The sequence below is a fragment of the Tessaracoccus coleopterorum genome (assembly GCF_011174705.1).
Taxonomy (GTDB): Bacteria; Actinomycetota; Actinomycetes; order Propionibacteriales; family Propionibacteriaceae; genus Arachnia; species Arachnia coleopterorum.
The window spans coordinates 2,888,182-3,110,739 of the sequence record NZ_JAANIJ010000001.1; the positions used below are offsets into that span (position 1 = coordinate 2,888,182).

At 69.3% G+C, this 222,558-nt stretch carries 207 protein-coding genes, 5 tRNA genes, 3 rRNA genes, 89 pseudogenes and 1 other annotated feature (1 of these 305 only partly in view); of the genes and pseudogenes, 215 read left to right on the forward strand and 89 right to left on the reverse strand.

Annotation, left to right across the window (positions count from 1 at the left end; genetic code table 11):
• The first annotated feature begins 136 nt into the window (after positions 1-136).
• The 6 genes and pseudogenes from G7085_RS18640 to G7085_RS18665 all read left to right on the forward strand — a co-directional run.
• The gene (locus tag G7085_RS18640) at positions 137-694 is read left to right on the forward strand and encodes a vitamin K epoxide reductase family protein (RefSeq protein ID WP_197512057.1); all 558 of its coding nucleotides are present in this window, start codon (positions 137-139) and stop codon (positions 692-694) included.
• Positions 695-780: 86 nt separating this feature from the next.
• Positions 781-1,506 (forward strand): DsbA family protein, encoded by a 726-nt coding sequence (locus G7085_RS18645; protein ID WP_197512058.1) that lies wholly within the window; start codon positions 781-783, stop codon positions 1,504-1,506.
• Positions 1,507-1,791: 285 nt separating this feature from the next.
• Positions 1,792-2,454, forward strand: a complete 663-nt coding sequence (locus G7085_RS33170) for a helix-turn-helix transcriptional regulator (protein ID WP_331715779.1) — start codon at positions 1,792-1,794, stop codon at positions 2,452-2,454.
• Positions 2,455-2,610: 156 nt separating this feature from the next.
• Positions 2,611-3,750 carry an ArdC-like ssDNA-binding domain-containing protein gene (locus G7085_RS18655; RefSeq protein ID WP_231979702.1) on the forward strand — a complete coding sequence of 380 codons (1,140 nt, stop codon included), beginning with the start codon at positions 2,611-2,613 and terminating at the stop codon, positions 3,748-3,750.
• Complete coding sequence (locus G7085_RS18660) at positions 3,750-4,061, forward strand: bifunctional DNA primase/polymerase (protein WP_197512059.1); 312 nt, start codon at positions 3,750-3,752, stop codon at positions 4,059-4,061. The genes G7085_RS18655 and G7085_RS18660 overlap by 1 nt, the downstream gene beginning before the upstream one ends.
• Positions 4,062-4,066: 5 nt before the next feature.
• Positions 4,067-4,357 (forward strand): annotated as a pseudogene (locus G7085_RS18665) (transposase); the annotation flags it as partial.
• Between the two features lie 14 nt (positions 4,358-4,371).
• On the opposite strand, the gene G7085_RS18670 reads toward G7085_RS18665, so the two are convergent.
• The 5 genes from G7085_RS18670 to G7085_RS33175 form a co-directional block, all read right to left on the reverse strand.
• A complete protein-coding gene (locus tag G7085_RS18670; RefSeq protein WP_197512611.1) occupies positions 4,372-4,797 on the reverse strand; it encodes a hypothetical protein in 426 nt (141 codons plus the stop codon).
• Positions 4,721-5,680, reverse strand: a complete 960-nt coding sequence (locus tag G7085_RS27695; RefSeq protein ID WP_231979703.1) for a tyrosine-type recombinase/integrase — start codon at positions 5,678-5,680, stop codon at positions 4,721-4,723. The genes G7085_RS18670 and G7085_RS27695 overlap by 77 nt, the downstream gene beginning before the upstream one ends.
• The gene (locus G7085_RS18675) at positions 5,680-6,219 is read right to left on the reverse strand and encodes a hypothetical protein (protein ID WP_197512061.1); all 540 of its coding nucleotides are present in this window, start codon (positions 6,217-6,219) and stop codon (positions 5,680-5,682) included. The genes G7085_RS27695 and G7085_RS18675 overlap by 1 nt, the downstream gene beginning before the upstream one ends.
• Complete coding sequence (locus G7085_RS31125; RefSeq protein ID WP_197512062.1) at positions 6,216-6,440, reverse strand: tyrosine-type recombinase/integrase; 225 nt, start codon at positions 6,438-6,440, stop codon at positions 6,216-6,218. Before G7085_RS31125 ends, G7085_RS18675 begins: the two co-directional genes overlap by 4 nt.
• A 76-nt stretch (positions 6,441-6,516) precedes the next feature.
• A complete protein-coding gene (locus G7085_RS33175; protein ID WP_331715780.1) occupies positions 6,517-7,173 on the reverse strand; it encodes a tyrosine-type recombinase/integrase in 657 nt (218 codons plus the stop codon).
• 153 nt (positions 7,174-7,326) lie between these two features.
• Positions 7,327-7,455: a sequence feature (AL1L pseudoknot), on the forward strand.
• Here G7085_RS33175 and G7085_RS36485 point away from each other — a divergent pair.
• The 10 genes and pseudogenes from G7085_RS36485 to G7085_RS18720 form a co-directional block, all read left to right on the forward strand.
• A pseudogene (locus tag G7085_RS36485) lies at positions 7,342-7,521 on the forward strand (IS3-like element ISMysp3 family transposase); the annotation flags it as partial. It overlaps the preceding feature by 114 nt.
• Positions 7,522-7,671: pseudogene (locus G7085_RS35555) on the forward strand (IS3 family transposase); the annotation flags it as partial.
• A 62-nt stretch (positions 7,672-7,733) separates the two neighbouring features.
• Positions 7,734-8,231: pseudogene (locus G7085_RS35560) on the forward strand (IS3 family transposase); the annotation flags it as partial.
• Positions 8,146-9,105: a DUF4192 family protein gene (locus G7085_RS35565; RefSeq protein WP_408647228.1), complete on the forward strand. Its 960-nt coding sequence runs from the start codon at positions 8,146-8,148 to the stop codon at positions 9,103-9,105. The pseudogene G7085_RS35560 and the gene G7085_RS35565, both read left to right, overlap by 86 nt.
• 172 nt (positions 9,106-9,277) lie before the next feature.
• Positions 9,278-10,084, forward strand: coding sequence for a hypothetical protein (locus G7085_RS18700; protein ID WP_197512065.1), 807 nt, complete (start codon positions 9,278-9,280; stop codon positions 10,082-10,084).
• A gap of 504 nt (positions 10,085-10,588) precedes the next feature.
• Positions 10,589-11,020: a type IV secretory system conjugative DNA transfer family protein gene (locus G7085_RS18705; protein WP_197512066.1), complete on the forward strand. Its 432-nt coding sequence runs from the start codon at positions 10,589-10,591 to the stop codon at positions 11,018-11,020.
• A gap of 84 nt (positions 11,021-11,104) precedes the next feature.
• Complete coding sequence (locus G7085_RS18710) at positions 11,105-11,545, forward strand: single-stranded DNA-binding protein (protein ID WP_197512067.1); 441 nt, start codon at positions 11,105-11,107, stop codon at positions 11,543-11,545.
• Between the two features lie 10 nt (positions 11,546-11,555).
• Entirely contained in the window at positions 11,556-12,209 is a 654-nt protein-coding gene (locus G7085_RS18715; protein ID WP_231979705.1) for a DUF4913 domain-containing protein, read from the forward strand.
• 492 nt (positions 12,210-12,701) lie between these two features.
• On the forward strand, positions 12,702-13,043 hold the full coding sequence (locus G7085_RS33185; RefSeq protein ID WP_331715782.1) for a recombinase family protein: 342 nt from the start codon (positions 12,702-12,704) through the stop codon (positions 13,041-13,043).
• Positions 12,935-14,188, forward strand: coding sequence for a recombinase family protein (locus tag G7085_RS18720; protein WP_231979707.1), 1,254 nt, complete (start codon positions 12,935-12,937; stop codon positions 14,186-14,188). Before G7085_RS33185 ends, G7085_RS18720 begins: the two co-directional genes overlap by 109 nt.
• Here G7085_RS18720 and G7085_RS18725 read toward each other — a convergent pair.
• Positions 14,181-14,256: transfer RNA gene (locus tag G7085_RS18725), tRNA-His, on the reverse strand. The two genes, G7085_RS18720 and G7085_RS18725, sit on opposite strands and share 8 nt — an antisense overlap.
• A 530-nt stretch (positions 14,257-14,786) precedes the next feature.
• On the opposite strand from G7085_RS18725, the pseudogene G7085_RS27715 reads away from it, so the two are divergent.
• Positions 14,787-16,108 (forward strand): annotated as a pseudogene (locus G7085_RS27715) (DUF222 domain-containing protein).
• A 99-nt stretch (positions 16,109-16,207) separates the two neighbouring features.
• Here G7085_RS27715 and orn read toward each other — a convergent pair.
• Positions 16,208-16,852 (reverse strand): annotated as a pseudogene (gene orn, locus G7085_RS18740) (oligoribonuclease).
• A gap of 60 nt (positions 16,853-16,912) precedes the next feature.
• Between orn and G7085_RS18745 the strand changes: the two are divergent.
• From G7085_RS18745 to G7085_RS27725, 3 genes and pseudogenes are all read left to right on the forward strand, one after another.
• Positions 16,913-16,985, forward strand: a tRNA-Arg gene (locus G7085_RS18745).
• 515 nt (positions 16,986-17,500) lie between these two features.
• Positions 17,501-17,587: pseudogene (locus tag G7085_RS35570) on the forward strand (LacI family DNA-binding transcriptional regulator); the annotation flags it as partial.
• 512 nt (positions 17,588-18,099) lie between these two features.
• Entirely contained in the window at positions 18,100-18,498 is a 399-nt protein-coding gene (locus G7085_RS27725; protein WP_231979708.1) for a LacI family DNA-binding transcriptional regulator, read from the forward strand.
• A 13-nt stretch (positions 18,499-18,511) separates the two neighbouring features.
• On the opposite strand, the gene G7085_RS18755 is transcribed toward G7085_RS27725, so the two are convergent.
• The gene (locus G7085_RS18755) at positions 18,512-19,042 is read right to left on the reverse strand and encodes a 2'-5' RNA ligase family protein (protein ID WP_197512069.1); all 531 of its coding nucleotides are present in this window, start codon (positions 19,040-19,042) and stop codon (positions 18,512-18,514) included.
• 120 nt (positions 19,043-19,162) lie between these two features.
• Here G7085_RS18755 and G7085_RS18760 point away from each other — a divergent pair, with 120 nt between their 5' ends.
• The 11 genes and pseudogenes from G7085_RS18760 (at position 19,163) to G7085_RS18800 (ending at position 26,360) form a co-directional block, all read left to right on the forward strand.
• Entirely contained in the window at positions 19,163-20,209 is a 1,047-nt protein-coding gene (locus G7085_RS18760; protein WP_197512070.1) for a PrsW family intramembrane metalloprotease, read from the forward strand.
• Positions 20,143-21,588, forward strand: a complete 1,446-nt coding sequence (locus G7085_RS18765; RefSeq protein ID WP_197512071.1) for a GTPase family protein — start codon at positions 20,143-20,145, stop codon at positions 21,586-21,588. The genes G7085_RS18760 and G7085_RS18765 overlap by 67 nt, the downstream gene beginning before the upstream one ends.
• The gene (locus G7085_RS18770; RefSeq protein ID WP_197512072.1) at positions 21,528-22,073 is read left to right on the forward strand and encodes a hypothetical protein; all 546 of its coding nucleotides are present in this window, start codon (positions 21,528-21,530) and stop codon (positions 22,071-22,073) included. Before G7085_RS18765 ends, G7085_RS18770 begins: the two co-directional genes overlap by 61 nt.
• Entirely contained in the window at positions 22,070-22,444 is a 375-nt protein-coding gene (locus tag G7085_RS18775; protein ID WP_197512073.1) for a hypothetical protein, read from the forward strand. Before G7085_RS18770 ends, G7085_RS18775 begins: the two co-directional genes overlap by 4 nt.
• Complete coding sequence (locus G7085_RS18780) at positions 22,441-22,980, forward strand: GTPase (RefSeq protein ID WP_197512074.1); 540 nt, start codon at positions 22,441-22,443, stop codon at positions 22,978-22,980. The genes G7085_RS18775 and G7085_RS18780 overlap by 4 nt, the downstream gene beginning before the upstream one ends.
• A gap of 133 nt (positions 22,981-23,113) precedes the next feature.
• Positions 23,114-23,263: a hypothetical protein gene (locus tag G7085_RS18785; RefSeq protein ID WP_197512075.1), complete on the forward strand. Its 150-nt coding sequence runs from the start codon at positions 23,114-23,116 to the stop codon at positions 23,261-23,263.
• A gap of 403 nt (positions 23,264-23,666) precedes the next feature.
• Positions 23,667-24,041: a hypothetical protein gene (locus tag G7085_RS18790; protein ID WP_197512076.1), complete on the forward strand. Its 375-nt coding sequence runs from the start codon at positions 23,667-23,669 to the stop codon at positions 24,039-24,041.
• Between the two features lie 88 nt (positions 24,042-24,129).
• Positions 24,130-24,243, forward strand: a pseudogene (locus G7085_RS31135) (ATP-binding cassette domain-containing protein); the annotation flags it as partial.
• A 157-nt stretch (positions 24,244-24,400) separates the two neighbouring features.
• A complete protein-coding gene (locus G7085_RS27735; RefSeq protein ID WP_231979709.1) occupies positions 24,401-25,120 on the forward strand; it encodes an ATP-binding cassette domain-containing protein in 720 nt (239 codons plus the stop codon).
• A gap of 195 nt (positions 25,121-25,315) precedes the next feature.
• Complete coding sequence (locus G7085_RS27745; RefSeq protein WP_331715784.1) at positions 25,316-25,774, forward strand: ATP-binding cassette domain-containing protein; 459 nt, start codon at positions 25,316-25,318, stop codon at positions 25,772-25,774.
• Between the two features lie 103 nt (positions 25,775-25,877).
• Positions 25,878-26,360, forward strand: a complete 483-nt coding sequence (locus G7085_RS18800) for a hypothetical protein (RefSeq protein ID WP_197512077.1) — start codon at positions 25,878-25,880, stop codon at positions 26,358-26,360.
• Here the strand turns inward: G7085_RS18800 and G7085_RS35575 are convergent.
• The 5 genes and pseudogenes from G7085_RS35575 to G7085_RS18825 all read right to left on the reverse strand — a co-directional run bounded on the left by G7085_RS35575 (position 26,317) and on the right by G7085_RS18825 (position 31,712).
• A complete protein-coding gene (locus G7085_RS35575) occupies positions 26,317-26,889 on the reverse strand; it encodes a rhodanese-like domain-containing protein (RefSeq protein WP_197512975.1) in 573 nt (190 codons plus the stop codon). The two genes, G7085_RS18800 and G7085_RS35575, sit on opposite strands and share 44 nt — an antisense overlap.
• Positions 26,890-26,966: 77 nt before the next feature.
• Positions 26,967-27,404, reverse strand: coding sequence for a hypothetical protein (locus G7085_RS18810; protein WP_197512078.1), 438 nt, complete (start codon positions 27,402-27,404; stop codon positions 26,967-26,969).
• Between the two features lie 69 nt (positions 27,405-27,473).
• Entirely contained in the window at positions 27,474-28,358 is an 885-nt protein-coding gene (locus G7085_RS27755) for an RNA polymerase sigma factor (protein WP_331715785.1), read from the reverse strand.
• A 119-nt stretch (positions 28,359-28,477) separates the two neighbouring features.
• Positions 28,478-31,246, reverse strand: a pseudogene (locus tag G7085_RS18820) (FAD-binding and (Fe-S)-binding domain-containing protein).
• 10 nt (positions 31,247-31,256) lie between these two features.
• Entirely contained in the window at positions 31,257-31,712 is a 456-nt protein-coding gene (locus G7085_RS18825) for a MarR family winged helix-turn-helix transcriptional regulator (RefSeq protein ID WP_197512079.1), read from the reverse strand.
• Positions 31,713-31,924: 212 nt separating this feature from the next.
• Here G7085_RS18825 and G7085_RS36490 point away from each other — a divergent pair.
• The 3 genes and pseudogenes from G7085_RS36490 to G7085_RS27760 all read left to right on the forward strand — a co-directional run.
• Positions 31,925-33,071 (forward strand): annotated as a pseudogene (locus G7085_RS36490) (AMP-dependent synthetase/ligase); the annotation flags it as partial.
• Between the two features lie 42 nt (positions 33,072-33,113).
• The gene (locus tag G7085_RS36495; RefSeq protein ID WP_456300418.1) at positions 33,114-33,848 is read left to right on the forward strand and encodes a hypothetical protein; all 735 of its coding nucleotides are present in this window, start codon (positions 33,114-33,116) and stop codon (positions 33,846-33,848) included.
• A pseudogene (locus tag G7085_RS27760) lies at positions 33,736-34,413 on the forward strand (acyl-CoA thioesterase); the annotation flags it as partial. The gene G7085_RS36495 and the pseudogene G7085_RS27760, both read left to right, overlap by 113 nt.
• Here G7085_RS27760 and G7085_RS36500 read toward each other — a convergent pair.
• From G7085_RS36500 to gndA, 10 genes and pseudogenes are all read right to left on the reverse strand, one after another.
• Positions 34,370-35,992, reverse strand: coding sequence for an Lhr family helicase (locus G7085_RS36500; RefSeq protein ID WP_456300404.1), 1,623 nt, complete (start codon positions 35,990-35,992; stop codon positions 34,370-34,372). The pseudogene G7085_RS27760 and the gene G7085_RS36500 overlap by 44 nt on opposite strands.
• Before the next feature lie 43 nt (positions 35,993-36,035).
• The gene (locus tag G7085_RS18840; protein ID WP_197512080.1) at positions 36,036-36,374 is read right to left on the reverse strand and encodes a hypothetical protein; all 339 of its coding nucleotides are present in this window, start codon (positions 36,372-36,374) and stop codon (positions 36,036-36,038) included.
• Between the two features lie 14 nt (positions 36,375-36,388).
• A complete protein-coding gene (locus G7085_RS18845) occupies positions 36,389-36,805 on the reverse strand; it encodes an Lhr family ATP-dependent helicase (protein ID WP_197512081.1) in 417 nt (138 codons plus the stop codon).
• Between the two features lie 8 nt (positions 36,806-36,813).
• Positions 36,814-37,341, reverse strand: a complete 528-nt coding sequence (locus tag G7085_RS36505; RefSeq protein WP_456300419.1) for a hypothetical protein — start codon at positions 37,339-37,341, stop codon at positions 36,814-36,816.
• Positions 37,333-38,527, reverse strand: a pseudogene (locus tag G7085_RS36510) (DEAD/DEAH box helicase); the annotation flags it as partial. The pseudogene G7085_RS36510 and the gene G7085_RS36505, both read right to left, overlap by 9 nt.
• On the reverse strand, positions 38,500-38,673 hold the full coding sequence (locus tag G7085_RS18855) for a hypothetical protein (RefSeq protein ID WP_197512083.1): 174 nt from the start codon (positions 38,671-38,673) through the stop codon (positions 38,500-38,502). The gene G7085_RS18855 and the pseudogene G7085_RS36510, both read right to left, overlap by 28 nt.
• Positions 38,670-38,849, reverse strand: a complete 180-nt coding sequence (locus G7085_RS18860) for a helicase-related protein (protein ID WP_197512084.1) — start codon at positions 38,847-38,849, stop codon at positions 38,670-38,672. Before G7085_RS18860 ends, G7085_RS18855 begins: the two co-directional genes overlap by 4 nt.
• A gap of 197 nt (positions 38,850-39,046) precedes the next feature.
• Positions 39,047-39,682, reverse strand: a complete 636-nt coding sequence (locus G7085_RS18865) for a DEAD/DEAH box helicase (RefSeq protein ID WP_456300405.1) — start codon at positions 39,680-39,682, stop codon at positions 39,047-39,049.
• Positions 39,670-39,849, reverse strand: a pseudogene (locus G7085_RS31140) (DEAD/DEAH box helicase); the annotation flags it as partial. The pseudogene G7085_RS31140 and the gene G7085_RS18865, both read right to left, overlap by 13 nt.
• 55 nt (positions 39,850-39,904) lie before the next feature.
• Positions 39,905-41,337 (reverse strand): annotated as a pseudogene (gene gndA / locus G7085_RS18870) (NADP-dependent phosphogluconate dehydrogenase).
• A gap of 280 nt (positions 41,338-41,617) precedes the next feature.
• On the opposite strand from gndA, the pseudogene G7085_RS33215 reads away from it, so the two are divergent.
• From G7085_RS33215 to G7085_RS18890, 3 genes and pseudogenes are all read left to right on the forward strand, one after another.
• A pseudogene (locus G7085_RS33215) lies at positions 41,618-42,932 on the forward strand (ABC transporter substrate-binding protein).
• A gap of 102 nt (positions 42,933-43,034) precedes the next feature.
• Positions 43,035-43,986: pseudogene (locus G7085_RS18885) on the forward strand (carbohydrate ABC transporter permease).
• 70 nt (positions 43,987-44,056) lie between these two features.
• The gene (locus tag G7085_RS18890; protein ID WP_408647229.1) at positions 44,057-44,893 is read left to right on the forward strand and encodes a carbohydrate ABC transporter permease; all 837 of its coding nucleotides are present in this window, start codon (positions 44,057-44,059) and stop codon (positions 44,891-44,893) included.
• A 76-nt stretch (positions 44,894-44,969) separates the two neighbouring features.
• On the opposite strand, the gene G7085_RS33220 is transcribed toward G7085_RS18890, so the two are convergent.
• From G7085_RS33220 to pyrR, 5 genes and pseudogenes are all read right to left on the reverse strand, one after another.
• A complete protein-coding gene (locus G7085_RS33220) occupies positions 44,970-45,191 on the reverse strand; it encodes a hypothetical protein (protein ID WP_331715791.1) in 222 nt (73 codons plus the stop codon).
• The gene (locus G7085_RS33225) at positions 45,188-45,838 is read right to left on the reverse strand and encodes an amidohydrolase family protein (protein ID WP_331715792.1); all 651 of its coding nucleotides are present in this window, start codon (positions 45,836-45,838) and stop codon (positions 45,188-45,190) included. Before G7085_RS33225 ends, G7085_RS33220 begins: the two co-directional genes overlap by 4 nt.
• Positions 45,814-46,233 carry an amidohydrolase family protein gene (locus tag G7085_RS33230; protein ID WP_331715793.1) on the reverse strand — a complete coding sequence of 140 codons (420 nt, stop codon included), beginning with the start codon at positions 46,231-46,233 and terminating at the stop codon, positions 45,814-45,816. Before G7085_RS33230 ends, G7085_RS33225 begins: the two co-directional genes overlap by 25 nt.
• 148 nt (positions 46,234-46,381) lie before the next feature.
• On the reverse strand, positions 46,382-47,050 hold the full coding sequence (locus tag G7085_RS18900) for a hypothetical protein (protein WP_331715794.1): 669 nt from the start codon (positions 47,048-47,050) through the stop codon (positions 46,382-46,384).
• 124 nt (positions 47,051-47,174) lie between these two features.
• Positions 47,175-47,713, reverse strand: a pseudogene (pyrR, locus tag G7085_RS18905) (bifunctional pyr operon transcriptional regulator/uracil phosphoribosyltransferase PyrR).
• Between the two features lie 145 nt (positions 47,714-47,858).
• Here pyrR and G7085_RS27775 point away from each other — a divergent pair.
• From G7085_RS27775 to G7085_RS18950, 9 genes and pseudogenes are all read left to right on the forward strand, one after another.
• A pseudogene (locus G7085_RS27775) lies at positions 47,859-48,125 on the forward strand (hypothetical protein); the annotation flags it as partial.
• A gap of 208 nt (positions 48,126-48,333) precedes the next feature.
• A pseudogene (locus G7085_RS31145) lies at positions 48,334-48,609 on the forward strand (PEP/pyruvate-binding domain-containing protein); the annotation flags it as partial.
• 139 nt (positions 48,610-48,748) lie between these two features.
• Positions 48,749-49,168: a PEP/pyruvate-binding domain-containing protein gene (locus G7085_RS31150; RefSeq protein WP_331715795.1), complete on the forward strand. Its 420-nt coding sequence runs from the start codon at positions 48,749-48,751 to the stop codon at positions 49,166-49,168.
• A 71-nt stretch (positions 49,169-49,239) separates the two neighbouring features.
• On the forward strand, positions 49,240-50,475 hold the full coding sequence (locus tag G7085_RS33235) for a PEP-utilizing enzyme (protein WP_197512087.1): 1,236 nt from the start codon (positions 49,240-49,242) through the stop codon (positions 50,473-50,475).
• Complete coding sequence (locus G7085_RS18930) at positions 50,465-50,866, forward strand: TetR/AcrR family transcriptional regulator (RefSeq protein ID WP_197512088.1); 402 nt, start codon at positions 50,465-50,467, stop codon at positions 50,864-50,866. Before G7085_RS33235 ends, G7085_RS18930 begins: the two co-directional genes overlap by 11 nt.
• Before the next feature lie 73 nt (positions 50,867-50,939).
• Positions 50,940-51,140 carry a hypothetical protein gene (locus G7085_RS18935; RefSeq protein ID WP_197512089.1) on the forward strand — a complete coding sequence of 67 codons (201 nt, stop codon included), beginning with the start codon at positions 50,940-50,942 and terminating at the stop codon, positions 51,138-51,140.
• Between the two features lie 319 nt (positions 51,141-51,459).
• The gene (locus G7085_RS18940; protein WP_197512090.1) at positions 51,460-52,017 is read left to right on the forward strand and encodes an MFS transporter; all 558 of its coding nucleotides are present in this window, start codon (positions 51,460-51,462) and stop codon (positions 52,015-52,017) included.
• Positions 52,008-52,250 (forward strand): MFS transporter, encoded by a 243-nt coding sequence (locus G7085_RS18945; protein WP_197512091.1) that lies wholly within the window; start codon positions 52,008-52,010, stop codon positions 52,248-52,250. Before G7085_RS18940 ends, G7085_RS18945 begins: the two co-directional genes overlap by 10 nt.
• A gap of 70 nt (positions 52,251-52,320) precedes the next feature.
• Positions 52,321-52,671, forward strand: coding sequence for a hypothetical protein (locus G7085_RS18950; RefSeq protein WP_197512092.1), 351 nt, complete (start codon positions 52,321-52,323; stop codon positions 52,669-52,671).
• A gap of 121 nt (positions 52,672-52,792) precedes the next feature.
• Here the strand turns inward: G7085_RS18950 and pepN are convergent.
• Positions 52,793-55,377, reverse strand: a pseudogene (gene pepN / locus G7085_RS18955) (aminopeptidase N).
• 222 nt (positions 55,378-55,599) lie between these two features.
• On the opposite strand from pepN, the pseudogene ligA reads away from it, so the two are divergent.
• From ligA to G7085_RS19015, 10 genes and pseudogenes are all read left to right on the forward strand, one after another.
• Positions 55,600-57,613, forward strand: a pseudogene (gene ligA, locus G7085_RS27790) (NAD-dependent DNA ligase LigA).
• 5 nt (positions 57,614-57,618) lie between these two features.
• A complete protein-coding gene (locus G7085_RS18980; protein WP_197512093.1) occupies positions 57,619-58,098 on the forward strand; it encodes a ribose-5-phosphate isomerase in 480 nt (159 codons plus the stop codon).
• Complete coding sequence (locus tag G7085_RS18985; RefSeq protein WP_197512094.1) at positions 58,095-58,337, forward strand: DUF1707 SHOCT-like domain-containing protein; 243 nt, start codon at positions 58,095-58,097, stop codon at positions 58,335-58,337. The genes G7085_RS18980 and G7085_RS18985 overlap by 4 nt, the downstream gene beginning before the upstream one ends.
• Positions 58,316-58,561 (forward strand): hypothetical protein, encoded by a 246-nt coding sequence (locus G7085_RS18990; RefSeq protein WP_231979713.1) that lies wholly within the window; start codon positions 58,316-58,318, stop codon positions 58,559-58,561. Before G7085_RS18985 ends, G7085_RS18990 begins: the two co-directional genes overlap by 22 nt.
• 438 nt (positions 58,562-58,999) lie before the next feature.
• Positions 59,000-59,811: pseudogene (locus G7085_RS18995) on the forward strand (Fpg/Nei family DNA glycosylase).
• 11 nt (positions 59,812-59,822) lie between these two features.
• Positions 59,823-60,529, forward strand: a pseudogene (locus G7085_RS19000) (HAD family hydrolase).
• Positions 60,529-62,973, forward strand: a pseudogene (locus G7085_RS19005) (glycoside hydrolase family 65 protein); the annotation flags it as partial. The pseudogenes G7085_RS19000 and G7085_RS19005, both read left to right, overlap by 1 nt.
• A gap of 25 nt (positions 62,974-62,998) precedes the next feature.
• Entirely contained in the window at positions 62,999-63,370 is a 372-nt protein-coding gene (locus G7085_RS27795) for a hypothetical protein (RefSeq protein WP_231980832.1), read from the forward strand.
• Entirely contained in the window at positions 63,301-63,462 is a 162-nt protein-coding gene (locus G7085_RS19010) for a hypothetical protein (RefSeq protein WP_197512096.1), read from the forward strand. The genes G7085_RS27795 and G7085_RS19010 overlap by 70 nt, the downstream gene beginning before the upstream one ends.
• Before the next feature lie 244 nt (positions 63,463-63,706).
• On the forward strand, positions 63,707-64,366 hold the full coding sequence (locus G7085_RS19015; protein WP_197512097.1) for a hypothetical protein: 660 nt from the start codon (positions 63,707-63,709) through the stop codon (positions 64,364-64,366).
• On the opposite strand, the gene G7085_RS19020 is transcribed toward G7085_RS19015, so the two are convergent.
• From G7085_RS19020 to G7085_RS19055, 5 genes and pseudogenes are all read right to left on the reverse strand, one after another.
• Positions 64,309-65,313 carry an exo-alpha-sialidase gene (locus G7085_RS19020; RefSeq protein WP_197512098.1) on the reverse strand — a complete coding sequence of 335 codons (1,005 nt, stop codon included), beginning with the start codon at positions 65,311-65,313 and terminating at the stop codon, positions 64,309-64,311. The two genes, G7085_RS19015 and G7085_RS19020, sit on opposite strands and share 58 nt — an antisense overlap.
• Positions 65,314-65,431: 118 nt before the next feature.
• Positions 65,432-66,788, reverse strand: a pseudogene (locus tag G7085_RS35585) (tripartite tricarboxylate transporter permease).
• Entirely contained in the window at positions 66,785-67,294 is a 510-nt protein-coding gene (locus G7085_RS19040) for a tripartite tricarboxylate transporter TctB family protein (RefSeq protein WP_197512101.1), read from the reverse strand. The pseudogene G7085_RS35585 and the gene G7085_RS19040 overlap by 4 nt, the downstream one beginning before the upstream one ends.
• A pseudogene (locus G7085_RS35590) lies at positions 67,294-68,384 on the reverse strand (Bug family tripartite tricarboxylate transporter substrate binding protein). Before G7085_RS35590 ends, G7085_RS19040 begins: the two are co-directional and overlap by 1 nt.
• Positions 68,291-69,166 carry a dihydrodipicolinate synthase family protein gene (locus tag G7085_RS19055; protein ID WP_197512104.1) on the reverse strand — a complete coding sequence of 292 codons (876 nt, stop codon included), beginning with the start codon at positions 69,164-69,166 and terminating at the stop codon, positions 68,291-68,293. The pseudogene G7085_RS35590 and the gene G7085_RS19055 overlap by 94 nt, the downstream one beginning before the upstream one ends.
• Positions 69,167-69,263: 97 nt before the next feature.
• Here G7085_RS19055 and G7085_RS35595 point away from each other — a divergent pair.
• Positions 69,264-69,458: pseudogene (locus G7085_RS35595) on the forward strand (GntR family transcriptional regulator); the annotation flags it as partial.
• 41 nt (positions 69,459-69,499) lie between these two features.
• Complete coding sequence (locus tag G7085_RS35600; RefSeq protein ID WP_408647140.1) at positions 69,500-70,027, forward strand: GntR family transcriptional regulator; 528 nt, start codon at positions 69,500-69,502, stop codon at positions 70,025-70,027.
• On the opposite strand, the gene G7085_RS19065 is transcribed toward G7085_RS35600, so the two are convergent.
• The 4 genes from G7085_RS19065 to G7085_RS19080 form a co-directional block, all read right to left on the reverse strand.
• Positions 69,934-70,230, reverse strand: a complete 297-nt coding sequence (locus tag G7085_RS19065; protein WP_197512106.1) for a hypothetical protein — start codon at positions 70,228-70,230, stop codon at positions 69,934-69,936. The genes G7085_RS35600 and G7085_RS19065 overlap by 94 nt on opposite strands.
• 326 nt (positions 70,231-70,556) lie before the next feature.
• Positions 70,557-70,632, reverse strand: a tRNA-Pro gene (locus G7085_RS19070).
• A 53-nt stretch (positions 70,633-70,685) separates the two neighbouring features.
• Positions 70,686-70,756, reverse strand: a tRNA-Gly gene (locus G7085_RS19075).
• Between the two features lie 52 nt (positions 70,757-70,808).
• Positions 70,809-71,702, reverse strand: coding sequence for a patatin-like phospholipase family protein (locus G7085_RS19080; protein ID WP_331715797.1), 894 nt, complete (start codon positions 71,700-71,702; stop codon positions 70,809-70,811).
• Between the two features lie 126 nt (positions 71,703-71,828).
• Here G7085_RS19080 and tig point away from each other — a divergent pair.
• From tig to G7085_RS27835, 9 genes and pseudogenes are all read left to right on the forward strand, one after another.
• Positions 71,829-73,207: pseudogene (gene tig / locus G7085_RS19085) on the forward strand (trigger factor).
• A 314-nt stretch (positions 73,208-73,521) separates the two neighbouring features.
• Entirely contained in the window at positions 73,522-73,974 is a 453-nt protein-coding gene (locus tag G7085_RS19090) for an AI-2E family transporter (protein WP_197512107.1), read from the forward strand.
• Positions 73,947-74,216, forward strand: a complete 270-nt coding sequence (locus G7085_RS19095) for a hypothetical protein (RefSeq protein WP_197512108.1) — start codon at positions 73,947-73,949, stop codon at positions 74,214-74,216. Before G7085_RS19090 ends, G7085_RS19095 begins: the two co-directional genes overlap by 28 nt.
• Positions 74,171-74,536, forward strand: a complete 366-nt coding sequence (locus tag G7085_RS19100) for an AI-2E family transporter (protein WP_197512109.1) — start codon at positions 74,171-74,173, stop codon at positions 74,534-74,536. The genes G7085_RS19095 and G7085_RS19100 overlap by 46 nt, the downstream gene beginning before the upstream one ends.
• Positions 74,537-74,637: 101 nt before the next feature.
• Positions 74,638-75,233 (forward strand): annotated as a pseudogene (locus G7085_RS19105) (ATP-dependent Clp protease proteolytic subunit).
• Positions 75,233-75,875: pseudogene (locus G7085_RS19110) on the forward strand (ATP-dependent Clp protease proteolytic subunit). Before G7085_RS19105 ends, G7085_RS19110 begins: the two co-directional pseudogenes overlap by 1 nt.
• 174 nt (positions 75,876-76,049) lie before the next feature.
• Positions 76,050-77,332: pseudogene (gene clpX, locus G7085_RS19115) on the forward strand (ATP-dependent Clp protease ATP-binding subunit ClpX).
• Positions 77,333-77,388: 56 nt separating this feature from the next.
• Positions 77,389-80,602: pseudogene (locus G7085_RS35605) on the forward strand (S41 family peptidase).
• A gap of 864 nt (positions 80,603-81,466) precedes the next feature.
• Positions 81,467-82,200, forward strand: a pseudogene (locus G7085_RS27835) (alpha-L-arabinofuranosidase C-terminal domain-containing protein).
• Between the two features lie 102 nt (positions 82,201-82,302).
• Here the strand turns inward: G7085_RS27835 and valS are convergent.
• Together valS and G7085_RS19135 are read right to left on the reverse strand one after the other, a co-directional pair.
• Positions 82,303-84,854: pseudogene (valS, locus tag G7085_RS19130) on the reverse strand (valine--tRNA ligase).
• Positions 84,855-85,013: 159 nt separating this feature from the next.
• A complete protein-coding gene (locus tag G7085_RS19135) occupies positions 85,014-85,841 on the reverse strand; it encodes a DsbA family protein (protein WP_197512110.1) in 828 nt (275 codons plus the stop codon).
• A 199-nt stretch (positions 85,842-86,040) separates the two neighbouring features.
• Between G7085_RS19135 and G7085_RS27840 the strand changes: the two genes are divergently transcribed.
• The 6 genes and pseudogenes from G7085_RS27840 (at position 86,041) to G7085_RS19160 (ending at position 91,302) form a co-directional block, all read left to right on the forward strand.
• On the forward strand, positions 86,041-86,535 hold the full coding sequence (locus G7085_RS27840) for a folylpolyglutamate synthase/dihydrofolate synthase family protein (protein ID WP_231979717.1): 495 nt from the start codon (positions 86,041-86,043) through the stop codon (positions 86,533-86,535).
• A 296-nt stretch (positions 86,536-86,831) separates the two neighbouring features.
• The gene (locus G7085_RS27845; protein ID WP_231979718.1) at positions 86,832-87,320 is read left to right on the forward strand and encodes a glutamate ligase domain-containing protein; all 489 of its coding nucleotides are present in this window, start codon (positions 86,832-86,834) and stop codon (positions 87,318-87,320) included.
• A 136-nt stretch (positions 87,321-87,456) separates the two neighbouring features.
• Positions 87,457-87,722: pseudogene (locus tag G7085_RS35610) on the forward strand (DUF4233 domain-containing protein).
• Positions 87,719-88,128 (forward strand): annotated as a pseudogene (gene ndk, locus G7085_RS19155) (nucleoside-diphosphate kinase). Before G7085_RS35610 ends, ndk begins: the two co-directional pseudogenes overlap by 4 nt.
• A gap of 527 nt (positions 88,129-88,655) precedes the next feature.
• A pseudogene (locus G7085_RS33250) lies at positions 88,656-89,024 on the forward strand (CPBP family glutamic-type intramembrane protease); the annotation flags it as partial.
• Positions 89,025-89,348: 324 nt separating this feature from the next.
• Positions 89,349-91,302, forward strand: a pseudogene (locus G7085_RS19160) (TIGR03960 family B12-binding radical SAM protein).
• A 71-nt stretch (positions 91,303-91,373) separates the two neighbouring features.
• Here G7085_RS19160 and G7085_RS19165 read toward each other — a convergent pair.
• The 3 genes and pseudogenes from G7085_RS19165 to G7085_RS35615 form a co-directional block, all read right to left on the reverse strand.
• Positions 91,374-91,724, reverse strand: a complete 351-nt coding sequence (locus tag G7085_RS19165) for a hypothetical protein (RefSeq protein ID WP_197512113.1) — start codon at positions 91,722-91,724, stop codon at positions 91,374-91,376.
• A gap of 61 nt (positions 91,725-91,785) precedes the next feature.
• Positions 91,786-92,849: pseudogene (locus G7085_RS19170) on the reverse strand (BCCT family transporter).
• Positions 92,830-93,159 (reverse strand): annotated as a pseudogene (locus tag G7085_RS35615) (BCCT family transporter); the annotation flags it as partial. The pseudogenes G7085_RS35615 and G7085_RS19170, both read right to left, overlap by 20 nt.
• Before the next feature lie 299 nt (positions 93,160-93,458).
• Between G7085_RS35615 and G7085_RS33255 the strand changes: the two are divergent.
• Together G7085_RS33255 and G7085_RS33260 are read left to right on the forward strand one after the other, a co-directional pair.
• Positions 93,459-94,391, forward strand: a pseudogene (locus G7085_RS33255) (DUF1846 domain-containing protein); the annotation flags it as partial.
• A 51-nt stretch (positions 94,392-94,442) separates the two neighbouring features.
• On the forward strand, positions 94,443-94,937 hold the full coding sequence (locus tag G7085_RS33260) for a DUF1846 family C-terminal domain-containing protein (protein ID WP_331716034.1): 495 nt from the start codon (positions 94,443-94,445) through the stop codon (positions 94,935-94,937).
• Here the strand turns inward: G7085_RS33260 and G7085_RS19180 are convergent, their stop codons facing one another.
• Positions 94,938-95,924, reverse strand: coding sequence for an MFS transporter (locus G7085_RS19180; protein ID WP_197512115.1), 987 nt, complete (start codon positions 95,922-95,924; stop codon positions 94,938-94,940).
• A 190-nt stretch (positions 95,925-96,114) separates the two neighbouring features.
• Here G7085_RS19180 and G7085_RS19185 point away from each other — a divergent pair, with 190 nt between their 5' ends.
• The 16 genes and pseudogenes from G7085_RS19185 (at position 96,115) to G7085_RS19250 (ending at position 107,774) form a co-directional block, all read left to right on the forward strand.
• Positions 96,115-96,957 (forward strand): TIGR03936 family radical SAM-associated protein, encoded by an 843-nt coding sequence (locus tag G7085_RS19185; protein ID WP_231979719.1) that lies wholly within the window; start codon positions 96,115-96,117, stop codon positions 96,955-96,957.
• 148 nt (positions 96,958-97,105) lie between these two features.
• Positions 97,106-97,732 (forward strand): hypothetical protein, encoded by a 627-nt coding sequence (locus tag G7085_RS19190; protein ID WP_197512116.1) that lies wholly within the window; start codon positions 97,106-97,108, stop codon positions 97,730-97,732.
• Between the two features lie 302 nt (positions 97,733-98,034).
• A pseudogene (locus tag G7085_RS19195) lies at positions 98,035-100,233 on the forward strand (Rne/Rng family ribonuclease).
• A gap of 113 nt (positions 100,234-100,346) precedes the next feature.
• Positions 100,347-100,532, forward strand: coding sequence for a 50S ribosomal protein L28 (rpmB, locus tag G7085_RS19200; protein ID WP_197512117.1), 186 nt, complete (start codon positions 100,347-100,349; stop codon positions 100,530-100,532).
• Between the two features lie 96 nt (positions 100,533-100,628).
• Positions 100,629-102,846: pseudogene (locus G7085_RS19205) on the forward strand (ATP-dependent DNA helicase RecG).
• 111 nt (positions 102,847-102,957) lie between these two features.
• Positions 102,958-103,118, forward strand: a pseudogene (locus G7085_RS31165) (RsmD family RNA methyltransferase); the annotation flags it as partial.
• A gap of 110 nt (positions 103,119-103,228) precedes the next feature.
• Positions 103,229-103,480 (forward strand): RsmD family RNA methyltransferase, encoded by a 252-nt coding sequence (locus G7085_RS31170; RefSeq protein WP_331715800.1) that lies wholly within the window; start codon positions 103,229-103,231, stop codon positions 103,478-103,480.
• A 41-nt stretch (positions 103,481-103,521) separates the two neighbouring features.
• Positions 103,522-103,983 carry a pantetheine-phosphate adenylyltransferase gene (coaD, locus tag G7085_RS19215; protein ID WP_197512981.1) on the forward strand — a complete coding sequence of 154 codons (462 nt, stop codon included), beginning with the start codon at positions 103,522-103,524 and terminating at the stop codon, positions 103,981-103,983.
• Between the two features lie 85 nt (positions 103,984-104,068).
• Positions 104,069-104,628 (forward strand): annotated as a pseudogene (locus G7085_RS19220) (YceD family protein).
• A 24-nt stretch (positions 104,629-104,652) separates the two neighbouring features.
• The gene (rpmF, locus tag G7085_RS19225) at positions 104,653-104,844 is read left to right on the forward strand and encodes a 50S ribosomal protein L32 (protein WP_197512118.1); all 192 of its coding nucleotides are present in this window, start codon (positions 104,653-104,655) and stop codon (positions 104,842-104,844) included.
• Positions 104,759-105,553, forward strand: a pseudogene (gene rnc / locus G7085_RS35620) (ribonuclease III). Before rpmF ends, rnc begins: the two are co-directional and overlap by 86 nt.
• Positions 105,554-105,562: 9 nt before the next feature.
• Positions 105,563-106,231: pseudogene (gene mutM, locus G7085_RS19235) on the forward strand (bifunctional DNA-formamidopyrimidine glycosylase/DNA-(apurinic or apyrimidinic site) lyase); the annotation flags it as partial.
• On the forward strand, positions 106,153-106,386 hold the full coding sequence (locus tag G7085_RS33270; protein WP_331716035.1) for a zinc finger domain-containing protein: 234 nt from the start codon (positions 106,153-106,155) through the stop codon (positions 106,384-106,386). The pseudogene mutM and the gene G7085_RS33270, both read left to right, overlap by 79 nt.
• Before the next feature lie 195 nt (positions 106,387-106,581).
• Entirely contained in the window at positions 106,582-106,719 is a 138-nt protein-coding gene (locus tag G7085_RS19240) for a hypothetical protein (protein ID WP_197512119.1), read from the forward strand.
• Positions 106,720-106,730: 11 nt separating this feature from the next.
• The gene (locus G7085_RS19245; protein ID WP_197512120.1) at positions 106,731-107,225 is read left to right on the forward strand and encodes a leucine-rich repeat domain-containing protein; all 495 of its coding nucleotides are present in this window, start codon (positions 106,731-106,733) and stop codon (positions 107,223-107,225) included.
• Positions 107,226-107,270: 45 nt separating this feature from the next.
• Complete coding sequence (locus G7085_RS19250) at positions 107,271-107,774, forward strand: PWWP domain-containing protein (RefSeq protein ID WP_197512121.1); 504 nt, start codon at positions 107,271-107,273, stop codon at positions 107,772-107,774.
• Here G7085_RS19250 and G7085_RS19255 read toward each other — a convergent pair.
• Genes G7085_RS19255 through G7085_RS27875 form a run of 4 tightly spaced genes read right to left on the reverse strand, consistent with a single transcriptional unit; the run spans position 107,759 to position 110,038 of the window.
• Positions 107,759-108,001, reverse strand: coding sequence for a hypothetical protein (locus tag G7085_RS19255; protein ID WP_197512122.1), 243 nt, complete (start codon positions 107,999-108,001; stop codon positions 107,759-107,761). The genes G7085_RS19250 and G7085_RS19255 overlap by 16 nt on opposite strands.
• Positions 107,962-108,828: a DNA methyltransferase gene (locus G7085_RS27865; RefSeq protein ID WP_231979722.1), complete on the reverse strand. Its 867-nt coding sequence runs from the start codon at positions 108,826-108,828 to the stop codon at positions 107,962-107,964. The genes G7085_RS19255 and G7085_RS27865 overlap by 40 nt, the downstream gene beginning before the upstream one ends.
• On the reverse strand, positions 108,756-109,547 hold the full coding sequence (locus G7085_RS27870; RefSeq protein WP_231980704.1) for an SDR family NAD(P)-dependent oxidoreductase: 792 nt from the start codon (positions 109,545-109,547) through the stop codon (positions 108,756-108,758). The genes G7085_RS27865 and G7085_RS27870 overlap by 73 nt, the downstream gene beginning before the upstream one ends.
• A 44-nt stretch (positions 109,548-109,591) precedes the next feature.
• Positions 109,592-110,038 (reverse strand): hypothetical protein, encoded by a 447-nt coding sequence (locus G7085_RS27875; protein WP_231979723.1) that lies wholly within the window; start codon positions 110,036-110,038, stop codon positions 109,592-109,594.
• 257 nt (positions 110,039-110,295) lie between these two features.
• On the opposite strand from G7085_RS27875, the pseudogene G7085_RS19270 reads away from it, so the two are divergent.
• The 9 genes and pseudogenes from G7085_RS19270 to ftsY all read left to right on the forward strand — a co-directional run bounded on the left by G7085_RS19270 (position 110,296) and on the right by ftsY (position 115,814).
• Positions 110,296-110,771: pseudogene (locus G7085_RS19270) on the forward strand (GtrA family protein).
• Positions 110,772-110,774: 3 nt separating this feature from the next.
• The gene (locus G7085_RS35625) at positions 110,775-111,293 is read left to right on the forward strand and encodes an AAA family ATPase (RefSeq protein WP_408647141.1); all 519 of its coding nucleotides are present in this window, start codon (positions 110,775-110,777) and stop codon (positions 111,291-111,293) included.
• A 1,077-nt stretch (positions 111,294-112,370) separates the two neighbouring features.
• Positions 112,371-112,646, forward strand: a complete 276-nt coding sequence (locus tag G7085_RS33280; protein ID WP_331715802.1) for a hypothetical protein — start codon at positions 112,371-112,373, stop codon at positions 112,644-112,646.
• Between the two features lie 85 nt (positions 112,647-112,731).
• Complete coding sequence (locus tag G7085_RS33285; RefSeq protein WP_331715803.1) at positions 112,732-113,457, forward strand: hypothetical protein; 726 nt, start codon at positions 112,732-112,734, stop codon at positions 113,455-113,457.
• Complete coding sequence (locus G7085_RS33290; protein ID WP_331715804.1) at positions 113,435-113,608, forward strand: hypothetical protein; 174 nt, start codon at positions 113,435-113,437, stop codon at positions 113,606-113,608. Before G7085_RS33285 ends, G7085_RS33290 begins: the two co-directional genes overlap by 23 nt.
• Complete coding sequence (locus tag G7085_RS33295) at positions 113,605-113,934, forward strand: hypothetical protein (RefSeq protein ID WP_331715805.1); 330 nt, start codon at positions 113,605-113,607, stop codon at positions 113,932-113,934. Before G7085_RS33290 ends, G7085_RS33295 begins: the two co-directional genes overlap by 4 nt.
• 109 nt (positions 113,935-114,043) lie before the next feature.
• Positions 114,044-114,295: an AAA family ATPase gene (locus tag G7085_RS33300; RefSeq protein WP_331715806.1), complete on the forward strand. Its 252-nt coding sequence runs from the start codon at positions 114,044-114,046 to the stop codon at positions 114,293-114,295.
• Positions 114,296-114,401: 106 nt separating this feature from the next.
• Positions 114,402-114,557, forward strand: coding sequence for a hypothetical protein (locus G7085_RS19280; RefSeq protein ID WP_197512124.1), 156 nt, complete (start codon positions 114,402-114,404; stop codon positions 114,555-114,557).
• 47 nt (positions 114,558-114,604) lie between these two features.
• A pseudogene (gene ftsY, locus G7085_RS19285) lies at positions 114,605-115,814 on the forward strand (signal recognition particle-docking protein FtsY).
• Positions 115,815-115,822: 8 nt separating this feature from the next.
• Here ftsY and G7085_RS19290 read toward each other — a convergent pair.
• The 3 genes from G7085_RS19290 to G7085_RS19300 form a co-directional block, all read right to left on the reverse strand.
• On the reverse strand, positions 115,823-116,047 hold the full coding sequence (locus G7085_RS19290) for a hypothetical protein (protein WP_197512125.1): 225 nt from the start codon (positions 116,045-116,047) through the stop codon (positions 115,823-115,825).
• Positions 116,048-116,483: 436 nt separating this feature from the next.
• Positions 116,484-116,714 carry an RNA polymerase sigma factor gene (locus G7085_RS19295; protein ID WP_197512126.1) on the reverse strand — a complete coding sequence of 77 codons (231 nt, stop codon included), beginning with the start codon at positions 116,712-116,714 and terminating at the stop codon, positions 116,484-116,486.
• Positions 116,708-117,043 carry a sigma-70 family RNA polymerase sigma factor gene (locus G7085_RS19300; RefSeq protein ID WP_331716036.1) on the reverse strand — a complete coding sequence of 112 codons (336 nt, stop codon included), beginning with the start codon at positions 117,041-117,043 and terminating at the stop codon, positions 116,708-116,710. The genes G7085_RS19295 and G7085_RS19300 overlap by 7 nt, the downstream gene beginning before the upstream one ends.
• Positions 117,044-117,474: 431 nt before the next feature.
• Between G7085_RS19300 and G7085_RS33310 the strand changes: the two genes are divergently transcribed.
• On the forward strand, positions 117,475-117,714 hold the full coding sequence (locus tag G7085_RS33310) for a COG4315 family predicted lipoprotein (RefSeq protein ID WP_197512128.1): 240 nt from the start codon (positions 117,475-117,477) through the stop codon (positions 117,712-117,714).
• 2 nt (positions 117,715-117,716) lie between these two features.
• Positions 117,717-118,118: a DUF2231 domain-containing protein gene (locus G7085_RS19315; RefSeq protein ID WP_197512129.1), complete on the forward strand. Its 402-nt coding sequence runs from the start codon at positions 117,717-117,719 to the stop codon at positions 118,116-118,118.
• 43 nt (positions 118,119-118,161) lie between these two features.
• On the opposite strand, the pseudogene G7085_RS19320 reads toward G7085_RS19315, so the two are convergent.
• A pseudogene (locus G7085_RS19320) lies at positions 118,162-120,315 on the reverse strand (DEAD/DEAH box helicase).
• A gap of 236 nt (positions 120,316-120,551) precedes the next feature.
• Here G7085_RS19320 and ffh point away from each other — a divergent pair.
• The 6 genes and pseudogenes from ffh to G7085_RS35635 all read left to right on the forward strand — a co-directional run bounded on the left by ffh (position 120,552) and on the right by G7085_RS35635 (position 124,120).
• A pseudogene (gene ffh / locus G7085_RS31175) lies at positions 120,552-122,056 on the forward strand (signal recognition particle protein).
• A gap of 71 nt (positions 122,057-122,127) precedes the next feature.
• Positions 122,128-122,694 carry an amidohydrolase family protein gene (locus tag G7085_RS33315; protein WP_331715807.1) on the forward strand — a complete coding sequence of 189 codons (567 nt, stop codon included), beginning with the start codon at positions 122,128-122,130 and terminating at the stop codon, positions 122,692-122,694.
• The gene (locus G7085_RS33320) at positions 122,691-123,053 is read left to right on the forward strand and encodes an amidohydrolase family protein (protein ID WP_331715808.1); all 363 of its coding nucleotides are present in this window, start codon (positions 122,691-122,693) and stop codon (positions 123,051-123,053) included. Before G7085_RS33315 ends, G7085_RS33320 begins: the two co-directional genes overlap by 4 nt.
• Positions 123,054-123,204: 151 nt before the next feature.
• Entirely contained in the window at positions 123,205-123,513 is a 309-nt protein-coding gene (locus G7085_RS19335; RefSeq protein ID WP_197512130.1) for a hypothetical protein, read from the forward strand.
• Positions 123,456-123,857: pseudogene (locus tag G7085_RS35630) on the forward strand (S49 family peptidase); the annotation flags it as partial. The gene G7085_RS19335 and the pseudogene G7085_RS35630, both read left to right, overlap by 58 nt.
• 77 nt (positions 123,858-123,934) lie before the next feature.
• Entirely contained in the window at positions 123,935-124,120 is a 186-nt protein-coding gene (locus G7085_RS35635; protein WP_408647230.1) for a S49 family peptidase, read from the forward strand.
• Between the two features lie 305 nt (positions 124,121-124,425).
• Here the strand turns inward: G7085_RS35635 and G7085_RS19345 are convergent, their stop codons facing one another.
• A complete protein-coding gene (locus G7085_RS19345) occupies positions 124,426-124,770 on the reverse strand; it encodes a metallopeptidase family protein (RefSeq protein ID WP_197512132.1) in 345 nt (114 codons plus the stop codon).
• A 199-nt stretch (positions 124,771-124,969) separates the two neighbouring features.
• Between G7085_RS19345 and rpsP the strand changes: the two genes are divergently transcribed.
• The 5 genes and pseudogenes from rpsP (at position 124,970) to G7085_RS31180 (ending at position 127,000) form a co-directional block, all read left to right on the forward strand.
• On the forward strand, positions 124,970-125,434 hold the full coding sequence (gene rpsP / locus G7085_RS19350; protein ID WP_197512133.1) for a 30S ribosomal protein S16: 465 nt from the start codon (positions 124,970-124,972) through the stop codon (positions 125,432-125,434).
• Positions 125,435-125,436: 2 nt separating this feature from the next.
• On the forward strand, positions 125,437-125,706 hold the full coding sequence (locus tag G7085_RS19355) for an RNA-binding protein (RefSeq protein ID WP_197512134.1): 270 nt from the start codon (positions 125,437-125,439) through the stop codon (positions 125,704-125,706).
• Between the two features lie 74 nt (positions 125,707-125,780).
• The gene (rimM, locus tag G7085_RS19360) at positions 125,781-126,365 is read left to right on the forward strand and encodes a ribosome maturation factor RimM (protein WP_197512135.1); all 585 of its coding nucleotides are present in this window, start codon (positions 125,781-125,783) and stop codon (positions 126,363-126,365) included.
• A pseudogene (locus tag G7085_RS19365) lies at positions 126,298-126,804 on the forward strand (hypothetical protein). The gene rimM and the pseudogene G7085_RS19365 overlap by 68 nt, the downstream one beginning before the upstream one ends.
• On the forward strand, positions 126,776-127,000 hold the full coding sequence (locus G7085_RS31180) for a hypothetical protein (RefSeq protein WP_331715809.1): 225 nt from the start codon (positions 126,776-126,778) through the stop codon (positions 126,998-127,000). Before G7085_RS19365 ends, G7085_RS31180 begins: the two are co-directional and overlap by 29 nt.
• Positions 127,001-127,131: 131 nt before the next feature.
• Here the strand turns inward: G7085_RS31180 and G7085_RS27900 are convergent, their stop codons facing one another.
• Complete coding sequence (locus G7085_RS27900) at positions 127,132-127,350, reverse strand: hypothetical protein (protein WP_231979726.1); 219 nt, start codon at positions 127,348-127,350, stop codon at positions 127,132-127,134.
• A 107-nt stretch (positions 127,351-127,457) separates the two neighbouring features.
• Between G7085_RS27900 and G7085_RS27905 the strand changes: the two genes are divergently transcribed.
• From G7085_RS27905 to G7085_RS27935, 14 genes and pseudogenes are all read left to right on the forward strand, one after another.
• Positions 127,458-127,784: a hypothetical protein gene (locus G7085_RS27905; RefSeq protein ID WP_231979727.1), complete on the forward strand. Its 327-nt coding sequence runs from the start codon at positions 127,458-127,460 to the stop codon at positions 127,782-127,784.
• A pseudogene (locus G7085_RS31185) lies at positions 127,781-129,781 on the forward strand (fumarate reductase/succinate dehydrogenase flavoprotein subunit). The gene G7085_RS27905 and the pseudogene G7085_RS31185 overlap by 4 nt, the downstream one beginning before the upstream one ends.
• A pseudogene (locus tag G7085_RS19380) lies at positions 129,778-130,526 on the forward strand (succinate dehydrogenase/fumarate reductase iron-sulfur subunit). Before G7085_RS31185 ends, G7085_RS19380 begins: the two co-directional pseudogenes overlap by 4 nt.
• 211 nt (positions 130,527-130,737) lie before the next feature.
• Positions 130,738-131,087, forward strand: a pseudogene (rplS, locus tag G7085_RS19385) (50S ribosomal protein L19).
• Between the two features lie 116 nt (positions 131,088-131,203).
• Positions 131,204-131,959, forward strand: a complete 756-nt coding sequence (lepB, locus tag G7085_RS19390) for a signal peptidase I (protein WP_331715810.1) — start codon at positions 131,204-131,206, stop codon at positions 131,957-131,959.
• Between the two features lie 22 nt (positions 131,960-131,981).
• Positions 131,982-132,639: pseudogene (locus tag G7085_RS19395) on the forward strand (ribonuclease HII).
• A gap of 20 nt (positions 132,640-132,659) precedes the next feature.
• Positions 132,660-132,980, forward strand: a complete 321-nt coding sequence (locus G7085_RS19400) for a DUF2469 domain-containing protein (protein WP_197512136.1) — start codon at positions 132,660-132,662, stop codon at positions 132,978-132,980.
• A gap of 196 nt (positions 132,981-133,176) precedes the next feature.
• Positions 133,177-133,425, forward strand: coding sequence for a YraN family protein (locus tag G7085_RS19405; protein ID WP_331716037.1), 249 nt, complete (start codon positions 133,177-133,179; stop codon positions 133,423-133,425).
• A gap of 10 nt (positions 133,426-133,435) precedes the next feature.
• Positions 133,436-134,215: pseudogene (locus G7085_RS35640) on the forward strand (magnesium chelatase domain-containing protein); the annotation flags it as partial.
• Positions 134,103-134,333, forward strand: a complete 231-nt coding sequence (locus tag G7085_RS27925) for an ATP-binding protein (RefSeq protein ID WP_231980717.1) — start codon at positions 134,103-134,105, stop codon at positions 134,331-134,333. The pseudogene G7085_RS35640 and the gene G7085_RS27925, both read left to right, overlap by 113 nt.
• A pseudogene (locus G7085_RS31190) lies at positions 134,317-134,421 on the forward strand (ATP-binding protein); the annotation flags it as partial. The gene G7085_RS27925 and the pseudogene G7085_RS31190, both read left to right, overlap by 17 nt.
• Before the next feature lie 97 nt (positions 134,422-134,518).
• Positions 134,519-134,821: pseudogene (locus tag G7085_RS27930) on the forward strand (magnesium chelatase subunit ChlI family protein); the annotation flags it as partial.
• A 115-nt stretch (positions 134,822-134,936) separates the two neighbouring features.
• The gene (locus tag G7085_RS31195) at positions 134,937-135,425 is read left to right on the forward strand and encodes a DNA-processing protein DprA (protein WP_197512137.1); all 489 of its coding nucleotides are present in this window, start codon (positions 134,937-134,939) and stop codon (positions 135,423-135,425) included.
• Between the two features lie 19 nt (positions 135,426-135,444).
• Positions 135,445-135,870 (forward strand): DNA-processing protein DprA, encoded by a 426-nt coding sequence (locus G7085_RS27935; RefSeq protein WP_197512138.1) that lies wholly within the window; start codon positions 135,445-135,447, stop codon positions 135,868-135,870.
• Positions 135,871-136,137: 267 nt separating this feature from the next.
• Here G7085_RS27935 and G7085_RS19425 read toward each other — a convergent pair whose 3' ends face one another.
• From G7085_RS19425 to G7085_RS19470, 11 genes are all read right to left on the reverse strand, one after another.
• Positions 136,138-136,929 carry a prenyltransferase/squalene oxidase repeat-containing protein gene (locus G7085_RS19425; RefSeq protein WP_197512139.1) on the reverse strand — a complete coding sequence of 264 codons (792 nt, stop codon included), beginning with the start codon at positions 136,927-136,929 and terminating at the stop codon, positions 136,138-136,140.
• Entirely contained in the window at positions 136,854-137,498 is a 645-nt protein-coding gene (locus G7085_RS19430) for a hypothetical protein (protein WP_197512140.1), read from the reverse strand. The genes G7085_RS19425 and G7085_RS19430 overlap by 76 nt, the downstream gene beginning before the upstream one ends.
• A 30-nt stretch (positions 137,499-137,528) precedes the next feature.
• Positions 137,529-137,885: a hypothetical protein gene (locus tag G7085_RS27940; RefSeq protein WP_231979728.1), complete on the reverse strand. Its 357-nt coding sequence runs from the start codon at positions 137,883-137,885 to the stop codon at positions 137,529-137,531.
• Positions 137,886-137,905: 20 nt separating this feature from the next.
• A complete protein-coding gene (locus G7085_RS33325) occupies positions 137,906-138,244 on the reverse strand; it encodes an ECF transporter S component (RefSeq protein WP_331715811.1) in 339 nt (112 codons plus the stop codon).
• On the reverse strand, positions 138,205-138,372 hold the full coding sequence (locus tag G7085_RS19440; RefSeq protein WP_197512141.1) for a hypothetical protein: 168 nt from the start codon (positions 138,370-138,372) through the stop codon (positions 138,205-138,207). Before G7085_RS19440 ends, G7085_RS33325 begins: the two co-directional genes overlap by 40 nt.
• The gene (locus tag G7085_RS19445) at positions 138,342-139,226 is read right to left on the reverse strand and encodes an ATP-binding cassette domain-containing protein (protein ID WP_197512142.1); all 885 of its coding nucleotides are present in this window, start codon (positions 139,224-139,226) and stop codon (positions 138,342-138,344) included. The genes G7085_RS19440 and G7085_RS19445 overlap by 31 nt, the downstream gene beginning before the upstream one ends.
• Positions 139,227-139,239: 13 nt before the next feature.
• Positions 139,240-139,953: an ABC transporter ATP-binding protein gene (locus tag G7085_RS19450; RefSeq protein ID WP_197512143.1), complete on the reverse strand. Its 714-nt coding sequence runs from the start codon at positions 139,951-139,953 to the stop codon at positions 139,240-139,242.
• Positions 139,950-141,092, reverse strand: a complete 1,143-nt coding sequence (locus G7085_RS19455; RefSeq protein WP_197512144.1) for an energy-coupling factor transporter transmembrane component T — start codon at positions 141,090-141,092, stop codon at positions 139,950-139,952. The genes G7085_RS19450 and G7085_RS19455 overlap by 4 nt, the downstream gene beginning before the upstream one ends.
• Positions 141,093-141,558: 466 nt before the next feature.
• Positions 141,559-141,909: a hypothetical protein gene (locus tag G7085_RS19460; RefSeq protein WP_197512145.1), complete on the reverse strand. Its 351-nt coding sequence runs from the start codon at positions 141,907-141,909 to the stop codon at positions 141,559-141,561.
• Positions 141,843-142,067, reverse strand: a complete 225-nt coding sequence (locus G7085_RS19465) for a hypothetical protein (protein ID WP_197512146.1) — start codon at positions 142,065-142,067, stop codon at positions 141,843-141,845. Before G7085_RS19465 ends, G7085_RS19460 begins: the two co-directional genes overlap by 67 nt.
• A gap of 4 nt (positions 142,068-142,071) precedes the next feature.
• Positions 142,072-142,800 carry a hypothetical protein gene (locus tag G7085_RS19470; protein WP_197512147.1) on the reverse strand — a complete coding sequence of 243 codons (729 nt, stop codon included), beginning with the start codon at positions 142,798-142,800 and terminating at the stop codon, positions 142,072-142,074.
• 219 nt (positions 142,801-143,019) lie between these two features.
• On the opposite strand from G7085_RS19470, the gene G7085_RS19475 reads away from it, so the two are divergent.
• Together G7085_RS19475 and G7085_RS19480 are read left to right on the forward strand one after the other, a co-directional pair.
• On the forward strand, positions 143,020-143,313 hold the full coding sequence (locus G7085_RS19475) for an HAD family hydrolase (protein ID WP_197512148.1): 294 nt from the start codon (positions 143,020-143,022) through the stop codon (positions 143,311-143,313).
• Positions 143,314-143,349: 36 nt separating this feature from the next.
• Positions 143,350-143,679 (forward strand): HAD family hydrolase, encoded by a 330-nt coding sequence (locus tag G7085_RS19480; RefSeq protein ID WP_197512149.1) that lies wholly within the window; start codon positions 143,350-143,352, stop codon positions 143,677-143,679.
• Here the strand turns inward: G7085_RS19480 and G7085_RS19485 are convergent.
• From G7085_RS19485 to G7085_RS27950, 8 genes and pseudogenes are all read right to left on the reverse strand, one after another.
• Positions 143,663-147,016, reverse strand: a pseudogene (locus G7085_RS19485) (hypothetical protein). The gene G7085_RS19480 and the pseudogene G7085_RS19485 overlap by 17 nt on opposite strands.
• A 159-nt stretch (positions 147,017-147,175) precedes the next feature.
• Positions 147,176-148,414 (reverse strand): ABC transporter permease, encoded by a 1,239-nt coding sequence (locus G7085_RS19490; protein ID WP_197512150.1) that lies wholly within the window; start codon positions 148,412-148,414, stop codon positions 147,176-147,178.
• A 5-nt stretch (positions 148,415-148,419) separates the two neighbouring features.
• The gene (locus tag G7085_RS19495; RefSeq protein ID WP_197512151.1) at positions 148,420-148,752 is read right to left on the reverse strand and encodes a hypothetical protein; all 333 of its coding nucleotides are present in this window, start codon (positions 148,750-148,752) and stop codon (positions 148,420-148,422) included.
• Between the two features lie 2 nt (positions 148,753-148,754).
• Entirely contained in the window at positions 148,755-148,892 is a 138-nt protein-coding gene (locus G7085_RS19500; RefSeq protein WP_197512152.1) for a hypothetical protein, read from the reverse strand.
• The gene (locus tag G7085_RS19505) at positions 148,889-149,086 is read right to left on the reverse strand and encodes a hypothetical protein (RefSeq protein WP_197512153.1); all 198 of its coding nucleotides are present in this window, start codon (positions 149,084-149,086) and stop codon (positions 148,889-148,891) included. The genes G7085_RS19500 and G7085_RS19505 overlap by 4 nt, the downstream gene beginning before the upstream one ends.
• Positions 149,083-149,490, reverse strand: coding sequence for a hypothetical protein (locus tag G7085_RS19510; RefSeq protein WP_197512154.1), 408 nt, complete (start codon positions 149,488-149,490; stop codon positions 149,083-149,085). The genes G7085_RS19505 and G7085_RS19510 overlap by 4 nt, the downstream gene beginning before the upstream one ends.
• Positions 149,487-150,236 carry an ABC transporter ATP-binding protein gene (locus G7085_RS19515; RefSeq protein WP_331715812.1) on the reverse strand — a complete coding sequence of 250 codons (750 nt, stop codon included), beginning with the start codon at positions 150,234-150,236 and terminating at the stop codon, positions 149,487-149,489. Before G7085_RS19515 ends, G7085_RS19510 begins: the two co-directional genes overlap by 4 nt.
• Positions 150,237-150,645: 409 nt before the next feature.
• Complete coding sequence (locus tag G7085_RS27950; RefSeq protein ID WP_231979730.1) at positions 150,646-151,062, reverse strand: hypothetical protein; 417 nt, start codon at positions 151,060-151,062, stop codon at positions 150,646-150,648.
• A 111-nt stretch (positions 151,063-151,173) separates the two neighbouring features.
• Between G7085_RS27950 and G7085_RS27955 the strand changes: the two are divergent.
• Positions 151,174-151,806, forward strand: a pseudogene (locus G7085_RS27955) (glycoside hydrolase family 38 N-terminal domain-containing protein); the annotation flags it as partial.
• Between the two features lie 188 nt (positions 151,807-151,994).
• Complete coding sequence (locus G7085_RS27960; protein WP_231979731.1) at positions 151,995-153,488, forward strand: alpha-mannosidase; 1,494 nt, start codon at positions 151,995-151,997, stop codon at positions 153,486-153,488.
• A 71-nt stretch (positions 153,489-153,559) separates the two neighbouring features.
• Here G7085_RS27960 and G7085_RS19525 read toward each other — a convergent pair whose 3' ends face one another.
• Positions 153,560-153,880: a hypothetical protein gene (locus G7085_RS19525; protein WP_197512156.1), complete on the reverse strand. Its 321-nt coding sequence runs from the start codon at positions 153,878-153,880 to the stop codon at positions 153,560-153,562.
• A 250-nt stretch (positions 153,881-154,130) separates the two neighbouring features.
• Between G7085_RS19525 and G7085_RS19530 the strand changes: the two genes are divergently transcribed.
• Positions 154,131-155,369: an LssY C-terminal domain-containing protein gene (locus G7085_RS19530; protein ID WP_197512157.1), complete on the forward strand. Its 1,239-nt coding sequence runs from the start codon at positions 154,131-154,133 to the stop codon at positions 155,367-155,369.
• Between the two features lie 251 nt (positions 155,370-155,620).
• On the forward strand, positions 155,621-156,277 hold the full coding sequence (locus G7085_RS19535) for a cytidylate kinase-like family protein (RefSeq protein ID WP_197512158.1): 657 nt from the start codon (positions 155,621-155,623) through the stop codon (positions 156,275-156,277).
• A 575-nt stretch (positions 156,278-156,852) separates the two neighbouring features.
• Here G7085_RS19535 and G7085_RS19540 read toward each other — a convergent pair.
• Positions 156,853-156,937 (reverse strand) — tRNA-Leu (locus G7085_RS19540).
• A 130-nt stretch (positions 156,938-157,067) separates the two neighbouring features.
• Between G7085_RS19540 and G7085_RS35645 the strand changes: the two are divergent.
• Positions 157,068-157,330, forward strand: a pseudogene (locus G7085_RS35645) (DUF3224 domain-containing protein); the annotation flags it as partial.
• 137 nt (positions 157,331-157,467) lie between these two features.
• On the opposite strand, the pseudogene G7085_RS19555 reads toward G7085_RS35645, so the two are convergent.
• A pseudogene (locus G7085_RS19555) lies at positions 157,468-158,425 on the reverse strand (aldo/keto reductase); the annotation flags it as partial.
• Positions 158,426-158,436: 11 nt separating this feature from the next.
• The gene (locus G7085_RS19560) at positions 158,437-159,261 is read right to left on the reverse strand and encodes an undecaprenyl-diphosphate phosphatase (protein WP_197512159.1); all 825 of its coding nucleotides are present in this window, start codon (positions 159,259-159,261) and stop codon (positions 158,437-158,439) included.
• Between the two features lie 107 nt (positions 159,262-159,368).
• Between G7085_RS19560 and G7085_RS19565 the strand changes: the two genes are divergently transcribed.
• The 9 genes and pseudogenes from G7085_RS19565 to G7085_RS35650 all read left to right on the forward strand — a co-directional run.
• Positions 159,369-160,028, forward strand: coding sequence for a histidine phosphatase family protein (locus tag G7085_RS19565; RefSeq protein ID WP_197512160.1), 660 nt, complete (start codon positions 159,369-159,371; stop codon positions 160,026-160,028).
• A gap of 4 nt (positions 160,029-160,032) precedes the next feature.
• Positions 160,033-160,551, forward strand: a complete 519-nt coding sequence (locus G7085_RS19570; RefSeq protein WP_231979732.1) for a DUF3090 family protein — start codon at positions 160,033-160,035, stop codon at positions 160,549-160,551.
• Between the two features lie 8 nt (positions 160,552-160,559).
• Positions 160,560-160,700, forward strand: a complete 141-nt coding sequence (locus G7085_RS19575) for a hypothetical protein (RefSeq protein WP_197512161.1) — start codon at positions 160,560-160,562, stop codon at positions 160,698-160,700.
• Positions 160,701-160,711: 11 nt separating this feature from the next.
• Complete coding sequence (locus tag G7085_RS19580; RefSeq protein ID WP_331715813.1) at positions 160,712-161,200, forward strand: protein kinase family protein; 489 nt, start codon at positions 160,712-160,714, stop codon at positions 161,198-161,200.
• Between the two features lie 307 nt (positions 161,201-161,507).
• Positions 161,508-161,849: a hypothetical protein gene (locus tag G7085_RS33330; protein ID WP_331715814.1), complete on the forward strand. Its 342-nt coding sequence runs from the start codon at positions 161,508-161,510 to the stop codon at positions 161,847-161,849.
• 43 nt (positions 161,850-161,892) lie between these two features.
• Positions 161,893-162,561 (forward strand): annotated as a pseudogene (locus G7085_RS33335) (cysteine--1-D-myo-inosityl 2-amino-2-deoxy-alpha-D-glucopyranoside ligase); the annotation flags it as partial.
• A complete protein-coding gene (locus tag G7085_RS19590; RefSeq protein ID WP_197512162.1) occupies positions 162,558-162,821 on the forward strand; it encodes a phosphoribosyl-ATP diphosphatase in 264 nt (87 codons plus the stop codon). The pseudogene G7085_RS33335 and the gene G7085_RS19590, both read left to right, overlap by 4 nt.
• A 93-nt stretch (positions 162,822-162,914) precedes the next feature.
• Positions 162,915-163,708 (forward strand): annotated as a pseudogene (hisG, locus tag G7085_RS19595) (ATP phosphoribosyltransferase).
• A 221-nt stretch (positions 163,709-163,929) separates the two neighbouring features.
• A pseudogene (locus G7085_RS35650) lies at positions 163,930-164,106 on the forward strand (PH domain-containing protein); the annotation flags it as partial.
• Between the two features lie 327 nt (positions 164,107-164,433).
• On the opposite strand, the gene G7085_RS27970 reads toward G7085_RS35650, so the two are convergent.
• Positions 164,434-164,766 carry a hypothetical protein gene (locus tag G7085_RS27970; protein WP_231979734.1) on the reverse strand — a complete coding sequence of 111 codons (333 nt, stop codon included), beginning with the start codon at positions 164,764-164,766 and terminating at the stop codon, positions 164,434-164,436.
• Positions 164,767-164,822: 56 nt separating this feature from the next.
• Here G7085_RS27970 and G7085_RS19605 point away from each other — a divergent pair, with 56 nt between their 5' ends.
• From G7085_RS19605 to pheT, 7 genes and pseudogenes are all read left to right on the forward strand, one after another.
• Entirely contained in the window at positions 164,823-165,431 is a 609-nt protein-coding gene (locus G7085_RS19605; protein WP_231979735.1) for an SseB family protein, read from the forward strand.
• Positions 165,432-165,555: 124 nt separating this feature from the next.
• Positions 165,556-166,245, forward strand: coding sequence for a translation initiation factor IF-3 (gene infC, locus G7085_RS19610; RefSeq protein ID WP_197512984.1), 690 nt, complete (start codon positions 165,556-165,558; stop codon positions 166,243-166,245).
• 35 nt (positions 166,246-166,280) lie between these two features.
• Entirely contained in the window at positions 166,281-166,487 is a 207-nt protein-coding gene (rpmI, locus tag G7085_RS19615) for a 50S ribosomal protein L35 (protein WP_197512165.1), read from the forward strand.
• Positions 166,488-166,549: 62 nt separating this feature from the next.
• Entirely contained in the window at positions 166,550-166,918 is a 369-nt protein-coding gene (rplT, locus tag G7085_RS19620) for a 50S ribosomal protein L20 (RefSeq protein ID WP_197512166.1), read from the forward strand.
• A gap of 11 nt (positions 166,919-166,929) precedes the next feature.
• A pseudogene (locus tag G7085_RS35655) lies at positions 166,930-167,728 on the forward strand (TrmH family RNA methyltransferase).
• Positions 167,729-167,742: 14 nt separating this feature from the next.
• Positions 167,743-168,847 (forward strand): annotated as a pseudogene (pheS, locus tag G7085_RS19635) (phenylalanine--tRNA ligase subunit alpha).
• Positions 168,844-171,330: pseudogene (gene pheT, locus G7085_RS33340) on the forward strand (phenylalanine--tRNA ligase subunit beta). Before pheS ends, pheT begins: the two co-directional pseudogenes overlap by 4 nt.
• A 64-nt stretch (positions 171,331-171,394) precedes the next feature.
• On the opposite strand, the gene G7085_RS35660 reads toward pheT, so the two are convergent.
• From G7085_RS35660 to G7085_RS19650, 3 genes are all read right to left on the reverse strand, one after another.
• Positions 171,395-171,484: a DUF6576 domain-containing protein gene (locus G7085_RS35660; RefSeq protein WP_408647231.1), complete on the reverse strand. Its 90-nt coding sequence runs from the start codon at positions 171,482-171,484 to the stop codon at positions 171,395-171,397.
• Positions 171,445-171,882, reverse strand: coding sequence for a hypothetical protein (locus tag G7085_RS19645; protein ID WP_197512167.1), 438 nt, complete (start codon positions 171,880-171,882; stop codon positions 171,445-171,447). Before G7085_RS19645 ends, G7085_RS35660 begins: the two co-directional genes overlap by 40 nt.
• 84 nt (positions 171,883-171,966) lie before the next feature.
• Positions 171,967-172,191 (reverse strand): hypothetical protein, encoded by a 225-nt coding sequence (locus G7085_RS19650; protein WP_197512168.1) that lies wholly within the window; start codon positions 172,189-172,191, stop codon positions 171,967-171,969.
• Positions 172,192-172,853: 662 nt separating this feature from the next.
• On the opposite strand from G7085_RS19650, the pseudogene G7085_RS33345 reads away from it, so the two are divergent.
• Together G7085_RS33345 and G7085_RS33350 are read left to right on the forward strand one after the other, a co-directional pair.
• Positions 172,854-173,108, forward strand: a pseudogene (locus G7085_RS33345) (carbohydrate kinase family protein); the annotation flags it as partial.
• An 84-nt stretch (positions 173,109-173,192) separates the two neighbouring features.
• Positions 173,193-173,732, forward strand: a pseudogene (locus G7085_RS33350) (cysteine hydrolase family protein); the annotation flags it as partial.
• A 259-nt stretch (positions 173,733-173,991) separates the two neighbouring features.
• Here G7085_RS33350 and G7085_RS33355 read toward each other — a convergent pair.
• Both G7085_RS33355 and G7085_RS31215 read right to left on the reverse strand, forming a co-directional pair.
• Positions 173,992-174,462: a hypothetical protein gene (locus G7085_RS33355; RefSeq protein ID WP_331715815.1), complete on the reverse strand. Its 471-nt coding sequence runs from the start codon at positions 174,460-174,462 to the stop codon at positions 173,992-173,994.
• Positions 174,463-174,642: 180 nt separating this feature from the next.
• A complete protein-coding gene (locus G7085_RS31215) occupies positions 174,643-174,771 on the reverse strand; it encodes a hypothetical protein (RefSeq protein ID WP_269451919.1) in 129 nt (42 codons plus the stop codon).
• Between G7085_RS31215 and G7085_RS35665 the strand changes: the two genes are divergently transcribed.
• From G7085_RS35665 to G7085_RS19675, 5 genes are all read left to right on the forward strand, one after another.
• Entirely contained in the window at positions 174,727-175,197 is a 471-nt protein-coding gene (locus tag G7085_RS35665; RefSeq protein WP_408647232.1) for a hypothetical protein, read from the forward strand. The genes G7085_RS31215 and G7085_RS35665 overlap by 45 nt on opposite strands.
• On the forward strand, positions 175,172-175,417 hold the full coding sequence (locus G7085_RS35670) for a hypothetical protein (protein ID WP_197512171.1): 246 nt from the start codon (positions 175,172-175,174) through the stop codon (positions 175,415-175,417). Before G7085_RS35665 ends, G7085_RS35670 begins: the two co-directional genes overlap by 26 nt.
• Before the next feature lie 44 nt (positions 175,418-175,461).
• The gene (locus G7085_RS31220; protein WP_269451920.1) at positions 175,462-175,593 is read left to right on the forward strand and encodes a hypothetical protein; all 132 of its coding nucleotides are present in this window, start codon (positions 175,462-175,464) and stop codon (positions 175,591-175,593) included.
• Positions 175,580-175,804 (forward strand): TetR family transcriptional regulator, encoded by a 225-nt coding sequence (locus tag G7085_RS19670; protein ID WP_197512172.1) that lies wholly within the window; start codon positions 175,580-175,582, stop codon positions 175,802-175,804. Before G7085_RS31220 ends, G7085_RS19670 begins: the two co-directional genes overlap by 14 nt.
• 118 nt (positions 175,805-175,922) lie before the next feature.
• A complete protein-coding gene (locus G7085_RS19675) occupies positions 175,923-176,168 on the forward strand; it encodes a hypothetical protein (RefSeq protein WP_197512173.1) in 246 nt (81 codons plus the stop codon).
• A 367-nt stretch (positions 176,169-176,535) separates the two neighbouring features.
• On the opposite strand, the gene G7085_RS19680 is transcribed toward G7085_RS19675, so the two are convergent.
• A complete protein-coding gene (locus G7085_RS19680) occupies positions 176,536-177,447 on the reverse strand; it encodes a hypothetical protein (RefSeq protein WP_197512174.1) in 912 nt (303 codons plus the stop codon).
• Positions 177,448-177,558: 111 nt separating this feature from the next.
• Between G7085_RS19680 and argC the strand changes: the two are divergent.
• The 8 genes and pseudogenes from argC to tyrS form a co-directional block, all read left to right on the forward strand.
• A pseudogene (gene argC, locus G7085_RS19685) lies at positions 177,559-178,439 on the forward strand (N-acetyl-gamma-glutamyl-phosphate reductase); the annotation flags it as partial.
• A gap of 146 nt (positions 178,440-178,585) precedes the next feature.
• Positions 178,586-179,737, forward strand: coding sequence for a bifunctional glutamate N-acetyltransferase/amino-acid acetyltransferase ArgJ (argJ, locus tag G7085_RS19690; RefSeq protein ID WP_197512175.1), 1,152 nt, complete (start codon positions 178,586-178,588; stop codon positions 179,735-179,737).
• On the forward strand, positions 179,734-180,639 hold the full coding sequence (gene argB, locus G7085_RS19695; protein ID WP_331715816.1) for an acetylglutamate kinase: 906 nt from the start codon (positions 179,734-179,736) through the stop codon (positions 180,637-180,639). Before argJ ends, argB begins: the two co-directional genes overlap by 4 nt.
• 38 nt (positions 180,640-180,677) lie before the next feature.
• Positions 180,678-181,807 (forward strand): annotated as a pseudogene (locus tag G7085_RS19700) (acetylornithine transaminase).
• Complete coding sequence (locus G7085_RS33360) at positions 181,800-182,216, forward strand: arginine repressor (protein ID WP_331715817.1); 417 nt, start codon at positions 181,800-181,802, stop codon at positions 182,214-182,216. The pseudogene G7085_RS19700 and the gene G7085_RS33360 overlap by 8 nt, the downstream one beginning before the upstream one ends.
• Positions 182,161-182,292, forward strand: coding sequence for an arginine repressor (locus tag G7085_RS28015; protein WP_331715818.1), 132 nt, complete (start codon positions 182,161-182,163; stop codon positions 182,290-182,292). The genes G7085_RS33360 and G7085_RS28015 overlap by 56 nt, the downstream gene beginning before the upstream one ends.
• A gap of 50 nt (positions 182,293-182,342) precedes the next feature.
• Positions 182,343-183,717, forward strand: a pseudogene (gene argH / locus G7085_RS19715) (argininosuccinate lyase).
• 5 nt (positions 183,718-183,722) lie between these two features.
• A pseudogene (gene tyrS / locus G7085_RS19720) lies at positions 183,723-184,975 on the forward strand (tyrosine--tRNA ligase).
• 39 nt (positions 184,976-185,014) lie between these two features.
• On the opposite strand, the gene G7085_RS31225 reads toward tyrS, so the two are convergent.
• Positions 185,015-185,311 (reverse strand): hypothetical protein, encoded by a 297-nt coding sequence (locus G7085_RS31225; protein ID WP_197512176.1) that lies wholly within the window; start codon positions 185,309-185,311, stop codon positions 185,015-185,017.
• Complete coding sequence (locus G7085_RS33365; protein ID WP_197512177.1) at positions 185,275-185,970, reverse strand: CapA family protein; 696 nt, start codon at positions 185,968-185,970, stop codon at positions 185,275-185,277. The genes G7085_RS31225 and G7085_RS33365 overlap by 37 nt, the downstream gene beginning before the upstream one ends.
• Before the next feature lie 1,060 nt (positions 185,971-187,030).
• On the opposite strand from G7085_RS33365, the gene G7085_RS19735 reads away from it, so the two are divergent.
• The 15 genes and pseudogenes from G7085_RS19735 (at position 187,031) to xerD (ending at position 202,416) form a co-directional block, all read left to right on the forward strand.
• Positions 187,031-188,545, forward strand: a 16S ribosomal RNA gene (locus G7085_RS19735).
• Positions 188,546-188,888: 343 nt separating this feature from the next.
• Positions 188,889-191,971, forward strand: a 23S ribosomal RNA gene (locus G7085_RS19740).
• A 111-nt stretch (positions 191,972-192,082) separates the two neighbouring features.
• Positions 192,083-192,199 (forward strand): 5S ribosomal RNA (gene rrf, locus G7085_RS19745).
• Together the 16S, 23S and 5S rRNA genes form the textbook arrangement of a ribosomal RNA operon.
• Positions 192,200-192,392: 193 nt before the next feature.
• Positions 192,393-193,796: a hypothetical protein gene (locus G7085_RS19750; protein WP_197512178.1), complete on the forward strand. Its 1,404-nt coding sequence runs from the start codon at positions 192,393-192,395 to the stop codon at positions 193,794-193,796.
• On the forward strand, positions 193,793-194,626 hold the full coding sequence (locus tag G7085_RS19755) for a hypothetical protein (protein ID WP_197512179.1): 834 nt from the start codon (positions 193,793-193,795) through the stop codon (positions 194,624-194,626). The genes G7085_RS19750 and G7085_RS19755 overlap by 4 nt, the downstream gene beginning before the upstream one ends.
• Before the next feature lie 65 nt (positions 194,627-194,691).
• Positions 194,692-195,684, forward strand: coding sequence for an HAD-IIA family hydrolase (locus tag G7085_RS19760; protein ID WP_197512180.1), 993 nt, complete (start codon positions 194,692-194,694; stop codon positions 195,682-195,684).
• Between the two features lie 51 nt (positions 195,685-195,735).
• Positions 195,736-195,894, forward strand: a complete 159-nt coding sequence (locus G7085_RS19765) for a hypothetical protein (RefSeq protein ID WP_197512181.1) — start codon at positions 195,736-195,738, stop codon at positions 195,892-195,894.
• Positions 195,884-196,600: a TlyA family RNA methyltransferase gene (locus tag G7085_RS19770; RefSeq protein WP_197512182.1), complete on the forward strand. Its 717-nt coding sequence runs from the start codon at positions 195,884-195,886 to the stop codon at positions 196,598-196,600. Before G7085_RS19765 ends, G7085_RS19770 begins: the two co-directional genes overlap by 11 nt.
• A gap of 9 nt (positions 196,601-196,609) precedes the next feature.
• Positions 196,610-197,506 carry an NAD kinase gene (locus tag G7085_RS19775; protein WP_197512183.1) on the forward strand — a complete coding sequence of 299 codons (897 nt, stop codon included), beginning with the start codon at positions 196,610-196,612 and terminating at the stop codon, positions 197,504-197,506.
• Complete coding sequence (locus G7085_RS33370; RefSeq protein WP_331715819.1) at positions 197,506-198,150, forward strand: AAA family ATPase; 645 nt, start codon at positions 197,506-197,508, stop codon at positions 198,148-198,150. The genes G7085_RS19775 and G7085_RS33370 overlap by 1 nt, the downstream gene beginning before the upstream one ends.
• Complete coding sequence (locus G7085_RS33375; protein ID WP_331715820.1) at positions 198,063-198,962, forward strand: DNA repair protein RecN; 900 nt, start codon at positions 198,063-198,065, stop codon at positions 198,960-198,962. The genes G7085_RS33370 and G7085_RS33375 overlap by 88 nt, the downstream gene beginning before the upstream one ends.
• Positions 198,959-199,177 (forward strand): hypothetical protein, encoded by a 219-nt coding sequence (locus G7085_RS33380; protein WP_331715821.1) that lies wholly within the window; start codon positions 198,959-198,961, stop codon positions 199,175-199,177. The genes G7085_RS33375 and G7085_RS33380 overlap by 4 nt, the downstream gene beginning before the upstream one ends.
• A 59-nt stretch (positions 199,178-199,236) precedes the next feature.
• Positions 199,237-200,822, forward strand: a pseudogene (locus tag G7085_RS19785) (CTP synthase); the annotation flags it as partial.
• Between the two features lie 62 nt (positions 200,823-200,884).
• A pseudogene (locus G7085_RS19790) lies at positions 200,885-201,506 on the forward strand (NUDIX domain-containing protein).
• Positions 201,503-202,416, forward strand: a pseudogene (xerD, locus tag G7085_RS28020) (site-specific tyrosine recombinase XerD). The pseudogenes G7085_RS19790 and xerD overlap by 4 nt, the downstream one beginning before the upstream one ends.
• 3 nt (positions 202,417-202,419) lie before the next feature.
• Here xerD and G7085_RS19810 read toward each other — a convergent pair.
• Positions 202,420-203,439, reverse strand: a complete 1,020-nt coding sequence (locus G7085_RS19810; protein WP_331716038.1) for a GNAT family N-acetyltransferase — start codon at positions 203,437-203,439, stop codon at positions 202,420-202,422.
• On the reverse strand, positions 203,355-203,702 hold the full coding sequence (locus tag G7085_RS28025; protein ID WP_231980833.1) for a hypothetical protein: 348 nt from the start codon (positions 203,700-203,702) through the stop codon (positions 203,355-203,357). Before G7085_RS28025 ends, G7085_RS19810 begins: the two co-directional genes overlap by 85 nt.
• 83 nt (positions 203,703-203,785) lie before the next feature.
• On the opposite strand from G7085_RS28025, the pseudogene G7085_RS19815 reads away from it, so the two are divergent.
• From G7085_RS19815 to G7085_RS35675, 8 genes and pseudogenes are all read left to right on the forward strand, one after another.
• Positions 203,786-204,719, forward strand: a pseudogene (locus G7085_RS19815) (ParA family protein).
• Positions 204,716-205,084 (forward strand): hypothetical protein, encoded by a 369-nt coding sequence (locus G7085_RS19820; RefSeq protein ID WP_197512187.1) that lies wholly within the window; start codon positions 204,716-204,718, stop codon positions 205,082-205,084. Before G7085_RS19815 ends, G7085_RS19820 begins: the two are co-directional and overlap by 4 nt.
• A 53-nt stretch (positions 205,085-205,137) precedes the next feature.
• Positions 205,138-205,595: pseudogene (locus G7085_RS33385) on the forward strand (segregation and condensation protein A).
• Positions 205,592-205,915: a segregation/condensation protein A gene (locus G7085_RS33390; protein WP_331715822.1), complete on the forward strand. Its 324-nt coding sequence runs from the start codon at positions 205,592-205,594 to the stop codon at positions 205,913-205,915. Before G7085_RS33385 ends, G7085_RS33390 begins: the two are co-directional and overlap by 4 nt.
• Positions 205,916-206,140: 225 nt before the next feature.
• Complete coding sequence (gene scpB / locus G7085_RS19830; RefSeq protein ID WP_331715823.1) at positions 206,141-206,500, forward strand: SMC-Scp complex subunit ScpB; 360 nt, start codon at positions 206,141-206,143, stop codon at positions 206,498-206,500.
• Positions 206,493-207,227 (forward strand): annotated as a pseudogene (locus G7085_RS19835) (pseudouridine synthase). The gene scpB and the pseudogene G7085_RS19835 overlap by 8 nt, the downstream one beginning before the upstream one ends.
• 32 nt (positions 207,228-207,259) lie before the next feature.
• Positions 207,260-208,078 carry an FKBP-type peptidyl-prolyl cis-trans isomerase gene (locus G7085_RS19840; protein WP_197512188.1) on the forward strand — a complete coding sequence of 273 codons (819 nt, stop codon included), beginning with the start codon at positions 207,260-207,262 and terminating at the stop codon, positions 208,076-208,078.
• Positions 207,988-208,395, forward strand: coding sequence for an FKBP-type peptidyl-prolyl cis-trans isomerase (locus G7085_RS35675; protein ID WP_408647144.1), 408 nt, complete (start codon positions 207,988-207,990; stop codon positions 208,393-208,395). The genes G7085_RS19840 and G7085_RS35675 overlap by 91 nt, the downstream gene beginning before the upstream one ends.
• Before the next feature lie 138 nt (positions 208,396-208,533).
• On the opposite strand, the pseudogene G7085_RS19845 reads toward G7085_RS35675, so the two are convergent.
• Positions 208,534-209,277: pseudogene (locus G7085_RS19845) on the reverse strand (glutamate--tRNA ligase family protein); the annotation flags it as partial.
• Here G7085_RS19845 and G7085_RS19850 point away from each other — a divergent pair.
• The 27 genes and pseudogenes from G7085_RS19850 to G7085_RS28085 all read left to right on the forward strand — a co-directional run.
• Positions 209,188-209,847 (forward strand): helix-turn-helix transcriptional regulator, encoded by a 660-nt coding sequence (locus G7085_RS19850; protein ID WP_231979739.1) that lies wholly within the window; start codon positions 209,188-209,190, stop codon positions 209,845-209,847. The pseudogene G7085_RS19845 and the gene G7085_RS19850 overlap by 90 nt on opposite strands.
• Positions 209,848-209,916: 69 nt before the next feature.
• Complete coding sequence (locus G7085_RS31235; RefSeq protein ID WP_197512190.1) at positions 209,917-210,351, forward strand: WCX domain-containing protein; 435 nt, start codon at positions 209,917-209,919, stop codon at positions 210,349-210,351.
• Positions 210,345-210,599, forward strand: a complete 255-nt coding sequence (locus tag G7085_RS31240; RefSeq protein WP_197512191.1) for a hypothetical protein — start codon at positions 210,345-210,347, stop codon at positions 210,597-210,599. Before G7085_RS31235 ends, G7085_RS31240 begins: the two co-directional genes overlap by 7 nt.
• Positions 210,596-211,039 (forward strand): helix-turn-helix transcriptional regulator, encoded by a 444-nt coding sequence (locus G7085_RS19865; protein ID WP_197512192.1) that lies wholly within the window; start codon positions 210,596-210,598, stop codon positions 211,037-211,039. Before G7085_RS31240 ends, G7085_RS19865 begins: the two co-directional genes overlap by 4 nt.
• Before the next feature lie 10 nt (positions 211,040-211,049).
• A complete protein-coding gene (locus G7085_RS19870) occupies positions 211,050-211,235 on the forward strand; it encodes a hypothetical protein (RefSeq protein ID WP_197512193.1) in 186 nt (61 codons plus the stop codon).
• Between the two features lie 52 nt (positions 211,236-211,287).
• Complete coding sequence (locus G7085_RS31245) at positions 211,288-211,527, forward strand: twin-arginine translocase TatA/TatE family subunit (protein WP_197512194.1); 240 nt, start codon at positions 211,288-211,290, stop codon at positions 211,525-211,527.
• 63 nt (positions 211,528-211,590) lie between these two features.
• A pseudogene (tatC, locus tag G7085_RS19880) lies at positions 211,591-212,291 on the forward strand (twin-arginine translocase subunit TatC).
• A 78-nt stretch (positions 212,292-212,369) separates the two neighbouring features.
• Positions 212,370-212,759 (forward strand): diacylglycerol/lipid kinase family protein, encoded by a 390-nt coding sequence (locus G7085_RS28040; protein WP_331715825.1) that lies wholly within the window; start codon positions 212,370-212,372, stop codon positions 212,757-212,759.
• Positions 212,759-213,282: pseudogene (locus G7085_RS28045) on the forward strand (hypothetical protein). The gene G7085_RS28040 and the pseudogene G7085_RS28045 overlap by 1 nt, the downstream one beginning before the upstream one ends.
• Before the next feature lie 182 nt (positions 213,283-213,464).
• Entirely contained in the window at positions 213,465-213,776 is a 312-nt protein-coding gene (locus G7085_RS28050; RefSeq protein WP_331715826.1) for a DEAD/DEAH box helicase, read from the forward strand.
• Entirely contained in the window at positions 213,710-214,435 is a 726-nt protein-coding gene (locus G7085_RS28055; protein ID WP_231979740.1) for a DEAD/DEAH box helicase, read from the forward strand. The genes G7085_RS28050 and G7085_RS28055 overlap by 67 nt, the downstream gene beginning before the upstream one ends.
• A 41-nt stretch (positions 214,436-214,476) precedes the next feature.
• Positions 214,477-214,725 carry a hypothetical protein gene (locus G7085_RS19905; protein WP_197512198.1) on the forward strand — a complete coding sequence of 83 codons (249 nt, stop codon included), beginning with the start codon at positions 214,477-214,479 and terminating at the stop codon, positions 214,723-214,725.
• The gene (locus G7085_RS19910) at positions 214,647-215,330 is read left to right on the forward strand and encodes a hypothetical protein (RefSeq protein WP_197512199.1); all 684 of its coding nucleotides are present in this window, start codon (positions 214,647-214,649) and stop codon (positions 215,328-215,330) included. Before G7085_RS19905 ends, G7085_RS19910 begins: the two co-directional genes overlap by 79 nt.
• Before the next feature lie 151 nt (positions 215,331-215,481).
• Positions 215,482-215,853: a hypothetical protein gene (locus G7085_RS31250; protein ID WP_197512200.1), complete on the forward strand. Its 372-nt coding sequence runs from the start codon at positions 215,482-215,484 to the stop codon at positions 215,851-215,853.
• Entirely contained in the window at positions 215,736-216,026 is a 291-nt protein-coding gene (locus G7085_RS33395) for a hypothetical protein (protein ID WP_197512201.1), read from the forward strand. The genes G7085_RS31250 and G7085_RS33395 overlap by 118 nt, the downstream gene beginning before the upstream one ends.
• A gap of 17 nt (positions 216,027-216,043) precedes the next feature.
• Positions 216,044-216,805, forward strand: a pseudogene (gene hisF, locus G7085_RS19925) (imidazole glycerol phosphate synthase subunit HisF).
• 33 nt (positions 216,806-216,838) lie between these two features.
• Positions 216,839-217,236 (forward strand): annotated as a pseudogene (locus G7085_RS35680) (HIT family protein).
• Positions 217,237-217,315: 79 nt separating this feature from the next.
• Positions 217,316-217,438: a hypothetical protein gene (locus G7085_RS31270; protein ID WP_269451924.1), complete on the forward strand. Its 123-nt coding sequence runs from the start codon at positions 217,316-217,318 to the stop codon at positions 217,436-217,438.
• On the forward strand, positions 217,426-217,842 hold the full coding sequence (locus tag G7085_RS19935) for an aromatic ring-opening dioxygenase LigA (protein WP_197512202.1): 417 nt from the start codon (positions 217,426-217,428) through the stop codon (positions 217,840-217,842). Before G7085_RS31270 ends, G7085_RS19935 begins: the two co-directional genes overlap by 13 nt.
• Before the next feature lie 320 nt (positions 217,843-218,162).
• Positions 218,163-219,839, forward strand: a pseudogene (locus G7085_RS19940) (acetolactate synthase large subunit).
• Positions 219,836-220,339: an acetolactate synthase small subunit gene (ilvN, locus tag G7085_RS19945; protein ID WP_197512203.1), complete on the forward strand. Its 504-nt coding sequence runs from the start codon at positions 219,836-219,838 to the stop codon at positions 220,337-220,339. The pseudogene G7085_RS19940 and the gene ilvN overlap by 4 nt, the downstream one beginning before the upstream one ends.
• 26 nt (positions 220,340-220,365) lie before the next feature.
• Positions 220,366-221,390 (forward strand): annotated as a pseudogene (gene ilvC / locus G7085_RS19950) (ketol-acid reductoisomerase).
• A 125-nt stretch (positions 221,391-221,515) separates the two neighbouring features.
• On the forward strand, positions 221,516-221,803 hold the full coding sequence (locus G7085_RS28065) for a hypothetical protein (RefSeq protein WP_231979741.1): 288 nt from the start codon (positions 221,516-221,518) through the stop codon (positions 221,801-221,803).
• Positions 221,776-221,940 (forward strand): hypothetical protein, encoded by a 165-nt coding sequence (locus tag G7085_RS28070; RefSeq protein WP_231979742.1) that lies wholly within the window; start codon positions 221,776-221,778, stop codon positions 221,938-221,940. Before G7085_RS28065 ends, G7085_RS28070 begins: the two co-directional genes overlap by 28 nt.
• 2 nt (positions 221,941-221,942) lie before the next feature.
• Entirely contained in the window at positions 221,943-222,131 is a 189-nt protein-coding gene (locus G7085_RS28075; RefSeq protein ID WP_231979743.1) for a hypothetical protein, read from the forward strand.
• Positions 222,128-222,427, forward strand: coding sequence for a hypothetical protein (locus G7085_RS28080; protein WP_231979744.1), 300 nt, complete (start codon positions 222,128-222,130; stop codon positions 222,425-222,427). The genes G7085_RS28075 and G7085_RS28080 overlap by 4 nt, the downstream gene beginning before the upstream one ends.
• A protein-coding gene (locus G7085_RS28085; RefSeq protein WP_231979745.1) for a hypothetical protein crosses the window boundary here: on the forward strand, positions 222,421-222,558 show its 5' end (the start). 228 nt of this gene lie beyond the right edge of the window; only the first 138 of its 366 coding nucleotides appear in the window; it begins with the start codon at positions 222,421-222,423; its stop codon lies off the right edge, out of view. The genes G7085_RS28080 and G7085_RS28085 overlap by 7 nt, the downstream gene beginning before the upstream one ends.

Consider the following 222,558-nt stretch of genomic DNA (forward strand, 5'->3'; position numbering starts at 1 on the left):
GAGGGTCTGATGCTCGGCGCGTCGCTGCGGTGTGTCCGAACGACGACAGACAGGTCCTACCACCTTGACCACATCAGACGACCTTCTGGAGCGCATCCACCGGTTCAGACAGACCGACAGGTGGATCTTCTCCACCATGCTTTTCTCGGCTTGCCTCAGCCTGTACGCCTCCTTCGTCCTGTCCACCGACGCCGTCCGGCTAGCGGCCGACCCCAAAGTCGGACTTCCGTGCAACCTCAACGAGGTCATCAACTGCAGCGCAGTCGCCAGATCCTGGCAGGCCGGACTGTTCGGATTCCCGAACGCGTTCCTCGGCCTGATGGCCGAGCCCGTAGTCATCACCATCGCGGTCGCCAGCCTCGCCGGCGTCAGGTTTCCGCGAGGCTTCATGCTCGCCGCCCAGATCGTCTATGGCCTGGGCTTCGTGTTCGCCTACTGGCTGTTCTTCGAGTCCACCTTTGTCATCGGGGCGCTGTGCCCCTGGTGCCTGTTGGTGACTGTGTCCACCACCTTGGTGTTCGCATCACTCACCCACGTCAACCTGCGCGACAACAACCTGTTCCTCCCAACGAGCCTGCACAAGACCTTGACCAAAGGGCTTCGCCTGGGAGTCGACAACCTGCTCGTCGTGCTCTGGCTCGGAGCGATCACCACCTTGGTGCTCGCCAAATACGGTCCAGCCCTCTTCGGGTAAGGACCCCAACCAAACGACCTGCCCACACACCGCGTCGCCGCCAGTCAGCACGCGTCCTACCCACATCTTCCGGCAAGGAGCCCTACATGCCCAGCAATCAGAAGCCCAAGAAGCCAATCGTCGACGAACGCCCGAACCAGGGAACGTGGCGCCCGAAGAACCATCATCTTGATCTGCGCGGTGCTGGTGATCTCGGTGGTCATCTTCGGCATCATCCAAGCCAGTCGCCAGCCCGCCGCCGTCGTCGAGCCGTCCACACCCGTCCCACCGAAACCTCCGGCGCGCTCGTGGTACGCGAAGACTCCCGCCGACTCAACGACGCGCCAGATGCCACTGTGACCTTCGTAGAGTTCCTGGACTTCGAGTGCGAGGCCTGCGCCGCGGTCTTCCCGGCGATCGAGCAACTCCGGCAGACCTACGGCGATCGAGTGTCCTTTGTCATCCGGTACTTCCCGCTACCCAGCCACTTCAACAGCGAACGCGCGGCCAGAGCGGTCGAAGCCGCCGCTCAGCAAGGAGAACTTGAAGCGATGTACACCAAGATGTACCAGACCCAGACCGAGTGGGGTGAACAGCAGATACCCAAAGACGACCTGTTCCGCCAGTACGCCCAAGAACTCGGCCTCGACCTTGAGCAATGGGACGCCGCGTACAACTCTGAGGCCACGCTCCAGTTCATCCGCAACGACTTCAACGACGGTGTGGCCCTGGGCGTGACTGGTACGCCAACCTTCTTCCTCAATGGAGAGTTGATCAGTCCTGAGACCCTTGATGACCTCACCACCATGCTCGACCAGGCGCTCGCTGAGTAGACCGCTGCGGGTGCGGTACTGCCTACATGTCTGAGCCACTGCGGGTCGGCAGCGACTACTGGCCGGTTTGGGCATGCACGTACGCCGGCTCTCGCCCCATCGGCCCGCGGCTCTCGATTGTGTCAGAGTCATCGTGATCCGTAGTGGTAGCGCACTCCTCGTTGGCGAGTTGGGGCAAAGGCTTGTGAAGACGGGGATGTGGTCCTCCTTGCAGCAAACGTCCTGTGCGGAAGCGAGCCTGAGGGCCACATCACCTTGACCACGATCCATGCGGATACGGACTATGTGATCGATCAGGTCTACTGGCAGCACGCTGGGCTCGTGCGGGATCGGCTTGATGCTCAGGACTTCGCGGCGACCATCTACGCCGAGCCAGCGCAGGTTCTCAGCCTCGGTGAAAGGCAGGCCGAGGCACTCACAACTTGGCTCGACGAGATGGTCGCGCTGAGCGCCGAGCGGCCCGTTGCTCGCTACTTCTTCCGGATGCAGGCCCTGTGGTTTTCCATAGCACACGTCATTGCCCCGTTCATCAAGGCGTCCCCGGTGCGGATATCAGCCGCCCGGCCGAGTCATGTCCGGCCAACCTTGCCGAGGGAACGACGGTTCGCTCCCATCAGGGAGGAGGCCCGCAGAGTTGCTGAGCTGTTGCGGACATCACCCGAGCGGCGATGGACTCTCGCCGCTTTGGCCATGGAAGTACACCTGTCGGCTGCTCAGCTAGGCAGGGTGTTCGTCGACGCCTTTGGCAAGACACCGCTCGCGTTCCTAACGATGGTGCGAGCCGAACGCTTGGCAAGGTACCTGCGCGAGACGGACCTCACTGTCACCGAGGCAATGTGGCGGGTCGGATGGCGCAGCCGAAGTCACGGCACGGAACTGTTCCGTCAGTACGTCGGACTGACGCCGGGTGCCTACCGACGACGCCAAGGGTCGTGTGGGCGCAACTGATGTACCCGATCTCGTCGTGTTCAGTGCCCGATTTCGGGACGTCTGTCTTCCCTAGGCCTCTCATAGCCGGTCGGTGATGTAGTCCGGTAGGGACTCGTCAGGTTCGTGTTGTCGCCTGGCGGTCTTGGTCGCACCCCTGGCCCGCCGTGCTTCTTGATGTTCCTGGCGTACCTCACGGTCACCGACGATCGGGTGATCTCGGCGGAGGGAAGGTCCAGGATGACTGCGACGGAGGAAGTACGAGCCAAGCGGGACGCGAAGCTCGATGAGCTGCACGAGAAGCTGACTGGCGCGGTGGAGACGCTGGTCTCCGGGCGGGACTGGGCCCGCGCGTTGGCGTTCGCGGCCCGGTTCCGATCGCGCTCGTTCAACAACACGCTGCTGATCTGGGTTCAGCACGAGGCTGCGTTCGAGGCTGGCCGGGTGCCCGGGCCGGTGCCGTCGTATGTGGCTGGGTATCGGCAGTGGCAGCAGCTTGGCCAGCAGGTGCAGAAGGGCCAGCCGGGTTACATGATCTTCGCTCCGGTGACCGGCCGGTTCGCCTCGTCGAATCCTGGTGATCCGTCGTCGTGGCGTCGTTTGGGTCCGCGCGAGAAGCACAAGGTCAACGAGGTAGTGCGCACGAAGATGGTGGGCGCTCGGCCCGCCTATGTGTGGGACGTGACGCAGACCGAGGGCGATCCGATCCCTGAGCCACTCGCACCGAAGCTGCTGGACGGCGAAGCCCCGCAGGGACTGTGGGATGGCCTGGCCATGCAGGTCGAAGCGTTGGGGTTCGAGGTGCTGCGTGTCCCGGATGACGGGCGGATCGGCGGCGCGGACGGCCTGACCGACTACGTCGCTCGGCAGGTATCGGTGCGTACCGATGTGACGGAGGTCAATCAGATCGCCACGTTGGCGCACGAGCTGGCGCATGTGCTGATGCACGACCCCAAGGATGAGGACGCTCGCCAGCATCGGGGTGTTCGTGAGGTGGAGGCCGAGAGCGTGGCGTTGATGGTCGGTGCTGCGCACGGGTTGGATACCAGTGGTTACACGATTCCGTATGTGGCGGGGTGGGCGTCGTCGGTCAAGGACGCTGAACCTGTGGAGGTCGTCAAGGCGACCGGTGAGCGGGTGCGGAGGACGGCGCTGGGCATCCTCGACCAGCTGGACACGTTCCAGGTCGCCGATGGCACGCCGCCTGGTCTTGCGCGTGATGTTCCCACTGCGGAGCCGAAGGCGCTGCATGTGCCGCCGCCGTCGGAGCATCGGCCGGCGGCGAGGGTGCCGGTGGTGGCGGGTCGGGGGTTGTGATGCCCGCGCGTGCCGACTTCACCAGGGCGTTGTTGCGTGCCAGTGGTGCTTCGACGCTGGCGGCGTCGGCCCGGCATCTCGCGCAGGTGGGGGTGCCGGTGTTCCCCTGCCAGCCGAGTGGGAAGCGTCCGCTCACGACGCGGGGGTTCCACGATGCCACCACCGACATCGGCCGGGTCGAGGCGTGGTGGTCGCGGACTCCGGAGGCGAACCTGGGTGTCCCGACTGGCGTGGTGTCGGGGATGGTCGTGGTGGATGTGGACGTGAATCGCCCCGGGTCTCGTGGAGGGTCTGAAATCCCGAGAGGATGAGACCTATGCCAGCACCGAGGAAGTATCCGCCGGAGCTTCGTGAGCGTGCGATGCGGCTTGTTGCCGAGGCCAGGAAGGAAGATCCGGAGCTGTCGCTGAACGCGGCGGTAGTCCGGATCGGGCAACGTGTCGGGGTCAACGCCGACACGTTGCGTGGCTGGTGCAAGCGGGCCGCGATCGACGCGGGCGAGCGCCCTGGGACGACGACCAGCGAGGCGCAGCGCATCAAAGCGCTCGAGGCCGAAGTGCGCGAGCTGAAGCGTGCGAACGAGATCCTGTTGGCGGCGTCCTCTTATGTGGGTGATCGCTGTCAAGCGGTGGCTTGATCGAGGCCTTCGAGGAGGTTGGTGTAGATCTCGGCGCGGCGGGTTTGGCCTTTGGCGCAGGCGTCGTCTCGTTGGGCGATGAGGGTGGGCCGGTGCTGCTGGGTGGTGAAGAACATGGGGCAGGTTTCGCAGATCGTTTCGTAGCGGCAATCGAGCTCGACGGGCCGGCGGCAGTAGCCGTTGCCCAAGAGTCGTTTGTTGACCTCCGCATGCAGGGCGGTCATGGCTGGCCCGGCGGCCTCGGCGGGCAGGACGGGGATGGCGGGCTCAGCATCTTGGTAGAGGGCTTCGATCTTGCTGGTGACTTGGAAGTACTGGTCGGCGACGGTGCGGTCACCGATGCGGGCGTAGACCATCGTCATCGACAAGTCGGCGTGGCCCAGTAGCGCGGCGATCGCTTCGAGGCTCATGCCGCGGTTGATGGCTTGGGTGGCAAGGGTGTGGCGCAGTTGGTGGGGTGGACGTGGCCGATGCCCGCGGCAGTGGCGGCTTTCTGGACGGCTTTGTCGACGCGGGTTGGTGGAATGGGTCGTCCGCGTTCGAGCAGGAGCAGGTCGCTGGCCTGCCAGGACGGGCGGTGGGCGATCCAGGCGTCGATGAGGGTTTTGAGGGCCGGGTCGAGGGGATGTAGCGGTCGGTGTGGAGTTTCCCGACCGGGGTGCGAAGCCAGTAGCCGGTGCCGATCTGGACGACGGCGTTGATGCGTAGTCCGAGTAGTTCGCCGCGTCGCATGCCGGTGCGGGCCAGGATCTGGATCATCAACCGGTCGAGTTCGTCGGGTAGCTGTGCGGCGGCGGTCATGAACGCGGCAGCACGGGCATCGTCGAGGAACTTGGGCAGTGGCTTGTCCAAGCGTGGACGGTCTTCGCGGAAGACCAGAGCGCCGGTGGGCAGGTCGGGATAGCTCCATTCGGTGATACGGGTGAAGAAGGTATGCAGGTGACCCATCCGCATGCCCAACGTGGTCTTTGACAACCCGGTCTGGCCGCGGTAGCCGGGTCGTTGATCAAGCCAGGAGCGGTAGTCCTCGATGTGGCAGCGCTGCAGGTCGGCGATGCGATTGACCTCGGGGTGGTGGGCGATGAGGTATCCGGCGAATTGCCGCAGGGTGGTCTCGAACAGTGTCACTGATGAGGGCCGTAGTGAGGCGTGGCATTGCTGCAGGTAGCGGCGCATCGTGGCAGCCATCACCGGAACATGGGTGGTGATCTGTTCCCAGTCGACCTCGGCGGCGCTGCGCGTCGCCCATGGCCGGCGGACAGCCGGTTGCGGTGCTTGCCCGCGGTGGAACATCACCGCATCCAGCCCGAACAGTGGCGTCGACAACCATCGGGCGGCGCGCTCGCTCGGGAGGCCATCACGGCATCGAAGTAGCTGGTGCGCGCCTGCTGGTAGGTCTGTGTGGTCAGGGCATCAGGGCTGGTGCCGGCGATCACGCAGATGCGCGCCAGATGGGACCACATGCGTCGGCTTTGTGCCGTGGTGAAGCCCAGCTCGAGGGCTTGGGTGGTGAATCTGTCGCGCTGCTCGGGATAGGCGTCAGCGATGTAGATGCCCCAGTGGCAGCATGACTGGGAGACGAAGTCCGGGGTGACCGGCAGGCTGCTGGCGATGGCGGCGTGAGCAGCGAACGACATCACCTCGGTGCGGACCTGGCGGCGTTGCTCGACGCTGGCGTGGTTCCAGCCGTCGAGATCACCGAACAGCCGACCGAAGCGCTGTGCCGCCAAGCGACGGCCCTTCGCCGACGCTGAGCTGGAAGCAGCCGCAATGTAGGAGGCCGTCACCTCCTCAAGAGCCGGACTGGTGCTGGTAGGGGCAACAGCGGTCATGGACGGGGCCCTTCCTCGATGGGTGGGTAGACGTCGCTCAACACCTGCATGGCGTCGCGGTACTGGTCAGCGAGCCAGTCGTTGGACAAGTGGAGGTAGATGCGGGTGGTCTCCAGGTTGGCGTGGCCGGCCTGGGCCTGAATCGCCTCCAAGGCCATGCCCGCCTCCCTCAGCCGGGTGAAGCATGTGTGACGCAGTTCGTGGCAGGTCGCGTGTCGCAACCCGCGCGACCTCGGGCCCCAGCAAGGACTTCGTCCAGCCCTGCTGCGCTCAACGGCATGCCGCGGCGGGGTCCCTTCAACACCACGAACACCAACCCGGTGTCACACTCCGGGGACGCTCGGTGGTCAGGTAGGCGGCCAGGTGGGTGAAGAACGCGTCGACGACCGGGACGATACGTTCGTGGCCGCCCTTGCCCTGGTGGACGAAGACCCGTCCATCGCCCAGCTGGATGTCGGCCAGACGCAGGCCCAGCACCTCACAGCGTCGCAGTCCGGCGTGCAGCATCAGCGTGACCATCGCCCGGTCCCGCTCGGTGCGCAACGCGCCCATCAACGCGACCGCCTCGCCCGGCGACAGCACCTGCGGCAGCCGTTTTGGAGCACGGACCAGCGGCGAGCCCCGCAACGACCGCGACCGGGGCGTCATCGACCGAGGAACCGGCTGCCGCTCACACACACCGCGGGCCAGCAGGTAGTCGAACAGCGAGGTGACCGTGGCCAGGCGGCGTTTGATCGTGGACGCCGCCAGGCCCTGCTCGCCGTCGACCAACCGGACCACGTTGCCGCCATGGCGAGGTTCACGCTGCTGCTCGATGAAAGCCAACACATCCGCCGTGCCCACCCCAACCGGTGGCTTGCCCACCACCGTGAAGAAGACCTTCAAGTCGAAGGCCTGCGCCAACACCGAATTGGGTCGCAGACGCGCCGCGGTGAACCTCAGATACTCGTCCACCCACTGCTCACCCAACCTGGGTGGCTGCCCTCCACGAAGACCAGCTGTGGCACGAACCCATCCATCACTGGCCCCAGCCACTCGAAGACACCACCATCGTCACCGCCGCATCGACGGCCTGCTTCATCGGGGTCCAGATCACCTACATATCAAGCCGTTTTTCGCGCGGGAGCTCGACCCGCGACTGCCGTGGTAGTTCAGTTCATCGACGATCATCGTGACCGGTTCGGGGTCGAGCCGATCTGCCGGGTGCTCACCGCGCGTGCCGTGCCGATCGCCCCGTCCGGGTACTACGCGTTCAAGAAGCGTGCGCCGTCGGCGAGAGCTATCGCGGACGCGGAGTTGATCGTGCAGATCGAGCGGGTGTTCTGGGACCGCAAGCTGGGCCGCGGGATCAGCGGAGCCCGGAAGATCTGGCGGCTGCTGCGCCGCGAGGGCATCATCGTCGCCCGTTGCACGGTCGAAAGACTCATGCGGGAGCAGGGGCTGCGCGGGGTCCGTCGTGGGAAGCAGTTCATCACCACGAGAGCGGACGGTGCGTCGTTCCGGCCCCGGATCACGTGCAACGCTGCTTCCGCGCGGACCGGCCGAACGAGCTCTGGGTCGTCGACTTCACGTATGTGCCGACGTGGTCGGGCATGGCATTCACCGCTTTCGTCACCGACGTGTTCTCGCGGAGGATCGTGGGCTGGCGGACCATGGACCGGATGCCGACCGATCTGCCCTTGGACGCGCTGGAGATGGCGCTCTGGGTCCGAGACCGGGCCGGTCAAGACGTCGCGGGAGTGATTCAGCACTCGGACGCGGGAGCTCAATACACCGCGATTCGCTACGCGGAGCGACTCGCGGACGTCGGCGCGATCGCGTCGATCGGGACGGTCGGCGACAGCTATGACAATGCCCTCGCCGAGAGCGTCGTCGGGCTCTACAAGACCGAGTGCGTGAAGATCGACGGCCCGTTCCGCACCGCCGATGAGCTCGAACTCGCCACGCTCTCCTGGGTTCACTGGTTCAACGAGAACCGCCTGCACTCATCGATCGGATACCTCACACCCATCGAGAAAGAGAACGAGTACTACCGTGAGAACAACCCCAGCACCAGCCGGCGCTGGGAGAACTCGCCCTCCACTAAACCCGGGCGATTCAGTCCTCAACCACACACCCGGCAGTTTCGCCGCGGTGCCGGCAGTAATCGCCGGGATCGCGGCCTGGGTCGCCGGCGACGGCGCCAGCGCCAACATCGCCCTGACCCGAGCACAAGCCGCCACCACCCGCCTCCGCGCGTCCGGGCCCGCCGAGTTGCTGGAAGCCGTCATCGACCAAGTGCTGCCGCCCTCGGCGTGGCCCTCAGTCCGAGGCCGGATCCTGGAACACGCCGGTCAGGCCGTTCACCACGCCCTCATCACCCACATCCGCGGCGCCCGGACCACCACCCGGCAGCCAACGCATTCGCGCCTGAGGCTGGCCGCTCGCGTCCAACGACGACGCACAGCGGCCCACGCTATAGGCCCCGGGCGCGCCGGTTGTGGCGCACCTGGTCGGCATGAGGAAACACACTCCCGAACCCGTGCCCATGCCGGTCACGATCCCGACCGTCCTGCTCCAAGTCCGCGCCGATGGCACCGTGGACGCCACCATCGAGGGCCACCCCTGCTCCCACCCGAAGGAGTCGGCCGGTGGCGGCGGTCATCGCTGCCGCAGATCATCGACCACGCCAGTAGCGACCGCACCATCCCCGTGCGGATCGAAGTCCACGAAGTCGACCAGACCGTGTTCACCGACATCATCAGCGCCCGCCCACCACGCCAACCCACGCCAACCGTCGAAACTGAGCCCGAGCCGGGACCCCGACGCGGCCGACGCGCACTCCCACCCCAGACGCCACGCCTGGTCGAAGTCAGCGGGATGGGTTCGTACCGGGCGAAGACGTAGCCGTCGCCGTCATCGTCGGCCACACCGACGCCACCGGAACCGGCCACGTCAGCGCCCTGATCGACCTCGACACCCTGCCCGACAGCGCCACGCACGAGGCGATCCTGCTCGGCCGCATCTCAGGAACCCTCGCCATGCGGCGGCTCCCATGACCCAACGACAGACCGGGAGCATGGGTGACGAACTCACCAACGCCGCCCTCATCGGCCTGATCGGCATCTTCTGCGTCGGCCTCGTCCTCCGCGCGTCCGGCACCATCACCGCGTTCCTAACTGGAACACCCCACCCCGCAGCGGGTGCAGCGGGCGGTATCGCCGTGCTGTTCAACCCCGCCGACCCCGCCACGGCGCTGGGCGCGGACGGACTCGACCCGGTCACCTACTGGCTCGTCAGCGCCGGCCTGCTCGGCGGACTCACCGCCACCGCCGTGTGGGTGTGGACCCTCCTGCGCCGTCAGACGCGCAAAGCCGAGGCCGACCCGCACCGGCTCGCCGGCGTCGCCACCAGCCACGAGGTCAAGACCACCGCCTCCGCCAAAGCACTCCTGCGCCGCGCCGGCACCCTGCGACCCTCCCTGGAGTCACCCAGACCGCACGATGTCGGCTACCTCCTCGGGACCAGCCGCGGCACGAAGGTCTGGGCGTCGGTCGAGGACTCGATCCTGCTGATCGGCCCACCCGCTCCGGCAAAGGCCTCCATGTCGTCATCAACGCGATCCTCGAGGCCCCGGCGCAGTCGTCACCACCAGCACCCGACCCGACAACCTCACCGCCACCCTCCGCGCCCGACAACGCAAGGGCGGGCCGGTCGCCGTGTTCGACCCCCAACACCTCGCCGAAGGCATCCCCGCCGGACTGCGCTGGTCACCGGTGCGCGGCTGCAACGACCCCTTGACGGCGATGATCCGCGCCAACGGCCTCGCCGCCGCCACCGGCCTGTCCGCCGGCGGTGTCGAGTCCGGCGGGTTCTGGGAAGGTAAGACCCGGACCGCGCTCCAAAGCCTGCTCCACGCCGCGGCGCTCGACGGTCGCCCGCCGGCGGAGTTGTTCAGATGGACTCTCGACCCCAGCGCCGCGTCCGAGGCCGTGGCGATCCTCAACTCACATCCGCACGCGGCGATGGGCTGGGACGACTCGTTGGCCGCGATGATCGACGCCGACCCCAAGACCCGCGACAGCATCTGGCAAGGCGTCTCCCTCGCCCTCGCCGCCCTGGCGGACCCACGCGTCCTAGATGCCGTCACCCCGGACCAGGCGAGACCTTCGACCCGAAGCCTTCCTCACCGAACACGGCAGCCTCTACTTGCTCGCGACCGGCGCCGGCGCCGGCGCATCCGCCGCGCTGGTCGCGGCGTTCGTCGAAGACTTGATCGAAACCGCCCGCAAACTCGCCGCCCGCTCACCCGGCGCACGGCTCGACCCGCCCTGCTCTTGGCCCTCGACGAGGTCGGCAACCTCGCACCCCTGCCATCCCTGCCAGTGCGATGGCCGAAGGCGGCGGCACCGGGATCACCACCATGCCCGTCCTGCAATCTCTCGCCCAAGCCCGCGACCGGTGGAGCGAACACCAAGCCGGCGCGATCTGGGACGCCTCCATCGTGAAGATCATCCTCGGCGGCGCATCCAACAGCCGCGACCTCCAAGACCTCTCCACCCTCATCGGAGAACGCGACGAATACACCGACTCAGTAACCCTCGGCGACCACGGAACCCGCTCCAGCCAGCGCTCCATCCGACGCGTCCCGATCCTGCCGCCCGACCGCATCCGCACCCTGCCCTTCGGTACCGGGATCACTCTGCTCCGTTCTGCGCCGCCGATCGTTACCGACCTGCGCGCCTGGCCGAGCCGTCCGGATGCAGCCCAACTCCGCCACGACCGCGACCAACTGGAAGCTCTCCTACGTCGGCCCTCCTGATACCGGCCGCGCGGAGCCGTCGGCGCACCTGCCTGACGCAGCGACCACGCGCAGCTGGTCGCCCGAGTGCAGGAGGGAAACCTGATGGCCATTCGCACGCATCAGTCGATATCGGGCTTCGTGGCGTCCGAGCCACAGCTCAGCTACACCGACCGAGGCGATGCTCGCCTCTACTTCAAGATCGGGATGGAGCACTACCGCAAGGAGCCGGACAACACCTACACGCAGCTGGAGACCTCCTTCCACGACGTCATCGCCTACCGGGGCGCGGCCGAGCAGGGCCACCTGCGACTCGCCAAGGGCGACAACATCATCGCCGACGGCCGAGTCCGCGAGTACTCCTACGAGCGCGATGGCCAGCGCTACGAAGGCGAGGAGTTCATCGCTACCCGCATCGGCCACGACCTCGCCCGAACCGACTACGAAGTGGACCGCGCGAACCGCCGTACCACGGCGCGCAGTTCGGCTGCCTTCGAGGCCCCTGTCGGAACCGCGCACTCCAGCGCTGCCGCGATGCAGATGTGAGGGGAGCGCGATGACCGATCAACTCCCGCCCGATCACGACGACGAGTTCCTAGACGACCGACCCACCGTGGCGAGCTTTGACATTCCGGAGCCGCCGCACCCCATCAACTGGAACCTGCTCACCGCCAACGACCTCGAAGCCGAACTCCTCGAACTGAACCGATGGGTCGACTGGCTCAGACACACCTACGGACTCCCAGCAAGCGTCATCCCACCGTACTGGCATCGCCACCCCGAGTTGGTGTGGGAACTTTCGGCACTCCACCTGCATTGGTTGTGTGCCTACGACCGCGACCAGAACGGTTCCGCACCGCTGGGCTGGCACCGCGACTTCGCCGACGCCCGCGCCCGGCTCCGCGATTGGGTGGCCACCTCCGGGACCCGCCTCGACCGCGACCGTCCGACCCGCCAGACGACTTGGCCCGGCGAAGACCCAGCCGCACCGCTCGAAGAGACCCCGATCGCAGATCGTGACGAGGACTTCGTTCGATATGTCCTTGACGAGGTCGCTGCCCGCGCCGAGGCAGAAGAAGCGTTCTATGCAGCGATCGACCCCGGACTGATGAGGTGTGACGATGGCGCGGAAGTACATCAGGAAGACAAACCAGCGGCCGCAGGGCGAGCGGGAACTGACCCTTCGCGCCGATCTCCACGATCCGCCTGATCTGGACAAGCTGACTGAACTGCTGATCCGGCTGGCACTCCAGCAGTCCGGGCAGCATCGCGCCGTGAAGCCGACACGACCGCCGCACCCCAGTGCGACAGGGGCAGCATCGACGTAGAATGGAGACGCTCCGCCGCGGGTGGCGGGTGTTGTGGTCCTAGCGCTTCGTCCTTGAGACGTGGCAACGCGAACGTGGCCGACTCGGCCTAGTCCTACAGCCTTCGGGCTCTTCTCACGATCAGCACCCACCGGCATTTCAGTCCGCGGCCGGAGACAGGACCAATGACTGTGGAGAAGAGCCATGACGATCATCGACGCGGACCGAACCGCGATAGACAGCCTGGTAGCTCCGGTACCGCTGGCCCGCGGTATCGCCGTTTCCTACTTGCGGGTATCCACCAAGGAGCAGGCGGAGAGGGCGGCAACGCCGAAGGCTTCTCCATCCCAGCTCAACGCGAGGCCAACCAGCGCAAGGCCGACCAGCTCGGCGCGATGATCGTCGAGGAGTTCGTAGATGCTGGTGAGTCCGCACGGAAGGCCGATCGTCCCGAGTTGATGCGGATGATCCAGTACGTCACCAGGCACAAGACGAACTACTGCATCGTCCACAAGGTCGATCGGCTCGCTCGCAACCGCGCCGACGACGTGACGATCCACCTGGCCCTCAAAGACGCGGGCGTCACGCTCGTGTCAGCCACCGAGAACATCGACGAGACCCCTCGGGCATGTTGCTGCATGGCATCATGTCGTCGATCGCCGAGTTCTACTCCCGCAACCTCGCCACCGAGGTCATCAAGGGGCTGTCACAGAAGGCAGCGCAGGGAGGCACGGTGACGAAGGCGCCCATCGGGTACCGCAACGTCGGTGTCCGCGACGACTACGGGCGAGAGATACGCACTGTCGAGATCGACGAGGAGCGCGCTGCCCTGGTGCGGTGGGCGTTCCAGGTGTTCGCCACCGGAGACTGGACGACGAGCCAGCTCCACCAGGAACTGGTCGCCCGCGGCTTGACCGCGCCGGCAACGCCACGGCGTCCGTGCCGGCCCATCGCAAAGTCATCGGTACATCGGATGCTGACCAACCCTTACTACAAGGGCAGCGTCCGGTACCAGGGCGTCTCCTATCCGGGGCTCCATGAGGCGATCGTGCCCAAGGAAGTCTGGTACCAGGTGCAGACAGTGCTCGGTACCCATCGGACAGCGGCAGATGCGACTCAGATCCATGACCATTACCTGAAAGGGACTCTGTTCTGCGGGCAGTGCGGTTCACGGTTGCTCGTGTCGAAGGCCAAGAACGGCCAGGGTGTCATCTACCCATATTTCGTGTGCGCCAGCCGTCACGGCGGCCGGGGCGACTGCACACGGCAAGCGATGATGATCGAACACATCGAGCACCTCGTCGAACGTCTCTACGACCACGTACAGATTGACAGTGAGACCCGACAAGCCTTGTCCTCGATGCTGCACACCAAGTTCGACCAGATGATGTCCGAGGGTGCCGTCGAGCTGGCAGACCTCGCGTCCCGCCGGACGCAACTGGAGGGCGAACAAGAGAAGCTGCTCCAAGCCCACTATGCGGGAGCGATTCCGCTCGATCTCCTCAAGAGGGAGCAAGACCGCATCACCAGCTCGCTGGAGACCATCGCGCACCGCATCGCGGCGCACCACGGCCAGTACGCGGAAGCGCGGGCGAACCTTGATGACTCACTGGAGTTACTGTCCAACGCCTCCGACATTTACGCCAATGCCGACAACGCGAACCGGAGACTGTGCAACCAGGCGCTGTTCAAGGCGATCTACGTCGATGAGGACAACGACATCCGCGTGGCCTACCAGAAGCCCTACACGGCGGTCGGTGACGCCGTACTACAGGCTGATGCGTTGACGTGGGCTGCCACGGCACGAAGGGCCGGCCAGGTTGGAACTTCCTCCAAGGGTGGACCCTTGGTCGAAAGTTTCAACCTGGCCGCGGTGGGGTGAGTAACGGGACTTGAACCCGCGACATCCTGGACCACAACCAGGTGCTCTACCAGCTGAGCTATACCCACCATCGTCGCCGCGAACGGCGACTCGGAAAGGATAGCGTACCCGCCGCGAACGTGGAAAATCAGGGTGCCGAGGGCGCCTGACGGCGGGATCAGTATCCGGGAGCCGACCGTACGTTCGGGTCTGGCGCAGGGGAGTGGCCACTATTTTCCGCCGGACCGATCAGAATCGGCTACTGGCCCATTTTTCCAGACAACCCGACCCCAATCACCCCCAAACGGTGATCGAATACCGAACCGGAATGACGGAATCGTACAAACCGTTGAACGGCAGCGGAACTCCCACCCAACCCGGAGCAGTACAGGCCGTTGACGAGCAGAGACGCCGAATAAACCAAAATCAAAAAGAATGAAAATAGTAGGCCCCAGGGTCTTGAATCACGTTTGATTAGGGCTATGCTTGGGGGATGGAGGACGTGGTGGTCGTCGAGCGGGTGATGGGCCTTTCAGCCCACGCCGCGGACATCGCCGCGTGGGCCGATCACCTCCCCGACCGGGAATGCGCCGACGCTGCCGACTCGATCGCGCAGATGATGGACCAGCTCGCAGGCCTACGCCTCTCCCTCCTGCATCGCGCCAGCCTGAGTGCCCCACCTGCCGCGTTCAACGCGGTCACCCATGTCCATGAGACGAACAAGGTCACCCGCCGCGAGGCCCTGGCCCAGTGCAGACTCTCCGGGGAACTCGCGGATCGGTTCGCGTTGATCGGGCAGGCGTTGCGGGACGGGGTCATGTCGTTGACGCAGGTGCAGGCGGTCGTGCGGGTGCTGCGGCACTCCCCGCTCGGTGTCGACGACGTGACCCGGGCGCAGGAGTTGTTGATCGCGCATGCGGACAAGTTCGACCCCGTCGACCTGGCCGAGATGGCCCGCCGGGTCGCCGAACTGCTGGACCCGGAGGCCGCGGAGGAGCGGGAGGCCGAACGCCTCGACCGCGAGGATCGGATCGCCTCGCAGGAACGGTTCCTGACCGTGGAGCCCGATCATCACGGATCGATGCGGATCGCGGGGAAAGTCACCCCCGTGGTCGGAGCGACCCTGCTGACGCAACTGGATGCGTTGTTGCCCTCTGCCGCCTCCTACAAGGGTGGGCCGGTGCCGTCGAAAGCGGCGCGGAGGGCGGATGCGTTGGAACGGTTGCTGGGGTCGCTGCCGCCACCGGCGACCTCCCGGATGATGGCGGGGACCGGCCGCGGGTGATCGTCACCATGTCGTATGACACGTTGGTCGATGGGATCGGGCACGCGACCCTGACCGCGACCGGTGAACAGGTCACCCCGGCCAATGTGCGGGCCCTGGCCTGTGATGCGGGGATCCTGCCTGCGGTGTTGGGGTCGGTGTCGCAGCCGTTGGATGTGGGGCGGGAGAGCCGCACAATCCCGAAGCCGATGCGGATGGCGTTGAACCTGCGCGACAAGGGGTGTGTGTTCCGCGGCTGTGACGTCGGCTACGCCGCCTGCGATGCGCATCACACGGTTCCGTGGTGGGCAGGCGGTCCCACCGCGCTGACCAACCTTGCCCTGTTGTGTTCGTTCCATCACCGGGTGGTCGAACCGGATCCGAACAAGTCACCGGAATACAAGTGGCTGCTGGTCATCGATCCCGAGGACGGGCTCCCGGTCCTGTATCCACCGATCACGATCGACCCACAACGCCGACCACTGCGCCACAAACGACACGAAGTACCCGGCAAGGTCCTCCCATTGCTGGACTCCGAACCGATCGAACCGAAGGTGCGGGAACTCTCCCCGGTGTGGCGCCTCGAGAGACCCCGAGACACGAACCCGACGGTCAAGGGACGAGTCTGCCCCGACACGGACCCGGGAACCGAACCCCTGGCACCCCGACGGGTGTGACGATGCCGGCGTCGAGGCCGGTGGCGCTGTGAGTCGGTCGGTGCCGGCTCCACGGTGGGAGCCGAACCCGTGGCACCCCGAGGAAGCCAGGCTCGGGTCTCAGCCCTCCTGAGCGGTGGGGTCCTGCTCCTCGGTGCCGTTGCCGCCCGTGAGCGACCCGCCGTGCCGCGCCGCGATCGCGCGGAGGTCGGCCTTCGACGGCCCGGGGGTGCCACGAACATCGCCTCGCGGTAGTAGCGCAGTTCCTCGATCGACTCCTGGATGTCGGCGAGCGCCCGGTGGTTACCGACCTTCGCGGGGGCGTGGTAGTGGATCTTCGGGAACCAGCGGCGGCCAGCTCCTTCAGCGACGAGACGTCGACGTTGCGGTAATGGACCCACGACTCGAGCTCCGGCATGTCCCGTGCCAGGAACGCCCGGTCGGTGCCGATCGTGTTGCCGGCCAGAGGGCCTTCCGCTCCACCGGGACGTACTCCTTGATGTAGTCGAGAGCCGCCCTGGTGGCCTCCTCCATGGAGACCCCGCCGGCCAGCTCCTCGAGGAGCCCCGACCTGGTGTGCATCTCACGGACGAAGTCGCCCATGTTGGCCAACTGCTCGTCGGTCGGCTTGATGAGGATGTCGACGCCGTCCCCCAGGACGTTCAGGTCACCGTCGGTGACGAGCACCGCCACCTCGACAAGGGCGTCGTTGACCAGGTCCAGCCCGGTCATCTCGCAGTCGATCCACACCAGATTTTCGCTCATGGCCACCAACTTAGGCGTCGGGATGGCTTCTCTGCCACCGGGCTAGAATGTTCCCGGCCCGGCCCCGTGGCGCAATGGATAGCGCAACGGCCTTCTAATCCGTCGGTTGCAGGTTCGAGTCCTGCCGGGGGCGCCGAATGGACACCCATGCGCGTCGTCCGCTCCCGCGGCAAGGCGTGCCTACAGGCGACTTCGCTCACCCTCGCTGCGCGATATCCGGGGAGTGAGCGGGTTGTGTGCGCGTTTGACGGAGGAGGGGTTGCCGGGATCGTTGACCTTTCTGCGTGGGGTCCACGGTGGTCTCGCTCGAGAAAAATTGCCTCAAATGCAGTCTGACAAGGGGTTAAAGGGCTTCTTCCTGGGAGGTGCTCGCCAAGGGCTTGTGCGCCGTTGCAGGACCCCTGTCTGGAGCCGGTGCCGATTCTGGTCTATGCCGCACTCACGACGACTGATAGCGATTACAGTTCGCAGCGGGTCCCGTGTGAGCGTCACCGTGCGAGGCCCCCGATGTTTCAGGCGTGCAGCAGAGTTGCCCGGAGGCTGGAACGACAATAATTGGTTTCGATGCAGACTCCGTGCCTGCAGGGGCCACCGCCTGAAAGGACAAGGATGCCAAGCCAGACCGGCCACTCGGATCGGCTCAAGCCGATGGACCGCCGTCCCACGATCGATGACGTGGCGCGGGCGGCAGGGGTATCCCGAGGCACCGTGTCCCGGGTCCTCAACGGAGGGCACTGGGTCAGCCCGGACTCCCTGGCCGCGGTCAATGCCGCCATCCGCAAGACGGGCTACCGGATCAACCCACACGCGAGGAGCCTCGCCACGGCGCGGGCCGGATCGGTCGCGTTCCTCCTGACCGAGTCGCAGAACCGTCTCTTCGAGGATCCCAACTTCGCGGTGCTGATGCGGGGAGCCGCCAGTGGCCTGGCCGAGCACGACATCTCGCTCGTCATGCTGCTCGCGGGCACCGAGGCCGAGCAGCGGCGGGCCATCAACTTCATCACCGCGGGCCACGTCGACGGCGCGCTGCTGATCTCCTCACACGCCAGCCACCAGCACCTGCTGGGCGAACTCGTCTCCGCCCGGGTCCCCGTGGCGTCGATCGGCGTTCCCCTCGGCTTCGAGCGCACCATCGGGCATGTGTCCGCGCAGGACAGTGTCGGCGCCGCCGACGCGGTCGCCTACCTGCAGCGGATCGGGCGCTCCCGGATCGCCACCATCGCCGGCTCCCAGGACACCGGCGGGGCATGGCCCGCCTCCGCGGGTACAAGGAGCAGGTGGGGTCGGTCGATCCGTCGCTCATCGAGGAGGGCGACTTCACGTGGGACTCCGGTGCCGAGGCGACCCGCCGGCTCCTCGAGCGCGCCCCCGACATCGACGCCATCTTCGCGGCCAACGACCTGATGGCCGCCGGTGCCATTGCCGTGCTGAACGAGCAGGGCAGGCGGGTTCCCGAGGATGTCGCCGTCGTCGGCTTCGACGACTCCAGCGTGGCCCTCGCGACCACCCCGCAACTCACGACCCTGCGCCAGCCGTTCGACCGGGTCAGCCGTGAGGTCGTCCGCCTCCTGCTCGAGGTGATCGACGGCCTGGCACCTGCGGCGATGTCGCTCCCGCTCGAACTCGTGGTCCGCGGCAGCGCGTAAGACCTGAGACGGGTCAGCCCTCCAAGTCCCAGTTCGCGAGCTCGGTCCAGTCGAAGGTGCCCACCTCGGGGCGCACCGTGACGGACACGAGGTGAACCCGCGACACGGGGACGGTGCCGATTGGTCCCGATCCGGCGAGTCGGGCCTCCACACCGGCATCGTCGACGGCGCCCGTCGCGTAGGCGAGCGTCACGTGCGGTGCGTGTGGCGCGGGGGGCAACGGCCGGTCGTCGAACCCGGCAGCCGCCCCGCGCACTGCCGCCACCAGGGCATCCCATCCGGTCGACGGCGCGCCGGTGCAGGTTACGGAGGTGGGTTCGAGCCGGGCATCCCCGACCTGCAACTCGAAGGCGGGCACCCGCTCGAGTGCTGCGCCGATCCGGTCGCACAGGCGGGTCAGCTCGGCCTGCCCGAGGTCGTCGAACTGGGGGAGCCTCGCGACGGTGAGGTGCAGCCATGCGCGCGGCTGCCGCGGGAGCGACCCGAGCCCCTCCAGCCGGAGCGACACCTCCTCCAACCGGTCGGCGACGTCGTCGTCGGGCAACGCGTAGACGTGGAGGGCGCCGTCATTGTGGGCCAGGGGTCATCGCGTCGAAGAAGCTCTGCATGGATGCCACCGTATCGGCGGGGTGGCGTCCGCGTGGCCCGCTACGCTGGGCCCATCATGACTGACGCCGGGATCTCCAACCGCCTGCGGGTGCTGCACGGGCTGCCCAGGGTGGCGACGCAGAGCTCAGACCCGCGGCAGTGGTACGCCGACGCGAAGGTGTGGGGGAGCCTCGCCGCCATCGCCGCGATGGTTGTCGCGGCCCTCCTCCTGGGGCAGTGGCGGCACTATGTGCTGACGCACCCGGCGGCCTGGATCTCGATCGTCGTCGCCGGCCTGGGGCTCGGCCTCTTCCTCAACTTCACCCGCCCCGGCCGCTGGACGCGTGGCCAGCCGATCTTCTGGCTCACCTTCATCCTGCTCCCGCTGTACTTCGCCGGGCTCTACAACGAGTACTGGCTCCTCCACCCGGATCAGGTGTTCGAGGACGGCTCGAAGTCACTGGGCATCACCAACGAGGCGATACTGATCGGGGCGAAGTTCGCGCTGCCGACGGCGGCCGTGTACGTGACGCTGTTCATCTGGCTCGACCGCTTCCGTCCGTCGCAGCCGCTGGTGTGGCTTCTGACCTTCGGCTGGGGCGCCGCTGCGTCGACGTGGTTCTCGATCCACGTCAACACCTGGATGGGGCAGGCCATGGCGACCCGCGAGGCCAACGCCGACTCCGGGGCCCGCTCGGCGGTCTTCTCCGCGCCGTTCGTGGAGGAGTTCGCGAAGGCGACCGTGCTGGTGCTGCTGGTGATCCTGTGGCGCAACAGGATCGTGTCGCGACTCTCGATCGTCGCCCTCGCCGGGCTGTCCGCCGTCGGCTTCGCGTTTGTGGAGAATATCCTCTACTACTCGCGGGTCTGGATGCAGGCCACCAACGACATCTCGATCGCCAACCCCACCGAGACCCTCGTCCAACTCGTTCTGCTCCGCGGCGTCTACACCTCCTTCGGGCACCCCCTCTTCACCATCATGACGGGGGCCGGGCTCGCGATCGGGCTGGGCGCCAGGAGCAAGCTCGTGCGGGTGATGGCCCCATCGGCGGCTTCATGCTGGCCTGCTTCGGGCACATGCTCTTCAACGGGTTGTCCTCCACCAATCCCATCGAGGCGCTGATGGTGCCGTGGTACCTCGCCCTCGCGCTCGTCGGCGTCATCACCATCTCGCTGATCGTCAGCGTCGTCGGCAACGGGCAGGTGATCCGGGCCCGCCTCACCGACTATCAGCGCGCCGGCTGGCTCACCCCGCGCGAGGTCGAACTGTTCGGAGGCCCGCTGCGCCGCACGAAGCTGCTGGCGATGTCGGTGCTCCGCGGCCCGAAGACGTGGTGGTACACCACCAGACTCGTGCGCCGCTACACCGAGCTCGCCTACCTGCGCGACAAGATGGTGCGCGGCACCGTCGGCGCGCCGGGCGACGACCGCGCACACGAGATCCTGCACGAGATCGAACATCTGGGAACCCGCGCCCTGAACGACTACGCGGGCCTGCCGATCATCCCGAAGAGGAAGAAGGGACACGTGGAACCGCCGACACCACAGGACGACCCTGGCAGCCGCACCCCAGCTACCCGCCGCCCACGGTGCCCGGCCCCGCCGGCGTGGGCGGCAACTGGCCGGCGCCGCGGTGACCGGCGCCCAGCAGCTCGCCGAGGCCTTCCGAAACCTCGACGCCACGATCCCCACTGCGCAGTTCCCGCTTCCCCTGGAGGGTGCGGAGTCGCTCCGCTCGCTCGCGGGCTCCATCGGCAACCAGGTGCGCGACTACCTGCTTCCCCGGGCCACCCGACTCGACGCCCCCTGCTCGCCGTGGTCGGCGGGTCGACGGGCGCCGGCAAGTCGACGCTGGTCAACTCGCTGCTGCGGGCCGAGGTCACCAGGCCCGGCGTCCTGCGCCCGACCACCAAGTCGCCCGTGCTGGTGTGCCACCCCGACGACGAGGCGTGGTTCCGCTCCGAGCACGTGCTGCCCGACCTGGTGCGCACCGACACCCAGCTCCACGACTCCCGCGCGCTGCACATTGTGGCGTTCCCCGACCTGCCACCCGGCCTCGCCCTTCTCGACGCGCCGGACATCGACTCCGTCGACGACGCGAACCGGTCACTTGCCGGGCAGTTGCTGCTGGCCGCCGACCTCTGGCTCTTCGTCACCTCCGCCGCCCGCTACGCCGACGCCGTCCCGTGGGCGTACCTGGCGTCGGCGGCCGAGCGGAACATCGTCGTGTCCGTCGTCGTGAACCGCTGCCCACCGGGCGCCCTCACCGACGTCGCGGGCACCTCGCCCAGATGCTCGCCGAGCGCGGGCTCGGGGCCGCGAAGCTGTTCGCCGTACCCGAACGGGCCCTCGCCGGCGACGGTTTCCTCCCGATGGGAGACGTCAGCGGGATCAAGCAGTGGCTCGGCGGCCTCGCCGCGGCCACCGAGGCCCGGGCCCAGGTGGCCGTCCAGACCCTGGCCGGGTCGGTCAGGTCGCTCGACCCCCAACTCTCCGAACTGATTGACGGCGTCGCCCGCCAGGGCGAGGCCCTCGCCGAGTTGCGCGTCTCCGCGGAGGCCGCCTACCGCGACGCCGCCGGAGAGGTGGCCCGTGCCGCGAGCGACGGAACCATGCTGCGCGGCGAGATCCTCAGCCGATGGCAGGACCTCGTGGGTACCGGCGAGTTCATGCGCGGAATTGAGGAGAAGATCGGCGCGATCCGCGACCGGATCACCGGCTGGTTCCGCGGCGAGCCGAAGGTCGAGGCCGTCCAGGTTGCCATCTCCGACTCGCTGTCCGCGGTCCTCGTCGAGGCCGGGGAACTGGCTGCCGAGACCACGGCCGGTGCGTGGTCGCGCACCCGCTGGGGCCGGGAGATCATCGCCGCCGAGCCGTCGCTTGCCCGCGCCTCCGACGGCTTCCACGAGGCCGCCGCCGAGGCGATCCGCGCCTGGCAGTCCGACATTCTGCGCCTCGTCGAGGAGGAGGGCAGGGCAAGCGGATGAAGGCGCGGTTCCTGGCCATCGGCACCAACCTGGCGGGCGCGGCCCTCATCATCGTCGTGTTCTCCCTGACCGGAGGGCTCACCACCGCCGAGGTCGGCATCGCGGGCGGCACCTCGCTGCTCGCCCAGCGACTCCTCGAGGCCGTGTTCGGCGAGGACGAGGTACGGCGCCTGGCCGCGGAGGCCCAGCGGCTGCTGCGGGACCGGGTCGACGCCGTGCTCGCGACCGAACTCGCGCGCCACGAGGCCGTCCTGGCGCAGCTCGCGGTCAGCCCTGACGCGGCCGACCGGCTCTCCTCGGCAGCCGACCGGCTGCGCACCGCGGCGAAGGCCGCGTTCGACGATCTCACCGCACCGGAGCTCACCCGATGACCACGACAGTCGACAAGCTCGACACCCTCTCCGAGGTCGTCGACCTGGTGCAGGGCCGGGTGCCCTCCGAGGTCGAGGGCGAGGCCCGCCGCGTGCTCGCGCACGCCACCCGTCGCCTCGCGGCCGGGCCGCAGACCACCGTCGCCCTCGCCGGAGCGACCGGATCGGGCAAGTCGAGCCTGTTCAACGCCATCTCGGGCACCCTGCTCGCCGAGCAGGGCGCGCGCCGCCCGACGACATCGCGGACGCTTGCGCTGAGCTTCACCGCGAGCAACCCCGCGCTGCTCGACCTGCTGGCGGTCGAGCGCCGCCACGAGGCGCAGCCGCCGACCCCGACTTCGCCGACCTGGTGCTCCTCGACCTCCCCGACCACGACTCGACGGCGGGTGCGCACCGCGCGGAGGTCGACCGGATGGTCGGGTTGGTGGACCAGTTCATCTGGGTGCTCGACCCGCAGAAGTACGCCGACGCGGCCATCCACAAGCGCTACCTCCGCCCGTTGGCCAGGCACCGCGACGTCATCACCGTCGTGCTGAACCAGGCCGACCTGCTCTCGCCGCGACAGCTCGACCAGTGCCTCCAACACATCCGCACGCTGCTCGACGCGGACGGACTGACCGGCGTCCCCTGCTTGCCACCAGTGCGGTCACCGGGCTGGGGATCGAGGAGATGCGCCGCCGGCTCGGCGCCCTCGCCACAGGGAAGCGCGCCGCGGCCCGGCGCCTCGCCGCCGACGTCGAGGTCTCCGCGGCCGAGCTCGACAACGCCGTCGGCAGGGTGCCGCCGGCAAGGTGGCCTCCCGCACGATCGGGGCGCTGAATGCGCAGCTCGCCGAGGCCGCCGGCGTGCCGACGGTGGTCGACGCCGTCCGCAGCTCGGTGAAGCACCGCGGTCAGTTGGCCACCGGGTGGCCGCTCGTGAAGTGGCTCGGAAGGCTCCGCCCCGACCCCCTGAAACGACTCCGACTCGGATCGGGTGAAGCCAAGGACGAACCGGGCCAGACCCCGCGCTCAACCGCAGCTCGCTTCCGGCGAGGTCGTCGGCCGCGGGCGCGCATCTCTCCACCGGGCTCAGGGCCTTCTCACACGAGCTGGGCGAGTCGATGCCCCGGCATGGCAGGAATCGATCCGGGCCGTGGTGCATGCCTCGGAACCCACTCTCCCGACGAGCTCGACCGCGCCCTTGTCGGCACCGACCTGAAAGTGGCGCGGCCGCCGATCTGGTGGGGGCGATCCGGGCGCTGCAGTGGCTGCTGATCGCCGCCGTCGTGGTGGGCGTCGGATGGCTCACCGTCAACATGGTGCTCGGCTACTTCGGGCTGCCGCCGCTCGGCACGGTGCCGATCGGCACCGAGGACGGGTTGCGGGTTCCGCTCCCGACCGTACTCACGCTCGGTGGGCTGCTCGCGGGCGTCATCCTGAGCGCCGTCTCGCAACTGATCATCGCGGCGACCGCGCGCAGCGCCGCCCGCCGGGCGCGTCGCTCCCTGGAGGCCGCCGTCGCCGAGGTGGCCAGGCGCCGCGTGGTCGAACCCGCCGAGGCAGAGGTGGCGCGGTACGCCTCGGCGCGCAGGGCGCTCGACCGCATCGTCGACTGACGCTTTCGGGAGTCGGCGGCCAAGCTGGCATACTGGCCTGCGGTCAAACCGAAGGGATCTGCTCACAGTGGCTGAGTTCATCTACACCATGTACAACGTCCGCAAGACGGTCGGAGACAAGGTCATCCTCGACAACGTCACGCTGTCGTTCTACCCCGGCGCCAAGATCGGCGTCGTGGGGCCGAACGGCGCGGGCAAGTCCACCATGCTGAAGCTCATGGCGGGCTCGACAGGGCGAACAACGGGGAGGCGAACCTCCAGAAGGGCGCCACCGTCGGCATCCTGCTCCAGGAACCCCCCTCGACGAGGACAAGACGGTCATCGAGAACGTCGAGCTCGCCGTCGCCGAGACGAAGGCGATGCTGAAGCGCTACGACGAGATCGGCATGGCCATGGCCGAGCCGGACGCCGACTTCGACGCGCTGATGGACGAGATGGGCCGGCTGCAGACCGAGCTCGAGCACCGCAACGCGTGGGAGATCGACTCCATGCTGGAGCAGGCGATGGACGCGCTCCAGTGCCCGCCGTCAGACTCGCCCGTCAACGTGCTCTCCGGTGGTGAGCGCCGTCGCGTGGCGCTCTGCAAGCTGCTGCTCGAGGCGCCCGACCTGCTGCTCCTCGACGAGCCCACCAACCACCTCGACGCCGAGTCCGTCGACTGGCTCGAGAAGCACCTCAAGAACTACCCGGGTGCCGTGCTGGCCGTCACGCACGACCGCTACTTCCTCGACAACGTCGCGGAGTGGATCTGCGAGATCGACCGCGGCCGCCTGCACCCGTACGAGGGCAACTACTCCACCTACCTGGAGACCAAGCGTCAGCGCCTCCAGATCGAGGGCAAGAAGGACGCCAAGCGCGCCAAGATCCTCGAGAAGGAACTCGAGTGGGTGCGCTCGAACCCAAGGCCCGCCAGGCCAAGAGCAAGGCCCGCCTTGCACGCTACGAGGAACTGGCGGCCGAGGCGGAGCGTAACCGCTCCGTCGACCTGGCCGAGATCAACATTCCGCCGGGTCCGCGCCTCGGCTCCGTGGTCCTCGAGGCGAAGAAGCTCAAGAAGGGCTTCGGCGACCGCGTGCTGATCGACAACCTGTCGTTCACGCTGCCCGCGCCGGCATCGTCGGCATCATCGGCCCCAACGGTGTCGGCAAGACCACGCTGTTCAAGACCATCACCGGCATCGAGCAGGCCGATGCCGGCGAGCTCAAGGTCGGCGATACCGTCTCGTTCAGCTACGTCGACCAGAACCGCTCCGGGATCGACCCGTTGAAGAATGTGTGGGAGGTCGTCTCCGACGGGCTCGACTTCATCAAGGTCGCCAACTTCGAGATGCCGTCGCGCGCCTACGTCGCGTCGTTCGGGTTCAAGGGCCCGATCAGCAGAAGCTCGCCGGTGTGCTGTCCGGTGGTGAACGCAACCGCCTCAATCTGGCGCTGACGCTGAAGCAGGGCGGCAACGTGCTGCTGCTCGACGAGCCCACCAACGACCTGGACGTCGAGACGCTGCAGTCGCTCGAGGACGCGCTCCTCGACTTCCCCGGTTGCGCCGTCGTGATCTCCCACGACCGGTGGTTCCTCGACCGCGTCGCCACCCACATCCTGGCCTGGGAGGGCACGGATGAGGACCCGCGAACTGGTACTGGTTCGAGGGCAACTTCGCCGACTACGAGGAGAACAAGATCGCGCGCCTCGGTCCGGAGGCCTCGCGGCCGAAGTCGTCGGCCCACCGCCGCCTGACCCGCTGACCACGGCCGTGCCTAGGCCCTCACCCGCTCCGGGTGGGGGCCTCCGCCATGCCCGGCCGGACGCTAGGCTCTGGCCCATGCCGGAACTTCCCCAGGTGCCTCGTGACCGTCTGGGTGAGGTGGCCTACCGCGCGCTCTGGTGGGCCATCGTGGTCCTGCCCGGGAGCGTCTTCCTGCTGCGGGCCGCGACGACCGAGCCTGCGGGCATCTTCTTCCTCTACACCGTGATCGCGTTCCCGGCCACCGTGGCCCTGCAGGTGATCGCCGGCCTGCTCGCCTGGTCATACCGGAGGCAGCAGTGGCGCCACTTCCTCGGCCGCCGCTCTGCCACGCTCTCGTTCATCTACTACGGACTCTGGCTGCTGCTCGCGCTGACCCTGCCCGAGTCGGCGCCCGGGCGTGACCTGCCTTCACTGGTCGGCCGCATCTTCGGGTCGGGGTTCGCGGAGGTGCTGAGCGGGCTGATCATCGTCGCCCTGCCCCTGACCTATGTCGCGCTGCTGGCGCTGATCGTGGTCGAGGGACGGCGGGCTGTCAGCGCCTGGGCGAGCGCCCAGCCTCCCACCCGCTCCGGGTAGACGCCGGCACCGGGTGCGCTGTCCCTAGCGCTTGTCGAGGGATACGGCTCGATGGGATGCCCGGCCGAGCGCCATGCGGCGAAGCCCCGGCGATGTGTGTGACGTCATCCCTGCCCATCTCCCTCAGGGTCGCCACCGCCAGCGCGGAACGCCACGCGGAGGCGCAGTAGAGGACGAGGCGACGGCCGTCGTCGAGCACGGGACGGTGGTAGGGGCTCGCGGGGTCGATCCAGAACTCGAGCATGCCGCGGGGTGCCCGGTAGGCGCCCGGGATGATCCCCTCCCGCTCCCATTCCTGCGGCTCGCGGATGTCGACGAAGAGGGTGGAGTCGTCGCCGAGCAGGCCGCATGCCTCGTCGAGCGGCAGCGGGGCGTCGAGTCGATCGACCTGGCCACCAACGCGGCCGCCGACACGCCCAGCGGGCTGCCCGGGATGCGTGACATGGTGGCCTCCTGCGTTGGGGGTGACGCTCCTGAGCGTACGCCTGGGCCCACCGGTGGCGTGGGAACCGTCGTGGAGAGGCGGGATGAACGTGGACGACGGAAAGGCGGGCCGTCAGCCGTCGTGCTGACGTCCCGCCTCCGTGGTTGCTTCCCGAGGTGCTGCTACCTGAGCAGGTTCTGTGCGGCCTGGTCCAGCGCCGCGGGCATCGCGCACTGACCCGCGTCCTGGTCGGGGCCGGGGCCACAGTTGTAGTCCATCCCCTGCACCTTCTCGGTCAGCCACAGCACGCGGTCGCCCGCCTGCAGCACCAACGTCGAGGTGAAGATGCCATCCTCCGCGTCGGGGAAGAGCCCCGAGCCGGTCACGTAGGCCATCTCCACCGGGTCAGCGTCCACCGCCGAGGCATCGAAGGGGACGCCGTCGGTCAGGTCGGCGGTGCCGGGATCGGTGAGCCCGGCGTCCGTCATCTGCGCCCTGCAGCCGAGCGCCGCGTCACGGATCGTGCCGAACGCCTGCCCGGCGTCGGCCGCCGAGTCGTACTGGAGCACGGTGGCCCAGCCGAACGGCTCGGTGTTGTCGACGCCGCCGATCTCCCGCACCAGCACGGCGTCGGGGAGCCGACGTCGCCGGGGTCGCAGACACCCTTCGCGGCGCCCAGATCGGTGCGCTCACCCATCACCTTGCCCCCGTCGAGGGCCTCGGGTGGGAAGAACGCCTCGACTCCCGGCACCGTCTCCCACCCAGCTGTCGGACCGGGGTGGGAGCGTCGGTGGGCTGGGGGTGGGCCCGACCGGCGTCTCGGTGGGATCGACCTGGCTCGGGTAGCGGTCGGTGTCGGGGTCGGGCTCGCCGTGTTGGCCCAGATCGGGTCGTTCAGCACGCCGTCGAGGAGCGGGGAGGTATAGACGCCGAACCCGGCGGCGACGGCGACCGCGGCGGCACCGACGGTCGTCGCGACCCGGCGGGTGGTGCGGCGGCGGTTGCCGAGTCGGCGGATCTCTGATGGGGCAGCATGGGACCTCCTTGGCCCTGGCCGAGAGTTGGTCCAGCTGGGGGATGCGGTCAGGCATGACGGACCTCCGGTTCGGGTGCGAGCAGCTGCGCGAGGGTGGCGCGGCCGCGTGACAGGCGTGCCTTGACGGTGCCGGTGGGGCGCCGACCTCCTGCGCCACCTGGGTCACGCTCAGGTCGCACAGGTGGTAGAGGACGATGGCCCGGCGCTGGTCCTCCGGCAGCTTCGCCAGCGCCGCCTCGAGGGCGATCCGGTCGGGCGTGGGTTCGACGTCGCGGGCGTGTTCCAGCGCGCGGTCGGGTTGGCGGAAGGCCCGCCTGGCCTTGCGCCAGCGGCTGACGGCGAGCCGGTAGGCCGTGGTGCGTACCCAGGCCTCCGGCGAGTTCGCGGTGTCGAGCTTGTGGCGGTGGTCCCAGGCACGGATGAAGGCCTCCTGGACGCAGTCCTGGGCCTCGGTCAGGTTGCCGCACATCGCGTAGATGGCGCCGACGACCCGGCTGAACGACGTCGCATAGAAGCGGTCGAACTGTTCCTCGTCCACTGGTTTCCCCCTCTCCTGAAGTGTTGTTCATGCTAGATACGTCCGCCGGGGGCGGCGGTTGCATCGCATGATCAGGAAAGTGGGGGCTCCGTCGTGCCGACCCGGTGACGGCGCGGGCGTCAGTGGGTGGCGAGCAGCTCCGCGAGCGACATGGAGGAGCGGTCGGCCAGTGAGGTCAGCTGCGTCTGGCAGGAGAAGCCGTCGGCCAGCACGATCGCGTCGGGGCGGGCCTCGACGGCCGGGCCCAGGTCGTGCTCGAACACCTTCACGCTGACGTCGTGATGGCCGCGTTCGACGCCGAAGTTGCCCGCCAGGCCGCAGCAGCCGCCGACCACCACGAGCTCCGCGCCGGTCGCCTCGAGGAGCGCACGGTCTCTCGCCCAACCGAGCACGGAGGCGTGGTGGCAGTGCGGCTGCGCCACGATCGTGTGCCCGCTGAGGTCGGGGGCGGTGAAGTCGGGATCCCGGTCGAGGAACTCGGCCAGCGTCAGCACGGCCCCGTTGAGGGCGGCGACGTTGGCGTCGTCGGGGAGCAGCTCAGGAGCGTCGCTCCGCCACACCGCCGTGCAGGAGGGCTCGACGCCGATGACCGGTACGCCCTCGGCCACGTAGGGGGCGAGCACGGCCGCCGCATTGGTGAGCTGGCGGCGGGCGCCGTCCAACTGACCGGTCGAGATCCAGGTGAGGCCGCAGCAGGCGGTCTCGTTCAGCACCTCCGGCTCGTAGCCGAGGCGCACCAGCAGCTGGGCCATGGCGGCGAACGAGTTCGACTCGAAGCAGTCCGAGAACGAGTCGACCCAGATCAGCACCCTGCCCTTGGTGCCGGCGGGTCCCTTCCCGAGGCGGGAGCGGGCAGTCCGCGACGCGAACGTCGGGATCTGACGGCGCGCGTCGACCCCGGCGCCCCAGCGGAGCGCCCTGCCGAGGCCGGGGCCCGGCCGATCGCGTTGACCAGTCGGCCGAGGCCGGGGACGGTCGTGATGAGGCGGCCCCAACGCGGCAGCCAGCCCAACGCGTAGTGGTTACGGGGCGCAGCCGTCCCTTGTAGGTCTCGTGTGTGACGCGGGCCTTGTAGGCGGCCATGTCGACGCCGGTGGGGCAGTCGCGGGCGCAGCCCTTGCACGAGAGGCACAGGTCGAGGGCGGCGTGCACCTCGGGGAGCGCCAGCCCTGCGTGATGAGGGAGCCGTTGACCATCTCCTGCAGCACGCGGGCGCGGCCGCGGGTCGAGTCCTTCTCGTTGCGGGTGGCCTGGAAGCTCGGGCACATCACCCCGCCCGTCGCCGTGGAGTTGGCGAGGCACTTGCCGACGCCTGAGCACTGGTGCACGGCCTCGACGAACTCGGCGGCGTCGGCCGAGAGGGGCGACCGGCTGACCGCCACCATCCGGAGGTCCTGTTCGACGGGGCCGGGTCGACCAGCACCCGGGATTCAGCAGGCCGCGCGGGTCGAACAGCCTCTTGACCTGCCCGAACAGTTCGATGGCCTCCGGAGAGTACATGTGGGGAGCAGCGCGGAGCGGGCCCGCCCGTCGCCGTGCTCGCCCGACATCGAGCCGCCGAAGCGGGCCACCAGCATGGCGGCCTCCGTCACGAACTCCTTGTACCGCTCCGCGCCGTCGGGCGCGGTGAGGGGAAGTCGATCCGGCAGTGGACGCAGCCGTCGCCGAAGTGTCCGTAGGGAAGGCCGTGCAGGCCGTGCCGTTCGAGCAGTGCGTCGAACTCGCGCAGGTACTCGCCCAGGTGCTGCGGCGGGACGGCGGCGTCCTCCCAGCCACCGTAGGCGGGCTTCGCGAGGCTGACTCCCGCAAGGCCGGCGCCGTCGGCGCGGATCTTCCACAACTGGGAGGCCCGGGCGGGGTCGTCGACGATCCATCCCTCGGTGGCGGCGGCCGCTCCGACGAGGGCATCGGCGCGGGCACGCACCTCGGCCGCGTCTCCGCCGACGAGTTCGAGGAACATCCAGCCGTCCCCGGCCGGCAGTGCGCCGACGCTGTCGGGCCCGTTCTTCGCGATGACGACGTCGACGATGCGGCGGTCGAGGCCCTCGCAGGCGGTGGGGGAGAAGCGCAGCAGGTTGGAGATGTCGTCGCCCGCGTCGGGCATCGTCGGGTAGCCGAGCGCCACCATCAACCGCTCGGGGCATCGGCCACGAGCCGGACGGTGGCGCGGACGATGACGCCGAGGGTGCCCTCGGTGCCCGCGAAGAACTTGGCGGTATCGAACTTCCGCTCCGGAAGCAGGTGCTCCAACGAGTAGCCGGACACCTGCCGGCTGAAGGTGCCGAACCCGGTGCGGATGGTGCCGAGGTTGGCGGCGACGAGCGAGCGCAGTTCCGGGAGGTCGTCGACGCCGAGGGTGACGAGGTCGCCGTTGCCCGTGACGATGTCGAGGCTCACCACGTTGTCGGCCATCCGGCCGTAGCCGAGGGCGCGGGGCCGCAGGCGTTGTTGCCGATCATTCCGCCGACGGTGCAGCGGTTGGAGGTCGACGGGTCGGGGCCCAGCCGCAGCCCGTGCGGGCGGGCCGCCTGCTGGAGTTGGTCCTGCACGACGCCCGGGTCGATCACGGCGGTCCGTGCGACGGGGTCGATCGAATGGATCGTGGTGAGGTGCCTGGCCACGTCGATCACGAGGCCGGGTCCGACGGCGTTTCCGGCGCACGAGGTGCCCGCGCCGCGCGCGGTGATGGGCACGCCCGCGTCGAGCGCGGCCCGTACCAACGTCACGAGTTCGTCAGGGGTGCGGGGGTGGGCGACCAGTTCGGGTTCGACGCGGTACAGCGACGCGTCGCTCGAGTACAGGGCCCGGGTGAGGGTGGAGTCGTCGAGGATCTCCGAGAGGCCCCCCAGCCGGTCGAGGAGTCGGGCCTGAGGCGAGGTGGCGGAGATGGTCACCGCCCTAGTCTGCCACCGCCAGTGTCGCCTGCATCGCGCGGCCCAGCGCCGCGAAGTCCTCCGGCGAGATCGCGTCGACGAACACGCGCCGCACGGAGTCGACGTGGGCGGGGGCAGCCTCCTTCAGCAGGTCGAAGCCCTTTGGAGTCATGTGGGCCTGTACCCCGCGGCCGTCGGAGGAGCACGACGAGCGGGTCACGTAGCCGGCCTGTTCCATCCGCTTGATCGTGTGCGTGAGGCGGGAGCGCGAGTGGCCGACGGCCGCGGCGAGCTCGCCCATCCGGATGGTGTGGTCGGGTGATTCGCTCAGCCGCACGAGCAGCTCGTACTCCGACAGGCTCAGATTGAAGCGGCGCAGCTCGGCGTCCAGATACTCTTCGATGTGCGTCTTGGCCAGGAGATAGCTCCGCCAGACCCTCTGCTGACTCTCGTTGAGCCAGCCCGACACTGGTTCAGACATGGCCGCGATTCTACCACGTGATTTAGATTTCAAGCATGTCGGGTCTCCCGCGAGTGGGCCGGGGACGTTACTCTTGCGGCAAACCCAGTCCCGGATGACCCGAGAAAGAGCCGAAGATGTCTGTTCGCGAAGAGATCCTTGCCAGTTCACCGAGCAGCGTGGGCGAACTCCTCCGCAGGAGGGTCGCCGCCACCCCCGACCGTCCCGCCTTCATGGTGCCCGACGGCGCGACGGAGGGCCCGAACACCTGGACCACCGTGTCGTGGCGGCAGACCGGCGACATCGTCGACAGCCTCGCGGGCGGCCTGCTGGCGCGTGGCCTGAAGTACGAGGAGCGGGTGGCGATCGCCTCCAACACCCGGGTTGAGTGGATCTACCTCGACCTCGCCATCGCGGTGGCGGCCGGAGCCACCACCACCGTGTACCCCAACACCAAGGCCGATGACGTCGACTACATCCTGTCCGACTCGGGCACCCGCATCCTGGTGGCCGAGGACGCGGCCCAGGTCGAGAAGGTGCTCGGGGACGCCTCGCTCACCGAACAGATCCACACCATCGTGGTGCTCGACACCGCCGGTGTCACCCTCAACGACCGCATCCTCTCCTACGAGCAGCTCCTCGCACTCGGCGATGCGTTCAACGCGGAGAACCCGGGAGCCCTGGACGAGTCGATCGCCTCGACCGGACCCGACACGCTCTCGACCCTGATCTACACCTCAGGCACCACCGGCCGCCCAAGGGCGTCAGGCTCAACCACGTCTGCTGGACCTACGTCAGCGCATCGGTGCTCCGCCTCGGGATCCTCGACGAGGACGACCTCCAGTACCTGTGGCTGCCGCTCAGCCACGTGTTCGGCAAGGCCCTCATCTCCTGCCAGATCGCGTACGGCTTCTGCTCGGCGGTCGACGGTCGCATCGACAAGATCGTCCAGGGCCTCGGCGAGGTCCGCCCGACCATCATGTGCGGCGCTCCCCGTATCTTCGAGAAGGTGCGTGGCGCGGTGCTCACCGGCAACACCGGCCTGAAGGCCAAGATCGCCCGCTGGGCCTTCTCCGTCGGCTACGACACGATCGACGACCGGCTCGCCGGCCGCGAGATCACCGGCGCGCTCGCACTCAAGTACAAGATCGCCGACAGGCTCGTGTTCTCGAAGCTCAAGGAGAGGCTCGGCGGCCGCATCAAGTTCATGATCTCCGGCTCGGCCAAGCTCAGCCCCAGGTGCAGAAGTGGTTCTACGCGGCGGGCATCCTGATCGTCGAGGGCTACGGTGCCACCGAGACCAGCGCGATCGTCGGCGTCGACCTGCCGACCGATCCCCACCTGGGCACCGTCGGGGCCCCGCTGCCGGGCATCGAGGCCAGGCTCGCCGACGATGGTGAGCTGCTCCTCAACGGGCCGACGATGGCGGCCGGCTACCACAACCTCCCCGAACAGACGACCGAGACCTTCGTCGACGGCTGGTACCACACCGGCGACATCGCCCAGATCGCCGAGAGCGGCCACATCCGCATCACCGACCGGAAGAAGGACCTCTTCAAGACCTCCGGCGGCAAGTACGTCGCACCGCAGAAGGTGGAGGCGGCCATCCAGGCGAACATCCCCTACATCGCCCAGTCGATCGCCGTGGGCGACGGGCGCAAGTACGTCTCGGCGCTCGTGGTCCTCGACCCCGCGCTCCTGCAGAAGTGGGCCGACAAGCGCGGCCTCCAGGGCAGCTACGCCGAGCTGTCGCAGCGTCCCGAGATCCACGCCTCCATCGAGAAGCAGATGACCAGGGCCAACGCGAAGCTCGAGCGGTGGGAGACGGTCAAGAAGTTCGCGATCCTCGACCACGAGTTGACCGTGGAGAACTCGGGTGTCACCGCGAATATGAAGATCCGTCGTGGCGTCGTCGCAGACACCTACTCCGATCTCGTCGACTCGCTGTACCCCAGGGCGACTGAGTGTTCCTGTACACGTGCCCCAGCGCTGGTCGGACATGGACGCGCAGGGGCACGTCAACAACGCCGTCATCATCGACTACCTGCAGGAGGCGCGCGTCGCGTTCCTGCGGCAGGGCCCGGCCTCTGCGCTGCTGGACAGCGGCGTGGTCGTCGTCTCGCACCAGATCGAGTACCACCGCCCGATCGCCTATGACGCCCTGCCCGTCACGATCGAGCTCGGGGTCTCCGAGCTCAGGGCCTCCCGGTTGCAGCTCAGCTACACGGTGCGTCAGGGCGAGTTGGCCGCGGTCGCACGGACGGTGCTCTGCGCGTTCGACTTCGACCTGCAGCGGCCGATCCGGCTGCTGCCCGGGTACCGGGAGTTCTTCTCGGGGCACATGGTCGACGCCGCGCCGTTCCGGGTGATCGAGGCGCCGGAGCTCGCGGGCCGGGGCCTGCCCGTCCCGCTGCCCGTGCGGTGGTCCGACCTCGACGCCTACGGCCACGTCAATAACGCCATGGTCTACGACTTCGTCCAGCAGGCGCGCGTGGCGGCCACAACGACGTGGGACCCGACGATGGCGAGGGCGGGCACGAAGGACTCGGACCGGTTGTGGCTGGTGGTCCGGCAGGACGTGCACTACCTGAGCCAGATCCCGCACCGGGTGGAGCCGTTCACCGCGCTCGTTGCGCCGGTGAAGCTGGGATCGAGCTCCATGACGCTCGCCACGGAGATCATGGACCAGGGGAGCGGGCTCGTGTTCGCGCGGGCGACGACGGTGTTGGTCTCGGCCGACCTGACGGGACGCCCCGTCGACCTCGGGGACACGACACGCGCCCGCCTCGCGTCGCACCTGGCACCCTGACCCGCGCCACGCGAGCGTCACGCCTGGCACCGGGGCACCACCAGATGATGCGCTCCCGGCCCGCCTCGGGGTCGGCGACGCTCGTCGCCCCGCCGAGGGTGTCCTTCAGGATCGCCGTGCCGCAGCGCAGGCAGGGCCGACCGGCCCGGCCGAACACGAAGGTGGTGTGCCCGCGGCGGTGGTCGCCGGTGAACGTGCGCACGGGGCTCGACAGGTTGCCGCGCATCAACCGCGCCGACAGGTCGACGATGGCGGGCACATCCACCTCCGACACAGGGGTGGTCGGGCGGATCCCGCGCAGGAAGCAGGCCTCGGCGCGGTACTCGTTGCCGATGCCCGCCAGGTTGCGCTGATCGAGCAGGGCCTCGCCGATCGTGCGCCCCGGGTCGGCCAGGATCCGGCGCAGCGCCTCGTCCCTGCCCGACGGCGACCAGCGGCCCTCGCCACCCCAGTCGTCGGCCAGCAGGTCGGGCCCGAGCCACCCGGTGCGCGCGCCGAACTCGGAGGCGGGCCAGAGCTCCACCAGGCCGAGGGAGTGCCCCACCAGTTCGATGCCGCCCTCGACACGGATCACGACCCGGGCGGTGTGTGCAGGCAGCGACCAGCGGGTGCCCTCCGGGTGGATCCGCCAGGTGCCGTCCATCCGCAGGTGGGTGTGCAGTACCCGGGCTCCGACCCTCCAGAACAGGTGCTTGCCGTGCGGCCACACCCGCGTGACGGCCTCGCCCGCCAAGTCGGCCGTGGCGAGCCGGGGCACCCTGAACTGCGAGTACGTCACCGTCCGGCCGACCAGCGGCTGGAGCCGCTCCGAGAGCCTCCAGACGGAGTCACCCTCAGGCACGGGGCGCCTCGATCGTGACGCCCTTCGGGTTAGGCGGGCGCCCGCCGCGAGCATCGCCGACTCGAGCCCGCTCGCGCCGACGCGTCCGCCGTCGACCTCCTCGATCCGGATCCGCCGCATCCGACCCTCACCCACCGCGGCACGGAGCGCGGCCACGACGAGCCCGGCGACCCCTCCCGGTCCTCCCCGAAGAGCGTCAGGAGGCGGCCCCCACGGGTCAGGTGGGCCAGCAGCACGCCGTCGGCCATGACCACGAGCGCGCCGGCCGCCCTGGACGGCCGCGCCGTCGGATGTTCGGGCCAGGGCAGCACGCTGCCGTAGGGGTTCGCGGGGTCGAGCGCGGCCACCACCACGGGGTGGGGTGCGTCGCCCCGAGGGCCACGGGCCCTGATCGGGTGAGTCGGCGTGGGTGCGCACCTCCCCGATGACGTCGGGCGTCGAGAACTGGGCGCCACCGAGGCCCTCGACGAGGTAGCCGCGCAGCACCTTGCCTGCCTGCTCCAACTCGGCCAGCAGCCGGTAGGCGGCGGCGAACCCGCCGGGTGTGCCGTCGGCGGTGACCCCGCCGCGCGTGATGACGCCGAACCGGGATAGCCATGACGAGGCGAGGGCCAGTGCCCGTTCGGCCGGGGAGGGGCGATGGTCGGGCACCCGGTACCAGCGGCCCCCGTCGAGGGTTCCGACGGCGTCGCCGTCAGCGGGGCGCGGCCCAGTCGCGGGATGCGGGCCCTGCCACGCGGGTTCGGCCGGGCGGCCTTGTGGGCGCCGCGGGAGGGACCCCCGATCCGGGCCCGCACGGGCGCGAAGGAAACGGGGGCGATCGCCCCTGCTCGGCCGCCTTCCACCAGGCCTCGACCGAGCGCTCCGGCAGCGACAGGTAGGTGCCGTCGCCCGCCGCGAGTGCCCCGGCCACCGCGGCCGACTCGGCATCGGGTGCCTGCTCCGGGTCGCCGACCATGTCGAGGTCGTCGGCAGGGACGAGCGCGACGAGCGGGTCGTTCGGGCCGGCCGCGCCCCGGAACCGGATCAACACCTCGCCCTCCGCGATCAGCGCATCCAGATGGGCGGGGAGTAGCCACCCAGTCGCGAGGGCAGCACATGGGTCTCCCAGGCGGAGGCGGGCAGCGCGACACCGGCCAGCCGCTGGAGGACGAGCAGCACCTCATCCGGGCTCGACCCCGGTCGCTCGACCAGTTGATGGGAGGAGGCCAGATAGCGCGCATACCCTGACTGCGACACGGGCTGCAGCTCGGAGCGGGCCTTCGCCAACGAGCGGGACCGTAGCCTCCGCAGCACCTCCGGGTCGACGTATTCGAGATCGGAGGACGTGAACCGGCCGGCGCTCAGCCGCCGCCCGGCGGCCTCCCGCTCCAGCACCAGCGCCACCGTCGCCGGCCCGAGGCCGAGGTCGGCCGCCACCTGCCGTGCCGTGAACGGGCCGTGCGTGCGGGCATACCTGGCCACCAGCTGCGTCAGCGGGTCGCGCCCTCGGCCGACGGTGGTGCCGCGTGCCCGGCCGGCACCGGGACCCCCAGCGCGTCGCGCAGCAGGCCGAGGTCGGCTGTGGCAACCAGGTGCTCCCTGCCCGCCAGCTGCACCACCGCGAGCCTGCCCCGCAGCGTGTCGAGGGCCGCCGCGACGTCGATCCCCTCGAGGTGGTCGCCGAGGGAGGCGAGCGGTATCGGGCCGAGGAGGCGTGGCAGGTCGGCCACCTGTTCGACGGTGCGCGCCCGGCGATCGCCGGACAGGTGCCTGAGCTCGGCGACCACCTCGGCCACGATGTCGGGGTCGAGCACCTCCCGCAGGTCGAGCGTGCCGAGCGCCGCCGCCAACAGGTCGGGGTCGAGCGACAGCAGCGCGGCGCGCCGCTCGGCCAACGGCACGTCGCCGTCGTAGATGAACGCGCCCGGGTAGCGGAAGAGCAGGCTCGCCGCGAAGGGGCTGGGTCGCTCCGTGACGATCTCCACGAGCCGCACCGATCCGGAGCGAAGCGCGTGCATCAGGTCGACAAGCGCGGGTACGTCGTAGACGTCCTGCGTCACCTCGCGCACCGTCTCGAGCACGATCGGGAACCGCGGGTAGTGGCGGGCCACCTCCAGCAGGTGCGCGGCCCGCTGCCGCTGCTGCCACAGGGGCGCGCGGCGCTTCGGGTCGGGCCGTGGCAGCAGCAGCGCCCGGGCGGCGGCCTCACGGAACCGGCCCGCGAAGAGGGCCGTCCCGCCGACCTGGGTCGTCACCAGGTCGAGCACGTCGTCGGGATCGACGAGGAGCAACCCGGCGAGCCGGTCCACCACGTCGGAGTCGGGGAGCCGCAGCACGATCCCGTCGTCGCCGGCCACGGGCTGCACGTCGATGCCCGTCTCCGACGACAGCGCCGCGGCGATGATGGTGCCCCAGGCCCGAGCACCCGGCGGCCGAGCGGGGAGTGGATCACGACGCGCCAGTCGCCCAACTCGTCGCGGAAGCGTTCGAGCACCACCGTCTTCTCGTCGGGGACCACGCCGGTGGCCGCGCGCTGCTCCGTGAGGTAGGTCGCCAGGTTGGTGCGCGTGTTGTCGTCGACGTGGGCATGGGCCAGCCGGTTGGGATCGCGGGCCGCCTCCCGCTGCAGCCGCCCGATGCCGCGTCCGAGCTCGACGGGGCGCCCCTCGTCCTCGCCGCGCCAGAACGGCAGCCGTCCGGTGTTGCCGGGGGCGGGCGAGACCCGCACCTGGTCGCGGGTGATCTCCTCGATGCGCCATGACGAGGCGCCGAGCGTGAACACGTCACCCACCCGCGACTCGTGCACCATCTCCTCGTCGAGCTCCCCGACGCGGCGGGCTCCCTGCTCGTCGCCGACCAGGAACACGCCGTACAGCCCGCGGTCGGGATCGTGCCGCCGGAGGTCGCCGCGAGCCGCAGCGCGCCTGGCCGCGGGTAGAGACGCTTGTCATCGCCCAGTACCAGCCGGGCCCGCAGGTTTGCGAAGTCCGCGGACGGGTAGGCGCCGGTCAGCAGTTCGACCACCGAGTCGAGCAGCGGCCTCGGCAGGCCTGCATAGGGCTGCGCCCGGGTGACGGTGCCGAACCAGTCGTCGACGTCGAGGCCATCCTCACCCGCCGCGGCGGCCGCGGCCACCGTCTGCTGCGCCAGCACGTCGAGCGGATGCCTCGGCACCTTCAGCTCCTCGATCTCGCCCGCGAGCATGCGTTCGACCGTGACGACGGCGGCGGCGAGGTCGCCCCGGAAGAGGGGTAGACGTCGCCGTGCGAGATGGCGCCCACCACATGCCCGGCCCGCCCGACCCGCTGCAGCGCGCTGGCCACCGATGGGGGAGCCGACACCTGGATCACCCGGTCGATGGCCCCATGTCGATCCCGAGCTCGAGTGAACTGGTGGCCACCACGCAGCGCAGGTCGCCCGCCTTCAACGCCGCCTCGATCTCGGCGCGCTGTTCCTTGCTGACCGACCCGTGGTGGGCCCTGGCGATCACCGCCGGGGCGCCGCGCACGGTGTCCGCCGGAGCCATCACCTGCGCAGGGGCCTGGCCGGGATTGGGGCAGCGTGTCAGGGGCGTGTTCCTCGGCCCACATCTCGTTCAACCGCCCGGTGAGGCGCTCGGCTGTCCGACGCCCGTTGGTGAAGATCAGGGTGGAGCGGCCTTCCTTGACCCTCCCGTAGATCTCGGCCTCGACGTGGGGCCAGAGTGACCCGCTGCCGGGGGCGTCAACGGAGACGGTGTCGGTGCCCGCCCTGCGAGCAGCGGGTCGACGGGTGCCTCGGCCCCGGGCGTGGGCCGGGGTCGGCCATGTCCGGCACCGGCACCCGGACGGCGACGTCCCACGACTTGGTGGTGGGCGGGGCCACGACCGTGACCGGTCGGTCGCCGCCCAGGAACGCTGCGATCCGGTCGATCGGACGCACCGTGGCCGACAGCGCGACGCGCTGCACATCGTCGCCCACCAGGGAGTCGAGTCGCTCGAGGCTCAGCGCGAGGTGGCTGCCGCGCTTGGTGCCCGCCACCGCGTGGATCTCGTCGATGATCACGGTGCCGACATCGGTGAGGGTCCTGCGTGCACCGCTTGTGAGCATCAGATAGAGCGACTCGGGTGTGGTGATGAGGATGTCGGGCGGGTGCCGCAGCAGGGCGGCCCGCTCCCGGGGAGCGGTGTCGCCGGAACGGACGCCGACGGTGATGGGACGCAGCCCGACCCCGAGCCGCTCCGCCGCGAGCCGGACGCCGGTGAGCGGAGCACGCAGGTTGCGTTCGACGTCGACGCCGAGCGCCTTGAGTGGCGACACGTAGAGCACCCGCGTCCCGGGGTCGCGACCGTGGCATTGGCGAGGGCGTCGATGGCCCACAGGAATGCGGCGAGGGTCTTGCCCGAGCCGGTGGGCGCCACCACGAGCGAGTGTTCACCCGCGGCGATGGAGCGCCACGCCTCGGCCTGGACGGCCGTGGGGGAGGCGAAGACGTCGGAGAACCACTGGCGGGTGGGCAGCGAGAACGGCGCCAGCGGGTCGGTCATGCGGGCAATCCTGCCACCCGCCCCCGACCTGCCGGCGCCGTATCGAGGAGGGCCGTCAGGCCGTCTGCTCCTCCGAGCCGTCGGTCGACCAGTTGACGTGGAACGAACCCTCGCGGTCGACCCGGCGGTAGGTGTGCGCACCGAAGTAGTCGCGCAGTCCCTGCGTGAGGGCCGCGTTCAGTCGCGGGGCGCGGGCCTGGTCGTAGTGGGCGAGCGCCGCGGAGAAGCCCGGCACGGGGACCCCCGCCTTGACGGCGGCCGCGACGACCTCTCGCCACCCTCCTGCGCCCCGGTCAGGCCCTCGGCGATCGAGGGTGCCTCGAGGAGCGTCACGAGGTTGTTGGCCGCGTACTCCGAGCGGATCCGCTCCAGTAGGCGGGCGCGGATGATGCAGCCGTCACGCCAGATCCCGGCCACATCGCCGATGTTGATGTCCCAGCCGTACTCGGCCCCGGCCATGCGGATCTCGTCGAGGCCCTGGGCGTAGGCGACCACCTTGCTCGCCCAGAGGGCCTGGCGGATCTGCTCGATGAAGGCGTCACGGTCGGCTGCCTCGATCACCCCTGCCGGGCCCGTGAGCGCGCGCTGAGCGGCGGCCCGCAGCTCGGGGGCGGACGAGATGGCCCGGGCGAACACGGCCTCGGCGATGGTGTTGACGGGGGTGCCGAGGTTGAGGGCGGACTGCACGGTCCAGGTGCCGGTGCCCTTCATGCCGGCGGCATCGACGATCACCTCTACGAGCGGGCGACCGGTTGCGGCGTCGACCTTGCGCAGCACCTCGGAGGTGATCTCGATCAGGTACGAGTCGAGATCACCCGTGTTCCAGGCGGCGAAGACGTCGGCCATCTCCGGGTAGGTGAGGCCCAGACCCTTCAGGAGTTGGAACGCCTCGCCGATGAACTGCATGTCGGCGTACTCGATGCCGTTGTGGATCATCTTGACGAAGTGGCCCGCGCCGTCGGTGCCGATGTAGGTGCAGCAGGGCTCCCCGTCCACCTGGGCGGAGATCGACTCGAGGATGGGGCCCAACGCCTCGTAGGACTCCCGGGAACCGCCGGGCATGATCGAGGGGCCCTCGAGCGCGCCGACCTCGCCGCCGGAGATGCCTGCGCCCACGAAATGGAGCCCCAGCTCGCGGAGCCTCGCCTCGCGCCGCCGGGTGTCCTCGTAGAAGGCGTTGCCCCCGTCGACGACGATGTCGCCCTCCTCCAGGAGGGGGACGAGCGCGTCGATGGTCGCGTCCGTGCCGCCTCCGGCCTGCACCATGATGATGATGCGGCGTGGCCTCTCGAGCGATGCGACGAAGTCGGCCAGTTCGTGGGCGGGGCGGAAGTCGCCGTCGGAACCGTGTTCGGCCATCACCGCGTCGGTCTTGGCCGCCGTCCGGTTGTAGATCGCCACCCTGTGTCCCTTGTGGGCCAGGTTCCTTGCGAGGTTGGAGCCCATCACGGCCATCCCCACCACGCCAACGTTGGCAAGCTCAGTCATTTACCATCCTCCGATCGGTTCGGCCCGAGCCTACCGGGGAGCCGGGTCCCCAGATGGAGCGCCCGCGGGGTGGGCGGGCACGAGGGAGGCGCAGTGAGCGGCCATGAGCCGCTAAACGGTCAGTATCGCTCAGAGCGGCAGTTCATTTCCGCCAGAATTGTGAGCGGTTCCAGCCCCGATGATTGCAGGGCGGTCAGGTCGGTGTACCGTCATTCACACAGAAGAGCTCCCGCTCAAAGTAGATCCGGAGGATTGAATGTCAGTCTCGTTCAAGCGTTACATGAAGGTGACCGCGCTGTTGTCGGTGACCGCTCTCGGCCTGTCCGCCTGTGCAGGTACGACGCCGTCGGGGAGCGGGTCGCCCGCCGCCACCGCCGGCGGCAGCGCCTCGGCGACGGCCCCGGCCGAGGTCGTCGAGCTGCAGTATCTGCACCGTCTCCCCGACGGCGAGGGCATGACCGCCGTCGCGGACATCATCGCCAAGTGGAACGCCGAGAACCCGAACATCCAGGTCACCTCGACCAAGTTCGACGGCAAGGCCCAGGAGATGATCACCAAGCTCGAGACCGACGTGAAGGCGGACAACGCCCCTGTCTCGCGCAGCTCGGCTACGGCGAGGTGCCCGAGATGTTCGTCAAGGGCCTGGTTGAGGACGTCACGGCCGAGGCCGACAAGTACCGCGACCAGTTCGGCGGCGCGTTCGACCAGATGAGCGTCGGCGGCGTGACCGTCGGCCTGCCCAGGATTCGGGACCCTCATCTACATGTACAACGAGGCCGAGTTCCAGAAGCTGGGCCTTGAGGTCCCACCACCGACGCCGAGCTCGTCGAGGTCGCCGCCAAGGCGGCCGCCGCAGGCAAGTACGCCGCCGTGTTCACCCCGACGAGGGCCAGAACTGGCTCGCGGGCCAGGCCGCCGGTGCGGGTGCCAACTGGTTCTCGGCCGAGAACGACCAGTGGAAGATCGACACCTCCGACGCGGGCACCGCCGCCGTCGCCACCATGTGGCAGAGCATGCTCGACGCCAAGTCGGCCCTGGTCGTCAACCGCTGGAGCGAGCAGTGGGATGCCGCCATCCTCGACGGCACGATCATCGGTCACGTCGCCGCGGCCTGGGAGACCGGTTTCACCCTCGACTCGCTCGACGGCACCGCCTTCGAGGGCCAGTGGCGGGTCGCTCAGATGCCCGCCATCGGCGGCTCGGCCAAGACCGGCCCCGACGGCGGCTCCGGTGTCGCGATCATGAAGGGCTGCGCGAACCCGGCCGAGGCGATGGCCTTCAACGCCTGGTTCAACACCCAGGTCGACGACCTCGCCTCGCAGGGCCTCGTCCCCGCCGCGACCACCGCAGCCAAGACCTCCGAGAAGCAGCTGCGTCAGTTCGGTGGCCAGGATGTCATGTCCGAGCTGGTGACGGCCAACGCCAACACCAACGCCGTCAACTACATCCCCGGCTTCTCCGCCGTCGGCCCGAAGATGAACGAGGCGGCCGCCGCCGCCGGTTCCGGCACGGGCAAGGTCGCCGACGTCTTCACCGCCGCCGCGGCCGCCTCGATCGCAGCGCTCGAGGACGCCGGTCTCCCCGTCGCCAAGTGATCAACCGTTGATCTGAGAAGCGCCGGGCTCGGGACTCACCCTCCCGGGCCCGGCGTTTCTGCCGCCACCCCATCGGACAACCTCCCCTGCAAGGATGATCCCATGACTTCTGCAACCACACCGGGCGCACAGGCGCGCCGAGGTAAGTGGAGCCGACAGGCGAAGCACGAGGCGCTCACCGGGTGGGCCTTCTCCCTCCCGTTCTTCCTGGCCTTCTGTCTCGTCTTCGCCGCCCCGATCATCTCGGCGCTCTACTCCAGCTTCTTCCAGCAGAAGGCATCCGGCGGGGCCTCTTCGGAGGCGGTGAGAAGGTCGACGTGTTCGTCGGGCTCGACAACTACCTGGTCGCGGGGAGCGACCCGGCCTTCTGGACCGGCGTCGGGCGCGTCATGCTGTTCGGCATCGTCCAGATCCCCATCATGATCGGCGTCGCGCTCATCCTCGCGCTCATCCTCGACTCGTTCCTGGTGCGGCGCCGCGCCGGGTGGCGACTCAGCTTCTTCCTGCCCTACGCGATCCCCGGTCTGATCGCGGCCATCATCTGGGGCTACCTCTATGTCCCGGAGGTCTCGCCCTTCGCGGGCGGACTCCCCGCCATCGACGGCAACCCGTTCTTCATGGCACCCCAGGTGATCCTGTGGTCGATGGCCAACATGACGACGTGGACCTACACCGGTTACAACATGCTGATCTTCCTGGCCGCGCTGCAGGCCATCCCGGGGGACCTCTACGAGGCGGCCCGCATCGACGGGGCATCGGGCTGGAAGATCACCACGAAGATCAAGATCCCGATGGTCTCCTCCGCGGCACTCCTCGCGGTCCTGCTGTCGATCGTCGGCACGATCCAGCTCTTCAATGAGCCGACGGTGATGCAGAAGCTGGCCGGGTGGATGCCCAACACGTACACCCGATGATGATGTCCTACAACTCGATGATGGGTCAGCTGACCCCGTCCGGATCCGGGCCCGCCTCAGCGATCTCCATCCTGATGGCGCTCATCGCGGGCGTGCTCGCGGTCGGGTACTTCATCATCTCGAAGAAGGTAAACAAGTGATGCCCAGGATGAAGACCACCCTGACGGCCTCGTCTACCGTCCGTCCATCGATGGCCAGCCGCCGCGCTCCATCGCGCCGAAGCTGCCGGCCCGCGTGCTCACGATCATCCTGCTCGTGTTCACCCTCGTGTACTTCCTCTTCCCGATCGTGTGGGTCGTCTTCGCCTCGTCGAAGTCGAACAGCGATCTCGTGTCCACCTTCGGCTTCTGGTTCTCCGACGACATCAACTGGGCAGGCAACTGGAGCGCCCTGATGGAGTGGACGCAGGGCCTCTTCCCGCGCTGGGTGCTCAACTCCATCTTCTACTCGACCGCCTCCGCGGTCGTCGGCACGCTGCTCGCCGTCTCGGCCGGCTACGCCATGGCGAAGTTCAACTACCCGGGCCGCAGCGCGATGCTCGGCACCATCATGGTCGGGCTGCTGATGCCGGTGGCCCTGCTGACGGTGCCGATGTACCTGTTGTTCAGCAACCTGGGGCTGAACAACACGATCTGGTCGATCCTCATCCCGTGTATGGTCTCGCCGTTCGGCGTGTTCCTCGGCAACGTCTACGCGACGACGTCGGTGCCCACCGAGCTCCTCGAGGCGGCCCGCATCGACGGCGCGGGCGAGGCACGGATCTTCTTCACCATGGTGCTGAGGCTTCTCGCCCCGGCGATGGTGACGATCTTCCTGTTCATCTTCGTCGCCACCTGGAACAACTTCATGCTCCCGTTGATGATGCTGAGCTCCCCGGAGTTGAAGCCGGTCACGCTGGGCCTCTACGGCATGATGAGCTACTTCTCGCCCGACCGCGGTGCGGTGCTGCTCGGCTCGCTCGTGGGCGTCCTGCCGCTGATCGTGCTGTTCCTGTTCCTGCAGCGTTACTGGCAGTCGGGTCTGGCCGCCGGAGCGGTCAAGGGCTGACCCGGCCGTCCGACGAACCGCCGCCGTGCAGCACCACCGATCGGTCGCAATGGGCGCTCGGGGTGAGCACCTCGGATCAGCGGCGGTACGTCTGCCTGCCGCGGAGGAAGGTGGCCTCGACCGGGTCGGGGAGCGATCTGCCGTGGTACGGGTTGTTGCGCGACAGCGACGCAGAGGCCGACCTGTCGACAGTCGAGTCCCGCGTCGGGTCGATGAGCACCAGGTTGGCCGGCTCGCCGACTGCGAGCGGACGGCCGTGGCCCGCGAGGCCCGCGATCCGGGCCGGGGTGTGGCTCATCCGGTCCGCGACCCCCACCCAGTCCAGCCGGCCGGGCCGCACCATGGTCGCGATGACGACCGAGAGGGCCTGCTCGAGGCCGAGCATCCCGGCCGGGCATCGACGAAGGCGTGGTCCTTGTCGTGCGAGGCGTGTGGCGCGTGGTCGGTGGCCACCACGTCGATCGTTCCGTCGGCGAGCGCGGCGCGGACGGCCTCGATGTGCTCGTCGGGGCGCAGAGGCGGGTTGACCTTGAAGGTGGTGTCGTAGCCCTCCAGTTCAGAGGTGTCGAGCAGGAGGTGGTGTGGCGTGACCTCGGCGGTCACCCGGATGCCGCGGGCCTTCGCCCAGCGGATGACGTCGACGCCCTCAGCGGTGGAGACGTGGCAGACGTGGAGCCGTGAACCGGTGGCCTCGGCAAGCTGCACGTCACGGGCGATGATCGTCGACTCGGCGACGGGCGGCCATCCGCCGAGGCCGAGCCTGCCCGAGATCTCGCCCTCGTGGCAGCAGGCACCGGGCCCGGCCAGGTACGAGTCCTGCGAGTGCTGCGCGATGACGCCGTCGAACGGCCTGACCCACTCGAGGGCCCGACGCATCAGCAGCGGGTTCATGAGGCAGTGCCCGTCGTCGGAGAACATCGTCACCCCGGCGGCGGACCTGTGCATGAGGCCGAGCTCGGCCAACTGCTCGCCGGCCAGCCCTTCGAGATCGCGCCGATCACAGCGACGTCGACCCGGCCTGCGCGGATTCCGAGCTCGCGGATGTACTCGGCCTTCTCCGCGGTGTCGGTGACGGGTGTCGTGTTGGCCATGGCGCACACGGCGGTGAACCCGCCGCGGGCGGCCGCCGTCGAGCCGGAGAGCACGGTCTCGGCGTCCTCGCGACCGGGCTCACGGAGGTGGGTGTGCACGTCGACGAGGCCGGGCAGCGCGAGCAGCCCGTCGCAGTCGATCGACGCGGCGCCCGCGGGGGCCGCGTCGACCAGCACGCCGTCGGCGATGAAGAGGTCGGTGCGGCTGCCGTCGGGCAGCGTCACGGAGCGCAGCTGGGTGGCGGTCAAGGCTGTCAGTCCCTTCGCTCGCTGCCGGTATCTCCGGCCAGCAGGTGGTACAGAACGCTCATCCGGACGGCGACGCCGGAGGAGACCTGATCGAGGATGATCGACTGCGCGGCGTCGGCCGCGGGCGAGGAGATCTCGAGGCCGCGGTTCAGTGGCCCGGGTGGGCGATGCAGGCCCCGGCTTGAGCCGGGCAAGGCGCGTCGCCGTCAACCCGTAGCCCGCGATGTACTCGCGCTCCGAGGGGAAGAAGCCGCCGCTCATCCGCTCGCGCTGGACGCGCAGCATCATGGCGACGTCGAGGTCGGCTAGCACCGAATCGAAGTCGGTGGTGACCTCCACACCCCAGGCGTCGACGCCGGGGGCAGCAGCGTGGGGGAGCGACCAGGACGGGGAAGGCGCCCAGCTTGTGGAGGAGCGCCACGTTGGAGCGCACCACCCGGGAGTGGAGGAGGTCGCCGGTGATGGCCACCCGTTTGCCCTCGATGTCGCCGAGATCGTGGCGCCGGAGGTGGCGCCGGATGGCGTGCGCGTCGAGCAGGGCCTGGGTCGGGTGCTCGTGCATGCCGTCGCCGGCGTTGACCATCGACGCGCGGACCCAGCCCGCGGCCTGCCGGACCGAGCCGGAGCCGGCGTGGCGCATCACGATCGCGTCCACGCCCATCGCGTCGAGCGTCATGAGCGTGTCGCGCATCGACTCGCCCTTGCTGACGGAGCTGCCCTTCGCGGAGACGTTGATCGCGTCGGCGGAGAGCCACTTGGCCGCCAGTTCGAACGACGACCTGGTGCGGGTCGAGTCCTCGAAGAAGAGGTTGACCACGGTGCGGCCCGCAGCGCCGGGAGCTTCTTGATGGGCCGCGACTGCACGTCGTGCATCTCCTCGGCGGTGGCCAGGATCATCTCGATCTCGTCGCGGCTGAGGTCGGCGATGCCGAGGAGATGCTTCACAGGGCGCTCCGTTCAATGGTGACGAGGTCGATGCCGTCGGTCTCTGCCAGCTGTACCCGCACCCGCTCGGAGCGGGCCGTCGGGATCGACCTGCCGACGATGTCGGCCTGGATGGGCAGTTCGCGGTGGCCGCGGTCGATCAGCGTGACCAGCTGGATGGCGCGTGGGCGGCCGAGGTCGGCGAGGGCGTGGAGTGCGGCCTGCACCGTGCGGCCGGAGTAGAGAACGTCGTCGACGAGCACGACCGTCCGTCCGTCGAGGTCGCCCGGGAGGATCGTGCGGCCGACGGTCCGGGTGGGGTTGGCCCGCAGGTCGTCGCGGTACATGGTGATGTCGAGTTGGCCGGCCGGCAGCGACTGCCCGTCGCGCTCCGCGATCGCGGCGATGCGGCGTGCCAGGGGCGCCCGCGGGTCAGGATGCCAAGCAGGACCACGCCGTCGGCGCCGCGGTTTCGTTCGAGGATCTCGTGGGTCATGCGGGTCAACGCCCAGGAGATGTCGTCGCCCGACAACAGGGCGCGCGTGGTCTCGTCCATCGCATTCCTTCCGGAGTCGAGCCGAATCTACAGCACGGGGCCGGTTCGGATGTCTCCGGTCTGTCACCGCGGCCCGGCGCGCGCGTTGGGGCGGTGCCGCTGGGTATTGCCGAACCCGAGGGCCCGAAGTACGGTTAGAGAACGAATGGTTTTCTATTCGGGAGGTGAGGAGAGATGCTGCTCGCGGCACAGGACGCGGCCCCCGCCGTCACCCCGTAGCGTTCCTGCCGCCCTCCCGCCCTGCCGCTCTGCGCCCGGCAACCGGCCGAACCCCGCCTGGAGCACCCATGACAACCTCCACCACGCCTCTCGTCGCACCCTCGAGGCCTTCGGGGCCGCCGACCTCGCCACGGCGGGCGGAAAGGCGGCGAACCTGGGGGAGCTGACCCGGGCCGGCCTGCCCGTGCCCGCCGGTTTCGTCATCACCACCGCCGCGTACCTGGAGGCCGCCGACCTCGCGGGGCTCGGGGACCTGCTCGCCATGGAAGCCCGCCCGAGGCCCTGCGCGTGGCCCTGCTCGGGGCCGCACTTCCGGAAGGGCTCACCGAGCAGATCTCCACCGCGTACTCCGGTCTCGGGGAGGGGCCGTTGCCGTCCGCTCGAGCGCCACCGCGGAGGACCTGCCCGGAGCCGCGTTCGCCGGCCAGCAGGACACCATCCTCGGCGTGGTGGGCGTCGCAGATGTCCTCGTGGCCGTCCGACGCTGCTGGGCCTCACTGTGGAACGACCGTGCCGTCGCCTACCGCGCGGCAAGGGGAATCGAGCCCGGTGACGTGGCCATCGCGGTCGTAGTGCAGCGACTGGTCGACGCCGACCTCGCCGGGGTGCTGTTCACGGCCGACCCCGTCACCGGTGACCGGGGCACCATCGTCGTCGACGCCGGGGTAGGGCTCGGTGAGACGGTCGTGTCGGGCCTGGTTACGCCCGACCACTACGTCCTCAACCGGCGCGGACGCGTCCGGGAGTGGCAACGGGGCCGCGGCGAGGTCGCCGTCAGGGCCGCCGATGAGGGGGAGTGCGGGAGACCGCCCCGGGGTGGCCGGGAGCCCGCTGCTCGGCGCCCGCAACCTGGCGACGCTGGCGGCGCACGCCCGCGGGATCGCGGACCTGTTCGGCACCCCGCAGGACATCGAGTGGGCCATCGCAGAGCGCAAGGTCTGGATCCTCCAGGCCCGGCCCATGACGGCGCTGCCCGAACCGGGACGGGAACTCGGCCGGATCGACCGGCTGCAGGGGGCGATCCTCGCCGAGTACCTGCCGGTGCGGCCGTACCCGATGGACGTGACCACCCAGCTCGGCCGCGGCCCGGCCGCGATGATGCGCGACATCACGAGGGCCTTCGGCATCGCTGGAGCATTCACCGACTACCTGCGTGAGGAGGACGGCGTCGTGGTCGAGCTGGTTGCGCCGCGCGCGAGGCCGACCCTGCGCGCGCTGGCCACCCCGCGAAGCTGATCCGCCGCGCCCGCAGGTTCCCGCCGTCGACCTGGCAGGGCGACCCGCGCCAGACGGCCTTCCTGGACGAGGTGGCGGCCCTCGAGGCCCTCGACCTCGCGGCCCTGCCCTGGCGCGACCTCGTCGGGGTGCCCGAACGGGCGCTGGAGACGCTGATCCCGTGCCGCGATCTGCGGATCGACTACCTGCCCGGCGCCGGTCTCGCGATCGCCCGGTTGGTCGCCGTCACGACGGTGCTCCGCCGCCGGGCGCTGATCGCCGACCTGCTGGGTGGCGCGCGCACCCGCACCGAGGACGCCAACGACGCGCTCGCGGCGCTGGGTGACCAGGCCCGTGCCGACCCCACCCTCCTCGGGCTGATCGAGCACGGGCATCCCGGGGACGAGCTCGCCGCGCGCTTCCCCCGCTTTGCCGCGGCGCTCGGGGCTTTCATCACCGAGTTCGGGAGGCGCGAGACCGTCTCGCCGCTGCTGGTCAGCCCGCCCACCCTCGCCGAATCCCGGACACGGTGCTCGCGATGGTCCGTGCGGCCGCCTTGGACCAGCCCGGGGAGGGGCGCGCCGGTCACGTTCGGCGGCGGCGTCGGCCTCGCTGCTGGCGCACCCACTGCTGCGTGCCTACGGGGGCTGCGACGCCGCTTCGAGGGGTTCGTCGCCGCCGCGCAGGCGGGTGTCGCCTTCCGGGAGGACACGCACTTCTACTTCACTGCCGCGCTTCCGGTGTTGCGGAGGTCGCTCCTCGAGATCGGTCGCCGGCTCACGGCCGTCGGCCTGCTCAACGACCCCGCTGAGGTGTTCCACCTACGGTGGGCCGAGGTCGCGGCGCTCCCCGGGCCTGCTGCCATCCCGGCCGCCCGGCTCGGGGTGCTCCGCGACGCGGTGGTGCGGCGGGCGGCGCTGCGCTCGGAACTCGAGGGGGTCCCCCTGTTCGACGCATCCCGCTACTTCCCCGCCCCGCCCGGGGCGATGCCCTCGTGGTGGGCACCCCGCGGGGCAGGGACCGTGACGGGCGTGGCCCGCATCGTGCTCGGCGCCGACGACTTCGGGCGGCTCGGGGCGGGCGAGGTGCTCGTGTGTCCATACACCAACCCGTCCTGGACGCCGCTGTTCCAGCGGGCCGCCGCGGTCGTGGTCGACAGCGGGTCCACCGCCTCACATGCGGCGATCGTGGCGCGCGAGTACGGCCTGCCGGCAGTGATGGGAACGGGCCGCGGCACGTCCGTGATTGCGGACGGGCAACGGGTGAGAGTCGATGGGACACACGGCACGGTCGTGTCGGCCGAGGGGATGGACGGGCATGGGGCGTGACCACCGCAGCGGGCCGCGGCGCCGCGGCGACGCCCTCGTCACCGCCATCCTGACGGCCACGGTCGACGAGTTGCGGGAGAGCGGGTACGCGGCACTCACGATGGACGCCGTCGCGAGGAGGGCGGGCACCGGAAAGGCCTCGATCTACCGGAGGTGGACCTCCCGCGCCGAGTTGGTGCAGGAGGCCGTCTACCGGCTCGTGCCATCCCCGGGCGACCTTCCCGACACGGGAACCCTCCGCGGTGACCTCCTGGCCATGCTGCGCGGCACCGCCACGACGCTGGCCGGCCCGGCGGGTGAGGCGCTGCGTGGGCTGCTCGCGGAGGCGTTGCCCGACGCCGGACGGGTGGCGGGCTGCGGGCCGGTTCACTGGGGCGCAACGCCCAACTGATGGCCGAGGTGCTGGGCAGGGCCGTGGCCAGGGCGAGATCCGGGACGGCGCCGTGGTCGGGGAGCGACTCGATGTGGGCGGCGCGCTCGTGCGCAACCTGTTCCTGTTCCGGGCCGGTGGCATCCCGGACGACGACCTCGTGGGCATCGTCGACGCGGTGCTGTTGCCGCTCTTCTCGACGGTCCCGAGCGGGCCGCATACCGGTCCGCGGGAACCGGACGCCACCGGGGGCCGATCGGATAGGATCTGCGACCATGAACCTGTTGCCCCTTGAGGTCCTCCCGGGCTGGCCCGAGCCCGCGCCGTTCAGCGACCTGCACATGTGGCTCCTGCTGATCATCGGGCCGTTCGCCCTCGGCGCGGTCGTCACCCTGATCGCCTTCGCGCCCAAGCTCGCGCGCGGTGATCGTGGGAAGGCCGCGGCCCCACCAGGGAACTGGTCGCCCCCGAGCGCTGACCAACTGACGCGAAGAGTGGGTGGGCCTCCGGGCCCACCCCACTTTCCCATGCCCGGACATCTTTCCGGTGCCCCGTCCGGAGGCGGTAGATTCGTGACCGCTCAGCGCCGAGCGTTGGACGTCCGATGATTAGGGGTGCTGAGCCACATGACCGAACTGAGTCCGCGGCGCCGCCGTGCCGCCCTGCTGTCACTGGCGCTCGGCGGGTTCGGCATCGGCTCGACGGAGTTCGTCGCGATGGGGTTGCTTCCCGAGACCGTGCAGTCGCTGCTTCCGGAACTCTGGGCCTCCGATCAGGAAGCGGCGCTCGCACGCGGCAGCCTCATCATCTCCGCCTACGCGGCAGGCGTCGTGTTCGGCGCCTTCACCGTGGCCATCGCCACGGTCCGGCTTCCGCGCAAGGTGGCCGTCACCGCCTTCTGCGTCTCGTTCACCATCGGCACGCTGCTCGCCATCTCGGCCCAGACCTTCCCGTGGCTGGTGGCGGCCCGGTTCGTCGCCGCGCTGGCGCACGGGGCCTACTTCGGCTTCGCGTCCCTGATCGCGGCCGAACTGATGGGCCCCGGCAGCCGCGGCAAGGGCATCGCGTTCGTGCTGTCCGGCCTCACGGTGGCCAACGTGATAGGGGTTCCGCTGTTCACCCTGGTGGGCCAGAACTTCGGATGGCGGGCCGCCTACCTGGGGTGGCGCTGATCTTCGCCGCCGCGTCGGTGGCCATCTGGTTCTTCGTACCGTGGCAGCCGGGCAACCCGAACGCGAGCATGCGCGCCGAACTGCGGGTCTTCCGGCGGCCCCAGGTGTGGTTGACGCTGGCGATCGGATCCATCGGGTTCGGCGGCTTCTTCGCCGTCTACTCCTACGTCTCGCCAATGGTCACCGATCTGGCGGGGCTTCCCCCTCCTTCGTGCCTGTCACGCTCGTCGTGATCGGCGTCGGCATGACCATCGGCACCCTGCTCGGCGGGCGCCTGGCCGACCGCGGGCGCTGCGCACGCTGGTGGGCGTCTACCCGTGGTTCATCGCGGCGCTGCTGGTGCTCGGGGCGTTCTCCCGGCAGCCTGTGGTGCTGCTGATCTTCCTGTTCGCGATGGCGACGCTGTCGTCGGTGATGATGCCCGCGATCCAGACGCGGTTGCTCGACGTCTCGGGCGACGCCCAGACGCTCGCCTCGGCGCTGAACCACGCGTCGCTCAACATCGGAAACTCGATGGGTGCCGCGCTGGCTGGCGCCGTCATCGCGGCCGGGTTCGGGCTCACCGCACCCGCCTGGTTGGGAGCCTCGCTCGCCGCCCTGGGCCTCGGGCTGGCGCTGGTCTCGGGCCTGCTGCAACGCCGCGGGATGCGGTGATCGGCGGCCGGTGGCCGATGGTTCCAGCGTGACCGACCGGAGCAGGCCACTGACCGGCTGCCACCGGTGGGTGGAACGGGGCGGCACCGGTTGATCCGGTGCCGCCCCTGGCTCGCGCGGGTCAGGCCTGACGGCTCCGCTCCTGCGCCCGCAGCGCGCGGCGGGCCTCGTCGAGGCGTTCGTTGACGGCGCGGCGGACCTGCTCGCTCGGCTCGTTGTCGCCCAGCCACGCCTCCACCGTGGCCACGAGGGAGTCGGACACCAGCGGCTGCGGGAACAGCCACCGCAGCGCCGTGCCGATCGCCGCGTAGCCCTTGGCCTCCCAGATGCCCTCGCGGCGGGAGATCCGGCCGAGCAGGTCGAGGTAGGCGGCCGGGTACGGCTCAAGCACCTCATCCTGGCCGTAGCGCCAGAAGCCCATGCAGATCGCGCGGTGCGTCTCGTTCGGTACGTCGGGGTCGGCGGTCGCCAGCGTCCAGGCCTGCGCCTTCGAGTCGGCGTCGGGCAGCGCGGCCGCGGCGCCAGCTGCCGACTCGGCCCCCGCGGAGGTGTTGTCGCGGTCGAGTTCGGCGCCGATCTCGTCGTGGCCGATCGCGCCCAGCTTCGCCAGCGCGCTCGTGATCGACCAGCGCATGCCGGTGTCGATGGCGAGACCCGCAGGCACCTCCTCGTCGTTCAGCCAGCCCGTGAGCAGGTCGACGCCGCCGGAGCGCACCGACGCGATGAGCGCGCGTGCGAGCAGCACCTGCTTGTCGGAGCCCGGTTCGGCCGCCTTCAGGAGCTTCGCGAGCCCCGTGACGAGCTTGGCGTTGAGGTCGTCACGCAGTTCGGGTGCGGTGAACGACAGCGCGGCGCTGCCCGCCTGCCCGAGCAGGGTGGAGACGGCGGCCATGTCCTCCTCGGTCGGCAGCCCGGCCAGCACGAGGGAGACGTAGTCCTGCGCGGCGAGTTCGCCGTCGCGGGTGGCCTCCCAGAACGACGTCCATGCCACGGCCCGCGCCAGCGGGTCCGTGAGGCCACCGAAGTGGTCCACCAGGGTGCGGGTGGACTCGTCGTCGAGGCGGATCTTGGCGTAGGTGCGGTCGCCGTCGTTGAGCAGCACGAGGTCGCCCTTCGCGACGCCGACCAGGGCGGCCACGGCGGTGCGTTCACCCATGACGTCGACCTCGACGTAGCTGGTGCGGTTCAGCTTCCCATCCGCGTCGAGCGCGTACAGGCCGATGCCGAGCGGGTGGGTGCGCAGCGTCGGGTACTCGTCGGTGGCGCCCTGGACCACGTCGAAGCGGGTGAACCGGCCCTCGTCGTCGATGTCGAAGTCGGCGGTGAGCGTGTTCACGCCGGCGGTCTCGAGCCACTGGCTGGTGTACCAGGAGAGGTCGCGCCCGGAGGCTGCCTCCAGTTCGACGAGCAGGTCGCCCAGGGTGGTGTTGCCGTAGGAATGCTTCACGAAGTACTCGTGGACGCCCTCGGCGAAGGCCTTCTCGCCGACCACGGACACCAGCAGCTTCAGCACCGAGGCGCCCTTGGCGTAGGTGATGCCGTCGAAGTTCTGCTCCACCTTCTCCAGATCGGACATGTCTGCCGCGATCGGGTGGGTCGTGGACAGCTGGTCCTGCAGGTAGGCCCACGCCTTGCGCTCGTTGCTGAACGACGCCCACGGGTTTGCTCCGGTGGAGTACCGCTCCGCGATGACGTCGTTGGCGTAGTGCGAGGCCCACTCTGCGAACGACTCGTTCAGCCACAGGTCGTCCCACCAGCGCATCGTGACGAGGTCGCCGAACCACATGTGGGCCAGCTCGTGCAGGATCGTGTTGTCGCGGGCATCCATCTCGCGTGACGTCACGCGGGAACGGAACAGGTACTCGTCGCGGAACGTGACGCAGCCCGCGTTCTCCATGGCGCCTGCGTTGAACTCGGGCACGAAGATCTGGTCGTAGGTGCCGAAGGCGTAGGGCACGCCGAAGGTACCCTCGAACACCTCGAAGCCGTACTGCGTGGTGGCGAAGATGCGCTCGGCGTCCAGGTGCTGCGCCAGCGACTGCCGGCAGGCCACGGAGGCGGGCACGTCACCGGAGGTCGACGCGATGGTGGAGCGCTCCACGTGGAACTCGCCCGCCACCAGCGCCGTGATGTAGGTCGACATCTTCTTCGTGGTGGCGTGCTCGAAGCGGCCGAAGCCGTCGCCGATGTCGGTGGGCTGGATGCTCGCCGCGTTCGTGAACACGACCCACTGCGACGGCGCGAGCACCGTGAGCTGGAAGGTGGCCTTCTGATCGGGCTGCTCGGCGTTGGCGAACATGCGCCGCGCGTCGGCCGTCTCGAACTGCGTGTAGAGATACACGCGCTGGTCGACCGGGTCGACGAAGCGGTGGAGGCCCTCACCGGAGTTGGAGTACCGGCACACGGCGACGATGCGGATCTCGTGCCCGCCCTCGGACAGCTCGGGGAGCGGCAGCCGGTACCCGTCGAAGGAAGAGGTGTCGAAGGCCTCGCCGTCGAGGGTGGCGGCCCGGACCTCGTCGGCGATCAGGTCGAGGTGGGTGGACCCCCGGTGGACGTGAAGCGAAGCGTGGTGTCGGACAGGAACTGGCGCTCCGGCTCCTGCACCTCCCGCCCGGTCAGGTCGACGGTGACCACGTAGGCCTCGGTCGAGATTACCCGCGAGCGGGCCGCTGCTTCAGCGCGTGTGATGTTGGCCGTGGCCATGCGACGTGTCTCCTTGGATCGGCCCCTGTCGTGGCTGACTGCGGGCGCTCTACCGGGTCATTGTTCTACGAAGCGCGCCCGATCGGTTGGATTTCGACGGGCGGGTGGCCGATCTGACACCTGTGGAACGATGGGACGCATGAGTGAACACGTCGACGCTGAGTCCGGAGTCACCTCCCCGGGCTCCGCCGCCGCTGGACCGAGTTGAACGCCCTCCTCACCATGGCGCAGGAGTCCTACTACGGTGCTGACTCGCCGACGCTGTCGGATGCCGCCTACGACGAGGCGATGCGTGACCTCCAGGCTCTCGAGGATGCGCATCCGTCGCTGGTGAGCCCCGACTCGGCCACCCAGCGGATCGGCACGGCGCGGATCACCGAGTTCCAGCCCGTCACGCATCTGCGCAGGATGCTCTCCCTCGACAACGTGTTCAGTGAGGAGGAACTGGAGGGCTGGCTCGCCCGGACCCCGGCGGAGGAGTACCTCTGCGAGCTGAAGATCGACGGGCTGGCCGTCGACCTCGTCTACCTGAACGGCCGGTTGAGTGTCGCCGCGACGCGCGGCGACGGCCGGGTGGGGAGGACGTGACACCCAACGTCGCCACCGTCCAGGGCATCCCGCACCGGCTGAAGGGCGAAGTGCCTGCGGTGCTCGAGGTACGCGGCGAGGTCTTCTTCCCCGTCGCGGGGTTCGAGGAGCTCAACGCGTCGCTCGTCGAGGCGGGCAGGGCCCCGTTCGCGAACCCCCGCAACGCCGCGGCAGGGTCGCTGCGGCAGAAGAACCCGGCCGTGACGGCAGGCCGCCCGCTGCGGATGCTGGTGCACGGCATCGGCGAGATCGACGGGGAGCACTTCGACAGCCAGTCGGGTGCCTACGAGAGGATGCGGGCCTGGGGCCTCCCGTCGCCGAGACGTTCCGCGTGCTGCGCAGCGCCGCCGATGTGCTGGACTTCGTGGCCCACCACGGCGAGCACCGCCACGACCTCAGCCACGAGATCGACGGCATCGTCATCAAGGTCGACGACCTGGCGGCCCAGAACCGCCTGGGAGCGACCTCACGCGCCCCGCGGTGGGCCATCGCCTTCAAGTACCCCCCGAGGAGGTCAACACGAAGCTGATCGACATTCAGGTCAACGTCGGCCGCACCGGCCGCGTCACGCCTTTCGGCGTGATGGAACCCGTGTTCGTGAGTGGCTCGACAGTCGAGATGGCCACGCTCCACAACGCATTCGAGGTGGAGCGCAAGGGCGTCCTGATCGGTGACACCGTCGTGCTTCGCAAGGCCGGCGACGTGATCCCGGAGATCGTCGCCCCCGTCGTCGCCCTCCGCGACGGCACCGAGCGGGCCTTCGTGATGCCGACGCACTGCCCCTCCTGCGGCACCGAACTGCGCCCGGAGAAGGAGGGTGACAAGGACATCCGCTGCCCCAACTCGCGCTCCTGCCCGAGCCAGCTGAGGGAGCGGCTCTTCGGACTGGCCTCGCGGGCGCCCTCGACATCGAGGCGCTCGGCTGGGAGGGGGCCGCCGCTCTGCTCGAATCGGAACGCCTCACCGACGAGGGCGACCTCTTCACGCTGACCGCCGACGACCTGCTGCAGACCGACTTCTACACCCGCGCCGCCAAGCCCGCGGAACTCGCCGCCGCCGACGTCGTCGTGCGCGAAGCCCGGGTGCTGTCGACGGTGGGCAGAAGCTGCTCGCCAACCTCGAGTCGGTCAAGGAGCAGCCGCTGTGGCGGGTGCTGGTGGCGCTGTCGATCAGGCACGTCGGCCCCACCGCCGCGCGCTCGCTCGCGGCGCACTTCGGCTCGCTCGACGCTATCCGTGCGGCGGAGCTCGACGAACTCGCGGGCGTCGACGGGGTCGGCCCGGTGATCGCCGAGTCGGTGCGCTCCTGGTTCGCCGTCGACTGGCACGTCGCGATCGTCGACAAGTGGGCCGCGGCCGGGGTCCGGATGGCCGACGAACTGGACGAGTCGCTCCCGCGCACCCTCGAGGGGCTGACCGTCGTGGTGACCGGATCGCTCGAGGGGTTCAGCCGTGACGGTGCCAAGGAGGCGATCCTCTCGCGAGGCGGGAAGGCTGCGGGCTCCGTCAGCAGGAACACCGACTTCGTGGTGGTGGGCGCCAATGCCGGGTCGAAGGCCGACAAGGCCGAGTCGCTCGGGCTGCGGATCCTCGACGAGGCGGGCTTCCGTGCCCTGCTCGACGGGGGCCCGGACGGGCTGGGACACTGATGACCATGCGAGTCCACATCGCGACCGACCATGCCGCCTTCGAGTTGAAGCAGCACCTGGTCGTCGAGCTGCAGGCCGACGGCTTCGACGTCGTCGACCACGGCGCTGGCACCCTCGATCCTGCCGACGACTATCCGCCGCTGATGATCGCGTGCGCCGAGGCGGTGGTTGCCGACCCGGGGTCGCTGGGGATCGTGCTGGGCGGCTCCGGCAACGGCGAGCAGATCGCGGCCAACAAGGTGCCCGGCGTGCGCGCTGCGCTCGCCTACAACGTCGACACCGCCCGGCTCGCCCGGGAACACAACGACGCCAACGTCGTGGCGCTCGGTGGCCGGATGCAGTCGCTCGAGGAAGGCCACGCCATCGTGCGTGCGTTCCTCGACACCCCGTTCTCCAACGGGGAGCGACACGCGCGTCGGATCGCCATGATCGCCGAGTATGAGAACGGCGGCCGTGCGGCCGCCGAGGTTCTGGAGGACCGATGACCGTCCCTCTGCCCGTGCCGCAGTCGTCCGAGCCCGCCTGGGAGAGGTTCGTCGCGGACCCGCGACGGCCACGCAACGCCGAGATCAGGGTCGGCCACGCCGACCGTGACGTGCTGGCGGACCTGCTCGCCGACGCCTACGCCTACGGGAAGCTCGACAACATCGAGTACAACGAGCGGCTCGACCGGGCGATGGAGATCAAGACGGTCGGGAGATCATGCCGCTGGTGGGTGACCTGATGACGGTGCCGACCACGACCGTGCGGGGTGTCGGGCACGGGCGGATGCTCGCGTCACGGATCCTGTATCTGATCGCGGGCACCGTGGTGGGCCTCAACGTGCTGATCTGGCTGCTGGCCAGCCTGTCCGCCGGGTCGCTCCTCTACTTCTGGCCCATGTGGGTCGCCGTCGGGATGGTCGTCCCCGTGGTGATCGGCGTGGCGTTGGGCCGCTCGACGGACTGATCGCGGCGGGGCAGCAGCCTGGCGCGAAGCGCGCGGTCCTTGTCGACGAGACCCGAGATCCCGTCGCGCCCGAACTCCCTCGGCTGCTGTTCCGTCATGCCGTAATCGTAGCCACGCGCCCCCGCGCCGCTCCGGGGAGGGGCCGCCGTCAAAAAAAACGGCCAGTGGCCGCTTCTGATCGGTCCTGCTGGAAATAGTGGCCACTGTCCCGGCCTTCCGGGGAGGGGCCGCCGTCAAAAATCGGCCAGTGGCCGCTTCTGATCGGTCCTGCTGGAAATAGTGGCCACTGTCCCGGCCTTCCGGAGGAGGGAGCCGCCGCCAAAAATCGGCCAGTGGCCGCTTCTGATCGGTCCTGCTGGAAATAGTGGCCACTGTCCCGGCGTTCCGGGAGGGGCCGATTTTTTCGGGACGGCCCGGGACGCGGGCTAGATTGGCAGGATGCCAGAGGGACACGTCACACACCGCCTCGCCACCGCGCTCACCGAGACCTTCGGCGGCCGAGCCGTCGCCGTCTCCTCGCCGCAGGGCAGGTTCGACGCCTCGAGCCTCGACGGCACGGTGCTCGAGGGTGGCGACTCCGTCGGCAAGCACCTCTTCGTCGATTTCGCGGGCGACCAGAGCGTCCACATCCACCTCGGGCTGATCGGCAAGTTCATGTTCCAGGAGTACGCCGAGCCGTGGGCCAGGTGCGGATGCGTATCACCGACGGCGTCACCGCCGCCGACCTCCGAGGGCCGCAGTGGTGCCGCATCCTGACCCCGACGAGAAGCGCGCCGTCATCGACGCCAGCGGCCCGACCCGCTGCGCGATGACGCCGATCCCGACCGCGGCTACGCCCGGGTCAAGCGCTCGGGAAGTCGATCGCGGCCCTGCTGATGGACCAGAAGGTGGCTGCCGGCGTCGGCAACATCTTCCGCGCCGAGGTGCTCTACCGGCACCGGCTCAACCCGACCACTCCCGGCCGCGACATTGATGCCCGCACGTGGCGGATCGTCTGGGACGACCTCGTCGGCCTCATGCACTACGCCGTCGACAACGGCCGGATCGACACGGTCCTCGAGGAGCACGGGCCGGAGGCCCAGGGGCGCCCGCCGCGCGTCGACCGGCACGGCGGCGAGGTCTACGTGTACCGCCGGGCCGGCCTGCCCTGCCTGGTGTGCGGCACGCCCATCCGCTCGGCGACCCTCGAGGGACGCAACCTGTACTGGTGCCCTCGGTGCCAACGCCGGAAATCCGCGCCCCGACGGTAATAGGCTGGGGGATGGAGTGGAGTCGCTACCATGCCGTCCTGTTCGATCTCGATGGGGTGATCACGCCCACGGCCGAGGTGCACAAGCGTGCCTGGGCCCATGTCTTCGCGCCGCTGCTGGCCGGGATACCCGGCCAACGCCCCTATGGAGACGATGACTACTATGCCTACCTCGACGGAAGGCAGCGCGCCGAGGGCATCCGCGACCTGCTCGCGGCACGTGGCATCCGGGCCCCCGAGCACGCAGGGGACGGCGAACTCAGCGTCGCCTCCATCGATGAGGAGAAGAACCGGCTCTTCCGGGAGTCCCTCTCCCGTGAGGGGATCGAGCCCTATCCCGGCACCGCCGCGCTCGTGCGTGGCCTGGCCGGCGACGGGGTCCTGCTGGGTGTCGTGTCGTCGTCACGCAATGCGCGGCACGTGCTGCTGGCCAGCGGGCTCGCCAGCCTGTTCGACGTCGTGGTTGACGGCGACGACATGGCGGCCGCCCACCTTCCGGGCAAGCCGGCGCCCGACGCCTTCCTCTACGCCGCGGAGCTGCTCGGCATCGTCGCCCGCGGTGCCATCGTCGTCGAGGACTCCGTCCCGGGGTCGAGGCGGGCGCAGCGGGAGGTTTCGCGCTCGTGGTCGGTGTCGACCGCGGCGCCGGGCCCGACGCGCTGAGGGCGGCGGGAGCCGACCTGGTGGTGGCCGACCTCGGGGAGCTGGTGGACGGGTGATCCGCGACGTCACGGCCGACCCACTGAACCGGTCACGGTTCCCGGCGCGGCCGTGGGAACTCACGGAGCTCGAGTGGGACGACGCTGACGTCGGCGCCACCGAATCCATCTTCGCGGTCGGCAACGGGTATCTGGGGATGCGCGGCAACCCGGAGGAGGGGCGCCCCACGTACCTGAACGGCACGTTCATCAACGGCTTCCACGAGACATGGCCCATCAAGCACGCGGAGGAGGCCTTCGGGTACGCGCGGACCGGGCAGACCATCGTCAACGTGCCAGACGCCAAGGTCATGCAGCTCTACGTCGACGATGAGCCTCTGACCCTCCCTGTGGCCGACCTCGACTCCTACCAACGCACGCTCGACTTCCGCACCGGTGAGCTGCGGCGCACCATCGTGTGGCGCACGCCGGGCGGAAAGCGGGTACGCGTGCGCAGCTCGCGGATGACGTCGTTCACCGACCGGCACCTCGCCCTGCTGGAACTCGAGGTGACGATGCTGGACGGCGACGCCCCGGTCGTCGTCTCGTCGCAGATCGTCAACCGGGAGGACGGCCCCGCCGCGCGCGCCGAGGCAGGATCTCCCGGCTTCGACCCGCGTCGGGCCGCGCCGCCGGCCGACCGCGTGCTGCAGCCGGCCATCGACCGGCACGACGACACCAGGATGCTGCTCGGCTTCGAGACCTCGCGGTCGAAGATGACGCTCGCGGTCGCCGCCGATCATGTCATCGAGACCGAGAACGCGTTCGCCGTCGAGGTGAGCACCGGCCCGACCAGGCCACCCAGGTCTACAGCGTGGCGGCGCGCCGGGGCGTGCCGTTCGTGGTGCGCAAGGCCGTCGCCTACCACTCGTCCCGTGGCATCTCCGTCGGTGAGCTCTCCGACCGGTGCGAGCGCACGCTCGACCGGGTCCGGGGCGAGGGGTTCGACCATTACCGTGCGGGTCAGCGGGCCTGGCTGGACGGCTACTGGGCGGCGAGCGACGTGGTCATCGAGGGCAGCCGGCCATCCAGCAGGCGGTGCGGTGGTGCCTGTTCCAGGTGGCCCAGGCGGCGGCCCGTAGCGACCAGCTCGGGATCCCGGCCAAGGGCGTCACGGGCTCCGGCTACGAGGGCCACTACTTCTGGGACACCGAGATCTACCTGGTGCCCTTCCTCTCCTACACGTCGCCGTGGCTCGCCCGCAACGCGCTGCGCTTCCGGGTGAACCTGTTGCCGCAGGCGCGGCTCCGGGCAACCGTCATGTCGCAGCGGGGAGCCCTGTACCCGTGGCGGACGATCAACGGGGAGGAGGCGTCGGCCTACTACGCGGCGGGCACGGCGCAGTACCACATCGACGCCGACGTGGCCTACGCCTTCACCAGGTACCGATCCGCCACCGGCGACCGTGGGTTCATGTACCGCGACGGCGCCGCCGTCCTGATCGAGACGGCCAGGATGTGGGCCGACCTCGGGTTCTGGCGTCAGGGCGCCGACGGGCCGCAGTTCCACATCCACGGCGTGACCGGCCCGACGAGTACACCGCGGTGGTCAACAACAACCTCTACACCAACGTGATGGCCCGGGCGAACCTGCGGGCCGCGGCCCAGTTGGTGCGGGAGATGCGGGAAGTGGACCCAGAGGCATACGAGCGGGTTGCCCGGTCGCTCGACCTCGGCGGCGACGAGGTCGGAGACTGGGAGGAGTGCGCCGCGAAGATGATGATCTCGTTTGACGAGACGTTCGGCATCCATCCCAGAACGACACGTTCCTCGCCTCGGAACTCTGGGATCTCGAGAACACGCCCGATGATCAGCGGCCCCTCCTGCTGCACTTCCACCCGCTCGTGATCTACCGCTTCCAGGTGTTGAAGCAGGCCGACGTTGTCCTGGCGCTACTCCTGCAGGGCCACGAGTTCACCGATGAGGAGAAGCGGGCCGATTTCGAGTACTACGACCCATCACCACCGGCGACTCGACGCTGTCGGGGCCGTCCAATCGGTGATCGCCGCCGAGGTCGGATACCAGGACATGGCGATGCAGTACTTCCTCGGAGGCCTGTTCGTCGACCTTGCCGACCTCCACAGCAACGCCCGCGACGGGGTGCACGTCGCCTCCGCCGCCGGCGTGTGGACGGCACTGATCCACGGATTCGCCGGGATGCGCGACCACGGAGGTGACATCTTCTTCGACCCGAGGCTGCCAGTGGAGTGGCCGGCGATGACGTTCCGGCTACGGGTGCGGGCTCAGTCATGCGTGTCTGCCTGACCGCTTCCTCGATAGTGTTCGACCTGGAGGAAGGAGATCCGTTGGAGGTCACTGTGAGGGACGGCGCGTCGGGATCGGTGACGACGGATCGGTCAGCATCCGGCTGTACGGCCAGGGGAGCGATTGGCCTCGCTCGAGGGGAGCCACCCCATCGTCGGGCTGCACCGCAGCGACGGCTCGGTCGTCCGCGCCGTGCTCCCGGAGGCCTGGCCCACGGCGGTCAACGGTGAACGGCCTCGAGCTCACCGGCCCCATCGAGGAGCGCTTCGAATGGCGCGAGCTTCCCGACGGTATCGAGATCACAGGAACGGGCCGGCTGCTCTCACTGAGCGTCACGTTCCCCGGCTGGCTCACGCCCCGCGTGTCCGAGGAAGCCGTCGGGATCGACCTCGAGCATGAGGCGGGGGTCAGCGCCCGCGTGCGGTTCCGGTCGGGGCAGCGGCTGCGTCTCGAGGTCACCGTCGAGTCCGACACCGACGATCTGCTCGCGGTCCCGGGGCCGGTCCTCCGGGTCGGGGGGCCCGCCCGGTGGTCGCCTGGTTCGCGGGCGCTTCCGGCGAGATCGTGCTGCCCGGTCCCGATGGGCCCGGGATGCTGACGCAGCGCAGGGGTCTGTCCCAGCCGTACGGCGAGCCGGGGCCGGGTATCTCCTCGAGGAGGAGGTCACCCTGCGCGCCCGGCATGCGATGAGCGCCGCCTGGACCTACGAGGCCTATCCCGGAGGGCTCCTCGACGTGCCGGCCGAACCGTCGTGGCTGCCCTGGGTGCGGTACGTGGAGCGGGGCTACCCCGTCGAGGTGATCGCCCCCGACGGTACCGTGACCGCCGATCCGGGATGCAGGGTGGTCGAGGTCGATGACGAGTTCGAGATCTACCCACCCGAGGGGCTCTCTGACATCGGATTGTGGGGCGCAGGGGCCGGACCACCCTCGAGGTGGGCGCCTACCGTGGCGTCGCGGAGCTGCGCGCGCGGGTGGCCCGCGAGGCTCCGCAGGACGACGTCTGGTGCTATGTGGCGCTCAGGCACCTGCTGGAGACGACGTTCGACGATCGGCTGATCGACCGGATCGACGCCGTGCTCGGTGAGCTCGAGCCCACGGCGACCGCCTGGTCGGCTGCCGCCTGCCAGCTCGCCACCCAGCTCGGTCTGCCTCTGGAGGCACAGGCGCGCGGGGCGGCGACGCGCGTCCTGGCCCGGGGAAGGGCCGACGATGTGCTGCTGCTGGCGATGCACCAGTTGGCCCCGGTCGACCCCACCTCGGGCGGCTGGCCGATCGGTGACTTCGACCGGATGGGTATCGAGGCGGTCGCGGCGCTCAACTACGGACGTGTGACCACCGACGACCGGGCGGAGCGCGGCCGTGACGTCGCGGTGGCGAAGCTGTTCGCCGCGGGCTGGGGAGTCGGAGCGGGGGCTGCAGGCCGCGGCCTGCGCCCAGGTTGCCGAGGGGCGGCTGCTGAGCCGGTTGTCGGCGCGCACCAACGCCCTCGACGTCGCCTGGCTGTCCATCCAATGATGGGCAGACACCCAGGATTTCACGATCCTCTGTGGGGAAGCCGAACCAGGGCGATCGATCTGCGCTGCCAGGAGTAGGTGACCCACACCTCCGGGCCCACCACGATCATCGCGGGGTAGGAGTACTCGCCCGCGCCGTCGGTGACCACGCCGGTGGCCGACGCGGCGGCGGGGCTGCCGTCCGCCTCGCCGGGCGCGCCCTCCTCCAGCACTGTCACCGGTCGCCATGTGAGCCCGTCATCTTCTGACGACGAGACGATCAGGCGTGATCTCGCACCCCAGTCGCCTGAGGCGTCGTTGTGCGCACACCAGATGCGTCCGTCCGGGAGCACGACCGCCGCGATGCCGGAGTTGTTGTTGGGCAGCCCGGTGGGCTGCAGCGCCGGCCAGTCGGCGGGGTCGTCGGTCGCCGACCGGTAGACGCTGCCCTCCGTCGACCGGGCGAGGGCGACGAGCCTGGTGCGGCGCCCCGGCACGAGCGTGGGTTGGATGCAGCCTGCACCTCGGAGGCCCCGATGCTCGAGGGGGATGGGGTGACGCACCCACGAGCCGCCTCCGTCGTGAGTCGCGTCGATGAAGCAGTCCCACCTGGCCGGGTCCCAGCTCTCCACCGACCCCGGCGCCAGCCAGAGGCCGCCCAACGGGAGAGGTGCCTGCCGGGTGGGGCCGCGCCCGCCGGTCGTGTCGCCGGCGATGAGGGGAGCCGGCGACTCCCAGGTGCGGCCGCCGTCGTGCGAGCGGGTGACCCAGGTCTCCCAGCTATCGATCCGGTGGCCACGCTTGTAGAACAGCCAGACGGACCCGTCCGGCCCGTCCGCGAGCACCGGGTTCCAGTGCGGCACCCGGTCGTCCGGGGCCAGCGGTGTGGGGCGACCGGCGGCACGCATCACCGTGATGCCGGTCTCGGGGTGCCCCTCGTGTGGCCCGGCGAACCACGCGAAGAGGCATCCACCGTCCGCCAATGCCAGAAGGGTGCTCGCGTGCACCTGGACGCCGTCGACGGGCGGCGTCAGTAGGTGGGTCACGCCGCCTCCTTCCGCGCGGCGATCGCCTTGGAGATGACCGGCCACAGCAGCGAGCCGGCTGCGAGGATGAGCAGCACCAGCGAGATGGGGCGGGTGAGCAGTTCGTAGGGCTGGCCGATCAGCAGGGCCCGGCGCAGGTTGGCCTCCGCGAGGGGCCGAGGAGGAAGCCGAGCACGATCGGCCCGGCAGGGATGCCGACCCGCCGCAGGACGAGGCCGATCACGCCGAAGACCAGCATCTGCACGACGGTCAGCACGTTGTTCGTGGTGGCGTAGGTGCCGACGATGCAGAACACCACGATGATGCCCAGATCAGCTGTGGCTTCAGATCCAACAGCTTCGTCATCCCACGCGTGCGGACGAGGCTCACGATCGTCGACACGAGGGTCGCCAGCAGCATGATGGCCACGATGGTGACCACGATGTCGGGTCGCCGCTCGAACAGTGACGGCCCGGGCTGGATGCCCCAGATGATCATCGAGCCGATCATGATCGCCATCACGGAGTCGCCCGGGATACCGAGGGAGAGGGTGGTCGTCAGCGCGCCGCCCAGCGTCGAGGAGGACGCTGTATCCGCGCCGACGACACCCTCGATGGAGCCCTTGCCGAACTCCTCCGGATGCTTCGAGATCGCCTTGGCACGGTTCCACCCGACGAGGCCGGCGATGTCGCCGCCCGCCGCGGGGATGACGCCGATCAGGGCGCCGAGCACGCCCGACTGCACCATCGGCTTGGCGACCCGCTTCATCTCCGCCCGATTGGGCCACCAACGCCCGAGCGACGAGATGGGGCGCACCTTGCTGGCGTGGTGGGTGAGTATCTGGTCGAGCACCTCGGTGATGCCGAACAGGCCGATGATCAGCGCGATGAAGTTCAGGCCACCCTTGAGTTCGTTGGTGCCGAAGTCGAACCGGGCGTCGCCGGTGATGGGTCGAGACCCACCATGCCGAGCGCGATGCCGAGCAGACCGGCGAAGATGCCCTTGGCCAGCGACTGCGACGCGATCGAGATGATGACGGTGAGGCCGAACACGACGAGCGCGAACATCTCGAACGGGCCGAACCGCAACGCGAAGTCGGCGATCGGTCGGGCAAGGAACACCAGTACGAGCATCGACATCAGGATGCCGACGGTGGTGGCGATGGCCGAGACAGACAGCGCGAGGCCCGCCTGACCCTTGCGTGCCATCGGGTAGCCGTCGAGGGTGGTCGCCACCGCTGCGGGAGTGCCGGGGGTGTTGACGAGGATGGAGGGGATCCGGTCGCCGTACTGGGCGGAAACGTAGATCGCGAGCAGCATGGCGAGGCCCTGGGCCGGCTCAAGCGTCAGGGTGAAGCTGGTGGCCAGCGCCACAGCCATCGAGATCGTGATGCCGGGGAACACCCCGACCAGCAGGCCGAGGCCGAGCCCGATGACGAGGCAGAGGAGGGCCGTCGGCTCGAAGAGCGCGGACAGGCCGTCGACGAGCGCGTTCACAGGGGAACCTTCAGGAGGAGTTGGAACACCAGGTAGAGGGTCGCCGCGACGATGGCAGGGAACAGCAGGAGCGTCGTCCAGCGGCGTAGGCCGTAGGCCCAGTTGGTGACGATGAGGAATGCGGGGCCGAGCACCAGGAAGTTGACGCCGACCTGCCACAGGGCCAAGACCGCTATGAGGGCGGCCACCGTGACGCCGACCTGGATCCAGCCTGAACGGCGGGACGGGTCGACGGTCCGGTCGATGGAGACCTTGAGCACCGCATTGACGAGCATCCACACACCGCTGAGGATGATGCCGCCGGAGATGACGGTCGGCCACCAACGGGATCGATGCCGCCCGTCTCGTTGCGCAATGGGATGCTGCGGGCCGTCACGAGCAGAAAGACGCCGAAGACGATGACCACCGCCGCCGTCACCCTCTCCAGGGTGGGGAGACGGCCGCGGTGGTCGCTTCGTCCGCGGGGTCGGCGGCGCGTCGGCCGCCGACCCTGCAGCGTCGTCCATCACTGGCCGATGAGGTCCGCGAACCGCTTCGCCTCGGACTCGGCGAACTCCGTGAACTCCTGCGAGCTGCGGTAGACGACCAGGTTGCCGCTGGAGGTGATGACGTCACGGTACGACTGCTGCTCGGTGGCAGCCTTGATGGACTCCTCGAGCTTCGCCTTCACGTCCGCAGGCAGGCCCTTCGGTGCGTAGATACCGCCCCAGCCACCGATCTCGAGATCGAGGCCCTGCTCCTTGGCGGTGGGGACGTCAGGAAGCTCCGGGTGGCGCTCGGAGTGGAAGATGGCAAGCACCTTGAGCTTGCCGTCGGCCAGGTTCTGCTTCACCTCGTTGACACCGGAGGCGGCCGCGTCCACCTGGTTGCCGAGGACCGCCGCCACGGCGGGGCTCCGCCGTCGAAGGGCACCGACTTGATCTGTGCGCCCGACTCCTTGGCGATGCTGATGCCTGCCAGTTCCCAGATCGAGCCGGCACCGGAGTTGGAGACGGTCATCTCCTTGGTCTTGGCGGCCTCGACGAACTCAGTGAGCGTGTTGTAGGGGCTGGAGGCGGGCACCGACAGGACTCCGGGGCCGAGCATGATCTGGCCGAGCATGTCGAAGTCGGATGGTGCGATGTCGTAGTTCATGCTGCCGAGCATCGCGATCTCGACGGGACCGAACCCGATGGTGTAGCCGTCGGCAGGCTGGTCCTTCACGTACAGCATTGCCGTCGAGCCGGAGGCACCCGGACGGTTCTCGACGATGATCGACTTCCCGATGATCGGCTCCATCGCGCCGGCGAGGGCGCGGGAGGAGAGGTCTGATCCGCCGCCTGCCGCGGCCTGCACGATGAGGGTGATGTCCTTTGTCGGGAAGTCGGTTACGGGCGCCGGGGCGCCCGACGAGGCGGGTGAGGTCGGCGGGGCGCTGGTGGGTTCTGTTCCGCGGCTTGTGCAGGCCGAGGTGCCTACGGCGATGGCGGCGGCGGCGGTGCCGAAGATGAGGGTGCGTCGTTTCATGAGGTGGCTCCTAGCTGTGCTGCGAGTTCGACTACTTCGTCGATCCGGGTGCGGACATCTGCTTCTGGTTGATCGATGACCATGCGGCATGCACCGCCGGCCCTGCCCTGGATGTCCAGGGCGTGCTTCAGGTTTGCGATGCTCGGGCCGAGTACGGGAACTACCCTGCGGATCACGTCCTGGGCCCGTGCGGCGGCATCGTCGTCGCCGCGTCCCATGGCGTCGCGCAGGACGGCCCATGGGGTGGGGCATGCTCCGCTCACTCCGGAGACCGACCCCGTGCCGCCCGCCGCCATGACCGCCGGAACGTCGGCGTCGTTGCCCGACCACAGCTTGAACCCGGCCGGGGCGTTGGCGAGGTACCCGGCCACCCGTGTGGATGCGCTCGCCGATACCTTCACCCCGGAGATCCCCGAGGCGAGGACCTCGCCCAACTGCTCCGGCAGCACGTCTGTGACGGCGACGTCGGGGTAGATGTAGCCGTAGAGCTCACCCTCGCATGCCTCCTTGATGGCGGCCCAGTGGCGGATCACGCCCTGGGTGCTCGCGGGAAGGTAGTACGGGGTCAGTGCGGCGAACCGCTGCGCCCCGAGGCGCCGCGACCCGGTGGCCAGCGCGACCGAGGCCGCCGTGCTGGGGGAGCCGAGATGGACGACGGTGCGGGCCGGCCCGAACGTCTCCAGGCAGGCCGACACAAGTTCCGCGTGCTCCGCCTGGCTGAGCGTGAGGAACTCACCGGTGGTGCCCGCGACGAAGACGCCGTCGACGAGCGGCTCGAGTTGCTGAAGGTTGTCACGGAAGCCCTTGTGGTCGATGGCCCCGTCTGGTGTGAATGGCGTGATGAGCGCCGTGAGGATCTCCGGTTGGTTCATGCGTCCCACTTCGTCGTGTCGTTGACCGTTAACGGTTAACGAAACGGTAGCGGTGGGGCGAGAGTGTGCAAGAGTTTCCCGAAAGAAAGGGGCGTCCATGTCGGTGCCTGCCCTGAAGGCCGTCGCGCTCGGTGAGCAGCTTGCGGCGCTGCTGCGTTCGAAGATCGTGCGTGGCCAGCTGGAACCCGGCGCACACCTCGTCGAGGACGCCCTCGCGGCCGAGTACGGGGTGAGTCGCGGCCCGGTGCGCGACGCGCTCCGCGCGCTCCTTGCGGAGGGGCTGCTGGAGAGCCGTAAGCGGGGTACTTCGCGAAGGCGTTCACGCAGCACGACGTGGATGAGCTGTATGCGATCCGCGGCGCCGCCGAGCGGTTGGCGGGGGAGTTGGCCATCGCGAGCGCAACTGTCGACTGGGGCCGTGCGGAGGCGCATCTGGACGCGATGGGGCGGTGCGCCGAGGTGGGCGACTACGACGGGTTCGCCGAGGTGGACCTCGAGTTCCACACGGAGTTCTTCGTGAACTCGGGTAACTCGCGGTTGCTCGGACTCTGGCGGCAGTACCAGCCGACCTTCGCGACGCTGCTGGGCATCACGAATGCCCAGGATGCCGACCTGCACCCGTCCTACCGGGACCATCTCCAGTTGATCGACCGTGCGAGGGCCGGCGATCGTGAGGGTCTCGCGGCGGCCCTCGCCGACCACCTCGACGGCTCGCACCGGCGGTTGAGCCGGACTGTGGCGGCGAGGTCGGCCCGGAGGGCGTCCGCTCAGTTGAGTTCCACCGTTGCCTGGGTGGTCGGGGCATCGGGTGCCGTCGGGGGCGTGCCGCCCACCTGCTCTGCCTTGGAACCGGCAAGGTAGCCGGCGATGGTTCCGAACAGGGTGAAGACGCCGGTCAGCACCTCCTTGTTCGATGTCAGGAGCACCGTCGTCACCGCGAGGATCGCGAGTGTGATCAGCCCGTACACCCGGGCAAAGGTCGGCGACAGCGTCCGCTTGACCGATCCGCCCGATCCGTTCGTGCGCGGCCAGCCGTAGGCGATCGTGAACAGCAGTGCCAGCACCGTTCCAAGCGCGGAGACGACAAGGATGTTGTTCCACATGATTCCCCGATCTCAAGTTCAGGCATTCTCTCTCCGGGGCGACTGGTGGGGGCGCCCGCAGGAACGTGGCTCAGAGGCGCGCGGCGAGTCGCGCGCACGCCCGTTGGGGTAGGTGGAGGTCGCCGTGGTGAGCGCCCCGTCCCCGCCTGCCCGAGTGTGAGTGGGGGCGGTGTCGGGTCGGGCCATCCGGGCGGGGCGTAAGCCATGAAGGAAGCTGCCAGCGGGGATGTGGTTTCCGGTGTGCGGCCCTGCGAGGGCTCAGCGCTGGTTGGTGAGCGTCGTTCGAGTGGTCGGGGCGACAGGACTCGAACCTGCGGTCTCCTGCTCCCAAAGCAGGCGCGCTAGCCACTACGCTACGCCCCGTGAGCGACGGCGGCCCTGTCTGAACTGTGTCTGACAAGGCCGCCGGCACCTCGAGCGGATGACGGGAATCGAACCCGCGTAGCTAGTTTGGAAGACTAGGGCTCTACCATTGAGCTACATCCGCAGAACCGCGGATCAGTGTATCAGCGATCCCCGGCCAGCACATTTCGGCGGTTTCAGTCGAGCCCGAGGAAATCCAGGAGCCGCGGAAGCTGCCGCTGCGACTGGCGCCTGCCCGCCTCGAAGGTGGCCCGGAGCCTCGTCAGATTGCGCTCGGAGTTCGCGATCGGCATCTCGTCGGGGAAGATCAGGAATGCCCGGCCCTCCCGCTCCGCCTGCAGGAGTTCCTCGAGGCTCCGGTTGTAGTTGGCCGGCCTGTCGACGAGCGCACGGGCGATCTCCGGGTATCTCCGGAAGACGTGGCGGTACGCCTTGGGAAGCTTCGGCGGCTGCTTGCGGTAGCCGCGCTCCCTGGTCATCACCACGAGGAACCGGTCGTAGCCGTCGGCCTTCGCCGCGTCGTGCGCGAAGCCGCCGGTCGGGCCGAGCGCGCCGTCGCAGTAGACGACGTCGTCGATTGTGGTCAGCGGCATCAGTGCGGGCATCGTCGAGGAGGCGCGGACCCGGCGCATCAGGTCGAGCGGGGTATCGATGTCGTCGCGCGACCAGTAGACCATCTCCCCGTCATCGCACCGGAATGCGCCCACCCTCACCTCGGCTGGATTCGCGCTGAAGGTCGCGTAGTCGAACGGCAGCACCTGGTGCGGCTCCGAGGTCTGCTCGTAGATCCACTCCGAGTTGAAGACGCCCTTGCCCTGCAGCCACGTGCGCCAGTCGCCGAACTCCGGCTCGGCGGCGAGATCGATGAACGACCGCTCGGCGCGCAGTGGATCGCGGGAGACGTAGTTGGCCACGCAGGTCGTGCCCGCGGAGATGCCACCCACCCAGTCGGCGTGGATGCCGGCCTCGAGCAGCGTCACGAGCACGCCGGACGAGAAGGAACCGCGCATGCCACCGCCCTCGAAGATCAGTGCCGTGTCCGTGACGTTGCTGGTGATGGGTTCTCGCACGCACACATGCTAATCACCCTCGGGGTGCCGATCCGGGGAGGAGCCGGGCGCCGTGCCCCAATTGGTGGCTGGGGCCCCGCCCGATACACTTATCCGCGAACCTCATTCACTTTCAGGAGTCCATTCGTGCCTAGCACCGTTGAGAAGCTGAGCCCGACGCGGGTCAAGCTCACCGTCGAGATCCCGTTCGCCGACCTTCAGCCCTACCTCGATAAGGCCTACAAGGGGATTGCCGAACAGGTCAACATCCCCGGTTTCCGTAAGGGCAAGGTGCCCTCGACCGTCATCGACCAGCGGTTCGGCCGCGGCGTTGTGCTGCAGGAGGCCATCAACGAGGCCATCCCACCGCCTACAACGAGGCGATCGACGAGGCCAAGGTGTGGCCGATGGCCCAGCCTGAGATCGACGTGACCAAGCTCGAGGACAAGGAACTCGTCGAGTTCACCGCCGAGGTCGACGTGCGTCCCGAGGTCAAGCTGCCCGACTTCGACAAGGTTGCCGTGACCGTCGATGCGCCTGAGTCGGCCGACGACTTCACCGCCGAGCGTCTCGAGATGCTCCGTGAGCGCTTCGCCACCACCAACGAGGTCGACCGCGCCGCCCAGGAGGGTGACGTCCTCACCATCGACCTGGTCGCCACCCAGGACGGGCAGGAGCTCGCCGACGCGACCGCCGAAGGCATCACCTACAAGGTGGGCCAGGAGAAGAACATGCTCGAGGGGCTCGACGCGGCCGTCACCGGCCTCAAGGCCGGCGAGTCCAAGTCGTTCACCTCGACGCTGGTCGGCGGCCAGTTCCGTGGCCAGGACGCCGACATCGCGGTCACGGTCAAGACCGTCTCGGAGCAGGAACTGCCCGAGCTGGATGACGAGTTCGCCCAGATGATCTCCGAGTTCGACACCGTCGAGGAGATGAAGGCCGACCTCCAGCAGGCCGCCGAGGCCCAGGTCAAGGCCGAGCAGTATGCCAACGCCCGCGACAAGGTCCTCGAGGCCGTCGTCGAGCAGACCGACTTCGAGCTGCCCGAGGCAGTGCTCGCCGGCGACAAGGAGGCGCGCCGCGCCGAGATCCAGCGCCAGCTCGCGCAGGGCGGCCTGACCGTCGAGGCCTACCTTGAGCAGGCCGACGACGAGGACGCCGAGACCGCAGACGAGTTCTGGGCCTCGATCGACGAGCGCTCCGAGCAGGCGTTGCGCGCCCAGGTGATCCTCGACGTCTTCGCCGACGAGAGCAAGATCGACGTCTCGCAGCAGGAGCTGACCGAGATGATCTTCCGCCGCGCCCAGCAGAACGGTTCCTCGCCCCAGGACGAGATCAACCACATGATGGAGCACAACCACATGCCCGAGTGGATGCAGGAGATCCGCCGCGGCAAGGCCCTGGCCCAGATCTGCGCCGCGGCCACCGTCACCGACGCCGAGGGCAACACCCTCGACATGTCGCTGCCGACCGCTGATGACGACGCGGCAGAGGCCGACGACGCCGCCGAGGCCGAGGAGAACTGATCCGGTAACACCGGACAGAGCCTGAACGGGGCCGCCGCGATTTCCACCGGGGAATCGACGGCGGCCCCTTCCGTTTCCCCTGCCGATAGACTCGGCGCGCTGAGGAGGAAACATGAGCGAAGACGGTCAGGCGGAGCCCACCCGACGGATCGACACCGAGGGCGCAGCCCCCGACGTCTCCGTGGCACCGGGGTGGGCCGGGCCGACCCGGGCGCACCGGGGCTGAAGGCAACGGCACCAGGCAGCGGAACGAGCCACCTCCGCCGGAGGTCGGCCCCCACGCCGCCCGGGCGGGCGGCCTGCCGCGCCTCGGCATGATCGCGATCATCGTGGCGGCGGTGGCACTGTCGCTCGGGCTGCTGCGGGACCTGGCGAGCACCATCGCCCCGATGTTTCTCGCGCTGAACCTCCTGATCGCCGCGTACCCGATCTACCCGCTGCTCAGGAAGGTGCGGGTGCCGAAGTTTGTCGCGGCGGTGATCACGATGCTCACGGTGTTCGTCATCCTCCTCCTGGGCATCCTCGCCATCGTCTGGTCGGTCACGCAGGTTGTCACCGTGCTCAGCGGGTACAGCACCCAGTTCACCGCCATGTACTACTCGGCGATCGAGTGGCTCGCCACCCTGGGCCTCGACCAGGAAGCCATCGTCAACGCCCTCAAGTCGATCTCACCGTCGAACGTCATCGACGTGGCCGGATCGATCCTGTCCGGCACCGGGCCGCCACCGGCATCATCGCGGTGCTGGTCGTGGGGACCGTGTTCATGACGATGGACATCCCGTCCATCAACCAGCGGCTCGGTATCACCCGCCGCATCCACCCGGGGCTGACCGACTCGATCTCCGCTGTCACCAGCGGCATCCGCCGCTACTGGGTCGTGACTACGATCTTCGGCCTGATCGTTGCGCTCGTCAACGGCGGAATCATCCTCGCCGTCGGTGTCTCCCTGCCCTCGTGTGGGTCATGCTCACCTTCATCACCAACTACATCCCCAACATCGGCTTCGTGATCGGCCTGGTGCCGCCCGCGCTGCTCGCGCTGGTTGAGAAGGGCCCCGGCGCGGCGCTGACGGTCGTGGTGGCCTTCAGCCTCGTCAACTTCGTCCTGCAGTCGCTCATCCAGCCGAAGTTCACCGGCGACGCGGTCGGGATCACGCCGACGGTCTCGTTCATCTCGCTGCTTGTGTGGGCGTGGGTGTTCGGGGCCCTCGGCGCGCTCATCGCGCTGCCCGCGACGCTGACGGTCAAGGCGCTCCTGATCGATCCCGATCCCCGCACCAGGTGGCTGAATGCCTTCATCAGCAACGACGCGAAGACAGCGGACGGCTGATGGTTTCACGCCTCGGGCGAACTTCGAGGCGCCGCCCTTGGGCGTTTGCCAATTGCCGGTAGGTTAGGGGCGTGACTCAGAACCCGATTGACGCAATCCGCATGGCCGGGCCCGGCGGCTCCGGTCTCGGCATGACCGACAACGTCTACGCGTCCCTGTTGGCGAACCGCATCATCTTCCTCGGCTCCGAGGTGAAGGACGACAACGCCAACGCGATTTGCGCGCAGATGCTCCTGCTCAACGCAGAGGACCCCGAGAAGGACATCTACCTCTACATCAACTCGCCCGGCGGCTCCGTCGACTCCGGCATGGCCATCTTCGACACCATGCAGTGGATCAGCAACGATGTCGCCACCGTCGCCATGGGCCTCGCGGCCTCCATGGGCAGTTCCTGCTGTCGGCGGGCACCCCGGGCAAGCGCTTCGCACTCCCGCACAGCCGCATCATGATGCACCAGCCCTCCGGTGGCCTCGGCGGCACGGCCTCCGACATCCGGATCCAGGCCGAGCAGTCGCTGCACATCAAGAAGACGATGGCAGGGCTGATCGCCAAGCACACCGGCCAGACGCTCGATCAGATCGAGGCCGACTCCGACCGCGACCGGTGGTTCACCGCCGAGCAGGCGCTCGAGTACGGATTCATCGACCACGTCTTCGAGCGTGCGTCCCAGATCAAGTCGGAGGCTCCGAACCAGTGATGACGACCAACTTCACGCCCCAGGGCATCGCTCCCGCGGGCGCCGACATGAACTACTACATCCCCAGTGGGAGGAGCGCACCAGCTACGGTGTACGGCGCGTGGACCCCTACACCAAGCTGTTCGAGGACCGGATCATCTTCCTGGGCACCCCGATCAACGACGAGGTTGCCAACGCCGTGATGGCCCAGCTGCTCTGCCTGCAGTCGATGGACCCCGAGCGTCAGATCTCGATGTACATCAACTCGCCCGGCGGCTCCTTCACGGCGCTCACCGCGATCTACGACACGATGCGCTACATCAAGCCCGACATCCAGACCGTCTGCCTCGGGCAGGCCGCCTCGGCCGCCGCGGTGATTCTCGCCGCGGGCACCAAGGGCAAGCGCCTCGCCCTGCCCAACTCGCGGATCCTGATCCACCAGCCCGCCACCGAGGGGGCTACGGCCAGTCGTCCGACCTCGAGATCCAGGCACGGGAGATCCTGCGCATCCGCTCCCTGATGGAGGAGATGCTCGCGAGCGACACCGGTCAGGACGTGGCCAAGGTCAGCAAGGACATCGAGCGAGACAAGTTCCTCACCGCGCAGGAGGCCGTCGAGTACGGCATCGTCGACGACATCCTGCCGTCGCTCAAGGAACTCTGAGCCCGGCCCGGAGAGGCGTCGCCCCGCACCGGGGCGACGCCATTTCCGTGGCCGGAAGGACACGCCCAACCGCATATCGACGGTCCGGGTGTGTCGCCTCGGACCGACACCCGCGACGGGTAGGGTGGGGCGAAACAGACGAGATCTTCAGGCAACTGCGAGGGGTGGACGGAAATGGCACACATCGGTGAGTCCAGCGACCTGTTCAAATGCAACTTCTGCGGCAAGTCACAAAAGCAGGTCAAGAAGCTCATCGCCGGGCCAGGCGTCTACATCTGCGACGAGTGCATCGGGCTGTGCAACGAGATCATCGAGGAGGAGTTCCCGATCCGGTCCGAGGCCGGGCCCGCCACCGAACTCCCCAAGCCGCGTGAGATCCGCGACTTCCTCGACACCTACGTGATCGGCCAGGACGGCGCGAAGAAGGCGCTGTCGGTGGCGGTCTACAACCACTACAAGCGGATCTCCGCCGACCAGGGCATCCACGGGCGCCGCGCCGAGGGCGAGGACGTCGAGATCGGCAAGTCGAACATCCTCCTGATCGGCCCCACCGGCTGCGGCAAGACCTATCTCGCCCAGACGCTGGCCCGGATGCTGAACGTCCCCTTCGCGATGGCCGATGCCACCGCGTTGACGGAGGCCGGCTACGTCGGGGAAGACGTCGAGAACATCCTGCTGAAGCTCATCCAGGCAGCCGACTTCGACATCGCGAAAGCCGAGACGGGCATCATCTACATCGACGAGATCGACAAGGTGGCCCGCAAGTCGGAGAACCCGTCGATCACGCGTGACGTTTCCGGCGAGGGCGTGCAGCAGGCGTTGCTGAAGATCCTCGAGGGCACCGTCGCCAGCGTTCCGCCGCAGGGCGGTCGCAAGCATCCCACCAGGACTTCCTGCAGATCGACACCACCAAGGTGCTGTTCATCGTCGGTGGCGCCTTCTCCGGCCTCGACGAGATCATCAACCAGCGCGTCGGGAAGCGCCCCCTCGGGTTCAGCAAGGGTGCCGCGGACCCCGTCGCAACCAGCCTCGACCCGTTCGCCCAGGTGCGCCCAGAGGACCTGCACAAGTTCGGCCTCATCCCCGAGTTCATCGGCCGTCTCCCGATGATGACGACGGTCAGCCCGCTCGACCGCGAGTCGCTGGTGCGGATCCTCGTGGAGCCGAAGAACGCCCTCACCCGCCAGTTCCAGAAGCTGTTCGACCTCGACGGCGTTGAACTCGAGTTCACCGAGGGTGCCATCGAGGCGATCGCCGACCTCGCGCTGGCACGCGGCACCGGCGCCCGTGGGCTGCGCGCCATCATGGAGGAACTGCTGCTCGACGTCATGTTCGAGGTGCCCTCCGAGGACGACGTCGCGCAGGTGTTGATCTCGCGCGAGGCTGTGGATGGCACGGGTGAGCCTGTGCTCGTTCCCCGCGCCAAGCTGGCCCGCCGCCGCGACCTGTCCGCCTGAGCCGGCTCCCCGCCCGGCGGATCTGGTGGCTCGGCGTTGGCGGTAGGCTCGCCTCCATGGCGTATCTGCGTTACCCCCACCTGCACGGTTCCACTGTCGTCTTCGTCGCCGACGACGACCTCTGGCTCGGCTCGCTCGACGGGGCCGCGCCTCCCGTCTCACCTTCGGTGAGTTGGCACCGCTCAGCCCACGGTTCTCGCCCGACGGGCAGAGGGTCGCGTTCGTATCCGCGTCGGGAGGTGGCCTCGATGTCCACGTCGTCGGGATGGACGGGACCACCAGGCGGCTCACCTGGCTCAGCGGCAGGCGGATGCTGGTGTCGGGGTGGCTCGACGACGGCCACATCCTGTTCAGTTCGACCCACGAGGCCATCCACGGGATCGACGCCTCCATGTACTCCCTGTCCCTAGACGGGGAACTGAAGCGTCTCCCGTACGGCATCGCGATGGCGGCCGCCGTCGACCGGAAGGGACGGGTCGCCGTCTCCACCGCCAACTTCCGCGACCCGGCGCGCTGGAAGCGTTACCGCGGTGGCATGGCTTCGCGCCTCTACGTCTCCGCCGGCGGCAACGGGTGGACCCGCGTGCTCCCTGATGAGGAGGCGGGCATGGTCGGCCCGACCTGGGTCGGCGACCGGATCGTGTTCACCTCCGACCGCGGCGACGCCCCGGACGTGCAGTCCCAGGTGTGGTCGGTCAATGCCTCCGGCCGGGACCTGCGTCAACACACCTCGCACACCGCCGACGACGGCTACGTCCGTGACGCGACGAGCGACGGCACGGCCGTCGTCTACCACTCCCGCGGCAGCCTCTACCACCTCGCCAGCCTGAAGGCCGAACCGGAGCGACTCGACATCCAGGTGCCCATCGGCGTTCCCCGCAACGTGCCGGTGTCGCCGACCGAACACCTCGACACCGTCGCACCCGACCACGGGGCCGACGGCTCGCTGCTCGAGTGGCGGGGCGCCATCTACTACATCACCCACCGCGGAGGCCCGGCCCGGGCGCTCGCCGACAGGCCGGGCGTGCGCATGCGCGAACCCCGGTTCCTCGGCCGCACCGGCCGCGCCGTATGGGTGAGCGACAGCGAGGGCGACGACTGCCTCGAGTGCCGCCAACTCGACGGCGACAAGGCGTCACGTCGCGTCGCCGTGGGCGGCTCGGTCGGGTCCTGACGCTGGAGCCCAACCCGCAGGGAGCAAGGTGGCGGTCGGCAGCCACGACGGCACCGTCCACCTCGTCGACCTCCAACGCGGCTCGGTCAAGAAGATCGGCCGCTCGGAGGTGGGGAGCCCACCGGGCTCGTCTGGTCGCCCGACGGGCGCTACGTCGTGTGGCGCGCCGCAGTCGGCAACGAGGGGCTCCTGGGACGGCTCGTCGGCTACGACCTGACAGACGACAAGGCGTTCACCCTCACGAGGGGCAGTTCAACGACTTCTCGCCCGTGTTCACCCGGATGGGAAGTACCTGTGCTTCCTGTCGAGCCGCACGTTCGACCCGACCTATGACGAGCTCAGCTTCGACCTGAGCTTCACCAACACCGTCCGCCCCTGGCTGGTGCCGCTGAGCGCCATCGAGCCGGCCCCCTTCGGCCCGGCCGCCGACGGCTGGCCCATCAGCGAGCCGGAGGAGAAGGACGACGACAAGGACGACAAGGACGACACGGGTAAGGACGGGTCGGCGTCCAAGGACGAGGAGCCGTCGCCCGTCCTCGACGTCGACGGCTTCGAGGACCGCATGGTGCCGTTCCCGGTGCCGTCCGGGCGCTACGTTGCGCTGCAGGCGACCAAGGAGGGCCTGGTCTGGCAGTCGCTCCGCGCCCAGGGCGAGCTCGGCGCGCTCCGCGCGGGCGTCGAGGGCGAGGTGAAGGACCACATCGAACACTTCTCGTTCAAGACCCGCAAGGCGGTCACCGTGGTGGACGCCGCAGACTCGGCGGCCGTCTCCGGCGACGGTGAGCGGCTCGTCGCGCGCAACGGTGAGGACATCTGGGTGCAGTCGGCCGACCAGCCGCCCGGCGACGACGATGACGCGAAGGTGCACGTCGACCTCAGCCGGCTCCGACGCGATCTGGAGCCCCGCGCCGAATGGCGGCAGATGTTCGAGGAGAACGCCCGCCTGATGCGTGACCATTTCTGGCGCGACGACTTCGACGGCACCGACTGGGAGGCCGCCGTCGCGCGCTACCGCCCCTGCTGGACCGGTTGGCCAGCCACGACGATCTCGTCGATGTGCTGTGGGAGTGCGTCGCGGAGCTCAACACCTCGCACGCCTACGTGATGCCCGTGGCCGCCGACGATGCGCCGCGCGTCGCGTGGCTCGGCGCCGAGTACACCCGTAACGCGAAGGGCGAGGTGGTGATCCGCCGCGTCCTCCCCGGTGAGAGCTCCGATCCGACGGCGCGCTCGCCGCTCCGCGCCGCCGGCGTCGCCGCGGCCGCAGGCGACGTCATCGTCGCCGTCGACGGCAGGCCCACGGCCGACGCCGACGACCTGGGTGAGCTTCTGCTGGGGCGGCCGACAAGGTCGTCGAACTCACCCTCGCCAGGGGCAGGCAGAAGCGCCGTGTCGCGGTCGTTCCGACGGCAGGGGAGTCGGCCCTGCGCTACCACGAGTGGGTGGCCTCACGCGTCGCCTACGTGGAGGAGCGCACCGGCGGCCGGCTCGGCTACCTGCACGTGCCCGACATGGTCGCCAGCGGCTGGGCAGAGTTCCAGCGGCTCGTCGACCGCGCCATGCGCCACGACGGTGTGATCGTCGACGTCCGCTTCAACGCGGGCGGCCACACCTCGGAGCTGATCCTGGAGCGGCTCAACCGCCGGGCCGTCGGCTGGAACGGCGCGAGGCACATGGGCTCGCTCGGCACCTACCCCTCGCAGGCCCGCCGCGGCCCCGTCGTGTTCGTCACCAATCCGTACGCGGGCTCAGACGGCGACATCGTGACGGCCGCCGCCCAGAACATGGGCCTCGGCCCCGTGGTCGGCGAGCGGAGCTGGGGTGGAGTCATCGGTATCGACGGTCGGTTCACGCTGGTCGACGGCACCGAGGTGACGCAGCCGCGGTACTGGATCGCGTTCGACCGGCAGGGCTTCGCGGTGGAGAACCACGGCGTCGATCCTGACGTCGTCGTCGAGGTCGGCCCTGCCGAATGGGAGCAGGACAACGACGTGCAGCTCGACGCGGCGATCGGGCTCGCGCTCGCCGAACTCGCGACGCATCCGGCCTCGGCGGCACCTGAGTTGGCGGCGCCGCGGTACGGAACCCGACGGTAGGGGAGCGACCCGCACTGGATCGGGCCGGGCGATAGGGCAGGATGGACGGAAAGCGGTTTCCGTTCCTGAGAAAGGCCTCCCGATGACCGATGCCCGCATGACCGTCGACCCCCGGTTCAGGGTCGGCGACATCGACCGCCGGATCTTCGGCGGCTTCGTCGAGCACCTCGGCCGCCACATCTACGACGGCATCCACGAGCCCGGCCACCCGGCCGCTGACGCCGACGGGTTCCGCACCGACGTCATCGCTCTCGTCCGCGAGCTGGGCGTCACCACGATCCGGTACCCCGGCGGCAACTTCGTGTCGGGGTTCCGCTGGGAGGACGGCGTCGGCCCGGTCGGGCAGCGCCCGAGGCGCCTCGATCTCGCCTGGCACTCAACCGAGACCAACGAGGTCGGCCTGCACGAGTTCTCCACGTGGCTCGGAAAGGTCGGAAGCGACCTGATGCTCGCCGTGAACCTCGGCACCCGCGGCACGCAGGAGGCGCTCGACCTGCTCGAGTACGCCAACGTGCCGGGCGGCACCACCTTGTCCGAGCGGCGGATCGACAACGGCGCCGTCGAGCCGTTCGGGTGCGCATGTGGTGCCTCGGCAACGAGATGGACGGCGACTGGCAGCTGGGCCACCGCGACGCGGAGGACTACGGCAAGCTCGCCGCGAGGACGGCGCGCGCGATGCGCCAACTCGACCCGGGCATCGAGCTGGTCGCGTGCGGCTCGTCCAACTCCTCGATGCCCACCTTCGGGGAGTGGGAGCGCGTCGTGCTCACCCACACCTATGACGTGGTCGACTACATCTCCTGCCATGCCTACTACGAGGAACGTGACGGCGACCTCGGCAGCTTCCTGGCCTCCGCCGTCGACATGGACAGGTTCATCGACACGGTCGTCGCGACCGCCGACCACGTCGGCTCAGTGCTGCGCAGCGACCGGCGCATCGCCATCTCGTTCGACGAATGGAACGTCTGGTACCACGACCGCTACGAGAACGAGGACATCATCGAGGGCATCGGCAACTGGCCGGTCGCTCCGCGCCTCCTCGAGGACATCTACTGCGTCGCCGACGCCGTCGTCGTCGGCAACCTGCTGATCTCGCTGCTGAAGCACGCCGACCGCGTCAGGAGCGCGTCGATCGCCCAGCTCGTCAACGTGATCGGCCCCATCATGACGGAGCCGGGAGGCGCAGCCTGGCGGCAGACGACCTTCTTCCCGTTCGCCACCACCTCCAGGTTGGCCTGCGGCACAGTGCTGGAGCCGAGGCTCGAGGTGGGCACCTACCCCACGGCGAAGTACGGGGACGTGCCGCTCGTCGACGCGGTCGTGACGCACGACGCGGAGAGGGCGAGGGCGCACTGTTCCTCGTCAACCGCTCCACCGGAGGCCCGGTGGATGTGAGCGTCGACGTTGCGGGTCTGGGCGATGTCGTGGTCGCCGAGGTGGTGTCGATCCACGATGAGGACCCCTACGCCAGGAACACCCTCGAGAACCAGACAAGGGTCGCCCCGCGAGGCAACGATTCGGCCGTGCTTGCGGACGGCGCCCTGACGATCACACTGCCGCCGGTGTCCTGGACGGCCATCGCCCTCCGTCGCGCCTGAACCCCGATGTGACGCCTCCGACCCTGGTGGCCATGCGCAACGATCGGTGAACCGACACCGCCCCCGACCGGACCGGTCGGGGCGGTGTGCGTTCAGATCAGATCACTCGGCGGAGACGAGTTCCACGGCCACGGCCAGCGGCTCGCCGGATTCGCCCCACGTCACGTCGCCGACGATGCGGCCGACTGCGCGCAGGTCGGACTCGATCCCGCGCAGCCGCGCCACCACGTCGGCGGGGCCCGAGAAGGCGGCGAGGCTCACCTCGGTCTTCATCGAGACCTTCGCGTTCGACTTGGCGCCACGGATGGCGATCAGGGCCTGCGCGACGTCGCCCAGCAGCGCGGGCTCGCCGTCGATGTCCAGTTCGGCGAGAGTCGGCCAGGACGACGTGTGCACCGAGGTGGCGTTGGTCCAGCGCCACACCTCCTCCGTGACGAACGGCAGGAACGGTGCGAAGAGCCGCAGCTGCACGCCGAGCGCGATGTCGAGCGCGGCCTGCGCCGACGCCTTCTCCCTGTCGTCACCGGTGTAGGCCCGCTCCTTGACGAGCTCGAGGTAGTCGTCGCAGAACGACCAGAAGAACGTCTCGGTCTTCTCCAGGGCGGTGGTGTAATCGAAGTCCTCGAAGGCGGCCGTCGCGTCGGCGACCACCCCGGACAGTGCGGTGAGCATGGCCCGGTCGACCGGGTTGGTGACCTGATCGAGGGAGCCCGGCAGGTCGGCGAGCGAGAGCACGAACCGGCCCGCGTTGAGGATCTTCATCGCGAGGCGGCGTCCCACCTTCATCTGGGTCTCGTCGAACGGTGAGTCCATGCCGGGGCGTGCCATCGCGGCGCGCCAGCGCACGGCGTCGGAGCCGAACCGGTCGAGGATCTCAGTCGGGACGACCACGTTGCCCTTCGACTTGCTCATCTTCTTGCGATCGGGATCGACCACGAAGCCCGAGATGGTCGCGCGCTTCCAGGGGAGCGCGTCGTTCTCGAAGTTCGCCCGCACGATGCGGCTGAACAGCCAGGTGCGGATGATGTCGTGGGCCTGGGGAGCCATGTCCATCGGGAAGGTGAGGTTGAACAGCTCCTCGTCGCGGCCCCAGCCGGTGGCCAGCTGCGGGGTCAGCGACGAGGTGGCCCACGTGTCCATCACGTCGGGGTCGGCCATGAAGCCACCCGGCCGGTTGCGCTGCTCCTCGGCGAAGCCGGGCGCGGGTCCGCCATCGGGTCGACGGGGAGGCTCGCCTCGTCCGCGACGATCGGGGAGTCGTAGTCGGGCTCGCCGTCGGCGTCCAGGGCGTACCAGACCGGGAACGGGACTCCGAAGAACCGCTGGCGCGACACGAGCCAGTCGCCGTTCAGGCCGCCCACCCAGTTCTCGTAGCGGTGCCGCATGTGCTCCGGCGTCCAGGCGAGCTCCTCGCCGCGGGCCAGCAGGCGGGCCTTGAGGTCCTCATCGCGGCCGCCGTTGCGGATGTACCACTGGCGGGTCGCGACGATCTCGAGGGGCTTGTCGCCCTTCTCGTAGAAGTTCGCCATGCGGGTGGTGGCCTTGGGTTCGCCGTCGAGGTCGCCACTGTCGCGCAGCGCCGCCACGGTGGCCTCACGGGCCGAGAACGCGGTCTTGCCCGCGAGGGGGCGTAGGCGTCGGCGTTGACGACCCATTCGGGCGTCTCGGCCTGGAACCGGCCGTCGCGGCCGATGACGGTACGGGTCGGCAGGTTCAGCTCGCGCCACCACGTGACGTCGGTGAGGTCACCGAAGGTGCAGCACATCGCGATGCCCGCGCCCTTGTCGGGCTCGGCCGCCTGGTGCGCGAGAACCGGGATCTCGACGCCGAACAGCGGCGAGGTGACGGTGCTGCCGAACAGGTCGGAGTAGCGCTCGTCGTCGGGGTGCGCGATCAGGGCACAGACCGACACCAGCAGCTCGGGTCGCGTCGTCTCGATGTAGATGGGGGAGCCGTCGGCCTTGTGGAAGGCCACCCGGTGGTACGCGCCCGGGTAGTCGCGGGCCTCGAGCTCCGCCTGCGCGACCGCCGTCTGGAACGTGACGTCCCATAGCGTCGGGCGTAGCTGAGGTAGGCCTCGTCGCGCGCGAAGTTACGCAGGAACGCCTTCTGTGCCACCGCCTGCGACGACTCGGAGATGGTCGCGTACAGCGTGTCCCAGTCCACCGAGAGGCCCAGTTGGCGCCACAGATCCTCGAACGCCTTCTCATCCACCGAGGTCAGCTCGTGGCACAGCTCGATGAAGTTGCGGCGGCTGATCGACACCTGGCGCTTCGGGTCGGGCTTGGCGGGCGGCCGGAAGTCGGGGTCGTACGGGATCGTCGGGTCGCACCGCACCCCGTAGTAGTTCTGGACGCGCCGCTCGGTGGGAAGCCCGTTGTCATCCCAGCCCATCGGGTAGAAAACCTGCTTGCCGATCATCCGCTGGTACCGCGCGATGGTGTCGGTGTGGGTGTAGCTGAACACGTGCCCGACGTGCAGCGAGCCGGAGACCGTCGGGGAGGGGTGTCGATGGAGAACACCTGCCCACGCGAGGCCGGCCGTGTGAACGTGTAGCAACCTTCTTCCGCCCATACCTGCCCCCACTTGGCCTCGAGGCCTTCGAGCACGGGCTTGTCCGGGAGGGCGCGCTGCTGCGCGGTGGTTGCAGTCATGCGCCCGATCTTAGTTGGCGTGCCGCCGCGGGGGAAACGCCGCGTGCCGGTCCGGCGGGCGGGCACCGGCCCGGCCCTGACGGTGCGTCGGACATGCGAAGACCCCCGGGAGTTCCCTTCCGGGAACCCCGCCGGGGGTCGAACGTGGTGCGAGGCGGATCAGCTCTCGATCTTCTTGCCGCCCTTTTCCCATGCCTCGGTCACCGCACGCAGGAAGTCGTCGGCGGTGGGCTGGATCAGCGCGTTGCCCGCCTCATCGGCGAACTGCAACTGCTGGCCGCTGACGAGGTAGGTCGGGGTGCTGCGGATGCCGTCATCCTGGAACTGCTTGTCCGCGTTGCGGACGAAGGTGTCGAAGGCGCGCTCGTCGAACAGCTTCTGGAACGTGGTGAGGTCGTCGCCGGTGATGCCCGCCTCCGTGGCGAAGGCGTCGCGGAGCTGCTCGTTGGTGTAACCGACGCCCTCGGTGGGCTGGTTGCGGTAGACGGTGTCGTGGTAGGCGCGGTACTTTCCGACGCTGTCGGCGGCTGCCGCGGCGATCGCGGCGCGCTTGGAGTCGCCGTCCTCGACGCGGGTGCCGTCGAGCTTCGAGCCGTCGAGGAAGTATGCGGTGCGGATCTCGACCGTGATCTTTCCGTCGTCGAGCAGCTGGCCGACGACGGGGCCGTAGGCGGCTTCACGGGCCGCGCAGGCCGGGCACTGGAAGTCCTCCCAGACGACGAGGTGCGGCTTGTCCGCGCTGGGCTCGGTGCCGTCGAGGAGGATGCCGTACTGTGCCGTCGCGTTGGGCGGGGTCTGCTGGTCGGCGGTGACGCCGCGTCCGGCGGTGACCGCCTGCACGATCACGATCGCAAGCACCACGATCAGCACGGCGACAGCGAGGCCGACACCGGCGAACACGAGGCGCTTGTTGCGCTTCGAACGCTCGTCCTGCTCCTGCTGCTGGCGCAGGGCAGCCCGCTTGCTCAGCGTCGAATTGTTGGCCATGTTCCACGTGCTCCTCGGATGGGATCCAGACAAAGGGGCCACCCCGCACGGGCGCGGCTCCCCAAAATGGTAACCGGTCGTGCAAAAGCGGTTCGCACCATCCTCCCGCCCGACCGAACCGTGGGACGGTGCCCGGGAGCGGGTTCACCGGTCGGTCGCGGACCCACGGTTGGGCGGTGGCCAGTACCCTGAAGCCACCATGAGTCACTCCACGCACGAAGAACTGACGGCCGCCCTCACCGCGAGGTGGCCCGAGCACAGGGTCGCTCCCAGCCTGAACCGCATCTCCGCCCTGATGGAGCTGCTGGGCGACCCGCAGAAGGCGATGCCGGTCATCCAGGTGGCCGGCACCAACGGCAAGGGCAGCACCGCGATCATGATCGACGCCCTGCTGCGCGCCGCAGGCCTGCGGGTCGGGCGCTTCGCCAGCCCGCACCTCAGCGACGTGCGTGAGCGCATCGTCATCGACGGCGAGCCCATCGGCGTCGAACGCTTCGACGAGGTGTGGGCCGACATCGAGCCCTACGTCCAGATGGTCGACGAGCAGGGCCACGACGGGGTCGCGATGACCTTCTTCGAGGTCATCACCGGCATGGCCTACGCGGCCTTCGCCGACGCGCCTGTCGACGTCGCCGTGATGGAGGTCGGGCTCGGGGTCGCTGGGACGCCACAAGCGTCGCGGACGCGACCGTAGCGGTGGTCACTCCCATCGGGCTCGACCACACCCACATCCTGGGCACCACGCTCGCCGAGATCGCGGGGAGAAGGCCGGCATCATCAAGGCCGGCGCCACCGCGGTGCTGGCTGGGCAGGATCCCGCCGCCGCCCGTGTGCTGCTCGAGCGGGCCGTCGACGTCGGGGCGCCCGTCAAGGTCGAGGGCCGGACTTCGGCGTGATCGAACGGCAGCTCGCCGTGGGCGGGCAGTTGCTCCGCCTTGAGACCGCGGCGGGGCCGGTCGGAGACGTGTTCCTCCCCTTTTCGGGGAGCACATGGCCCGCAACGCCGCGCTCGCCACGGCGGCCGTGTCCGCTCTGCTCGGGGCGCAGCCGCTGAACCCGGAGATCGTCGTCGAAGGACTGGGCGCGGTGGAGGCGCCCGCGCGCCTCGAGCTCGTGCGGACCTCCCCGCCGATCGTCGTCGACACCGCCCACAACCCGCAGGCCGCCCGGGTCACCATCGACGCGATCACCGAGAGCTACGACTTCGAGCCTGTCATCGGCGTGGTCGCGATGATGCAGGACAAGAATGCCGAGCAGGTGCTGGAGATCTTCGCCGAGAAGATGGACCAGATCGTCATCACGAAGGTGTCGTCGAGCCCGCGGGCGCGGTCGGTCGACGAACTCGCCGCCATCGCGGAGACCGTGTGGGCGACGCACCAGGTGCACCGTGCCGCGACCATGGCTGAGGCGCTCGACCTCGCCGTGATGCTCGCCGACACGTCCACCGCGCAGGCCGGGTGGTCGTCGCGGGTTCGGTGATCGCGGCGGGTGAGGCGCGGGATCTGCTCAAGCATGAGGAGCAGGGATGATGCTCTCGCCCGACAACCCCATGCGGGTGCCCGCGCTCAGCACGCTCATCATGCAGATCATCGTGATCTGGCTCGGCTACATCGGGATGATCCAACTCGAGGGCATCAACCTCGGCGTTGCAGCGGTGTGGTGCGGCGTCGCGACGATGCTGTGTCTGGCCGGTGCAGCCACCCTCCGCCGGGCCAGGTGGGGCTACCTCATCGGCTGGGCGGCCCAGGTCGCCACCATTGCACTGGGGTGCTGACGCCCTGGATGTACGCCATGGGTATTATCTTTTCACTGATCTGGGTGACGTGCGTCGTGCTAGGCCGGCGCATCGAAGCCCATCGCAGAGAGGGAAGCGCTCAATGACCGCGCGCACATTTGTCATCATCAAGCCCGACGCAGTCGAGGCCGGACACGTCGGGGACATCCTGGCCCGCTACGAGCGCGCCAGCCTGCGCGTCGTCGCGATGGACCTGAGAACCATCGCCCCGGAGTTCGCCGACCGGCACTACTGGGAACACGTCGGCCGCGAGTACTACCAGCCGCTGCGCGAGTTCATGACGAGCGGTCCGCTCGTCGCCGCGGTGCTGGAGGGTGGGAGGACACCGTCGCCGAGGTGCGGACGCTGCACGGGGCGACGGATCCCACGCAGGCGGCACCGGGCACGATCCGGGCGGACTTCGCGCGGTCGAAGCGGCACAACGCGGTGCACGCGTCCGACTCGCCGGTCAACGCGGCGAATGAGATCGCGCTCTGGTTCCCCTGTCTGTGACCGGGGAACCGCGTCGCGCCTCGGATGAGCCCCGCAGACCGACTGGGAGGCGCAGCGCGCGCAGTGGCCACCGCCCGGACACGGGGCACCGCCCGCTCGGCCCCAGCAGTGGGGACCGCCCGCTCGGCCCCAGCAGTGGGGACCGCCGGCGCAGCCTCCGCAGTGGGGACCGCCGGCGCAGCCTCCGCAGTGGGACCACCCGGACAACAGGTTCCCCAGTGGGCCCCACCGGGGCCGCAGGTTCCGACTTCCGCGCACCGACCCTCGCCGCTGCCTCCGGAGGGCACCCGCTACCCCAGTTCTGGCGCGCGCCCGGGTCAACAAGGCGATGCCGATCGTCGCGACGGTGCTCATGGCTGTCGTTTTCCTCGCGCTCTCAACCCTCGTCGTGCTGGGTGTCCTGCTTGCGGGCCGGACCCGCAGGGGCCCTCGAAGGCGTGCTCGACGGCACCCTGACCCCGGAACTTGTCCTCGCCAACAGCGTCTCGATCGCCCTCGTGCTGCCGTTAGCCTTCCTGATCGTGCGCATGGTGGGCCAGCGGCCGGGCAACCTGTCCTCGGTCACCGGCCGGTTCCGCTGGGGCTTCTTCCTGCGCTGCAGCGGCGTCACGGCCGCCGTGTACGGCGCCTACCTGGCCCTGTCGATCGCGCTCGACGGCATCGACTCGCTGGGCCTCGAACTCCGGTCCTACTCGTGGTGGCTCCTGATCGGCCTGATGCTGGTGACGCCGTTCCAGGCGGCCGCCGAGGAGTACCTGCTGCGCGGGTTCGTGCTGCGCACAGTCGGGTCGTGGTTCACGGGGCCGATCGTCGCGCTGCTGGTCGGTGGCGTGGTGAACTCGTTGCTCTTTGCGTCGCTGCACGCCTCGACCGACCCCTGGCTGAACCTCGTCTACTTCTCCATGGGGCCATCGCGAGCTATCTGGCCTGGCGGACGGGCGGACTCGAGGCGGCCGTGGCGATCCACATCGTCAACAACATGGTCGGCATGGCGCTCCTCCCGTTCCAGGACATGGCATCCCAGTTCGACCGGACATCCGGGGCGGCAGGGCCGGGCGTGCTGCTGCAGGTGGTCGCCTTCGGGCTCGCCGCCGCCCTCATCGTGCTGGTGGCGAAGCGGTCGGGCGTGGCCGTCGTCGGCCCTTCTCCCGCCGCGCAGGCGGGTGTCACGCCCGAGGCCTAGGGAATCGGGGCCGCCACCGGTTATTCTGGGCGGCGCTATGACTACCACTGCCGCGCTTCCCCAGCACTCCGTCTTCGACCGGCTCGAGCCGCTGCTCGCCCGGGTGAGCAAGCCGATCCAGTACGTCGGAGGCGAGCACAACTCCGTCGTCAAGGACTGGGACTCGATCGACGTCCGCTGGTGCCTGTCATACCCCGACGCGTACGAGGTCGGGCAGCCCAACCAGGGCGTCGCCATCCTGTACGAGGTGCTCAACGAGCGCGACTGGATCCTCGCGGAGCGCACCTACTCGGTGTGGCCCGACCTGGAGAACCAGATGCGCGAGCATGCGATCCCGCAGTTCACGCTCGACGCCCACCGGCCCGTCGGGATCTTCGATGTGCTGGGCGTCTCGTTCTCGACCGAGCTGGGCTACACCAACCTGCTGAACCTGATCGACCTGTCCGGGCTCAGCCTGCACGCGGCCGACCGTGGTGAGGACGAACCGATCGTCGTCGCGGGCGGGCACGCCGCATTCAACCCTGAGCCCATCGCCGACTTCATCGACGTCGCGGTGCTCGGTGACGGCGAGGAGGCCTCGCTGCTGATCTCCGACATCCTGCGCGAGTGGAAGGCCGACGGCCGCGACGGCGGCCGCGACGGTCTTCTCATGCGCCTGGCCCTGACCGGCGCGTTCTACGTGCCCCGCTTCTACGACGTCGACTACCTGGACGACGGCCGCATCCAGCGGGTCGCCCCAACCGGCCCGGCGTCCCGCACCAGGTGCGCAAACACACCCTGATGAACCTGGACGAGTGGCCCTACCCGAAGGCACCCATCGTGCCCATGGCCGAGACGGTGCATGAGCGCTACTCCGTGGAGATCTTCCGCGGCTGCACCCGCGGCTGCCGGTTCTGCCAGGCGGGCATGATCACCCGCCCGGTGCGCGAGCGCAACATCGAGACAATCGGCGCCATGGTCCAGGGCGGGCTGAAGGCCACCGGCCTGGAGGAGATCGGTCTGCTTTCGCTCAGCTCGGCCGACCACTCCGAGATCGCCGAGGTGACCCGACAGTTGGCCGACCGCTACGAGGGCACCAACGTGTCGCTCTCGCTGCCGTCGACCCGCGTCGACGCGTTCAACATCGACCTCGCCAACGAGTTGAGCCGCAACGGCCGCCGGTCCGGTCTCACGTTCGCCCCGAGGGCGGGTCCGAGCGGATGCGCAAGGTCATCAACAAGATGGTGACCGAGGACGACCTGATCGACACGGTGGCCGCAGCGTTCTCCTCCGGGTGGCGCCAGGTCAAGCTGTACTTCATGTGCGGTCTGCCCACCGAGACCGACGAGGACGTGCTCGCCATCGCCAGGCTGGCGACCCGCGTCATCGAGACGGGGCGCAAGGCGTCCGGCACCCGCGACATCCGCTGCACCGTCTCCATCGGTGGGTTCGTGCCCAAGCCGCACACCCCGTTCCAGTGGGCCGGGCAGGCCAGCGCCGAGACCATCGACCACCGCCTGATGCTCCTGAAGGAGACGATCCGGGAGGACCGCAACTACGGCAAGGCCATCGGCATGCGCTACCACGACGGCAAGCCCGGCATCATCGAGGGGCTGCTGTCGCGCGGCGACCGCCGCGTGGGCCGCATCATCGAGCGGGTCTGGCGCGAGGGAGGCAAGTTCGACGGCTGGAGCGAGCACTTCAGCTACGAGCGCTGGACGACCGCGGCCGCCGAGGAACTTGCGGCCTTCGGGATCGACCTCGACTGGTTCACCACGCGCGAGCGCGGCTACGAGGAGGTCCTTCCCTGGGACCACCTCGACGCGGGCCTCGACCGTGACTGGTTGTGGGAGGACTGGCAGGACGCCATCGACGAGCGTGAGGTCGAGGACTGCCGCTGGACCCCGTGTTACGACTGCGGCGTCTGCCCGCAGATGGACACCGAGATTCAGATCGGCCCCACCGGCCGCGTGCTGCTGCCGCTGACCGTGGCCAGGCCCGACCTGGCCTGAGCGGCCCGTGGCGGGCGACCGACGCGCTCAGCGGTCGGTCGCCTCCTCCGCGTCCCCATCCCCGTCGTGCGTCACGGGCTCGTCGGGCACGTCACCGTCAGGGGTCCAACCGTCGGCGTAGGTGCCGGTGGCGTAGTCGTACTCGACGGGTTCACCCTCCTCATCCGTGCGCTGGTACCAGTCGGTGACCCCCGCGTCGTGCGAGTCGAAGTCGGCGCCCGCGCCCTCGCCCTCGGGGCCTCGTGCACGGTGAGGCTGAAGTTGTCGCCGTACCGGTCGACGCCCTGCCGCACCGCATCCTGGAGGGCCGACACGGCGTACCTGCGGCGGATGACGAGCGGATCGGAGCGCAGGTCGTTCGCGAACGACACCATCATGGCGACGAGAATCAGCGTGAACGGGATTGCGGAGACGATGATCATGTTCTGCAGGCCGTTGAGGGCGTCGCCGCCCCGACCAGCAGCATGACCACCGCGATGCCCATCATGGCGAGGCCCAGAACGCGGTGACCGGCTTCGAGGGCTCCGACTGGCCGCGCTGGGACAGCGTGCCCATCACCACCGACGCCGAGTCGGCCGACGTGACGAAGAAGATGGCGATGACCAGCATTCCGAGCACCGTCGTGACCTGGCTGAGGGGAGGCTCCCCAGCAGGGTGAAGAACAACTCCTCCGCGGGCGCGTCTGCCGAGATCCCGGTGCCCTGTTGGCGCAGCCAGATGCTGGTTCCGCCCAGCACGCCGAACGTGAGCATGCACACGAGGGTGGGCATCGTGATCACGTAGATCACGAACTCGCGCAGGGTCCGGCCCCGGGAGATCTTGGCCAGGAAGATCCCGACGAAGGGCGACCAGGAGATCCACCATGCCCAGTAGAAGACGGTCCAGGTGCCGACGAACTCCGCGGCCTCGGGTCCGTAGGCGGGGCCGAGGCCGAGCATGCCGAAGAAGTTCTGCGCGTAGTCCATGATGGCCGCCGGCCACAGGTTCAGGATGAACAGCGTCGGCCCCGCGATGAAGATGAACACCGACAATGTCAGGGCGAGCACCATGTTGATGTTGGAAAGCCAACGGATGCCGCGGCCGATGCCGGAGACGGCCGATCCGATGAAGGCGGCGGTGAGCACGGCGATGATCGCGATCAACGCGGCATTGGGCAGCCTGCCGATGCCGGCCACCAGTTCGACGCCGCGGCCGATCTGCATGGCGCCGATGCCGAGCGAGGCCGAGGTGCCGAACAGGGTGGCGACGATGGCGAACATGTCGACGAGCCTGCCGATGGTGCCGTCGGCGCGTCGCTGGCCGACGAGCCCGACCAGGATCGAACTCATCAGTGGGACGCGGCCACGACGGAACGCCCCGTACGCGACGGCCGCGCCCACCAGCCCGTAGACGGCCCACGGGCCGACGCCCCAGTGGAAGAAGGTCTGCGACAGCGCCCGGACGGCGGCCTGCGGGTCTCCGCGGTGGCGGAGCCCGGCGCGGGGACTGGTAGTAGGTGAGGGGCTCCAGCGGGCCGAAGAAGATGATGCCGATGCCGATCCCCGCAGAGAACATCATCGCGACCCACGAGAACTTGCTGTATTCAGGCTTCTCGTCGTCCTTGCCGAGCGGGATGGTTCCGAAGCGGCTCATCGCGATGAACCCCATGAACAGCAGGATCACCGCCACCAGGGCCGTGAACATCCAACCGACATTGCGCAGCGTCCAGTTCAGGGCGGCGGTGGAGGCCGCGGAGAGGCTGTCGGTGGAGACGACTCCCCACGCGATGAAGGCGAGGATCAGGGTGCCCGTCACGCCGAAGACGACCTTGTCGGTGCCGTAGCGGTTGCGCTGTTCCTCGATGCCGATGCCGGGCACCAGGGCCGGGTGGATGCCGTGTGGGTAGGTCTCGTCGACCTTCTTCAACAGGCGTCGGGTGGCGGGACGAGGCCCTTCCTGGTTGCTTGCTCCGGGTCAGTGAAATTCACTCAGTCTCCCTTGTCAGGTTTTGTGGACTGCTTCAGTACACTACCCGCAACCCGCGCCGGGGCCGTCTTCCCAGCGGGGAGGCGCGCGCAGGGCCGGGGCGTGACGGCGACAGGCCGGGCCCGGCGAGCCGGCCACCGATCCGTCCGATACCGGGTCGGCAGGATACGATTGGCCCCGTGACACGCATCGTGGGATTTGATCGGGAACGCTACCTCGCCCTCCAGTCGGAGCACATCTTCGAGCGCCGACAGCGGTTCGGGGGCAAGCTCTATCTCGAGTTCGGGGCAAGCTCTTCGACGACCACCACGCGTCGCGCGTGCTTCCGGGGTTCACTCCTGACAACAAGATCCGGATGCTGGAGACGATCAAAGAGGACGTGGAGGTCGTGATCGCGGTCTCGGCCCACGACCTGGCCCGCAACAAGGTCCGGGGCGACCTGGGATCACCTACGAGGCGGATGTGCTGCGCCTGATCGACGAGTTCCGCTCCTACGGGTTGTTCGTCGGGAGCGTCGTGATCACCCAGATGACCGACGAGCACCGCCAGGCCCGCGCGTTCAAGCGCAAGCTGGAGCGACTCGGTGTGAAGGTCTACCGGCACTACCCGATCAAGGGCTACCCGAACGACGTCGTGCTGATCATGAGCGAGGCGGGCTACGGCCGCAACGAGTACATCGAGACCGAACGCGACGTCGTCGTCGTCACGGCCCCGGCCCGGGCAGCGGCAAGATGGCCACCTGCCTCTCGCAGCTCTACCACGACCACCAGCGCGGCATCACCTCCGGCTACGCCAAATACGAGACCTTCCCGATCTGGAACCTGCCGCTCGACCACCCCGTCAACCTCGCCTACGAGGCCGCGACCGCCGACCTGGACGACGTGAACCTGATCGACCCCTACCACCTCGCCGCCTACGGCGAGCAGGTCGTCAACTACAACCGCGACGTGGAGATCTTCCCCGTCCTGAAGCTGCTCCTGGAGCGGCTCACGGGCACCTCTCCCTACGAGTCGCCCACCGACATGGGCGTCAACATGGCGGGCGTGTGCATCTCGGACGACGAGGTGTGCCGCGCCGCCGCGAAGCAGGAGATCATCCGGCGCTACTTCAAGGCCCTCGTGGCGGAGCGCCGCGATGAGCTCGAGCCGACCGTCTCCGACCGCATCGCCCTGACGATGAGCCACCTCGGAATCGCCCGCGAGGACCGACCGGTCGTCGGTCCGGCTCTGGAGGTCGAGCGCCGCACGAAGGCCCCGGCCGCCGCCATCGAGCTGGAGGACGGCCGGATCGTCACGGGTAAGACCTCGGCCCTGCTCGGCGCCTGCTCGGCCATGCTGCTGGACGCGCTGAAGGCCCTGGCAGGCATCGAGGACAGGGTGCGGCTGCTTGCGCCCGAGAGTATCGAGCCCATTCAGACGCTGAAGACGGAGCATCTCGGCAGCCTGAACCCCCGGCTTCACACCGACGAGGTGCTCATCGCGCTCTCGGTGAGCGCCACCTACGACCCGCATGCGAAGGCCGCGCTTGAGCAGCTGCGGCACCTGCGTGGCTGCGACGTGCACAGCTCGGTGATCCTCGGCTCGGTTGACGAGGGGATACTGCGGAACCTGGGGGTCAACGTCACGAGCGAGCCCGTCTACCAGTCGAAGAAGCTCTACAAGAAGCGCTGATCAGTCCCGGATCTGGTCCTCGATCAGCTGCGGGCGGCACGCGTGGAGCCCGGCGATCAGCATCGGCACGATCAACACGAGTTGCAGCATGATCGACGCCGTCCAGCCGCCCGTCGCCGCGTGCAGCACCCCGAACGACAGGGGACCGAGCGTCGCGATGAGGTAGCCGACCGACTGCCCGAAGCCGCTGAGCGCGGCCGTCGCCGCCGGGGTGGCGGCACGGGTCCCGAACAGGGCGAGCAGCAGCGGGAAGGACGCGGTGCCGAGCGCGAGGCAGACCGCCCAGAGCCAGGGCGCCGTTGTCGGCGCGATGAGCAACCCGAGGTAGCCGGTCACCAGAAACGCGATGATGGTGACGAACAGCACGCTCGGGTTTCCCGTCCTCGCCACGTAGGCCGGGATCAGGAAGGCGGGGACGATGCCGACACCGGTCGCGATCCCGAGCAGGAGCCCGGCCTGCACCTCGTCGATGCCGGCCGAGCGGTAGACGCTCGGCAGCCACCCGAAGATCGAGTACGCCTGCGCTGACTGGATGCCGAAGAAGACCGCGAGCGCCCAACCCAGCCGGGTGCGGGCCACCTGGGCGAGCGTCACCCGATGGTGCGCCGCGGTGCGCCTCGGGTCACCGGCGCGCAGCAGCGGCACCCAGCACAGGAGGGCTGCGACCGCGGTCACGACCCAGGCGGCGAGGCCGCCGCGCCAGCCGAGGGTGGCCTGCGCGATGGGCACGGTCGCCATGCTGGCGGAGGTGACCCCGATGGTGAGGACGAGCGAGTAGAGGGCGGTGGCCAGCCCGATCCGGTCGGGGTAGTGCCGACGCACCAATGAGGGCATCAGGATGTTCGCCAGCGCCATGCCCGCCAGGGCCACCATCGACAGCAGCAGGAACGGCACGGGTGCGCCGGTCAGGAGGCGGCCCGCCTCGCCGACGATCAGCACCGCCAGCGCCACGGCGATCGCCGCGTGTTCGCCGATCCGCCGCGCCACCGTGGGGCGATCGCCCGAAGGCCGCGAAGCAGAGTGTGGGAAGTGAGGTGAGCAGGCCGGCGGCCGCGCCGGTCAGGCCGATGTCGGCCGAGATCTCCGTCAGCACGGGGCCGACGGACACCGCGACGGGGCGTAGGTTGAACGCGAGCGCGAGCAGCGCGATCAGCGGCCCCAGCGGCGCATGAACTCCATGCCCCTCCCATCTCCGGTCAGGGCCCGAGGATACCGCCCGGGGCAGGTTCCGCCGCGGCGTCGCCGACCGCAGGGCGAGGGCCGGATACACTGCGGCCGTGGGAACTCGACAGCCGCCAGTCCAGCAGGCGCCGCCGGCGCAGAAGCTGCGCCTCCGTTACGCCAAGCGCGGCCCGGCCGTTTCACGTCGCACCGCGACTTCGGGCGGGCGCTCGAACGGGCCCTCCGCCGCGCCGACATCCCCATGGCCTACTCGTCGGGCTTCTCACCCCATCCCCGCATCTCGTACGCCAACGCCGCGCCGACCTCGGCAGCGTCGGAGGCCGAGTACGTCGAGCTCGGGCTCAAGGAGGTGTGCGCCCCCGAAAAGGTCCTCGCGGCCCTGAACGAGGTGCTGCCACACGGCTTCGTCGTGCTCGACGCCGCCGACGCGGTCGCCGCGTCGCTCGGCGACCTGCTCCAGGCCTCAGACTGGGTGCTGCGCGTCCAGGACGCACCTCGCAGCGTGCTCGCCTCGGCAGTCGCGGCCCTGCTTGCGTGCGATGAGTTCGCCGTCGAACGGATGACCAAGAACGGCATGCGCACCTTCGATGTGCGCTCCGCGGTCCTGTTGCTGGAGGCCGCCGACGATGAGACCCTGACGCTCAGGTCGCTCCATCAGACGCCGCTTGTGCGACCCGACGACGTGCTCACCGCGCTGCGGATGCTTGACCCCGGGTGCCGTCGCAGGCCATGCTCACGCGGCTGGCGCAGGGCCGCTGGTCGACGGTGGGATCGGCGACCCGCTCCGGTGAATCGGCGCGGGAAATGCCCGCAATCCTTGGGACGTGTGCGAGAATAACGATCAGGTCACGGCACCGCCGGTGCCAACCGGGTGCGGCGAGCTGCACCGCGGCAACTCTGCCGCGACTGCTCGTAGCGTCGGCCGATCTACTGTCTTAGTGCACAGTCCGCTGTGCCCGTCCGCGCACTGCGCGTAAGGAGCCCTCATGCTCGATACCGAGAACATCAGCGAACCCACACCCGAATCGGGTGAGGCAAAGGCGCCGACGCGTCGCCGCCGCGCCGCCAGCCGCCCCGCCGGCTCCGCTGCTGCCGCGAAGGTCGGCAAGGCCCAGCCCGTCGAGGAGACCCGGGCCCCCGAGCAGGTTGCCGAAGCCGCTCCCGCGGTGGCCCCCGAGGCCGCTGCCGCGGTGGACCCCGAGGCCAAGGCCGACGTGACCCCCAAGCGCAGGAAGGCCTCCACGAGGGCCACCGGCACCACCTCCGCGACCCGGCGCCGCAAGGTCGAGGTCGAGACCACGGAGCCCGAGGTCGCCGCACCCGAGGCGACCCCCGCCGTGGTCGAGGCGGCGCCCGTGGTCGAGGCGGATGCCCCTGCGATCGAGAAGCCCACGCGCCGCCGCGCCACCCGGAAGACCGCGGCCCCGGCCGCCGACCAGCCCACGCTCGACGAGTCCGCCGACCAGCAGACACCCGATGGGACACCGGCCGAGGAGAAGCCCGCGAAGGCCCCGGCCCGCCGCCGCAGCACCAGGGCCAAGGCAGCCCCCGCCGCGCAGGAGGCCGCCCGGCAGAGTCGCACATCGCCGAGGCGCCGGTCCCCGAGCCCGTAGCCGAGACCCCTTCCGTGGAAACTCCCGCGGAACCCGTGGCAACTCCCGCGGAAGAGGCGCCCGCGCCGGAGCCGGTGAAGGCTCCCGCGCGTCGCCGTCGCGCCACCCGCCCGGCCGCATCCCCCGAGCCCGTCGAGGCACCGGGGCCGTCGTCCCGGAGCCCGTTCAGGCGGAGGTTGAGACACCTGCGGTCGCTGAGCCCGTCCAGGCCGAGGAACACGTCGAGGAGGCAGAGGCCGCCCCGCACAGGCCGCCCCGCCCGCCGCCGCAGGGCCACCCGGGCCGCCGCGGCCCCGACCCACGTGGACGCGCCGGTCGCCGTCGCCCCTGCGGTCGTGGAGGCGACGGAAGAGGTCGCCGCCCCGCAGGCCGACGTCGTCGAGGCTGAGGCCCCGGCAGCGGAACCGTCCGAGGTCACCGAGGCGCCCGCCCGCGTCGAGCAGGCACGCTCACGCCGCCGCCGCGCCACCCGTGGTGCTGCCGCGCCCGAGCCGTCAGAGACCGACGACGATCCGATCGGCGCCGCGCTGAAGGCCGCGGAGACCCTCGCCGAGGCTCGCAGGTCCGTGCTCGCCGATCCCTTCATGACCAGGGCGGCCCGTGACGCCGAACTCGCCGCGCTCGCCGGTGCCATCGCGGCCGACGAGGGGTCACCGCTCCCGGCCGTAGACGCCGAAGAGGAGACCCCGTCGACCGACCCGGATGTCGACGCCGACGAGGAAGAGATCGACGAGGAGGACGCCGAGACCTCCGAGGACGGGGAGTCCGACGACAACCGCCCCGCACGCCGTCGCCGCCGCAGGGCGGACGCCGTCGCCGTCGCGGCGGGCCCCGTGACGACGACTCCGACGACTCCGACGACTCCGACGAATCGGATGAGTCGGATGACGAGTCGGCCGATGAGCAGGATGGTGAGTCCTCCGACGACGAGTCCGACGAGGCTGAGTCCGGCGAACCCACTGATGGTGAAGAGTCCGGCTCGACGACCCGCCGTCGCCGCCGCCGTCGCCGCAGGGGCGAGTCCGATCGCGAGGGCAGCTCCGACGACGAGGTGACCGGCATCGAGGGCTCGACCCGCATGGAGGCCAAGCGCCAGCGACGCAAGGAGTCCCGCGCAGCGGGCCGCCGCCGCGCCCCCATCCTCAGCGAGGCAGAGTTCCTGGCCCGCCGCGAGTCGGTCGACCGCAAGCTCGTCGTCCGCCAGTCGGAGGACTACACGCAGCTGGCGGTGATCGAGGATGACATCCTCGTCGAGCACTACGTGGACAAGGCCTCTGCGACCTCTCTGATCGGCAACATCTACGTCGGCAAGGTGCAGAATGTGCTCCCGAGCATGGAGGCCGCCTTCATCGACATCGGCCGCGGCCGCAACGCCGTGCTGTATGCCGGCGAGGTCGACTGGGCCTCGTTCGGGTGGGCGGTGAGCACCGCAAGGTCGAGAACGTGCTCAAGTCGGGCCAGAGCGTCCTGGTGCAGGTCACGAAGGACCCGGTCGGCGCCAAGGGTGCGCGGCTCACGTCGCACATCTCGCTGCCCGGCCGCTACATCGTCTACTCGCCGGGTGGCCACCTGAGCGGAATCTCCCGGAAGCTGCCCGACAATGAGCGGCACCGCCTGCGCAACGTCCTGAGCGGGCTGATCTCCGACAACGAGTCGGTGATCGTGCGCACCGCAGCGGAGGGCGTGGCCGAGGACGAACTGGTCCGCGACGTGAACCGCCTGAAGGCGCAGTGGGAGGTCATCGAGAAGAAGTCGAAGCAGGGCGGCTCCCCGCAGTCGCTCTACTCCGAGCCCGACCTGACGCTGCGGATCGTGCGTGACCTGTTCACCGAGGACTTCGGTCACCTCATCGTGCAGGGCAACGGCGCGCAGGACGACGCGTTCGACGCGATCTCCGCCTACGTCGGCCACGTCGCTCCGCACCTGTCCGACCGCGTCGAGCGGTTCGAGGTCGAGGAGACCGGCCGGGACCTCTTCGCGAAGTTCCGCATCGACGAGCAGATCGCCAAGGCGCTCGACCGCAAGGTGTACCTGCCCTCGGGCGGGTCGCTCGTGATCGACCGCACCGAGGCCATGACCGTCATCGACGTCAACACCGGCCGGTTCACCGGCTCGGCGGGCAACCTCGAGGCCACCGTCACCAGCAACAACCTGGAGGCGGCCGAGGAGATCGTCCGGCAGCTGCGGCTGCGCGACCTCGGCGGCATCATCGTGATCGACTTCATCGACATGGTGCTGCCCTCGAACCGTGACCTCCTCCTGCGTCGCCTCGTCGAGTGCCTCGGCCGTGACCGGACCCGCCACCAGGTCGCCGAGGTCACCAGCCTCGGCCTGGTGCAGCTGACCCGTAAGCGGATCGGCACCGGCCTGGCGGAGGCGTTCACCGAGCAGTGCGACCACTGCCACGGCGCCGGGTACCTCCGCTCCGACGAGCCCGTCGAGTCGCAGGCCCCGCCGACGGTGGGGAGCGCAGGGGTGGAAACCGCCGTCGGCGGAAGTGACCGGTTTGGTCCATCCGCCGTGGGCGGGTTAAGATAATGCGGTTGCCTTCCTCCGGGAGGGCGCCCCGAACAAACCCGGGTCTGACCCGGGCACGAACTACGAGGAGATTCCAGTGGCTGCCAAGTGTGACGTCTGCGCCAAGGGACCTGGGTTCGGTCACAACGTGCCGTGGTCGAAGAAGAAGACCAACCGTCGCTGGAACCCGAACATTCAGCGCGTCCGCGCCACCGTCAACGGTGCGTCGCAGCGCGTCAACGTGTGCACCTCCTGCCTGAAGGCTGGCAAGGTCTCGCGCTGAGTCCCTCAACACCCACGTCGATCCGGCGGTCCGCTCAAGCGGGCCGCCGGTTCTTCGTTTTCGGCGCGCGTGCGCGTGGCGCGGCTGTCGGCGCGGATCGGTAGGGTTGCCGGCATGGCGACCTGGCGCACCCCGATCTACCGTGAACTGTCACGCCGTCTGACCGATGTCGTGGGCGGCAAGACCGCCGCCGAGTTCGCGAAGCTCGGGATCACCACGGTCGACGACCTGGTGCGGCACGTGCCCGCCGCTACATCTCCGGCACCGAGATGACCTCGTTCGACCAGTTGCAGGTCGGTGAGGACGTCGCCCTCATCGCCCGGGTGGTGCACTCGGAGGTGAAGCACAGCCGGGGCTCCGGCCGGGTGCAGGCCACCATCACCGACGGGAACGACTACGTCTCCTTATCGTTCTTCTCCAACCGGGAGCATTACCTCGTCCACTGGGCGGGCCAGCTGAAACCGGGGTCGCGCGGAATCTTCGTGGGCAGGATCGGCGTCTTCCAGAGCCAGTTCCAGCTCACGCATCCCGACTTCGTGATGCTCGACGGGGCGCGCATCACCGGTGGCAAGAACGCCACCGCGCGAGCGGCCATGGAGCGCCAGGTGCAGCGCGCGACGCTCGTCGGCCTGTACCCCGCCTCATCCAAGCTGCCCACCTGGGTGATCGCAGAGTCCATCGGGATGGCGCTGCCCGCCCTGCGCGGCGACACGCTGCCCGAATGGATCGTGGAGCGGGCCGGGGTGCTGCCCTTCGAGCAGGCCCTGACCGCGGTGCACGAGCCGACCAACGTTGCGCAGGCCGCCGTCGGCGTCGACCGGCTGCGCTTCGACGAGGCGTTCGGCATCCAGTTGGCCATGGCCACCCGCCGCCGCGAGCTCGCGGGTCAGAAGGCAACGCCGCGCCCACGCCGCGAGGGCGGCCTCCTCAGCGCCTTCGACGAACGACTCCCCTTCACGCTGACCGCCGGGCAGACCGAGGTCGGCGAGACGATCTTCGCCGAACTCGAGGGCGGCTCACCCATGAACAGGCTGCTCCAGGGCGAGGTCGGCTCCGGCAAGACCATCGTCGCGCTCCGCGCCATGCTGGCCACCGTGGACGCCGGTGGGCAGGCGGTGCTGCTCGCACCCACCGAGGTGCTCGCCAAGCAGCACTTCCACACCATCAGCCGGATGATGGGCGACCTGGGGAGGGCCGCAGTCTGGGGCCCACCCGACGCCACCGGCGTCGTCCTGCTGACCGGAAGCCGGTCGACGGCGGCCCGCCGCGAGGCCCTCAACGACATCGTCACGGGCGAGGCCGGCATCGTGATCGGCACCCATGCCCTGCTGAGCGACCCGGTCACCTTCTTCGACCTCGGCCTCGTGGTGATCGACGAGCAGCACCGCTTCGGCGTCGAACAGCGGGCGGCTCTCGCGGCCAAGGCCGAGAACAAACCCCACACGCTGGTGATGACCGCCACCCCGATCCCACGCTCGATCGCGATGACCGTCTTCGGTGACCTCGAGGTGAGCGAGCTCCGGGAGCGACCCGCCGGCCGCCAGAGCGTGCAGACCGTCTTCGTCGACACCCTGAAACACCCCACCTGGGTCGACAGGGCGTGGGAACGCATCCGCGAGGAGGTGTCCGAGGGAAGGCAGGCGTTCGTGGTGTGCCCCGCCATCACCGCCACGCAGGTGGAGGCGGGCATCGAGGCCGACGGCGAGCGCCAACTGGCCGCCGTCGAGGACCTCGCCCCCAGCTCGCCACCGGCCCGCTGAAGGGCCTCAGGGTCGCGGTCGTGCACGGCAGACAGAAGGCCGACGAGCGCGACGACGCCATGGCGGCCTTCGTGGAGGGAAAGCTCGACGTCCTGGTCTCCACCACCGTGATCGAGGTCGGAGTCGACGTGCCCAACGCGTCGGTGATGGTCGTGATGGACGCCGACCGTTTCGGCATCAGCCAGTTGCACCAGCTGCGTGGCCGCATCGGCCGCGGCGGCCACGCCGGGCTCTGCCTGCTGCTCGCGCCGATCCGCGACAACGACGATGCCGTCACGAGGCTCACCGAGCTGGCCGCGACCGACGACGGCTTCGCCCTCGCCGAGCTCGACCTGATGCTGCGCCGCGAGGGGGACGTGCTCGGGGCCAACCAGTCGGGCCGCGGCACCCTGAAGCTGCTGCGGGCCCTCAGCGACGCCGACGTGATCCGCGCCGCGAAGGTGCTGGCCGGGGAGGTGCTCGACGACGAGCGCTCGACGTCGGATCCGCTGCTGGCCGATCTGATGACAAAGGCCGAGGAACTCGCGGCCGGGGAATGGATGGAGAAGTCGTGAGCGACGGGGGAGCGCGGTGAGCCGCATCATCTCGGGCAGCGCCAAGGGGCGTCGGATCGCGACGCCCAAGGGGCGCACACGAGGCCCACCACCGACCGCACCCGCGAGGCTCTGTTCTCCTCCCTCGTCAGCTGGTTCGACGCGGCGGGGGCCGAGCCTCACCTCCAGCTTGCCGGGATCTCGGTGCTCGACCTCTATGCCGGCTCGGGGCGGTGGGGCTGGAGGCGGCGAGCAGGGGCGCGGCGCCGGTGCTGCTGGTGGAGGCCGACCGGCCCACCGCGCGCCTCATCGAGGCCAACGCGCGCGACCTGGGGCTGCGAGCCGAGGTGCGGGCGGCCGGGCGCAGGCCGTCGCCGCGGGGCCGGGGCGGAGCTTCGACCTGGTGTTCCTCGATCCGCCCTACGACGTGGCCACCGAGGATGTGGAGGCCCTGCTCGAGGTGCTGGCAGGCACGGCGGTGGCGGCGCGGGGGCTGGTGGTGGTGGAGCGGTCGTCACGCGACAGGCCCCACGGTGGCCCGCCGCCTTCACCGACACCTGGCAGAAGGCGTACGGCGAGACGACGCTGTACTACGGTTCGGTCGACTGACCCGCGACATCGACCCGTCCGCGTGCGTGGCGCCGGCCCACGGTAGCCTCGACGCAACCGCCCGACAGGAGCCACAGTGAGAGTCCTCTGCCCGGATCGTTCGACCCCATCACGGTCGGGCACCTCGACATCATCCGCCGTGCCCACGCACTGTTCGGTGAGGTCGTGGTGGCCATCGGGAACAACTCGACCAAGAGCTACCTGTTTGACTTCGACGAGCGCGTGGCGCTCGTGCAGGGCGCCACGTCCGACCTTGACGGCATCACGGTGGAGGCCATGGACGGCCTGCTCGTCGACTTCTGCCGCGACCGCGGGATCCCTGCGGTCGTGAAGGGGCTCCGCTTCGGCGCCGACTTCGACTACGAGCTGCAGATGGCCCACATGAACCAGGAGATGGGCGGTGTCGAGACGGTGCTCCTGCCCGCGGCCCGCGAACATGTGACGCTGTCGTCGACGATCATCCGCCAGGTGGTCCGGCTCGGCGGAGACGTTTCGCGGTACGTGCCGGACAACGTCGTGGGGGCGCTGGACGCCCGCTTCCCACGCTGAGCGATTTGGCCGCCCTGCCGCGGGAAGGTAGAGTTGGCGGTCGGTCATGACGAGATTCATGGATGGTCTACGAAGGAGATCCGACGTGTCGCCCGTGCAGTCCCACCCCGATCGCCGTTCGCCCCTCGTTCTCGAGGTGCACGAGCTCGGTCGCAGGGCAGGCGCATTCAAGCGGATCGACACCACGGTGCCTGCGCCTGCCAACCTGGGTATCGACGTGATCGGAGTACCGCAGGACTCCGACATCGAGCTTGATCTCATGCTCCAGTCGGTTTCCGAGGGGGTCCTCGTATCGGGAACCGCGAGCGTGCAGCTGCGCGGTGAATGTGCCCGGTGCCTCGAGATGATCGAGGACGAGGAGACCTTCGACCTGCAGGAGCTCTTCTTCTATCCCGGAAGGGAGATGGAGGAGGACGAGAGCCTCGTCGTGGACGAGACCGTCGACCTCGAGGAGGTCCTGCGGGCCGCCGTGGTGCTCGAGTTGCCGTTCACCCCCTGTGCAGGGATGATTGTCTGGGTCTGTGTCCCGAATGCGGGTTCAGCCTCAACCAGGATCCGGAGCATGGGCACGGCGAGAAGATCGACCCGAGGTGGTCGAAGCTCGCCGAGCTGGGCGGGGACACCCCAACTGACTCTGAGTCGTAAGTCGAAAGACATAAGGAGAAGATCGTGGCCGTTCCGAAGCGGAAGATGTCGCGCAGCAACACCCGTTCGCGCCGTGCGCAGTGGAAGACGACCGTCGTTCCCACCGTGACCTGCGCCAACCCGGCGTGCCGTGAGGCGCACCTCTCGCACACCGCGTGCCCGAGCTGCGGCCAGTACGGTCCCCGCGGGGATCGTCGTCAGGTTCTCGAGGCCTGATCCGCCTGACCGACATCCGCGGGGTTCGCGGGTGAGCAGGCTCCAGGAGCGGCTTTCGGAGCTGGGTGTCGAGGTTGACGCCCAGCTCTTCGAGCTGTCCTTCACCCACCGCAGCTACGCCTACGAGAACGGTGGGATTCAGTCCAACGAGCGACTGGAGTTTCTCGGCGACGCCGTGCTGCAGATCGTCGTCACCGAGCACATCTACCGAACGTACCCGGACCTCAGCGAGGGACAGCTCGCCAAACTCCGCGCCAGCGTGGTGAGCTCCTATGCCCTGGCCGGGGTTGCCCGCAGCCTCGATCTGGGCGAGCACATCCTGCTCGGCAAGGGGAGGTCGCCACGCTCGGCACCGAGAAGACCTCCATCCTGGCCGACACCATGGAGGCCGTGATCGGCTCCATCCACCTCTCCGCCGGCCCCGACGCCGCCGCCCGGTTCGTGCATCGCATCTTCGACCCCCTGATCGAGGCATCCGAGGCCGCCGGCGACTACGCCGACCACAAGACCGTCCTTCAGGAACTGTGTGCCGCACGCGGATGGGGGATCCCCGCTACGACGTCTCCGGCACCGGCCCCGACCACCAGCGTGAGTTCACTGCGGTGGTCATCGTCGACGAGCGGCCCATGGGGAGGGAATCGCCCCGAGCAAGAAGCGTGCGGAGCAGATCGCGGCACGGATCGCCGTCCGGGAGCTCGCGGGTGCCTGAACTCCCGAGGTGGAGGTCGTCCGCCGCGGGCTCGAGAATCACGCGCTCGGACGCACCGTCCGTCGCGTCGGCGTCCTGCACCCGCGCCCCGTCCGCACCCACCCCATCGGCCCGGAGGCGTTCGCCGCCGACCTGACCGGCCGCCGCATCGACGACGTGCGGCGCCGCGGCAAGTTCATGTGGCTCGTCCTCGGCGACGACGCGCTGGTCGTCCACCTCGGCATGAGCGGGCAGTTCCGCGTCAATCAGCCCCGTGACGAGCTCGTGCGCAGCACGCGCGTCCTCCTCAACCTCGACGACGACACCCAGCTCCGGTTCGTCGACCAGCGCATGTTCGGCGGCCTGGACCTGAAGCCGGGCCTCGCGGAGGATCCGGTGCCCCACGTCGCCCTCGACCCGTTCGACCCCGCCTTCGACGAACGGGCGGTCGCGGCGCGGCTCAGGCTCCGCCGCACGGGCGTCAAGCGGGCGATCCTCGACCAGGGCCTGGTGAGCGGGATCGGCAACATCTACGCGGACGAGGCGCTGTGGCGCGCCCGTATCCACTTCGATCAGCCCGCCAACGAGCTCGGCCCCCGCAAGGCGGTCGAACTGCTACGTTGCGCCCGCGCCGTCATGGAGGAGGCGCTGGCCCAGGGCGGCACGTCGTTCGACTCGCTGTACGTCAACGTCAACGGGGAGTCTGGCTACTTCGCCCGCGGTCTCGACGCGTACGGCCGCGAGGGGAGGGCTGCCACCGTTGCGGAACCCCGATCCGGAGGGCGCCGTTCGACGGCCGGTCGTCGCACTTCTGCCCCCGGTGCCAGCCGGCACGGCGTCAGCGCGTCGCGTGAATGTGGCGGCGGGCACGGCCCCTGCCCGGCTCGGGCCGGGAGATCGAGCCTGCTGCGTTTGACGAGAACCCGGGTCGCGCCGTGCAGCGGTCGGGTTGAGCGGCTGTCGAGCCGATGGGTCCGTAGACTCCACGAAATGAGATCGAGCAGCAGCACGACCATGCGGTTCGGGGACCAGCCGCCAGCGCCAAGCGGATGCGCTCCGTCATGACCGATGGTGACGTGCTGCGGATCACTGGCGTCCGCGAGGAATGGGACAGCTTCCGCGTCAACATCGAGGGCGGTGTCTTCGACGCCTCGAAGGTCGCTCCGGGGTGCGCGCGCTCGGGCTGATATCGGTCAGGGTGCCGGCCGGGGAACTGGCGAAGGTCGAGGGCCTGGAGAGCCTGATGGTCAACGGGGGATCCGCGGAGAGCATCGACCTCAGCGGTTGCACGAGTTTGCGCCAACTGATGGTCAGCTCCGTGCGCGGGCTGACAGAGCTGCCTGGCCTCGAGGAGCTGACCACGCTCGAGGAGTTGGACCTCTACGCCCTACCTCAGGTCCGGTCGTTGCCTCCGCTCGGGCGGCTGACCCGCCTGTGGCGGCTCGACCTCGGCTCGATGAAGGGTCTCACCACCGGACTCTCGCCGTTCCTGGCCGCGCCGAACCTCCGCGAGGTCCAGCTGGCGTCCACCTTCACGATCGCCCCCGGCGACGCCGAACTGCTGCGCGACCACGCGCGCGTGGACGGGTTCTCCTGGTGGGACTCCAAGGGCACCCCGCCGATGACGTCGGACGGCTGTACGAGGTGGGTGGCCGCCGGGCGGCCCGGATGCGGAAGTCCGGCCCGCCCCTGAGGACGAGCTGCCACTGCAGCCCCGGCCGAGCTCGCCCCCGAGCGCATGGTGCTGATCCAGGTGGCGTGCAGCGGAGACCAGGGCTACGGCGCCGTCTACCCCCTGTGTGATCTCGGCGACGTGTTGCTGGAGGGCGAGCACGACTACGGGCCGGGACTCCGGCTGATCCGCATCACGTTGTGCCAGGGAACCAGGAGGCCGGACAAGGCCAGGATCAGGCTGCAGCGGGCCAAGGGTGAGCTTGCGATCGAGGTCGCCAGCGAGCTGTCGGAGGATCAGTTCCACCAGGAAGCCGCGAGCCCCGCGCAGTTCGAGCAGGGTGCGCGGGAAGTCGTGGCGGCTCTGGAGGCCGCCCGGGCACGGGTCGCCAAGGAGTTCCCGGAGTTCGCCGTCGACACGCTGCTCGAGCGCCTCCGCGGCGCCAGCCGTCGCCTACCCGCCACACCCGAGGACGTCGCTGGGCTCACCGAAGCCGCCGTGCTGCAGGTCCGGGCCCTCCGCGTCGCGATGTCCCGCCGGGAGGAGGCAGGCCGTCAGCCGCAGCGCTGAGTCTCTCCAGGCAGGCCGTGACGGGCAGCCCCTGAAGACATCCCGGTGTCGGGACGGCCGCGGTCATGCGGGACGACGGAAGACCAGCAGCGCGTCGGCCACCAGGTCATGGGGAGCCGGTCCCAGCCGATGGTGGTGACCCCGGCCGGGTCGAGGTGGGCGGCGAGTATCTGCGCGCAGTCGGCGATCAGCGTCGTCCGGACACCCAGGTGGTCGATGTCGGCCACGTTCCACACCACGAAGCCGCCGGCGCCACGAGCCTCGCACACTGGGCCGCGACGAGGCCGAGCTCCGCCAGGTAACGCCCGTAGTCGCCGCCCTCCAGTTCGTAGGCCGTCAACGGATCGGCCGCGTGGTCGTTGACGGTCATGTAGGGCGGTGAGGTCAGGATCAGGTCGACAGGGCCCGCGGTGAGGCCGCCGACCAGGCGCAGCAGTTCGCGTGCATCACCCTCGACGACGCGGGCTGCGGGCACCAGCTGCCGCACGTGCTCGACACGCTCCGGCAGCAGCTCGACGCCGAGCGCCCGCCTTCCCAGGGCCGCTGCCCGCGCCAGCGTCGTGCCGAACCCCGCAAAGGGATCGAGCACAACCGCGCCCGGCAGGGTGAGGGTCTCTATCACGTGGTCGACGATCCCGGGCAGCATGTGGACGTCCTCGTCCGCGCCGGCGGGCCGAGCGGCGATGAAGTCGGCGTGCGTGGCCGACAGGTCCGGGTCAAGCATGGAGACTCTCACCAGGGCTGGCCGCGTAGTCCTTGAGGAACACCCGTGGACATCCTCCCCGGCCTCCCCGCGGACGATCGGGTCGTAGACGCGAGCCGCGCCGTCCACCAGATCGAGGGGAGCCTTGAAGCCCTCCTCCGCCAGGCGCACCTTGGTGAAGTGCGGTCGTTCGTCGGTGATCCAGCCGGTGTCGACGGCGGTCATGAGGATGCCGTCGGTGGTGAGCATCTCGCCGGCGCTGGTGCGGGTCAGCATGTTCAGCGCGGCCTTCGCCATGTTCGTGTGCGGGTGGCCGGGGCCCTTGTAGCGGCGCGAGAACTGACCCTCCATCGCCGAGACGTTGACCACGTATGTGCGCCTCGCGGGGAGGAGGCCATGGAGGCACGGAGCCGCGAGATCAGCAGGAACGGTGCCGTGGTGTTGCAGAGCTGCACCTCGAGCATCTCCAGCGGGTCGACCTCCTGCACGTGCTGCACCCAGCTGTTGACATGCGTGACATCCGGCACGAGGCCACCCGCGTCGATGGCGCTGCCGTCGGCGTGCCTCTCGAGCGACGAGGAGCCGGCGGTCATCGCCAGCGCCGTCAGGTCGCCCGCCGTCAGGGTCTGCTCCAACCCCTCCGCGACGGTGCCTGCCAGGGCGGCAGTGGAGAGCGTCGGGGTGGGAACGGCCACCCCGTCGACCGAGGCCTGGAGCGACTTCGGGTGCAGCTGGGCGGGTCCGCCGAGCTGCTCGATGGCGGGAAGCGGGCCGTCCGCCAGAAAGGGCTGGTTCTCGGCGTCGACAAGCAGCGAGTACGAGCCGGCGGTGCGGCGCACGGTCTGCGCGGCGTTGTTGATGAGGATGTCCAGCGGGCCCGCCGCTGCGACGCTGTCGGCCAGGGCGATGACCTGCGCCGGGTCACGCAGGTCGATGCCGACGACCTTGAGCCGGTGGAGCCAGTCGGCCGAGTCGGGTAGCGACGCGAAGCGGCGGGCCGCGTCGTTGGGGAAGCGGGTGGTGATGGTCGTGTGGGCGCCGTCGCGCAGCAGCCGCAGCGCGATGTGCATGCCGATCTTGGCGCGGCCGCCCGTCAGGAGGGCGCGGCGTCCGGTCAGATCGGTGCGGGCGTTGCGCTTGCCGTGGCTGAAGGCGGCGCAGGCAGGGCAGAGCTGGTGGTAGAACGCATCGACGCGGGTGTAGTGCTGCTTGCAGATGTAGCAGGCCCGCGACCGCAGGAGCTCGCCTGCGCTGGCCGACTCCACCGCCGTCGTGAGCTCGATCCGCGGGTCTCGTCGTCGATGCGGTCGGGCGCACCCGTCGCGGTCCGTGCGATCACCTCGCGGTCGGCGGCACTGACGGCGTCGCGCACGTCGCGTCGACGCTGCCTGCGCACCGACTTGTACATGGCCGAGGTCGCCTCGCGGAGCGTGTGGAAGTCCGGATGGTCCGCGGGCAGCCGGTGCGCGGTGCCCAGCACACGCAGCGCAACCTCGAGGTCGGCGGGGTCGATGACCGGTGTGGATTCTTCTGGCGCTGCGATGTCGATGAAGTCGGTCACTGGATCGATCCTACGCCAGTGGCAGCTGGACGCCGGTGTCGCAGGCGGGCGGCGGGCCCCGTCCCCGGCCCGACGCGGTGGGTGAGGTTGGCCCTGTCCCACCCGCCCGCCATACTTGAAAGCGCCGGGCCCGTCGGCCCTCAGCTCCACCTGCCGGAAAGGCCCCTGTGATCGACCGCCTCCTACGCCGCTACGGCAACACGGCGCGCCAACTCGTGAAGTTCGCGGTCGTGGGCGGCTCCGGCGTCATCGTCAACATGGTCGTCGCCATCGTGATGAACCGGCTCAACGGCGGCTCGGCCAACAACCAGGACATCATCTTCTCCATCCCGGGCACGCCGTACAACGTGCGCTTCACGGTGCTGGTGTGGATCGTCGCCTTCCTCGTCGCCAACCTCTACAACTTCCAACTCAACCGCTGGTGGACCTTCCGCTCGAGCGGGCACGCGGGCTGGTTCAGGGAGTTCTGGCCGTTCCTGGCCGTCGGGTCGGTGGCGGCGCTCATCGGCATGGTCCTCAAGATCGCCATGACGAACCCGACCAGCCCCTGTACCTGCCCGAACCGTTCTTCCACGAGGAGCGCGGGCTCAACTCGCGCGAGTACTGGTCCCAGCTGATCGCCATCATGATCACCATGCCGATCAACTTCATCGTCAACAAGCTGTGGACCTTCCGCGCCGTGCGGGGCCGACCGGCGCACCGCAACGCGCCCGAGGTCGAGGTCGCCGAATAGACCATGTACCTCAAGAAGCTCACCCTGCGCGGTTTCAAGTCGTTCGCGTCGGCCACGACGCTCGTCTTCGAGCCCGGGATCACGTGTGTGGTGGGCCCCAACGGGTCGGGCAAGTCGAACGTCGTCGACGCGCTCAGCTGGGTGATGGGGAGCAGGGGCCAAGACGCTGCGCGGCGGCAAGATGGAAGACGTCATCTTCGCGGGCACGTCCAGCCGGGCACCGCTCGGCCGCGCAGAGGTCGAACTCACCATCGACAACTCGGACGGTGCGTTGCCGATCGAGTACACCGAGGTGACGATCACCCGCACCATGTTCCGCAGCGGGGGATCCGAGTACGCCATCAACGGCGCGTCCGCCCGGCTCCTCGACGTGCAGGAGTTGCTGAGCGACTCCGGCATCGGCCGCGAGATGCACGTCATCGTCGGGCAGGGCCAGCTCGACGCCATCCTGCAGGCGACCCCGGAGTCGAGGCGCGGGTTCATCGAGGAGGCCGCAGGCGTCCTCAAGCACCGCAAACGTAAGGAGCGGGCGCTCCGCAAGCTCGAGGCGACCCGGGCCAACCTCGACCGGCTCCAGGACCTCGTCTCGGAGCTCGCGCGCCAGCTCAAGCCCCTGGGCAGGCAGGCGCAGGCGGCCAGGAGAGCCGCCGTCATCCAGGCAGAGCTGCGCGACGCGAAGGCCCGCCTGCTCGCCGACGACCTGGCCTCGGAGCAGGGAAGGCTCGAGGCCGAGCTCGCCGACGAGGCCGCGGCGGCGGAGGCCAAGCGCAGGGCAGAGCAGGCGGTGGCGGAGGCGCAGCGTGACGAGGAGGCGGCCGAGCGGCGGCTCAAGGCCGCGGCCGCCGACTTCGATGCGGCCCAGGACCTGTGGTACCAGCTCGCCGGCCTGCGGGAGCGGGTCACCACGACGATCTCCATCGCGGCCGAGAGGATGCGGGCCGGGGACAACCAGCCCACCCTCGACCTCGGGGAAGGGACCCGGAGGCGTTGGAGCGTGAGGCCGCAGAGGTTCGTGCCCGCGAGCAGGCGCTACGGAGCGACGCCGACCGCGGCAACGGCGCGCTCACCGATGCGACGCTCGCACGCAATGCGGCGGAGAAGGCGCACGGGGTGGCCGAGCAGGCCTACTCCGCGGCGCTCCGGGCGGTCGCCGACCGCAGGGAGGGCTGGCCCGCCTGACCGGTCGGGTCAACGCCGTCACTTCACGGCTGGAGGCCTCCGACGAGGAGATCGCCCGGCTCGGGCCAGGCGGGCGGAGGCGCTCGCCCGCGCCGAGGAGGCCGCGGTGTCGTTCCACCGGGTCGAGTCGTCGCTGGCCGGGCTCGGTGCCTCCGAGTCCGACCTCGACGTCGCATACGAGGCGGCGACGGAGACGGTCGCCCTCGCCGAGGCGCGCATCGCCGACCTCCGTGCGCGCGAAGGCGACGCGGTGAGGCGCAGGGCGGCGCTCGAGGCCCGGGTCGAGGCGCTGCTCCTGCTCACCGCAGGCAGGGACGGCTCGGCCGACCTCCTCGGGCGCGGCGACGTCCATGGAAGGCTGTCGGAACTCATCTCGGTGACCCCGGCCACGAGGCCGCAGTCTCCGCGGCGCTGCGCGGCATGGCCGAGGCGGTCGTCGTCGAGGGCCTGGACGGGGCGCTGGCCGCTGCGCGGTTCCTGGATGAGGGCGAGCTCGGTAGGGCACCGCTCGTCGTGGCCGGAGCGACCCGTCCGGCACCACGGACGGCGCTCCCGGGGCCGGCGGTCCGCGACCTGATCGACGCCCCCGCCCCCTCGCCGGAGCGCTCGACCGGCTGCTGGACGGCGTCGTGGCCGTTGCCACCGCGGCGGAGGCGGCCGCGCTCGCAGCCCGGCACGATGACCTCGTCGTGGTGACCGCCACCGGTGACCTCTATTCGTCATGGCTCGTCGAGTCCGGGTCTGAGGGCGGCCCTCGCTGCTCGAGGTCCGGGCACAGCTCGTGGAGGCGCAGGACGCGCTGGCCACCGTCGGGCACGAGGCCGACCGGCTGCGGTTCGAGGCCCAGCAGGTGCAGCCGGCGCTCGAGGAGGCCCGCGCGGCCGAGGCGGATGCCCTGGCCGCGCTGCACGCCTCCGATGCGCAGCTCGCGGCGGTCGCCGACCAGCTCGGTTCCCACCGGCAGGCGCAGGCCACCGCGCTCACCGAGACGGGTCGCCTGGACGAGGCCATCGAGGCGGCCAACCTCGCCCGGGTCCGCGACGAGGAGTCGCTTGCCGAGCTCACCGACCGGCTCGAGGCTGCCTCGGTCGAGGAGACGGCCGAGCCTGATCCACCGAGCGGGACGCCCTCGCGGCGCAGGCGAGGCGGGCGAGGCAGGCGGAGATGGAGGCGCGGCTCGTGCTGCGCGGCGTGGAGGAACAGATCAAGGCCATCTCCGGTCGCGCCGAGTCGCTCCAGCGGGCCGCCCAGCACGAGCGTCAGTCGCGGGCGAAGGCCCAGCGGCGGGCCGAGGAGCTCCGCAGGGAGGCGCAGGTCGCCCGGGCCGTCCACAGCGCTGCGCAGGGCTGGCCGACCGCGTCGAGGCGGCGCGGGAGAAGGCCGCCGCCCAGCGCGACGCGGCCGACCAGGCACGCAGGGACGCCGAGGCGGGAACGACCCGGGCGCGGCACGCGGCCAAGGCCGCCGACGCACGGCTGGACGAGATGGTCCGCGGCGCGCACCGTGATGAGATGGTGCGGATCGAGCACCGGATGCGGATCGAGCAGCTGGCCGACCGGGCCCTGAGCGACCTGGGGCTCGCCCCGGAGGTGCTCCTCGCCGAATATGGGCCCGACCGGCCGGTGCCGGTCCTGACCCGCCCGACGGCACGGCGTTGACGGTCGACGACGAGCAACCCGAGCCCGAGGCGTTCGACCGGGACAGGCAGACGGCCCGGCTCAGGGCGGCCGAACGCAACCTCGCTGTCCTCGGTCGGGTCAACCCCCTCGCACTCGAGGAGTTCGACGCGATGACGGCGCGGCACCGGTTCCTTGTCGAACAGCTCGAGGACCTCAGGCAGACCCGCTCCGATCTGATTGACCTCGTGGCGGAGGTCGACCGGCGCGTCGAGGAGGTGTTCGCGGCCGCCTACACCGACGTGGAGGCGAGCTTCCGGTCGGTGTTTTCCCGGCTCTTCCCCGGGGAGAGGGCAGGCTGGTCCTGACCGATCCCGGGACCTGCTCACCACCGGCGTCGACGTCGAGGCGCGTCCCGCAGGTAAGCAGGTCAAGAGGCTGTCGCTGCTCTCGGGCGGCGAGCGCTCGCTCGTGGCGGTGGCCTTCCTGGTCGCCCTCTTCATCGCCCGGCCGAGCCCGTTCTACATCCTCGACGAGGTGGAGGCGGCGCTCGACGATGCGAACCTCGGCCGTCTGCTCGGCATCTACGAGGAACTGCGGGCCAACTCGCAACTGCTGATCATCACCCACCAGAAGCGGACGATGGAGATCGCCGACTCGCTCTACGGCGTCACCATGCGCGGGGACGGGATCTCGACCGTCGTGTCGCAGCGGCTGTCCGAGTCCTGACGCGCCACGCCCGGAGTCGGGGGTTCGGCCGTCCCGATGGCAGACTGGGGCAACCCGAGCCTGGAGGCCATCAATGGTTGCAGCCATTTTTCTTCTCATCATCATCGTGGCCGCCGTCGCAATCCTGCTGGTGGTCGGCGTGGCCTCGGGCGAACTCCAGATCAAGCACCGCAAGGTCGAGAAGTTCGCGATCCGCGCCAACCAGACCATGAACGGCAAGGGCGAGGTGCCCCAGTTCCTGAAGGGCCTCGACGACCGCTGAGCCGCCGCCGCAGAGGCCCGCAGCTGCCCGTCCCCTAGGATGAGCGCGTGTGGATTTTCTGGACAGTAGTTTCCATCATCGGCATCGCCGTCATCCTCGGCGGCGCGATCGTCTACTTCGACGGCCGTAGGCAGCGCGCGCTCGACCGCGTGGACAGGCCCGAGCTCGCGGAGAAGGCCGAGGGCGCCGACGTCGTCGTGGCCGAACCCGAGCCGGAGGAGGTGCCAGGGCTCCAACCGGTCGAGGTGCCCGGTGAGCCGACTCCTGCCGAGGAGACCGCCGTCCTCCCCGAGCCGGAGCCGGAGCCGGAGCCGGAGCTTGACCACCCGGAGGCGCCCGTTAGTCGGTGGGCCCGGCTCCGCCGCCGCCTGTCGTCCAGCAACAACGCGCTCGCGCGGGCGCTGGCCGATCTTCTCGCCGTCGACAAGATCGACGCGGACGTGTGGGACGACTTCGAGACCACGCTGATCACCTCCGACCTCGGTGTCGGCCCGCCACAGAACTGACCGACGCCCTCCGCAGGCGACTCGCGGTCGACGGCATCGCCGACCCGGCACAGGCCCGTGAGGTCCTCTTCGAGGAGCTGCTGAAGCTGGTCGACCCCAGCCTCGACCGCTCCCTCAACCTCACCCCGGCCATCGAGGGCGATCCTGCGGTCGTGCTCGTGGTCGGCGTCAACGGCACAGGCAAGACCACCACGGTCGGCAAGCTGGCCCGCGTGCTCGTCGCCGAGGAGAGGTCCGTCGTGCTCGGCGCGGCGGACACCTTCCGCGCGGCCGCCGCCGAGCAGCTCGCCACCTGGGGTGAGCGCGTCGGTGTCGAGACCGTCCGCAGCGATGTCGACGGCGCCGACCCCGCGTCCGTGGCCTTCGACGCCGTGGCGAAGGGCGTCACCGACGGCGTCGACGTCGTGATCGTTGACACCGCAGGCCGACTCCACACGAAGACCGGCCTGATGGACGAACTCGGCAAGGTCAAGCGCGTCATCGAGAAGAAGGCGCCCGTCACCGAGGTGCTCCTCGTGCTCGACGCGACCACCGGTCAGAACGGCATGACGCAGGCCCGGATCTTCGCCGAGGTCGTCGACGTCACGGGCATCGTGCTCACCAAGCTCGACGGCTCCGCCAAGGGCGGCATCGTGGTCCAGGTACAGCGCGAGCTGGGCGTCCCCGTCAAGCTCGTCGGCCTCGGCGAGGGAGTCGACGACCTGGCGCCGTTCGACCCGAGGGCTTCGTCCAGGGCATCCTCGGCGAGTAGCGCCCGCGTCAGAGGCCGGCCTTCGCCCACACCCGATCATCGGGTGTGACCAGCTCGACGCCGGTCACGGGCCTCCCGTCGGTCGGCACGAGCCAGGTGCCGGAGGTGTCCTGCCCGTACGCCTGGCCGGACACCTTCCAGGTGCCACCGCTGGTGCGCGACCCGTCGTCGCCGATCAGCACGCACTCGTAGGTCGCTCCCGGTCGTGCCGCCGTGACGCTGAGCACCAGCATCGCGCCGTGCCCGAGGTCGACGACACCGGCGCTGCCGACCCGGCCCCGTCGGCGGTCAGCAGCGGTGACGCCTGCGCAGCCACCGCCGTCTGGGGCGCCTCAGGGTCCGGCTGACCGCGAGGATCCCGAGCGTGGCCGTCGTGCCGAGCACCGCGCCGAGCAGCAGCGCCGCGGCGACCAGCCACTGCCACCGCGGGCGGGCGACCGGGGAGGGGCGCTCGCTGGCAGGGCGGTGCCTGCCGCGACCACCCTCTCCGTGAAGCCCGCGGGCGGTGCGATCGAGGGGGCGGCCGCCACAGTGAGGCGGACGGCGTCCTCGTAGCCCTGAAGGGCCGCCGCGCAGTGGGGCAGCCGCTGAGGTGGGCCGCGACACCACGGTCGCCCCGCGCCTGGCCGAGCGCCAGCGCCACCAGGGTGTCGTCGTCGAGATGGCCGGTCATGATTCTCCCTCCACCGCGCGCCGCAGGCGCGCCAGCCCTGTCCTGATCCGGGTCTTCGCCGTGCCCAACGGGATGCCCTCGTGGTCGGCGACCTCCTGCGCGGTGTGGCCCGCAACCGTCGCCAGGAGCACGGCCCGCGCCTGCTCCGGCGGCAGTTCTCGCAGGTGCCCCGCGGCCTCCGCGGCCTCCAACTGGTCGTCGATCGCGTCGGACGGGTCACTCAGCACCCGGCGATCAGTTGCTCGAGTGCCGCCGCGTCGGTCGCAACGGTGCGGCGCGCCCGCACCGCGTCGATGGCGAGGTTGCGGGTGATGGTCAGCAGCCACGTCAGTGCCGAACCGCGCCCGGGGTCGTAACCGGCCGCGGCCCGCCAGGCCCGCAGGAACGCCTCCTGGGCCACCTCCTCAGCGAGTCCCCGGTCGCGCGTGATGGACAGCGCGAGCCCGAAGACGCGACCCTCGAAGCGCTGCACGAACTCGACCGCGGCCAACTCCTCGCCCGAGGCGAGGGCGGCCAGCAGGTCGCGGTCACCCGAGCGGTCGGTAAGCGGGAACACCAACACATCCCTTGATACGGGCACGGCGCCCGGGGATTGCGCCGCGGCGCAATCCCTCCGCCCGACCCGGCCGTATCACGGACGACCCCTCAAACGGGGCCGGCGTCGCCCGGGCGACGTCCGTCACCATCAGGAGGACCCATGTCCATTCGCCCATTCTCCCGCTCCGCGGCCGCCCTCGTCGCAGTTGCAGCGGTCGGCCTGCTTGCGGCCTGCGGCTCCGGCTCGCCGACCACCCCCGACTACGCGGCCACGAGCGCTCCGGCGACCAGCGCCCCCGCGACGAGCGCCCCGGTCACCAGTGCCCCGGCCACCGAGGCCCCTGCCGCACTGACGCTCGCCATGGCCGACTCATCGCTCGGGAAGATCCTCGTCGACGGCAACGCGATGACGCTGTACCTGTTCACCAACGACAGCCCCGGAAAGAGCGCGTGCGAGGGCAGTGCCTCGTCAACTGGCCGCCGCTGCTCGGGAAGCCCGCCGCCGGTGCCGGCGTCGACGACTCGCTGCTCGGGTCGTTCCAGCGCGCCGACGGCACCACCCAGGCCACCTACAACGGCTGGCCCCTGTACTACTGGAAGAACGACACGGCGCCCGGCGACGTGACCGGCCAGAACGTCCAGGGCGTGTGGTTCGTGATCGACCGCGACGGCAACAAGGTCGTGGGATAGCCGTGTTCGGGCTCCCGCTCCACCCGCTGGTGGTCCACGCGGCGGTGGTGTTCATCCCGCTCGCGGCGCTGGGCGCCGTGCTCGTCGTGCTGATGGCACGCGTGCGGGAGCGCTACGCGGGCCTCACCGTCACGGTCGGTGTGCTCGCCGTCATCGCCGCGTTCGCCGCGCGGCTCACCGGCCCGCTGCTCGCCGACCACCTCGGGCTCGCGGGTACCGCACTGATCGCCCGGCACCAGAGCCTCGGGAGCTGGATGCCGTGGGTCACCCTTCTCCTCGCCGTGGCCCTGCCGCTGCACCTGCTGGCGCGCAGGGCGGCCAGGGACGGGACCGGCCCCGGGTCGCCATCAGCGGTGCCGCGACAATCGCATCGGCGCTCGCCACCCTCACCATGGTCGCCCTGACCGGTGAGGCGGGAGCGAGCGCCGTCTGGGGCTGACGCCCGCCTCAGGCCACCGAGGCCAGCGCGAGCGGCAGCACCGCGTCCGCCCCGGCCCTGCGGAGCAGCCTGCCCGCCACCGTCATCGTCCACCGTGAATCGATCAGGTCGTCGACCAGCAGCACCGGGCCGCCCAGCCCGAGAGGCGGGCCGCCATGGCGGGCGGCACCTCGAAGCGTGACCACAGGTCGCGCACCCGGAAGGCGCTGTTGGCGGCGGGCGCGGCGGTGCCAGCGTGCAGCGTGAGCGGCCCGAGCACCTCGAGGCGCCCCGCGCGGGCGATGCCGGTCGCCAACGCCTCCACCAGACGGGGGCGACCCACGCCCGGCACCCAGGCCACGGCGACCGGGCGTTCGGCCCAGTCCCACTTCTTCAGCACCCGCAGGCAGGCTGAGGCAAGTGCCGGGGCAGCTCGCGGTCGACCGGGCGGCCGTCGTGGTCGGGGGCGAACAGGTCCCGCAGGGCCGTGCCGTAGCCGAGATCGGTCAACCGGGCGAGCACGCGTCCCTCCCGACCTGCTCGTCGACCGGGAGCTTTCCCTTGACCGCGCGGCCGTCGGTGGTGACCCCGAGCCGGTCGAGGCCCTGTGGCCACATGGCCCGCGGTGGCACCGCGACCCCGACCCGGTCGAGAGAGGAGCGGGCCCCCGCCTCGGAGTCGAGCGAGATGTCCGTGGGGTACCACGGCCCGGCGCAGGCGTCGCACCGGCCGCAGGGGGTGCTGGCGGGGTCGTCGAGGGAGCGCGTCAGGAACTCCATCCGACAGCTCGTCAGGTCCTGGTAGGCGAGCATCGAGCGCTGCTCGGCGACCCGTGCCTCCGCGATCCGGTCGTAACGGGCGCCGTCGTAGACCCACGGCGTGCCCGTCGCGCTCCAGCCGCCCTGTCCGTACTCGACGGCGCCGTCGACGGCCAGCACCTTCAGCAGCAGCTCCAACTGGCCACGCCGCAGGTCGACCCGGGCCTCCAACGCCCCACCGACAGCGGCCGGTCGGCCTCGCCGAGCGCGGTGAGGACGGCGTCTGCACGCGCCCGCGTGGGCATGGCGTTGGTGGCGAAGTAGTGCCAGATGTCGCGGTCCTCGCGGCCCGGCAGCAGCAGCACGTCGGCGCTGTCGGTGGCACGCCCGGCGCGGCCGACCTGTTGGTAGTAGGCAACCGGTGAGCTGGGGGAGCCGAGGTGCACCACGAAGCCCAGGTCGGGCTTGTCGAAGCCCATCCCGAGCGCCGAGGTGGCGATCAGGGCCTTCACCTCGTTGCGCTTCAGCGCCTCCTCGGCGGCGAGACGTTCGGCGGGCTCCGTGCGCCCCGTATAGGGCAGCACCCGGTGGCCGGCCTTCGTGAGCAGGGCTGCGGTCTCGTCGGCGGAGGCCACCGTGAGGCAGTAGACGATGCCGCTTCCCGGCAGGTCGGCCAGGTGCTGCGTGAGCCAGGCCAGCCGCCGCCAGGACGTGCCGAGCTCGAGCACGCCGAGCCGGAGCGACCCGCGCGCGAGAGGCCCCCGCAGCGTGAACACCTCGTGCCCGCCGGCCGCCATCTGCTCGGCGACATCGGTGACGACGCGCTCGTTGGCGGTCGCGGTGGTCGCGAGCACCGGCACGTCGGCCGGCAGCTCGGCGATCAGTGTGCGGATCCTGCGGTAGTCGGGCCGGAAGTCGTGCCCCCAGTCGCTGATGCAGTGTGCCTCGTCGATCACGAGCAGCCCCGCGGTGCCGATGAGCCGCGGCAGCTGCTCGGCCCGGAACCGCGGGTTCACCAGGCGCTCGGGGAGACCAGCAGCACGTCGACGGCGTCGGCATCCAGGAGCGACTCGATGTCTCCCACTCGGTGATATTGGCGGAGTTGATCGCGGCGGCCCGCACCCCGGCGCGCCCGGCCGCCTCCACCTGGTCGCGCATCAGGGCGAGCAGCGGGGAGACGATCAGGGCGGGCCCGGCGCCCGCGCGGCGCTGCAACAGCGCCGCGATGAAGTAGACGGCCGACTTGCCCCACCCGGTGCGCTGCACCACGAGCGCCCGTCGGTGGTCGGCGACCAGCGCCTCGATCGCCTCGAACTGCCCGGGGTGGAAGCGCGCATCGGGATTGCCGGTGAGCGCGCGCAGGATCCCGAGGGCCTCGTCGTGCAGCCCGTCCGGGCCGCGGGAGACCGCGCCGCGGTCCGGCACCCTCGCCGCAGGTCGCTCCGGCCGACGGCCCGTAGGCACCGCCTCGGCCAGGTCGGCTGGCGGCTCGTCCCAGGGATCGGGCGGCAGCTCATCGAGCTCCGGCGGCGGCTCCCCATTCCAGTGCGCTGTCATGCGCCCTACTCTTGCACGCCGCCACGACAGGTCGGCTTGGGCCGCAGGTGGGGCTCTGAGTATCCTTGGGTCGTTCACGCTCACCTGCGAAGGGGTCACCCAAAGTGTTCGACACGCTGCAAGATCGCCTCGCGACCGTATTCAAGGGGCTCCGCTCCAAGGGTCGCCTCTCCGAGGCGGACATCGACGCCACCATGCGCGAGATCCGGATCGCGCTGCTGGAGGCCGACGTCAACCTTGCGGTCGTCAAGGAGTTCGTGGCGGCGGTCAAGACGCGCGCGCTCGACGCCGAGCTGTCCAAGGCGCTCAACCCGTCGCAGCAGATCATCAAGATCGTCAACGAGGAGCTCATCTCCATCCTCGGCGGTGAGGCCCGCACCATCCGGTTCGACAAGCGCCCCCGACGGTCATCATGCTCGCCGGCCTCCAGGGCGCCGGTAAGACGACGCTGGCGGGCAAGCTCGGCCGCTGGCTGCGGGAGAACAGGCACGCGCCGCTGCTGGTGGCCGCCGACCTCCAGCGCCCCAACGCCGTCAACCAGCTCCAGATCGTCGGCGAACGCGCCGGCGTCCACGTGTTCGCCCCGAACCGGGCAACGGCATCGGCGATCCCGTCGACGTCGCCCGCCGCGCCATCGCCCACGCAGAACAGAAGCTCTACGACGTCGTCATCGTCGACACCGCCGGCCGCCTGGGCGTCGACCAGGAACTGATGCGTCAGGCCGCCGACATCAAGGCCGCCGTCAACCCCGCCGAGACGCTGTTCGTCGTGGACGCCATGATCGGCCAGGACGCCGTCAACACGGCCAAGGCCTTCGACGAGGGTGTCGGCGTCGACGGCGTCGTCCTCACCAAGCTCGACGGTGACGCCCGCGGTGGCGCAGCGCTGTCGATCGCGCGCGTGCTCGGCAAGCCGATCATGTTCGCCTCCAGCGGCGAGGGCCTCGGCGACTTCGACATGTTCCACCCCGACCGGATGGCCTCGCGCATCCTCGGCATGGGCGACATGCTCTCCCTCATCGAGCAGGCGGAGAAGACGTTCGACGCCGAGCAGTCGCGCGCCGCCGCCGAGAAGCTGATGGGGAAGAACCAGTTCGGTCTGCAGGACTTCCTCTCCCAGATGCAGCAGCTCCGCAAGATGGGCCCCATGTCGAAGATCCTCGGCATGCTTCCCGGCGCGGGGCAGTTCAAGGACGCCATCAACGAGATCGACGAGAAGGAGATCGACCGCATCGAGGCGATCATCCACTCCATGACCCCGGCCGAGCGCGACAACGTGTCGATCCTCAACGGGTCGCGCCGCGCTCGCATCGCCAAGGGCGCGGGCGTCCAGGTCTCCGAGGTCAACAAGCTGGTCAACCGCTTCGTCGAGGCCCGCAAGATGATGGAGTCGCTCGCCGGCGGCGGCATGCCAGGGATGCCCGGCATGGGTGGCCGGCGGGCGGGAGCCAGGAAGCAGCAGGGCAAGAAGGGCCGCAAGGGCGGCGCCCGTCCGGCCCCCGCCCCGTGCAGCAGCAGCCGCAGGCCCGCAGATCCCGGCCTCGATGGACGACTTCCAGCTGCCGCCCGAGCTGGCGAAGATGTTCAACGAGAACAAGCCGAAGTTCTGATCCAGGAGGCGAGATGACCGTGCCGTTGCACATCAAGGGTGTGTTCCTCCGGAGGGCGTGACCCGGGAGGTGTGGATCGATGGGGCGTCCTGCACGACGAGCCGGTCGCGGGCGCCCGGACGATAGCCACGTCCGGCTTCGTCATCCCGGGCCTGGTTGACGCGCACAGCCACATCGGGCTCGGCCCCGACGGCGCCGTCAGCGCTGAGACGGCCCGCAGGCAGGCGCTCGCCGACCTCGCCGCCGGCGTCATGCTGATCCGTGATGCCGGGTCGCCGTCCGACACGACCTGGATCCAGCAGGACCCGATGCTGCCCCGCCTGGTGCGGGCCGGCCGGCACGTCGCCCGCCCGAAGCGCTACCTGCGCAACCTCGGCGTCGAGGTGGAGCCCGAGGGCCTCGTCGACGCCGTCCGCGGGCAGGCCCGCGCCGGCGACGGCTGGGTCAAGCTGGTGGGCGACTGGATCGACCGGTCGGTCGGCGACCTCGCACCGCTCTGGCCCGCCGACGTCGCCGCCGAGGCGATCGCCGCCGCACATGCGGAGGGTGCCCGGGTCACGGCGCACTGCTTCGGTGAGCAGGCCGTCGCGGAGCTGGTGGCCGCGGGATCGACTGCATCGAACACGGCACCGGCATGACCGACGACGTGATCGCCGACATGGCGGCCCGCGGCACCGCCCTGGTCCCGACCATGATCAACCTGGCCCGGTTCCCGATGTACGCGGCCCCCGCGCGGGAGAAGTACCCGACGTACTTCGCACACATGACCGACCTGTACGCCCGCAGAAAGACGACCATCCGCCACGCGATCGAGGCCGGGGTGCAGGTGTACTCGGGTACCGATGCAGGCACCGTCGTGCCGCACGGTGGCATCGGTGAGGAGATCGAGGAGTTGGCCGAGGTCGGGGGCAACCTGTTCGCGCTCGGGCCGCGAGTTGGCGGGCCCGCGCATGGCTCGGCGCCGACGCGCTCGACACCGGCGCGAGCGCCGACCTGATCGTGCTTCCCGACGATCCGCGCGAGGACATCTCGGCCATCTACCGGCCGACCGCCCTGGTGCTCCGCGGCAACGTCGTCGCCTGACAAGGCGTGACTCGGTGGGCCGGTAGCATGGCCCGACCAGCGATCCACCGACCACGGAAGCCAGGATGGACACCGATCCCACCCAGAACACACCCGATCCAGTGACCCCGGAGCCGCAGCCACGGCCCGACGTGCAGCAGTGGCCCGCCCCGCAGGCACCCGGCGCGGCACGCACCGCGGCCGCCACCATCCCGAGCGCCCTCAGGGGCCTTCCGCAAGGGCTTCGGCTGGGGGCAGGCGTCGGCACCGGCCTCGCGCTCGTCGGCACCGTCATCGGGCCATCAGCACGATCGGGCTCATCATCGGCACGCTCGCGATGGCGGCCACCACGCTCGGCAGCGCGACCACCAACGACGTCATCTGGGGTCCGGTGAGGGACGGCTCCGTGCCATCCGCATCGAGGGAGCCATCATGGCGGAGGGTCCGGGGAGGCCTGCTCTCGGCCGGCACCTACGGCTACGACATCGCCGCCGAGCTCGACGCCCTCGACAAGGACGACGCGTCAGGTGTCGTGCTGCTCGTCAACACCCCGGGCGGGAGCATCAGCGGGTCCAAGGCCATCGCGGATGCCATCGTCCGCTACCAGGAGCGCACCGACCAGGTGGTCCTCGTGCACGTCTCCGAGATGTCCGCCTCGGGCGGCGTCTACGCCACGGCGCCGGCCGACGAGATCATCGCCGACCACGGCACGCTCGTCGGGTCGATCGGCGTCATCATGGGCCCGTTCACCCACTACGACGGCGTCACGGCAACCGGCAGCACGCTGCTCGAGCAGGGGTCACCACCACCGGCGGGATCACGAGCGACTACTTCACGGCAGGCACAGGCAAGGACTTCGGCAACCCGTTCCGCGCCGTCACCGAGGAGGAACGGGCGCACTACCAGGCGGGCATCGATGCCGAGTATGCGAAGTTCGTCTCCCATGTGTCGAAGTACCGTGACATCCCCGAGGCCGAGATCAGGGCGAGCTCGGTGCGCTGATCTTCGACCCGACGCGGCGTCGGCCAACGGGCTCATCGACGCCGTGATGGGCCGCGACGAGTTCTTCCGGCACGCGGCCGAGGCCGCGGGGCTCGACCCTGACGACACGGCGGTCGAGGCCGCGATGGCCGAGGTCGGATGGGCCTCGCTGCTCGGCATCAGCCAGGCGCTCCCGGTGGGGATGGCGCCCGCGGTGGAGCAGGGCCCCGGTATCACCCCGGTGCTCAACGCCGGCATCTGCTCAGGCACCCGGCCGCTGGTCTACGCGGGGGACATCGGGGCGGTCTGCGGCTGATCCGGGCGCCTCATCCCCAGCCCAGTTCGTGGAGGGCGTCCTCCTCGATGCCGTGGTAGTGGCCGAGCTCATGGACGAGCGTGATCCAGATCTCGTCGTAGAGTTCGTCCTCGTCGAGGCACATGCGCGACAGCGGGCCCTGGAACAGGACGATGCGGTCGGGCAGCTGCCCGTACCCGTAGTCGCCGCGCTCGGTCAGGGCCGTGCCCTCGTAGACGCCGAGCGTGTCGGAGCCGTCCTCAGGTTCGTCCTCGACCACGAAGATGAGGTTGTCGAGCCCCTCGACCAGCTGCTCGGGCAGTTCGGCGAGGGCCTCCTCAACGAGGGCCTCGAAGTCATCTCCTGAAATCTCCATCGCCGGCAAGCCTAGCCGCGCACCGATGTTTGGGCGGTAGGGGTCACTTCTGGCAGAATGTCACTGCACCTTCTTCGCCTGTGCCCTCTCACGCGGGCGGGAGGCCCATAGGTTTGCGCTGAGTGTGCCCCACACGCGACGCGCGTCCATCCAGCTCGTCTGCCCGGCAGACACCTTGAGTAACAGGAGAACCACACCAGTGGCTACCAAGATCCGCCTGAAGCGTCTCGGCAAGATTCGCTCGCCCCACTACCGCATCATCGTCATCGACTCGCGCGCCAAGCGCGACGGTCAGGCCATCGAAGAGATCGGCCTGTACCACCCGAAGAACGACCCCAGCGTGATCCGCGTCGACTCGGAGCGCGCGCAGTACTGGCTGTCCGTCGGCGCCCAGCCGACCGAGGCCGTCGTCGCGATCTTCAAGCGCTCCGGCGACTGGCAGAAGTTCACCGGCGACAAGACGCCGGCCGGCATCGACCCGCAGCCTGAGCGTCGCGACCGTGACGCAGCGTTCGCCGCCGCCCTGGCCGAGGACGCCAACGCGACCGCGCCCGCCATCTCCAAGGCCAAGAAGAAGGTCGACGAGGATGCAGCCAAGAAGGCCGCCGAGGCTGAGGCACCCGCCGCGGCCGACGAGGCCGAGGCTCCCGCCGAAGAGGCCTGAGCGTGCTCGCCGATGCCCTTGAGCACCTCGTCGCCGGGATCGTCTCGAACCCCGACGATGTGACCGTCAAGGACAAGGACCTGCGACGCGGCCGGCTCCTCGAGGTGCGTGTGCACCCCGATGACGTCGGCAAGGTGATCGGCCGTCAGGGCCGCACCGCGCAGGCCCTGCGCACGGTCATCGCCGCGCTGGCCGGTAAGGAGAGCGTCCGGGTCGACTTCGTCGACGTGGACCGCCCCGCCGCCGCTGAAGCGACACTGATCGCCGGTTGAGAGCTCCGAGCCCTCAACCGGCGATTTTCTTTACACCACAGCACGTTCGAGGAAACAACACGAGGAGTCGGATCATGACCGGACTGGTCGAGGTGAGGGTCGGCAAGGTGGGGAGGCCCCACGGCATCAAGGGTGATGTCGCGATCGACCTGCGCACCGACGAGCCGGCACGCAGGTTCACGGTGGGTGGGAAGCTGCGGCTGGGTGACACCGACCGCTCGGTCGAGATCGGCACCGTCCGCTGGCACAAGGGCCGCGTCGTGGTCTCCTTCGTCGGGTACCCCGACCGCTCCGCCGTCGAGACCCTGACGGGGCAGTGGCTGAGCGTCGACGTCCCGGCCGACGAACGGCCCAGTGAACCGGAGGAGTACTTCGACAGGCAACTGGTCGGCCTCGACGTGCTCGACCACACCGGCCGGAGAGTGGGCACCGTCGCGGAGGTGCTGCACATGCCCGCCCAGGATCTGCTGCGACTCGACGTCGACGGAACCGAGCGGCTCGTGCCGTTCGTCTCCGCTCTCGTGCCCGGCGTCGACCTCGAGGAGGGAGTCATCCGGCTCGCCGACGTCCGGGCCTGCTGGAGGACGACGAATGAGGCTCGACGTCGTCACGATCTTCCCCGACTACTTCGCCCCGCTCGGCCTGAGCCTCGTCGGTAAGGCGATCGCCTCCGGGACGGTTGGCCTCGCGGTCCACGACCTGCGGGACTGGACCCATGACCGGCACAACACCACCGACGACACGCCGTACGGTGGGGAGCCGGAATGGTGATGAAGCCCGAGCCGTGGGGGAGGCGCTCGATGCGCTCGAGGCGATGGATCCGGCCCCCATGACGATCGTCGTCCCCACCCCGCGGGCCGCCCCTTCAATCAGGAACTCGCCTACGAACTGGCCGCGAAGCAGCGGCTGGTGTTCGCCTGCGGGCGCTACGAGGGCATCGACCAGCGGGTGATCGACCACTGCAGGGACCGCTACGAGGTCATCGAGGTGAGCCTCGGCGACTATGTGCTCAACGGGGAGAGGTGGCGGCGCTGGCCATCACGGAGGCCGTTGTCAGGTTGCTTCCCGGGTGATCGGCAACCCCGAGTCGCTCCATGAGGAGTCGCACTCGGCGGGCAATGCGCAGTTGCTGGAGTACCCGAACTACACCAAGCCGTCGATCTGGCGCGACAGGGCCGTGCCCGAGGTGCTGCTCAGCGGAAACCACGCACTCATCGCCAGTTGGCGTCGGGAGAAGGCGATCGAGCGCACCAGGGCCACCCGCCCCGACCTGCTCGACGACGACATAACGTAACGCCAGGTGCGCGTAAATAGGCCTGCCAGCGCGTCTTTGGGCTAATCGGCCCCCTCCTCATTCCGGAGGCCCAGGTTGGCTAGAGTGTGCGCGTGGCAACAACACTCACGATCCATCAGCGAGCGTTACGATCAACGGTCGTCAAGAAGGTCATCATGGCGGTGACCGGCTTGATCATGATCGCTTTCCTGCTCATGCACATGTACGGCAACCTCAAGGCGTTCATGGGCGCCGAGGCGTTCGACCATTACGCGCACTGGCTGAAGTCCGACATCCTGTACCCGATCCTTCCCAAGGGCTGGTTCATCTGGGTGTTCCGCTTCGGCCTCGTGGCGGCGGTCGTCCTGCACATCTGGTCGGCGGCTTCACTCTCCCTGAAGACCATCGCCGAGCGGGCCCCAAGTACGTCAACTACAAGCGTCAGGTCCAGACCTACTCCGCGCGCACCATGCGCTGGGTGGCGTCATCGTCCTGGCCTTCCTCATCTTCCACCTCATCCAGTTCACCATCGTGCCGGGCTCGTTCGGGGCGAAGCTGCCTCCCGTACACGATGCTCATCGCGAGCTTCACCAAGGTCTGGATGGTCGCCCTTTACACCATCTGCATGGTCCTGGTCTGCATGCACGTGCGGCACGGCTTCTGGAGCGCCTTCACCACGCTGGGCGCCAACACGTCCGCCAACGCGCGCAAGTGGCTCAACATCCTTGCGATCATCGTGGCAGTCGCACTGTTCGTGGGCTTCATGAGCATGCCCGTGGCCGTCCTGTTTGGAGCAATCTCGTGACCGACACCATCACCACCAACCAGTTCTGGGCCGTCGGCGACGAGATCGAAGACACCAAGGCTCCCACCGGCATCGAGATCAACAAGGTGTGGCAGACCCGGCAGTTCCAGGCCCGCCTGGTCAACCCCGCCAACCGCCGCAAGCTGAGCGTCATCATCGTCGGCACCGGACTCGCCGGTGGCGCCGCCGCCGCGACGCTCGGTGAGGCCGGCTACAACGTCCTCAACTTCTGTTACCAGGACAGCCCGCGCCGCGCCCACTCGATCGCCGCCCAGGGTGGCATCAACGCCGCCAAGAACTACCGCAACGACAACGACTCGACGTACCGGCTGTTCTACGACACGGTCAAGGGCGGCGACTACCGCGCCCGTGAGACGAACGTCTACCGCCTCGCGGAGGTCTCCGCCAACATCATCGACCAGTGCGTCGCTCAGGGCGTCCCGTTCGCCCGTGAGTACGGCGGTCTGCTCGACACCCGCTCGTTCGGCGGCGTGCAGGTGCAGCGCACCTTCTACGCCCGCGGCCAGACCGGTCAGCAGCTGCTGATCGGCGCGTACCAGCAGCTGGAGCGCCAGGTCGCTGCGGGCACCGTGAAGATGTACACCCGCCACGAGATGGTCGAGCTGATCGTCGTCGACGGCAAGGCCCGCGGCATCGTGACCCGCAACATGGTCAACGGCAAGGTCGAGACCTGGACGGCCGACGCGGTCGTGCTCGCCACCGGCGGCTACGGCAACGTCTTCTTCCTGTCGACCAACGCGATGGGCTGCAACGTCACGGCGACGTGGCGCGCGCACCGCAAGGGTGCCTACTTCGGCAACCCCTGCTTCACGCAGATCCACCCGACCTGCATCCCGGTGCACGGCGAGACCCAGTCGAAGCTGACGCTCATGTCCGAGTCGCTGCGTAACGACGGCCGGATCTGGGTGCCCAAGAAGGCTGAGGACTGCGGCAAGGATCCCCGCCAGATCGCAGAGGCCGACCGCGACTACTACCTGGAGCGGATCTACCCGGCGTTCGGCAACCTGGTGCCGCGCGACATCGCGTCGCGTCAGGCGAAGAACATGTGCGACGAGGGCGCGGTGTCGGCCCGCCGTCGTCGAGACCGGTGCGGACGGCGTCGAGCGTCAGGTGCGTCGCGGTGTCTACCTCGACTTCTCCGACGCGATCAACCGCCTGGGGCAGAAGGCCGTCGAGAACAAGTACGGCAACCTGTTCGACATGTACGCGCAGATCACGGGTGAGAACCCGTACGAGACGCCGATGCGCATCTACCCGGCCGTGCACTACACGATGGGTGGCCTCTGGGTCGACTACGACCTGCAGTCCTCCATCCCCGGCCTGTACGTCACAGGTGAGGCGAACTTCTCCGATCACGGTGCGAACCGTCTCGGCGCCTCCGCCTTGATGCAGGGCCTCGCCGACGGTTACTTCGTGTTGCCGAACACCATCAACGACTACCTCGCTGATGCCCCGTTCGACAAGCTCGCCGACGACCACCCCGCCGTGGCCGAGGCGAAGGCGTCCGCGCAGGGCCGCATCGATACGCTGCTGTCCATCCAGGGCACCCGCTCGGTCGACTCCTACCACAAGGAACTCGGCCACATCATGTGGGAGTACTGCGGCATGGAGCGCACCGAGGAGGGTCTGAAGAAGGCCATCGGTCTCATCCAGGAGCTCCGCGAGGACTACTGGAAGAACGTGCGCGTCACCGGCAAGAACGAGGACTTCAACCAGGCCCTCGAGCGTGCCGGCCGCGTCGCCGACTTCATGGAGCTCGGCGAGCTGATGTGCGTCGACGCCCTGCACCGCCGCGAGTCCTGCGGCGGCCACTTCCGTGCGGAGTCCCAGACCCCGAGGGTGAGGCCCTGCGCCACGACGACGAGTTCCTCTACGTCGCGGCCTGGGAGTGGAACGGCGAGGGCAACGTGCCGGTCCTGCACCGCGAGCCCCTCAACTACAAGGCAATCGAACTCAAGCAACGGAGTTACAAGTGAAGCTCAAGCTACGTATCTGGCGTCAGGCCGGCCCTGAAGCAGCCGGTCGGATGGTCGAGTACGACCTGGACGGCGTGTCGGAGGACATGTCGTTCCTGGAGATGCTTGACCTCCTCAACGAGAACCTCACCGACCGCAACGAGGAACCCGTCGCGTTCGATCACGACTGCCGTGAGGGCATCTGCGGCATGTGTGGCGTCGTCATCAACGGCATCGCGCACGGTGGTTCGGCCACGACCACCTGCCAGCTGCACATGCGGTCCTTCTCGGACGGCGCGACGATCGACATCGAGCCGTGGCACGCGGGTGCATTCCCGGTGATCAAGGACCTCGCGGTCGACCGCAACGCCTTCGACCGGATCATCCAGGCGGGCGGCTTCATCTCCTCGAACACCGGTTCGGCTCCGGACGCTCACGCGACCCCGGCCCGAAGCGCGAGGCGGACAAGGCCTTCGACAACGCCACCTGCATCGGCTGCGGCGCCTGCGTCGCGGCCTGCCCGAACAGCTCGGCCATGCTGTTCACCTCGGCGAAGATCACGCACCTCGCGATGCTTCCCCAGGGCCAGCCCGAGCGCTACCGCCGCGTCAAGGCGATGGTCGCGCAGCACGACGAGGAAGGCTTCGGCAACTGCACCAACATCGGTGAGTGCGCCGCGGTCTGCCCGAAGGGCATCCCGCTCGAGTCGATCGCCCAGCTGAACCGCGACCTGATCGCGTCGCTGTTCAAGGCCGACGGCAAGTAGCACCCGACCCGGGACGAGGGGCGGCGCTTCGGCGCCGCCCCTCTGCGTTCCCCCGGATTTCCGCAAGCCGTGGCCGGGATGCAATAATTGGCAGTCGTTGCCCGTTCCGGGCAATCCCTTCAAGCGCGGCTCCTGCCACAGGGGAAAGCCCGCGCGCGACAGGGCGGAAACTACCCGCGGTGGCCTGTGGCGCTGACGGAAGGCAAGAAACATGACAAACAAGCTGATCCTGGACATCGACCAGGCGTCGCTGCGCGACGACATCCCCGACTTCCGCGCAGGCGACAACGTCCGCGTCCACGTGCGCGTCATCGAGGGCAACCGCTCCCGTGTCCAGGTGTTCGCAGGCGTCGTCATCGCCCGCAACGCCGGCGGCATCCAGGAGGCCTTCACCGTCCGCAAGGTGAGCTTCGGTGTGGGCGTCGAGCGCACCTTCCCGCTGCACTCCCGATCATCGAGAAGATCGAGGTTGAGCGCCGCGGTGACGTCCGTCGCGCCAAGCTGTACTACCTCCGCGGCCTCCGCGGCAAGGCAGCCAAGATCAAGGAGAAGCGCGCCTGAGCGCAGGCCCTCCTCCGGACCGCCGGGTCGACTCTTGTCGGCCCGGCGGTTCCGCGTCCGGGCGCCGCGGAACCCGGCGGTATGCTCAGTGGGTAGTTCGATCCGGAGGATAGCCAGTGGAGACCACAACACCTGACCGGGCAGCCGACACCCGTCCCGGAGCGGCCTCAGGCCTCGGACGGCGGATCCTCGGCTGGCTGACCGAGGGCCTCCTCATCATCGTGGGCGCCATCGTCATCGCCACCCTGCTGCGAACCTTCGTCGGGCAGATGTTCATCATCCCGTCCGGCTCCATGCAGAACACCCTCCAGGTCAACGACCGCGTGCTCGTGTCGAAGTTCGGCGGCTTCCAGCGTGGGGACGTCGTCGTGTTCGAGGATCCCGGCGACTGGCTCCCACCCACGCCTCCGGTCACCAACCGGTTGCAGATCGCGCTCGAGTTCATCGGCGTGCTGCCGAACTCGGGCACCGAGCACCTGATCAAGCGGGTCATCGGCATGCCAGGCGATCACGTCCGCCTCGCTGACGACGGCAGGATCGAGGTCAACGGCGTCGCCCTCGACGAGGCCGCGTATCTGTACTCCGAGAACGGTGTCCAGGTCGCTCCCGCGAGCGTGCCTTTCGACATCGTCGTCCCGAAGGACGCCATCTTCGTGATGGGTGACCACCGCAACCAGTCCAACGACTCGCGCTGCCGTCTGGCCAACGTCTCCAGCAGCCCGGGGAGAGCGCGTTCGTGCCTGTCGACAAGGTGGTCGGCGCCGCCGTCGCGATCGTGGCGCCACTGGACCGCCTTTCCACCTTCACCCTTCCAGAGACGTTCACCAGGGTGCCTGCACCCTCCGATCCCGCACCAGACAAGCCCGACCTGATCCACGTGGAGCCTGGCTGCTGATGATCCGACTGGGGCGCGGCGCCTACGGCTATGAGAGGGCCCTCGCCCGGGCCGGGCTCGGTCCCGTCGCGGGCGCGGACGAGGCGGGCCGCGGCGCCTGCGCCGGCCCACTGGTGGCCGCCGCCGCGATCCTCGACCCCGCCCGGCCCATCGCAGGATTGGACGATTCGAAGGCGCTGACGGCGGCCGCGAGGAGGCGGCTGTTCGACGAGATCCAGCACCGCGCGGTCGCCGTTGCCGTTGCCGTCATCGGGCCCGAGGAGTGCGACACCCTGGGATGCACCAGGCCGACCTGCACGGGTTGCGCCGGGCCGTCGGCCGCCTGGACGTGGCGGCGAACTTCGTCATCACGGACGGCTTCCCGGTCGACGGGCTCGGGGTGCCGGGCGTCGCGATGTGGAAGGGGACAAGGTCTCGGCCTGCGTCTCGGCGGCCTCCATCGTGGCGAAGGTGACCCGCGACCAGATCATGGAGGACTACGACGACACGTACCCCGACTACGGCTTCGCTGTGCACAAGGGGTACTGCACGTCGATGCATCAGGCGGCGCTCGACACGGTCGGACCTTCGCCGATCCACCGGTGGTGCTTCGACAATGTGGCCCGCCTCGCGCCGGGTGGCCGATCATCGCTCCCGACGCGGCCCGTCGCTTCCTGAACGGCTAGAGTGGGCTCACCATGAGTGCCGATGACCTTGAACAGTACGAGAGCAAGCTCGAGCTCGACCTGTACCGCGAGTACAAGGACGTGGTCGGCATCTTCACCTACGCGGTCGAGACCGAACGTCGGTTCTACCTCTGCAACGCTGTCGACCTGAAGGTCCGCACCGAGGGCGGCGACGTCTACTACGAGGTGTCCATGGGCGACGCGTGGGTGTGGGACATGTACCGGCCCGCGCGGTTCGTGAAGTCGGCGAAGGTGCTGACCTTCCGCGACGTGTCGATCGAGGAGATCGCCCACTCCGAGCTCGAGGTCCCCGACGCCGAATCGCGGGGCTGATCAGGCCGATCGGCCTGTGGATTGACGTGATCCGCTGAGCCCACCTCCCGAACATGAGGGTGGAGGTGGATCAGATGGCAACTGCAACACAGGCCCTCGGTCGGCGCGGCGAGGACGAGGCCGCCCGGTTCCTCGAGGGCTCGGCTGGGAACTACTGGAGCGCAACTGGCGCTGCCGGGAGGGCGAGGCCGACATCATCGCGCGCGACCCGGAGGCGGACGCGCTCGTGGTCGTCGAGGTCAAGACGCGCGCGGGCACCGGGTACGGGTCACCGCTGGACGCCATCACGTTCGAGAAGGCCCGCCGGCTCAGGTGGCTCGCGGCGATCTACGCTCGGCAGAGCGGCCGCCGGGTGCGGCGGCTGAGGGTCGATGCCATCGGCATCCTCTGGCCGCGGGGCCAGCGGTTCCGGCTCACCCACGTGCGCGGGATCGAGGAGCGGTGAGGGCCTCGGCATGGTCGGTGGCGCTCACCGGCATCGAGGGGTCGTCATCGAGGTGGAGGCCGCCAAGGGCGGTGGGCTCACCCGCACCCAGCTCGTCGGCCTCCCCGACAAATCGCTCAGCGAGGCGAAGGACAGGGTCAAGGCCGCGGCCACGGCGTGTGCCCTCCCATGGCCCGACGGGCTCCTCACCATCAACCTGTCGCCGGCGAACCTTCCGAAGTCCGGCTCTCACTACGACGTCGCGATTGCGGTGGCCGCGGTGGTCGCCGACGGGGGCCGCCCCGGAACTGCTGGGCCGCACGGTGCTGTTCGGCGAACTCAGCCTCGACGGCCGGATCCGCAACGTGCGCGGGTGTTGCCCGCGATGCTCGCCGCCGCGCGGGCGGGCTTCGAGCGTGCCATCGTGCCGAGCGCGCAGGTGGGGAGGCGGAGCTGGTGCCCGGCCTCACGGTGTGGGAGCCGGCCGGATGGACGAGGTGATGGACATCCTGCGGGGAATCCCGGTGCCCAGCCCGAGCGAGTCGGCCGCCAGTTCGTCGCTGCCGCCCGTCGAGGCGGAGGCCACCCGCCCCGACCTGTCCGAGGTGGTCGGCCACTCGACGGGCGGTTCGCGTTGGAGGTTGCGGCTGCCGGGCGACATCACATCTTCCTCACGGGGCCCCGGGGTCGGCAAGACGATGCTGGCGTCCCGGCTGCCCTCGCTGTTACCCGACCTGTCGCAGGAGGAGTCGCTGGAGGTGTCCGCCATCCACTCGCTGGCAGGCCACCAGCTGCAAGGCCTTGTCTCGCGCCCGCCGTACGCCGACCCCACCACTCCGTCACGCACGTCGCACTGCTCGGCGGCGGCTCGGGGAGCTGAAGCCGGGCGCGATCTCGCTCGCGCACCGCGGGGTGCTGTTCCTCGATGAGTGCCCCGACTTCGGGCAGAAGCTCGACGGGCTGCGCACGCCCCTGGAGAGCGGCACCATCACGATCAGCAGGGCGCGGGCCACGGCGCTGTTCCCGGCCCGGTTCCAGCTGGTGCTCGCTTCGAACCCCTGCCCGTGTGGCCTGTTCGGGTGGCGGGGCGGAGTGCCGCTGCGACAGCGTCAAGGTGCGCCGCTACCGGGAACGGATCAGCGGGCCCATCCTCGACCGGATCGACATCAGGCATCAGATGATCGGCACCAACCGGGTGCTCCTCGACGTGGCGCACGACCCGCCCGAGTCGAGCGCGGTCGTTGCGGTGCGGGTCGCGGAGGCGCGCGACCGGCAGCGGCGGCGCCTCGCGGGCACCCCGTGGGCCACCAATGGCGAGGTCGCGGGGCCGTACCTCCGGCAGCATCTTCCCCTGCCCGATGACCTCAGCCTGCTCAACTCGGCGCTCGAACGCGGCGCGCTCAGCCTTCGGGGCGTGGACAAGGTCCTGCGGGTGGCGTGGACGCTGTCCGATCTGGCAGGTCACGACCGGATGGGGTCCAGGAGCTCAGGCTGGCGCTGCGGCTGCGGCAGGGCGACCAGGCGCAGGCGGCATGATGCTCAGCGAGAGGGAGGCGAGGATGGCGCTCGCCGGGCTGGAACCGCTCGGTGCGACGGTGTTCGCCTCGGCCATGACGCGGTTCACGGCGGCGGAGCTGTGGGACGGGTTTCTCCGGCAGGGCGGATCGTCCTCGTGGGGCAGGAGGGCGACCGCCGTCGACCTGAAGGGCCTCCTGCGCTCCACGGAGTCCTGCGGGGCGCGGTTCGTGATTCCGGGAGACGACGAATGGCCGGCCATGGTGACCGACCTGGGGCGGGCGCAGGTGGGGCAGCAGGCGGGGAACCGGTCGGGCTGTGGGTGCGCGGGGCGCCGCTCACGGGGCTCGAGGGGCGGTGGCGCTGGTGGGGCCCGCGCGGCCAGCGCATACGGGGAGCAGATGTCGACCACGATCGCCGCCGACCTTGCCGCCGCCGGGAGGCCGGTCGTGTCGGGTCTCGCGTTCGGCATCGACGCGGCCGCGCACCGCGGCGCCCTGGGGTGAGGGGCGCACGGTCGCGGTGGTGGCGAGCGGGGTGGACGAGCCGTACCCGACTGCGCACCGTGGTCTCGCGGCCTCAGTGCTCGGATCGGGCAGCATCGTTTCGGAGTTGCCGCCGGGGTCGCGGCCGACCAAGTACGCGTTCCTCGCACGGAACCGGATCATCGCCGCGATGTCCGCAGCGGTGGTGGTGGTGGAGGCGGCGCTCAGGTCCGGTGCGAAGAACACCGCGTCGTGGGCGGGTGCGCTCGGGAGACCGCTGCTGGCCGTGCCCGGCCCGGCGACGTCGTCGCTTTCGGCAACGCCCCACCGGTTGATCCGCGACGGGGAGGCGATCCTCTGCACCGGGGCGCCCGATGTGGAGGCGGTGCTCGCGCCGCTCGGCGCCGGGCCGGAGGCGCCGTCGAGGGGCGACCCGCGGCCCTCGACCTGCTCCGGCCCGAACTGATCGCGATCAGGGAGGCGGTGGGTCCGCGGGAGGAGGTGGACGCCGCGGTGCTGGTCACCCGGACGGGCAGCGCATGTTGGAGGCGCTGTCGAACGCGCAGGAGTTGGTGGAGCTGGGCTGGCTGGAGGAGCGTGGGGACGGGTTCGCCCTTCCCTCCAGACCGGGCGAGGGCCTCAGCCGTTGAACCTGGCGATGTTGTTGAAGACGTAGCCCTTGGTCCACGTGTAGGCCGGGGCCGGCCGGCCGCGGCTGTGTTGGTGATGTAACTCACCTCGATGTAGCTGCGGCAGCCGTTCCGGCCGCTGACGGTGGTGTCGCACTCGGTGCGCCACGACCGTCCGTCCCTGGTCCAGGTGCCTGTGTAGCCGACCTTTCCGAACCCGCCGAGCCCGTTGGCCGACCAGATGGCGCGCTGGGAGGGAGGTAGGTGAGGTTGTTGAAGACCCAGTCGGTCTCCTGGAAGAAGGTGCCGTCCGCGCGCTGCCTGATGGCGGTGGCCAGGATGTCGGTGCGACAACGCTCAGTCTGGGAGTACGGCTCGCAGGAGGTGCGCCATCTCCGCCCGTTGAACGTGTGGGTGCCCGGGGTCGTGTACACATCGAACGGCTGCGTCAGGCGGTAGAACGTGACCGGCGCGATTGCCAGGATCGCCTGACTGGTGGCCCGCGTCCAGACGGTCCTGGTGACGGGCCTGATGCCGGCGGCCCTGTCGCCCGCGCTGTAGGCGATGGCCCCGGCATCGGCGCCGGAGCCGAGCTGGAGGGTGGTGACCCAGGACCCTGCCTTCGCCGTGGTCGTGGAGTCGAGGTCGGCGAGGGCGGCCGCGACGAGGCCCGTCGTGTTGGAGTTGGGCACCTTGCCTCCCAGCGGGGAGGACTCGTAGGACCCGTTCGTGAGCTGTCTTCCCGTGAGATAGGCGACCGCCCTTTTCAGCGGTGCGGTGGCGGCCTTGTTGCCCTTCGCCTGGGCGGCACGCAGGGCCATCACCACCATCGCGGTGCCGTCCGGGTCGGAGGGTGCCTTGGTGGCAGCGCACGACCTGCCCGCCTGGAAGTACATCGGGAACCCCCGTCGGCGCACTGTTTGCCCGCGATGAAGGACACGGTCTCGACCGGCAGGGCGCCGCTGCGGGCGAGGCCGAGCATGACGAGCGACTGGCCGAAGGCGTTGGTGCCCTTGGACCAGCCCTTCTCACCCGCACCGATGAGAGAGGAGGCAGCCAGCTCGCGCGGGTTCGTGCCCGCGAAGGAGGTGGTGCTGTGCCCGGTGACGGAGAGGGTGAGGAGGGTCTTGCCGATCAGGCCGTTGTCGTTTTCCGGGATCCCGCCGGCGGGATCCGCGAGGGCCTGCCCGGGGAAGACCTTCTCGACGCTGCGCAGCCAGGCGTCGGTGGTGGCCCTAGGGCCGCGCGCGGCCACCCCTGCGAGCACGCCGTCGAGCGTGAGGCCTGGGTTGCCGTGGCCGGCCACCGACTCGAGCATGCCCCCGGCTCCGGTCTGTTTCGAGAGCCAGGTGAATGCCGCGGTGGCGCGGGCGTCGTCGCGTACCTCGGCAGCGGCCGGTGCGGGGACGATCGCCACAGTCGTGGCGATCAGGGAGGCGGCCAGGAGGCCGATGGGAACTCGCATGTCAATCCTTGTCAGTAGGTCCGTGGGCCTCTACCCGCGGGAGGTCTGTGTCGGTTTCCCGGGCATGTGGGTCATACCCGCCGTCGCCTGGTGCGCGACGATGCGCGCCATGCCGGAGGCGCGTTGCAGGACGGTCATCACGGGCCTGCCGAGCAGGAGGATGGCCAGTGCCGTGGTGAGTGCCCGACCCGTGTCCCAGCCGCCGGTCGAGGTCAGGAGCGTGAACCAGCCGAACCGCGCCAGGTTCTCGCCCAGCGGGGCGCCCGGGATGTAGTCGAGGCTGCCCGGTGCACCCGCAATGTCCGAACCGCTGATGAAGGGCCAGAACCACAGGTTCATGAGGGCGCCGTAGGCGTAGGCGGACAGGATCCCCACCGCGATCAGCATCCCGAGCTCCGCCCGGCCCTTCACCCTCCGGGGAGGAGACCCGCGACGAGGCCGACCCAGCCGGCACACATCATCTGGTACGGGAGCCACGGGCCGACCCCTGCGGTGAGGAGGGCGGAGGCGAACAGGGAGGTGAAGCCGAGCAGGTACCCGAAGCCGGGCCCGAAGACCCGACCGGCGAGCACGAGGAGGAAGAACACCGACTCGATGCCTGCGGTTCCGGCCCCCATGGCCGGTCGCAGCGCGGCGTTGACCGCGGACAGGACGCCGAGCACGGCTAGCGATCTGGAATCGAGCCCGCCCTCGGAGACCTGCGCCATCACCAGCAGCAGCACCACGGGAAGCAGGGCGGCGAACACGAAGGGGCTTCACCGGCGTGCTGCGGTGCCACGTCCACCGCCGGGATGATCAGCGGCCAGCCCAGGGCGAAGAGGCCGAGCACGGTGGACAGCCCGATCACGATCCAGGTGCGCTGCCCGAGCGCCACCCCGACGATGGGGCGGGCACCTCGAGCGACTCACCTCGCAGCATGGGCGTACTCCTCGACGGTGAGCACAGGGTCGGGCGCGCGACCTTCGCGACCTGCGTCGCCAGCAGAGCGGAGTCCGCGAGCACGGTGCGGGTCGGACCGTCGGAGACGACCTCGCCCTCGGCCATCACGACGACGCGGGAACAGGTCTGGGCGACCATCTCCACATCATGGGTGGCGATCAGCACCGCCCTTCCCTCGGCCGCAAGCTGTCCGATGATGCGGCTGAGCTCCGCCTTGGCTGCGTAATCCAGGCCGCGGGTGGGCTCGTCCAGCAGCACGACCGGAGGGTTGCCCGCCAGTTCGACGGCCAGGACGACCGCAAGCTTCTGTCCCTCGGACAGGTCCCGTGGATGCGACGTCCCGTCGATCCCCGGCACGAGCCGCCGCAGCAGAGCCAGCGTGGTGCCCGGCTCCAGGTCGGCCGCGGCGTCGCCCGCCCCGCACTCCGCGAAAACCGAGGTCAGGTAGAGCAGGTCGGCGGGGTCTGGGGACGAGCGCGATCCGCTCGGCCACCTCCACCGTGCCGCTGTCGCGGCGCCCGGCCCCTGGATGGCCCACATCAGAGACGACTTGCCGCATCCGTTGCGCCCCATCAGGGCGACGATCTCACCCCGGTGGAGGGTGAGGTCGACGCCCGCCACCGCGAGCTTCTCCGGATAGTCCACCATGATGCCCCTCGCGCTGAGCGCGGCGGACGTCCGCGGAGCGGGAACCGGGAGCGACGGCGGGTTCTCGCGCCAAGCCGAGCGTTGCGGGGCCGCAGATCGGCGACCCTCGCGGATTGTGAGGGGAAGCGGGTGCCAGCCCATCGCCACGCCGAGCTCAACGAGCGGGGCTTGATGGGGAGACCCGCAGCACATCGCGGGTGGCGCCGTGGAGCACCCCGTCGCCGATCAGCAGCACGCTGTCCGCGAACTCGATCACCCGCTCCATCCGGTGCTCGGCGATCACGACGGTGGTGCCGAGGTCGCGGACCAGGCGGCTGATGATGGATAGCACGTCCTCGGCGGCGATCGGGTCGAGGGCCGAGGTGGGCTCGTCCAGCACGAGCACCCTGGGGGAGCTGGCGATCACCGAGCCGATCGCCACCCGCTGCTGCTGCCCGCCCGACAGCGTGCGCAGTGGCCGGTCACGGAGGTCGGCGATGCCGAGCAGGTCGAGGGTCTCCTCAACCCGCCTGCGCATCTCGGCCGGCTCGAACCCCAACTGTTCCATCGAGTAGGCGAGCTCGTCCTCGACGACGTCGGTGACGAACCCTGCAAGCGGGTCCTGCCCGACGTAGCCGACGGTCGTCGCGAGCTCCCTGGGCAGGTTCGACGTGGTGTCCCGACCGTCGATGAACACGCGTCCCGTCCGGATCCCGCCGGTGAACCGTGGCACCAGGTTGTTGATGCAACCCAGCAGCGTCGACTTCCCGCTGCCCGTGGGGCCGACCACGAGGCACAACTCGCCCTCCGCGATCTCGAACGAGACGTGGTCCAGTCGGAGGGTCGGGCTGCTGGCGTAGCGGAAGCTGACGTCGTCGAGGCGGATCATGCGGACCTCCTGGCATTTGGTGGGGGCGTGAGGAAGGCGGGAAGGGCGGCCACGGCGAGCACCGCGAGCAGGAGAAGGTCGAGCGTGGGCCACTGGAACGGATTGACGGAGGGGAACAGGACCGAGGCGTCGCCGTAGGTCGCGATCCAGCCGGTCGTCGCGGCCGGAAGCACACCGCTGACAAGCGCGAGCGTCTCGGCCGCGCGCCAGCGGATCGGCCGGTACTGCGTGCGGCGGACCGTGCGCCCCGCCAGGCGCAGCGCAGACACCGCTGCGCCCCCACCGGCCACCAGGAGTGCGGTCGAGAGCACAGGTACCCCGAGCACCGTGACGTCGCGTGAGGCCGAGACGAAGCGGTAGGCCCAGCCGCCGAGCAGCAGGATGCTCAGCACCCGAGACCGGGCCCAGCGCCCGGTCGCGTGGGTGGCCGTCGCGCTGCGGCCGTAGCCGCGCACGTCCATCGAGGCGGCCAGGGAGAGGGACCGCTCCAACGCGTCGGACAGGACAGGGACGATGATCGTCTCGACGGCACGGAGCCGCTGCCTGCGCCCCTTCACAGGGGCGGGCGCGCGGAGTCGCCGCGCCCGCATCACCCGTTGGAGCGACTCGCCCAGTTGGGGCAGGGCCGACACCGCCACGATCAGCACGGTGCTCAGCTCGTACAGGGCCGCGGGCATGCTCGCCAGCAGCTTCCTGGGGTTGGCGAGAGAGTTGGCGGCACCGAAGCAGACGATCACGGTGGCGAGCCGGGCGCCGTCGTAGAAGCCGGCGAGCAGCGACTCGAGTGAAACCGGCCCCAGCAGCCGGATCCCCTGCACCCAGTAGGGCAGCGGAATCTCCGGCAGGACGAACAGGATGGTCTGCCCGTCGCCGCCACCGAACAGCACCCGGAAGCCGATCCGCACCACGATCACGAACACCGCGAGCCACAGGTAGAGCCTGAACGATCGTGCCCACGGGTTCGCCCCGCGCCGCGAGAATGTCACGAGGCACACCGCGGCGATCAACCCGAGCAGGAAGAGCGGGTTGGACGCGACGGACCCGGCCACCGCGATGCCCAGCGCGTAGCCCCACCATGCGTTGGGATGGAGTTGCCGCGGCAGGAGGAATCGGCGGATCACAGCCCGCGTCGCCGCCACCACACGACTCCGCCACCCAGTCCGATCGCGGCCACTGCGCCGAGGCCGACCGCGGTGCCGACGGGCACCCCGGCCAGAGGTTCCTGCTCGGCGATGACGGGGGCGCGGCCGACACCGTGGCCGTGGGGGTCGGGGTCGCTCCAACCGTTGGTGTGGCGACCACAGGGGCAGTCGGGGCCGCGGTGGGGGAGGTCCGGGTCGCGGTCGGGGATACCGGTGTGGGGGCGCCTCCGAGGCCGTGGACGAGGTGCTCTTCCCCGTGGGGGCGGTGATCTTCCCCGTGGGGGCGGTGATCTTCCCCGTGGGGGCGGTGACCTTCCCCGTGGGGGTCGTCGCCGCCGTCGCCTTCCCGGTGGCCTTGGCGGTCGGAACGCCCCTGTGTCCGGCGCCGCGGAGGGCTCCCCGGAGGGCGCCACGGGATCTGGGGCGGGAGCCGGCGAGGCGGTCTCCACAGCATGTGACGGCTTCACGCCCGGGGCGGGTTCGACCCGTTGGACCGGTCGAGTGAGAAGGACCACCCCTCGTAGCCGCCGATGATCGCCTCATGCGTGGTGGCCCCCTTGTTCGAGAACGTCCACTTCCCGCCGTTGTCGGCGTGCCAGTACGACCAGAAGGCGGTGTCCGGTGGGGTGGTCACACACTTTTCGCGGTAGGAGGGGTCGTCGTTCAGCGCGATGGTCTCGTTGACCCCTGGCCGGGCATCGATGCGGCAGACGAAGGAGGGGCCGTCCTTCCGGGTGCCCTCAGGGTTCATCCCGGCGGCCTGCAGGATCTGCAGCCCGGAGGTGCCCGGATCGACGTCCTCGACGCAACGCACGATGCGGCCCCGCCGAGCTCCTGGAAGTCGACCACGAGGGTGACCCCGGCCTCCGTGGTGCACACCCCGTCGCGGACGTCGGCGCCCGCAGCGGGGGAGTTGAGGAAGATACCGCCGACGCCGATCAGCACCGCCGACGTCACCGCCATGGGGCGCACGGGATCAGTTCCCCGAGTTGGGCAGCCCGGGACGGGGCGCAGGTCCGGCTCCCCGGTGGGCCGGGGGAGGCGCTCGGCCGTGCGTCGGATCGGTGGTCGGCTGAGGCGTGGGGTCGGTGGTCGGCTGAGGCGTGGGGTCGGTGGTCGGCTGAGGCGTCGGGTCGGTGGTCGGCTGAGGCGTGGGGTCGGTGGTCGGCTGAGGCGTGGGGTCGGTGGTCGGCTCGGTGGAGGGCCCGGTGCTCGGTTCGGGTTCGGTGGGGTCGTCCAGGTCGATCCCCGCGACGGGGTCGGTCACCGGCGGCGCGGCCATCACGTTCCAGTCGGGCTGCAGCACCATGGCGAGCACATCCGAGGGTGCGAGCCTCAGCTCCATCACGCCGACCTGGGCGAAGTCCCAGCCGGCCGGGTACGTGCCGTCCTCACCCGCGCCCTTGGAGTACACCGACCACCACTCGCGGTCGGCCGCGTTGGCTGTGCGGCCGTCGACGACGGTCACGAACGGCTCGGCGCCGGTGACGAGGCCGGCGCTCTGCAGGGCGGCCGAGGCCGTGGTGAACTCGTCGGCGCAGCCGCCGGTCACAAAGCTGTCGTACTCGACGGAGACCCAGACGAGGCCGGCCCGCACGCACTCGGGCGCGGTGGTGGGTGCCGCCTGGGCGGTGAGGGTGGTGGTGAGGCCGACGGCGAGCGCGGCGGCCGCGGTCAGCGCCGCGGGCTTGGTGAAGCGAAGCATTGGAGTCCCTGTCCTTGGGGTCGGGCTCCGCCGCGCTGGTGTGGATTCTCCGCTGGCGCGACGGAAGTGTTACCGGAAATGCTCGTGCGGCGGTCCGACTCCCCTTGCGGGATCACGGTTGCGCGACAGTTCCGGGATCTCACCGGATTCGTCCACTCGAACGGACGCCACCATACCCCACCGCTATGGTGGGGTGGCACCGACCCCAGGAGAACACCCATGCCCGACGCGATCATCTTCGACATCGACGGAACCCTCATCGACACCGAGTGGGTGTGGGACGTCGTGCGCCGGGGGCTCGCCGATGAGGCGGGCGTCGCGTGGCCCGACGGGGCGACGCAGGCGATGATGGGCATGAGCACCCCGAATGGGCGGGGTTCCTCTCCGACGAGGTGGGGCTGCCCTATCCGGCTGAGGAATCCGAGCGACGCACCATCGAGGGATGCTCGAGCACTACCGGGCGGGGGTCACGCCTCTTCCCGGCGCGTTGGAGGCCGTGCACCGGATGGCTGAGCGCTACCCCGTCGCCGTGGCGAGCTCATCCCGCGGGTGCTGATCGACGCGTTCCTCCGCGTGATGGACCTCGACGGTGCGGTGCGGGTCAGCGTCTCCACCGAGGAGGTGGAACGCGGGAAGCCCGCGCCCGACGGGTTCCTCCGCGCGTGCGCGCTGCTCGGTGTCGACCCCTCCCGCTCGATCGCGGTGGAGGACTCCACCAACGGCATCAACTCGGCGCTGAACGCGGGCATGGCCGTGGTGGCCGTTCCGCCGCACTTCCACCCGCCGGCCCCCGAGGTGCTCGCCCGCGCCAGGGTGATCGACACCCTGGCCGAGCTGAGCTACGAGCTCGTCGAGGGACTCGTCACATCCGCCAGGTGACCTGACGACCGATCGTCCCGGTCAGCCGCGGGACGGCCTCCCGGACGAGGACGCCTCCAGGCAGGCCCGCATCGAGGCGATCCGCCCTGGGATGCCGAGTCGCTCCGCCGCATCGGCGTTGCCCTCCTCTGCCAGGAACCGCGTCATGGCGGCGACCGCGCGCTCCGCGTGGGCGGCATCCGCGGCGGCCTGCGAGGCGAGCCGCTCCGAGTACCAGTCGGAGGCGAGCACCTGCCCACGCTCGAACATGGCGCGGAACCTGGCGTCGTGCAGGGTGAGCCCCTCCGTGGAATGCCCCGCCGCCATGATCTCGAGCAGCGCCCGGATCGGGGGGACGGCGAGCGCGATCGTCCCGTCGTCGAGGTAGGACTGCGCCACATGCTGGTGCGTCGCCACGATCGTGCGCACCGACTCGGCGTACGTCTCGGAGTCCTGGAGTTCGGGCTTGAGCATGTTCTCGGAGAACACGACGTGAGGGTGCATGAAGATGCGGCCGAAGTACTTCGACTGGAACTTGGCGGTCATCCGGTAGCCGAGCCTGCTGGCCTCGATCGTCTCGCCGTCGACCTCGAAGTCCTCGACGCGCTCGAGGGCACCCTCGGCGATCAGGTTGGTGGCGTCGCGCTCCTCCTCGCTCATCCGGCAGAAGAGTTCCGGCACGAGCAGGGAGATGTCGTGGTCAACCCGCACGTTCGGGCCGATCACGCCTGCCGAGGAGAGCCAGCCGTCGTAGCCGGTGAGGGCGAAGTCAAGGAAGGCCGCGTTCAGGTCGATGACCGACGGCAACGCGTTGAACGGGCCCTTCGTCATGGCACCCTCGGAGCCCGCGCCGGTGGTCGACGGGGACTTGCCCGTCATCGACGAGATGAACTCCATGAACAGTTCGGGCAACTCCATGTAGTGCAGAGGCGCGTAGCAGCAGAGCGGCGGGACGCCGTCCTCCTTGGCGTTGTTGCGGCGCCCGGCCGCTACGACGTCGACCGGGAGGCGGAGCGGGGCGTCCATCGGCAGGCCGCGCCGGATGCGCGACGCGAGCTCCGCGGTCGCCGTCTCACGTGGGCGGGACACGTCGGGCCGCACCTGCAGGTAGCGCGGGTTCCTGGAGCGGGCACCGTTGATGATCCGGGGTCGGCGGAGGAGACGAAGTAGCCGGCGGACTCGTGCCCGTCCGCGACCCGCTCGATGAGCGCCTCCATCGGTTCGGTGAACCGGGAGAAGTTCACCGCGTCGTCGACCATGGCCCTGGCATCGTCGCGGGTGAGGGGCTCGAAGTTGCTGATGAACGCGCCGGCGGCCATGTCGGCCTCTGTCTGCTTGTCATAGCCGCGGTGGATCGCGTCGTCGGGGCGCTGGAACAGCAGTTGCTCACAGTTGGTGACGTACTTGCGCGACAGGCCATCGGCGCGACCTGAGGCAGCCGCGGGGCGATGATGCTCGCGGTGATGTCGTCCTCGGTCTGGACCTTCGTCGCGGGGTGGAAGTCGTGACGCAGCCCGAAGAGGCGCCACGAGCCGTCGACGGCGAAACCCACGCGGAGCATGTTGACCGTGATCTTGTCCCCGTCGAGCCGCAGGGCGTGCCCGGCGCGGCCGTTGATCCGGCCCACGGAGAAGTGTGTCGGCCATTCGCCACCCCACTCCGGGCGGTAGAACCGCTTCACCACGAAGACGAGCTCCTTGATGTGGTGGGGGATCGCATCGACCCACCTGTTGTACTCATCCGAGTAGTCCCTGCTCGGGGTGAGCAGCTTGATGACGGAGCCGACGCTGCGTTCGTCCGAGAGCAGGGCGCGGTCATCCCGGGCCGCCTCCCGACGAACCGGGTGGAGTAGTCGTGGTCGATGATGGCGGCGACCTGCTCCATGTCCTCGCTGAAGTCGTTGACGTAGGCGTTGCCGATCACGAAGGCGTCCATGATCGACTTGGAGATCTCCGACTTTCCGCCACCCGACACCGTCGCGGGCTTGTGGGCGGTGGTCGCCTCGGGGCCGTGCCGAGCAGGGTCCACTGCTCGCCGTCGGCCTCCAGGTGGGTGAGCTCGACGATGTAGCCGTCGGGGCCGATGTACTGGGTCCTCGCCCGCAGGGGATACGGCCGGGAACCCCGTCCAGGTTCCAGGTCACGCTGTTGTCGCGCAGGGAGTAGGAGGCGCCCTCGGGCACCAGCACGATGTGGTCCTGCTCGGCGTCGACGGCGTGGCCCTCGGGCTGCCGGATGAACCGCTGTGGGTCGCGGGCGATGACGTCGGCGATCCGGAACCCGTCGGTGACTGCGCTGGTGAACGCCTGCCCGAGGTTGTAGCGGGGTATGCGGTGGCGCCGCCGGAGTGCTCCTCCTCGACCATGCCCAGCAGGTTGGCCGCGTAGCTGATCTGTGCCTTGACCTCCTTCTTGCAGTAGCCGAAGTAGTTGTCCGCGATGACGGTGACGATCACGCCCCGCTCGTCACGGGCGCAGGCCTTGAAGGCCGAGCCGCCGTTGTAGAGCTCGTCGTCATCGGTCCAGCACATGCCGTCGCGACGCTGCCTCCCGGTGGCGTCCTCGTAGCGGGGGAGCCCCAGTTCCTTCTTGGTGAGCCGGGTCAGGTGCGGTGCGAGCACGACGAGGCCGGTGTGCCCGGTCCACCCCTCGGGATCGAGCGATGCGTCGTTCTCCGGGAGGTAGGGGTCGCCGCCGTTGCCGAAGATCCCCTCCACGAAGTCGAGGTTGGCCATCAGCGTGCCGGGGCCATGAAGCGCGTCTCCATCCGCCGCTCCACCGTGTAGCCGGGTACCTCTGGCACCACGATGGGTCGCAGCAGCAGCGATACCCAGCAGGTGGGCCTGTCGGGCTGGTCGGAGGTGTAGGGCAGCACCAGCGCGTCGGCCGGCGGGTTGAAGGCGTGCTCCATGAGCCGGCCGAACACGTCGCGGGGGACGGCCAGCTTGTCGTCCTGCACCGGAAGCCCGCCCTCGGCGATGTGGAAGACGCCCTTGGTGGTGCGGCGGTCGTTGGCCGGGTTGTGCAGGATGCCGTTGACGAGCCGATAGCTGGTCAGCTGCTCGGAGACGAAGGTGTCGCCGCCGACGGGAAGCGACATCTCCCGGGCGAGGCCGGGCTGGTCGAGTACCAGCGTCTTGCGGGGGAGCTTCGGCTCGGTGCCGGTGCCCGCGAGGTAGTCGTCCAGGAAGCACTGGATCCGACCGTCGACCGCGGGCAGTCGGTACTGGAGCCGCCGGTTCAGTTCGCGTTGCCGTGCGAGGACGGGCCGCACCAGGTCGACCGCACCGCTTTCAGGGAGCGGGATCCCAGGAGACCGAGCCTGAGGTTGATAGCTGCTGTTTCCGCGAAAGACGCCATGGTTCAACTATCTACCAACGCCCGGGTTCCCAGACACGGGTGCGGTCTATCGGGTCGGAGGTGAGCGTTAGTATGCCGGGCCTCACTGGGTCCGGATCGCCGCCAGCGGCGACAGTCGGGAGGCGCGCATGGCGGGTGCCAGCCCGGCGACGGTGCCGATCAGGGTCGCGAATGCGAGCGCGCCCAACATGAGCCAGGGTGGGATGATCGAGATCTTCCCGAGCCCGAACTCGCCCGACATCCCGACGAAGATGGCGTTGGCGATGGAGGAGGCGCCCAGGCTGAGCAGGATCCCGAGCAGGCCCCGAGCAGCCCGATGGTGGCGGACTCGAACAGGAACATCTTGCGGATGTCGCCGAGACCCGCGCCCATCACCTTCATCACCCCGATCTCGCGGGTGCGCTCGTACACGCTCATCATCATGGTGTTCGCGATGCCGATGGCTGCCACAAGCAGCGAGATGAAGCCGATGCCGCCGAAGACGGCCTGGATGGCGACGGCCTGCTGCTGGGCCTGCCGGATCCATTCGATGTCGGCCTGGGCGTCGATGCCCTCATCGCGCAGGGTCATCAGGAGCGCCTCTGCGTCCTCTGGGCTGTCGGTCTGCAGCCGGATCATGGAGTAGACGAAGCCCGGCTTCGGCTTACCGTCGGGGGTGGCAGGCTGGTTGGGGAGCGCCTTGCCGGGCATCGCCTTCTCCAGCATGTCGACCATGGCTCCGAACTCGGCGTAGACGACCGAGGAGTTGGGCCCCCACGCCTGGTCCTCGGTGCCGGCCACCTCGCCCACGACCGGCAGGATGATCCGCTTGGCCGGCGGCGGGGTCTCACCGTCGCCGCCGGATGGGGCATCTCCATCTGGTTCTGGAACTCGACGAACATCGTCTGCGTCCTGAAGTCGACCCCGTTCATGGTGCCGGAGAGCGGGTCGTAGAAGCTGTCGGCCAACATGTCGCCCATCACGACGCCCTGCTCGCCGACGGTGGGCACGTCGCCCAGGCGAGGGGGAGGTTGAGGCCCTCGAGCATGCCGGCCGGAACCGCCATGATCTGTATCCATGCCTCCTGGGTGTCGACCCTGCCGACGGCGTCGAGCGTGTAGATCGGCCACGCGTTGCGCACCCCGGGTACTCCGCGAGATGGGTGACGAAGGTGTCATTGAGCTCGGCGGGTAACCCGCGCTCGAGGGCGTCGGGCGGCGCCATGTACACCTGAACCTCCCTGAGGCTGGTGTTCTGCTCCATCGAGTCGAGGTAGCTCTGCGTCATGCCGATGCCGAACGACACCATGACGACCACGGCCGTGGTGCCGATGATCACGCCGAGCACGGTCATCAGCGTCCGGAACGGGCGCTGCCGGAGGCTGCCCAGGGCCGAGGCGATCAGGTCGGTGGAGCGCATCTGGCTTAGGCCCAGTCGTCGTCGATGAGGTTCTGACCCGACAGGGCGGCCAGCGACTCGGCGTCCTCCCGCGCGGCCTTCCTCCTGCGTGCCGTCACGATCACAGCTACGGCCGTTCCCACCATGGCGAGGAGGGCCACCCCGATGACGACGGCGAAGATCGGGAGTCCCGCGCCGTCCTCGGAGGGCGTCATCGGCTCCTCGGGGTACACCTCGGGCTCCTGCACCTCCATGACGGGTACCTCGGCCTTCTTCGTCAGGGTGAACACCTCGCCGGTCACGTCCTCGTAGGTCACCACCACGTCGATCGGTCCGCTTGCGGGCGTGAGGGCGGTCACCGTCATGTCGACGCTGCCGCTCGCTCCCGGCTCGATGGAGCCGACGAACGCCTCTGCCGGGCGAGCGACTGGCCCTCACCGATGACGGCCCTCGCGTTGAACAGCTGCGCCTTGCCGTGATTCTGGATCGTGAAGGTCATCGAACCCTGCTGGCCGACGGTGAGCATCTGGGGGTGACCTGCGGGACGGAGGTGTCGGCCCGCAGCTCTTGGTTGACCTCGACGGCGAGGGTCTCGCTGGACTGGTAGGCGTTGGCCGAGGGGTCCTCGTACTCGACCTCGATCGTGAGCTGGTACGGCTTGGCCTCGAGGGACGGGAGCGCCCGGAACGTCATCGAGTGCTCCGAGACCCGCTCCGCCCTGATGCCGGAGACGAAGATCGACGAGGAACCGCCGACCGGCAGGAACGACGAGTCGGGGAGGATACGCGCACCACCAGGTTCTGCACCCGGGTCTTCGACGACGTGTTCCACAGCGAGAACTTCACGGTGAACTCCTGCCCCGCGAAGACGCTCTGGGGGCGGTGCTGAAGTCCTTCACCATCACCCTCGGCACCGAGACCCGGCGGGGCCCTGGGTGCCCGGGTCGCCGCCGGGGTCCCGCCGCCACCCGAGCCGTCGCCGTTGCCTGCGGAGGAGCCGCCCGTGTCAGGTGGATCTCCCGCCGCGCTCGTGATGGGCACGAACAGGAGGCCGACCGCGAGGAGCAGGAACGCGGTGAGGCGGGCGATCGGTTTCATGGGAGGGCCACCTTCTCGTGGTTGTTGTGGGTGATGCCTGTGATGCGGCCGTCGCCGATCGACACGACTGTGTCGGCGAAGGACGCGATGTGGGCGTCGTGGGTGACCATGATCCAGGTCTGGTGGAACCGTTGGATGAGGCTCCGGAAGAGCTGCAGCGTCCGCTCGGAGGTCCGCGAGTCGAGGTTGCCGGTCGGCTCGTCCGCGAACACCAGGGTCGGCTGGACGGCGAGCGCGCGGGCGATGCCCACGCGCTGCTGCTGACCGCCCGAGAGCTGGGAGGGCTTGTGCTGGACGTGGCGGGAGAGGCCGAGCTGGGTCAGCACCGCGCGTGCCCGGGCCTGGCGACGCGCCTTCGGCATGCCCTGGAAGGCGAGTGGGAGGGCCACGTTGTCGAGGGCGGTCATGGACGGGAGGAGGTTGAAGGACTGGAAGATGAACCCCACCTGGTTGCGGCGGTAGGCCACCAACTGCGACTCGCTGAAGGCGTGCACTGGCTGGCCCGCCACGTAGATCTCGCCCGCGGTCGGCCGTTCGAGCCCTGCCAGCATGTTCAGGAGCGTCGACTTCCCGGAGCCGGAGGTTCCGACGATGGCGGTGAACGAGCCCCGCGGGACCGTGAGGTTGACGTGGTTGAGCGCGGCGATGCGCGAGGACCCGACCCTGAAGAGCTTGCTCAGGTCGCGCGTCACCACCAACGGTTCGCCCAGTTCGGGAAGCGCCGTGGCCGGGCGGGTCAGCGTCACCTCTGTCGCCTCTCGATCCTGCCCACGACCGGGAATGGGTGAGCCTGCCGCGAACACTATTGCCTCCGGGGCCCGATGTGGGGACCACAGGCCCGTTCGCGTCACATATCGGGACCGGGGCACTACGGGGCAGTGGAGCCGCATGCGACCACGGTCCCGGGTGGCAGGTGTGTTCCGCGTGCGCGGGGCCGGTTCCGGCAGTAGCTTCTCCTCAGATCCACAGCCACAGAGCCGTAGCCCCGGTGAGGAGCCCACATGCATGAGAACCAGGACCTGACGCTCGCACGCGCGCGACGCGTGCTCGAGGAGCGGCTGCGGCCCGCGATCCACTCCGATCCGCACCCGCTCTCTCTGGCGGCGCACGTGGTCGGGGCGAGCCGATCCCGGTGGCGGAGGGGCTGCGCGCCGACTACTCGCCCGTGTCGGTCGGGGCCCGTTGGGGCCGCGCCTGGGACACCACCTGGTTCCGGATCTCGGGCCGGGTGCCGGAGGCCTTCGCGGGCCGCCGGGTCGAGATCGTCGCCGACCTCGGCTTCGACACCGGGATGCCGGGCTTCCAGTGCGAGGGCCTCGTCCACCTCGCGGACGGCACCCCCGTCCGGTCGCTCAACCCGCGCGCCCAGTGGATCCCCGTCAGCCGCGACGCGCGGGGCGGCGAGGAGATCGGGTTCTTCGTCGAGGCCGCCTCGAACCCCGTCCTGCTCGGGCACCGGCCCTTCCTGCCCACCGCCGAGGGGACGTTCTCACCTCGGGTGATGAGGAGCTGTACCGCATCGGGCGCGTCGACGTCTGTGTCTTTGAAGGGGAGGTGTTCGAGCTGGTCCACGACGTCGAGGTGCTGGTGGAGCTGGCCGCGGAACTCCCGGCCGAATCGGGCCGCAGGGCCCGGATCCTGCATGCCCTCGACGCCTGCCTCAACCTGGTCGACCTGCAGGATGTGGCGGGCTCCGCGGCCGGGGCCCGCGCGCAACTGGTCGACGTCCTGGCCAGCCCCGCCGAGCCGAGCGCGCACCGGCTGACCGCCGTCGGTCACGCGCACATCGACTCGGCCTGGCTGTGGCCGTTGCGGGAGACCGTACGGAAGGTGGCGCGCACCTGTTCCTCGATGGTTGCGCTGCTGGAGGAGGACGACGGGTTCGTCTACGCCATGTCGAGCGCCCAGCAGTACGACTGGCTGAAGCGGGAGCGACCCGAGGTGTTCGCCCGCGTGCGCGACGCCGTCGCGAGCGGGCGGTTCGTGCCGATCGGCGGTATGTGGGTGGAGCCCGACGCGGTGCTGCCGTCGGGTGAGAGCTTCATCCGGCAGATCTCCCAGGGCCAACGGTTCTTCCGCGAGGAGTTCGGGGTCGAGTGCAGGGGCGCCTGGCTGCCCGACAGTTTCGGCTACTCCCCGGCGCTGCCGCAGCTGCTCGTCGGATCGGGCTTCGAGTGGTTCCTGACCCAGAAGATCTCCTGGAACCAGGTCAACCGTTTCCCCCACCACACGTTCTGGTGGGAAGGCATCGACGGGTCGCGCGTGTTCACGCACTTCCCGCCGATGGACACCTACAACGCGCAACTGAGCGGCGAGGAGGTGGCCCGCGCGGCGCGCCAGTTCAAGGAGAAGGCCGTCGCCTCCAACTCGCTGGCCCGACCGGCTGGGGCGACGGTGGCGGTGGCACCACCAGGGAGATGCTGGCGCGTGCCCGGCGGCTCGCCGACCTCGAGGGAAGCCCCAGGGTCGTGCCCGGATCGCCGGACGACTTCTTCGAGCGCGCCATGCGGGAGCTGCCCGACCCTGACACCTGGCGCGGCGAGTTGTACCTGGAGCTGCACCGGGCCACATTCACGACGCAGCACCACACCAAGCAGGGCAACCGGCGCAATCAGAGGCTGCTCGCGGAGGCCGAGTTGTGGGCCTCTGTCGCCGCCGTCAGGGCCGGGTTCGGCTACCCGTACGAGGAACTGGACGAGATCTGGCGGGAGGTGCTGCTCCTGCAGTTCCACGACATTCTGCCCGGCACCTCCATCGCCTGGGTGCACCGCGAGGCCGAGGAGGCCCACGCGAGGCTGACGGTGCGGCTGGAGGTGATCATCGGGCAGGCCCTCACGGCGCTGGGCGTCACCCTGACCGACCGGGGAGAGCTGCTCGTCAACGCCGCCCCGGTCGCCCGGCTCGGGATTCCCGCCTGCTCGGTGGCGCCGTCCGACGCACCCGCGGGCGTGACCGCTTCGGCGGAGGCTGACGGGTTCGTCCTCGAGAGCGACCAGGTGCGGGCCGTCATCGACCGGGCAGGCCTCGTCGTGTCGCTCGTCGACCGGCGGAGCGGACGCGAGGCCATCGCGGAGGGAGGCCGGGGCAACCTGCTCCAGTTGCACCAGGACTTCCCCAACGCCTGGGATGCCTGGGATGTCGACTCCCACTACCGGGACATGCGTGAGGATCTCGACGGCCCCGCCGACGTCAGGCTCGATGGTGACGCCGTCGTCGTGCGCAGGAGCTTCGGTGCCTCGTCGGTGACCCAGCGTCTCACCCTCGACCCGGCGGGCCGGATCCTCACGATCGACTGCGACATCGACTGGCACGAGGACGAGAAGTTCCTCAAGCTGGCGTTCCCGGTCGACGCGTTCTCCGATGAGGTGCTGGCCGAGACGCAGTTCGGCTACCAGCGGCGCGCCAACCACACCAACACGTCGTGGGAGGCGGCCCGCTTCGAGACGCACGCGCAGCACTGGTTCCTGGTGCGGGAGCCGGGCTTCGGCGTCGCGTTCCTCAACGAGTCGAGCCACGGGTTTGACGTGACCCGCGTGCACGAGGGGGGACGGGTCACGAACCTGGCCAGGTTCTCGGTGCTGCGGGCCCCCCGGTTCCCCGACCCGCAGGCCGACAGGGGCAGGCACCACCTCCGGTTCGGCGTCCTCGTCGGCGCCGACATCCCCGACGCGACCGGGGCGGGTTGGGCGTTCGAGCATCCGGGTAGGACGGCCGAGGGGGCAACGGTCGCTCCCCTCGTCGTCTCGAGCGGGCCGGGGGTGGTCGTCTGCGCCGTCAAGCTCGCCGATGACCGTTCGGGCGACCTGATCGTGCGCGTCTACGAGTCCCTGGGGGCCAGGGGGGCGACGACGCTGTCGTTCGATCTGCCGGGGATCGCCTCCGTGGCCCGCACCGACCTCATCGAAAGGACCGCCCCGGGTGACCTGCCGCTCGATGACGGGTCGGTGGAACTGACGCTCAGACCATTCGAGGTGGTGACCCTGCGCGTCAGGCGCTGAACCCGGCTCCGCGCGTCAGCCGTGGCTCGCGGCCAGGTGCACGGCCTCGATCTGGGCGACCACGACGGAGTTCAGCGCGGCGAGGTGCTCATAGTCGCGGGGCGGGGTGCCCGGTACAGGGGGCGCACAGTGGTGAGGACCTCGAACAGGTCCTCACGGGTGAACTGCTTGTTCCTGGTGAGGAGTCGGAGGCCGCCGCGGGCGTCGCGCAGGTCGCGCAGCCGGCCGCGCCAGCCGGGGTTCGACAGCGGGGCCTCATCCTGATCCATCGCGTCGGTGAGCTGGCCGAGGGCGTCGATCAGCGCGTCGATCGCGGGCCGCACCTGCTCCGGATCGAACGCACTGACGGTGACCTCGTCCTCGCGGCCGAAGAGTCTTGCAATAAATCCCATGGTCGTTTCCCTCCCTGGTCACACCGTACCGGGGTGCACCCACCGCCGTAACCGGTACCCGGTTGGTACGCTCGCGCTGAGGATCCAGGGAGGTGGGAGCCGGTGCCGGAACATGAGGAGGGCGCGCTCATGCCCGTCGACGGCGTCCCGGGACACGCGACCGGGGCGAGGTGGTCGCGGCCCGACCGGCGCCCGTCTACCGTGCCTCTGCCGGGCCGAATCCCAGGCGGAGGCGCCGGGGATCGGCGACATGGTCGACACGATCTTCATCGTGCTCGCGCTGATCTTCTCCGGCTGGCTTGCGGGGCGGCTGCTGCTGGCAAGCTTCCACCTCTCGCCGCTGAGCATCCTTCCGGTCATCGGGTTCTATGCCGTGGTGGCCTACCTGCTGCTTCCACGGATGCACCAGGTGTTCACGGATCTGTACGTGCCGAACTACTTCATCGGCCGCACCCGCACCGGTGACGGCCTCTTGGGCGACCCGATCAACCTCGCGCTGGACGGTTCGGAGGCCGACGTGCACGCCGCGATGCAGCGCGCCGGCTGGACGCTGGCCGATGAGGTGACCATCGCGTCCAGCATGAGGATCATCGCGTCGACGCTGCTGCGGCGAACCTACAAGGAGGCTCCCGTCTCCGACCTCATGTTGTTTGGCAGGCGGCAGGACTTCGCCTATCAGCAGGAGGTGGGCGGTGACGCGTCCAAGCGGCACCACGTCCGGTTCTGGAAGGCGCCCGACGGGTGGCTGCTGCCCGGCGGCGAGAAGGTCGACTGGCTCGCGGCCGGCACCTACGACCGTCGGGTCGGGTTGTCGCTGTTCACGATGCAGGTGACCCACAAGATCGACCCGGACACCGACGCGGAGCGCGACTACATCATCGCGACCCTCGAGCATGCCGACCCCGAGATCTACATCCGCGTCATCCATGACTTCTCCACCGCGTACCACGCGCGCAACGGCGGGGGCGACGCGATCCGCACCGACGGCGACCTGCCCATCGCAGATGTTGGCGGCGCGGTGGGTCGCTCCCATCGACGTGAACTGCCCATCAGGGCTGAGGAGGCGTCGATCACCGAACACCACATTCCGCCCGTCGGCCTGCTGTTTGCGGGGCTGCTGGTGCTGCTGCGGTCGATCCAGATGGGCTTCATCGTCCCGGAGGTGATGCGGATGGCGGATGTGCTCGGTGCCACCGAGGGGCAGACGGTGCTCGCGGCGGTGGCGTTCGGATCCGTTGCCGTGGTCTACCTGGCGCTGTGGCTGCTCACCCTGGCGCGTCGCAGTTGGGCCCGCACGCTGTTCATGCTGATGCTGAGCCTCGACGCCTTCCTCTCCCTGTCGCAGGTGCTGCCGGTGGGTGGTGGGGCACGCCTCCTCGTGCTGGCCGGCGCCGCGCTGTCGGTCCTGACGCTGCTCGCCGTCACCGGCCCCGACGCGTCGGCCTGGGTCCGCGAACGGCGGGGACGCGGCCGACCCGTCAGGGAATGAGTGATGCACGCCCCGAACTCTCACGGTGGTGGCTGGGTCATTCATGGCTGGTTTCCTGGGATCGATGCTTCATGGCACACATCAACACCGCGAGCGGGACGTGCCCCGCGTACAGATTCGGCCGGCCGTGGCGCGGACGACGGAGCCTCCTTCCGCGTCGCGGCAGCGGCTCCCATGCCGTCCGGTAGGTTCGTTGGACGGGGCCCGGCGCAGACAGGGACGGGGACCCGTCACCGATCAGAAGGAAGATCATGGGCAGCATCACCATCTCCCGCCAGCTCGGAAGCCACGGCGCACGCGTCGCCAGAGGCGTGGCGAGGAAGCTTGGCTGGCCGCTGGCGGACAAGGCCACGATCAACACTGTCATCCGGGAATACGGCCTGACGCAGCTCGATGACATCTACGGGCCGAAGCCCCCGCGGTTCTGGGACCTCTTCGAGAACAACAAGGTCTGGACCATCGAGTGGATGAACAAGACGATCCAGGCGATTGCGGCCCAGGAGGATGCCGTGATTCTGGGGCGTGGCGGGTTCGCCGTCCTCGGAGGCTACGCGGACGTGCTCAACGTGTTCATCAAGGCGTCCGACGACGTCCGGGCGCACCGCATCGGGCTCCGTGACGACATCAGCCAGGCGGATGCGGCGGAGAAGGTCGCCGCCGATGACAAGGCGCGGGCCAAGTTCACCAGGCTGTTCTACTCGTTGGACTGGGCCGATGAGAGCAACTTCGACCTGGTCCTCGACACCGGCGAGGTCACCGATGAGGTCGCGATGGACCGGATCATTGAGGCCTACCGCGCGAAGATCTCGGCTGCGCCCGCCGGGCCGTCCATCGCGGAACTGGTGCCGGACGCGCTCCTCGCCGAGAGCGTCCGCGGGCGCTTCGGGAAGACCAGCCAGACGCATTGAGCCCAGGTGGGGGCCTGGATGGTGGTGTTGGCCCCGGCTTCGATCCGCTCGGCTCCGGCCGCTGCTTCTGCCATTGCGGTGACGTGGAGTGTGATTGCGTCGGCAGTCGCAACGATCCCGCTGGGGCGTTCCAGGATCCGTAGGGGATGAAGTCGACTCCGAAGCCGTCGACCAGGAACGTACTGCCACCGCCACTCCGCCCCCAGGTTCCTGCTGTGTGCCTCCAGTTCTCCTCCCACCACCGCGGTTCAGGTCCTGCCAGCTCCAGCCGCCGCAGTCGAGGTGCCGGGACGCGCACGTACCCGTCGACCCGGTCGCGCGCCAACCGGTCAGGGTCGATGAGCTTTCGTCGGGTGCCCTGTATGAAGATGTGGCCTCGCCCGCGGAGGTCGGCGATGGTGTTGGAGACGGTGCCCTTGGACAACCCGACAGTGCCGTCAGCTGTTCGTAGCGCAGTGGACGTGCAGCGAAGGTGCCCCAAACCGGCGACAGCTGGCGGAAGGTGGCGGAAGGTGAAATGAGAAGAACCCCTGGTCAACTCGGCTTGCGCCTTGTCGACCAGGGGTTCTGATCTGTGTCCGAGAGAGGACTTGAACCTCCACGCCCTTTACGGGCACTAGCACCTCAAGCTAGCGCGTCTACCAATTCCGCCACCCGGACGAGTGACCTTCCCCTTGGGAAGCGTCGGTAACTCTAGCAGCAACCTGCGGGAGTAATGCAAATCGGTGGACCGCTCCCCGGGCTCCGCCCCGGCGTAGGCTGTGGGGCAACCGCGAAGAGGAGTACCCAGATGGCCATCCGAGCGACGTTTGACGTGAGCATCACCCCGGGCGATTCGCTCCTGCCCGGGACCGGACGCTTCGACTTCGAGAAGGAGTGGAGGGGCGACATCGCGGGCGTCAGCCGCGGTGTGATGCTCTCCTGCGGTGACCCGGCCGCCGGCACTGCGGGCTACGTGGCCATGGAGGCGTTCGAGGGGTCATCGCCGACCTCAGGGGCACCATCGCCTTCCAGCAGCTCGGGACCATGGACCACGGCAACCAGGGCGTGCGTTACCTCGTGGTCCCCGGCTCCGGCACCGGCGAACTCGAGGGGCGACGGGGGTGCTGCACCTCACCGTCGACCAGGACTCCGGGGTCCACTCCGTGGCGATGGAGCTCACCTCCGGCCGATAGGGCCTCAGGCCCTGCGCGCAGCGCGTTCGGCCCGCCCGAGATGTCGTCGAGCGCGGAGACGATGGGGCGACCAACTCCTTGCTCTCGGCGTCGATCAGCTCGGACAGCTGCGCCACGGTGCGGGGACCGACCAGCGCGGAGGCCACCTGCGGCGCGTCACGCACCCACATCAGCGCCACCTGCGGCGGAGTCAGGCCGAGGCCCTGCGCGGCGTGTGCGACGGCGTCGACGATCGCCTGCGAGCGCGGCTGCAGGTACGGCTCCAGGAACCAGCCGAAGTGATCGGACGCGGCCCGCGAGTCGCGCGGCACCCGGCCGCCGCCGTAGCGCCCGCTGAGCGCGCCCCGTCCGAGGCTCGACCAGGCGAGCAGCCCGAGCCCGTGGTAGGCGGCGGCGCCGACGACCTCGACCTCGGCGCGGCGGGCCAGCAGCGAGTACTCCACCTGCACGCTCGAGAGCCGGATCCGCGAGCGGTCGGCCTCCTGCCAGGTGGCGGCGGTCGCCGTCTGCCAACCCACGAAGTTGGAGACGCCGACGTAGCGGGCCATGCCGCGCGCGACGGCCGTGTCGAGGGCGGAAAGGGTCTCGTCGATCGGCGCAGACCCCCACGCATGGACCTGCCACAGGTCCACGTGGTCGGTCTTGAGCCTGCGCAGCGACGCCTCGAGGTCGTCGAGCAGCGCGCCCCTGGACGTGTCGATGGTGCGTCGCGCGTCGCGCACCACGAAGCCGGCCTTGGTGGCGATCGCAAGCGCCTCGCGGGGAGGCCCGCGGCCAGCGCCTTGCCGATCATCCGTTCCGCGACGCCGCCGCCGTAGGCGGGTGACGTGTCCACGAGGTTGCCCCCCGCGGAGGCGAACTCGTGCAGCAGGTCACGGGCGGCGGGCCACTCCACGTCACGGCCCCATGAGATGGTGCCGAGGCCGAGGCGGGAGACCCGGAGGCCGGATGAACCGAGCGGTCGAAGCTGCATGGCAGGTGATGTTAGGCGACGAGGACGCCGGCGAGGATCAACGCGGCCACGACCGCCGCGATCACGAGGCGGTAGATGACGAAGATGCGGAAGTTGTGCGTCGAGATGTAGCGCAGCAGCCACGAGATGACGGCGTAGCCGACCACGAACGCGATGACGGTTGCGACGATCGTCGGACCCCAGGCCGTCGAGGCGTCGCCGCCGATGTCCTTCAACTTGTACAGGCCCGACCCGAACACGGCGGGGATGGCCAGCAGGAACGCGTACCGGGTCGCCGCCTCGCGGGTGTAGCCGAGGAAGAGGCCGCCGGAGATCGTCGCGCCGGAGCGGGAGACCCCGGGGATCAGCGCCGCGGCCTGGAACAGGCCGAACAGGATGCCGTCGCGCCAGGAGAGGTCCTTCAGTTCCTTGGTGTTGCGCTCGCCGTAGCGGTCGGCCAACGCCAGGATGACCGCCACGCCCGCCAGCATGGCGACGGTGATCCACAGGTTGCGCAGCGAGGTGTCGATGGCGTCCTGGAACAGGAGGCCGAGCAGCACGATCGGCACCGAGCCGACGATCACGAGCCAGCCCATCCGGGCGTCCGGGTCGCTCTTCTCGACGCGCCCCGTGAAGCTGCCGAACCAGTGCGAGATGATCCGCGCGATGTCTTTTCGGAAGTAGACCAGCACCGCAGTCTCGGTGCCGAGTTGGGTGACCGCCGTGAACGCGGCACCCGGGTCCCTTCCCTCGAAGAACAACTGTCCGACGATGGACACGTGGGCGCTCGATGAGATCGGGAGGAACTCGGTCAGCCCCTGCACGATCCCGAGCACGATGGCCTGCAGCCAGTCCATGCCTCTTGTTCCTCTCGTAGGCGAAATCCTGCGCCACTGTACTCCGGGGCCGCGCGGGCCGTCGCCTGTGGAGCGGTGGTGCGGGGGCCCGCGTTAGGCTGTGGCCCATGACCAAGGTCGTCCTGATCCGCCACGGCCGTTCCACCGCGAACGCAGAGGGGATCCTCGCGGGTCGCGCACCCGGGGTGCCGCTCGACGAGACGGGACGCGCCCAGGCCGTGCGGCTCGGTGAACTCCTGGCGGGGACCGCGATCGCCGGCGCCTTCACCTCACCGGTCCAGCGCTGCAGGGAGACGGCGACCCTCGCCGGGTTCGCGTCGGCCGAGGTCGTCGAGGGGCTCAGCGAGTGCGACTACGGAGCGTGGACCGGGCCCGCCTCGAGGCGCTGCGCGGCGAGGAGGTCTGGGGCGACATCCAGGTCGCCCCTCGAAGGTGACGTTCCCCGGGGTGAGTCCATGGTTGAGATGTTCACGCGCGCGTCGACGGCCGTCCGCGACCTCGCAGGCCGACACGGTGACGGCGACACCATCGTCGTGTTCTCCCACGGCGACCCGATCAAGGCGATCCTCGCCGATGCCTTCGGGATGCGGCTGGACGACTTCCAGCGCCTGCACGTCAGCCCCGCGGGCGTCAGCATCATCGAGTTCCACCATGACCGGCCGCTGGTGGTGTGCATCAACGCAGGCGGCGACCTGGGGAGCCTTCTCGCCGCACGATCCGCCCCGACGGTCGGCGGGGAGACGTCCCCGAATCCGCGTAGGCTCTGATTCCATGATGCTGGAGTTCGACCGACCCGACCGGTGCGTCGTCGGGACCGTTGGTCAGCCGGGAAACCGCCTGTTCCTCATCCAGGTCGCCCAGGGGGTCAACTGGCCGCCGTCGCCCTCGAGAAGCAGCAGGCCCAACTCCTCGGGTCCGGGTCGGCGAGGTGCTCGACCAACTCGCAGAGCTCGGCCACGACGTACCGCCGCGCGCCGTCCCCGCCGACATGGGGCCGCTGGACGCCCCGTCAACGTCGACTTCCGCGCGGCAGCGATCGGGCTCGCCTGGGACGCGGACACCGGGCGACTCGTCCTCGAACTCTTCTCCATCGAGGCCGAGGACGACTCCGGGGAGAACTCGCTGCTCCAGGTCCGCCTGACGCCGGCCATGGCCCGCGAGTTCTCGGGTCGCGCCGAGCGGGTGGTCGCGTCCGGCCGCCCGGCCTGCCCCGCCTGCGGGCAGCCGCTCGACCCGGGCGGCCACATCTGTCCGCGCGCCAACGGGTACCGGGGCGACCTGTTCTCATGACCGCACCCGTGGGCGCCCTCACCCTTCTCGGCCGCCTGGCCGACGCCTCCAACGCGACCTTCCTGGGCGCCGACGAGGCGGGAGCGACCTGGGTCTACAAGCCCGTCGCGGGGAGAGGCCCCTGTGGGACTTCCCGACCGGCACCCTGAGCCGGCGGGAGGTGGCCGCCTTCGCCGTGTCCGAGGCGCTGGGGCTCGGAGTCGTGCCGACGACGGTGTGGATCGACGGCCCGCTCGGTGAAGGGTCCGCCCAGACCTGGATCGACGGCGGCCCGACCGACCTGATCGACCTGCTCGACCCGGCGACCGTCACCGGAAGCTGGCTTCCCATCCTTGCCGCCACCGCCGACGACAGGCCCGTGGTCCTCGCGCACCGCGACGATGCGCGGCTCCGCGAGGTCGCGCTGTTCGACGCGCTCGTGAACAACGCCGACCGCAAGGCGAGCCACCTCATCGCCGACGGCGAACGCCTCCGCGGCGTGGACCACGGCGTCAGCCTGCACGTCGAGGACAAACTCCGCACGGTCCTGTGGGGCTGGGCCGGGGACCCGCTGACCGAGGGTGAGGCCAGTGTCCTGGCGCTGGCTACTGCATTCGGGAGCCGCTCGCGCCCGGGCTGGACGACGACGAATGGGAGGCGCTCCGCGTGAGGGCCGGCACGATCCTGTCCGAGGGACCCTGCCGCGCCCGTCTGGCAGATGGCCCGCGATCCCCTGGCCGCCGCTGTAGCGCTAAGTTTGGGCGCATGTACTCGTGGGCCCCAGTCGCCGTTCCGACCCTTGAACCATCGACGAGCCCGCGGCGGCTCAGCGTGCACGACTCCCGCACGCGCGGGAGCCTCGAGGTCGGCCCGGCCGGCGGCGGCAGCGCCCGCATGTACGTCTGCGGTATCACCCCTACGACGCGACGCACCTCGGCCACGCCAACACGTACCTGACGTTCGACCTCATAAACCGCGTGTGGCGCGACCTGGGCGCCGAGGTCAACTACACGCAGAACGTCACCGACGTCGACGACCCGCTGCTGGAGCGCGCGGCCCAGACGGGCCAGGAGTGGGAGGAACTGGCGGAGGACCAGATCGAGCTGTTCCGCAGCGACATGCAGGACCTGCGCGTCATCCCGCCGGAGCACTACATCGGCGCTGTCGAGTCGATCGCCATGGTGGTCGAACTGATCGAGTCGATGCTGCCGAGCGGGCTGGTCTACCAGATCGACGACGCGGAGCATCCCGACTGGTACTTCAACACGGTTGCGGCCCCGGGTTCGGTGAGGTCAGCGGGCTTGACGAGGCCGCCATGATCGAGCGCTTCCGCGACAACGGTGGCGACCCGAGCGGGCGGGCAAGCGGCACCCCCTCGACTGCCTCGTGTGGCGCTTCGCGCGCCCCGACGAGCCGAACTGGTCGTCGTCGCTCGGCGCAGGCAGGCCCGGCTGGCACATCGAGTGCACGGCCATCGCGCTGAGGTTCCTCGGCGAGGAGTTCGACATCCAGGGCGGCGGCTCCGACCTGGTGTTCCCCCACCACGAGATGTGCGCGGCCGAGGCCATCGTCGCCTCGGGCCGCCCCCTTGCGAAGGCTTACGTCCATTCGGGGATGGTGGCGCTGCACGGCCAGAAGATGAGCAAGTCGAAGGGCAACCTCGAACTGGTCAGCCGCCTGCGCCACGGCGGGGCCGATCCGATGGCCATCCGCCTCGCGCTGATCAACCACCACTACCGCGAGGACTGGGAGTGGACGCCCGACCAACTCGCGGCCGCGGAGGAGAGGCTCGCGCTCTGGCGCTCGACACTCGACCTTCCGGGAGCTGCACCCGCAGAGGAGACCGTCGAGGCCGTCCGCGCCGCGCTGCGCCACGATCTGGACACCCCGACGGCGCTCGCGGCGGTCGACGAGTGGGCCAGGGCCTCGCAGGCCGATGATCAGGTCGATCCCGACGCCGTCTCGCGGATGACCACCGCCGTCGATGCGCTGCTGGGCATCGACCTCCAGCGGGTAGGCTTCCAGGCGTGAAAACGTTCGAGGAACTCTTCCAGCAACTCAGCGAGACCAGACGCACCAGGCCGGAAGGGTCCGGCACCGTGGCGCGACTCGACGCCGGAGTCCATGAGATCGGCAAGAAGGTCGTCGAGGAGGCCGCCGAGGTCTGGATGGCGGCCGAGTACGAGACGAAGGAGCAGGCGGCCGAGGAGATCAGCCAACTGCTCTACCACGCCCAGGTGATGATGCTCGCGCTCGACCTGGACCTCGAAGACGTCTACCGCTACCTCTGACCAGAACCTAAGGACCGGCCCACAGTGACCTCCGAACGCCTGCTTCGCATCGCCGTCCCCAACAAGGGGGCTCTCGCGGAGCCCGCCGCCGCCATGCTGCGCGCCGCGGGCTACCGGCAACGCACCGACGCCAAGGACCTGACGCTGATCGACAGCGACCACAGCGTCGAGTTCTACTACCTGCGCCCCCGCGACATCGCCGTCTACATCGGCCGCGGCCACCTCGACCTCGGCATCACCGGCCGCGACATGCTGCTCGACTCCGGTGCCGACGCCACCGAGATCATGCAACTCGGCTTCGGTGGCTCCAGGTTCCGCTTCGCCGCCCGCGGCGGTTCGGACATGAGCGTCGACGACCTCGCAGGTCGCCGCATCGCCACGTCGTACCCGGGGCTCCTCAAGGCCTACCTCGACGAGCAGGGCATCGAGGCCGAGCTTGTCAAGCTCGACGGCGCCGTCGAATCGGCCATCCGGCTCGGCGTGGCCGACGTCGTGGCCGACGTCGTCGACACCGGCACCACCCTGCGCCGGGCGGGCCTCGAGCTGTTCGGTGACTCGATCTGCACCTCCGAGTCGGTGCTCATCCAGCGCAACGGCGGTGACGAACTCCCGCCGCAGGCCGAGGCCCTCCGCACCCGTCTCACCTCGGTGCTCGTGGCTCAGAACTACCTGATGATGGACTACAACGTCGAGCGCGCCCACCTGGACGCCGTGACCGCGCTGGCCCCGGGGTCAACGGCCCGACCGTCTCCAACCTGGCCAAGGACGGCTGGTGCGCCGTCCGGGTGCTGGTGCCCCGCGACGGTGCCCACCTGCTCATGGACCAGCTCTACGCGGAGGGCGCCCGCGGCATCCTGCTCACCGAACTTGCGGCGTGCCGGCTGTGACCGACGACATCCACGACGACGCCACCCCTGCCGGCACCGCGGTACCGGAGCGGCTCGCCTACACGAGCCCGCCGGCGCTGATGACCGCGGTCGTGCTCTCGATCGTGCTGCTGTCGTTCGCGATGTTCGGCTGGTACGCGCTCGGCAAGGAGATCCGCGACCAGATCACCTGGGTCCAGGCCGGCACCCTGGTGTTCTTCATGCTGTTCATGATCGGCGTGATGCTCTCGGTCGGTTACTCCCGGCTGTGGGCCGATGAGAACGGCGTCACCGTGCGTAACGGACCGGTCCTGCGCCGCTACCCGATCGAGCGGATCGCAGGCGTGCGGCTCCGCAAGGGCGACGCATGGAGCTCGCTGCTGCTGAAGGGCGAGACCGAGCTGAAGCGCACGCCCGTGCTGGCCATCCAGTCGCTCGAGGGTGAGGCGGCGCAGCGCAAGCTGATCGAGCTGCGCCGCTGGCTGGTGGCCAACGGTGCCACGTCCCGTGATGCCGTCGTCGGGCCCGAGGACGAACCCCGGCGGTGGAGACCTACGAGCCCTGAGGGCTCACATAATTCCGCGCTTGCGCAGCAGGGCCTCGATCTCCGCATCCTCGGGATCGAGGCCCTTCTGCGCCGGCCTTCCCTTGGTGGGCTGCGCGGTGGGCGTGGCCGTGGGAGCCGCCGCCGGCTGCTGAGGCTTCCCGCCGGGATCGACGGCTGCGTCCCGGGGTGCGACCCTTCTTCACCTCGGGCTTCCGGGGGCCTCGACCGCGGCAGGTCCCCTGCCTTTCGGAAGGAAGACGCCGATCGTCAGAGCAAGGATGCCACCGACGCCGAGCCCGATGCCCCACGCGGTGAACGTGGTGAATGGGGTGCGCTGGAACCAGTCGATCAGGCTCAGGACGCCATTGATCGTGAGGTCGGTCAATCCGGTGAGGTACAGCCCGACCGGGATGGCCGCCAGCCCGAGGCCCATCACGAGGGCCCGGATGCTGCGGTGCCGCGCGGTGAGGCCTGCCGCGACCGCGAGGATGATGATCGCGAGGGCGACGGTGACGATGAGCGAGACTGGCATGCTTTCCAGTCTGTCACATGGCGGTGGGTGGACCGGGGTCCGATAGTCTCTGGCCCATGGCAGAGCTCCGTTCCCTCGCCCAGCCCAGCTCCCGTTTCGCGGGAGACGACGGCTCGGCCGATCCGCTCACCCGGGAGGCACTCGCCGGGGTGCGCGACCACACGAGCTACATCCGGGCCATCGTCGCCCTCTGCACCAGTCGGCTCCTGATGCCGATCGTCGCCACCGGCGACGAGTCCATGGACGGCCCGGACCCCGACCGGCACGCCGAGATGGCGGCCGTCACGCTCAAGGACGACACCGGCAACTACCTCCTCGCGTTCACGGGTGCCGACTCGATGAGGCAGTGGTCGCCGGAGGCCCGCCCCGTCCTGTGTCTCCTCGACGAGCTGTGCGCCACCGTCGCGGCGGCCGGCGCCGACCAGTTGCTGATCGACGTCGCCGGCCCGGTTCCGTTCGTGATCGCGGGGAGGCGCTGCAGCTGCTCGCCGAGGGTAACCGGCTCGTCGAGTTCGAGGGCGCGGAGTTCGCGTGGGTCAGGTACGCCGAGGCGCCGTGAACCGCTTTTTGGAAGAACGGGCCTCGACCCCCTAGACTGTCGAGAGTTCAATCGGCGGCTCCGGCTGCCCTGCAAGCGGAGTCACCTCCCACCCGAGCGGCCTTGAGGTTGCCGGGTCACCGAACCGGATGCGGCCCGAGGCCGCGCTCTCCGGTGGTGTCGAGGCCTCCGCATGCGCGGGGCCTTTCGTCGTTTGAACGGCACATGACACTCACACGGAGGACACAACCATCAGCACTGAACCGCGGATCAACGATCGCATCCGAGTACCCGAAGTCCGGCTCGTCGGCCCCAACGGCGAGCAGGTCGGCATCGTGCGCGTCGAGGACGCCCTGCGTCTGGCGGCGGAGAACGATCTGGATCTTGTCGAAGTTGCGCCGATGGCCCGTCCCCCGGTCGCAAAGCTCATGGACTACGGCAAGTTCAAGTTCGAGGCGGCCCAGAAGGAGCGCGACGCGCGACGTAACCAGTCGAACGTCAGCACCAAGGAAATGAAGCTGCGTCTCAAGATCGACAAGCACGATTACGAGACGAAGAAGGGCCATGTCGTCCGGTTCCTCAAGGCCGGCGACAAGGTGAAGATCACCATCATGTTCCGCGGTCGCGAGCAGTCCCGCCCCGAGTTGGGCATGGAACTGCTGCGTCGGCTCGCCGCCGACGTCGCCGAGTTCGGCTTCGTCGAGTCCTCTCCCAAGCAGGACGGGCGCAACATGCTGATGGTGCTCGGCCCGACCAAGAAGAAGACAGAGGCCCGTGCCGACCAGGAGGCCGATCGCGATCGCCGCATGGCCGAGCGCAGGACCAACGCCGAGGCGGAGCGGGCGGCCGAGGCCGAGTTGCGCGCCGCGGCGGCCGCGGAAACCGCAGCCAAGAAGAGGCGCGGTCCTGCAGACAACATGGACCCAGACATCGATCTCTGACGAGATCGGGCATACAGAAGAAAGCGAGCCAAACAATGCCGAAGATGAAGTCGCACTCCGGCGCGAAGAAGCGGTTCAAGACCACCGGTACGGGCAAGCTCGTGCGTCGTCAGGCCAACCTCGGCCACCTCAACGAGCACAAGTCGTCACGTCGCATCCGCAGCCTGCAGAGCTCCGAGGTTGTGGCCCCCGCCGATGCCAAGAAGATGCGCAAGCTCCTTGGCAAGCACAAGGGCCGCTGAGCCTACCCCGTCCCCCTGATCAACCCCGTCGGCAACCGTCGGCACACCCCAAGGAGTAACCCATGGCACGCGTGAAGCGTTCTGTGAATGCGAAGAAGAAGCGTCGCGAAGTTCTCGAGCTGGCTTCCGGCTACCGCGGCCAGCGGTCCCGCCTGTACCGCAAGGCCAAGGAGCAGATGCTCCACTCGGCCACCTACAGCTACCGTGACCGTCGCGCCAAGAAGGCCGACTTCCGCGGCCTGTGGATCCAGCGCATCAACGCGGCCGCCCGCGCCGAGGGCATGACCTACAACCGCTTCATCAGCGGTCTGAAGAACGCGGGCGTCGAGGTGGACCGCAAGATCCTCGCCGAGCTCGCCGTCAACGACGTTGCCACCTTCAACGCCCTGGTCGCCGTCGCCAAGGACAACCAGCCCGCCGTTGCCGCCTGAAGGGCGCGACTGTGACTGACGAACCGAACGCCGCCCTTGGCCTCTCCGCCTCGGTGCTGCGTTCGGTTCGTCGTTTGACGCAGCGCAGGGGCAGGGATGTCACCGGCAAGTTCCTCGCCGAGGGCCGTCAGGCCGTCCGGGAGGCACTCGCCACCGACAGCCTCGTCGAGGAGCTGATCGTCCTCGATCCCGCCCGGCACGCCGACCTGCTCGACGACGTCGACGTGCCCGTCTGGCAGGCCTCCGAGCACCAGATGCGGCAGCTGAGCGACACCGTGACCCCGCAGGGGATCATCGCGGTGTGCCGCCAGCTCCGCTACGACTGGGACGCGCTCGACGGTGCCCGCCTCGTGGTGATCTGCGCCCAGGTGCGCGACCCCGGCAATGCGGGCACCGTGATCCGCTGCGCCGACGCCTTCGGCGCCGACGCCGTGATCCTCACGGCAGGCAGCGTCGAGATCTACAACCCCAAGACGGTGCGCTCCACCGTCGGGAGCCTGTTCCACATGCCCATCCTCACCGGGATCCCGCTCACCGAGGCGGTCGACCGGGTCAAGGCCATGGGCATGACGGTGCTGGCCGCCGACGGCGATGGGGCCCCCTCGACCTGCTCGCGGCGGACGGCGGCCTCGGAGGCCCGTCGCCTGGATCATGGGCAACGAGGCATGGGGTCTGCCCGACGAGGACGCCGAACTGGCGGACAAGGTCGTGGCCGTCCCGATGTGGGGCAAGGCGGAGAGCCTCAATCTCTCCAGCGCCGCGGCGGTGTGCCTGTACGCCACCGCCTCGGCCCAACGACGACACAGGTGAAGAGGGAGGGTCCCATGTCAGGGCCTAACGACAACTTCGATCCCAAGCAGGTCGCGGCGCTCGACGCCGCCCAGATCGACGGATTCGTGACGGAGGCGCTCGCGGCCATCGCCGCCGCGTCGACGACCGCGGAGCTGAAGCAGGCGCGGCTCGAGCACGCGGGGAGACCTCGCAGCTCGCGCTCGCCAACCGTGAGATCGGGGCGCTGCCCCGCACGCCCGCAAGGACGCAGGACAGCGCGTCGGGAAGGCCCGTGGCTCCCTGAACCAGGCCATCGCGGCCCGCCAGGCCGAACTCGCCGAGGCCGAACTGCACGAGGCGCTCATCGCGGAGCGGGTCGACATGACCCTCCCGTCGAGATGGGCCCCCGCGGTGCCCTCCATCCGGTCACCACCCTCATCGACGAGATGATCGACGTGTTCGTCGCCATGGGTTGGGAGGTCGCCGACGGCCCGCAGCTCGAGTCCGAATGGCACAACTTCGACGCCCTGAACCTTGCCCCGACCACCCGGCGCGCGCCCTGCAGGACACCCTGTGGGTCGAACCGCCGTCCGCAGGCAAGCTGCTGCGCACCCAGACCTCCCCGGTCCAGATCCGGGCGATGCTCGAGCACGGCGTCCCGCTCTACGTCATCTCACCAGGAAAGGTGTTCCGCGCCGACGAGTACGACGCGACGCACCTTCCCGTGTTCCACCAGCTCGAGGGCCTCGTCGTGGACAAGGGCATCTCCATGGCCGACCTGCGCGGCACCCTCGACCACCTCGCGCAGGCGATGTTCGGCGACGTGCGCACCCGGATGCGTCCGCACTTCTTCCCGTTCACCGAACCGTCCGCCGAGGTCGACCTGCAGTGCTTCGTGTGCCACGGCGAGTCCGTCGGCAACCCCGACCGCCCCTGCCGCACCTGCCGGTCCGAGGGCTGGATCGAGTGGGGCGGCTGCGGCGTCGTCAACCCGCGGGTGCTGGCCGCCGTCGGCGTCGACCCCGAGGCGTACTCCGGCTTCGCGTTCGGCATGGGCGTCGACCGCACCGTCATGTTCCGTACTGGTGCCCCGACCTCCGCGACTTCGTCGAGGGCGACATCCGCTTCAGCCGTTCGATCCTGGGAGGTGCCCGATGAAGGCCCCGATCTCCTGGCTCCGTGACAACGTCACGCTGCCCTCCGACGTCGACACCGCGCGGCTGGCCGACCAGTTCACCCGCGTCGGCCTGACGGTCGAGCACATCGAGACCACCGGGTCGCCGGTCACCGGCCCGCTCGTGGTCGGCCGCGTGGCGTCGCTGGTGGACGAGCCGCAGAAGAACGGAAAGGTCATCCGCTACTGCCGCGTCGACGTGGGCGCGGAACTGAACGACCCCGCCACCGACGAGGTGCCCGCCAGCCGGGCATCGTCTGCGGCGCGAACAACTTCGACGAGGGCGACCTCGTCGTGGTGGCACTCCCGGCGCGGTGCTGCCCGGTGACTTCGCCATCGCGGCCCGCAAGACCTACGGACACATCTCCGACGGCATGATCTGCGCCGAGGATGAGATCGGGCTGGGCGACGACCACGCCGGCATCATGGTGCTCGCCCCTGGCACCGCCGAGCCGGGCACCGACGCGATCGAGCTGCTGTGGAGCGCCGACGAGGTCCTCGACATCGACGTGACGCCCGACCTCAGCTACTGCCTCTCCATCCGCGGGCTCGCCCGCGAGGCCGCCATCGCCAACGGCGTCTCCTTCGACGACCGGTACCGTGCGAAGCTCCCGGAGGCCACCGATGGCGGCCACCCGGTGCTGCTGGAGTCCGACCGTTGTTCCTCGTTCGTGGCACTGACCATCGAGGGGATCGACCCGACGGCGGCATCGCCGTCGTGGATGGTCGAACGGCTGCGGGCCTCCGGCGTGCGCTCGATCTCGCTTCCGGTCGACGTCACCAACTACGTGATGCTCGAGTCGGGTCAGCCCCTGCACGCCTACGATGCGGCCAGGCTGCAGGGCCCGATCCGGGTCCGTCTCGCGTCGGCCGGTGAGAAGCTGCGCACGCTCGACGGCCAGGACCGCGACCTCGACACGGACGACCTCCTCATCACCGACGACTCGGGCCCGATCGGCCTGGCGGGCGTGATGGGCGGCGAGACCACCGAGGTCGGTGCCGCCACCACGTCCATCGTCCTCGAGGCCGCCGCCTTCAACGCCGCTTCGGTCTCCCGCACCTTCCGCAGGCACAGCCTCCCGTCCGAGGCGTCCAAGCGCTTCGAGCGGGGCGTCGACCCGCAGGTCGCCTACGCCGCGGCCCGCCGGGCGGCCAAGCTGCTCACCGCCGCGGGCGGTGGCCTCGTGACCGCCGAGACGATCGTCGGCGCGGCCCCGCGCCGCACAACGTCAAGCTCCGCTCCGGCCTCGTCTCCTCCGTCCTCGGCACCCGGGTCGAACAGGAGGAGATCGTGCGGCTGCTCAGCGCCGCGTCGATCCCCGTCACGGTGCTCGGCGACTCGCTGACCGTCACCGCGCCGAGTTGGCGAGGCGACCTCGTCGACCCGTACGACGTCGTCGAGGAGATCGGCCGCCACATCGGCTACGACCGGATCGGGCTCAGTCTCCCGGTGCCCGCGGAGACCAGGGGTCTCGACCCCGGATCCGTGACCGTCGCGCCGTGCTGCGCGCCGTCGCCGCGCTCGGCTTCACCGAGGTGCTGACCCTCCCGTTCGCCTCCCCGAGGAGATCGAGCGACTTGGGGTCGCGACCGGGGATCCCAGAGGTGGCCTCGTCAGGCTGGCGAACCCGCTCTCCGAGACGCACGGGTCGCTCCGCACCACCCTGCTCCCCGGCATCTTCGGGGCAGTCGCCCGCAACACCTCGCGCAGCCTCACCGACCTCGCCCTCTTCGAGCAGGGTCGGGTGTTCTTCGATGCCGGGGCCACCGTCGCGCCGAGGCCGGGCGTCGCCGGCCGTCCCACGGACGAGGAACTGCGGGCCATCGAGGATGCGCTGCCCGCACAGCCGCAGACCATCGCCGCGGTCGTCACCGGAAACTGGCGTCCCGCCGGCTGGTGGGGCCCCGCCGTCCCGGCCGACTGGACCCATGTGGTCGCGTTCGCGGAGCGGGCCGCCGAGGCCGTCGGTGTCACGCTGGAGCGCCGGGGGGCCACCACGGCACCGTGGCACCCTGGTCGGTGCGCGGAGCTCAGCGTCGCGGGCACCGTCATCGGTCACGCCGGTGAACTGCACCCGTCCGTGGTGGCCGCCTACCGGCTTCCCGAACACGCCTGCGCCGTCGAGCTGAACCTCGACCTGCTGCTCGACCTCGCGAAGAGCGGCGGCACGATCGGCACCCTGTCCGGCTTCCCGCTTGCCAAGGAGGACGTCGCGCTGATCGTCGACGGGTCGGTGGCCGCGGCCGATGTGCGGGCCGCGCTCGCCGAGGGGCGGGCGACCTGCTCGAGTCGGTGTCGCTCTTCGACGTCTACACCGGCGACCAGGTGGGGGAGGGACGCAAGTCGCTCGCGTTCGCGCTGCGCTTCCGCGCCGACCGGACGCTCACCGACGCCGAGGCCGCGGAGGCCCGCCAGAAGGCCGTCGCCGTCGCCGTCGAGCGCTTCGGCGCCGTGCAGCGCGCCTGACCCGGCACGAACGGGAACCGCCCCTCGCCCGATCGGGCGAGGGGCGGTTCCCGTTCGCGGCGGTTCAGCGGCGGCGCTGGCGCAGCTTCTCGAGTTCGGCGCGCTCCGATTTCGTCAGCGAATGGATCCCGGAGGCGTTGATCTTGTCCAGCAGTTCGTCGATGCGCTCCTCATCGGAGCGGTGCCGCTGCGCCTGACGGTGCTGGGTGCGCGTGGGCTGCTGACGGGGCTGCCGTGCGGCGCCCCGCACCCGGAGCGCCGACCTCCCGGCAGCCACTGGTACTGCGAGAGCAGGCCGACCCGCCGCGCCGCGATGGCGACGAGCGCGAGCGAGAGGATCAGGCCCAGCAGGGCACCCCACTCGCGGAAGGCGAGCATCGGCAGCACCTGCAGGGCGAGGATGACCAGCCCGAACACCCAGGCCGGGATGTTGAAGAAGAAGCGGCGGGTGGGCCACTCCGCGATCCAGATCAGCAGCAGGCTGAATTCGACCATGCGCAGGCCCGCGAGCCCGGTGCCGGAGACCAGCAGCCCGACAAGCGTGGTGGTCAACGTCAGCGCCGCCAGATGCCGACGAACAGGTAGATCATCGGGCCCGCCCGATGCGCGCCTCGAGGTCGCGGCCGAACAGCCAGATCAGCGCCAGGTCGACGATGCCCACAGACTGATGCCCTCGGCCAACGGCCAGGTGAACAGCCGCCACACCTCTCCACCGAGCACCTCGGGTGGCGTCAGCCACAGATATGTGGGGATCGAGGGCGCGAAGACCCACGCCAGCATGCCGACGGCGCCGATGAGCACCACCGCCACCGTCGTGGTGACATGGACGCGTCCGAGCCGGAACCAGGGGTCGTAACTCACACTCACCCCCTAGCCTGCCAGATCCCCAAAGGGGTCAGCCAGATCCATGCCCTAGGCTCGGCGCATGCCACGCGTCATCCACACAGGTCAGGCACTCGTCGACGCCACCGCCCAGGTCCCGGGGCTGCCCGCGCGGGGGCAGAACGTGATGGCGGAAGCCTGGGGCCAGGCCGCGGGCGGGGCCGTCAACATCCTCGCCGCGGCCGCCCGCTCGGGGCCGACTGCGTCCACGCCGGGGCCGTGGGGACCGGCCCGAACGGTGACCTCATCCGCGAGGTCCTCGCCGGGAGGGCGTGACCTGTGCCGCCGATCCGGTGGAGGACCGCGACACGGCGCTGTGCGTCGTGCTGGTCGAACCCAACGGCGAGCGGACCTTCGTCACGATGCAGGGCGCCGAGCGTGAGCTCACCGTCGCGACCCTCGCCAGCTCGCACCCCGAACCGGGAGACCTGGTCTGCGTGACCGGCTACACGCTGGCCGTCGGGTCGACGAGGGTCCCGCTGGAGGCCTGGCTCTCCGCCCTGCCGAGGGTGTCCTCGTGGTGCTCGACCCGGAGCAGCCTTCGCCGACCTGCCCGGAGGGGTCCGCGACCGGATGCTGGAGCGCACCGATGTGTGGACATCGAACCAGGAGGAGGCCGAGGCCCTGGCAGGGGTCCCACCATGGTCGGGGCGGCTGCGGCGGTCGCCGCGCGGCTGCGGCCGGGCGCCGTCGCCATCGTCCGGGACGGTCCCGCAGGCTGCGCGGTCCACGTCGACGGCACCACCACCGAGGTGCCGGGATTCCCGCAGACGCCCGTCGACACCAACGGTGCCGGCGATGCCCACACCGGCGTGCTGGTCGCCGAGATCGCGGCCGGCTCCGATTGGGTGATGGCATGCCGACGCGCCAACATCGCAGGCGCCATCAAGGTGACGAGGAGGGCCCGGCGACGGCCCCACCCGCCGCGAGATCGACGCGTTCACACCCGGGGCCTGACCCCGCCCTGCCAGACTGTCGTCATGGACGACAACGCGTGGCTCGTGGTGATCGACGGGCAGCGGATCTTCGCGGATCCGCAGAGTGACTGGGGCTCACCCATGTGGCCCGGCGTGATGGGGACCGTCGCGACGCTGCTGCCGCACTTCGCGGGCAGGACGATCCTCACCCGCTGGATCCCGCCGACGGCGGCGGAGCGGGTCGGGTCATGGCGCGACTACATGGAGGCCTGGCCGTTCGCCGACCGGCCGCGCGACGACGCCTACTTCGCGCTCGTCGACGACCTGGCGGGCGTCGACGCACACGTGATCGACGCGCCGACCTTCGGGAAGTGGGACGCGATCCGGCCGCTGGTCGGCGAGGCGCCGAGCCTCGTGGTCGCCGGCGTGTCGACCGACTGCTGTGTGGTCTCGACGGTGCTGCCCGCGGCCGACGCGGGGGCGAGGGTGACGGTGGTGACCGATGCCTGCGCGGGCTCCACCCTCGACAACCATGCGGCCGCCCTCACCGTGATGGGCCTCTACCCGCCGCAGGTGCGGCTCACCGACGCCGCAGGGGTGCTGGGGGAAGCTGAGTGCCGGACCGCGGAACGCCTCTCGGCGCGTGGCCGCTCTGGGCGGCAAATAGTGGAGCCCGGGTTACCGCGGTCCGACACTGGTGAGTTTAGCCGGTCGGGTCAATGGAGTTCGCCTTCGCGCCAGAGGCGCGCCGCGGTGGTCAGTTCGACGGTGAGGCCCTGGTACCCCTCGAGCCGCCTCCGCTCCGCGGCGAGCCGGGCGTCGTCGCCGCCGCTGGTGATGAGTTCCCGCGACCCTTCGGCCATCACCCTCGCGAAGGCCGCCGCGCGCTCGAGCGCAACGGCGAAGTCACCCGTGAAGGCGCCGCGCAGGATCTCGGTGGCGAGCTCCACGACCCGTCGGGGGTGGGCGCGGCCGGTGAGCCCGCGATGGCCTGGCCGACCGTATCGACCTCGATGCCTCGGGTGAAGCGGTAGGCGGCCGCCGACGGCGACTCGCGGACGGCGTGCCGCAGCAGGTACAGGCGCCACAGGGTACCGGGCAGGGTGTCCGGCCGTGAGGCGGCCCACATCTCGGCGAGATCCTCGATGCCCTCGCCGTCGGCGAACGCGATGACCCGCTCGACGACACCGGGGTCGGGAGCCTTGCGAACCCGGTGCAGCAGCGCGGCCGCCGTGTCGTGGGCGAGCCCGCTCAGCTCGGCGGGATCACCCGAACCCGCCATGAGTTCGATGATGTCACCGGGGCGTTTGACCGGCCTGTGGAAGTCGCTCACGGCTCCGATCCTACGTGCTTCGGCCAGCCGGCCGGCCGACGTTAGGCTGGCCTGGTGAAGATCTCGCGCGAGCGGCCCGCCGACGCACCCGGAGGGCCGGGCTATGACCTGTATGAGCTCGACGCCGCGCTCTGGGACGGGGTCCTGATGGAGCTCTTCGGGAATACGGACCTCGGGCAGTCACCGCTGCGTCGATGGGCCGAGAGCAGGGATGATCGGGTCACCCGGCAGGAGCTCGTCGTGGTACGCGACGCAGGGGTTCCGGTGGGGCTGGCCGTCCTCGAGCTGCCGCAGCTCGACAACCGCCACGTCGCCTTCGTCTCGATCGCCGTGCGCCCCGAACACCGTCGCAGGGGATCGGGGCGATGCTCTTCGAGGAGGCCAGGAAGGTGGCCGCCGGCCAGCAACGGTGCGACCTCCAGTGCTGGACCTGGGACCGGCTCGTCGAGCCGGGGCCCCACACCATCGGTGCCGCCGAGGGCGACGGCGTCGTGGACGCGTCCGCGCCGGGGCCGCCTTCCTGCGCGCCCAGGGGTTCAGGCTCGCCCAGGTCGATGTCATGTCCGGCCTCACGTTGGCGCCGCAGCCCGAACTCGAAGCGGCCGCCGGACGCGCCAGGGTGGAGTCCCCGTCGGGCTACCGGCTCATCCAGTGGAGGGGCGACACTCCCGAGCGGTGGATCGAGGACGCCGTACGACTCCAGGTCGCCATGAGCACCGACATCCCCACCGGTGAGGCCGATCTGCGGCCCGAGGTCGTCGACGCCGACCGCATCCGTTCCGGGGATCGGACCCGTCGTCAGGGAGGGCTCGACGAGCTGGTCACCGCCATCGAACACACGGGCCGGCTGGTCGGCTTCTCGCGGGTCGTCCACGACCCGACGCGCCCGAGGTCGCAGACCAGTGGGACACCCTCGTGCTGCGCGCCCACCGTGGCAACGGGCTCGGTTGGTTGATGAAGACGGCGAGTCACGCGGCGATGCGGAGCACGTGGCCACAGGTGCAGAGGCTCGTCACGGGCAACGCGTCGGAGAACGTCTGGATGCTCGCCATCAACCGTCGCCTCGGCTACCGGCCCATCGCCGCCTCCGGTTGGTACACCCGTAGGGAGCCGGACCTTGGCGCTGAGTAAGGGGGCGATCATCGGGGCGGGCCTCAGCATCCTCGACGCCTACGGGCTCGGCGACCTCAGCATGCGGCGGGTCGCGGAGACCCTCGGGGTGCAGGCAGGCGCGCTGTACTACCACGTGCCCAACAAGCAGTCGCTACTCGCGGCCCTCTCGGACGAGATCGTGCGGGCCGCGCTGCCCCGGCCGACGGGGTGCCGTGCGACGAATGGCTGACCATGTGGGCCGTCAACCTCCGCGCGGCGCTGCTCGGGAGGCGCGACGGTGCCGAACTGGTCGCGGCCTCGCTGGCCATGGGGTTGGGGAGGAGCAGCCAGTCGACCGGGCGGCGGACATGCTCGCGGCGGCGGGCGCAGAGGAACCGGAGGCCACCGCCGCCACCCTCCTGCACTTCGTGCTCGGCCACGCCGTCGAGGAGCAGACCCGCTTCCAGTTGAGTGAGCTGGGGGTCGTGACGGGCTTCGATCCGGCCCTGGCCGAGCACCGTTTCGCCTGGGGGTGCGACTCATCGTGCGGGGGCCGGGCCCGTGGGCGGCGCCATGTCCGACGACGCTCCGGTGGGCTAGGCTGGGCGCCATGAATCGGCAGTGTCGTCGGTTGGTCGCAATCGTGGCGACCGCGTTGCTCGCGGTCGGGGCGGTCGGCTGTGGAGCCAGAACGGTGAGTCCCTCGAGTTACGTCGGGGAACCCGACTCCGCCCATCTCACCTTGTCCGTGCAGAGTGAGGGGACGAGCGCATCGTCGTGGCCCGGGTGGCCGAGCAGGACGATGAGAAGGTCGTCATCGAGGTCAAGGTGGAGCCGGCCGACCAGGGACAGGGTGAGGCCGGCGCGTCGATGAAGGCCGCGGACGACGTGCTCGAGGCGGAGGTGCTGCTGGCAAGCCCGCTCGGTGGCCGTCAGGTCGTCGACACGATGGGGCGCGCGGTCCCCAGAGCTGAGGCCCGGTCACGCTCCCTCGGGGTCCCGCTCCCGCGAGCGGCTCAGGAGCGCGGTGGTGACGAGGCCGACGGCCCCGACCGCGATGCAGATCCCGAAGAGCCGGAGATCGGCGGACATCCAGGCCGCCAGGGAGTCCGCCACCGACGCGGTGGCGCGTCCGGTGAGGGCCGCCCGCAGGGAGTCACCTGAGGCGACATCGACGCTGCCCAGCGCGATCCGGGCCGCGAATGTCGCGGCGAGGCCGGCCACGGCGGCGATCAGCCAGGCGATCCACCGACCCGACCGGGTGCCGATCACGAGCCCGAGCGCCGCGAGCACCGCGGCGGCCACGTATCCCCACACCCAGTGCCGCGCGAGACCGAGCGCCTCCGATGCCATCGTGGCGACCCCGGCGTCGATCCGCCCCAGAGCGACCCGCACGTCGCCCTCCACGAGGGACCCGGGCGCGAACGTCCACAACCGGGTGTCGGTCAGCGAACCGATCCGTTCGCGTCCGAGGTCGGCGAAGGGCGTCAGGTCGAGCCAGATGGTCGGTGTCTCGGACGGGTCCTCGCGGTAGGCGTCGAGTTCGGCCACGAGGCCGTCGCGGGTCAGCCCGATGGTCTCCTCCCAGGCCTCGCTGACTCCCTCGCCCTCCATCACCTGGCCGACGGCGCGGGTCAGTGCCTGCTCGATGCGGGCCCGGAGCCCGGGAACGCGGTCGGCGGAGGCAGGGATCCGCTCCCGGATGGTGCGGTCGAGCTCGCCGGCCAGCGCGTCCAGCACGACCGGATCGTCGATCAGCGGTGCCACGACCTCCTCGACGTGGCCTGGGGTGCGGGCCATGTTGTCGGCCCAGTGTGCCGTCGAGCCGAGGAGGGCGAAGGCGCCCGCGGCGGTGAGCAGCAGCAGCGCTGCGAGGGAGCGGACGATGCCCATGGCTGGCCTCCAGAAGGTCGCTGCAAGCCTAGCGGCGGGGCGGCCGGGGCGGTGGTGGGATACCTCCGGAAGACGTTGAATATTTATTGTCCTTGTGGAATGATTCCGATCATGACGTACAAGGTCGCGGTGGCGGGGTGCACGGGATACGCGGGTGGCGAGGTCCTCCGCCTCCTCCTGCAGCACCCGGAGGTTGAGATCGGCGCCCTCACGGGCAACTCGAGCGCGGGGGAGCGACTCGGGTCGCTCCAGCCGCACCTCGCACCTCTCGCCGAGCGCGTCGTGGCGCCGACGACCGCGGAGACGCTGGCCGGGCACGACGTGGTCTTCCTCGCGCTGCCGCACGGCACCTCCGCGGAGCTCGCGGCCCAGCTGGGTGACGACGTGCTGATCGTCGACGCCGGCGCCGACTTCCGGCTCACGGACGCCGCGGCCTGGGAGCAGTTCTACGGCTCGCCGCACGCGGGAACGTGGCCGTACGGCCTCCCGGAACTGCCCGGCGCCCGTGAGGCGCTCGCGGGCACCAGGCGGATCGCCGTGCCCGGCTGCTACCCGACGGCCGGCACACTGGCGCTGCTGCCCGCCGTCGCGGCCGGTCTGATCGACACCACGCAGATCACCATCGTCGCGGCCAGCGGCACCTCGGGTGCGGGCAAGGCGGCGAAGCCGCACCTGCTCGGCTCAGAGGTGATGGGCAACATGAGCCCCTACGGCGTCGGTGGCGTCCACCGGCACACCCCCGAGATCGTGCAGAACCTGTCCCGCGTCACCGAGGGCGAGGTCACCGTCAGCTTCACCCCGCTGCTGGTGCCCATGCCCGCGGCATCCTCGCCACCTGCTCGGCGCCCATCGTCGGAGACGTGACCACCGCAGCCGCGCGGGAGGCATACGACCGGTTCTACGCCGACGAGCCGTTCGTCACTCTCCTCGCGGAGAACGTCTGGCCGCAGACGGCCGCCGTGGTCGGCTCCAACCGCGTGACTGTGCAGGTCACCGTCGATGCCGCGGCGGGACGGCTCATCGCGATCTCCGCCATCGACAATCTCACCAAGGGCACCGCCGGAGGCGCCGTCCAGTCCATGAACATCGCCCTCGGCCTCCCGGAGGCCACCGGGCTCAGCACCGTAGGAGTCGCGCCGTGAGCGTCACCACCCCCAAGGGATTCGAAGCAGCCGGCGTCACCGCGGGCCTCAAGGCCAGCGGTCGTCCCGACCTCGCCGTCGTCGTCAACCTCGGCCCCGACCAGGCGGCCGCCGCGGTGTTCACCACCAACCGCGTCTACGCCGCCCCGGTGAAGTGGTCCCGGGGCGCCGTCGCCGACGGCCAGCTCCAGGCGGTCGTCCTCAACTCGGGCGGCGCCAACGCCTGCACCGGGCCTGAGGGCTACGCCGACTCGGCGGCCACCGCCTCCCGGGTCGCCGCCCGGCTGGGGCTCATCATCGACAACGTCGCCGTTTGCTCCACGGGCCTGATCGGCGTCCGGCTTCCGATGGACAAGCTGCTGCCCGGCGTCGACGCGGCCTGCGATGCGCTCTCCGCCGAGGGCGGCCCGGCCGCGGCCGAGGCGATCATGACCACCGACACCGTCGCGAAGCAGTCGATCACCACCGGAGAGGGTTGGTCCGTCGGCGGCATGGCCAAGGGAGCAGGCATGCTCGCGCCCGGGCTCGCGACCATGCTCGTGGTGCTCACCACCGACGCGGTCGTCGACGCGGCCACCCTGGACGGCGCGCTGCGCGCGGCCACCGCCGTCAGCTTCGACCGGGCCGACTCCGACGGCTGCATGTCGACCAACGACACCGTCATCGCGATGTCGTCTGGCGCGAGCGGCGTCACGCCCGCCGTGGCCGACCTCCGTGCGGCCCTCACCGAGGTGTGCGTCGACCTGGCCCGCCAGCTGATCGCCGACGCCGAGGGCGCATCGCACGAGATCGCGATCGAGGTCGTCGGGGCCGCCTCCGTCCGCGATGCCGAGGTCGTCGGCCGGGAGATCGCCCGCTCCAACCTGTTCAAGTGCGCCGTGTTCGGCAACGACCCCAACTGGGGCCGGGTGCTTTCGGCCATCGGCGTCACCGACGCCGAGTTCCATCCCGACGAGCTCGACGTCTCGTTCAACGGTGTGACCGTGTGCCGCGGCGGCCAGATCGGCGAGGACCGCGCGCTCGTCGACATGACCGGCCGCCACGTGCTGGTCACGGTCGACCTCCACGCAGGCGCCGAGACCGCCACCATCCTGACCAACGACCTCACGTACGACTACGTGAAGGAGAACGCGGAGTATTCGTCGTGAGCCCCAGGACCATCACCCAGAGGCACCCCGAGCTGATCGCCAAGGCGAACACGCTCATCGAGGCGCTGCCCTGGCTCGCCGAGTACGCGGGTGAGACCGTCGTCATCAAGTACGGCGGCAACGCCATGACCGACGACGCCCTGAAGCGCGCCTTCGCCGAGGATGTGGTGTTCCTGCGCCGCGTCGGGCTGAAGCCCGTCGTCGTGCACGGCGGCGGCCCGCAGATCTCCTCCATGCTCGACAAGCTCGGCATCGACTCCGAGTTCCGCGGCGGCCTCCGCGTCACCACACCTGAGGCCATGGACGTCGTGCGGATGGTGCTCGTCGGCCAGGTCGGCCGGGAACTCGTCAACCTCATCAACCAGCACGGCCCGTTCGCCGTCGGGATGAGCGGCGAGGACGGCGGCCTGTTCACCGCGGAGCGGCGCGGACTCGTCGTCGACGACGAGGAGGTCGATCTGGGGCTGGTGGGCGACGTCCGGTCCGTCGATCCCCGTTCGCTGAACGACCTGATCGACGCGGGCCGCATTCCGGTCGTCGCGACGGTCGCTCCCGACACCAACGGCCTCGTGCACAACGTCAACGGGGACACGGCGGCCGCAGCGCTTGCCGTCGCGCTGAACGCCCGGCGCCTCGTGATGCTCACCAACGTCGCGGGCGTCTACGCCAACTATCCCGACGAGGAGTCGATCATCACGCAGATCTCGACCGGCGAGGTGCGGGAACTGCTGCCGAGCCTCGACGCCGGGATGATCCCGAAGATGGAGGCCTGCCTCAGCGCGGTCGAGGGCGGGGTCGCCTCGGCCACCGTCATCGACGGGCGGGTGCCGCACTGCCTGCTGCTCGAGATCTTCACCAACGAGGGTGTCGGCACCATGGTCACGAACGAGGAGGACGCATGAGCCAGGCCGATTTCCGGGCGCGCTACGACGCAGTCATGATGAACGCGTTCGGGGCCCCGAAGCGCGTCTTCGCCCGCGCTGAGGGCGTCCACCTCTGGGACGCCGACGGCAACCGCTACACCGACCTGCTCTCCGGGCTCGCCGTCACGGGGCTCGGACATGCCCACCCCGGCGTGACCGCCGCCATCACGGCGCAGCTGGGCGAACTGGGCCACGTTTCCAACTTCTTCGCGAGCATCCCCCAGATCCGGCTCGCCGAGCGGCTCGCCTCCTACACGGGCACGGCCGACGCGCGCGTCTTCTTCACCAACTCGGGCACCGAGGCCAATGAGGCCGCGTTCAAGCTCACCCGCCTCACCGGCCGCACCAGGGTCGTCGTGATGGACGGCTCGTTCCACGGCCGCACGATGGGTGCGCTGGCACTGACGTCGAACCCGAAGTACCGGGAGCCGTTCGAGCCGCTGCCCGGCGAGGTCGTGTTCGTGCCGTTCGGGGATGAGGCCGCGCTGCGGGCCGCCGTCGACACGACCACCGCGGCCATCCTGATCGAGACCGTGCAGGGCGAGAACGGCGTGGTGCCGGTGCCCCCGGCTTCCTCACCGCGGCGCGGGGCATCGCCGACGAGGCGGGGTCCCTGCTCTGGATAGACGAGGTACAGACCGGGCTCGGTCGCTGCGGCGAGTTCCTGGCGCACCGTGCCGATGGCGTGACCGCCGACCTCATCACGCTCGCGAAGGGTCTCGGCAACGGGTTCCCGGTCGGGGCCTGCATCGCGACGGGCCGGGCCGCAGGGCTCCTGCAGCCGGGCCAGCACGGCACCACCTTCGGCGGGAACCCGGTCGCTGCCGCCGCGGGCAACGCCGTCCTCGACGCCCTCGAGGGAGGCGTGCTGGACAATGCCCGCGCCACCGGCGCCTGGCTGGTCGACGCGCTCGTCGCGCTGGGACATCCGCAGATCGCCGAGGTGCGGGGGCGCGGCATGCTGCTCGGCGTGGTGCTGCGCGACGGGATCGCGGCGCCCGTGGCCGACGCGGCGCTGGACGCTGGCTGGGTGATCAATGCTCCGAGGCCCTCGGTGCTGCGCCTGGCGCCCCCACTCATCGCCACGCCCGCCGATCTCGAGGGCTTCGTGGCGGCGCTGCCCTCACTGCTGGACGCGCATGTCTAGCGTGCCGCGGGTCGGCAGGCTCGCGACGCTGCGCCAACTCCTCGGGGAGGCGCGCTACACGTCGCAGGCCGAGCTGATGGAGGCGCTCGCCGACCACGGCATCACGGTCAGCCAGCCGACGCTCTCGAAGGATCTGCTCGAGCTCGGGGCCGTCCGGCAGCGGGCGATCGGCGGCGCGCTGGTCTACGCCCGGCCGCCGAGGCGGGAGAGCAGGAGGCCACCGAGAAGCTGGCCAGGCTGTGTGTGGAACTGCTGCAGTCGATCCGGCATGCGGGGACGCAGATCCTCGTCAGGACGCCACCGGGGCGGCCCAGTATTTCGCGTCGTACCTCGATCTGGCCGGACTTCCCGGCGTGCTCGGTACGATCGCGGGCGACGACACCGTTCTGGTGATCGCGACAGACAATGAGGCTGCCAACGAGACGGTGGGCAGCATCTCCGAGATGACGAGGACCGGCAAGCCGGCGGTGAGGGAGCTTTCGTGAGCACAGGACGACTCTGGGGTGGCAGGTTCGAGGGTGGGCCGAGCGACGCGATGTTCGCGCTGTCCAAGTCGACACAGTTCGACTGGCGGCTCGCGCTCCACGACATCGCCGGGTCCCGGGCGCACGCCAGGGCACTCCACGCCGCGGGGCTCCTCGACGATGCGCAGGCGGCCGGAATGGACGCCGGTCTCGCCGAGCTGGCGCGTCGCGTCGAGACGGGCGAGTTCGTCGCCGACCCGACCGACGAGGACGTGCACGGAGCCCTCGAACGCGGCCTGAAGCTGATCGTCGGCGACGACCTCGGGGCCGGATCCGTGCGGGTCGCTCCCGCAACGACCAGATTGCGACGCTGATCCGCAGCTACCTCCGTGAGGAGATCCGGCTGATCGCCCAGGACGTGGACGCCGTCGTGGACGCGTTGGCCACGCAGGCGGAGACGCACCTCGGTGCCGTCATGCCCGGCCGCACGCACCTTCAGTCGGCGCAGCCGATCCTGCTCAGCCACCATCTGCTCGCGCACGCCTGGCCGCTCGTGCGTGACGTCGCGCGGCTCCGCGACCTCGACGCGCGCCTCGCCGTCAGCCCTACGGGTCGGCGGCGCTCGCGGGCACGTCGCTGGGGCTCGACCCCGAGCTGGTCGCCTCGGAACTCGGGTTCGCCGGCTCGGTGCCCAACTCCATCGACGGGACGGCGGCGCGCGACCTGATCGCGGAGGCCGCCTACGTGCTGGCGCAGATCGGTGTCGACCTGTCCCGCCTCAGCGAGGACGTCATCTTGTGGTGCACCGCAGAGTTCGGCTTCGCCACCCTGCACGACTCCTGGTCGACCGGCAGCTCGATCATGCCGCAGAAGAAGAACCCCGACGTGGCCGAACTGGCGCGCGGCAAGGCGGGCGGCTGATCGGCAACCTCACAGGTCTGCTCGCCACCCTGAAGGGGCTCCCGCTCGCGTACAACCGCGACCTGCAGGAGGACAAGGAGCCCATCTTCGACGGCATCGACCAGCTGCACGTGCTGCTGCCTGCCGTCGCGGGCATGGTCGCGACCCTCACCTTCCATGCCGACCGGATGGCCGAGGTCGCTCCGAGGGGCTTCTCGCTCGCCACCGACATCGCCGACCACCTGGTCCGTGAGGGGATCCCGTTCGCCGTGGCCCACGAGGTCGCGGGCGAGTCGGTGCGCTACTGCGAGGGCGTGGCATCACGCTGCAGGACCTCACGGCTGCCGACCTGCCCGCCATCTCCGGGCACCTCGACGAGGGCGTACTCGGGTCCTGACGGTGGACGGGTCGGTGGCCTCGCGCGACGGTCGCGGAGGCACCGCCCCGGTCCGCGTCGCCGAGCAGGCGGCCGAGTTGCGCGCCGTGTCGGCGGAGCTGCAGGGCTGGGCCCGGGATAGGGCGCCCGCCGCCCGACCGATATGCTGAACGGCGTGAACGCACTCCTTGAAGACCTCCAGTGGCGTGGGCTGATCGCCCACTCGACCGATCTTGACGCCCTCGGGCGCACCTGGACGAGGGGTCCGTCAAGTTCTATGTGGGCTTCGACCCGACGGCGCAGAGCGTCCACACCGGCAACCTCGTCCAGATCCTGCTCGCCAGGCGGCTGCAGGAGGCGGGCCACCAGCCGTTCCTGCTGGTCGGCGGTGCGACCGGCCTGATCGGCGATCCGAAGGAGTCGGGCGAGCGCGTCATGAACTCCAGGGAACTGGTGCACCAGTGGGTCGACAAGATCCGCTCGCAGGTCGGCGGCTACGTGTCCTTCGAGGGCGACAACGCCGCCACCATGGTCAACAACTACGACTGGACGTCACAGATCTCGGTCCTCGATTTCCTGCGCGATGTCGGCAAGCACTTCCCGGTCAACAGGATGCTGGCCCGCGACGTCGTGGCGCGCCGCCTCGAGGCGGGCATCTCCTACACCGAGTTCTCCTACGTGCTGCTCCAGTCGATGGACTACCGCGAGCTGAATCGCCGCCACGGCGTGACGATGCAGACCGGCGGCTCCGACCAGTGGGGCAACATCGCGGCCGGCGTCGAGCTGATCCGCCGCAGCGACCAGCGCAAGGTGCACGCCATGGCGACGCCGCTGCTGACGAAGGCTGACGGCACGAAGTTCGGGAAGACCGAGTCCGGTACGGTCTGGCTCGACCCGAGCCTCACCTCGCCCTACGCCATGTACCAGTTCTTCCTGAACGCCGAGGACGCGAAGGTCGTCGACTACCTGAAGGTGTTCTCGTTCCGCGGCCGTGAGGAGATCGAGGCCCTCGAGCAGGCGACCCTGGATGCCCCGTTCAAGCGTGAGGCGCAGCGGGCGTTGGCCGACGACGTGACCGAACTGGTGCACGGGGCGGCCGAACGCGATGCGGCCGTGGCGGCGGCCGGGGCCCTGTTCGGTCGCGGCGAGCTCGCCGAGCTGAGCGAGCAGACGCTCGCGGCCGTGGCGCGTGAGGTCGGCGGTGGCACGTTCGCCGCCGACTCGAGCGTCGTCGACGTCCTGGTTGCCGGCGGCGTCGTCGACTCGAAGGGGGCGGCACGACGCGCCGTCACCGAGGGTGGCGCCTACCTCAACAACCAGCGGGTCGAGGATCCTGACGCCGTGGTCGGCGCCGAGGATCTCCTGCACGGACGCTTCGCGGTCGTGCGGCGTGGACGCAGGACGGTCGGCGTCGCAGAGCGCGCCTGACGTCACCCGCGCTCGGTGAGCCCCTCCACCCGAGGGCGTTCACCGTGGCGCGCGTGCGGGCGGCCGATGCCCGCAGCTGGGCCTCGATGGGGAGCCGGCCCGCAGCTCGTCCGGGATCAGGTGGACCCGGGAGGGCAACCCTCCGCGTAGGGGCGTGATCATCGTCGGCGCGTACTCGGCCGCCGTCGCAGCGAAGGTGCCGTCCGGTTTCTCCGTGAACGTCACCTGCGCCATGAAGCCGTCGTAGGTCAGGGGCTTGGGCGGACCGCTCGCGCCGATCAGGTTGCCGGTGCCGTAGATCACCCACTTGCCGTTGACCCGGTCAACGGGCTGCACCACGTGGGCGTGCTGCCCGAAGACGAGGTCGACATCGGGGAGGCGGTCACCGCGGCGGCGAAGTCGCGCTGCTGGGCATTCAGACTGCTGGAGTACTCGACACCGGCGTGCATGTGCACCGCCACGATGTCGGCACCGGCCGCGCGGGCGCGTGCCGCGTCCGCGATGGCGTGATCGGCATCGAGCAGGTTGACCGCCCAGTCCCGCCCCTTCGGCTTCGGGAGACCGTTGAGCCCGAAGGTCTGGCTGATCACCGCGATCCGCACGCCCTGGTCGGTGGTGAAGATGACGGGGGTCGAGGCCGCCTCCTCGGAGGCGAAGCTACCGCTGGTGAGGATGCCGTTGGCGTGGTGCACCTCGATGGTCCTCACCAGGCCCTCCCAGCCGGCGTCCATCGTGTGGTTGGAGGCGGTCGTGCACAGGTCGAAGCCGGTCGCGGCGATGGCGGGCGCGATCTCCTGCGGCACCTGGAACAACGGATAGTTCCGGTACGGGCCGCCCTCCGGTGCGAACGGCAGCTCCGAGTGGCACACCCCGAGGTCCGCCGCGCTCACGTAGTCGCGGAGTCCCGCCAGCTGGGGAGCGAAGTCCATGTCGCCCTTCCCGTCGATCTTCGCCGACTGCCACAAGGTGTTGTGCCAGAGCAGGTCACCGCTCACGTTGATGGAGGCGGTACGTGGGACGAACGGCGAGGGTGTGGCGGTGGACGTGGGGGACGGCGCCGGCGCAGGGCTCGAGGCGGAGGAGGGAGCCTTCGAGGGCGGGCCGGTCGTCGGGCCGGCACATCCCCGGCGACCAGCGCCAGCAGGCCCACGCACAGGGGAACGACTCGTCTCATGAAAGACAACACTAGAGCGGCACGCGTGAGGGACCCGGTCGTGGCGCGTCGGCCGGGCGATCGCCGAGCGAGCTGGAGCCGCTTTTGCGCGATCGGTGAAGTGTGTGTAATGTTCTCCGAGCTGCCACGGCGAGCCGGACGAGAGATCGGACGGGCCTGGCGCCACCACCCATCTCAGAATCACGGACGAGTGTGTGTTCGACACGAACCCACTCAAGGCCCGTGAACGACGAGCATGGCCTGGAACAGCCGAGTTGATCGGCAGGGACGGGTTCGGTAGTGTTGATCGGGCCGCTTCGGCGGCCACCAACAACTCAACAGCGGACGGCCAGATCGGTCGGTTTGACAAGCCGAGAACGAACTGAGTACTGTTGGTCAGGTTGCGCCAAGCGCCTCCCCAACAGCGAAACACCTAGTCAACTAGGGTTTCGTAGCTACTCCGGGAAGTCTCAGCCACGTCGAAACGATTTGACAGGCCGGACGCCGGCAAGTAAGGTTGGACGAGTCGCCACGGCGACAACGCCAGCGAAACCCACGAGGAAAGCCCGGATTTGACCGGGACGGAACAACCGGGTAGAGTTGGTCGAGCTGCCCCGAGCGGAGAACGAGCGAGTAAGTCGCTGGTTGGATGTGAGGTGTGCACCCGAAACTTGAGAACTCAACAGCGTGCTTAAAGTCAATGCCAATTTATAATGCACATTTGCAGGCAGACGGTCTTTTGATTGTTTGTTTGTTGTGCGTCCCGTCCGCATGGATCCTTTCGGGGTTTGTGTGGCGGATTTCTTTGAGATTATTGATTGAAGTCCAGTTTTGGACTTTGTCAGTGGTCAGACTTGTTGACAGTTATTCGGCCTGGTTTTCTGGGTCGTGCTGATAATTTTTCAACGGAGAGTTTGATCCTGGCTCAGGACGAACGCTGGCGGCGTGCTTAACACATGCAAGTCGAACGGTAAGGCCCTTTCGGGGGCACACGAGTGGCGAACGGGTGAGTAACACGTGAGTAACCTGCCCTTGACTCTGGGATAACGCTTGGAAACGAGTGCTAATACCGGATATTCAGCCTTCCCTGCATGGGGTTGGTTGGAAAGCTCCGGCGGTCAAGGATGGACTCGCGGCCTATCAGCTTGTTGGTGAGGTAGTGGCTCACCAAGGCTTCGACGGGTAGCCGGCCTGAGAGGGCGACCGGCCACATTGGGACTGAGATACGGCCCAAACTCCTACGGGAGGCAGCAGTGGGAATATTGCACAATGGGCGGAAGCCTGATGCAGCAACGCCGCGTGCGGGATGACGGCCTTCGGGTTGTAAACCGCTTTCATCCATGACGAAGCGAGAGTGACGGTAGTGGAAGAAGAAGCACCGGCTAACTACGTGCCAGCAGCCGCGGTGATACGTAGGGTGCGAGCGTTGTCCGGATTTATTGGGCGTAAAGAGCTTGTAGGCGGTTTGTTGCGTCGGGAGTGAAAACTCAGGGCTTAACCCTGAGCCTGCTTCCGATACGGGCAGACTTGAGGAAGGTAGGGGAGATTGGAATTCCTGGTGAAGCGGTGGAATGCGTAGATATCAGGAGGAACACCAGTGGCGAAGGCGGATCTCTGGACCTTTCCTGACGCTGAGAAGCGAAAGCGTGGGAGCAAACAGGCTTAGATACCCTGGTAGTCCACGCCGTAAACGGTGGGTACTAGGTGTGGGGACATTCCACGTTCTCCGTGCCGCAGCTAACGCATTAAGTACCCCGCCTGGGGAGTACGGCCGCAAGGCTAAAACTCAAAGGAATTGACGGGGCCCCGCACAAGCGGCGGAGCATGCGGATTAATTCGATGCAACGCGAAGAACCTTACCTGGGTTTGACATATGCCGGAAACACCTAGAGATAGGTGCCCCTTTATGGTCGGTTTACAGGTGGTGCATGGCTGTCGTCAGCTCGTGTCGTGAGATGTTGGGTTAAGTCCCGCAACGAGCGCAACCCTCGTCCTATGTTGCCAGCGGGTAATGCCGGGGACTCATAGGAGACCGCCGGGGTCAACTCGGAGGAAGGTGGGGATGACGTCAAGTCATCATGCCCCTTATGTCCAGGGCTTCACGCATGCTACAATGGCCGGTACAAAGAGCTGCGAACCTGTAAGGGTGAGCGAATCTCAAAAAGCCGGTCTCAGTTCGGATTGGGGTCTGCAACTCGACCCATGAAGTCGGAGTCGCTAGTAATCGCAGATCAGCAACGCTGCGGTGAATACGTTCCCGGGCTTGTACACACCGCCCGTCAAGTCATGAAAGTCGGTAACACCCGAAGCCGGTGGCCTAACCCTTGTGGAGGGAGCCGTCGAAGGTGGGACCGGTAATTAGGACTAAGTCGTAACAAGGTAGCCGTACCGGAAGGTGCGGCTGGATCACCTCCTTTCTAAGGAGCTATTGGCAGGCGCCTCCTTTGTGGGGTGTTTGTTCATGTGGCCTGGTTCCAGGGCGAGTGTTCCTGGTCGGGCCGGCACCGGAAATGTGGAACATTGATGTTAAGTCATGCTGGTGTCTGCCGGTTAGTACAGCCTCTTTCGGGGGAGTGGAAAGTCTGGTGGGTGTCTGGTGTGGCCTGAGCACGCTGTTGGGTCCTGAGGGGTCGGTTGCCTTTTGGGGTGACGCTCTCTAGCGGATCAGTGTCTGATGTGGCCCGGTTGGGTTGTGTTGGGTCTGAGCCCGCCCGTATCTTGAGAACTTCACAGTGGACGCGAGCATCTTTGTAGTAATTTTAACAAGCTACTAAGTGCGATCGGTGGATGCCTTGGCACCAAGAGCCGATGAAGGACGTTGTAACCTGCGATAAGCCACGGGGAGCTGGTAAACGAGCTTTGATCCGTGGATTTCCGAATAGGGAAACCTTGAAATACCGGAGTCATGTCCGGCAACCTCTGCCTGAATATATAGGGCAGTTGGAGGGAACGTGGGGAAGTGAAACATCTCAGTACCCACAGGAAGAGAAAACAATAGTGATTCCGTCAGTAGTGGCGAGCGAACGCGGAAGAGGCCAAACCTCACTTGTGTGATAGCTGACAGGCGTTGCAAGTGGGGTGTTGTGGGGCCGCCTGGGCTGCGCTGTCGAGCAGTCAGAGAGTAAAAAATGATCAGTGAAGTCGAAGTATGCGGAAAGCTACAGCATAGAAGGTAATACTCCTGTAGACGTAAGTTGATCACTCTTTGGCGTTACCCCAAGTAGCACGGAACCCTGAAATTCCGTGTGAATCTGGCGGGACCATCCGCTAAGCCTAAATACTCCTTGGTGACCGATAGCGGACAAGTACCGTGAGGGAAAGGTGAAAAGTACCCGGGAGGGGAGTGAAATAGTACCTGAAACCGATCGCATACAATCCGTCGGAGCCTTCCTTTTTGGGGGTGACGGCGTGCCTTTTGAAGAATGAGCCTGCGAGTTAGTGGTATGTGGCAAGGTTAACCCGTGTGGGGTAGCCGTAGCGAAAGCGAGTCCTAATAGGGCGTTTGAGTCGCATGCTCTAGACCCGAAGCGGAGTGATCTATCCATGGCCAGGTTGAAGCGACGGTAAGACGTCGTGGAGGACCGAACTCACTTGGGTTGAAAACCGAGGAGATGAGCTGTGGATAGGGGTGAAAGGCCAATCAAACTCCGTGATAGCTGGTTCTCCCCGAAATGCATTTAGGTGCAGCGTCGCGTGTTTCTTACCGGAGGTAGAGCACTGGATGGTCTAGGGGCCCACAAGCTTACCGAAATCAGCCAAACTCCGAATGCCGGTAAGTGAGAGCGCGGCAGTGAGACAGTGGGGGATAAGCTTCATTGTCGAGAGGGAAACAGCCCAGATCATCAGCTAAGGCCCTAAGCGTTAACTAAGTGGAAAAGGATGTGGAGTTGCGGAGACAACCAGGAGGTTGGCTTGGAAGCAGCCACCCTTGAAAGAGTGCGTAATAGCTCACTGGTCAAGTGATTCTGCGCCGACAATTTAGCGGGGCTCAAGTTAACCGCCGAAGCTATGGCATTCACACATGTGACGGTAACGTCGTGTGGATGGGTAGGGAGCGTCGTGTGCACGTTGAAGCGGCGGGGTGACCCAGCCGTGGAGAGCACACGAGTGAGAATGCAGGCATGAGTAGCGAAAGACGGGTGAGAAACCCGTCCGCCGAATATCCAAGGGTTCCAGGGTCAAGCTAATCTGCCCTGGGTAAGTCGGGACCTAAGGCGAGGCCGACAGGCGTAGTCGATGGACAACGGGTTGATATTCCCGTACCGGCGAAATATCGTCCGTGCTGAGGCGAGTGATGCTAAACATGCAAGGTCTGGTGATGTCTTCGGATGGATCCTGACTGAGTCTGTGACCCAATCTTGTATTAGGCAAGCTGCGGAGGGACGCAGGAAGGTAGCTCTTCCGGTTATGGTTATACCGGGTCAAGTGTGTAGGGCGAGACGTAGGCAAATCCGCGTTTCATTGAGCCTGAGACATGACGTGTCGGCGGTCTACGGACCGTCGTTAGAGTGATCCTATGCTGCCTAGAAAATCTTCGTGAGCGAGATATTAGCCGCCCGTACCCCAAACCGACACAGGTGGATAGGTAGAGAATACCAAGGCGATCGAGAGAATCGTGGTGAAGGAACTCGGCAAAATACCCCGTAACTTCGGGATAAGGGGACCTGATACGTATAGCATTTACTGTGAAAGCGTTGAGGGTCGCAGAGACCAGGCCCAAGCGACTGTTTACTAAAAACACAGGTCCGTGCTAAGTCGAAAGACGATGTATACGGACTGACTCCTGCCCGGTGCTGGAAGGTTAAGGGGAAGGGTTAGCTTCGGCGAAGCCTTGAACTTAAGCCCCAGTAAACGGCGGTGGTAACTATAACCATCCTAAGGTAGCGAAATTCCTTGTCGGGTAAGTTCCGACCTGCACGAATGGAGTAACGATTTGGGCGCTGTCTCCACCACGAACTCGGCGAAATTGCATTACGAGTAAAGATGCTCGTTACGCGCAGCAGGACGGAAAGACCCGGGACCTTTACTATAGTTTGGTATTGGTGATCGGTGTGACTTGTGTAGGATAGGTGGGAGACTTTGAAGCTTGGACGCCAGTTCAGGTGGAGTCATCGTTGAAATACCACTCTGGTCACTCTGGTTATCTAACCTAGGTCCATTATCTGGATCAGGGACAGTGCCTGATGGGTAGTTTGACTGGGGCGGTCGCCTCCTAAAAGGTAACGGAGGCGCCCAAAGGTTCCTCAGCCTGGTTGGCAATCAGGTTTTGAGTGTAAGTGCACAAGGGAGCTTGACTGCGAGAGAGACATCTCGAGCAGGGACGAAAGTCGGGACTAGTGATCTTCTGGTGGCACATGGAAGCGCCAGGACTCAACGGATAAAAGGTACCCGGGATAACAGGCTGATCTTGCCCGAGCGTCCATAGCGACGGCATGGTTTGGCACCTCGATGTCGGCTCGTCGCATCCTGGGGCTGGAGTCGGTCCCAAGGGTTGGGCTGTTCGCCCATTAAAGCGGCACGCGAGCTGGGTTTAGAACGTCGTGAGACAGTTCGGTCCCTATCCGCTGCGCGCGTAGGAGTCTTGAGAAGAGCTGTCCTTAGTACGAGAGGACCGGGACGGACTAACCTCTGGTGTGCCAGTTGTTTACCAAAAGCACGGCTGGTTGGCTACGTTGGGAAGTGATAACCGCTGAAAGCATCTAAGCGGGAAGCACGCTTCAAGATGAGGGCTCCCACAGAATAATCTGGTAAGGCCCCTGTAGACCACAGGGTTGATAGGTCGGATGTGGAAGTGCAGTAATGCATGGAGCTGACCGATACTAATAGGCCGAGGGCTTGTTTTTTACTACAAAGATGCTACGCGTCCACTGTGAAGTTCCCGAGGTACGGTCGGGAGCACGCTTCATAATTGAAGAATGATTGAAGTTTGTGCCCTGACGCTATCTCTATAGTGTTTCGGTGGCCATAGCGAGAGGGAAACACCCGGTCCCATCCCGAACCCGGAAGTTAAGCCTCTCAGCGCCGATGGTACTGCAGCGGGGACGCTGTGGGAGACTAGGACGCCGCCGGACTTCTTTTGAAAACCCCCGAACTTGTTCGGGGGTTTTCGTATTTTCAGGGGCTTTTCTTCCCTTTCGAGACGGTGCTGCGGTGTGGATGTCAACCATGGGGCGCCGCGGAGAGCCTGGGGCATCGGCGGCGGGCCGGCGCCGGGGGCCCTGCTGGGTTAGGTGAATGAGGCACGTGGCTGGGATGATGGGGTCTATGTCTACTGAGAATCGGTCGTCTGGCTCCTACGAGGGTGGAGAGCGTCCCGGCGTGATGGTGGCGACAACCGTCGCGGTGACGACAAGCGTGGCAGTGCCGGGAGCGAGCGCCGCTCCTACGGCCCGCGCAACGATGACCGGAAGCCCTACAACAGGGACAGCCGTGATGACCGCGGTGACAGGAAGCCGTACAACAAGGACGGCCGGGACGACCGCGGCGGTTACCAGCGTCGCGACGACGACCGGAAGCCCTACAACCGGGACGACCGCGGTGGTTACCAGCGTCGCGATGACGACAGGAAGCCGTACAACAGGGACGACCGTGGGGATCGGAAGCCGTACAACCGGGACGACCGCGGTGGTTATCAGCGTCGCGACGACGACCGGAAGCCCTACAACCGGGACGACCGCGGTGGTTACCAGCGTCGTGACGACGACAGGAAGCCGTACAACAGGGACGACCGTGGGGATCGGAAGCCGTACAACCGCGACGACCGCGGTGGTTACCAGCGTCGTGACGACGACCGGAAGCCCTACAACAGGGATGACCGCGGCGGATATCAGCGTCGGGACGACGACAGGAAGCCGTACAACCGCGACGACCGCGGTGGTTATCAGCGTCGTGACGACGACCGGAAGCCCTACAACAGGGATGACCGCGGCGGATATCAGCGTCGCGACGACGACCGGAAGCCCTATAGCAAGGACCGCCGGGACGACCGCGGCGGATATCAGCGTCGCGACGACGACAGGAAGCCGTACAACCGCGACGACCGCGGCGGTTATCAGCGTCGCGATGACGACAGGAAGCCCTATAACAAGGACGACCGCGGTGGTTACCAGCGTCGCGACGACGACAGGAAGCCCTACAACAAGGACCGCCGGGACGACCGCGGTGGTTACCAGCGTCGCGACGACGACAGGAAGCCCTACAACAGGGATGACCGCGGGGACCGCGGCGGGTACCAGCGCCGCGACGACGACAGGAAGCCGTACAACCGCGACGATCGCGGCGGTTATCAGCGTCGCGACGACGACAGGAAGCCCTACAACAGGGATGACCGCGGGGACCGCGGCGGGTACCAGCGTCGCGACGACGACAGGAAGCCGTACAACCGCGACGATCGCGGCGGTTATCAGCGTCGCGATGACGACCGGAAGCCCTACAACAAGGACCGCCGGGACGACCGTGGCGGCTATCAGGGCCGCCGGGACGACCGCGGCGGCTACCAGGGCCGCGACGACGACCGCAGGTCGTTCGATCGCGAGGATCGCGGGCCACGCCGTGAGGACGAGTTGGAGAGGCGCTCACATCCCGGCACCGAGGCCCGGGCCGATGAACCGGAGACCCCAGTCGACTTCCCGCAGCACGAACTGCCCTTCGGTGTGCGTGCCGAGATGAAGAGCCTGCCCAAGGACCTGGCCACGATCGTCGGCGCCCACATCTGGGCCGCAGGTCAGCTGATCGACGTCGACCCGGAGCTCGCCTTCCGGCACGCCGAGGCAGCACGCCGACGCGCCGGTCGCCTGCCGATCGTGCGCGAGGCAGCCGCCGAGACGGCCTACGCCGCCGGTGAGTACGCCGTTGCCCTGCGCGAGTTCCGGGCCATCCGTCGGATGAGCGGCGGCGACTCGTTGCTGCCGGTGATCGCCGACTGTGAGCGGGCACTGGGCCGCCACCGGGAGGCCCTTGCGGTCCTCGCCGAGCTGGACCCGAACACCCGCGACATCGACCTCCGCATCGAATGCCTCCTGGTTGAGGCCGGCATCCGCAACGACCTCGGTCAGCGTTCCGAGTCCGTCCGCCTGCTGAAGGCCGCGATCAGCCGTCGTATCGGCTCTCCGGCCGCCCAGGCGCGCCTGCGCTACGCCTACGCAGAGCTGCTCGAGACGGAGGGCGATACCGAGGGGGCCCGTGAGTGGTTCACGTCAGCCGCCGCGCTCGACCGGAATGCCGATCTCGACATCGCAGACCGCATTGCCGAGATCGATGGCGTTGTGCTGCCCGATTCCTTCTCCGACTTCGATGATGACGACGATGAGGACGAGGTCGACGACGAGGACGAGGCCGACGATGAGGACGAGGCCGACGACGAGGACGAGGTCGACGACGACGACCAGGTTGAGGACGACGACGAGTCGGACGAGCCCGATGAGCCTGAGGACGACCAGGAGCTGCCGAGGATGCTTCCGAGGGGCTATCGAGTCGGGCGAGGACATCGACACGGATGACGACGAGGACGCCGCACCGGTCGACGCGCAGAAGTCCGTGATCGCGGAGACGGACGGGGAGACAAGTGACGGGTGCGCTGGCGCAGAGCTACGATTCGGCCCTGTTCGATCTGGACGGCGTGATCTACCTCGGTCCACAGGCGGTCGACGGGATCCCGGAGGCGCTGGAGGAGCTCCGCTCCCGTGGAACGCGCCTCGGGTTCGTCACCAACAACGCCGCCCGCACCCCGGCCACCGTCGCGGAACACCTGACGGAGCTCGGCATCACCGCAGTGGAGGCCGACGTGGTGAACTCCACCATGGCGACGCTGCGCATGCTTGGTGACGACCTCGGTGCCGACGCACGCGTGCTCGCGGTGGGTACCGATGCGCTGAGCCAGCAGCTGACCGGCGCAGGACTCACCCTGGTGCACTCCCTCGATGACAAGCCCACTGTCGTGGTGCAGGGCTACAGTCCCGACATCGCGTGGCAGAGGCTGGAGGAGGCCGCGCTGGCCGTCCAGCGGGGTGCGACCTGGTACGCCACCAACCCCGACCTGACGCGGCCCTCGGACCGCGGCATCGTGCCGGGGCTCGGGACCCAGATCGCCGTGATCCGGGCATGCGTCGATGTTGAACCGCAGATCGCGGGCAAGCCCTACCGGCCGCTGCTGGACGAGACTGTCCTGCGCATGCAGGCCGAGCGTCCGATCTTCGTCGGCGACCGGACGGACACCGACGTCCTCGGCGCGAACAACGTCGGTATGGACTCGCTGTTCGTGTTCACCGGGGCCCACGGGAAGCAGGACCTGGCTGACGCGGCACCGGCCTACCGACCGACGTACATCGGCTACGACGCCGCCGCGCTCCTCGAGCCGCCGCGCGTCGCCGAGTTCCACACCGACCGCTATGTCTGCGGCTACCAGGAGGTCGACCTGACCGACTCGGCCGCCTTCCTGTCGACGCGACCGGTGACCCGTGACGAGCAGCTCGACGCGCTCTGGGCCGGGCTCCAGGCCGCCTGGCGCTTCGAGCTCGACATCAGCGCGGTGCTGAACTCGCTGGACACCCTGCGGTGACGGCCCGACGCCCCGCTCCGCGGCCCGGGCGACCTGCGCAGGCAGGAGCTCGTGGCGGAGCTGGTGGCGAGCCTCGACGGCGTCGAGGAACTTCCCCTTCCCGGGCAGACGGCGCGCCTCACGGAGGCGCAGCGGATCCTCGCAGGCGTGCTGAACAACGATCCGATGGTCACCCAGCTGGGCCTCCCGGGTGTGACCGGTGAGGCTTGATCTCGCCCTCGTCGACCGCGGTATCGCCCGGTCGCGCAACCACGCGGCGGGGTTGATCGGCGAGGGTCGGGTCGCCGTCGACGGCGTCCGCGTGACCAAGCCGTCGCAGCAGGTGGGCGACGACGCCGTTCTCACCGCGGACGTGGACCGGTGGGTCTCCCGCGCCGCCCACAAGCTGCTCGGAGCGCTCGACGACACCGGGCTGCTCGTCGCCGGACGCGTCCTCGACGCCGGCGCCTCCACGGGCGGCTTCACCCAGGTGTGCCTCGAGCGGGGAGCCGAGGTCGTCTACGCCGTCGACGTCGGCCACGGTCAGCTCGTCGACGAACTCCGCAACGACCCCCGCGTCCGCGTGTCCGAGGGCCTGAACCTGCGTGACCTCTCGCTCGACGATCTGGACGCCCTCCCGGTCGACCTGATCGTCGGCGATGTCTCCTTCATCTCCCTGACGCTGATCCTCCCGCAACTGCTCGGCGTCCTCGCCGCAGGTGGGGAAGCGTTGCTGCTCGTCAAGCCCCAGTTCGAGGTGGGAAGGGAGCGGCTCGGCAGTGGCGGAGTGGTGCGCGACCCGGTGCTGCGCCGGGCGGCCGTCGACGGCGTCGTGGCCGCCGCGGAGGGCCTCGGCTGGCGCGAGGCGTGGCGCGGCGAGAGCAGGCTGCCCGGCTCCGCGGGCAACGTGGAGTTCTTTGTCAGGCTTACTCGGTAGGCTGGGCCCGTGAAACAGCGAACCGTGGCCGTTCTGGTGCATCCGGAACGCGAAGAGGCCATCGTGCAGGCTGTCCGCTTCATGGAGGCCCTCGCGCAGATGGGCTTCGATTTCCTCGCGTTCGAGAGCGACCTCGAGCGCCTCGCCGAGCGCGTCCCCACTGCCCACGTTGCGGGCCTCGACCACCGCTCCGCCGAGATCGCGGTCATCTTCGGCGGTGACGGCACGATCCTGCGCGCAGCGGAGTGGGCCCTGCCGCTCGGCGTGCCGCTGCTCGGTGTGAACCTCGGCCACGTGGGATTCCTCGCCGAGATGGAACCCTCCGACCTCGAGGAACTCCCGTCGGTGGTGGCGGAGCGCCGCTACGACGTGGAGGAACGCACCACCCTCAAGGTCGAGGTGAGGGACCAGGACGGCGCGCTCACATGGGCCTCTCCTGCGGTCAACGAGGTGTCGCTCGAGAAGCTGGCGCGCGAGCGGATGCTGACTGTCCTGGTGAGCGTCGATGATCGCCCCCTCTCCCGATGGGGCTGCGACGGCGTCCTCGTCTCGACCCCGACCGGCTCCACCGCCTACGGCTTCTCCGCGGGCGGCCCGGTGGTCTGGCCCGACGTGAAGGCCATCCTGCTCGTGCCGCTTGCGGCGCACGCCCTCTTCAACCGCCCCATGGTGCTCAGCCCGTCGTCGAAGGTCACCTTCGACCTGCCCGAGGACGCCGCAGCGGGCGGCATCCTGTGGTGCGACGGCCGCCGCAGCCACGAGATCGTCTTCGGCGAGTCGGTGACCGTCACGTCGAACGACCAGAGGGTCAAGATCGCCCGCCTCGGCGAGCAGCCGTTCACCACACGGCTCGTGAAGAAGTTCGCCCTTCCGGTCGAGGGTTGGCGCAAGAGGAGCGAACACTGATGCTGACGACGCTGCGGCTCACGGCGTTCGGCGTCGTCGAGGAGGCCGAGCTCGAACTCGGCGCCGGGCTCACCGCACTGACCGGCGAGACGGGCGCAGGCAAGACCATGATCGTCTCCGGCCTCGGCCATCTCCTGGGCGCGCGTGCCGACGCGGGTGTCGTCAGACGGGGCTCGGACAAGGCCGTGGTGGAGGGCCGCTGGGAGTTGCCCACCGAGCTCGCCGACCGCGTCACCGGGCTCGGCGGCACGGTGGAGGAGGGCGAGGTGGTGGCGCTGCGCCAGGTCGCGGCCACGGGTCGCTCCCGCGCCGTTGTCGGAGGGGCGGGCGTGCCGGTCTCCACCCTCGGAGACCTCCTCAGCGAACTCGCCACCATCCACGGCCAGTCGGGCCAGATCCGCCTCTCCACACAGGAGCGGCAGCGCGAACTGCTGGACGCGAAGGCCGCCCCGCAGAACTGCCGCGCTACCTCGCCGATTTTGCGGAGCGCCGCGCCGCGGCAGCGGAGCTCGCGCAGCTCGAGGCGGAGGCGCAGGCCAGGGCCCGCGAGGCAGACATGCTCCGCTACGGCCTCGGCGAGATCGAGGCCGTGGCGCCGCAGCCGGGCGAGGACGAGGCGCTCGCCTCCGAGCAGTCCAGGCTGATGGATCTCGACGAGCTGCGCCGCCTGGCGGGAGGGGCGCACGAGGCGCTGAGTGGCAGCGAGACGGACTACGACGCGCCGAGCGTGGTGTCGCTCGTCGGCTCGACCCGCAAGCTCCTGAACGACCTCGCCCACCGCGACCCCGCAGCCAACGACCTCGCCTCGCGTGCCACCGAACTCGGCATGCTCGCCACCGACCTCGCCGCGGAGGTCGCCGGCTACGTGGACGATCTCGTCGCCGACCCGCTGCGGCTCGAGGCGGTGGGTGAGCGCCGCCAGCAACTCGCCGGCCTGACCCGCAAGTACGGCCCCACCATCGACGAGGTCCTCGCCTGGGCCGAGTCATCGGCGTCGCGTCTCGCCACCCTCGTCGGAAGCGATGAACGGATCGCGGGGCTGCGTGGGCGGATCGCCGAGCTCGACGCCTCCCTCGCCTCCGACGCGGCCGCCATCTCCGCTGCCCGTCACCGGGCCGCCGACGAGTTGGCCCGCGCCGTGAAGGTCGAGCTGGCTGCCCTCGCCATGCCGCACGCCGAGCTCCATTTCGACGTCACTGACGCGCCGCTCGGCCCCATGGCGCCGACCGGATCGACCTGCTCTTCGCCGCGAATCCCGGCTCGCAGCCCGCCCCGCTCGGCAGGGTCGCCTCCGGCGGTGAGCTCTCCCGCGTCCGGCTCGCGCTCGAGGTCGTCCTCGCAGAGGGGGAACGGGGGCACACCTTCGTGTTCGACGAGGTCGATGCGGGTGTCGGCGGCGCCGTCGGATTGGAGATCGGCCGCCGCCTCCAGCGCCTGGCGACCACCAGCCAGGTGATCGTCGTCACGCACCTGGCCCAGGTCGCCGCGTTCGCCGACGCACACTTCGTCGTCGCAAAGGCCAGCGACGGGCACGTCACCACATCCGGGGTGCGCAGGCTCACCGACGGGGAGCGGGGCGTGGAGCTGGCCCGCATGATGGGCGGGAGCACCGATTCGAGGGCCGGGCTCGAACACGCAGCGGAGTTGCTGGCCGCGGCTCGCCGATCGTGACGTCGCCGTAACACAACGGCAATGCGGGCAGCCTAGGTTGGAGGTCCGTGGACAACTCGATGGTAACCAGACACATCTTCGTCACGGGGGCGTGGTCTCCTCGCTCGGCAAGGGCCTCACGGCATCCTCCCTCGGCAACCTGCTCGTGGCCCGCGGCCTGCGGGTGACGATGCAGAAACTCGATCCCTACCTCAACGTCGACCCGGGACGATGAACCCGTTCCAGCACGGTGAGGTGTTCGTCACCGAGGACGGCGCCGAGACCGACCTCGACATCGGCCACTACGAGCGGTTCCTGGACGTCAACCTCACCCGCGACGCCAATGTGACCACTGGCAAGGTGTATTCCACCGTCATCGCGAAGGAGAGACGGGGCGACTTCCTCGGCGACACGGTGCAGGTGATCCCGCACATCACAGGGAGATCCGCGACCGGATGCTCGCCATGGGCTCCGACGATGTCGACATCGTCATCCACGAGATCGGCGGCACCGTCGGCGACATCGAGTCGCTCCCGTTCCTCGAGGCCGCACGCCAGGTGCGCCACGAGATCGGCCGCGACAACGTGTTCTTCCTGCACGTCTCGCTGGTGCCCTTCATCAGGCCCTCCGGCGAGATGAAAACCAAACCGACCCAGCATTCGGTGGCGGCGCTGCGCCAGGTCGGCATCCAGCCCGACGCCATCGTCTGCCGCGCCGAGCGGGAGGTGAGCCAGTCGCTCAAGCGCAAGATCGCGCTGATGTGCGACGTCGACACCGAGGCCGTGGTCTCCTGCGCCGATGCTCCCAGCATCTACGCCATCCCGAAGGTGCTGCACGCCGAGGGCCTCGACGCCTACGTCGTGCGCCGCCTCCGGGTGCCGTTCCGCGACGTGAACTGGGCCAGCTGGGACGACCTGCTCGACCGCGTCGACTACCCACGCCAACAGGTGAGCGTTGCGCTCGTGGGCAAGTACATCGACCTGCCCGATGCCTACCTCTCGGTGTCCGAGGCGCTCCGCGCGGGCGGGTTCGCGAACCACGCCCGCGTGACGCTGAAGTGGGTGCGCTCCGACGACTGCGACACCCCGGAGGGCGCCGAGCGTGAGCTCGGCGGCGTGGACGCCGTGTGTGTGCCCGGCGGCTTCGGCATCCGGGGCGTCGAGGGCAAGCTCGGCGCGCTGCGCTACGCGAGGGAGCAATCGATCCCGACCCTCGGCCTGTGCCTCGGGCTGCAGTGCATGGTGATCGAGGCGGCCAGGAACCTCGCGGGCATCGACGGGGCGGCGTCGACGGAGTTCGATCCGGAGACCCGTGAGCCGGTGATCGCCACCATGGCGGAGCAGGTCGACATCGTCGGGGGAGGGGCGACCTGGGTGGCTCGATGCGGCTGGGCGCCTACGACGCGACGCTGCTGCCCGGCTCGCAGGTGGCCGCCGCGTACGGCCGCACCGGGGTGTCCGAACGGCACCGGCACCGCTACGAGGTCAACAACGCCTACCGGGGGCGGCTCGAGGAGGCGGGCCTCGTCATCTCGGGCACCTCGCCCGACGGTGCCCTCGTGGAGTTCGTCGAACTTCCCGCCGACGTCCACCCGTACTACGTGGCGACGCAGGCCCATCCGGAGCTCAAGTCGCGCCCGACCCGTCCGCACCCCTATTCTCGGGGTTGATCGCCGCCGCGCTCGCCCGGAGGGCCTGAGCCGGGCGGCCCGACCGAAGGAGCGACCCGATGCCTGCCGACCGACCGATGAGCTGGCCCGTGCTGCGGCGGGAGGTGCTGGGCGTCGGCCACGTGTCGTCGTTCGTGAACGACACGATCGCAACGCCGTCCGGCGACGAGATCCGGCGCCAGTACCTCACCCACCCCGGCGCCGTCGCGGTGGTCGCCTGGCGGGAGGACACCGACGACATCGCGGTGCTGCGCCAGTACCGGCACCCGGTGCGCGCCGAACTCGTCGAGATCCCGGCCGGCCTCCTCGACCTCGCCGACGAGCCCTACGTCGACGCGGCCCGCCGCGAACTCGCCGAGGAGGTCGAACTCGCGGCCGCCCGCTGGGACGTCCTGGTCGACATCTGCACCACCCCGGGCCTGTGAGGAGACACTTCGGATCTTCCTCGCCCGCGAACTGAGCGCCACCGAGCGACCCGAGGGCTTCGTCCTCGAGGGCGAGGAGGCCGAGATGACGTGGGGCTGGGTGCCCCGGACTGACCTGGTCGAGTCGGTCCTCGCGGGAGAGGTGGCTTCCCCGTCGTTGTGCACCGGCATCCTCGCCCTCGAGACGGCGCGGCTGACCGGCCGCCTCGACGGCCTGCGCCCCGCCGACGCGCCGTGGCCGATCCGCGGGCGGTGATCGGACACCTGCCCGCCGCCGTCGCCGACTACCTCAACCACGTCCGCGCCGAACGGGGGCTCGCAACCAACACGGTCTCCGCATACCGTCGCGACCTCACCCGCTACATGGCCTTTCTGCAGTCGCGGGGATCACCGACCTCGACGGCGTCAGCACGGTCGACATCACCGAGTTCGTCCGTGAACTCGCGGCCGGTCAGGCCGCGGCGTCGGTGGCGCGCCACGTCGTGAGTGTGCGGAACCTGCACGCCTTCGCCGAGGAGGAGGGTTGGCATCGCAGAACCCCGCCGCCGACGTGTCGCCCCGCGGCTCACACAGCGACTCCCGAAGGCGCTGGGTGTGGACGAGGTGACGCGGCTCCTCGAGGCACCCGACCGCGGCACACCCGTCGGGCTGCGCGACGCGGCGCTACTGGAGTTGTTGTACGGCACCGGGGCGCGGGTCTCGGAGGTGTGTGCCCTCGACGTCGACGAGGTCCGCGCCGCGATGGCCGACCCGGACTCCGGGCTCCGGCTGGTCGGTAAGGGCGGCAGGGAGAGGATGGTGCCTCTGGGCAGCTACGCGCTCGGTGCGGTCGACGACTACCTCGTGCGCGCCCGGCCCGCGCTCGCGTCGGCCTCCCCCGTCCTGACCCCGCGCTGCTGCTCAACCTGCGCGGCAGACGGCTGAGCAGGCAGTCGGCCTGGGCCGTGCTGCAGCAGGCGGCCGGGGCCGCGGGCCTCACGGTGGAGGTGTCGCCGCACTCGCTGCGACACTCGTTCGCCACCCACCTGCTCGACGGCGGCGCTGACCTCAGGGTGGTGCAGGAACTCCTCGGCCACTCGTCGGTTGCCACCACCCAGATCTACACGCTCGTCACCATCGAGCACCTCCGCGAGGTGCACGCGGCCGCCCACCCGCGGGCGCGGTGAGGCTCAGAACCAGCTGAGGTTCGCGGCGGGCTCGTCCCACCGCAGCAGCCTGCCCAGTGTGCGGATGCCGTCCGCTGAGCCGGAGACGAGCCCGGCGCGGGCCACCTCCTGCGCGCCCCGGTCGCCGTGCCAGAGCAACGCGAGGGTGTCGACGTCGAGCCGGACGGCGGGTTCGGCGTCGCTCCGTTCGCAGATGCCGACGCCGTCGGTGACGCTGAGCAGCCACGTGCCGTCGGCGTAACCCATGGCGTCGTCGACGCGGATCACGAGCCGACCGTCGGCATCGAACGCGCGCCCCGCCACCGCGGTCGGAAGGTTGAGCAGCCGGAGCCACACCCAGTCGCCGACGCCCTTGACCTTGACGGCACGCGCATCGGCGAGGGAGAGCGGGAGCGGGTCGCCGGTGCTGCCCTCATGCGTGAGCGTCCTGATCAGGTCCATTCCGGCGAGGGCCCGCCACAGCGCCCGCTCGACCGTGACGTCCGGGGCGCACATCTTCTGGACCTCAGCCCTGGGTGCCTCGTCCCAGCCCTTGAACTTGAACAGCGCAAAGCCGTCCACCACGCCGTCCGTGTCGAAGTGGGCCACGGCCCGCAGGTCCTTCGACGGCCCGGCCGCGGCCGGGTCCCATGCGCCGGTGTCGACGAGGCGGTGGGCCTCCAGGTGCCCGATGGCGCCGCGGTGGCGGGCCTGGTGGGCCGTGGTGACCCGTGCCCAGTGGGCGGCCAGGAACGACGGGTGCACGAACTCGACCGGGCCCTCCGCCACCTCGACCCCGTCGCGGAACGCGAACCGGCCGGTGTCGATCTCGAACTCCTGCGCCCGCGATGCCGGGGCGAAGCCGAACCGGCCGTAGATGGTGGCCTCGCTGGCCGTCAGCACGGCGATCGACTCGCCCCGCTCCGCGGCCAGGTCGAGCTGGCGGCGCATCATCTCCTTCAGCAGGCCACGCCGACGGTGGCTCGGCAGGACACCGACCGTGTTGATGATGACGGCTGGGTGGGGGCCGCGCCCCTCGTTGATACTGCTCGGGTCACGTTGAACGCGGCGACCGGCTGCCTGCCCTCGAGCCCGGGCCCCTCCGTGGTGGCCATCCCGAGCACCGCATGGTCGACCCGACGGTGGGTGCGGAACGTGGCCACACCCTCGGGCGCGGCCCGGGCGTCCAGGAACACCGTGCGGAAGATGTTGACGTAGCTCTCCCAGCGCGGGTCGTCGTCGGGCGTGTCGAGCGGCAGGATCTCGTACCGGTAGCGCTGGTCCATGGCAACCGAACCTACTGCCATCCGGGCCTCCGCGCACGCGTGCCGGGCCGGGATCCCCCGTGGGCACTCCTGCGCCCGGCATACTAGGGTGGTTACACGCATCGATGAAGGGGTGGAACGTGGCTGAAGAGGGTCTGTTCGACGGGCCGCAGTTCGGGGTGCCGGATGCGCCGGCGACCTCCACGCTTGTCGACACCGGAGTGATCGGCCCCACCGGGCGTCCCTCCCGGACTTTCCCGAGCTGCGGGCCCCCGACCCGGCCCCGCAAGGCCAGGATCGTCTCGATGTGCAACCAGAAGGGGGCGTGGGGAAGACCACCACGACCATCAACCTGGGGCCGCGCTCGCAGAGCTCGGCTACAAGGTGCTGCTGGTCGACTTCGACCCCCAGGGGTCGCTCTCGGTGGGCCTGGGCGTGAACCCGCACACCCTCGACGTCAGCATCTACAACCTGCTGCTCTCCCGCGACGTGACCGCGGACGAGGTGATCACGGCCTCCACAGTGGAAGGCCTCGACATCCTTCCCAGCAACATCGATCTGTCCGCCGCGGAGGTGCAACTCGTCAGCGAGGTCGCCCGCGAGCAGACCCTGACCAGGGTGCTGCGACCGCTGCGCCCCAGGTACGACTTCATCCTCGTCGACTGCGCGCCCAGCCTCGGCCTGCTGACCATCAACGCGCTGACGGCGAGCGACTACGTCGTCATGCCCCTGGAGTGTGAGTTCTTCGCGCTGCGGGGCATCGCGCTGCTCACCGACACCATCTCGAAGGTGCAGGACCGCCTCAACCCCGACCTCGAGGTGCTCGGCATCCTCGGCACCATGTACGACGCCCGCACGCTGCACACCCGTGAGGTGCTGGAGCGCGTGGTGCAGGCCTTCGGTGACGACGTGTTCCACACCGTCATCCGGCGCACCATCAAGTTCCCCGAGACGACCGTCGCAGGCGAGCCCATCACCACGTACGCCTCCGCATCGCCCGGCGCCGACGCCTACCGGCAGCTTGCCCGCGAGGTGCTGCAGAGGACGGGCGAACGGTGAGCCGGCGCGCATCCCTCCCCGGTGCCTCCGAGCTCTTCCGGCCGACGCGCAGGGTGCCCGAGCCGCAGCAGCCCCAGCCCACGGAGGCACCCGCCGCCGGGAGTCCGGTCGCGACCCCTGAGACATCCCCGGCCGAGGCGCAGCCTGCCGCCTCCGGCCGGGTCAGGCACGACCACAAGATCACCGTCTACTTCAGCGAGGACGAGCTCCTCGCGCTCGAGGACGCCAACCTCGAGCTGCGCCGCAGCCACGGCATCCGCGTCGACCGCGGCCGCATCGTGCGGGTCGCGGTCGCCCAGGCCCTCGCCGACCTGGACGCACAGGGCCCCGAGTCCGCGCTGGTGAACGAGCTCAGATCCCAGTGAGCCGGTCGAAGGCCGCGCCGAGGGAGCAACGCGACACCGTCGCAGGCTTCGAGGTGCGGCTGACCAACTTCGAGGGGCCCTTCGACCTGCTCCTCGACCTGATCTCCCGGCGCGAGCTTGACGTCACGGAGGTCGCACTCAGCCAGGTCACCGACGAGTTCATCGCCCACGTCAGGGCTGTGGGCGACGCATGGGACCTCGAGCGGACCAGCTCGTTCCTCGTGGTCGCCTCGACGCTGCTCGACCTCAAGGCGGCCCGTCTCCTGCCGGGAGGGAGGTCTCCGACCCGGAGGACATCGCCGCGCTCGAGGCCCGCGACCTGCTGTTCGCCCGGCTCCTGCAGTACCGGGCCTTCAAGCGACTCGCTGAGTGGATCGCGGCCACCATCACCGGCGCGGAGGCCACCCACTGGCGCCCCGGAGGGCTGGAGGACCGCTTCCGTGGCCTGCTGCCCGAGGTGGAGCTCGGGCTGACCCTCGACGATGTGGCCCGGCTCGCGGCCGGGCAATGACCCCACGCCCCGAGCCGCACGTCGAGCTCTCACACCTCCACGGTGGCACCGTCTCGCTGAGCGGGCAGGTCGCGCTCGTCGCGGAGCAGCTCCGCAGGGACGGCGTCTGCACCTTCCGCGGGCTCGTCCACGGCTGCGACCGGCTCACCACCGTCGTGCGCTTCCTCGCCGTGCTCGAGCTGTTCCGCGCGGGCCAGGTGGCGCTCGAGCAGCTGACCCCGCTGGGCGAGCTCACCCTCCGGTGGACGGCGGGCGGCGACGAGGCCGTCAGCGTCATCGATGACTACGGACCCGCACCCGACCCCCAGGAGGAACCATGAGCCTCGGCCCCGCCCTCGAGGCGATGCTGCTGATGGCCACCGAACCGTCGCGCGTCGAAGAACTGGCCGCTGCGCTCGGCGCCCCGCCGACGCCGTCACCGTCGAGTTGGAGGCGATCGCGGTCTTCTACGAGGCCAACGGCCGCGGGATCAGGCTGCGCAGGGTGGCCGGGGCTGGCGGTTCGCCACCGACCCGGCCGTCTCGGATGCGATCGAGGCGTGGCTCGTGGCCGATCAACGCACCCGCCTCAGCCAGGCGGCGCTCGAGACCCTTGCCGTGATCGCCTACCTGCAGCCCGTCTCCCGGTCGCGGGTTGCGGCGGTGCGCGGCGTCAACGTCGACGGCGTCGTGCGTACGCTGCTCGTGCGCAACCTCATCGTCGAGGACGGCGAGGACCAGGTGACAGGGGCCATGACGTTCGTCACGACACCACTTTTCCTGCAGAAACTCGGCCTCGACTCGCTCGATGAACTGCCCGACTTGGCGCCGCTGCTGCCGGACGCCGTAGCCTTGGAGGCTGAACTGGGACAGTTGGCGGCCACGGAGTCGAGCGGCATCCCGGCAGAGGAGGACACCCATGAGTGAAGACGTCGAGGGCATTCGGCTGCAGAAGGTGCTCGCGGCCGCGGGCATCGCGTCGCGCCGCGCCAGCGAGATCATGATCGAGGAGGGCAGGGTCGAGGTCAACGGCAAGGTCGTCACCGAGCAGGGGAGGCGGGTCAACCCGGACACGGACCACATCCGCGTCGACGGTGCCCGCATCCCCCGCCCCGCCGCCACATGTACCTCGTGCTGAACAAGCCCCGCGGTGTCGTGTCCACCATGGACGACCCTGAGGGCCGCCCGACCCTGGCCGACTACCTGCCCCGCACGAAGGAGAGGCTGTTCCACGTCGGACGCCTCGACACGGAGACCGAGGGCTCATCATCCTCACCAACGACGGCGAGTTCGCCCACCGTCTGGCCCACCCGAGCTACGAGGTGCCGAAGACCTACCATGTGCAGGCCGCGGGAGCCATGGAAAACCGCACCCTGAAGCGGCTGGAGAAGGGCGTCACGCTGGAAGACGGCGCAGTGAAGCCGGACAAGGTCAAGCTCATCTCACGCAGTGGCAACAAGACGCTGCTGGAGATCACGCTCCACGAGGGCCGCAACCGCATCGTGCGCAGGATGCTGGAAGCCGTCGGCCACCCCGTCGACCGGCTGGCACGCACCAGGATCGGCCCCGTCCGGCTGGGTGTACTGCCGGTGGGGAGACCCGTGAGCTCACCCGCGAGGAGCTGGGGTCGCTGCTCGACCTCATCCGGATGTGAGCCGGTTGGGCGCCTCGGATACCATTTCACGCGTGATCTACTCCTCCAACGCCCTCCGCCTGGTCCTGACGGGAGCCGCGGCCGCGGCGCTGCTCACCGTCACGGCGTGCGGGTCATCGACCGAGCCCACCGCGTCACCGTCGGCTCAGCCGTCGGCCAGCGCGACGCCGTCGGCCAGCGCGAGCCCCACGCCGACCGCCACGCCCTCGATCGACCTGAGTGCCATCTCCGTCAGCGATGCGGACACCCCCGTCGTGACGTTCACGGCGCCGTGGGCCATCACCGCGACGCAGACGAAGGTGCTGCGCGAGGCGACGGGCACGCAGCTCGTCACCGAGGAGTCCTCCGTCACGCTCAACAACCTGGGCATCAACGGCACCACGGGTGAGACCTTCGACTCCTCCTACAAGGCGGGTGAGCCCGCGACCTTCACCCTCGACCGCGTCATCACCGGCATGCGGGAGGGACTCGTCGGGCAGAAGGTCGGCTCCCGCGTCCTGATCGGCATCCCGGCGGCGGATGCCTACCCGCAGGGCTCCGGCGACGGCACCATCAACCCCGGTGACTCGATCCTCTTCGTCGCCGACATCATCTCGGCCCGTGAGCCCGAGGCCGTCACCCCGGAGGCAGGCCTGCCGACCGTCACCATGGCCGACGACAAGCCGGAGATCGCCATCCCCGCCGGCGTCGCCGCCCCACCGAACTGGTCATCCAGCCGCTCGTCAAGGGCGTCGGAGACGCGGTCGCGGCCGACTCGACCGTGCAGATCAGGTACCGCAGCTGGACCTACGCCGACGGGAAGCTCTTCCAGGACGCCTGGCAGCCGCAGGCCGGCAAGCTGTCCACCCTGATCCAGGGATGGCAGCAGGGGCTGGTCGGGCAGACCGTCGGGTCCCGGGTGCTGCTCGTGGTGCCCCGGCACTGGCCTACCCCGACGGTCAGCCGTCGGCGACCCCGGCGCTGGCCGCGAACCAGACGCTGGTCTACGTCATCGAGATCGTGGACGCGGTCGCCGGGTCCTGAGCGAACGCGACACCCGAGAAGAAGCGCTGATCGCCGGGCATGGCGGCCAGCGCTTCTTCCGTCGAACGGCACGGACCGAGCCCGAGTGAGCCGCACAGGAGGGCGAACACCTCGCCCGCCGGGAGCCCGAGTTCACGAAGCGTGACGGCGCCGTCCCGCTTGGCGAGCCGGTCGCCCCGCCCGTTGACCACGAGCCCGATGTGCGCGTACGTCGGGGCCACCCTCCGAGCCGCTCCGTCAGCCAGGCCTGGCGGGGAGCCGAGGTCAACAGGTCGGTGCCCCTGGTGATGTGGGTCACCCCCATCGCCAGGTCGTCGACCACGACGGCAAGGTTGTACGCGAACTGCCCGTCGCCGCGCACCAGCACGAAGTCGTCGACCACTGCCGTCACCTCGCCCGCATGGTCGTCTGTGACGGTGAATCCGGCCCCACGCGCGTCGACCCGGATCGCGGGCGGCCGCGTCCGTCGCTTCGCCTCCCTCTCCGTCGCCGTGAGGTCGCGGCAGGTGCCAGCGTAGGCGCGGTACCCGTCGTGCGGGGCGGACGCGGCCTCCGCGATCTCGCGTCGCGTGCAGAAACACTCGTAGGTCGGGAGCCGGGCGACCGCGTCGCGGTAGAGGTCGAGTCGCTCAGACTGACGCACCGGGTCACCGTCCCAGTGGAGGCCCAGCGCGCGCAGATCGGCGAGTTGGCGCTCCTCGACGCCGTCTGCGGCGCGCACCCGGTCGCGGTCCAGATCCTCGATGCGCATCAGCCAGCGGCCGCCCGCCGCCCGGGTCAGCAGCCAGCCGGCAAGGGCCGTGCGCAGGTTCCCCAGGTGCAGGTCGGAGGTGGGGCTCGGGCGAACCGGTCGACGAAAGACATGGGTCCATCTTGGCCGACCGGGCCACCGGAGAGCCGCGGCGACCCACCGAGGCCCATCCAGTAGCCTGACGCCATGACCCAGCGCAAGTCGGAGCGGTTGATCAACCTCCTGATCGCCCTTCTCAGCACGCGTCGGTTCCTCACCAAGCAGGAGTTGCGCCACATCGTGGAGGGCTACCGCGACTCGTCCGAGGCCGCCTTCGAGCGTCAGTTCGAGCGCGACAAGGAGGAACTGCGCGGGCTCGGCATCGACGTCCAGACCGGATCCAACGACATCCTCTTCGACGACGAGGAGGGCTACCGGATCAACCGGGTGAGCTTCGAGCTGCCCGAGATCGCCTTCACGGCGGCCGAGCTCTCGGCCCTCGCCCTGGCGGGACAGGTGTGGCAGGACAGTGTCGCCGCCGACCACACCGCCCAGGCCTTCGAAGCCCTCAGCGCGGGAGGCGCAGCGCCCGACCCCGCGCTCGTGCCAACGGTGCGCCCGCACCTGAGCGTCGTCGAGCCCGACTTCGACGTCCTCTACGACGCCGTGCTGCGTCGCGTCGAGGTCGAGTTCGGCTACGGAGGCCGGCCGCGCCGCGTCCAGCCGTGGCGGATGCTGCAGCGCCGCGGACGCTGGTACGTGTTCGGGTTCGACCCCGTGCGGGTGCCGACCGCTTCTTCAAGCTTGCGCGCTTCTCCTCGCCTGCGAGGCAGGTCGGAAGGCGGGTGCCTTCCTCGTGCCCGATGACGTCGCCGAACTCGCGGCCCGGCTCGAACCCACCAACGACGCCGTCGCCCTGATCGCGCTGCGGGAGGGGTGGCCCATTCGTTCGGCCGGGTCGTTCCCGACGAATGGCCCGACCTGCCTGCCGGTTACGCGGCCTACCGGGTGGCATTGGCCACCCCGGAGGCAATCGTCCACGAGGTCGCAGCGGCCGGCCCTGACGCGATCCTGCTGGACCCGCCGGAGCTGCGCGAACGCGTCATCGCCCACCTGCGTGGGTCGCATCATGAGGTCCGACGCACAGCTCACCCGCCTGCTCCGGCTGGTGCCCTACCTGTCCACCCGTCCCGGGTGGAGGTGTCGAGCGTCGCCTCCGCCTTCGGGGTCAGCGACCGGCAGATCATCCGTGACCTCGAGGTGCTCCAGTTCTGCGGTTTGCCCGGCGGCTACATCGACGACCTGTTCGACGTCGACATCGAGGCGGTGCGGGATGAGGGCGCATCGACTTCCGCAACGCGGAGGTGCTGAGCCGCCCGCTGCGGCTACGGACGGCCGAGGCCGCGAGCCTGCTCGCCGCACTGAGGCTCGTCGTCGACGTGGCCGGGCAGTCGGAGGCCGCGGCCAGCGCCCTCGCCAAGCTCGAGGCGGCCGTCGGAGTCGATGACGACAAGCTCCAGGTGGCGGTCGAACCGAGTGACCCGGGCCACCGCGCCGCGCTGGACGGCGCAGTCAGCGCCCGCAACGTCGTGCGCCTGCGGTACCGGAAACCCGGATGACGGAGGAGTCGACCGCAGACGTCGAACCCGCGGGGCTCCGACTCGTCGACGGGTACACCTACCTCGACGCGTGGAGCAGACCCCGCCAAGCGTGGCGCAGCTTCCGGCTCGACCGGATCGTCTCCGTCGAGGTGCTGCCCGAGACATTCGAGCCGCGGGGTGAGCCCACCACCGGATGGTTCGACGATGTGCCCCGTCGCCTCGGCGTCACGGTCACCAGGCAGGCGGCCTGGATCGTCGAGTACTACCCGACGAGCGAGGTCGTCAACCACGGTGACCGGCTGGAGGTGACGTTCCCCGTTGCGAGCGAGGAATGGGCGGTCGGCCTGCTGCTGCGGCTGGGTGACCAGCTGCTCGCGGTGTCCGATCCCGCCCTGCGTGAGACCGCCCGCGTCCGGGCCGCCGCCGCGCTTGCGCACTATCGCGCCCGAGTGAAGTAGCATCACCCGGGTGATCTGGATCGTGGTGTTGGGCGCTCTCGCGCTTGCCGGGGCGGTGGCGCTCGTGGTGTACGGGGTCGGCCTCGTACACAGGGCCGCCGACGTCCGCCATGAGGCCGACGTCGTCGTCGGCAGGCTCACCGAGGTGCGCTCCCTCCTGGGACGCCTCGATTGGTCGTCGCTGCGGCGCGACTAGACTGAAGCAATCGCACGCGGCGGAACTCTCGCCGCAGAAGAAGGGAAATGCCATGCCACTTGGTGGTTGGGAACTGGCCATCGTGCTCGTCGTGGCCATGCTGCTGTTCGGCGGCTCGCGGATCGCCGGTATCGGCAAGGCCGCCGGACGCTCGATCCGTGAGTTCAAGGACGAGGTCAAGACCGTGGACGGGAGAAGGCCAAGGATGAGGTCGTCGAGGCCGAGATCGTCCAGCCCGAGATCGATCGCAACAAGCCCGAGAGCTGATCGACTTGTCCGCCGCAACAGCTGAGCCGGCCGAGAAGCCTCGCCGGTTCGGGTGGCTGCGGCCCCGGAGGGTGGCCCCGACGGCACCATGAGCCTGTACGACCACCTGCGGGAGCTGCGCTACCGCATCACGGTGTCGGCCGCGGCGATCCTGCTCGGTGCCATCGGCTGCATCTTCATCTACAAGCAGCTGATCGAACTGATCCTCGCCCCGTGGAAGAGCGCCCAGGAGGTGCTCAACACCCGGCTCGACACCGAGACCATGCTCGTCAACACCGGCGTCACCCAGGCGTTCACGCTCGCGGTGCTCGTCTGTGTACTGGGAGGTGTCGCGCTGGCGGCCCGGTATGGCTGTGGCAGATCTGGTCGTTCGTCGCGCCCGGCCTCGTGGCGAAGGAGAAGAAGTACGCCCTCGGGTTCGTGGCCGTCTCGCTCCCGCTGTTCTTCGCCGGTGCCCTGCTGGGCTACACCGTGTGGCCGAAGGGCATCGAGGTGCTCCTGGGATTCACACCCGAGAACCAGCAGATCACCAACCTCCTCGACATGGCCAACTTCCTCGGTATGGAGGTCAAGGTCATGCTCGTCTTCGGGCTGAGCTTCCTGCTTCCGGTCGTCGTGGTGGGCCTCAACATGGCTGGCGTGGTGCGCGGCTACCAACTGAAGAAGGCGCGCAAGGGCGTCATCTTCGGGCCGTCATCCTGGCCGCGGTCGCCACGCCGACCACCGACCCGTTCTCCATGCTCGCCCTTTTCGTCCCCATCACCGCCATGTTCTTCATCGCAGAGGTGATCTGCCGGGCCGCGGACAAGAGGCGGGCATCACCGAGGAGGAGGCCACGCAGTTCGTGATCGACATCGAGGATGGTAAGTGAGCCGCGAGCTCGCCAAGCCCCGCCTCGTCAGCGTCATCTGCAACGAGCGCTCGGGCGGTGGCAGGGCGGGGAGGGTGCTGCCGAAGGTGGCGACCCGGCTCCATGAGGGCCTCCCCAATGCCGAACTCCACATCGTGAAGTCCACCTCCTACGAACAGGCCCGCGACCACACCCGCTCCGTCGCGCTCTCCGCCAGGCCCGGCGACATCGTCGCCGTAATGGGCGGCGACGGGATGGCCCACCTCGGCCTCAACGCCTGCGCGGGCACCGATGCGACGCTCGCGGTGATCCCGGCTGGCACCGGAAACGACCTCGCACGCGGCGCAGGCATCCCCGGCAACGTGCACGACGCCGTCGAGGCTCTGGTGCGGGCAGGACCCGGGTGATGGACCTGTCGCTGCTGCGCAATTCCAGCGGCAGCCGGTATGTCGGTGCCGTCGTTTCCAGCGGCTACGACGCGCGGGTCAACCGCGCCACCAACGACATCCGGTTGCGGTTCGGCGCGCTCAGCTACGGCTACATCGCCCTGCGGGAACTCGCAGCCTTCTCCCCGCTGCACTACCGGCTCACCGTCGATGGCGTCGAGCGGGAGGTCGACGCCATGATGGTCGCGATCGCCAACACCGGCGTCTTCGGGGGAGGCATGCAGATCGCCCCGACGCCGACCCCACCGACGGGTTGCTCGACGTCACCATCATCCACGAGGCGACGCGCGGCCAACTGCTGCGCCTGCTCCCGTCGGTCTACAGCGGCAAATTCGTCACCAACCCCGTCGTCGAGCGGTTCCGGGCACGCGTCGTGTCGTTCGAGGGCGACGGCCTGTTCGTGATGGGCGACGGCGAGGAGATGGGCGAGGTGCCCGCCACCGTCCAGAGCGTGCCTGGGATCCTCAAACTGATCGTCGGGTAGTTTTGGAGGCGTGCCGCTCGACGACTTCACCTCGCTCTACCCCTACACCCTCGACGACTACCAGCTGACGGCCTGCCGTGAGCTCGGGCGGGCGCCGGCGTGCTCGTCGCGGCCCCCACAGGTGCGGGGAAGACGGTCATCGGCGAGTTCGCCGTGCACCTCGCTGTCGAGAGCTCCCGCAAGTGCTTCTACACCACCCCATCAAGGCCCTGTCGAACCAGAAGTACCACGACCTGGTCGAGCGGTACGGCCCCGACCGTGTCGGGCTCCTGACCGGTGACTCGTCGGTCAACCCCGAGGCGCAGATCGTGGTGATGACCACCGAGGTGCTGCGCAACATGATCTACGCGGGCTCCCCGACCCTGAGCAACCTGGGCTACGTCGTGATGGACGAGGTGCACTACCTGGCCGACCGTTTCCGGGCGCGGTGTGGGAGGAGGTCATCCTCTCGCTCGCGGAGTCGGTGCAGATCGTCGCGCTGTCGGCCACCGTGAGCAACGTCGAGGACTTCGGCGACTGGCTGCGCACCGTGCGGGCCACACCGCGATCGTCGTGTCGGAGCGCAGGCCGGTGCCGCTGTTCCAGCATGTGCTCGTGGGCCGCAAGCTGGTGGACCTCTTCGAGGGGTCGCCCCGACCGCCATGGAGCTGCCGAGCGAGCGGGCCGCAAAGGTGAACCGGGAACTGCTCCAGGTGAGCAGGGGAGAGGCCACCCGGGTCCGCGACGACTCACGGCGACCGCGGGGCCGGTCGGGGCGCGGGCGTCCGACCACCACGCGGGGATCGGGCCAGTACGGGGAGGAACCCATCCGCGCTTCGCGGGTGGTAGGCCCACCGGCCGGGGCGAGATGGCCATTGTGCTGGAGCGCGCCTCCCTGCTGCCCGCCATCTGCTTCATCTTCTCCCGCGTCGGGTGCGACGCGGCCGTGCGGCAGGTCGCGGACGGCGGCATCACGCTGACCAACCGCGCGGAGGCCCGCCTGCTCGGCGAGATCGCCGACCGGCACACTGCGGGGCTCGCGGCGGCCGACCTCGAGGCCCTCGAATACGAGCGGTTCCGTGACGCCCTGATGGCGGGCGTGGCCGCCCACCACGCCGGGCAGTTGCCCGCCTACAAGGCGATCGTGGAGGAGGGGTTCTCGACGGGGCGCTGAAGCTGGTCTTCGCCACCGAGACCCTCGCGCTCGGCATCAACATGCCCGCCCGTACGGTCGTGATCGAGAAGCTCGTCAAATACAACGGGGAGTCGCACGTCGACATCACCCCCGGCGAGTACACCCAGCTGACCGGTCGGGCCGGTCGCCGTGGCATCGACGTCGAGGGCCACGCCGTCGTGGTCTGGCAGTCGGGCATGGACCCCGAGCCGTGGCGGGCCTCGCGTCGCGCCGCACCTACCCGCTGCGCTCGTCGTTCGCGCCCAGCTACAACATGGCGGTCAATCTGATGGCGACGATGGGACCGGTCCGCTCCCGTGAACTGTTGGAGCAGTCGTTCGCGCAGTACCAGAGCGACAAGACCGTCGTGCAGGCCTCGCGCGTGGAGCGCAACCTCGCCGCCGACCTGGCCAGGGCCCGTGAGGCCCTCGACTGCCACCTTGGCGACGCCATGGCCTACGCCCGGCTGCGCGACCGCATCGGCACCCTGGAGGCCGAGTCGTCCAGGGCGCGTCGGGCCGGGAAGGGTGAGGCGATCGCACGGTCGATGACGACGCTGCTGGCCGGCGACATCGTGCACATCCCGCGCCAGGGCTGGAGCGTGGTGCTCAACGTCGGGCAGAAGCAGCGCCGCGACGCCGAGCCCTGGGTGCAGATCATCTCGGCCGACCACACCGTTCTCAAGTTGCAGCCCCACGACCTGCGCGGCCCGTTGGAGCCCGTGGGCGGGTGCGCGTCCCACGTGACTTCTCGCTGCGCGACCGGCGCTCCAGGAGGGCCCTGCTCAGCGCGATGTCGGACCGGATCGAGCAGACCGACCCCGACATCCCGGACACCGCGCTCCCCACCGACGACGAGGTGGCCGCCGAGATCCTGGCACTCCGCGCCGAGCTGAAGGCGCACCCGGTGCACTCCTGCCCCGACCGGGAGACCCATGCGGTCGAGGCTGCGCGCATCATCCGCCTCGAACGTGAGACGGCCGACCTGCGCGCCCGCACCACGGGCGGGCCAACTCCCTCGGTGTCCAGTTCGACCGCGTCTGCGCCGTGCTCACCGAACTCGGCTACCTGGTCGACGACGAGCTCACCGACGCGGGCCGGATGCTGCGCCGCGTCTACAACGAGCTCGACCTCGTGGCCGCCGAATGCGTCCGTAGGGGCGTGTTCGACGGGCTCGATCCCGCCCAACTCGCCGCGGTGCTGTCGACGCTGGTCTACGAGTCGAGGCCGAGCCGCGACGCCGCCCATCCGCGGATGCCGGACCCCGTCTCCGAGCGTTCCCAGTCGGAGCTGCGGTCGGTGTGGCGCGAGGTCGGCCAGGTCGAGCGCGCCCACGGGCGCGACAGGGCCGCGAGCCCGACATCGGCTTCGCGGAGGCCGCGTGGCGGTGGTCGAGCGGCCAGGAACTGGCGAAGGTGATCGGCAACACAGGCCTGCCCGCCGGCGACTTCGTGCGCTGGGTGCGGCAGGTGATCGACCTCGCCGGCCAGCTCGCCAATGCGGTCGGGCCGGGCGAGATTCGCAGAACGTGCCACGGGGTGGCCGACTCGATGCGCCGAGGTGTGGTGGCCGCCGACATGAGCGAGGACTGAGCGGTAGCCTGACGCCCATGTCAGTTGCCCTGCGCGTCATCCCCTGCCTCGACGTCCACGACGGCCGCGTCGTCAAGGGCGTCAACTTCACGAACCTGCGCGACGCAGGCGACCCGGTCGAGCTCGCCGCGAAGTACTCCGCCGACGGTGCCGACGAGCTCACCTTTCTCGACATCTCCGCCTCCTCGGATGGTCGCGCCACCACCCGCGACATGGTCTCCCGGTGCGCCGAGACGGTGTTCATCCCGTTGACGGTCGGCGGCGGGGTCCGCTCCGTCGAGGATGTCGACCTCCTGCTGCGTTCCGGGGCGGACAAGGTGGGCATCAACACCGGCGCCCTCGCCAACCCGGGGTGATCGACGAGATCACCGCCCGGTTCGGCAACCAGGTGCTCGTCCTGTCGCTCGACGCGCGCCGCGAGGAGGGCACGGCGTCGGGTTTCGGTGTGACGACCCACGGCGGCCGCCGCTCCGCAGGCATCGATGCCATCGCGTGGGCCAGGGAGGCCTGCGCAAGGGGGTGGGGAGATCCTGCTGAACTCGATGGATGCCGACGGCACCACCGACGGGTTCGACCTGGAGATGACCGCTGCCGTCCGCGCCGTGGTTGATGTGCCCCTGATCGCCTCCGGCGGGGCGGGCACCGTGCAGCACTTCGTGGAGGCCGCCCGGGTCGGCGTCGACGCCCTCCTCGCGGCGAGCGTCTTCCACTACGGAACCCTCACCATCGCCGAGGTCAAGGCGGGTCTCAGGGATGCCGGTTTCGAGGTCAGGCTCTGACTGCTTTTCAGCCAATGGAATAGGAGAAAAACAATGGATTGTCTTTTCTGTGCCATCGCGGCCGGTGATATCCCGTCGCACAGGGTTTATGAGGACGATGTTGCGTACGCATTTCTGGACATCTCCCCGTGGCAGGTGGGACACACCCTCGTGATCCCGAGGCGGCATTCGGTCGACGTTCTCGAGGACGACGCGGTGCTCGCGGAGATCGCACCGTCGGTGGCGCGGGTGGGCGCCTGCTGCGTGAGCGGTTGGGCGCCGACGCCTGCAACGTGATGTCCAACGCCGGGGCGGTCGCGGGTCAGGAGGTGTTCCACAGCCATGTCCACGTGCTGCCCAGGTATGCCTCCGCGCCGGGGATGGCGAACCTCAAGGTGGTGGTCGAGGAACCGGTCGAGGTCACCGCCCAGAGGGTCAACGGGGCACGATAGCGCACGGCCTTCGGAGCCTTAACGGGGCCCCCCAATTAAGGGTTTCCTCATTTCGGGGTATGTTGTTTCCCATCAAGGCGTGGACGCGCCTGAAACAACCAAGAAAGGGACCTCAATGAAGGCCACCAAGATCGTCGGCATCTTGTCGATCGTTGCCGGGATTGTCATGATCGTCGCCGGCGCACTCACGTGGGCACCGTGACCTCGCAGCTGCAGGCCGAGAAGATCACCGTCCCTGGTGACTCGCAGCTTCTGGGCGGCGCCTTCGCGGGCAAGCCGGTCGGCGGCCCCCTGACCGCGTACGCCCAGGCTGACGCCATCAACATGCACGCCATGAAGGCTTCGGAGGGCAAGACCTACGCCGAGCTCGGCGCGCTCGCCACCGCGGCCAAGGAGGCAGGCGACACCGAGGCCGCCGATGCCTACCAGAACCAGCGCAACACCGTCATGAACGGCTCCTTCCTGCGCGCCTCGCTGTTCAGCTCCGTCATCGCCTACGGCGTCGCCGCCCTGGTTATGGGCCTCGGGCTGATCATCGGCCTCATGGGTTGGGCGCTGACCACGATCCGTCCGCAGGTCGTCGCGGTGGAGCAGACCACCGTCTGATCGCAGCATCACAACGGCTGAAGGGCCGGGACCCGATGGGTCCCGGCCCTTCCGTCTTATATTCCGGACTCCGCACGGTGAACCCTTGACAGCGGTGGGGACAGCCGCGAAGGTGTACCCATGCCCATCAGCCGGCCCGTACTTATCCCATAGCGCTTCGCTGCATCAAGCTCCGAAGCGCTCCCTCGTGTGCCCAAGTCGGGCGACGGGGTTTTTTCTTGGGTACACGTCAACCGGCACAACGCGAAGGGAGAGGCTGTGGCAGACACCGATGGTCAGGTCATGACGGGGCGCAGGCGCTCGTCGAGTCCCTCGAACGAATGGGCGTCGATGTAGCCTTCGGGATCCCCGGCGGCGCGATCCTGCCCGCGTACGACCCGCTCTACGATTCGAAGATCCGCCACATCCTGGTGCGTCACGAGCAGGGCGCGGGGCATGCCGCGGAGGGATACGCCATGAGTTCCGGACGGGTCGGCGTCTGCATCGCCACCTCCGGCCCCGGCGCCACGAACCTCGTCACCCCCATTGCGAACGCCTACATGGACTCCACCCCTTGGTGGCGATCACGGGACAGGTCAACAGCACGTCGATCGGCACCGATGCGTTCCAGGAGGCAGACATCCGCGGCATCACGATGCCGATCACGAAGCACTCCTTCCTGATCAAGGAGGTCTCCGGCATCCCCTTGGCGGTCAAGGAGGCCTTCCACATCGCGTCGACCGGCCGCCCCGGCCCGGTGCTCGTCGACATCGCCAAGGACGCCCTCGTCGCGAAGGCGCCCTTCGTCTGGCCCGAGGAACTCGACCTGCCGGGCTACCGTCCGACGGTCCGTCCGCACGCGAAGCAGATCCGGGCAGCGGCGAAGATGATCTCCGAGTCGAAGCGGCCTGTCCTCTACGTCGGCGGTGGGTCTCCCTCGCCCGCGCGCAGGACGAGCTCGCCACCTTCGTCGAGAAGACCAGGATCCCCGTCGTGACCACCCTGATGGCGCGCGGCGCGTTCCCCGACAGCCACGAGTTGAACATGGGCATGCCCGGCATGCACGGCACCGTCGCGGCGGTGGGTGCACTCCAGAAGTCCGACCTGCTGATCGCGCTCGGCACCCGCTTCGACGACCGCGTCACGGGCAAGCTCGACAGCTTCGCCCCGGAGCGCTCGTCATCCATGCCGACATCGATCCCGCCGAGATCGGCAAGAACAAGGCGGTCGACATCCCGATCGTCGGGGACGTCAAGCTGACGCTCGAGGCGCTCAATGAGGCCATCGACGCCTACGACCGACCCGAGGCCGACGCGTGGCGTAGGCAGTTGGGCGGAATGAAGGCCCGCTACCAGCCGCGCTGGGAGGAGGCGCCCGACGGGCAGCTCTCCCCGCAGGAGGTCATCCAACGGATCGGGCAGCTCAGCCCGCCCGATACCATCTATGCCGCCGGCGTCGGCCAGCACCAGATGTGGGCGGCGCACTTCCTGCCCCACGAGCAGGTCGGCAAGTGGATCAACTCCGGCGGCGCGGGAACCATGGGCTTCTGTGTGCCGGCAGCGATGGGGGCCAAGGTCGCCAACCCTGACACCACGGTGTGGGGCATCGACGGCGACGGCTGCTTCCAGATGACCAACCAGGAACTGGTCACCTGCGCGATCAACAACATCCCCATCAAGATTGCCGTCATCAACAACAACGCACTCGGCATGGTGCGCCAGTGGCAGTCGCTCTTCTACGAGGGACGCTATTCCAACACCGATCTCAAGACCGAGTCGGTGCCGAACTTCCCGCTGCTCGCGGAGGCGATGGGCTGTGTCGGCCTCCGTGCCACCAACGAGCAGGAGATGGACGACGTCATCCGGCAGGCGTTGGAGATCAACGACCGCCCGCTCGTGGTCGAGTTCGTCGTCCACAAGGACGCGATGGTGTGGCCGATGGTGCCCGCGGGCACCAGTAACGATGAGATCCGTGTCGCGAAGGACATGGCGCCCCAGTGGGAAGAGGAAGTGCTGTGAACAACCACACCCTGTCCATCCTTGTCTCCAACCGACCGGGTGTCCTGACCCGGATCGCGGCGCTCTTCTCCAGGCGCGGGTTCAACATCCAGTCGCTCGCCGTCGGCCCGACCGAGCGGGAGGAGATCTCCCGCATGACGGTGGTGGCACAGGTGGCCGACGACGCCGCGCTCGAGCAGATCGTCAAGCAGCTCAACAAGCTGGTCGAGGTCCGCAAGGTCCTGGAGCTCGGGGCGAACTCCGTGCGCCGCGAGATGGTGCTGGTCAAGGTGCGGGCCGACGTCCACACCCGCAGCCAGGTCATCGACGTCGTGTCGCTCTTCCGCGGCAAGGCCGTCGATGTCTCGTCCGAGACCATCACCGTCGAGGCGACGGGCAGCGACGAGAAGCTCGCCGCACTGTTGGAGATGTTGGCGCCGCACGGCATCATCGAACTCGTCCAGTCCGGGCAGGTTGCGCTCGGACGCGGCACCCGGATCCTCACCGAAAAAGCAAAGTAGAAACCCCAACAAGGAGAAATCGTCCCATGGCAGAAATGTTCTACGACTCCGACGCCGACCTCTCGATCATCCAGGGTCGCTCGGTCGCCGTGATCGGCTACGGCTCGCAGGGTCATGCCCACGCGCTCAGCCTGCGCGACTCGGGTGTCGACGTGCGCGTCGGCCTGCGTCCCGGCTCGAAGTCGGCCGCCAAGGCCGAGGCTGAGGGCCTGCGGGTCCTCCCCGTGGCGGAGGCCGTCGAGGAGGCCGACCTCATCATGATCCTGGCGCCCGACCAGGTGCAGCGCACCGTCTACAAGGAGGAGATCGAGCCGCACCTCACCCCGGGTGACGCGCTCTTCTTCGCGCACGGCTTCAACATCCGCTACGGCTACATCACCGCGCCGGAGGGCGTCGACGTGTGCATGGTCGCCCGAAGGGCCCCGGGCACCTCGTCCGTCGTGAGTACGTGGACGGCCGCGGTGTCCCCGCGATCGTCGCCGTCGAGGTCGACGCCACCGGCAACGCCTGGCCGCTCGCCCTCTCCTACGCGAAGGGGATCGGTGCGCTCCGCGCCGGCGGCATCAGGACCACCTTCACCGAGGAGACCGAGACCGACCTCTTCGGTGAGCAGGCCGTGCTCTGCGGCGGCGCCTCCGCGCTCGTCCAGGCAGGCTTCGAGACGCTCGTCGAGGCCGGCTACCAGCCGGAGGTCGCCTACTTCGAGTGCCTCCACGAGCTGAAGCTGATCGTCGACCTCATGTACGAGGGTGGCATCGCCAAGCAGCGCTGGAGCGTCTCCGACACCGCCGAGTTCGGCGACTACGTCTCCGGCCCGCGCGTCATCGACGCCCGCGTGAAGGAGAACATGTCGGCCGTGCTCACCGACATCCAGAACGGCGCCTTCGCGAAGCGTTTCATCGATGACCAGGATGCGGGAGCCCCCGAGTTCAAGGCGCTCCGCGCCAAGGGCGAGGCGCACCCGATCGAGGCCACCGGGCGTCAGCTGCGCGGCTTGATGAGCTGGGTCAAGAGCGCTGACGACTACACCGAGGGCAGCGTCGCCCGCTGATCGCCGCACCCGCACAGAGGGCCGGTACCCACCAGGGTGCCGGCCCTTCGTCATCTCCGAAACAAAGGCAAACCAAAGTTTGGATTGTTTGGTTTGCCTTGACTTGTCCTGTTCTTGGGGTGAAGATGGTGTCAGTTCCCCCGCAGGGGAGCGGCACCGTCAGTCACAGACCATGGAGGGCGACAATGACGACGCTTCCCGACGCTCGCGTCAACAAGAACCTGGAGGGCCCCGGATTCCGGGCCCGCGTCCAGCGCTTCGGCGGCCAGCTCGCCGGCATGATCATGCCGAATATCGGCGCGTTCATCGCATGGGGCCTCATCACGGCAATGTTCATCGAGTCCGGATGGCTCCCCAATGCGACCCTCGCCGGCTCGTCGGCCCGATGCTCTACTTCCTGCTCCCGATCCTGATCGGACACACCGGTGGCCGGATGGTGCACGGGCAGCGCGGCGCGGTCATCGGCGCCATCGCCACCGCCGGCGTCATCATGGGCGGCATCACCGACTTCTCGACGCTCACCGGCACCCGATGTTCCTCGGCGCCATGATCATGGGCCCTGCGGCGGCCTGGATCCTCAAGCACTTCGACAAGCTCATCGAGGGCAGGGTCAAGCCGGGCTTCGAGATGGTGATCGACAACTTCTCGCTCGGCATCATCGGCCTGCTGCTCGCGATCCTCGGCACCCTCGGCGTCGGCCCCATCGTCTCGGTCATCATCACCGTGCTCGCCGGGGCGTGAACTGGCTCGTCGCCGCCGGCCTGCTGCCGCTGGCCTCGATCTTCGTGGAGCCCGCGAAGGTGCTGTTCCTCAACAACGCCATCAACCACGGCATCTTCACCCCGCTGGCCGCCATCGACGTCCAGGAGGCAGGCAAGTCGATCCTCTACATGGTCGAGTCGAACCCGGGCGCCGGCCTCGGTCTCCTCCTCGCCTTCATGTTCTTCGGCCCCGGTCGCTGCGCCCCTCCACCTCCGGCGCGATCGTCATCCACTTCCTGGGTGGTATCCATGAGATCTACTTCCCGTACGTGCTGATGCGCCCCGTGATGCTGATCGCCATGATCCTCGGCTCGATGTCGGGCCTGTTCGTCGCGACGATCACCGGCGCGGGCCTCGTCGGCCCTCCGTCGCCCGGGTCGATCATCGCCTACTTCGCCGTCACCCCG

Excerpts from the sequence above, each read along its gene's own strand:
- G7085_RS35565 (WP_408647228.1), top strand. The coding sequence starts at position 8,146 with ATGAGCTCGAACTCGCCACGCTCTCCTGGGTTCACTGGTTCAACGAGA.
- G7085_RS18825 (WP_197512079.1), bottom strand. The coding sequence starts at position 31,712 with ATGTCTGAACCAGTGTCGGGCTGGCTCAACGAGAGTCAGCAGAGGGTC.
- G7085_RS19525 (WP_197512156.1), bottom strand. The coding sequence starts at position 153,880 with ATGGGATTTATTGCAAGACTCTTCGGCCGCGAGGACGAGGTCACCGTC.
- G7085_RS27925 (WP_231980717.1), top strand. The coding sequence starts at position 134,103 with ATGCTGGCGTCCCGGCTGCCCTCGCTGTTACCCGACCTGTCGCAGGAG.
- G7085_RS18675 (WP_197512061.1), bottom strand. The coding sequence starts at position 6,219 with ATGACCGCTGTTGCCCCTACCAGCACCAGTCCGGCTCTTGAGGAGGTG.
- G7085_RS19425 (WP_197512139.1), bottom strand. The coding sequence starts at position 136,929 with ATGTACTTCCAGGCGGGCAGGTCGTGCGCTGCCACCAAGGCACCCTCC.
- G7085_RS27725 (WP_231979708.1), top strand. The coding sequence starts at position 18,100 with ATGGCCCGCCTCCGCGGGTACAAGGAGCAGGTGGGGTCGGTCGATCCG.
- G7085_RS33220 (WP_331715791.1), bottom strand. The coding sequence starts at position 45,191 with ATGAGCCACACCCCGGCCCGGATCGCGGGCCTCGCGGGCCACGGCCGT.
- G7085_RS18775 (WP_197512073.1), top strand. The coding sequence starts at position 22,070 with ATGAAGGCGCGGTTCCTGGCCATCGGCACCAACCTGGCGGGCGCGGCC.
- G7085_RS33280 (WP_331715802.1), top strand. The coding sequence starts at position 112,371 with ATGGCCGAGGCGGTCGTCGTCGAGGGCCTGGACGGGGCGCTGGCCGCT.
- G7085_RS18640 (WP_197512057.1), top strand. The coding sequence starts at position 137 with ATGCTTTTCTCGGCTTGCCTCAGCCTGTACGCCTCCTTCGTCCTGTCC.
- G7085_RS18860 (WP_197512084.1), bottom strand. The coding sequence starts at position 38,849 with ATGGCTCCGGCGGACACCGTGCGCGGCGCCCCGGCGGTGATCGCCAGG.
- G7085_RS18670 (WP_197512611.1), bottom strand. The coding sequence starts at position 4,797 with ATGAGCCTCGAAGCGATCGCCGCGCTACTGGGCCACGCCGACTTGTCG.
- G7085_RS18655 (WP_231979702.1), top strand. The coding sequence starts at position 2,611 with ATGTTCCTGGCGTACCTCACGGTCACCGACGATCGGGTGATCTCGGCG.
- G7085_RS33225 (WP_331715792.1), bottom strand. The coding sequence starts at position 45,838 with ATGCACAGGTCCGCCGCCGGGGTGACGATGTTCTCCGACGACGGGCAC.
- G7085_RS18765 (WP_197512071.1), top strand. The coding sequence starts at position 20,143 with ATGCTGGCCTGCTTCGGGCACATGCTCTTCAACGGGTTGTCCTCCACC.
- G7085_RS18645 (WP_197512058.1), top strand. The coding sequence starts at position 781 with ATGCCCAGCAATCAGAAGCCCAAGAAGCCAATCGTCGACGAACGCCCG.
- G7085_RS27960 (WP_231979731.1), top strand. The coding sequence starts at position 151,995 with ATGCGGGAGCTGCCCGACCCTGACACCTGGCGCGGCGAGTTGTACCTG.
- G7085_RS33290 (WP_331715804.1), top strand. The coding sequence starts at position 113,435 with ATGGTCCGCGGCGCGCACCGTGATGAGATGGTGCGGATCGAGCACCGG.
- G7085_RS18985 (WP_197512094.1), top strand. The coding sequence starts at position 58,095 with ATGACCGTCCCTCTGCCCGTGCCGCAGTCGTCCGAGCCCGCCTGGGAG.
- G7085_RS18990 (WP_231979713.1), top strand. The coding sequence starts at position 58,316 with ATGCCGCTGGTGGGTGACCTGATGACGGTGCCGACCACGACCGTGCGG.
- G7085_RS19530 (WP_197512157.1), top strand. The coding sequence starts at position 154,131 with ATGGTCGACACGATCTTCATCGTGCTCGCGCTGATCTTCTCCGGCTGG.
- G7085_RS18930 (WP_197512088.1), top strand. The coding sequence starts at position 50,465 with ATGGGGCGTGACCACCGCAGCGGGCCGCGGCGCCGCGGCGACGCCCTC.
- G7085_RS33375 (WP_331715820.1), top strand. The coding sequence starts at position 198,063 with ATGCTCCGCTACGGCCTCGGCGAGATCGAGGCCGTGGCGCCGCAGCCG.
- G7085_RS27870 (WP_231980704.1), bottom strand. The coding sequence starts at position 109,547 with ATGCACATCGCGCTGCGGCTGCTGCGCGACGGCGCCCACACGACCATC.
- G7085_RS19190 (WP_197512116.1), top strand. The coding sequence starts at position 97,106 with ATGCTCGATACCGAGAACATCAGCGAACCCACACCCGAATCGGGTGAG.
- G7085_RS31245 (WP_197512194.1), top strand. The coding sequence starts at position 211,288 with ATGCCACTTGGTGGTTGGGAACTGGCCATCGTGCTCGTCGTGGCCATG.
- G7085_RS27940 (WP_231979728.1), bottom strand. The coding sequence starts at position 137,885 with ATGCTGATCGCGGTGGGGATCCTGTCCGCCTACGCCTACGGCGCCCTC.
- G7085_RS28065 (WP_231979741.1), top strand. The coding sequence starts at position 221,516 with ATGGTGTCAGTTCCCCCGCAGGGGAGCGGCACCGTCAGTCACAGACCA.
- G7085_RS28070 (WP_231979742.1), top strand. The coding sequence starts at position 221,776 with ATGCTCTACTTCCTGCTCCCGATCCTGATCGGACACACCGGTGGCCGG.
- G7085_RS19865 (WP_197512192.1), top strand. The coding sequence starts at position 210,596 with ATGACGGAGGAGTCGACCGCAGACGTCGAACCCGCGGGGCTCCGACTC.
- G7085_RS19510 (WP_197512154.1), bottom strand. The coding sequence starts at position 149,490 with ATGAAACCGATCGCCCGCCTCACCGCGTTCCTGCTCCTCGCGGTCGGC.
- G7085_RS19345 (WP_197512132.1), bottom strand. The coding sequence starts at position 124,770 with ATGGAGATTTCAGGAGATGACTTCGAGGCCCTCGTTGAGGAGGCCCTC.
- G7085_RS35670 (WP_197512171.1), top strand. The coding sequence starts at position 175,172 with ATGAGCACCGACATCCCCACCGGTGAGGCCGATCTGCGGCCCGAGGTC.
- G7085_RS27970 (WP_231979734.1), bottom strand. The coding sequence starts at position 164,766 with ATGCCAGTCTCGCTCATCGTCACCGTCGCCCTCGCGATCATCATCCTC.
- G7085_RS19500 (WP_197512152.1), bottom strand. The coding sequence starts at position 148,892 with ATGACCTTCACGATCCAGAATCACGGCAAGGCGCAGCTGTTCAACGCG.
- G7085_RS19335 (WP_197512130.1), top strand. The coding sequence starts at position 123,205 with ATGGACACCGATCCCACCCAGAACACACCCGATCCAGTGACCCCGGAG.
- G7085_RS18705 (WP_197512066.1), top strand. The coding sequence starts at position 10,589 with ATGGCCGAAGGCGGCGGCACCGGGATCACCACCATGCCCGTCCTGCAA.
- G7085_RS27865 (WP_231979722.1), bottom strand. The coding sequence starts at position 108,828 with ATGGAGGGTCAGTTCTCGCGCCGCTACAAGGGCCCCGGCCACCCGCAC.
- G7085_RS33185 (WP_331715782.1), top strand. The coding sequence starts at position 12,702 with ATGATCGTCGAGGAGTTCGTAGATGCTGGTGAGTCCGCACGGAAGGCC.
- G7085_RS19470 (WP_197512147.1), bottom strand. The coding sequence starts at position 142,800 with ATGCTTCGCTTCACCAAGCCCGCGGCGCTGACCGCGGCCGCCGCGCTC.
- G7085_RS19680 (WP_197512174.1), bottom strand. The coding sequence starts at position 177,447 with ATGGGCATCGTCCGCTCCCTCGCAGCGCTGCTGCTGCTCACCGCCGCG.
- G7085_RS19055 (WP_197512104.1), bottom strand. The coding sequence starts at position 69,166 with ATGAACCAACCGGAGATCCTCACGGCGCTCATCACGCCATTCACACCA.
- rplT (WP_197512166.1), top strand. The coding sequence starts at position 166,550 with ATGGCACGCGTGAAGCGTTCTGTGAATGCGAAGAAGAAGCGTCGCGAA.
- G7085_RS19565 (WP_197512160.1), top strand. The coding sequence starts at position 159,369 with ATGACCAAGGTCGTCCTGATCCGCCACGGCCGTTCCACCGCGAACGCA.
- G7085_RS19135 (WP_197512110.1), bottom strand. The coding sequence starts at position 85,841 with ATGGCCAACAATTCGACGCTGAGCAAGCGGGCTGCCCTGCGCCAGCAG.
- G7085_RS19605 (WP_231979735.1), top strand. The coding sequence starts at position 164,823 with ATGGCAGAGCTCCGTTCCCTCGCCCAGCCCAGCTCCCGTTTCGCGGGA.
- G7085_RS19090 (WP_197512107.1), top strand. The coding sequence starts at position 73,522 with ATGATCGCGATCATCGTGGCGGCGGTGGCACTGTCGCTCGGGCTGCTG.
- G7085_RS18660 (WP_197512059.1), top strand. The coding sequence starts at position 3,750 with ATGCCCGCGCGTGCCGACTTCACCAGGGCGTTGTTGCGTGCCAGTGGT.
- G7085_RS19400 (WP_197512136.1), top strand. The coding sequence starts at position 132,660 with ATGAGTGCCGATGACCTTGAACAGTACGAGAGCAAGCTCGAGCTCGAC.
- G7085_RS19040 (WP_197512101.1), bottom strand. The coding sequence starts at position 67,294 with ATGGACGACGCTGCAGGGTCGGCGGCCGACGCGCCGCCGACCCCGCGG.
- G7085_RS19240 (WP_197512119.1), top strand. The coding sequence starts at position 106,582 with ATGCGCTCCGTCATGACCGATGGTGACGTGCTGCGGATCACTGGCGTC.
- G7085_RS18700 (WP_197512065.1), top strand. The coding sequence starts at position 9,278 with ATGGGTGACGAACTCACCAACGCCGCCCTCATCGGCCTGATCGGCATC.
- rimM (WP_197512135.1), top strand. The coding sequence starts at position 125,781 with ATGACCGGACTGGTCGAGGTGAGGGTCGGCAAGGTGGGGAGGCCCCAC.
- G7085_RS27845 (WP_231979718.1), top strand. The coding sequence starts at position 86,832 with ATGGCCCGCAACGCCGCGCTCGCCACGGCGGCCGTGTCCGCTCTGCTC.
- G7085_RS18980 (WP_197512093.1), top strand. The coding sequence starts at position 57,619 with ATGCGAGTCCACATCGCGACCGACCATGCCGCCTTCGAGTTGAAGCAG.
- G7085_RS36505 (WP_456300419.1), bottom strand. The coding sequence starts at position 37,341 with ATGCACGCGCTTCGCTCCGGATCGGTGCGGCTCGTGGAGATCGTCACG.
- G7085_RS33390 (WP_331715822.1), top strand. The coding sequence starts at position 205,592 with ATGACCCCACGCCCCGAGCCGCACGTCGAGCTCTCACACCTCCACGGT.
- G7085_RS19750 (WP_197512178.1), top strand. The coding sequence starts at position 192,393 with ATGTCTACTGAGAATCGGTCGTCTGGCTCCTACGAGGGTGGAGAGCGT.
- G7085_RS19490 (WP_197512150.1), bottom strand. The coding sequence starts at position 148,414 with ATGCGCTCCACCGACCTGATCGCCTCGGCCCTGGGCAGCCTCCGGCAG.
- rpmI (WP_197512165.1), top strand. The coding sequence starts at position 166,281 with ATGCCGAAGATGAAGTCGCACTCCGGCGCGAAGAAGCGGTTCAAGACC.
- G7085_RS19675 (WP_197512173.1), top strand. The coding sequence starts at position 175,923 with ATGCTCGCGGCGGCGGGCGCAGAGGAACCGGAGGCCACCGCCGCCACC.
- G7085_RS18720 (WP_231979707.1), top strand. The coding sequence starts at position 12,935 with ATGTTGCTGCATGGCATCATGTCGTCGATCGCCGAGTTCTACTCCCGC.
- G7085_RS36495 (WP_456300418.1), top strand. The coding sequence starts at position 33,114 with ATGGCGGCCGGCTACCACAACCTCCCCGAACAGACGACCGAGACCTTC.
- G7085_RS19755 (WP_197512179.1), top strand. The coding sequence starts at position 193,793 with ATGAAGAGCCTGCCCAAGGACCTGGCCACGATCGTCGGCGCCCACATC.
- G7085_RS19450 (WP_197512143.1), bottom strand. The coding sequence starts at position 139,953 with ATGATCCGCCTCGACGACGTCAGCTTCCGCTACGCCAGCAGCCCGACC.
- G7085_RS19445 (WP_197512142.1), bottom strand. The coding sequence starts at position 139,226 with ATGGGCTGGCACCCGCTTCCCCTCACAATCCGCGAGGGTCGCCGATCT.
- G7085_RS28075 (WP_231979743.1), top strand. The coding sequence starts at position 221,943 with ATGGGCCCTGCGGCGGCCTGGATCCTCAAGCACTTCGACAAGCTCATC.
- G7085_RS19290 (WP_197512125.1), bottom strand. The coding sequence starts at position 116,047 with ATGCTGGTGCTCAGCGTCACGGCGGCACGACCGGGAGCGACCTACGAG.
- G7085_RS33320 (WP_331715808.1), top strand. The coding sequence starts at position 122,691 with ATGACCGACGACGTGATCGCCGACATGGCGGCCCGCGGCACCGCCCTG.
- G7085_RS19185 (WP_231979719.1), top strand. The coding sequence starts at position 96,115 with ATGCCCCTCCCATCTCCGGTCAGGGCCCGAGGATACCGCCCGGGGCAG.
- G7085_RS19430 (WP_197512140.1), bottom strand. The coding sequence starts at position 137,498 with ATGCGAGTTCCCATCGGCCTCCTGGCCGCCTCCCTGATCGCCACGACT.
- G7085_RS27840 (WP_231979717.1), top strand. The coding sequence starts at position 86,041 with ATGAGTCACTCCACGCACGAAGAACTGACGGCCGCCCTCACCGCGAGG.
- G7085_RS33260 (WP_331716034.1), top strand. The coding sequence starts at position 94,443 with ATGAGCCACCTCGGAATCGCCCGCGAGGACCGACCGGTCGTCGGTCCG.
- G7085_RS27735 (WP_231979709.1), top strand. The coding sequence starts at position 24,401 with ATGCTGAAGCGCTACGACGAGATCGGCATGGCCATGGCCGAGCCGGAC.
- G7085_RS19100 (WP_197512109.1), top strand. The coding sequence starts at position 74,171 with ATGCTCACCTTCATCACCAACTACATCCCCAACATCGGCTTCGTGATC.
- G7085_RS19475 (WP_197512148.1), top strand. The coding sequence starts at position 143,020 with ATGCCCGACGCGATCATCTTCGACATCGACGGAACCCTCATCGACACC.
- G7085_RS19905 (WP_197512198.1), top strand. The coding sequence starts at position 214,477 with ATGCCCGCCCGTACGGTCGTGATCGAGAAGCTCGTCAAATACAACGGG.
- G7085_RS19850 (WP_231979739.1), top strand. The coding sequence starts at position 209,188 with ATGACCCAGCGCAAGTCGGAGCGGTTGATCAACCTCCTGATCGCCCTT.
- G7085_RS18785 (WP_197512075.1), top strand. The coding sequence starts at position 23,114 with ATGCGCCGCCGGCTCGGCGCCCTCGCCACAGGGAAGCGCGCCGCGGCC.
- G7085_RS19560 (WP_197512159.1), bottom strand. The coding sequence starts at position 159,261 with ATGGACTGGCTGCAGGCCATCGTGCTCGGGATCGTGCAGGGGCTGACC.
- G7085_RS19250 (WP_197512121.1), top strand. The coding sequence starts at position 107,271 with ATGGTGCTGATCCAGGTGGCGTGCAGCGGAGACCAGGGCTACGGCGCC.
- G7085_RS19570 (WP_231979732.1), top strand. The coding sequence starts at position 160,033 with ATGATGCTGGAGTTCGACCGACCCGACCGGTGCGTCGTCGGGACCGTT.
- G7085_RS19505 (WP_197512153.1), bottom strand. The coding sequence starts at position 149,086 with ATGACGTTCCGGGCGCTCCCGTCCCTCGAGGCCAAGCCGTACCAGCTC.
- G7085_RS18715 (WP_231979705.1), top strand. The coding sequence starts at position 11,556 with ATGACCGATCAACTCCCGCCCGATCACGACGACGAGTTCCTAGACGAC.
- G7085_RS18760 (WP_197512070.1), top strand. The coding sequence starts at position 19,163 with ATGACTGACGCCGGGATCTCCAACCGCCTGCGGGTGCTGCACGGGCTG.
- G7085_RS18780 (WP_197512074.1), top strand. The coding sequence starts at position 22,441 with ATGACCACGACAGTCGACAAGCTCGACACCCTCTCCGAGGTCGTCGAC.
- G7085_RS28025 (WP_231980833.1), bottom strand. The coding sequence starts at position 203,702 with ATGGCAGTAGGTTCGGTTGCCATGGACCAGCGCTACCGGTACGAGATC.
- G7085_RS19535 (WP_197512158.1), top strand. The coding sequence starts at position 155,621 with ATGGGCAGCATCACCATCTCCCGCCAGCTCGGAAGCCACGGCGCACGC.
- G7085_RS19165 (WP_197512113.1), bottom strand. The coding sequence starts at position 91,724 with ATGATCATCGTCTCCGCAATCCCGTTCACGCTGATTCTCGTCGCCATG.
- G7085_RS27695 (WP_231979703.1), bottom strand. The coding sequence starts at position 5,680 with ATGTTCCACCGCGGGCAAGCACCGCAACCGGCTGTCCGCCGGCCATGG.
- G7085_RS35625 (WP_408647141.1), top strand. The coding sequence starts at position 110,775 with ATGTACCTCAAGAAGCTCACCCTGCGCGGTTTCAAGTCGTTCGCGTCG.
- G7085_RS31195 (WP_197512137.1), top strand. The coding sequence starts at position 134,937 with ATGATGCTCAGCGAGAGGGAGGCGAGGATGGCGCTCGCCGGGCTGGAA.
- G7085_RS18710 (WP_197512067.1), top strand. The coding sequence starts at position 11,105 with ATGGCCATTCGCACGCATCAGTCGATATCGGGCTTCGTGGCGTCCGAG.
- G7085_RS33370 (WP_331715819.1), top strand. The coding sequence starts at position 197,506 with ATGCTGACGACGCTGCGGCTCACGGCGTTCGGCGTCGTCGAGGAGGCC.
- G7085_RS33360 (WP_331715817.1), top strand. The coding sequence starts at position 181,800 with ATGTCTAGCGTGCCGCGGGTCGGCAGGCTCGCGACGCTGCGCCAACTC.